At 68.7% G+C, this 220,684-nt stretch carries 230 protein-coding genes, 5 tRNA genes and 1 pseudogene (2 of these 236 only partly in view); 124 read left to right on the top strand and 112 right to left on the bottom strand.

Features of this window, described 5'->3' with window-relative positions:
- The 4 genes from ACZ48X_RS09260 to ACZ48X_RS09245 all read right to left on the bottom strand — a co-directional run.
- Positions 1-918, bottom strand: the 5' portion of a protein-coding gene (locus ACZ48X_RS09260) for a hypothetical protein (protein WP_336352202.1). It extends 585 nt beyond the left edge of the window; the window shows 918 of its 1,503 coding nt (coding positions 1-918); it begins with the start codon at positions 916-918; its stop codon lies off the left edge, out of view.
- Positions 891-1,592 carry a DUF7546 family protein gene (locus ACZ48X_RS09255; protein ID WP_336352203.1) on the bottom strand — a complete coding sequence of 234 codons (702 nt, stop codon included), beginning with the start codon at positions 1,590-1,592 and terminating at the stop codon, positions 891-893. Before ACZ48X_RS09255 ends, ACZ48X_RS09260 begins: the two co-directional genes overlap by 28 nt.
- A 6-nt stretch (positions 1,593-1,598) precedes the next feature.
- Positions 1,599-2,012, bottom strand: a complete 414-nt coding sequence (locus ACZ48X_RS09250; RefSeq protein WP_336352204.1) for a hypothetical protein — start codon at positions 2,010-2,012, stop codon at positions 1,599-1,601.
- Between the two features lie 107 nt (positions 2,013-2,119).
- Positions 2,120-2,422, bottom strand: a complete 303-nt coding sequence (locus ACZ48X_RS09245; RefSeq protein WP_336352205.1) for a hypothetical protein — start codon at positions 2,420-2,422, stop codon at positions 2,120-2,122.
- 534 nt (positions 2,423-2,956) lie between these two features.
- Between ACZ48X_RS09245 and ACZ48X_RS09240 the strand changes: the two genes are divergently transcribed.
- Entirely contained in the window at positions 2,957-3,889 is a 933-nt protein-coding gene (locus ACZ48X_RS09240; RefSeq protein ID WP_336352206.1) for a hypothetical protein, read from the top strand.
- A 640-nt stretch (positions 3,890-4,529) separates the two neighbouring features.
- On the opposite strand, the gene ACZ48X_RS09235 is transcribed toward ACZ48X_RS09240, so the two are convergent.
- Together ACZ48X_RS09235 and ACZ48X_RS09230 are read right to left on the bottom strand one after the other, a co-directional pair.
- Positions 4,530-4,603: transfer RNA gene (locus tag ACZ48X_RS09235), tRNA-Val, on the bottom strand.
- An 86-nt stretch (positions 4,604-4,689) separates the two neighbouring features.
- Positions 4,690-5,409 carry a PKD domain-containing protein gene (locus ACZ48X_RS09230; protein WP_336352207.1) on the bottom strand — a complete coding sequence of 240 codons (720 nt, stop codon included), beginning with the start codon at positions 5,407-5,409 and terminating at the stop codon, positions 4,690-4,692.
- A 186-nt stretch (positions 5,410-5,595) separates the two neighbouring features.
- On the opposite strand from ACZ48X_RS09230, the gene trpD reads away from it, so the two are divergent.
- From trpD to ACZ48X_RS09210, 4 genes are read left to right on the top strand one after another with little or no spacing between them, the layout of a single operon-like run.
- Positions 5,596-6,627 carry an anthranilate phosphoribosyltransferase gene (trpD, locus tag ACZ48X_RS09225; RefSeq protein WP_336352208.1) on the top strand — a complete coding sequence of 344 codons (1,032 nt, stop codon included), beginning with the start codon at positions 5,596-5,598 and terminating at the stop codon, positions 6,625-6,627.
- 2 nt (positions 6,628-6,629) lie between these two features.
- Complete coding sequence (locus ACZ48X_RS09220) at positions 6,630-7,316, top strand: phosphoribosylanthranilate isomerase (RefSeq protein ID WP_336352209.1); 687 nt, start codon at positions 6,630-6,632, stop codon at positions 7,314-7,316.
- Positions 7,313-9,058, top strand: coding sequence for an anthranilate synthase component I (gene trpE, locus ACZ48X_RS09215; protein ID WP_379762901.1), 1,746 nt, complete (start codon positions 7,313-7,315; stop codon positions 9,056-9,058). The genes ACZ48X_RS09220 and trpE overlap by 4 nt, the downstream gene beginning before the upstream one ends.
- On the top strand, positions 9,055-9,729 hold the full coding sequence (locus tag ACZ48X_RS09210; protein ID WP_336352210.1) for an aminodeoxychorismate/anthranilate synthase component II: 675 nt from the start codon (positions 9,055-9,057) through the stop codon (positions 9,727-9,729). Before trpE ends, ACZ48X_RS09210 begins: the two co-directional genes overlap by 4 nt.
- A gap of 52 nt (positions 9,730-9,781) precedes the next feature.
- On the opposite strand, the gene ACZ48X_RS09205 is transcribed toward ACZ48X_RS09210, so the two are convergent.
- Positions 9,782-10,018 carry a hypothetical protein gene (locus ACZ48X_RS09205; RefSeq protein ID WP_336352211.1) on the bottom strand — a complete coding sequence of 79 codons (237 nt, stop codon included), beginning with the start codon at positions 10,016-10,018 and terminating at the stop codon, positions 9,782-9,784.
- A 151-nt stretch (positions 10,019-10,169) separates the two neighbouring features.
- On the opposite strand from ACZ48X_RS09205, the gene ACZ48X_RS09200 reads away from it, so the two are divergent.
- Together ACZ48X_RS09200 and ACZ48X_RS09195 are read left to right on the top strand one after the other, a co-directional pair.
- Positions 10,170-10,883: a hypothetical protein gene (locus ACZ48X_RS09200; protein ID WP_336352212.1), complete on the top strand. Its 714-nt coding sequence runs from the start codon at positions 10,170-10,172 to the stop codon at positions 10,881-10,883.
- Between the two features lie 323 nt (positions 10,884-11,206).
- Entirely contained in the window at positions 11,207-14,359 is a 3,153-nt protein-coding gene (locus tag ACZ48X_RS09195; RefSeq protein ID WP_336352213.1) for an adenosylcobalamin-dependent ribonucleoside-diphosphate reductase, read from the top strand.
- A gap of 58 nt (positions 14,360-14,417) precedes the next feature.
- Here ACZ48X_RS09195 and ACZ48X_RS09190 read toward each other — a convergent pair whose 3' ends face one another.
- Positions 14,418-15,395 (bottom strand): hypothetical protein, encoded by a 978-nt coding sequence (locus tag ACZ48X_RS09190; protein ID WP_336352214.1) that lies wholly within the window; start codon positions 15,393-15,395, stop codon positions 14,418-14,420.
- Between the two features lie 125 nt (positions 15,396-15,520).
- Between ACZ48X_RS09190 and ACZ48X_RS09185 the strand changes: the two genes are divergently transcribed.
- The gene (locus tag ACZ48X_RS09185) at positions 15,521-15,916 is read left to right on the top strand and encodes a hypothetical protein (protein ID WP_336352215.1); all 396 of its coding nucleotides are present in this window, start codon (positions 15,521-15,523) and stop codon (positions 15,914-15,916) included.
- Between the two features lie 128 nt (positions 15,917-16,044).
- Positions 16,045-16,194, top strand: a complete 150-nt coding sequence (locus ACZ48X_RS09180; protein ID WP_336352216.1) for an HVO_2523 family zinc finger protein — start codon at positions 16,045-16,047, stop codon at positions 16,192-16,194.
- A gap of 104 nt (positions 16,195-16,298) precedes the next feature.
- On the opposite strand, the gene ACZ48X_RS09175 is transcribed toward ACZ48X_RS09180, so the two are convergent.
- Entirely contained in the window at positions 16,299-16,961 is a 663-nt protein-coding gene (locus ACZ48X_RS09175) for a TVP38/TMEM64 family protein (RefSeq protein ID WP_336352217.1), read from the bottom strand.
- 141 nt (positions 16,962-17,102) lie between these two features.
- Here ACZ48X_RS09175 and ACZ48X_RS09170 point away from each other — a divergent pair, with 141 nt between their 5' ends.
- Positions 17,103-17,507, top strand: a complete 405-nt coding sequence (locus ACZ48X_RS09170; protein WP_336352218.1) for a DUF5830 family protein — start codon at positions 17,103-17,105, stop codon at positions 17,505-17,507.
- 53 nt (positions 17,508-17,560) lie between these two features.
- Here ACZ48X_RS09170 and ACZ48X_RS09165 read toward each other — a convergent pair whose 3' ends face one another.
- A complete protein-coding gene (locus ACZ48X_RS09165; protein ID WP_336352219.1) occupies positions 17,561-18,946 on the bottom strand; it encodes a DUF7115 domain-containing protein in 1,386 nt (461 codons plus the stop codon).
- Between the two features lie 137 nt (positions 18,947-19,083).
- On the opposite strand from ACZ48X_RS09165, the gene ACZ48X_RS09160 reads away from it, so the two are divergent.
- Positions 19,084-19,240: transfer RNA gene (locus tag ACZ48X_RS09160), tRNA-Met, on the top strand.
- 204 nt (positions 19,241-19,444) lie between these two features.
- On the opposite strand, the gene ACZ48X_RS09155 is transcribed toward ACZ48X_RS09160, so the two are convergent.
- On the bottom strand, positions 19,445-20,371 hold the full coding sequence (locus ACZ48X_RS09155) for a prolipoprotein diacylglyceryl transferase (protein WP_336352220.1): 927 nt from the start codon (positions 20,369-20,371) through the stop codon (positions 19,445-19,447).
- A 113-nt stretch (positions 20,372-20,484) separates the two neighbouring features.
- Between ACZ48X_RS09155 and ACZ48X_RS09150 the strand changes: the two genes are divergently transcribed.
- A complete protein-coding gene (locus ACZ48X_RS09150) occupies positions 20,485-21,024 on the top strand; it encodes a hypothetical protein (protein ID WP_336352221.1) in 540 nt (179 codons plus the stop codon).
- 63 nt (positions 21,025-21,087) lie between these two features.
- Here the strand turns inward: ACZ48X_RS09150 and phoU are convergent, their stop codons facing one another.
- Complete coding sequence (gene phoU, locus ACZ48X_RS09145) at positions 21,088-21,759, bottom strand: phosphate signaling complex protein PhoU (protein WP_336352222.1); 672 nt, start codon at positions 21,757-21,759, stop codon at positions 21,088-21,090.
- Between the two features lie 279 nt (positions 21,760-22,038).
- Here phoU and ACZ48X_RS09140 point away from each other — a divergent pair, with 279 nt between their 5' ends.
- From ACZ48X_RS09140 to ACZ48X_RS09125, 4 genes are all read left to right on the top strand, one after another.
- Positions 22,039-23,034, top strand: coding sequence for a phosphate uptake regulator PhoU (locus ACZ48X_RS09140; protein WP_336352223.1), 996 nt, complete (start codon positions 22,039-22,041; stop codon positions 23,032-23,034).
- Between the two features lie 105 nt (positions 23,035-23,139).
- Positions 23,140-24,120: a ribose 1,5-bisphosphate isomerase gene (locus ACZ48X_RS09135; protein WP_336352224.1), complete on the top strand. Its 981-nt coding sequence runs from the start codon at positions 23,140-23,142 to the stop codon at positions 24,118-24,120.
- A 122-nt stretch (positions 24,121-24,242) separates the two neighbouring features.
- Positions 24,243-25,106 carry a DUF63 family protein gene (locus ACZ48X_RS09130; protein ID WP_336352225.1) on the top strand — a complete coding sequence of 288 codons (864 nt, stop codon included), beginning with the start codon at positions 24,243-24,245 and terminating at the stop codon, positions 25,104-25,106.
- The gene (locus ACZ48X_RS09125; RefSeq protein WP_379762907.1) at positions 25,099-25,983 is read left to right on the top strand and encodes an ATP-dependent ribose-1-phosphate kinase; all 885 of its coding nucleotides are present in this window, start codon (positions 25,099-25,101) and stop codon (positions 25,981-25,983) included. Before ACZ48X_RS09130 ends, ACZ48X_RS09125 begins: the two co-directional genes overlap by 8 nt.
- 18 nt (positions 25,984-26,001) lie before the next feature.
- On the opposite strand, the gene ACZ48X_RS09120 is transcribed toward ACZ48X_RS09125, so the two are convergent.
- Both ACZ48X_RS09120 and pyrF read right to left on the bottom strand, forming a co-directional pair.
- Complete coding sequence (locus tag ACZ48X_RS09120) at positions 26,002-26,175, bottom strand: hypothetical protein (protein ID WP_227133569.1); 174 nt, start codon at positions 26,173-26,175, stop codon at positions 26,002-26,004.
- A 120-nt stretch (positions 26,176-26,295) separates the two neighbouring features.
- Positions 26,296-27,117, bottom strand: a complete 822-nt coding sequence (pyrF, locus tag ACZ48X_RS09115) for an orotidine-5'-phosphate decarboxylase (RefSeq protein ID WP_336352227.1) — start codon at positions 27,115-27,117, stop codon at positions 26,296-26,298.
- A gap of 211 nt (positions 27,118-27,328) precedes the next feature.
- Between pyrF and ACZ48X_RS09110 the strand changes: the two genes are divergently transcribed.
- The gene (locus tag ACZ48X_RS09110; RefSeq protein ID WP_336352228.1) at positions 27,329-27,811 is read left to right on the top strand and encodes a cation:proton antiporter regulatory subunit; all 483 of its coding nucleotides are present in this window, start codon (positions 27,329-27,331) and stop codon (positions 27,809-27,811) included.
- A 2-nt stretch (positions 27,812-27,813) separates the two neighbouring features.
- Positions 27,814-28,992: a cation:proton antiporter gene (locus tag ACZ48X_RS09105; RefSeq protein WP_336352229.1), complete on the top strand. Its 1,179-nt coding sequence runs from the start codon at positions 27,814-27,816 to the stop codon at positions 28,990-28,992.
- Between the two features lie 76 nt (positions 28,993-29,068).
- On the opposite strand, the gene radB is transcribed toward ACZ48X_RS09105, so the two are convergent.
- Both radB and ACZ48X_RS09095 read right to left on the bottom strand, forming a co-directional pair.
- Positions 29,069-29,776: a DNA repair and recombination protein RadB gene (gene radB / locus ACZ48X_RS09100; protein ID WP_336352230.1), complete on the bottom strand. Its 708-nt coding sequence runs from the start codon at positions 29,774-29,776 to the stop codon at positions 29,069-29,071.
- 96 nt (positions 29,777-29,872) lie between these two features.
- Entirely contained in the window at positions 29,873-30,157 is a 285-nt protein-coding gene (locus ACZ48X_RS09095; RefSeq protein WP_336352231.1) for a DUF3892 domain-containing protein, read from the bottom strand.
- A 111-nt stretch (positions 30,158-30,268) separates the two neighbouring features.
- On the opposite strand from ACZ48X_RS09095, the gene ACZ48X_RS09090 reads away from it, so the two are divergent.
- Positions 30,269-31,072 (top strand): hypothetical protein, encoded by an 804-nt coding sequence (locus ACZ48X_RS09090; protein ID WP_336352232.1) that lies wholly within the window; start codon positions 30,269-30,271, stop codon positions 31,070-31,072.
- A 207-nt stretch (positions 31,073-31,279) separates the two neighbouring features.
- Here the strand turns inward: ACZ48X_RS09090 and ACZ48X_RS09085 are convergent, their stop codons facing one another.
- Both ACZ48X_RS09085 and larC read right to left on the bottom strand, forming a co-directional pair.
- Positions 31,280-31,504, bottom strand: a complete 225-nt coding sequence (locus ACZ48X_RS09085; RefSeq protein WP_336352233.1) for a hypothetical protein — start codon at positions 31,502-31,504, stop codon at positions 31,280-31,282.
- A gap of 143 nt (positions 31,505-31,647) precedes the next feature.
- Positions 31,648-33,015, bottom strand: coding sequence for a nickel pincer cofactor biosynthesis protein LarC (gene larC / locus ACZ48X_RS09080; RefSeq protein ID WP_336352234.1), 1,368 nt, complete (start codon positions 33,013-33,015; stop codon positions 31,648-31,650).
- Positions 33,016-33,105: 90 nt separating this feature from the next.
- On the opposite strand from larC, the gene ACZ48X_RS09075 reads away from it, so the two are divergent.
- The 4 genes from ACZ48X_RS09075 to ACZ48X_RS09060 all read left to right on the top strand — a co-directional run bounded on the left by ACZ48X_RS09075 (position 33,106) and on the right by ACZ48X_RS09060 (position 38,209).
- The gene (locus ACZ48X_RS09075) at positions 33,106-33,456 is read left to right on the top strand and encodes a hypothetical protein (protein WP_464379847.1); all 351 of its coding nucleotides are present in this window, start codon (positions 33,106-33,108) and stop codon (positions 33,454-33,456) included.
- A 174-nt stretch (positions 33,457-33,630) separates the two neighbouring features.
- Entirely contained in the window at positions 33,631-35,853 is a 2,223-nt protein-coding gene (locus ACZ48X_RS09070; RefSeq protein ID WP_336352236.1) for a CDC48 family AAA ATPase, read from the top strand.
- Positions 35,854-36,057: 204 nt separating this feature from the next.
- Entirely contained in the window at positions 36,058-37,671 is a 1,614-nt protein-coding gene (locus ACZ48X_RS09065) for a hypothetical protein (protein WP_336352237.1), read from the top strand.
- Positions 37,672-37,975: 304 nt separating this feature from the next.
- Positions 37,976-38,209: a DUF8028 family protein gene (locus tag ACZ48X_RS09060; protein ID WP_336352238.1), complete on the top strand. Its 234-nt coding sequence runs from the start codon at positions 37,976-37,978 to the stop codon at positions 38,207-38,209.
- A gap of 90 nt (positions 38,210-38,299) precedes the next feature.
- Here the strand turns inward: ACZ48X_RS09060 and ACZ48X_RS09055 are convergent, their stop codons facing one another.
- Complete coding sequence (locus tag ACZ48X_RS09055) at positions 38,300-39,229, bottom strand: DMT family transporter (protein WP_336352239.1); 930 nt, start codon at positions 39,227-39,229, stop codon at positions 38,300-38,302.
- Between the two features lie 140 nt (positions 39,230-39,369).
- On the opposite strand from ACZ48X_RS09055, the gene ACZ48X_RS09050 reads away from it, so the two are divergent.
- Entirely contained in the window at positions 39,370-39,993 is a 624-nt protein-coding gene (locus ACZ48X_RS09050; RefSeq protein ID WP_336352240.1) for a reverse transcriptase-like protein, read from the top strand.
- A gap of 136 nt (positions 39,994-40,129) precedes the next feature.
- Here ACZ48X_RS09050 and ACZ48X_RS09045 read toward each other — a convergent pair whose 3' ends face one another.
- The 3 genes from ACZ48X_RS09045 to ACZ48X_RS09035 form a co-directional block, all read right to left on the bottom strand.
- Positions 40,130-40,597, bottom strand: a complete 468-nt coding sequence (locus ACZ48X_RS09045; protein WP_336352241.1) for a hypothetical protein — start codon at positions 40,595-40,597, stop codon at positions 40,130-40,132.
- A 220-nt stretch (positions 40,598-40,817) separates the two neighbouring features.
- Positions 40,818-43,076, bottom strand: coding sequence for an NADP-dependent malic enzyme (locus ACZ48X_RS09040; protein ID WP_336352242.1), 2,259 nt, complete (start codon positions 43,074-43,076; stop codon positions 40,818-40,820).
- 211 nt (positions 43,077-43,287) lie between these two features.
- The gene (locus tag ACZ48X_RS09035; protein WP_336352243.1) at positions 43,288-44,364 is read right to left on the bottom strand and encodes a M24 family metallopeptidase; all 1,077 of its coding nucleotides are present in this window, start codon (positions 44,362-44,364) and stop codon (positions 43,288-43,290) included.
- Between the two features lie 170 nt (positions 44,365-44,534).
- Between ACZ48X_RS09035 and ACZ48X_RS09030 the strand changes: the two genes are divergently transcribed.
- Both ACZ48X_RS09030 and ACZ48X_RS09025 read left to right on the top strand, forming a co-directional pair.
- Positions 44,535-45,158: a DUF7978 family protein gene (locus ACZ48X_RS09030; protein WP_336352244.1), complete on the top strand. Its 624-nt coding sequence runs from the start codon at positions 44,535-44,537 to the stop codon at positions 45,156-45,158.
- A gap of 144 nt (positions 45,159-45,302) precedes the next feature.
- Positions 45,303-45,680, top strand: a complete 378-nt coding sequence (locus ACZ48X_RS09025; protein ID WP_336352245.1) for a hypothetical protein — start codon at positions 45,303-45,305, stop codon at positions 45,678-45,680.
- Between the two features lie 6 nt (positions 45,681-45,686).
- On the opposite strand, the gene ACZ48X_RS09020 is transcribed toward ACZ48X_RS09025, so the two are convergent.
- From ACZ48X_RS09020 to ACZ48X_RS09005, 4 genes are all read right to left on the bottom strand, one after another.
- Positions 45,687-46,214, bottom strand: a complete 528-nt coding sequence (locus ACZ48X_RS09020; protein WP_336352246.1) for a GNAT family N-acetyltransferase — start codon at positions 46,212-46,214, stop codon at positions 45,687-45,689.
- 63 nt (positions 46,215-46,277) lie between these two features.
- Positions 46,278-46,928: a metal-dependent hydrolase gene (locus ACZ48X_RS09015; RefSeq protein ID WP_336352247.1), complete on the bottom strand. Its 651-nt coding sequence runs from the start codon at positions 46,926-46,928 to the stop codon at positions 46,278-46,280.
- Between the two features lie 94 nt (positions 46,929-47,022).
- On the bottom strand, positions 47,023-47,946 hold the full coding sequence (locus ACZ48X_RS09010) for a cation diffusion facilitator family transporter (RefSeq protein ID WP_336352248.1): 924 nt from the start codon (positions 47,944-47,946) through the stop codon (positions 47,023-47,025).
- A gap of 958 nt (positions 47,947-48,904) precedes the next feature.
- Positions 48,905-49,438 carry an HIT family protein gene (locus ACZ48X_RS09005; RefSeq protein ID WP_336352476.1) on the bottom strand — a complete coding sequence of 178 codons (534 nt, stop codon included), beginning with the start codon at positions 49,436-49,438 and terminating at the stop codon, positions 48,905-48,907.
- 276 nt (positions 49,439-49,714) lie between these two features.
- Between ACZ48X_RS09005 and ACZ48X_RS09000 the strand changes: the two genes are divergently transcribed.
- Positions 49,715-49,915, top strand: a complete 201-nt coding sequence (locus tag ACZ48X_RS09000) for a DUF7835 family putative zinc beta-ribbon protein (RefSeq protein WP_323675562.1) — start codon at positions 49,715-49,717, stop codon at positions 49,913-49,915.
- A gap of 290 nt (positions 49,916-50,205) precedes the next feature.
- Here the strand turns inward: ACZ48X_RS09000 and map are convergent, their stop codons facing one another.
- On the bottom strand, positions 50,206-51,102 hold the full coding sequence (gene map / locus ACZ48X_RS08995) for a type II methionyl aminopeptidase (RefSeq protein WP_336352475.1): 897 nt from the start codon (positions 51,100-51,102) through the stop codon (positions 50,206-50,208).
- 186 nt (positions 51,103-51,288) lie between these two features.
- Here map and ACZ48X_RS08990 point away from each other — a divergent pair, with 186 nt between their 5' ends.
- Both ACZ48X_RS08990 and ppk1 read left to right on the top strand, forming a co-directional pair.
- Positions 51,289-51,993, top strand: a complete 705-nt coding sequence (locus ACZ48X_RS08990) for a metallophosphoesterase (RefSeq protein WP_336352474.1) — start codon at positions 51,289-51,291, stop codon at positions 51,991-51,993.
- Positions 51,994-52,008: 15 nt separating this feature from the next.
- A complete protein-coding gene (gene ppk1, locus ACZ48X_RS08985; protein ID WP_336352473.1) occupies positions 52,009-54,471 on the top strand; it encodes a polyphosphate kinase 1 in 2,463 nt (820 codons plus the stop codon).
- 245 nt (positions 54,472-54,716) lie between these two features.
- Here ppk1 and ACZ48X_RS08980 read toward each other — a convergent pair whose 3' ends face one another.
- Positions 54,717-55,277, bottom strand: a complete 561-nt coding sequence (locus ACZ48X_RS08980; protein WP_336352472.1) for a hypothetical protein — start codon at positions 55,275-55,277, stop codon at positions 54,717-54,719.
- Positions 55,278-55,343: 66 nt separating this feature from the next.
- Positions 55,344-56,243 (bottom strand): isoaspartyl peptidase/L-asparaginase, encoded by a 900-nt coding sequence (locus tag ACZ48X_RS08975; RefSeq protein WP_336352471.1) that lies wholly within the window; start codon positions 56,241-56,243, stop codon positions 55,344-55,346.
- 1,184 nt (positions 56,244-57,427) lie between these two features.
- On the opposite strand from ACZ48X_RS08975, the gene icd reads away from it, so the two are divergent.
- The 5 genes from icd to ACZ48X_RS08950 all read left to right on the top strand — a co-directional run bounded on the left by icd (position 57,428) and on the right by ACZ48X_RS08950 (position 62,732).
- Positions 57,428-58,696, top strand: a complete 1,269-nt coding sequence (gene icd / locus ACZ48X_RS08970) for an isocitrate dehydrogenase (NADP(+)) (protein ID WP_336352470.1) — start codon at positions 57,428-57,430, stop codon at positions 58,694-58,696.
- 157 nt (positions 58,697-58,853) lie between these two features.
- Positions 58,854-59,576 (top strand): hypothetical protein, encoded by a 723-nt coding sequence (locus ACZ48X_RS08965; RefSeq protein ID WP_336352469.1) that lies wholly within the window; start codon positions 58,854-58,856, stop codon positions 59,574-59,576.
- A 154-nt stretch (positions 59,577-59,730) separates the two neighbouring features.
- Positions 59,731-60,225, top strand: a complete 495-nt coding sequence (locus ACZ48X_RS08960; protein WP_336352468.1) for a GNAT family N-acetyltransferase — start codon at positions 59,731-59,733, stop codon at positions 60,223-60,225.
- A 100-nt stretch (positions 60,226-60,325) separates the two neighbouring features.
- Positions 60,326-61,138 (top strand): hypothetical protein, encoded by an 813-nt coding sequence (locus ACZ48X_RS08955; RefSeq protein ID WP_336352467.1) that lies wholly within the window; start codon positions 60,326-60,328, stop codon positions 61,136-61,138.
- 121 nt (positions 61,139-61,259) lie between these two features.
- Positions 61,260-62,732, top strand: a complete 1,473-nt coding sequence (locus ACZ48X_RS08950) for a PQQ-dependent sugar dehydrogenase (RefSeq protein WP_336352466.1) — start codon at positions 61,260-61,262, stop codon at positions 62,730-62,732.
- 38 nt (positions 62,733-62,770) lie between these two features.
- On the opposite strand, the gene hemA is transcribed toward ACZ48X_RS08950, so the two are convergent.
- From hemA to ahbB (ACZ48X_RS08935), 3 genes are read right to left on the bottom strand one after another with little or no spacing between them, the layout of a single operon-like run.
- Positions 62,771-64,099, bottom strand: coding sequence for a glutamyl-tRNA reductase (gene hemA, locus ACZ48X_RS08945; protein WP_379762992.1), 1,329 nt, complete (start codon positions 64,097-64,099; stop codon positions 62,771-62,773).
- A complete protein-coding gene (locus ACZ48X_RS08940) occupies positions 64,099-64,749 on the bottom strand; it encodes a precorrin-2 dehydrogenase/sirohydrochlorin ferrochelatase family protein (RefSeq protein ID WP_336352465.1) in 651 nt (216 codons plus the stop codon). Before ACZ48X_RS08940 ends, hemA begins: the two co-directional genes overlap by 1 nt.
- Positions 64,750-64,783: 34 nt before the next feature.
- Positions 64,784-65,929, bottom strand: coding sequence for a siroheme decarboxylase subunit beta (ahbB, locus tag ACZ48X_RS08935; RefSeq protein WP_336352464.1), 1,146 nt, complete (start codon positions 65,927-65,929; stop codon positions 64,784-64,786).
- 83 nt (positions 65,930-66,012) lie between these two features.
- On the opposite strand from ahbB (ACZ48X_RS08935), the gene ACZ48X_RS08930 reads away from it, so the two are divergent.
- The gene (locus ACZ48X_RS08930) at positions 66,013-67,440 is read left to right on the top strand and encodes an outer membrane protein assembly factor BamB family protein (RefSeq protein WP_336352463.1); all 1,428 of its coding nucleotides are present in this window, start codon (positions 66,013-66,015) and stop codon (positions 67,438-67,440) included.
- Between the two features lie 57 nt (positions 67,441-67,497).
- On the opposite strand, the gene ACZ48X_RS08925 is transcribed toward ACZ48X_RS08930, so the two are convergent.
- Together ACZ48X_RS08925 and ACZ48X_RS08920 are read right to left on the bottom strand one after the other, a co-directional pair.
- Positions 67,498-67,905, bottom strand: coding sequence for a DUF5778 family protein (locus tag ACZ48X_RS08925; RefSeq protein WP_336352462.1), 408 nt, complete (start codon positions 67,903-67,905; stop codon positions 67,498-67,500).
- A 240-nt stretch (positions 67,906-68,145) separates the two neighbouring features.
- Positions 68,146-68,340: a cold-shock protein gene (locus tag ACZ48X_RS08920; protein WP_227133609.1), complete on the bottom strand. Its 195-nt coding sequence runs from the start codon at positions 68,338-68,340 to the stop codon at positions 68,146-68,148.
- A 230-nt stretch (positions 68,341-68,570) separates the two neighbouring features.
- Between ACZ48X_RS08920 and uppS the strand changes: the two genes are divergently transcribed.
- Complete coding sequence (uppS, locus tag ACZ48X_RS08915) at positions 68,571-69,491, top strand: polyprenyl diphosphate synthase (protein WP_336352461.1); 921 nt, start codon at positions 68,571-68,573, stop codon at positions 69,489-69,491.
- Positions 69,492-69,500: 9 nt separating this feature from the next.
- Here uppS and ACZ48X_RS08910 read toward each other — a convergent pair whose 3' ends face one another.
- The 4 genes from ACZ48X_RS08910 to ACZ48X_RS08895 are packed head-to-tail and all read right to left on the bottom strand — an operon-like array spanning position 69,501 to position 72,737.
- The gene (locus ACZ48X_RS08910; RefSeq protein WP_336352460.1) at positions 69,501-70,016 is read right to left on the bottom strand and encodes a DUF7519 family protein; all 516 of its coding nucleotides are present in this window, start codon (positions 70,014-70,016) and stop codon (positions 69,501-69,503) included.
- Positions 70,013-71,317: a DUF58 domain-containing protein gene (locus ACZ48X_RS08905; protein WP_336352459.1), complete on the bottom strand. Its 1,305-nt coding sequence runs from the start codon at positions 71,315-71,317 to the stop codon at positions 70,013-70,015. Before ACZ48X_RS08905 ends, ACZ48X_RS08910 begins: the two co-directional genes overlap by 4 nt.
- Complete coding sequence (locus tag ACZ48X_RS08900) at positions 71,314-71,871, bottom strand: DUF7269 family protein (RefSeq protein WP_336352458.1); 558 nt, start codon at positions 71,869-71,871, stop codon at positions 71,314-71,316. Before ACZ48X_RS08900 ends, ACZ48X_RS08905 begins: the two co-directional genes overlap by 4 nt.
- Complete coding sequence (locus ACZ48X_RS08895) at positions 71,868-72,737, bottom strand: DUF4129 domain-containing protein (RefSeq protein WP_336352457.1); 870 nt, start codon at positions 72,735-72,737, stop codon at positions 71,868-71,870. The genes ACZ48X_RS08900 and ACZ48X_RS08895 overlap by 4 nt, the downstream gene beginning before the upstream one ends.
- A gap of 115 nt (positions 72,738-72,852) precedes the next feature.
- On the opposite strand from ACZ48X_RS08895, the gene ACZ48X_RS08890 reads away from it, so the two are divergent.
- From ACZ48X_RS08890 to ACZ48X_RS08880, 3 genes are all read left to right on the top strand, one after another.
- Positions 72,853-73,131 (top strand): 4a-hydroxytetrahydrobiopterin dehydratase, encoded by a 279-nt coding sequence (locus tag ACZ48X_RS08890; RefSeq protein WP_336352456.1) that lies wholly within the window; start codon positions 72,853-72,855, stop codon positions 73,129-73,131.
- A gap of 10 nt (positions 73,132-73,141) precedes the next feature.
- A complete protein-coding gene (gene lwrS / locus ACZ48X_RS08885; protein ID WP_336352455.1) occupies positions 73,142-73,522 on the top strand; it encodes an LWR-salt protein in 381 nt (126 codons plus the stop codon).
- 65 nt (positions 73,523-73,587) lie between these two features.
- Positions 73,588-74,274 (top strand): HAD family hydrolase, encoded by a 687-nt coding sequence (locus ACZ48X_RS08880; protein ID WP_336352454.1) that lies wholly within the window; start codon positions 73,588-73,590, stop codon positions 74,272-74,274.
- Between the two features lie 67 nt (positions 74,275-74,341).
- On the opposite strand, the gene ACZ48X_RS08875 is transcribed toward ACZ48X_RS08880, so the two are convergent.
- The gene (locus tag ACZ48X_RS08875; protein ID WP_336352453.1) at positions 74,342-74,521 is read right to left on the bottom strand and encodes an FmdB family zinc ribbon protein; all 180 of its coding nucleotides are present in this window, start codon (positions 74,519-74,521) and stop codon (positions 74,342-74,344) included.
- Positions 74,522-74,791: 270 nt separating this feature from the next.
- On the opposite strand from ACZ48X_RS08875, the gene ACZ48X_RS08870 reads away from it, so the two are divergent.
- From ACZ48X_RS08870 to ACZ48X_RS08855, 4 genes are all read left to right on the top strand, one after another.
- A complete protein-coding gene (locus ACZ48X_RS08870; RefSeq protein ID WP_336352452.1) occupies positions 74,792-75,148 on the top strand; it encodes an Hsp20/alpha crystallin family protein in 357 nt (118 codons plus the stop codon).
- A 16-nt stretch (positions 75,149-75,164) separates the two neighbouring features.
- On the top strand, positions 75,165-76,829 hold the full coding sequence (locus tag ACZ48X_RS08865) for an AarF/ABC1/UbiB kinase family protein (protein WP_336352481.1): 1,665 nt from the start codon (positions 75,165-75,167) through the stop codon (positions 76,827-76,829).
- A 262-nt stretch (positions 76,830-77,091) separates the two neighbouring features.
- Positions 77,092-78,075: a M48 family metallopeptidase gene (locus ACZ48X_RS08860; RefSeq protein ID WP_336352451.1), complete on the top strand. Its 984-nt coding sequence runs from the start codon at positions 77,092-77,094 to the stop codon at positions 78,073-78,075.
- Entirely contained in the window at positions 78,072-79,226 is a 1,155-nt protein-coding gene (locus ACZ48X_RS08855) for an outer membrane protein assembly factor BamB family protein (protein ID WP_336352450.1), read from the top strand. The genes ACZ48X_RS08860 and ACZ48X_RS08855 overlap by 4 nt, the downstream gene beginning before the upstream one ends.
- 19 nt (positions 79,227-79,245) lie before the next feature.
- Here the strand turns inward: ACZ48X_RS08855 and ACZ48X_RS08850 are convergent, their stop codons facing one another.
- Positions 79,246-79,554 (bottom strand): hypothetical protein, encoded by a 309-nt coding sequence (locus tag ACZ48X_RS08850; protein WP_336352449.1) that lies wholly within the window; start codon positions 79,552-79,554, stop codon positions 79,246-79,248.
- 137 nt (positions 79,555-79,691) lie between these two features.
- Here ACZ48X_RS08850 and ACZ48X_RS08845 point away from each other — a divergent pair, with 137 nt between their 5' ends.
- From ACZ48X_RS08845 to ACZ48X_RS08835, 3 genes are all read left to right on the top strand, one after another.
- Complete coding sequence (locus tag ACZ48X_RS08845; RefSeq protein WP_336352448.1) at positions 79,692-80,069, top strand: translation initiation factor IF-5A; 378 nt, start codon at positions 79,692-79,694, stop codon at positions 80,067-80,069.
- Between the two features lie 13 nt (positions 80,070-80,082).
- The gene (gene speB, locus ACZ48X_RS08840; RefSeq protein ID WP_336352447.1) at positions 80,083-80,904 is read left to right on the top strand and encodes an agmatinase; all 822 of its coding nucleotides are present in this window, start codon (positions 80,083-80,085) and stop codon (positions 80,902-80,904) included.
- 164 nt (positions 80,905-81,068) lie between these two features.
- Complete coding sequence (locus ACZ48X_RS08835) at positions 81,069-82,079, top strand: phytoene/squalene synthase family protein (protein WP_336352446.1); 1,011 nt, start codon at positions 81,069-81,071, stop codon at positions 82,077-82,079.
- A 24-nt stretch (positions 82,080-82,103) separates the two neighbouring features.
- Here the strand turns inward: ACZ48X_RS08835 and ACZ48X_RS08830 are convergent, their stop codons facing one another.
- From ACZ48X_RS08830 to ACZ48X_RS08810, 5 genes are all read right to left on the bottom strand, one after another.
- Positions 82,104-82,574 carry a GNAT family N-acetyltransferase gene (locus tag ACZ48X_RS08830; protein ID WP_336352445.1) on the bottom strand — a complete coding sequence of 157 codons (471 nt, stop codon included), beginning with the start codon at positions 82,572-82,574 and terminating at the stop codon, positions 82,104-82,106.
- A 59-nt stretch (positions 82,575-82,633) separates the two neighbouring features.
- Complete coding sequence (gene cruF, locus ACZ48X_RS08825; RefSeq protein WP_336352444.1) at positions 82,634-83,566, bottom strand: bisanhydrobacterioruberin hydratase; 933 nt, start codon at positions 83,564-83,566, stop codon at positions 82,634-82,636.
- On the bottom strand, positions 83,556-84,434 hold the full coding sequence (locus ACZ48X_RS08820; RefSeq protein WP_336352443.1) for a prenyltransferase: 879 nt from the start codon (positions 84,432-84,434) through the stop codon (positions 83,556-83,558). Before ACZ48X_RS08820 ends, cruF begins: the two co-directional genes overlap by 11 nt.
- A complete protein-coding gene (locus ACZ48X_RS08815; protein ID WP_336352442.1) occupies positions 84,431-85,936 on the bottom strand; it encodes a phytoene desaturase family protein in 1,506 nt (501 codons plus the stop codon). Before ACZ48X_RS08815 ends, ACZ48X_RS08820 begins: the two co-directional genes overlap by 4 nt.
- Positions 85,937-86,089: 153 nt before the next feature.
- Entirely contained in the window at positions 86,090-87,268 is a 1,179-nt protein-coding gene (locus ACZ48X_RS08810) for a HAMP domain-containing sensor histidine kinase (protein ID WP_336352441.1), read from the bottom strand.
- Positions 87,269-87,448: 180 nt separating this feature from the next.
- On the opposite strand from ACZ48X_RS08810, the gene ACZ48X_RS08805 reads away from it, so the two are divergent.
- Complete coding sequence (locus ACZ48X_RS08805) at positions 87,449-88,147, top strand: SDR family NAD(P)-dependent oxidoreductase (RefSeq protein WP_336352440.1); 699 nt, start codon at positions 87,449-87,451, stop codon at positions 88,145-88,147.
- Positions 88,148-88,276: 129 nt separating this feature from the next.
- Entirely contained in the window at positions 88,277-89,146 is an 870-nt protein-coding gene (locus tag ACZ48X_RS08800) for a ZIP family metal transporter (protein ID WP_336352439.1), read from the top strand.
- 36 nt (positions 89,147-89,182) lie between these two features.
- Here ACZ48X_RS08800 and ACZ48X_RS08795 read toward each other — a convergent pair whose 3' ends face one another.
- Positions 89,183-89,692, bottom strand: a complete 510-nt coding sequence (locus ACZ48X_RS08795) for a YkgJ family cysteine cluster protein (RefSeq protein ID WP_336352438.1) — start codon at positions 89,690-89,692, stop codon at positions 89,183-89,185.
- A 123-nt stretch (positions 89,693-89,815) separates the two neighbouring features.
- On the opposite strand from ACZ48X_RS08795, the gene ACZ48X_RS08790 reads away from it, so the two are divergent.
- Positions 89,816-90,433, top strand: a complete 618-nt coding sequence (locus tag ACZ48X_RS08790; protein ID WP_336352437.1) for a response regulator — start codon at positions 89,816-89,818, stop codon at positions 90,431-90,433.
- A gap of 260 nt (positions 90,434-90,693) precedes the next feature.
- On the opposite strand, the gene ppc is transcribed toward ACZ48X_RS08790, so the two are convergent.
- The 8 genes from ppc to ACZ48X_RS08750 form a co-directional block, all read right to left on the bottom strand.
- Complete coding sequence (gene ppc / locus ACZ48X_RS08785) at positions 90,694-93,384, bottom strand: phosphoenolpyruvate carboxylase (RefSeq protein ID WP_336352436.1); 2,691 nt, start codon at positions 93,382-93,384, stop codon at positions 90,694-90,696.
- Positions 93,385-93,491: 107 nt separating this feature from the next.
- On the bottom strand, positions 93,492-93,812 hold the full coding sequence (locus ACZ48X_RS08780) for a transcription factor S (RefSeq protein ID WP_336352435.1): 321 nt from the start codon (positions 93,810-93,812) through the stop codon (positions 93,492-93,494).
- A gap of 109 nt (positions 93,813-93,921) precedes the next feature.
- On the bottom strand, positions 93,922-94,527 hold the full coding sequence (locus ACZ48X_RS08775) for a DUF8135 domain-containing protein (protein WP_336352434.1): 606 nt from the start codon (positions 94,525-94,527) through the stop codon (positions 93,922-93,924).
- Positions 94,524-95,387 (bottom strand): hypothetical protein, encoded by an 864-nt coding sequence (locus ACZ48X_RS08770; RefSeq protein ID WP_336352433.1) that lies wholly within the window; start codon positions 95,385-95,387, stop codon positions 94,524-94,526. Before ACZ48X_RS08770 ends, ACZ48X_RS08775 begins: the two co-directional genes overlap by 4 nt.
- Positions 95,388-95,478: 91 nt before the next feature.
- Complete coding sequence (locus ACZ48X_RS08765; protein ID WP_336352432.1) at positions 95,479-96,315, bottom strand: RAD55 family ATPase; 837 nt, start codon at positions 96,313-96,315, stop codon at positions 95,479-95,481.
- A 260-nt stretch (positions 96,316-96,575) separates the two neighbouring features.
- Entirely contained in the window at positions 96,576-96,770 is a 195-nt protein-coding gene (locus ACZ48X_RS08760) for a hypothetical protein (RefSeq protein ID WP_336352431.1), read from the bottom strand.
- Between the two features lie 153 nt (positions 96,771-96,923).
- Positions 96,924-97,934: a beta-ribofuranosylaminobenzene 5'-phosphate synthase family protein gene (locus tag ACZ48X_RS08755; RefSeq protein WP_336352430.1), complete on the bottom strand. Its 1,011-nt coding sequence runs from the start codon at positions 97,932-97,934 to the stop codon at positions 96,924-96,926.
- Between the two features lie 129 nt (positions 97,935-98,063).
- Positions 98,064-98,393 carry a hypothetical protein gene (locus ACZ48X_RS08750; protein WP_336352429.1) on the bottom strand — a complete coding sequence of 110 codons (330 nt, stop codon included), beginning with the start codon at positions 98,391-98,393 and terminating at the stop codon, positions 98,064-98,066.
- 139 nt (positions 98,394-98,532) lie between these two features.
- Here ACZ48X_RS08750 and ilvD point away from each other — a divergent pair, with 139 nt between their 5' ends.
- The 3 genes from ilvD (at position 98,533) to ahbB (ACZ48X_RS08735) (ending at position 102,320) form a co-directional block, all read left to right on the top strand.
- Positions 98,533-100,269 carry a dihydroxy-acid dehydratase gene (ilvD, locus tag ACZ48X_RS08745; protein ID WP_336352428.1) on the top strand — a complete coding sequence of 579 codons (1,737 nt, stop codon included), beginning with the start codon at positions 98,533-98,535 and terminating at the stop codon, positions 100,267-100,269.
- 239 nt (positions 100,270-100,508) lie between these two features.
- A complete protein-coding gene (locus ACZ48X_RS08740; protein WP_336352427.1) occupies positions 100,509-100,961 on the top strand; it encodes a hypothetical protein in 453 nt (150 codons plus the stop codon).
- A gap of 306 nt (positions 100,962-101,267) precedes the next feature.
- Complete coding sequence (ahbB, locus tag ACZ48X_RS08735) at positions 101,268-102,320, top strand: siroheme decarboxylase subunit beta (RefSeq protein WP_336352426.1); 1,053 nt, start codon at positions 101,268-101,270, stop codon at positions 102,318-102,320.
- 107 nt (positions 102,321-102,427) lie between these two features.
- Here the strand turns inward: ahbB (ACZ48X_RS08735) and ACZ48X_RS08730 are convergent, their stop codons facing one another.
- The 3 genes from ACZ48X_RS08730 to ACZ48X_RS08720 form a co-directional block, all read right to left on the bottom strand.
- A complete protein-coding gene (locus tag ACZ48X_RS08730; protein ID WP_336352425.1) occupies positions 102,428-102,685 on the bottom strand; it encodes a hypothetical protein in 258 nt (85 codons plus the stop codon).
- A 79-nt stretch (positions 102,686-102,764) separates the two neighbouring features.
- On the bottom strand, positions 102,765-102,977 hold the full coding sequence (locus tag ACZ48X_RS08725) for a hypothetical protein (protein ID WP_336352424.1): 213 nt from the start codon (positions 102,975-102,977) through the stop codon (positions 102,765-102,767).
- 334 nt (positions 102,978-103,311) lie between these two features.
- Entirely contained in the window at positions 103,312-103,449 is a 138-nt protein-coding gene (locus tag ACZ48X_RS08720) for a hypothetical protein (RefSeq protein ID WP_336352423.1), read from the bottom strand.
- A gap of 171 nt (positions 103,450-103,620) precedes the next feature.
- Here ACZ48X_RS08720 and ACZ48X_RS08715 point away from each other — a divergent pair, with 171 nt between their 5' ends.
- Entirely contained in the window at positions 103,621-103,770 is a 150-nt protein-coding gene (locus ACZ48X_RS08715; RefSeq protein WP_336352422.1) for an FmdB family zinc ribbon protein, read from the top strand.
- A gap of 326 nt (positions 103,771-104,096) precedes the next feature.
- Here ACZ48X_RS08715 and ACZ48X_RS08710 read toward each other — a convergent pair.
- Together ACZ48X_RS08710 and ACZ48X_RS08705 are read right to left on the bottom strand one after the other, a co-directional pair.
- Positions 104,097-104,170, bottom strand: a tRNA-Ile gene (locus tag ACZ48X_RS08710).
- A gap of 64 nt (positions 104,171-104,234) precedes the next feature.
- A complete protein-coding gene (locus tag ACZ48X_RS08705) occupies positions 104,235-104,873 on the bottom strand; it encodes an FxsA family protein (RefSeq protein WP_336352421.1) in 639 nt (212 codons plus the stop codon).
- Positions 104,874-104,933: 60 nt separating this feature from the next.
- On the opposite strand from ACZ48X_RS08705, the gene ACZ48X_RS08700 reads away from it, so the two are divergent.
- From ACZ48X_RS08700 to ACZ48X_RS08690, 3 genes are all read left to right on the top strand, one after another.
- Positions 104,934-106,607: a DUF255 domain-containing protein gene (locus ACZ48X_RS08700; RefSeq protein WP_336352420.1), complete on the top strand. Its 1,674-nt coding sequence runs from the start codon at positions 104,934-104,936 to the stop codon at positions 106,605-106,607.
- A gap of 154 nt (positions 106,608-106,761) precedes the next feature.
- Positions 106,762-107,565 carry a TrmB family transcriptional regulator gene (locus tag ACZ48X_RS08695; protein WP_336352419.1) on the top strand — a complete coding sequence of 268 codons (804 nt, stop codon included), beginning with the start codon at positions 106,762-106,764 and terminating at the stop codon, positions 107,563-107,565.
- 136 nt (positions 107,566-107,701) lie between these two features.
- Positions 107,702-107,947 (top strand): hypothetical protein, encoded by a 246-nt coding sequence (locus ACZ48X_RS08690; protein WP_336352418.1) that lies wholly within the window; start codon positions 107,702-107,704, stop codon positions 107,945-107,947.
- A 62-nt stretch (positions 107,948-108,009) separates the two neighbouring features.
- Here the strand turns inward: ACZ48X_RS08690 and mptA are convergent, their stop codons facing one another.
- Positions 108,010-108,939, bottom strand: coding sequence for a GTP cyclohydrolase MptA (mptA, locus tag ACZ48X_RS08685; protein ID WP_336352417.1), 930 nt, complete (start codon positions 108,937-108,939; stop codon positions 108,010-108,012).
- A 108-nt stretch (positions 108,940-109,047) separates the two neighbouring features.
- Entirely contained in the window at positions 109,048-109,887 is an 840-nt protein-coding gene (locus tag ACZ48X_RS08680) for an NAD(+)/NADH kinase (RefSeq protein WP_336352416.1), read from the bottom strand.
- 181 nt (positions 109,888-110,068) lie between these two features.
- Between ACZ48X_RS08680 and ACZ48X_RS08675 the strand changes: the two genes are divergently transcribed.
- On the top strand, positions 110,069-111,355 hold the full coding sequence (locus ACZ48X_RS08675; RefSeq protein WP_336352415.1) for a KaiC domain-containing protein: 1,287 nt from the start codon (positions 110,069-110,071) through the stop codon (positions 111,353-111,355).
- A 20-nt stretch (positions 111,356-111,375) separates the two neighbouring features.
- On the opposite strand, the gene ACZ48X_RS08670 is transcribed toward ACZ48X_RS08675, so the two are convergent.
- The gene (locus ACZ48X_RS08670; RefSeq protein WP_336352414.1) at positions 111,376-111,813 is read right to left on the bottom strand and encodes a hypothetical protein; all 438 of its coding nucleotides are present in this window, start codon (positions 111,811-111,813) and stop codon (positions 111,376-111,378) included.
- 60 nt (positions 111,814-111,873) lie between these two features.
- Positions 111,874-112,155 carry a hypothetical protein gene (locus ACZ48X_RS08665; RefSeq protein ID WP_336352413.1) on the bottom strand — a complete coding sequence of 94 codons (282 nt, stop codon included), beginning with the start codon at positions 112,153-112,155 and terminating at the stop codon, positions 111,874-111,876.
- Positions 112,156-112,280: 125 nt separating this feature from the next.
- Between ACZ48X_RS08665 and ACZ48X_RS08660 the strand changes: the two genes are divergently transcribed.
- From ACZ48X_RS08660 to ACZ48X_RS08645, 4 genes are all read left to right on the top strand, one after another.
- A complete protein-coding gene (locus ACZ48X_RS08660) occupies positions 112,281-113,576 on the top strand; it encodes a DNA double-strand break repair nuclease NurA (protein WP_336352412.1) in 1,296 nt (431 codons plus the stop codon).
- Between the two features lie 240 nt (positions 113,577-113,816).
- Positions 113,817-115,214, top strand: a complete 1,398-nt coding sequence (locus tag ACZ48X_RS08655) for an FAD-binding oxidoreductase (protein ID WP_336352411.1) — start codon at positions 113,817-113,819, stop codon at positions 115,212-115,214.
- Between the two features lie 90 nt (positions 115,215-115,304).
- Positions 115,305-115,538 carry an Rdx family protein gene (locus tag ACZ48X_RS08650; protein ID WP_336352410.1) on the top strand — a complete coding sequence of 78 codons (234 nt, stop codon included), beginning with the start codon at positions 115,305-115,307 and terminating at the stop codon, positions 115,536-115,538.
- Positions 115,539-115,562: 24 nt separating this feature from the next.
- Positions 115,563-116,465: a bile acid:sodium symporter family protein gene (locus ACZ48X_RS08645; RefSeq protein ID WP_336352409.1), complete on the top strand. Its 903-nt coding sequence runs from the start codon at positions 115,563-115,565 to the stop codon at positions 116,463-116,465.
- Positions 116,466-116,486: 21 nt separating this feature from the next.
- Here the strand turns inward: ACZ48X_RS08645 and ACZ48X_RS08640 are convergent, their stop codons facing one another.
- Positions 116,487-116,822, bottom strand: coding sequence for a DUF7113 family protein (locus tag ACZ48X_RS08640; RefSeq protein WP_336352408.1), 336 nt, complete (start codon positions 116,820-116,822; stop codon positions 116,487-116,489).
- Between the two features lie 235 nt (positions 116,823-117,057).
- Between ACZ48X_RS08640 and ACZ48X_RS08635 the strand changes: the two genes are divergently transcribed.
- From ACZ48X_RS08635 to ACZ48X_RS08625, 3 genes are all read left to right on the top strand, one after another.
- Positions 117,058-118,944: an ATP-binding protein gene (locus ACZ48X_RS08635; protein WP_336352407.1), complete on the top strand. Its 1,887-nt coding sequence runs from the start codon at positions 117,058-117,060 to the stop codon at positions 118,942-118,944.
- Between the two features lie 134 nt (positions 118,945-119,078).
- A complete protein-coding gene (locus ACZ48X_RS08630) occupies positions 119,079-119,663 on the top strand; it encodes a universal stress protein (protein WP_336352406.1) in 585 nt (194 codons plus the stop codon).
- A gap of 39 nt (positions 119,664-119,702) precedes the next feature.
- The gene (locus ACZ48X_RS08625; protein ID WP_336352405.1) at positions 119,703-120,575 is read left to right on the top strand and encodes a hypothetical protein; all 873 of its coding nucleotides are present in this window, start codon (positions 119,703-119,705) and stop codon (positions 120,573-120,575) included.
- A 75-nt stretch (positions 120,576-120,650) separates the two neighbouring features.
- Here the strand turns inward: ACZ48X_RS08625 and ACZ48X_RS08620 are convergent, their stop codons facing one another.
- The 4 genes from ACZ48X_RS08620 to ACZ48X_RS08605 all read right to left on the bottom strand — a co-directional run bounded on the left by ACZ48X_RS08620 (position 120,651) and on the right by ACZ48X_RS08605 (position 123,113).
- Complete coding sequence (locus tag ACZ48X_RS08620; protein WP_336352404.1) at positions 120,651-121,142, bottom strand: hypothetical protein; 492 nt, start codon at positions 121,140-121,142, stop codon at positions 120,651-120,653.
- A 3-nt stretch (positions 121,143-121,145) separates the two neighbouring features.
- Positions 121,146-122,081: a methenyltetrahydromethanopterin cyclohydrolase gene (mch, locus tag ACZ48X_RS08615; RefSeq protein ID WP_336352403.1), complete on the bottom strand. Its 936-nt coding sequence runs from the start codon at positions 122,079-122,081 to the stop codon at positions 121,146-121,148.
- Positions 122,082-122,278: 197 nt separating this feature from the next.
- Complete coding sequence (locus ACZ48X_RS08610; RefSeq protein ID WP_336352402.1) at positions 122,279-122,593, bottom strand: thiamine-binding protein; 315 nt, start codon at positions 122,591-122,593, stop codon at positions 122,279-122,281.
- A 64-nt stretch (positions 122,594-122,657) separates the two neighbouring features.
- Positions 122,658-123,113, bottom strand: coding sequence for a universal stress protein (locus ACZ48X_RS08605; RefSeq protein ID WP_336352401.1), 456 nt, complete (start codon positions 123,111-123,113; stop codon positions 122,658-122,660).
- Between the two features lie 297 nt (positions 123,114-123,410).
- On the opposite strand from ACZ48X_RS08605, the gene ACZ48X_RS08600 reads away from it, so the two are divergent.
- Positions 123,411-124,634: a hypothetical protein gene (locus ACZ48X_RS08600; protein WP_336352400.1), complete on the top strand. Its 1,224-nt coding sequence runs from the start codon at positions 123,411-123,413 to the stop codon at positions 124,632-124,634.
- 480 nt (positions 124,635-125,114) lie between these two features.
- On the opposite strand, the gene ACZ48X_RS08595 is transcribed toward ACZ48X_RS08600, so the two are convergent.
- A tRNA-Gly gene (locus ACZ48X_RS08595) sits at positions 125,115-125,185 on the bottom strand.
- Between the two features lie 426 nt (positions 125,186-125,611).
- Here ACZ48X_RS08595 and ACZ48X_RS08590 point away from each other — a divergent pair.
- The 26 genes from ACZ48X_RS08590 to ACZ48X_RS08465 all read left to right on the top strand — a co-directional run bounded on the left by ACZ48X_RS08590 (position 125,612) and on the right by ACZ48X_RS08465 (position 140,367).
- Positions 125,612-126,457: an RNA methyltransferase gene (locus ACZ48X_RS08590; RefSeq protein WP_336352399.1), complete on the top strand. Its 846-nt coding sequence runs from the start codon at positions 125,612-125,614 to the stop codon at positions 126,455-126,457.
- A gap of 4 nt (positions 126,458-126,461) precedes the next feature.
- Positions 126,462-127,478 (top strand): 50S ribosomal protein L3, encoded by a 1,017-nt coding sequence (locus ACZ48X_RS08585; protein WP_336352398.1) that lies wholly within the window; start codon positions 126,462-126,464, stop codon positions 127,476-127,478.
- Positions 127,479-127,481: 3 nt separating this feature from the next.
- Positions 127,482-128,234, top strand: a complete 753-nt coding sequence (gene rpl4p, locus ACZ48X_RS08580; protein WP_336352397.1) for a 50S ribosomal protein L4 — start codon at positions 127,482-127,484, stop codon at positions 128,232-128,234.
- Positions 128,231-128,488 (top strand): 50S ribosomal protein L23, encoded by a 258-nt coding sequence (locus ACZ48X_RS08575; protein WP_336352396.1) that lies wholly within the window; start codon positions 128,231-128,233, stop codon positions 128,486-128,488. Before rpl4p ends, ACZ48X_RS08575 begins: the two co-directional genes overlap by 4 nt.
- A 2-nt stretch (positions 128,489-128,490) precedes the next feature.
- The gene (locus ACZ48X_RS08570; protein ID WP_227133674.1) at positions 128,491-129,213 is read left to right on the top strand and encodes a 50S ribosomal protein L2; all 723 of its coding nucleotides are present in this window, start codon (positions 128,491-128,493) and stop codon (positions 129,211-129,213) included.
- Positions 129,210-129,641, top strand: coding sequence for a 30S ribosomal protein S19 (locus ACZ48X_RS08565; RefSeq protein WP_336352395.1), 432 nt, complete (start codon positions 129,210-129,212; stop codon positions 129,639-129,641). Before ACZ48X_RS08570 ends, ACZ48X_RS08565 begins: the two co-directional genes overlap by 4 nt.
- A 3-nt stretch (positions 129,642-129,644) precedes the next feature.
- Positions 129,645-130,106 carry a 50S ribosomal protein L22 gene (locus ACZ48X_RS08560; protein ID WP_336352394.1) on the top strand — a complete coding sequence of 154 codons (462 nt, stop codon included), beginning with the start codon at positions 129,645-129,647 and terminating at the stop codon, positions 130,104-130,106.
- Positions 130,106-131,047, top strand: coding sequence for a 30S ribosomal protein S3 (locus ACZ48X_RS08555; RefSeq protein ID WP_336352393.1), 942 nt, complete (start codon positions 130,106-130,108; stop codon positions 131,045-131,047). The genes ACZ48X_RS08560 and ACZ48X_RS08555 overlap by 1 nt, the downstream gene beginning before the upstream one ends.
- A gap of 3 nt (positions 131,048-131,050) precedes the next feature.
- Positions 131,051-131,257, top strand: a complete 207-nt coding sequence (gene rpmC / locus ACZ48X_RS08550; protein ID WP_336352392.1) for a 50S ribosomal protein L29 — start codon at positions 131,051-131,053, stop codon at positions 131,255-131,257.
- A gap of 6 nt (positions 131,258-131,263) precedes the next feature.
- Complete coding sequence (locus tag ACZ48X_RS08545) at positions 131,264-131,659, top strand: ribonuclease P protein component 1 (protein WP_336352391.1); 396 nt, start codon at positions 131,264-131,266, stop codon at positions 131,657-131,659.
- Positions 131,650-131,985 (top strand): 30S ribosomal protein S17, encoded by a 336-nt coding sequence (locus ACZ48X_RS08540; RefSeq protein ID WP_227133680.1) that lies wholly within the window; start codon positions 131,650-131,652, stop codon positions 131,983-131,985. Before ACZ48X_RS08545 ends, ACZ48X_RS08540 begins: the two co-directional genes overlap by 10 nt.
- Positions 131,985-132,383 carry a 50S ribosomal protein L14 gene (locus ACZ48X_RS08535; protein WP_227133681.1) on the top strand — a complete coding sequence of 133 codons (399 nt, stop codon included), beginning with the start codon at positions 131,985-131,987 and terminating at the stop codon, positions 132,381-132,383. The genes ACZ48X_RS08540 and ACZ48X_RS08535 overlap by 1 nt, the downstream gene beginning before the upstream one ends.
- Positions 132,380-132,736 (top strand): 50S ribosomal protein L24, encoded by a 357-nt coding sequence (gene rplX / locus ACZ48X_RS08530; protein WP_323675646.1) that lies wholly within the window; start codon positions 132,380-132,382, stop codon positions 132,734-132,736. Before ACZ48X_RS08535 ends, rplX begins: the two co-directional genes overlap by 4 nt.
- Positions 132,733-133,443 (top strand): 30S ribosomal protein S4e, encoded by a 711-nt coding sequence (locus tag ACZ48X_RS08525; protein WP_336352390.1) that lies wholly within the window; start codon positions 132,733-132,735, stop codon positions 133,441-133,443. The genes rplX and ACZ48X_RS08525 overlap by 4 nt, the downstream gene beginning before the upstream one ends.
- Positions 133,443-133,973: a 50S ribosomal protein L5 gene (locus ACZ48X_RS08520; protein WP_379762966.1), complete on the top strand. Its 531-nt coding sequence runs from the start codon at positions 133,443-133,445 to the stop codon at positions 133,971-133,973. Before ACZ48X_RS08525 ends, ACZ48X_RS08520 begins: the two co-directional genes overlap by 1 nt.
- Positions 133,966-134,148, top strand: a complete 183-nt coding sequence (locus ACZ48X_RS08515; RefSeq protein WP_227133684.1) for a 30S ribosomal protein S14 — start codon at positions 133,966-133,968, stop codon at positions 134,146-134,148. The genes ACZ48X_RS08520 and ACZ48X_RS08515 overlap by 8 nt, the downstream gene beginning before the upstream one ends.
- 2 nt (positions 134,149-134,150) lie before the next feature.
- Entirely contained in the window at positions 134,151-134,543 is a 393-nt protein-coding gene (locus tag ACZ48X_RS08510) for a 30S ribosomal protein S8 (protein WP_227133685.1), read from the top strand.
- Entirely contained in the window at positions 134,544-135,080 is a 537-nt protein-coding gene (locus ACZ48X_RS08505; RefSeq protein WP_336352479.1) for a 50S ribosomal protein L6, read from the top strand. It begins immediately after the preceding gene.
- Between the two features lie 3 nt (positions 135,081-135,083).
- Positions 135,084-135,791: a 50S ribosomal protein L32e gene (locus ACZ48X_RS08500; RefSeq protein WP_336352389.1), complete on the top strand. Its 708-nt coding sequence runs from the start codon at positions 135,084-135,086 to the stop codon at positions 135,789-135,791.
- Positions 135,784-136,233 carry a 50S ribosomal protein L19e gene (locus tag ACZ48X_RS08495; protein ID WP_336352388.1) on the top strand — a complete coding sequence of 150 codons (450 nt, stop codon included), beginning with the start codon at positions 135,784-135,786 and terminating at the stop codon, positions 136,231-136,233. The genes ACZ48X_RS08500 and ACZ48X_RS08495 overlap by 8 nt, the downstream gene beginning before the upstream one ends.
- Positions 136,233-136,784 (top strand): 50S ribosomal protein L18, encoded by a 552-nt coding sequence (locus tag ACZ48X_RS08490; RefSeq protein ID WP_336352387.1) that lies wholly within the window; start codon positions 136,233-136,235, stop codon positions 136,782-136,784. The genes ACZ48X_RS08495 and ACZ48X_RS08490 overlap by 1 nt, the downstream gene beginning before the upstream one ends.
- The gene (locus tag ACZ48X_RS08485; protein WP_336352386.1) at positions 136,781-137,437 is read left to right on the top strand and encodes a 30S ribosomal protein S5; all 657 of its coding nucleotides are present in this window, start codon (positions 136,781-136,783) and stop codon (positions 137,435-137,437) included. The genes ACZ48X_RS08490 and ACZ48X_RS08485 overlap by 4 nt, the downstream gene beginning before the upstream one ends.
- Positions 137,434-137,898: a 50S ribosomal protein L30 gene (rpmD, locus tag ACZ48X_RS08480; protein WP_227133690.1), complete on the top strand. Its 465-nt coding sequence runs from the start codon at positions 137,434-137,436 to the stop codon at positions 137,896-137,898. The genes ACZ48X_RS08485 and rpmD overlap by 4 nt, the downstream gene beginning before the upstream one ends.
- A gap of 2 nt (positions 137,899-137,900) precedes the next feature.
- Positions 137,901-138,392: an uL15m family ribosomal protein gene (locus ACZ48X_RS08475; RefSeq protein WP_336352385.1), complete on the top strand. Its 492-nt coding sequence runs from the start codon at positions 137,901-137,903 to the stop codon at positions 138,390-138,392.
- Between the two features lie 3 nt (positions 138,393-138,395).
- Positions 138,396-139,883: a preprotein translocase subunit SecY gene (secY, locus tag ACZ48X_RS08470; RefSeq protein ID WP_336352384.1), complete on the top strand. Its 1,488-nt coding sequence runs from the start codon at positions 138,396-138,398 to the stop codon at positions 139,881-139,883.
- A 340-nt stretch (positions 139,884-140,223) separates the two neighbouring features.
- Positions 140,224-140,367, top strand: a complete 144-nt coding sequence (locus ACZ48X_RS08465) for a hypothetical protein (protein WP_336352383.1) — start codon at positions 140,224-140,226, stop codon at positions 140,365-140,367.
- A gap of 145 nt (positions 140,368-140,512) precedes the next feature.
- Here the strand turns inward: ACZ48X_RS08465 and ACZ48X_RS08460 are convergent, their stop codons facing one another.
- The 3 genes from ACZ48X_RS08460 to ACZ48X_RS08450 form a co-directional block, all read right to left on the bottom strand.
- Positions 140,513-142,747, bottom strand: a complete 2,235-nt coding sequence (locus ACZ48X_RS08460; RefSeq protein ID WP_336352382.1) for an amino acid permease — start codon at positions 142,745-142,747, stop codon at positions 140,513-140,515.
- Positions 142,744-143,262 carry a universal stress protein gene (locus ACZ48X_RS08455; RefSeq protein ID WP_336352381.1) on the bottom strand — a complete coding sequence of 173 codons (519 nt, stop codon included), beginning with the start codon at positions 143,260-143,262 and terminating at the stop codon, positions 142,744-142,746. The genes ACZ48X_RS08460 and ACZ48X_RS08455 overlap by 4 nt, the downstream gene beginning before the upstream one ends.
- A 207-nt stretch (positions 143,263-143,469) precedes the next feature.
- Complete coding sequence (locus ACZ48X_RS08450; protein WP_336352380.1) at positions 143,470-144,165, bottom strand: DUF7504 family protein; 696 nt, start codon at positions 144,163-144,165, stop codon at positions 143,470-143,472.
- 204 nt (positions 144,166-144,369) lie between these two features.
- Between ACZ48X_RS08450 and ACZ48X_RS08445 the strand changes: the two genes are divergently transcribed.
- From ACZ48X_RS08445 to ACZ48X_RS08420, 6 genes are all read left to right on the top strand, one after another.
- Positions 144,370-144,861, top strand: a complete 492-nt coding sequence (locus tag ACZ48X_RS08445) for a hypothetical protein (RefSeq protein WP_336352379.1) — start codon at positions 144,370-144,372, stop codon at positions 144,859-144,861.
- 545 nt (positions 144,862-145,406) lie between these two features.
- Positions 145,407-145,790 carry a type IV pilin N-terminal domain-containing protein gene (locus ACZ48X_RS08440; protein ID WP_336352378.1) on the top strand — a complete coding sequence of 128 codons (384 nt, stop codon included), beginning with the start codon at positions 145,407-145,409 and terminating at the stop codon, positions 145,788-145,790.
- A 28-nt stretch (positions 145,791-145,818) separates the two neighbouring features.
- Entirely contained in the window at positions 145,819-146,247 is a 429-nt protein-coding gene (locus ACZ48X_RS08435; RefSeq protein WP_336352377.1) for a type IV pilin N-terminal domain-containing protein, read from the top strand.
- Entirely contained in the window at positions 146,248-146,739 is a 492-nt protein-coding gene (locus ACZ48X_RS08430) for a type IV pilin N-terminal domain-containing protein (RefSeq protein WP_336352376.1), read from the top strand.
- 21 nt (positions 146,740-146,760) lie between these two features.
- A complete protein-coding gene (locus tag ACZ48X_RS08425) occupies positions 146,761-147,225 on the top strand; it encodes a type IV pilin domain-containing protein (RefSeq protein WP_464379846.1) in 465 nt (154 codons plus the stop codon).
- 102 nt (positions 147,226-147,327) lie between these two features.
- Complete coding sequence (locus ACZ48X_RS08420; RefSeq protein ID WP_336352374.1) at positions 147,328-147,618, top strand: hypothetical protein; 291 nt, start codon at positions 147,328-147,330, stop codon at positions 147,616-147,618.
- A gap of 144 nt (positions 147,619-147,762) precedes the next feature.
- Here the strand turns inward: ACZ48X_RS08420 and ACZ48X_RS08415 are convergent.
- The 7 genes and pseudogenes from ACZ48X_RS08415 to ACZ48X_RS08385 form a co-directional block, all read right to left on the bottom strand.
- A tRNA-Pro gene (locus ACZ48X_RS08415) sits at positions 147,763-147,833 on the bottom strand.
- A gap of 66 nt (positions 147,834-147,899) precedes the next feature.
- Positions 147,900-148,823 carry an RNA-guided pseudouridylation complex pseudouridine synthase subunit Cbf5 gene (locus ACZ48X_RS08410; protein ID WP_336352373.1) on the bottom strand — a complete coding sequence of 308 codons (924 nt, stop codon included), beginning with the start codon at positions 148,821-148,823 and terminating at the stop codon, positions 147,900-147,902.
- Positions 148,823-149,410, bottom strand: a complete 588-nt coding sequence (gene cmk / locus ACZ48X_RS08405; protein WP_336352372.1) for a (d)CMP kinase — start codon at positions 149,408-149,410, stop codon at positions 148,823-148,825. Before cmk ends, ACZ48X_RS08410 begins: the two co-directional genes overlap by 1 nt.
- Before the next feature lie 72 nt (positions 149,411-149,482).
- Positions 149,483-150,403: a DUF106 domain-containing protein gene (locus ACZ48X_RS08400; protein WP_336352371.1), complete on the bottom strand. Its 921-nt coding sequence runs from the start codon at positions 150,401-150,403 to the stop codon at positions 149,483-149,485.
- 152 nt (positions 150,404-150,555) lie between these two features.
- Positions 150,556-150,687, bottom strand: a pseudogene (locus ACZ48X_RS08395) ((d)CMP kinase); the annotation flags it as partial.
- 72 nt (positions 150,688-150,759) lie between these two features.
- Positions 150,760-151,680: a DUF106 domain-containing protein gene (locus ACZ48X_RS08390; RefSeq protein ID WP_464379845.1), complete on the bottom strand. Its 921-nt coding sequence runs from the start codon at positions 151,678-151,680 to the stop codon at positions 150,760-150,762.
- Positions 151,681-151,771: 91 nt separating this feature from the next.
- Complete coding sequence (locus tag ACZ48X_RS08385) at positions 151,772-152,419, bottom strand: adenylate kinase (protein ID WP_336352369.1); 648 nt, start codon at positions 152,417-152,419, stop codon at positions 151,772-151,774.
- A gap of 631 nt (positions 152,420-153,050) precedes the next feature.
- Here ACZ48X_RS08385 and gpmI point away from each other — a divergent pair.
- From gpmI to ACZ48X_RS08365, 4 genes are all read left to right on the top strand, one after another.
- On the top strand, positions 153,051-154,601 hold the full coding sequence (gene gpmI / locus ACZ48X_RS08380; protein ID WP_336352368.1) for a 2,3-bisphosphoglycerate-independent phosphoglycerate mutase: 1,551 nt from the start codon (positions 153,051-153,053) through the stop codon (positions 154,599-154,601).
- A gap of 128 nt (positions 154,602-154,729) precedes the next feature.
- The gene (gene fer / locus ACZ48X_RS08375) at positions 154,730-155,353 is read left to right on the top strand and encodes a ferredoxin Fer (protein WP_336352367.1); all 624 of its coding nucleotides are present in this window, start codon (positions 154,730-154,732) and stop codon (positions 155,351-155,353) included.
- 87 nt (positions 155,354-155,440) lie between these two features.
- On the top strand, positions 155,441-156,229 hold the full coding sequence (locus tag ACZ48X_RS08370; RefSeq protein ID WP_336352366.1) for a hypothetical protein: 789 nt from the start codon (positions 155,441-155,443) through the stop codon (positions 156,227-156,229).
- Between the two features lie 141 nt (positions 156,230-156,370).
- A complete protein-coding gene (locus tag ACZ48X_RS08365; RefSeq protein ID WP_336352365.1) occupies positions 156,371-156,808 on the top strand; it encodes a methylated-DNA--[protein]-cysteine S-methyltransferase in 438 nt (145 codons plus the stop codon).
- A 117-nt stretch (positions 156,809-156,925) separates the two neighbouring features.
- On the opposite strand, the gene nadC is transcribed toward ACZ48X_RS08365, so the two are convergent.
- The 7 genes from nadC to ACZ48X_RS08330 form a co-directional block, all read right to left on the bottom strand.
- The gene (nadC, locus tag ACZ48X_RS08360) at positions 156,926-157,756 is read right to left on the bottom strand and encodes a carboxylating nicotinate-nucleotide diphosphorylase (RefSeq protein WP_336352364.1); all 831 of its coding nucleotides are present in this window, start codon (positions 157,754-157,756) and stop codon (positions 156,926-156,928) included.
- 46 nt (positions 157,757-157,802) lie between these two features.
- The gene (locus tag ACZ48X_RS08355) at positions 157,803-159,407 is read right to left on the bottom strand and encodes an L-aspartate oxidase (protein ID WP_336352363.1); all 1,605 of its coding nucleotides are present in this window, start codon (positions 159,405-159,407) and stop codon (positions 157,803-157,805) included.
- A gap of 3 nt (positions 159,408-159,410) precedes the next feature.
- Positions 159,411-160,535 carry a quinolinate synthase NadA gene (gene nadA / locus ACZ48X_RS08350; RefSeq protein WP_336352362.1) on the bottom strand — a complete coding sequence of 375 codons (1,125 nt, stop codon included), beginning with the start codon at positions 160,533-160,535 and terminating at the stop codon, positions 159,411-159,413.
- Positions 160,536-160,744: 209 nt separating this feature from the next.
- Entirely contained in the window at positions 160,745-161,704 is a 960-nt protein-coding gene (locus ACZ48X_RS08345) for a hypothetical protein (protein WP_336352361.1), read from the bottom strand.
- A complete protein-coding gene (locus ACZ48X_RS08340) occupies positions 161,694-162,641 on the bottom strand; it encodes a hypothetical protein (RefSeq protein WP_336352360.1) in 948 nt (315 codons plus the stop codon). The genes ACZ48X_RS08345 and ACZ48X_RS08340 overlap by 11 nt, the downstream gene beginning before the upstream one ends.
- 80 nt (positions 162,642-162,721) lie before the next feature.
- Positions 162,722-163,192 (bottom strand): hypothetical protein, encoded by a 471-nt coding sequence (locus ACZ48X_RS08335; protein WP_336352359.1) that lies wholly within the window; start codon positions 163,190-163,192, stop codon positions 162,722-162,724.
- A 74-nt stretch (positions 163,193-163,266) separates the two neighbouring features.
- A complete protein-coding gene (locus tag ACZ48X_RS08330) occupies positions 163,267-164,829 on the bottom strand; it encodes an amidohydrolase (RefSeq protein WP_336352358.1) in 1,563 nt (520 codons plus the stop codon).
- Positions 164,830-165,151: 322 nt separating this feature from the next.
- On the opposite strand from ACZ48X_RS08330, the gene ACZ48X_RS08325 reads away from it, so the two are divergent.
- Positions 165,152-167,872: a vWA domain-containing protein gene (locus tag ACZ48X_RS08325; protein WP_336352357.1), complete on the top strand. Its 2,721-nt coding sequence runs from the start codon at positions 165,152-165,154 to the stop codon at positions 167,870-167,872.
- 48 nt (positions 167,873-167,920) lie between these two features.
- A complete protein-coding gene (hmgA, locus tag ACZ48X_RS08320) occupies positions 167,921-169,135 on the top strand; it encodes a hydroxymethylglutaryl-CoA reductase (NADPH) (RefSeq protein WP_336352356.1) in 1,215 nt (404 codons plus the stop codon).
- A gap of 59 nt (positions 169,136-169,194) precedes the next feature.
- On the opposite strand, the gene ACZ48X_RS08315 is transcribed toward hmgA, so the two are convergent.
- Positions 169,195-169,632 (bottom strand): hypothetical protein, encoded by a 438-nt coding sequence (locus ACZ48X_RS08315; RefSeq protein WP_336352355.1) that lies wholly within the window; start codon positions 169,630-169,632, stop codon positions 169,195-169,197.
- 52 nt (positions 169,633-169,684) lie between these two features.
- On the opposite strand from ACZ48X_RS08315, the gene ACZ48X_RS08310 reads away from it, so the two are divergent.
- Complete coding sequence (locus ACZ48X_RS08310) at positions 169,685-170,041, top strand: hypothetical protein (protein ID WP_336352354.1); 357 nt, start codon at positions 169,685-169,687, stop codon at positions 170,039-170,041.
- 75 nt (positions 170,042-170,116) lie between these two features.
- On the opposite strand, the gene ACZ48X_RS08305 is transcribed toward ACZ48X_RS08310, so the two are convergent.
- Complete coding sequence (locus ACZ48X_RS08305; protein ID WP_336352353.1) at positions 170,117-170,647, bottom strand: DUF5817 domain-containing protein; 531 nt, start codon at positions 170,645-170,647, stop codon at positions 170,117-170,119.
- A 141-nt stretch (positions 170,648-170,788) separates the two neighbouring features.
- Here ACZ48X_RS08305 and ACZ48X_RS08300 point away from each other — a divergent pair, with 141 nt between their 5' ends.
- The 3 genes from ACZ48X_RS08300 to ACZ48X_RS08290 all read left to right on the top strand — a co-directional run bounded on the left by ACZ48X_RS08300 (position 170,789) and on the right by ACZ48X_RS08290 (position 173,876).
- Entirely contained in the window at positions 170,789-172,306 is a 1,518-nt protein-coding gene (locus ACZ48X_RS08300; protein WP_336352352.1) for a PAS domain-containing protein, read from the top strand.
- Positions 172,307-172,483: 177 nt separating this feature from the next.
- Positions 172,484-173,065 carry a hypothetical protein gene (locus ACZ48X_RS08295; RefSeq protein ID WP_336352351.1) on the top strand — a complete coding sequence of 194 codons (582 nt, stop codon included), beginning with the start codon at positions 172,484-172,486 and terminating at the stop codon, positions 173,063-173,065.
- Positions 173,066-173,216: 151 nt separating this feature from the next.
- Positions 173,217-173,876, top strand: coding sequence for an HAD family hydrolase (locus ACZ48X_RS08290; RefSeq protein ID WP_336352350.1), 660 nt, complete (start codon positions 173,217-173,219; stop codon positions 173,874-173,876).
- Between the two features lie 28 nt (positions 173,877-173,904).
- Here ACZ48X_RS08290 and ACZ48X_RS08285 read toward each other — a convergent pair whose 3' ends face one another.
- Positions 173,905-174,363 (bottom strand): hypothetical protein, encoded by a 459-nt coding sequence (locus ACZ48X_RS08285; protein ID WP_336352349.1) that lies wholly within the window; start codon positions 174,361-174,363, stop codon positions 173,905-173,907.
- A 34-nt stretch (positions 174,364-174,397) separates the two neighbouring features.
- Entirely contained in the window at positions 174,398-174,856 is a 459-nt protein-coding gene (locus tag ACZ48X_RS08280) for a DUF2240 family protein (RefSeq protein WP_336352348.1), read from the bottom strand.
- Between the two features lie 185 nt (positions 174,857-175,041).
- On the opposite strand from ACZ48X_RS08280, the gene ACZ48X_RS08275 reads away from it, so the two are divergent.
- The 5 genes from ACZ48X_RS08275 (at position 175,042) to ACZ48X_RS08255 (ending at position 183,329) form a co-directional block, all read left to right on the top strand.
- On the top strand, positions 175,042-175,413 hold the full coding sequence (locus tag ACZ48X_RS08275) for a 30S ribosomal protein S8e (protein WP_336352347.1): 372 nt from the start codon (positions 175,042-175,044) through the stop codon (positions 175,411-175,413).
- A 192-nt stretch (positions 175,414-175,605) separates the two neighbouring features.
- On the top strand, positions 175,606-176,928 hold the full coding sequence (locus ACZ48X_RS08270; RefSeq protein ID WP_336352346.1) for a carboxypeptidase-like regulatory domain-containing protein: 1,323 nt from the start codon (positions 175,606-175,608) through the stop codon (positions 176,926-176,928).
- A 124-nt stretch (positions 176,929-177,052) separates the two neighbouring features.
- On the top strand, positions 177,053-179,458 hold the full coding sequence (locus ACZ48X_RS08265) for an ATPase, T2SS/T4P/T4SS family (RefSeq protein ID WP_336352345.1): 2,406 nt from the start codon (positions 177,053-177,055) through the stop codon (positions 179,456-179,458).
- The gene (locus ACZ48X_RS08260; RefSeq protein WP_336352344.1) at positions 179,455-181,509 is read left to right on the top strand and encodes a type II secretion system F family protein; all 2,055 of its coding nucleotides are present in this window, start codon (positions 179,455-179,457) and stop codon (positions 181,507-181,509) included. The genes ACZ48X_RS08265 and ACZ48X_RS08260 overlap by 4 nt, the downstream gene beginning before the upstream one ends.
- A 170-nt stretch (positions 181,510-181,679) precedes the next feature.
- Entirely contained in the window at positions 181,680-183,329 is a 1,650-nt protein-coding gene (locus tag ACZ48X_RS08255; RefSeq protein ID WP_336352343.1) for an Ig-like domain-containing protein, read from the top strand.
- Positions 183,330-183,380: 51 nt separating this feature from the next.
- Here ACZ48X_RS08255 and ACZ48X_RS08250 read toward each other — a convergent pair whose 3' ends face one another.
- The 10 genes from ACZ48X_RS08250 to ACZ48X_RS08205 form a co-directional block, all read right to left on the bottom strand.
- Entirely contained in the window at positions 183,381-184,418 is a 1,038-nt protein-coding gene (locus ACZ48X_RS08250; RefSeq protein WP_336352342.1) for an NAD(P)/FAD-dependent oxidoreductase, read from the bottom strand.
- A gap of 235 nt (positions 184,419-184,653) precedes the next feature.
- The gene (locus tag ACZ48X_RS08245) at positions 184,654-185,400 is read right to left on the bottom strand and encodes a hypothetical protein (protein ID WP_336352341.1); all 747 of its coding nucleotides are present in this window, start codon (positions 185,398-185,400) and stop codon (positions 184,654-184,656) included.
- Between the two features lie 49 nt (positions 185,401-185,449).
- Positions 185,450-186,643, bottom strand: a complete 1,194-nt coding sequence (locus ACZ48X_RS08240) for a redox-regulated ATPase YchF (protein ID WP_336352340.1) — start codon at positions 186,641-186,643, stop codon at positions 185,450-185,452.
- Between the two features lie 107 nt (positions 186,644-186,750).
- Entirely contained in the window at positions 186,751-187,377 is a 627-nt protein-coding gene (locus tag ACZ48X_RS08235) for a GNAT family N-acetyltransferase (RefSeq protein WP_336352339.1), read from the bottom strand.
- A complete protein-coding gene (locus ACZ48X_RS08230) occupies positions 187,374-188,024 on the bottom strand; it encodes a GNAT family N-acetyltransferase (protein WP_336352338.1) in 651 nt (216 codons plus the stop codon). Before ACZ48X_RS08230 ends, ACZ48X_RS08235 begins: the two co-directional genes overlap by 4 nt.
- Positions 188,021-188,782: a GNAT family N-acetyltransferase gene (locus ACZ48X_RS08225; protein WP_336352337.1), complete on the bottom strand. Its 762-nt coding sequence runs from the start codon at positions 188,780-188,782 to the stop codon at positions 188,021-188,023. Before ACZ48X_RS08225 ends, ACZ48X_RS08230 begins: the two co-directional genes overlap by 4 nt.
- Before the next feature lie 8 nt (positions 188,783-188,790).
- Entirely contained in the window at positions 188,791-189,414 is a 624-nt protein-coding gene (locus ACZ48X_RS08220; RefSeq protein ID WP_336352336.1) for a GNAT family N-acetyltransferase, read from the bottom strand.
- A 125-nt stretch (positions 189,415-189,539) separates the two neighbouring features.
- Positions 189,540-191,000 carry a hypothetical protein gene (locus ACZ48X_RS08215; RefSeq protein ID WP_336352335.1) on the bottom strand — a complete coding sequence of 487 codons (1,461 nt, stop codon included), beginning with the start codon at positions 190,998-191,000 and terminating at the stop codon, positions 189,540-189,542.
- Positions 191,001-191,057: 57 nt separating this feature from the next.
- Positions 191,058-191,789, bottom strand: coding sequence for a competence/damage-inducible protein A (locus ACZ48X_RS08210; protein ID WP_336352334.1), 732 nt, complete (start codon positions 191,787-191,789; stop codon positions 191,058-191,060).
- 2 nt (positions 191,790-191,791) lie between these two features.
- Entirely contained in the window at positions 191,792-192,241 is a 450-nt protein-coding gene (locus ACZ48X_RS08205) for a pyridoxamine 5'-phosphate oxidase family protein (protein WP_336352333.1), read from the bottom strand.
- A gap of 108 nt (positions 192,242-192,349) precedes the next feature.
- On the opposite strand from ACZ48X_RS08205, the gene ACZ48X_RS08200 reads away from it, so the two are divergent.
- Entirely contained in the window at positions 192,350-193,036 is a 687-nt protein-coding gene (locus tag ACZ48X_RS08200; RefSeq protein ID WP_336352332.1) for an alpha/beta hydrolase, read from the top strand.
- An 82-nt stretch (positions 193,037-193,118) separates the two neighbouring features.
- Complete coding sequence (locus ACZ48X_RS08195) at positions 193,119-193,277, top strand: hypothetical protein (protein ID WP_336352331.1); 159 nt, start codon at positions 193,119-193,121, stop codon at positions 193,275-193,277.
- A 45-nt stretch (positions 193,278-193,322) separates the two neighbouring features.
- Here ACZ48X_RS08195 and ACZ48X_RS08190 read toward each other — a convergent pair whose 3' ends face one another.
- The 3 genes from ACZ48X_RS08190 to ACZ48X_RS08180 form a co-directional block, all read right to left on the bottom strand.
- Positions 193,323-194,258 (bottom strand): hypothetical protein, encoded by a 936-nt coding sequence (locus ACZ48X_RS08190; protein WP_336352330.1) that lies wholly within the window; start codon positions 194,256-194,258, stop codon positions 193,323-193,325.
- Positions 194,255-194,842 carry a flavodoxin domain-containing protein gene (locus ACZ48X_RS08185; RefSeq protein WP_336352329.1) on the bottom strand — a complete coding sequence of 196 codons (588 nt, stop codon included), beginning with the start codon at positions 194,840-194,842 and terminating at the stop codon, positions 194,255-194,257. Before ACZ48X_RS08185 ends, ACZ48X_RS08190 begins: the two co-directional genes overlap by 4 nt.
- Before the next feature lie 115 nt (positions 194,843-194,957).
- Positions 194,958-195,764 carry a DUF7839 domain-containing protein gene (locus ACZ48X_RS08180; RefSeq protein WP_336352328.1) on the bottom strand — a complete coding sequence of 269 codons (807 nt, stop codon included), beginning with the start codon at positions 195,762-195,764 and terminating at the stop codon, positions 194,958-194,960.
- Between the two features lie 365 nt (positions 195,765-196,129).
- Here ACZ48X_RS08180 and ACZ48X_RS08175 point away from each other — a divergent pair, with 365 nt between their 5' ends.
- Positions 196,130-197,110, top strand: coding sequence for an AAA family ATPase (locus ACZ48X_RS08175; protein ID WP_336352327.1), 981 nt, complete (start codon positions 196,130-196,132; stop codon positions 197,108-197,110).
- A 362-nt stretch (positions 197,111-197,472) separates the two neighbouring features.
- Here the strand turns inward: ACZ48X_RS08175 and ACZ48X_RS08170 are convergent, their stop codons facing one another.
- The 4 genes from ACZ48X_RS08170 to ACZ48X_RS08155 are packed head-to-tail and all read right to left on the bottom strand — an operon-like array spanning position 197,473 to position 201,137.
- Complete coding sequence (locus ACZ48X_RS08170) at positions 197,473-198,222, bottom strand: DUF7519 family protein (protein WP_336352326.1); 750 nt, start codon at positions 198,220-198,222, stop codon at positions 197,473-197,475.
- Positions 198,219-199,496: a DUF58 domain-containing protein gene (locus tag ACZ48X_RS08165; protein ID WP_336352325.1), complete on the bottom strand. Its 1,278-nt coding sequence runs from the start codon at positions 199,494-199,496 to the stop codon at positions 198,219-198,221. The genes ACZ48X_RS08170 and ACZ48X_RS08165 overlap by 4 nt, the downstream gene beginning before the upstream one ends.
- Positions 199,493-200,206 carry a DUF7269 family protein gene (locus ACZ48X_RS08160; RefSeq protein WP_336352324.1) on the bottom strand — a complete coding sequence of 238 codons (714 nt, stop codon included), beginning with the start codon at positions 200,204-200,206 and terminating at the stop codon, positions 199,493-199,495. Before ACZ48X_RS08160 ends, ACZ48X_RS08165 begins: the two co-directional genes overlap by 4 nt.
- A 34-nt stretch (positions 200,207-200,240) precedes the next feature.
- The gene (locus ACZ48X_RS08155; RefSeq protein ID WP_336352323.1) at positions 200,241-201,137 is read right to left on the bottom strand and encodes a DUF4129 domain-containing protein; all 897 of its coding nucleotides are present in this window, start codon (positions 201,135-201,137) and stop codon (positions 200,241-200,243) included.
- Positions 201,138-201,461: 324 nt separating this feature from the next.
- On the opposite strand from ACZ48X_RS08155, the gene ACZ48X_RS08150 reads away from it, so the two are divergent.
- The 4 genes from ACZ48X_RS08150 to ACZ48X_RS08135 all read left to right on the top strand — a co-directional run bounded on the left by ACZ48X_RS08150 (position 201,462) and on the right by ACZ48X_RS08135 (position 207,397).
- Positions 201,462-203,282 (top strand): bacterio-opsin activator domain-containing protein, encoded by a 1,821-nt coding sequence (locus tag ACZ48X_RS08150; protein ID WP_336352322.1) that lies wholly within the window; start codon positions 201,462-201,464, stop codon positions 203,280-203,282.
- Between the two features lie 46 nt (positions 203,283-203,328).
- A complete protein-coding gene (locus ACZ48X_RS08145) occupies positions 203,329-204,117 on the top strand; it encodes a helix-turn-helix domain-containing protein (RefSeq protein WP_336352321.1) in 789 nt (262 codons plus the stop codon).
- Between the two features lie 375 nt (positions 204,118-204,492).
- Positions 204,493-205,485 carry a glycosyltransferase family 2 protein gene (locus ACZ48X_RS08140; protein WP_336352320.1) on the top strand — a complete coding sequence of 331 codons (993 nt, stop codon included), beginning with the start codon at positions 204,493-204,495 and terminating at the stop codon, positions 205,483-205,485.
- Position 205,486: 1 nt separating this feature from the next.
- Positions 205,487-207,397: an asparagine synthase-related protein gene (locus ACZ48X_RS08135; protein ID WP_336352319.1), complete on the top strand. Its 1,911-nt coding sequence runs from the start codon at positions 205,487-205,489 to the stop codon at positions 207,395-207,397.
- Between the two features lie 286 nt (positions 207,398-207,683).
- Here the strand turns inward: ACZ48X_RS08135 and ACZ48X_RS08130 are convergent, their stop codons facing one another.
- Genes ACZ48X_RS08130 through ACZ48X_RS08115 form a run of 4 tightly spaced genes read right to left on the bottom strand, consistent with a single transcriptional unit; the run spans position 207,684 to position 211,246 of the window.
- On the bottom strand, positions 207,684-208,604 hold the full coding sequence (locus ACZ48X_RS08130; RefSeq protein ID WP_336352318.1) for a glycosyltransferase: 921 nt from the start codon (positions 208,602-208,604) through the stop codon (positions 207,684-207,686).
- Positions 208,605-208,635: 31 nt separating this feature from the next.
- A complete protein-coding gene (locus ACZ48X_RS08125; RefSeq protein ID WP_336352317.1) occupies positions 208,636-209,697 on the bottom strand; it encodes a DUF354 domain-containing protein in 1,062 nt (353 codons plus the stop codon).
- Positions 209,694-210,785: a glycosyltransferase family 2 protein gene (locus tag ACZ48X_RS08120; protein WP_336352316.1), complete on the bottom strand. Its 1,092-nt coding sequence runs from the start codon at positions 210,783-210,785 to the stop codon at positions 209,694-209,696. Before ACZ48X_RS08120 ends, ACZ48X_RS08125 begins: the two co-directional genes overlap by 4 nt.
- The gene (locus ACZ48X_RS08115) at positions 210,785-211,246 is read right to left on the bottom strand and encodes a hypothetical protein (RefSeq protein WP_336352315.1); all 462 of its coding nucleotides are present in this window, start codon (positions 211,244-211,246) and stop codon (positions 210,785-210,787) included. Before ACZ48X_RS08115 ends, ACZ48X_RS08120 begins: the two co-directional genes overlap by 1 nt.
- Positions 211,247-211,538: 292 nt before the next feature.
- Between ACZ48X_RS08115 and ACZ48X_RS08110 the strand changes: the two genes are divergently transcribed.
- From ACZ48X_RS08110 to ACZ48X_RS08090, 5 genes are all read left to right on the top strand, one after another.
- Positions 211,539-212,855 (top strand): nucleotide sugar dehydrogenase, encoded by a 1,317-nt coding sequence (locus tag ACZ48X_RS08110; RefSeq protein ID WP_336352314.1) that lies wholly within the window; start codon positions 211,539-211,541, stop codon positions 212,853-212,855.
- 233 nt (positions 212,856-213,088) lie between these two features.
- Entirely contained in the window at positions 213,089-213,712 is a 624-nt protein-coding gene (locus tag ACZ48X_RS08105; RefSeq protein WP_379762946.1) for a DUF7344 domain-containing protein, read from the top strand.
- Positions 213,713-213,717: 5 nt separating this feature from the next.
- Positions 213,718-215,373 (top strand): helix-turn-helix transcriptional regulator, encoded by a 1,656-nt coding sequence (locus ACZ48X_RS08100; RefSeq protein WP_336352313.1) that lies wholly within the window; start codon positions 213,718-213,720, stop codon positions 215,371-215,373.
- Between the two features lie 875 nt (positions 215,374-216,248).
- On the top strand, positions 216,249-218,066 hold the full coding sequence (gene glmS / locus ACZ48X_RS08095; protein ID WP_336352312.1) for a glutamine--fructose-6-phosphate transaminase (isomerizing): 1,818 nt from the start codon (positions 216,249-216,251) through the stop codon (positions 218,064-218,066).
- A 185-nt stretch (positions 218,067-218,251) separates the two neighbouring features.
- Positions 218,252-219,880 carry an alkaline phosphatase family protein gene (locus ACZ48X_RS08090; protein ID WP_336352311.1) on the top strand — a complete coding sequence of 543 codons (1,629 nt, stop codon included), beginning with the start codon at positions 218,252-218,254 and terminating at the stop codon, positions 219,878-219,880.
- Between the two features lie 264 nt (positions 219,881-220,144).
- Here ACZ48X_RS08090 and ACZ48X_RS08085 read toward each other — a convergent pair whose 3' ends face one another.
- Positions 220,145-220,684: the 3' portion of a hypothetical protein gene (locus ACZ48X_RS08085; RefSeq protein ID WP_336352310.1), read on the bottom strand. The gene runs 168 nt beyond the window's last position; only the last 540 of its 708 coding nucleotides appear in the window; its start codon lies off the right edge, out of view; its stop codon occupies positions 220,145-220,147.

The raw sequence follows: 220,684 nt of genomic DNA, 5'->3' as shown, positions 1-220,684 counted from the left end.
CGCTCCCGACTCCCTCCCGAGCAGCGCGGTCGTCCCTGCCTCCCCGCCGAGGAGGGCTGGCGTTCCCGCTTCGCCGTGCAGCCGTTCGCGGGCGCCGGCGACGAGCCCGCTCCCGGGGAGTCGGAGACGAACGCCGTCGGCGTCGCGCTGGAGTGGCGCGAGCCGCCCGTAGACGGCGAAGACGCGCGACACCGGGTCGACGCGCTCGAACCACGCATCGGGCCCGTACCGGTACGCGCCGGCGAGCGCGAGCAGCGAGTACGCCGCGACGACGACGCCGAGCGCTCGCGGGTCCGCGGCGAGCGGACTGACGACCTCGACGTACACGAGCGCGAGCAATCCGACGACCGCCGGCCACGCGCCGTGGTCAGCCGGGAGGTCGCGACCGCCAGCGCCGGGGAGCAAGGTGGCGATGGTCCGCCACGGGTTCACGAGCGGCCAGGCGTTCCCGACGAGGTACGTCGAGATCGCGAACCCCGCCCACCACCCGATCCAGACGACGACGATGGCGAAGTTCGCCGTCGGGTCCGTCGACCCGACCGCGGCCGCGCGCAGGACGAGGGCGAGTCCGAGGACGCCCGCGGCGCGCGTCGCGAGGACGAGTGCGCGGCGGAGCGTCGCGGTCGTCGGGACGAGAGCGCTCCACGCGTTGATGGCGCGGATGCCCTCGTGGTCCGTGAGGAGGCTCGTGCCGAGGAACGACCCGCCGACGAGGACGCCGCCGGTCGCGACGGTCAACCACGACGGGACCGTCCCGACGTTCACGGCGTCCGAGAGGGCGCCGACGTGGAGCGGCGCGAACGCGCCGATCGAGGTGGCGGCCGCCATGAGCGTTGAATCCAGGAGGACGCCGACCGCCGCGGCGGCGGCCGCGAGGAGGAACTGCCGGATCACGCTCCCCCCGTCCCCGGTCGCCACGCGAGGAGGACGACGGCCGCGACGAACGCGACCGTGGACAGGTCCATCGAGTACGCGTACAGCGCGTTCGCGACCGCCTCCCCGCCGAGTGCGGCGGCGAGCAGCGACGCGAACACCGGCCACGAGCAGCTCGCGCACGACAGCAGGCCGAGGGCGCCGCTCGCGGCCGAGGCGGCGGTGTCGACGACCGCGGCGTACGTGAGGTACGCGAGCGCGACGTACCCGACGACCTTGTACGGGACGAGCGTCAGCGTCAGCGACGGTGCGTCGAGGACGACCGTCGGCCCCCAGCCCGGCGGGAGCGCGGTGAACACCGCGAGGTCGACGCCCGCGCCGTGCGAGTGCCCGCTCCCGAGGACGGCGACGTCGACGAGGCCGCCGGCGAACGCGAGCGTCGCGAGGTACGCGCCCGCGACCGAAAGCGCCGCTCGGCGCGCGACCGCGCTCCCCGTTCGCGGGACGTCCACCGCGAACACCGCCCACAGGCCGAGATTTATCCACACGAACGGGTAGAGGAGGTACCGGACGCTCGTCGCGCTCGCGCCCGTCAGGCCGAGGTAGCCAGCGAGCAGCGCGAGCTCGGCGAGGACGACCGCGGCGAGTGCGAGGGCTGCGGGCCGCGTCGCTCGTCGCCGGACCGCCGCTATCGAGCGCGATGCCTCGGTGTCCGTCATCCCGAGTCAGCCGACGAGGAGCTTCAGGGCGATGGCGAGCACCGCGACCATCGACATGAACCACGCGCTCAACCCGACGGCGTGCGCGTTCCCGAGGCCGTGCGAGCGCCCGAGGTAGTACACGCCCCACGCGAGGTACGCGAGCACGAGCACGGCGACCGCGCCGACGAACACCATCGGGTCCGGGCCGAGGACGGCCGCCGCCGCGACGAACCCGATGATGACGAGCGCTGCGAGCGTCATCTTCGGGTCCACGCGCACGCCGCGCTGCGACCCCGCGCCGACCGCGATACCGCGGGCCTTCACGCCGAGCGTGTGACTGTACGCCCGAACCGCCTGCGCTCGTGTCACGAGCACGAACACCGCCGCGAGCAACGCCACCATCACGAGCGTGCTCGCGACGAACGCACCATTAGCCATGATATCACATACCACATCGAGGTTCGGGCTCAAATGTGTTTCCCTCGCCCGGATGCTCGACCCCGCAAGCGATCAGCGCCGACGGTACCCGCCACCGACCGCTCCGCTCACTCCTGCTGGGCGAGTCGTCGCTCGTGCTTCTCCGCACCGATACTCAGCCCGGCCTTCGCCTGGTCGGCACTGTCGAACTCGAGATCCTCGACGGGGACGTCGTGGACGTCGTCGTACGCTTCGAGGACGTACGTGTGGTAGTACTGGACGGCTCGCCGCGCGTTCTGCGCCGGACTCCCGCTGAGGACGTCCGTCGTCAACGCCAGGTGCACGACCTCCGGGTACGGGAGGCCGAGCACTTCCTGAGCCGCCGTGATCGCCTCGTGATCCTCGTCGCGGATGCGCACTGGCTCCGACATACGCAGCGATAACCCAACCATCCCGTTAAGTGTAACGAACTGTAACAGCGCGTTTCGGAGTGTAACGCCAGGTGCTCTCGACCTTTCACCACCAGTACCACGCCCCGACCCGCCACCCCAACCGCCAGCACCCCCCAGCACCCACCACCAACCACTAAGTTATGTTGCGAGAACGCAGTACTGCAACGGGATAGCTCTAATCAAATCTGGTATTGTTTATAAAAGAATGATGGCTCCCCGCGGGGTTCTACAAAGGAGATTACATCACCTGAATGCGTCAACAGCAGGGTCGTCACATTGTTCAAAGATTCCGTGATGATTCCTCGGCGGTGCATCTTGAACCCCCGCGAGAGGCGTGAAGGAGGCTATGACGGGCCTCCATACTCTCCGTTTCCCAACTCCCGATGACCGTGAATTTCAGCGGCTCAGGCAAGAGAAGATCGACAATCAAGCCAAACTGCGACAGGTTAATGGGACTCAGAGGGGGATTTATTGTTGGCTGATATTTATAACTGGAGAGGGCATTGACGGGGTATGCGTGATTCCAGCCGTCAAATATTGGACGAAAAAGTTGACGAGTTTATCAAAACGATAGACGAAGGCAACCTAGTCAAAGACGAAGGGACCGAGAATATTCTTGGATTAGAGGGGTACCATCTCTTACCGGGAGATCTTCCACTTCACGAGTTCTACATGGACGAACTGCATTACTTTTCAAAATGCTTGATTGATTCCGCTCTCAAAACCCACACCAACGCCAAAACCACTGACTTTAGTGCTTATTGGGGCTGGACAGCGGCGCTGGTGAGTCACACCGAACGAAATCAGGATTTTGAGAGGTATCAGGAAATCCTTAGAGATTACTACTATCTTGTCCACTCTGCTCTCGTATCAGAACGACATTCCCGTCTTGTCCGGGAGAACCATGATCTTCATATGACTCTCTCAAGACTCAACCCTAGTTTGGAAGAAGTCACCAGAGGCTCTGGACTGCCTTTGGCCGCAACCTTTGGATTTTCCGTATTAGAAGGACTACTAAAACGTCGCTGTAGCGACCTAAGCCCCGATACTGGTATTAATGTCTGGAGCGGTTTTGAGAAGTTGATTGATGATTCTGATGTCTCACCAGTCGTGAAAGAAGTTTTACAAACGATAGACGACCTCGATAGATACGACCGGCAAGTACTGGAGCGTAAAATGTCTGGAGTCCCCGATTTATCCGATAAGGATAGTTTGCTGTGGCTAGTCAAAGAACAGCGCAATTACAACGTCCACGGGGAGGGAAGCACACAGGCGATTGGTTCTCTTGTTCTAACCCTGTGTTCGTTAGTGCTTCTTGACGAACTTGCAACCTGCAACTACCAAGAAACACGAACAGAGGTTCTACAGGATATGCAACACAGCCAAAGCACGCCGATGATACACTCGAAGTCTCCGAGAGCGTTTTATCCTGTTGAAGTTCTCTAACCCGGGTTGCGCAATCCGTTACAGAAATTAGCACTGTTAACTCTGACTCTCAGCCAGAATTTTCGCAGAGGTGGTTACTTAAAATTCGCTTGCTGGCGCTCGGCGATGTTCTAACTGGTGGGGATTACTGCATCGAGTTGGTTGTTCCCTCTCCCCGCTCGATGCGCTGGTTCACTCAGCTTCACACACTACCTCACGGAGTTCCGCGTAGAGTTCCAGAGGGTTCTCCCGTAGTTCCACGTCAGTCGTGAGTTCCTCCTCGACCTTCCGTCGAACTAGGAAAACAGCTTGGTAACAGAGTCTCCCATCGATGTTTCGTGCGCTCGATGTGTAATGGATCGGTAGATTCTAGGATGTGGCATGTCTCCTTAGGAGTGAATCCCCATACAGTTCTGTGGTGCGACAGGAAAAGCAGCCCCGCAGTTCAAGTGAAAGTGCCGAAAGGACAAAACCCGGATACAGATCCGGGGTCAGTTCCTTGAGAAACGTGTGCGGCGCAAGCGGGTTGGGGCGGATTTGAACTGAAGCAGACGTGCTCTCCCTGCGTTCGCTGCGCGCGACTGCTAGGGTTCAAATCACGCCATCAACGTTCTCCCACGAACGCGACTCGCTACGCTCGTCGATCTGTTCGCGCGAGAAGTGGGTTGGGGCGGATTTGAACCGCCGGCCTCCTCCATGTCAAGGAGGTGTCATAACCAACTAGACCACCAACCCAGGTGGCGTCGGTCTTCCCTGCACTCGTTCGTTGCCCGGGACGTTAAAAAAGGGTTTCGAATCGGTCGCCGTGTGGTGAATCGTCGCTACCGGGTCACGTGCACCGGCACCTCGACGGATTCCGTCGCGCCCGCATCGTCGGTCACCGACAGCGTCACCCGGTAGTTCCCGCGCCGTCGGAACACGTGCTCGGTGACCGCGCCAGACCGCGTCCCCCCGCGGAACCGCCACTCGTAGCCCACGACGTCCCCGTCCTCGTCCCACGAGTCCCGAGCGTCGAACGTCACCCGCTCACCCACGCGAACGATGTACCCGTCGTCGTACGTCCGCGCCGGCGACACGTCGTGCACCGGCGTCGGCGGCTCGTTGTCCCGGTCGCGCCCGAGCACGTGGAGGTCGACGCTCGCGGACGCGGCTCGGCCCGCTTCGTCCGTCACCGCGAGCACGACGGGCTCGACGCCGCCGGCGCGCTCGAACGCGTGATGCACGCGCTCGCCGTCGATGGCTTCACCAGCAACCGTCCACGTGTAGGATTCGACCGGCGCCGTCGACTCGGTGCCCGAGGCGTCGAAGGTGAGTGCGTCGCCCGCGCGCACGACGAGGTCACCGTCCTCGCGTCGGGCGCCGACGACCGCTATGTCGGGGTGGACGTGGTCGCGACCGCAGTCCTCGCCCGGCGCGTTCCGGCCTGATTCTCCTGGTTCGTCGCCGGGCGTGCGGTCGAGGACGCCGAGACCGGTCGCGCCGGCGGCCGCGGTACCGGCGTGTTCGAGGACGCTCCGTCGAGTCAGCGTGCGTTCGAGCATGACGCCGACGCTGGCCGCCCCATCCGCCTTCAACCCTCGGCGCCGCGCGGTCGGGTCCCTCGCGGCCCAATCGCGACCCAGTCGCGTGGCGTGCTAGCATCCGACGATGCCTCGCACCGTCGATACGCTTAAGTGAATGTACGGATTTGTACATCGTAAGACGAAGCCGTTCATTAGTGATTCACTATGCAGGACTACATCGAGCGCGTGACCGACGGCACCGACCTCACACAGGACCAGGCCCGCGACGCCGCCACCGCGGTGTTCGAGGACGCCACCGACGCACAGATCGGCGCGCTGCTCTCGGGGCTCCGCGCGAAGGGCGAGACCGAGGCCGAGATCGCCGGGTTCGCCGAAGGGATGCGCGACGCCGCCCGAACCATCCAGCCCGACCGCGCCCCGCTCGTCGACACGTGCGGGACCGGCGGCGACGACTACGACACCATCAACGTCTCCACCACGAGCGCGATGGTCGCCGCCGGCGCCGGCGTCCCCGTCGCCAAACACGGCAACTACTCCGTCTCCTCCTCCTCCGGCAGCGCCGACGTCCTCGAGGAGGCCGGCGTCGACGTCGACGCGGAACCGCCGGCGGTCGAATCCCAGATAGAGGCCGACGGCGTCGGCTTCATGCTCGCGACCGTCTTCCACCCCGCGATGAAGGCCGTCATCGGCCCGCGGAAGGAACTCGGGATGCGCACCGTGTTCAACGTCCTCGGGCCGCTCACGAACCCGGCGGGCGCGAACGCGCAGGTCGTCGGCGTCTACGACCCCGACCTCGTCCCCGTCCTCGCGAGAGCGCTCGCGCGGATGGACGTCGAGCGCGCGCTCGTCGTCCACGGCAGCGGCATGGACGAGATAGCCATCCACGACGAGACCGTCGTCGCCGAGGTCACCGGCGACGAGATATCCGAGTACACGCTCACGCCCGAAGACCTCGGCCTCGAACGCGCCCCCGTCGAGGCGGTCGCCGGCGGCACGCCCACCGAGAACGCCGCGGACATGACGGGCATCCTCGAAGGTGACGTGACGGGCGCGAAGCGAGACATCATCCTCGCGAACGCGGGCGCCGCCATCTACGTCGCCGGCGAGGCCGAGTCGCTCACGGACGGCGTCGCGGCGGCGCGCGAGGCCATCGAGTCCGGCGCGGCCGCGTCGAAGCTCGCGGACCTCCAGGGCGAGGCATCGACCGCCGCGACGGCCGAAGCGGGCGCGGACTAGCGATGACGCGCACGAAGGTCTGTGGACTGACGCGCGAGGCGGACGTCGACCAGGCGGTCGACGCCGGCGCGGACGCGCTCGGGTTCGTCGTCGACGTCCCCGTGGACACGCCCCGGGAACTCGCCGCGGAGCGCGCCGCGGAACTCGTCGGTCGCGTCCCGCCGTTCGCGACGACCGTGCTGGTGACGATGCCGACCGCACCGCAGCGCGCGGTCGACCTCGTCGCGCGCGTCGACCCGGACGTCGTCCAGTGCCACGGCGACCTGTCGCCGGGCGACGTCGCGTACCTCCGGTCGCGCGTCGACGCTCGCGTCCTGAAGGCCGTGGACGCGGACGACGTCGAGACCGCGAGGCGGTACGCGGACGTCGTGGACGCACTCCTCGTGGACTCCGCGGACGCGGACGGCGGCGGCGGCACGGGCGAGACCCACGACTGGGAGCGGACGCGCGACGCCGTTCGCGACCTCGACGCGCCGGTCGTCCTCGCGGGCGGGTTGACGCCGGGGAACGTCGCGAGCGCCATCGACGTCGTCGACCCGTTCGCGGTGGACGTCGCCAGCGGCGTCGAAGCCAGCGGTGGCGTGAAGGACCACGACCGCGTCCGCGAGTTCGTCGACGCGGTCGGTGCGGCGACGCGCGCAGCACGCGAGGACGCCGCCGGCGACGTCGACGACGAGGTGGCGGCGTGACCGACGACCGCGCGGCGGGTGACAGCGACGCGAGCGACGAGTCGACGGACGGCGTCTCGCTGGCGCCGGACCGCGAGTCCTTCGGGACGATCGCCGAGCACGCGCTCCGCGACGGCGGCCCCGCGGTGGTGCGTGCGAGCGTCGAACTGGACGTCGACGTCACGCCGCTTGGCGCGTACGCGGCGCTGACGGGGCGGACCGCGGACCCGCCGGGGAGCGACGACGACTACGCGTTCCTCCTGGAGAGCGCGGAGAAGGTCGCGTCGAGCGACCCGGCGGGCGCGTTCCGGCCGAGTGCGGCCGCCGACGAGGACGACGACGCGAGCCGGCACGCGCGCTACTCGTTCGTCGGGTACGACCCGGCGGCGGTCGTCACCGTCGACGGGCGCGACGTGGACGTGGACGTCCTCGGGAGCGACCGGTACGAGGACCTCGTCGACCCCGAGGGCGCGCTCGCCGACGCGGCCGCGACCGACGACGGTCCCGGCGAGTCGTCCGCGGACGTCTTCGACCGACTGCGGGCGGCGATGCCCGACGCGGAGACCGCGGGCTTCCCGACCGGGGACCGCCAGCATCTCCAGGGCGGACTCGTCGGGTTCGTCGGGTACGACGCGGTGTACGACGCGTTCCTCGACGAGGTCGGCGTCGACCGTCCGGAATCGCGGTTCCCGGACGCGCAGTTCGTGCTGTCGACGAAGACGCTCGTGTTCGACGACGTCGCCGAGTCGCTCGAACTCGTGTTCACGCCCGTGCTCTCGCCCGAGGAGGACCCCGGGGCCGTCTACGACGTCCTCGAGGGCGAGGCCGAGCGCGTCAGCGAGTGCCTCGCGAACGCCGACGCCCTGGAGACGGGCGGGTTCGTTCGCGAGCGCGAACGCGCCGGGAGCCGCGAGGCGTACGAGGAGTCGGTCGCGAAGGCGAAGGAGCACGTGCTCGACGGCGACGTCTACCAGGCCGTGCTCTCGCGGACGCGGGAACTCGACGGCGACGTGGACGCGCTCGGGCTCTACGAGAGCTTGCGCGAAGTGAACCCGTCGCCGTACATGTACCTGCTCGGGCACGACGACCTGGACGTCGTCGGCGCGAGCCCGGAGACGCTCGTCTCGGTCCGGGGCGACGAGGTCGTCGCGAACCCCATCGCGGGCACCATCGAGCGCGGCGACAGCCCCGTCGAGGACCGCGCCCTCGCCGGCGAACTGCTCGCGGACGCGAAGGAGCGCGCCGAGCACACGATGCTCGTCGACCTCGCGCGGAACGACGTCCGGCGCGTGAGCGAGTCGGGGAGCGTGCGCGTCGAGGAGTTCATGAACGTCCTCAAGTACAGTCACGTCCAGCACATCGAGTCCACCGTCACGGGCGAGCTCGCGCCAGATGCGGACGCGTTCGACGCCACCCGTGCGAGCTTCCCCGCGGGGACGCTCTCGGGCGCGCCGAAGATCCGCGCGATGGAGGTCGTGGACGCGCTCGAGGAGGACCCGCGGGGCGTCTACGGCGGCGGCGTCGGGTACTACTCGTGGACGGGCGACGCGGACGTCGCCATCGTCATCCGGACCGCGACCGTCGAGGACGAGGGCGAGTTCGACCGCGTCACCGTACGCGCCGGTGCGGGCGTCGTCGCGGACAGCGACCCGGCGAGCGAGTACGAGGAGACGGAACAGAAGATGCAGGGCGTCCTCGACGCGCTCGACCGCATCACGACCGAACCCGAGGACGACGTCCCGCCACCGGAGGTGTCGCGATGAGGGTCCTGTTCGTCGACAACTTCGACTCGTTCACGTACAACCTCGTCGAGTACGTCGAATCGTCGCTGCTCGCGACGCGCCCCGCCGCGGACGTCGCGGTCGAGGTCGTCCGGAACACCGCGACCGTCGACGACGTCCGCGCGTTCGACCCGGACGCCATCGTCGTCTCGCCGGGGCCGGGGCACCCGAAGAACGAGCGCGACGTCGGCGTGACGATGGACGTCTTCCGCGACGTCAGCCCGGACGTGCCGACGCTCGGCGTCTGCCTCGGGCTCGAAGCCGCGGTCTACGAGTACGGCGGGACGGTCGGTCGTGCGCCCGAGCCAGTCCACGGGAAGGCGTGGCCGATCGCGCACGACGGCCGCGGCGTCTTCGCGGGCATCGAGCAGGGGTTCTCCGCTGGCCGCTATCACTCGCTCGTCGCGAGCGAGATCCCCGAGTGCTTCGAGGTGTCGGCGACGACCGACCACAGCGACGAGGGGCCGAGCGGCGTGGACGTCGCGACCGACGGCGGCGTCCGCGCGGGCGCGGCGCGCGGCGACGGCGACGCGCTCGTCATGGGCGTCCGCCACCGCGAACACCCCATCTCGTGCGTGCAGTTCCACCCGGAGTCGGTACTCACGGGTCGGGGACACGACGTCGTCGAGAACTTCCTCTCGCTCGTCGACTGACCGCGTCGACCGTCCGCTGAGAGGATTGCTCCGCTACGTCTTCGGTGAGTCCCTACGCCAGGAGCGATGCGACGTCGACGACAGTGGTTCCGGGGAGGCCCAGCGGGTCGAAGTCGAACAGGACGTTCAGCGCGTACAGGATGCCGAGGACGATCGCGGCGACGATACCGACGCGGATGGCGATGGCGACCGCGACGCGCACGAGCAGCACGACGACGACGAGCACGACGAGCGCGATGACCGCGAGCGCGAGCGCGTCGAACCCGAAGGCCACCTGGAGTGGGAACATACCCGATTCCAGACCCACGGCGGGCATAAGTTTGTGGGCAAGGATGGGTGGTCGACGGTGCGCTGAACGCTCCGAACTCGGTTCGATGGCGCGTCGGGACCGCGCCGAGGCGACGCGAGGAACTATGTAGGAGACGCGTCAAACGGTTGGGATGAAACGACGTGGGGTGTTCGAGCTGGTCGGTGCAGCCGCCATCGGCAGCATCGCGGGGTACTACGCCGGGGCGAAGGAGCTACTCGGAATCCAGTCGTCGACGCCCGCGCTCGCCTCGTCGAGGGGGCCGGAGACGAGCACGGAACCGGCGTCGGACGGGGGTGGCGGGCCGCGGACGACGAACGGGGCGTTCGTCGACGAGTTCGAGCGCGAGCGCGTCGACCCGCTGGTCGCGGTCGACGGCTCGGTCGACGAGTGGGCAGTCGAGGACGGACTCGACGGCGAGAGCCTGACCGGGTCCGACGTCGCGAGCAGCGTCGCGTACGACCCCGGAACGTACGAGTGGACGGGCGACCGCCGCATCGCGGTGGCGTTCGAGGTGAACGACGCCTACGAGAAGGGGTCGGCGCTCGTCGACTTCTACGCGGACGACGTCCGCTGGCAGGCCGACTGCGGGGTGGCAGCGGGGGAGTTCGTCCTCCGGAAGTCAGACGCCAGCCGCGCGCCGCAACGCGTCGATCTGGAGCTCGACGCACGCGCCGAACACGAACTGGTCGTCGACGTCACCGGTGCGACCGTCGCGGTGACCGTGGACGGCGACCGCGTCACCGAGTACGAGGCCGCGTCGCCGCTCGGTCCCGGAACCGTCGGATTCAGCGTCCGCGACGACACGGAGACGGCCTTCGACAACGTCCGCGTCGAGGACCGCTGACCGCGCCGCCGGGGCCTGCTCGCCGCCGCCATCGGTGGCCGCGAACCGCGAGGCGGTCGCCGCCACGCCCGTCCACTTTCACTTCGGTTTGGGAGGGTTCAAGTCGCTCGCTCCCGAAGCGTCTGACAGAGATGATCCCGAGTGTCCGGTAGCGACAGCGCCCCAATTAAAACAGGGTTGTGTAACATCAATCGGAGTAGAAATCCGACCATTTATGGTACCCTCGCGTGTACCAAATCTTCGTCTCGAACGATGCATATGACACCATCTACAGCCGCCGAAAACGCCCGCAAGCTCGACGCTGCGGGCGGGGAGGGGAAGCGATGAGTCGGTCGAACGTCGGAGCGGACGAGGTCGACCTGCCGATCAAGCGAACCGAGGGCGACACGCTCGAGGACCGCCTCACGGGGAACGCGTACCACAACATCCTGCCCGCGCGCTACCTCCGCAAGGACGCCAACGGCGACCTCATCGAGGAACAGGAGGACCTCTTCGTTCGCGTCTCGAAGAACATCGCACTCGCCGAAGCCGTCTACGAGGCCGACAACCAGGACGTGACCGTCGAGGTCACGCCCGACCAGCTCAAGCCCGACCACCCGCGGCGCGACGAACTCGCCGAGGAGGTCTTCGGGAAGGGTACCACGGTCGACGACGACGCGTCCACCGAGCTCTCGGTGTACAACGTCAACAAGTTCGCGTACGACACCGTCGTCCCGGAACTCCCCGACGGCGTCCGCGAGCACGTCCAGGAGAAAGCGACCGAGTTCCAGGGGCTCATGGAGAACCTGTCGTTCATGCCGAACTCGCCGACGCTCATGAACGCCGGCGACGAACTCCAGCAGCTCTCGGCGTGCTTCGTCGACTCGCCCGAGGACGACATCGACGACATCCACCAGACCGCCAAGGAGGCCGCGCAGGTCTTCCAGAGCGGCGGCGGCATGGGGTACGCGTTCTGGCGGCTCCGCCCCTACGGCGACCCCGTCGGGTCCACGGGCGGCATCGCGTCCGGCCCCATCACGTTCATGCGGACGTACGACCAGATGTGCGAGACGATCGCCCAGGGTGGGGCGCGTCGCGGCGCACAGATGGGCGTCATGCGCATCTCGCACCCGGACGTCATCCAGTTCATCCACGCGAAGAACAAGGACGTCAGCCTCGCGCACTCGCTGCGCCTGAACGACCCGGACGACTACACGCACAACTCCTTCGCTGACGCACTGGAGGAAGCACGGGAGCTCATCGACGACGAGGGGAAGGTCCCCAAGCACCTCCGGAACGCCGTCGAAGGCCACCTCTCGAACTTCAACATCTCCGTCGGCGTCACCGACGACTTCATGGACGCCCTCGAAGCCGGCGAGGAGTTCACGTTCACGAACCCCCGCACGGGCGAACCCCATATCGCGACCGCGGAGACGAAGGAGCTCTACGAGATGTTCGGGCTCGGCGAGCACGTCGAGGTCGGCGAAGAGCTCTCCGTGCCCGCGGAAGCCCTCTGGGAGGACGTCATCGAAGGCGCCCACGAGAACGGCGAACCGGGCGTCATCTACCTCGAGCGCGTCAACAAGAAGCACTCCTTCGACGTCGAGGAGCACCCCGAGCACCGCATCCTCGCGACGAACCCCTGCGGCGAGCAGCCCCTCGAGGAGTACGAGGCGTGCAACCTCGGGCACATCAACCTCTCGACGCTCGCGGACCTGGACGCGCCGGACTGGCGCGTCTGGTACGACGAGCACGGCGACGACTACGCGGACCTCGAGAACGCGGTCGATGCGTTCCTCGACGAGGCCGTCGACTTCGAGGAGTTCAACCGGCGCATCGAGCTCGGGACGCGGTTCCTCGAGAACGTCGTCACGATGTCGGACTTCCCGGTCCCGAAGATCGAGGAGAAGGTCCGCGAGATGCGGAAGATCGGGCTCGGCGTCATGGGGCTCGCGCAGCTGTACATCCAGCTCGGAATGCGGTACGGCTCCGAGGAGTCCAACGAGGTCGCGAGCCAGCTGATGACGCACATCAACCACGAGTCCAAGTGGACGAGTCACGAGCTCGCCGAGGAACGCGGCGCGTTCGCGGACTACGCGGACTCGAAGTACGCGAACCCGACGGAGTACGCGGACTGGTTCGAGCACCACACCGGCCTCGACGCCGACGAGTGGGCAGACGGGTTCCCCATCCGGAACCACAACACGACCACCATCGCGCCGACCGGCACCACGAGCATGGTCGGGAACACGACCGGTGGCTGCGAGCCCATCTACAACGTCGCGTACTACAAGAACGTCAGCGACGACGTGCAGGGCGACGAGATGCTCGTCGAGTTCGACGACTACTTCCTGCGCGTCCTGGAGGCGAACGACATCGACGTCGACGCCGTCAAGGAGGAGGCCCAGGAGCAGATGGCGTCGAACGCGTTCGACGGCGTCGAGGGACTCGACACCGTCCCGGACGCCATCGGCGAGCTGTTCGTCGTCACGAGCGACCTCGAGGGGAAGGACCACGCCGCGGTCCAGTGCGCGTGCCAGGACGGCGTGGACTCCGCCATCTCGAAGACGTGTAACTTCCCGAACGACGCCTCGCCGTCCGACATGGACGAGGTGTACCGCTACATCTACGAGAACGGCGGGAAGGGCGTCACCGTCTACCGCGACGGCACCCGCTCGAAGCAGGTCCTCACGACGCGCGCGGACAACAAGGAGTTCGCGGACGAGGACGAGGCCGCGGAGGTCCTCGTCGAGCAGATCCAGGACGTCTTCGGCGGCATGGAGGCGTTCCTCGAGAACGACGACGTGCAGGCCGCACTCACCGAGGAGGTCTCGAGCCTGCTCGCGGCCGCGGACGGCGACCGCCGCCGGAAGCGCGACCGGCCCGCCGCGCTCCGCGGCGTCAGCCAGCGCGTGAAGACCGGGTACGGGAAGCTCTACGTCACCATCAACGAGGACCCCGACACGGGCGAGCCGTTCGAGGTGTTCGCGAACATCGGGCACTCCGGTGGGTTCACGAACTCCTTCACGGAGAGCCTGGGGAAGGTCATCTCGACGGCGCTTCAGGCGGGCGTCGACCCGGACGAGATCGTCGACGAGCTCTGCGGGACGCGGTCGCCGAAGGTGGCGTGGGACCGCGGCGAGCAGATCCAGTCCATCCCGGACGCCATCGGCACGGCGATGCGCCGGTACCTCGACGACGACATCGACAAGCCCTACCCCGAGCAGAAGACGCTCGAGGAGGCGGCCGACGACGGCGACGCGGCGGACGCGACCCAGCCCGACGGCGGGGCGACGACCGCCGACGCGTCCGCGGTGGACGCATCCGCCCCGAGTCCGCCCGCGGAGGGCGAGCCGGCGGCCGAGGAGACGAGCGACGCGGTCGACGACCTCATCGCGGCCGGGGAGAGCCCCGAGTGCCCCGAGTGCGGCGGGATGTCGCTCGCGTACACCGAGGGTTGCAAGACCTGCGAGTCCTGCGGCTGGTCGGAGTGCTGACCGCGTAGCAACGTCATCTTCTCTCGTCTTCTTCTCCCGGTTCTCCGGGCTTCTCGTCTTAGTTCCCGCCGAGTCCGAGGTCCTCGCTGAGGTTCGCGTACAGCGTCTCGAAGCTGGTCTCGTCGGCGGCGGCTGCGGCGGCGATGGCGCGCGGTTCGAGCGTCGCCTGCCGCGTCGCGCCTTCGACGACGAGGGTTTCGGCGAGTTCGCCGCGGTACTCGGCGGTGTGGTGCGTGCGGACGACGCCGGCGAAGTAGCCCGCGATGGCGTCGGTGCGGCCGCGGACGGAGAGGTCGACGTCGTCGACGTCCGGGTCGAACGCGACGGCGTCCGCGTCGGACTCTCGGTCCCGGCGCGCGATGTCGTCGAGCGCACCGAGCGACCCCGGCGTGAAGTCGAGCGCGTCGTGTTCGGCGGCGAACTCCGCGGCGAGCCTGTCGAACGCCGCGACGACGTCCGCGGGCGCGGGCTCCTCGCGCGGGTCGGCTTCGTCCTCGAAGGCGTCCTCGGCGGCGAGTTCGGGCGTTTCGGCGTCGAGTTCGCTCGCGAAGACGTCGTGGACGACCGCGAACGACGACTCGCCCTCGACGACGTCGCCGAGGACGCTCGGGACGGTGAGGACGAGCGGCTGCCCGCGGTGCGTCGCGGGGAGTTCGACCACCCACCCGGCGCTGTCGTCGAACGTCCACTCGCCGTCGTACGCGCGAACGAACGTCTCCCCGAGGTACGCGCCCATCCGCCGCACCGTCTCGTTCAACGCCTCGACGTCGTCGGTCTCGGTAGCGTCTCCGCTTCCAGCGTCTTGGTCTGTCGCGGCGGCGAGGTCGGCGGCGACCTCGTCCGCGATGTCGTCGAGCGCGTGCAGCGATTCGGGCGTGTAATCGAGGGTCGCGTCGGGGTGCGCGTCGACGAACGCGGCGGCGAGGTCGCGCGGCCGACTCGCGTCCTCGCCCGCGTCCGCGTTCGCCCCGGGTGCTGTCGCGTCGGCGTTCGCGCCGCGACCCAACAGTCGCTTCAGGGACGACAGTGGATTCATGCCCGAGCGTTGGTCGTGAGCGCGGAAAGGCGTGTCGCGGACGACTCCCGTCAGTCGAGTTCCTCGCTCGCACCCCGCGCGTGGTCGGGGAAAGGTTCACGCTCGCGGCGCACCGACGCGTTCCCGTGATAGCCTCCCGGACGGACCGCCTCCTCGTCGCCGCGCTCGCCGGCGTCGCCCTCGGCGCACTCCCGCCGTGGTTCCTCCGGAACCCGTTCTACGACGGTGTCTCGCCGACCGTCTACTATCCCGGACAGGGAACCGGCCTGGAGACGTGGGGGCTCGCGACGCTCGCACTCGCCGTCCTCGCCGTCGGCGTCCTCGTCGCTCGCGACGGCCGCGTCGCCACCACCTCCGCCGCGGTCGTCGGCGCCGCCGCGACCGTCGTCGCGCTCGACACCGGCGTCGAGGGCGTCATGGTTCCGTGGCTCCTCCCCGGCCCCGGCGTCGCCATCACCGCCGCCAGCGGCCTCGCCGTCCTCGCACTCGTCGCCCGCGACCGCGCGACCCCCGAGCAATAAGCCACGGTCTTCCCGCCCGAACCCCCGTCGTTAAGCCGCAGTCACCCTCCTCGAACCCCCGTCGTTAAGCCGCAGTCACCCTCCTCGAACCCCCGTCGTTAAGCCACCGGGACCGGAACGTGCACGCGATGACCGACGACGCCGACGCGACCGCCGGCGGCGGCCGCCCGTGCCCGATGTGCGACGCCGTCCTCTACCGACGCCACTGCAAGTACGTCTGCCCGAACCACGGCGTCGTCATGGACTGCTCGGACACCTTCCACCTCCAGCGCGAGTGAGTCAGTCGCCCTGTAGCGACGGCCCGTGAAACGCCGACGTAGCGAGAGCGAGCGACAGGGAAACGCCGACCTGGCGGTCGGCGTATGCTTGCCGAGTCAGTCAGTCAGTCGCTTCCGACGGCCACCCGTCGATAGAGCGGGCCGGCGAGGAGGATGGCGGCGGCGATACCGAGTCCGACGACGAGCCGGGGGTCGACGGCGCCGACGCCCTCGGCGGAGAGCGTCGACAGCGAACTGCCGACGAGGATGGCCGCGATCGTCCACGGGAGTTCGCCGACGACGGTCGCGGCGCAGAACGCCGGCAGGGAGACGCCGGTCATCGCGGCGGTCGCGGTGACGGCGTCCGCCGGAAGCGGCGCGAGCCGGGCGGCGGTGACCCCGCGGAAGTCTCCAGTGGTCTCGAAGTACTCGCCCGCGGCGGCGAGGAATCGCTCGCCGGGCGCGAGCCACGACAGCGGGTTGTCCTCGCCGTCACCGAAGTACCGGCCGGCGGCGAACACCGGTATCGACGTCAGGACCGCGCCCGCGAGCGCGACCGGAATCCCGACCGCGACGCCGTACCCGTACCCGACGACGACCGCGACGAGCGTCGTCGGCCACGCCACCAGCGGTCGGAGCAGGTAGCACGCAACGAGCGCGACGCCGAAGACGACGGGGTCGTCTGCGAGCGCGTCCAGCGCGGAGAACGTCGCGCTCGGCGACACCGCGAGCGACGCCACGACGACCGTGGCGACGAGCGCGACCCCGACCGCAGCGCGACGATGCATCACCACCGACTATCCCCCGGGTGCATGAACGTCTTTCCCCTCGCCCCCCGGTAGACCACGTTCGCGTCACCGCGGTGCGAGGTCGCCGGACGGCAGTGGGGCGCGCAACGCTTTTGGCTCGCGGCCGAGGACTCGAAGGCGATGACTGGCGACGACGGCGAGCGCCCGAGTGCGGGCGGGGGCGTGGAGGGCGACCCCGTGGAGGTCGGCGTCGAACTGCTCGCGAAGGCCGAGGACGCCGAGCTGTCGCTCGCCGACGCGATGGACCGCGTCGAAGCGGTCAGTACCGCGCCGCGGGTCGTCCGCGAGATACTCGACACCGCCGAGCTGCGCGGCGTCATCGAACGCGAGGACGGCGTCGTCGCGGTCGCGGGCGGCGGCGGGTACGTCTCGCAGACGACCGACGTCGTCCGCCGCGAGGGCGACTACGACTGCCGGCGCTGCGGCACCGGTCTCGCCACTGGGCACTTCGTGCAACTCGAGGCCGGCGAACTCGGGCCGTTCGGCTCCGAGTGCGTCAGGAAAGTCACGGGCCGCGACGACTGACCGCTCGAGGACCGCGGACGACGACGACGGCCGCCGAGAGCGGTCGATTCGCGCTACGAGCGCTCGCGGAGCTCCTCGATGAGTTGCTGGATGAGCGCTTGCTGTTGCTCGAGGAGGTCGTTCTGTGCGTCGACGCGGGATTCGAGGTCCTCGATGCGGTCCGCGAGGTCCGCGGCCGTCACGCCCGATTCGGTCGCGGGCTCGAACCCGGCGGCCGCGAACCCACCGCTCTCGTCGTCCTCGCTCCCGTCGCTCCCGTCGGCGCCCGCGCCGTCCCCGGCGTCGTCGGTCGCGCTCCCGTCCTCGGGGGACAGGAGCCGCGACGACTCCTCGACGCCGCCCGGAGCGGCGTCCCCGTCGGCGTCTGCGTTCGCGGTATCGTCCGCGGGCTCTGCACGCCGGCTGTCGGCGGACTCGGCGTCAGCGGACTGCGGTCGGCGGTCGGCCGAGCCATTGCTCTCACTCGCCTGCGGTCGGCGGTCGGTGGCGTCGTCGGCCGGTTCCGCGCGCCGCCGGCTGGCGTCGGCGCTCGCGTCCGCCCCCCTCGTCTCGGCTCCACCACCGGCAGCGTCCCCGCCACCGGACACCGGTCGACGTGGGTCCTCGCTCGCATCCGCGGGGTCGCTCGCACCCGAGTCGGCGTCCAGCGACTCGGATTTCTCGTCGTCGAGGAACGGGTCGCCGCTCGTGTCCGCCGGCCGCGACCCCGACCCCGACCCGAGCGGGTCGACGCCCTCGCCGAAGTCGACGCCGCCACCCGCGGACCCCGAGCCGGTCGCCGAATCCGGCGTCTCCTCGGCCGGGTCGACGAGCGCGTTCAGTTCCGCGAGCGAACTCACGTCGTAGTACGCGAACAACGCCTGCGTGAGGCGTTCGCGGACCACCGCGATGTGCTCGTTCGGCGTCTTGATGCGCTGCGGGCGGCCGTCGACCGCGATGACGATCTGCGTCGCAACGCTCCCCTCCTCGAAGTCGAGCGCGGTGACGTCCTCGAAGTGGTACTGCTCGTGGTCGGCGTCCCAGACCGCGCTCCCGACGTGCTTCAGGAGGCGGTCGCTCGTCACGATGAGCGTCAGCTCGCTGAACCGGAACGTCTGCACGACCGTCTCCCCGGGGTCCGTGACGCCGGAGCCGTTGAGGACGCCGGCGAGCACGGGATGGAGGACGTCGTCGGCGACACTCGAGGGAACGGTGAAGTCGCGTTCCCCGTCGATACTGTACGTGAGCGTGATGCGCGTCTTCCGACGACCGTCCTTGACGGTGACGCGCTCTGCGTCGTGCGGGTACGACTCGACGGATTCGTCGCTCAGGAGGCTCTCCGAGCGGTAGACGAGCGTCCGCGACGCGGTGACGAACAGGCCGTCTTCGCCGCCGAGCGACACGCTCGCAGCGACCTCTTCGCCGTCGAGCTCTCCTTGCACGATACCCGGAACGTCCATGCGCCGTCCTTCACGAGAGTGCGGCTTAAATCCGTGGGGACGTCGTGTCGCCGCGGCGACGCGATGGACTGAGACCCCGTCTCGTACCGCGGTAACATGAGAAGGTTCAAGTCCCGGAGCGGACTACGAACTGGTGAGGCCGGGTGGCTTAGCTGGACATAGCGCCGCACTCATAGGGTTTCAGAGATTCGGTGCGGTACCACAGCCTTGGAAGGCTTACGCGTGACCTCGGGGCCCGCCGAGCCTCGAACCTGGGTCATGCGGAGATCGCGGGTTCGGAGCCCGCCCCGGCCACTTTCTCGGAGACGCCACGACGCGTCAGCGAGCGGCTTCTCCACACGAAACGTGGCCGGGAGCGGGCGGAGAACCCGTTTACGGTCCCCGCGAGCGCCAGCGAGCGGGGAGTCGCGAGACGAACGAAGTGAGTCTCGCGGTAGTTCGGAGCCCGCCCCGGCCACTTCTTCCACGAGAGCCAACGGTTGGTGAGCGGTGACGCGGTCAGATACCGTCCGGGTGCGTGAGCTGGTCGTCGGCTTCCGCGACGAGCCCGCGCTGGATGGCGGCGTCGATGATGGCCTCGCACTCGTGGTCCGGGATGTCGTACGCGCTTCCCGCGATGGACTCGATCTCGGCGCGAGGCACCGGGAGGTCGCGGTTCTTCAGGAGTCGGACGACCTTGTTGTACGTCCGCGGGTCGACGTCCGGGGTGTCGCGTTCGCTCGACGACGCCGAGGTGTCGTCGATCGAGCCGTCGGGGCTGGCGTTCGACGCGCTCGCCGTGCTCGGGGTCGACTCGCGGTTCGTCGCGGCGGTCTCCTCGCGGGACTGGTCGTCGAACGCGATGCCGTCGGTGTCGTCGTCCGATTCGGCGTCCTGGATGGGTGTCGTCGGTGCGTCGTTCGCGTCGGCGAACACGCTGTTCGAGGCGGTGTCGTCGGCGTCGTCGAACACGGACGTGGTGTCGTCGACCTCGAACGGCGTGCCGTCCTCGCCGGCGGATGCAGTCTCGGCGGTGTCGTCCGCGGCCGATGCGGTCCCGGTGGCGTCGCGTTCGTCCGCGCTCGCGTCGCCGTCGGTCGTCGTCGACGCGTCGTCGTCGGCGACGTCCGAGAGGATGCTCGGCGGAACGACCGCGTCCGCGTCCCCTGCTCCGGTCGCGTCGGGTTCGTCGCCGGCATCGGCTGCGGTAGCGTCACCGCCGGCGGTCGAGTCATCGGTCGCGGCGGCGCGCGTGGTCGCGGACGCGTTCGCTGCGGCGACGACAGGGTCGAGGACGCGTTCGAGCTTTCGCTCGCAGGTCCCGCAGAGGACGACGGTGGTCTGGTGTGCTGGCGTCGGCGCGAGCGCTTCGGGGACGACTGTCGACTCCCTGAGCGAGACGTCCATCGCCGCGCCACAGAAGTAACACGAGGAGAGGTCGGCCATGCCCGAGTTCGACGCTCGCACCCCACCTAAAACTTGCCACGCCACGCCACGAACATGATTCCTGGAGGAAACGCGGCGAAAAAATAATGCTCCTGGAGGGCGAGTGTCGTGTCATGAGCGAACACGACGAGCACGGCTCCGGCGGGGTCCTCGTCGACCCGCCGACCGCGGCAGCGCTCGCCGCGGTCCCGTCGAACGACCCGGTGAGCACGACCGAGGTCGCCGACGAACTGGACGTCCCGCGAGCGACCGCACGGGACGCACTCCTCGAACTGACCGCAGCCGACGACCTCGCGCACCGACAGGTCCGCGGTCGCGTCGGCGTCGTCGACGTCTGGTATCGGCCGCGCGAGACCGACGAGGCGACGCTCGACGACCGCGTCGACGACGCACTCGCCGAACTCGCCGTCCCCGGTGCGAGCGAACTCATGCAGGACTGGCGGCGCGACGCCGTCCGCGAAGCGTTCGAGCACCTCCGGGACGCCGAGCGAGCGGACGCCTCGGCGGTCGTCGACGCCGTCTACCCGACTCACGAGGCCGGATACGACAGCGAGGAGGCGTGGTGGGGGATGGTCGCACCACGCCTGTCGCGACTCCCCGGCGTCGAATCCGGCGGGGACGGCGACCCCTGGCGGTTCGTCGCGGACGTCTGAGAAGGGACACCGACCGGCTCCGGTAACGAAGCGCGTGCGGACCGGCCGAACGAAGCGCGCGAGTCAGTAGATGAGTTCGTCGTCGTTCTCGACCATGTAGAGCGTGCGCGCCGCGATGTTCACGGCGTGGTCGCCGACGCGCTCCAGGTCCCGGATCGTCAGGAGGAGGCGGGAGACGTCCGCCATGAGCGTCTCGACGTTCGCGCCGTCCTCGAGTTCCGTCTCGATGAGGTCCCGGACCACCATCTCGCTCGCGTCCTGACAGAGTTCGTCGAGGTCGTCGTCGCTCGCCGCGATCTCGCGGCACGCGACGGTGTCCTCGGTCTCGTAGGCGGCCATGGCGTCGCGCACCATCTCCGCGGTGACGTCGCCGATAGCTTGCACGTCGACCTCCGGGAACACGTCGCGGTCCGCTTCGAGCGTGTACTCCGCGAGGTTCACCGCGAGGTCGCCGACGCGCTCCAGGTCGGTGATGATCTTGAACGACGCGGCGATGAACCGGAGGTCGCTCGCGACCGGTTGCTGGAGCGCGATGAGGTCGATGCACTCCTGTTCGAGTTCGAGGTACGTGTCGTTGACCTCGCCGTCGCCCTCGATGACGGAGCGAGCGCGCTCGTCGTCCTTGGATTCCAGGGCGACGAACGCGTCCTGGAGGCGGTCGAGGACGAGTTCGCTCATGTAGAGGATGTCCTCGCGTAGCTCCTCCAGTTGGTCCTGGTAGGTCTGTCGTGGCATACGCGAACCTCAGACCGTCCCCGTTCAAAAATCTTCGTCACTCGACCCCGCTGTTTCTATAGTGTGTATATCGTTCTATTTGACTATATACTACACGTAGTTCTCTAGTGTGGGCGGGAGCGATACCGACGCACTTCGAGCGGGTTCGCTGCTGGGCTCTCGGCGGTATCGGCGGCTCCTCCCGGCATTCTGGCGTCCACGTGGGGATCGCCACCGAGCCGACCGCGTCGATATATAGGAATAGTCGGATTTATGGTCGGCGGTTGGATATCGACTGGCATGGAGACGCGCAAGGTGCAGGTGACCGGTGGGTCGACGTTCACCGTCTCGCTCCCGAAGGACTGGGCGACCGAGAACGGCGTGTCGGCGGGGACGACGGTCGAGTTCTACCCGGAGGACGACTCGCTGCTGTTGACGCCGAAGAGCGAGACGGAGCGCACGCGCGGCGCGCTCGACGTCACGAACCTGGAGGGCGAGCAGTTGACGCGCGCGGTGATGACGATGTACGTCTCGGGGTTCGACATCATCGAACTCGAGGCGAACCGCATCACGACCGACCAGCGTCGCGCCATCCGCGAGGCCACTCAGGGCCTGGTCGGCGTCGAGGTCCTGGAGGAGACCGGGGATAGCGTCGTCATCCAGGACCTCCTCGATTCCTCCGAGTTGAGTATCACGAACGCGGTGACGCGGATGCGCCTCATCGCGCAGTCGATGCTGGAGGACGCGGTGACGGCGCTCGTGGAGAACGACACGGACGTGGCGCGCGACGTCGTGGAGCGCGACGAGGACGTCGACCGGCTCTGGTTCGTCGTCTCCCGCATCTTCCGGTCGACGCTCCGGTCGCCGCGGGCCGCCGAGGAACTCGGCGTGAGCCGCGAGGACTGCTTCGACTACCACTCGAGCGCGCGCCAGCTCGAACGGATCGCGGACCACGCGGCGAAGATCGGGAACCTCGCGCTCGACCTGGAGGGGATGGACGACGAACTCGCGGGCGCGTTCGACGACCTGCACGAGGACGCGTCGAACGTCGTCGACCTGGCGATGGACGCGCTGTTCGAGGCGGACGCCGACGAGGCGACGCGGCTCGCGAACCAGGCGCGCAAGGACATCCTCGGCATCGACGAGCACACGCGACGCATCGACGAGTTGCTCCGGGAGCGCGACCCGCAGGTCGCACAGAGCCTCGGGCTCGTCGTCGACTCGCTGTCCCGTAGCGCGGACTACGGCGGGAACATCGCCGAGACCGCCTTGCAGAAGGCTGCACCGAGCCCCTGAGCGCGCGAACGGAGCACTGGACGACTGCGCGAGCGGGCTGAGGAAGGGATACGCGGCGAGTGCGGACCGAGGGATTTTCGACGCTGTGGCGTGGAGTGTGGGGGTATGACTGACGAACCCGCGGAGCGAATCGTGCCGGCGGTTCACGACACGGCCGAGGACATCGCGTCGATGGAGATTCGAGGTGCGGCGACGATCGCTGACGCGGCCGCAGGTGCGCTCGCGACGCAGGCGGAGGCGTCGACCGCGGAGACGCCCGAGGCGTTCGAGGCGGAGTTGAAGGCGGCGGCGCGACGGCTCTACGAGACGCGGCCGACGGCGGTGTCGCTCCCGAACGCACTCCGGTTCGTGCTCTGGGACATGGAAGGCGGGAGCGTCGACGCGCTCCGGGAGAGCGTCGCCGAGAGCGCGGCGGGCTTCCAGACGGACCTCGCGGAGGCCCAGGACCGACTGGGTCGCATCGGCGCGAACCGGCTGCGGGACGGCGACGTCGTGATGACGCACTGTCATTCGACGGACGCGTTGTCGTGCGTGAAGGCGGCGCTCGACCAGGGGAAGGACATCTCGGCGGTCGTGAAGGAGACGCGACCGCGAAAGCAAGGTCACATCACCGCCGAACAGCTCCGCGAGTGGGGCGTGCCCGTGACGCTCGTCGTCGACAACGCCGCGCGCCGATACCTGGAGCGCGTCGACCACGTGCTCGTCGGCGCGGACTCCATCGCGGCCGACGGCAGCGTCATCAACAAGATCGGGACGTCCGGGCTCGCGGTGAACGCGCGCGACCGCGGCGTCCCCATCATGGTCGCCGCCCAGACCATCAAACTCCACCCGGGAACGTTGACGGGTCACACCGTCGAGATCGAGAACCGCGACGAGAGCGAGGTGCTCGAGGACGCGGAACGCGACCGCATCACGGGCGGTGACCCCGACGACGCGGACCTCGTCGTCGAGAACCCGGCGTTCGACGTGACGCCGCCGCGGTACGTCGACGCGATCGTCACCGAACGCGGCCAGTTCCCGCCCGAGAGCATCGTGACGCTCATGCGCGAGCTGTTCGGGACCGACGTCGGCGAACCCTGGGAGTGACGCGTCGATAGTCGCACGCGCCGGTAAACCGCCGGGAGCGAAGCGCCAGCAGACCGCCTCGTGCGAACGTGCGGGTGTCCCGACCGGAACCTTCTTTCCACTCCCCGTACCGAGGATATGACATGGTTGGTGGCGTTTACACGATTCCGTCGCTGTTGTACGTGGTGCCGCTTCTCCTCGCGTTCTTCGGGGTGGCGGCGCTCCTGTGGGCGATACAGCCCCCGACGACGGACTGGACGGTGGTGTCGTTCGCGCCGTGGATGGCCATCGGGTCAGTCCTCTTCCTGCTCGACGGCCTCGAGGCGTACCCCGCCATCGTCGCGCCACTGTTCGGGCCGGTGACGGTGTACGTGACGACCGCGATATTCGCGGGGTTCGTCTGGATACTCATGACGTTCATCGCCGGCATCCGGAAGGGGTTCGACATCTACTACGGCGTCGGCGTGTTCGGCGGTGGCGTCGCCCTCATGCTCGTCGTCTTCCTGTTCCTGACGGGTATCAACGCGCAGACGTTCAACCCCGTCTATCCGGTGTTCGGGACGATCGTCGCGGCGCTCGTGACGGCGCTCGCGTGGGTGCTCCTCTCGTTGACGTACACGGACGTCGCGCGGTACACGGGGCGGACGGGTGCGTTCGTCGTGTTCGCGCATTCGCTCGACGGCGTGTCGACCGCGCTCGGGTACGACCTCCTGGGGGCGGGTGAACGCACGCCGCTGTCGCGGGTCATCCTCGAGTTCTCGGGGAGTCTGCCGACCGCGCAGTACGTCGGCGCGGGCTGGCTGTTCGTCGTCGTGAAGGTCGTGCTCGCGCTCGTCATCGTCGCGGCGTTCCGCGAGTACCTCGAGGAGTCGCCGCGGCGCGCTCGATTGGTGCTCGCGTTCGTCGCGGCGGTCGGGTTCGGCCCGGGCGTGTACAACCTCCTCCAGTTCACGTTGACCGACCAGGACGTCGTGTTCGCGGCCGTTCGCGCGCTCGGAGGTGCCTGACGTGCGGGTGCTCGTTGCCGGGCACGTGAACTGGGACGTGACGCTGCGGGTCGACCAACTCCCGGAGCCGGACGGCGAGTCGCGCATCCACGACCAGCGTTCCTCCGGGGGTGGGTCGGCGGCGAACGTCGCGTACGACCTGACGCTGCTGGACGTTCCCGCGGGGATCGTGGGGAGCGTCGGCGACGACGAGTACGGGTTCCTCGCGACGCGGGAACTGGAGGAGTCGGGCGTGGACCTGTCGGGGATGGCGCGTGTCGAGGGTGCGGAGACGACGGTGAAGTACGTGCTCGTCGAGGAGGGCGGCGAGGTGTCGATGCTCGCGAACGACGGCGCGAACGAGGCGGTTGCGCCAGCGGACGTCGACGACGCGTTCGTCGCGAGCGCCGAGCACGTCCACCTGACGAGTCAGCGGCCGGATACGGCGGCACACATCGCGCGGGTCGCGAGCGACGCGGGGGCGACGGTGAGCGTCGACCCGGGGCGGCGGCTCGCGCACCGCGATTACGGCGACGTGCTCTCGAACGCTGACGTGGTGTTCGTGAACGACAAGGAGGCGGAGGTGGTACTGGACGCGCCGCCGAAGGAGGTGTTCGCGGGCCAGGTGCTCGTCGTCAAGCGCGGCGCGGCGGGTGCGGAGGTGCACGCGCCCGAGGGGCACTTCGAGCACCCGGGGTTCGGTATCGACCCCGTGGACACGACGGGCGCCGGGGACGCGTTCGCGGCTGCGTTCGTCGCGACGCGCCTGGACGGCGGCGACTACCACACCGCGCTGGAGCGCGCGAACGCCGCCGGCGCGTACACCGCGAGCACGGAAGGTGCGCGGCAGGCGCCGACGAGCGACGCGCTCGCGGCGTTCCTCGACGAACGGACGTAGTTCGGCGACGGCGACCCGCTACGCCGCCTCTATCTCCTTGAGGTTCACGTCCTCGTAGCCGTCGGCCTGCGCGCGCTCGCTGGCCTTCTCGATGGCTTCCTGCGTGTCGAACACGCCGTCCTCGACGGCGACGGTGTACGTCACGACGTCGTCCTGGTCTCCCACCCAGAGGTGCACGTCCACGTCCTGCATGCCCGAGTCGTCATCGTCCTGCGGGAAAAAGGTACGGCGCCCGACGGAGGGTGGCGAGCCAGCGGTCGGCGGTGGTCGCGGGCGGCGCGCTCCCGGCCGGCGTGCTCGCGCCCGGCGCGCTCAGCGGTGCGTCGCGAGCCGACGTTTGAGGCGCTTGGCGGCGTCGCCGGCGGCGTCGAAGTACGCCTTCTCGCCGCTTGTGTTCTCGCCGGCGAAGATGATGCCGCGCGAGGAGTTCACGAGCCCGACGTCGCGGCCGTCGCGCTCCGCGAGCCCGAACTCGACGGCGGCTTCGGCGTCGCCGCCCTGCGCGCCGACGCCCGGGACGAGGAAGGGGAGGTCCGGGACGAGGTCGCGCACCGCTTCGAGTTCGTCGGGCGTGGTCGCGCCGACGACGAGCCCGACGTTCCCGTGCTCGTTCCACGTGCTCGCGAGGCGCGCGACGTGCTCGTACACGGTGCCGCCGTCAGCGAGCTCGTGGTCCTGGAGGTGCTTCCCGCCCGGGTTCGACGTCCGGCAGAGCACGAAGACGCCCTTGTCCTCGCGGTCGAGGAACGGCTGGAGGCTATCACGCCCCATGTAGGGGTTCACGGTGATGGCGTCGACGTCGTCGAGCACCTGCGCGTACTGGCGCGTGGTGTTCCCGATGTCGGCGCGCTTCGCGTCGAGGAGCACGGGAACGTCCTTCCCGTGGGCGTACGCGACGGTCTCCTGGAGTGCGCGCCAGCCGTCGGGGTCCTCGTAGAACGCCGCGTTCGGCTTGAACGCGGCGGCGTGCTCGTGGGTCGCGTCGATGATGCGTCGGTTGAACGCCCACCGCGGGAGGTCGTGGTCCGCGAGGAACTCGGGGATGCGTTCCGGGTCCGGGTCGAGGCCGACCGAGACCGGCCCCCCGGTGGACTCGATGCGGTCCGCGACGCGCTCGAAGAAGCCAGCTGTCATACGAGCACGCGCTCGCCCGGCACAAATCGGTCTTTCCATTCGCCCCCACGCGCACTCGACCAGTGTCGGTCTCCGACCGCCGGGTCCACGAGGCGACCAGGGCGATGAGGCGCCCAGGGCGATGAGGCGCCCAGGGAGATGAGGCGCCCAGAGGAGTGCGCGAGGCGACTGCAGGCGAATCTTCAATACCGAGGCGGTCCCCGTTCTTGACGTGACTGTCTACGAGACCGACGTCCCCGGCGTCGGACGGAAGTTCGAACTGGAGGTCGGTGACGAGTCGCGACTCGTCGTCCTCCTGCATCACGACGGCCGCCGCGAGCTGTTCGTCCGCGAGCGCCCCGAGGCGGACAGCGAACGCGTCGCGGACCTCACCGGCGAGCAAGCCCGCAAGCTCGGCGCGGTCCTCGGCGGTGCGTACTTCCAGCCCGTCGAGTTCTCGAACACGAGCGTCCCCCTCGGTGACGCCATCATCGAGTGGGTGACGATACCCGAAGGGTCGCCGGTCGAGGACGTGACGCTCGCGGACTCGAACCTCCGGGACGCCACCGGCGCGAGCGTCATCGCGGTCCAGCGCGGCCCGGACACCATCGCGAACCCGGACGCGGACACCACGCTCAACGCGGGTGACGTCCTCGTCGCACTCGGGACGCGCGACGAACACGCGGAACTGGAGTCGTTCGTCACCGCCGCGTAATCGTGGCGGAACCCCTCCTGTTCCAGGCTGCCGTCGCCATCGTCGTCCTCGCAGCCGCCGGCCTGCTCGCCCACCGATTCGGGCAGTCCGTCATCCCCGCGTACATCGTCGTCGGTATCGTCGTCGGTCCGAACGCGCCCGTCGTCGAAGGCGTCTCGCTGAACCTCCTCGAGAAGTACGAGTTCATCACGCTGTTCGCCGAACTGGGTATCGTCCTCCTGTTGTTCTTCATCGGCCTGGAGTTCAGCGTCGACCGCCTGCTCGCGCGCCGCGGCGAGTTCACGCGCGCCGGCACCGTCGACTTCGTCGCGAACGCCGGCGTCGGCCTCGCCATCGCGCTCGCGTTCGGCTTCGACCCGCTCGAAGCCGCGTTCGTCGCCGGCATCGTCTACATCTCCTCCTCGGCGATCGTCACGAAGACGCTCGTCGACCTCGGGTGGGTCGCCGACCCCGAGGCCGAGCCCGTCCTCGGCGTGCTCGTGTTCGAGGACCTCGTCATCGCCGTCTACCTCGCGATCGTCTCCGCGGTCGCCACCGGCGCGGGCGACCCCGTCGTCTCCGTCGGTATCGCGCTCGCGTTCCTCGTCGTCCTGTTCGCGGTCGCTCGCTTCGGCGGCCCGGTCGCCGAGCGCGTGTACGCCCACGAGTCCGACGAACAGTTCCTGCTCGGCGTCTTCGGGACGCTCGTCCTCCTCGGCGCTGCGGGGCTCGCCGCGGGCGTGAGCGAGGCCGTCGCCGCGTTCTTCCTCGGGATGGCGTTCAGCGAGACGAGTCACGTCGAACGCATCGAACGCATCCTCTCGCCCGCTCGCGACCTGTTCGCGGCGGTGTTCTTCCTCTCCATCGGCCTCCAGACGGACCTCGGGACGGTCAGGAGCGCGCTCGCGCTCGTCGTCGTCGCCGTCGTCCTCACGACCGCGAGCAAGCTCGCGTCGGCGTACTACGCCGGCCGGACGTACGGCCTCGACCAGCGACGCTCGGTCCGCGTCGCGGTCGCGCTCGTCGCGCGCGGCGAGTTCTCGCTCGTCCTCGCCGCCATCGCCACGAGCGTCGGCACCGGCGCGCTCGGCACCGAGATTCCCGCGTTCGCCGTCGGCTACGTGCTCGTGATGAGTATCCTCGGCACGACGCTCATGCGGTACAGCGACCTCATCACCGACCGGCTCGCCCCCGCGACGTGACGGAAACGGAGAGACGTGGTCGCGTCAGCGTCGTCGCACCCGAGCGGCGACGCGACGCCGCGGTGCCGCGGCGCCGTCAGGGTCGCTGGTCGCCGGCCTCGATACCGGCGTCGGTGATCTGTAACTGGACGCTCTCGCCGGCGGGTTTCGCGCGATGCTTCTCCAGGGTCGCCTTCCGGTTCCCGCCGCGGAACCGGTCGATGCGGACGACCGTCCCCGTCCAGTGCTCGAGGGTGTGACCGCCGAGCGCGCGCGTGCGGTCGCTGTCCGGGTCGCTGAACACCTGGTTCGTGACGACCACCGCGAGGTCGTGCCGGCGCGCGAGCCCGAGGAGGTGCGTGACCTGGTTCGCGACCTCGCGGAGCGAATCCCCGCCCTCGGCGTCGTTCCCGCGCTCCAACCGGTAGAAGCCCGTGACGGAGTCGACGACGACGAGGTCCGCCTGTTCGGCGAACTCCGCGACGTCCTGGACCGCCTCGGCCTGCTCGTCGAAGTCGAGCGCGTCCTTCACCACGACGTTCCCCGTGACGTCGTCGAGGGCCACGCCTGCTGCGTCCGCGGCCGCGGCCGCCACCGCCTCGAAGCGGTCCAGCGACAATCCCTCGGTGTCGACGTACACGACGAGCCCGCCCTGGGCGGCGACCGCGACGCTCGCCGAGAGCGCGACGTTCGTCTTCCCCGCCGCCGGCGGCCCGTACACTTGCGTGACGGTCCCGCGCTCCAGTCCACCACCCAGCAGGTCGTCGAGGGGGCCACAGCCCGTCGAGATGACGCCGTCGTTCACGAAGGTACTGGGGACGGGACCGCACAAAAACGCACGGGAAGCGACGCGGCCCACGCGACCCGGAGCGCGGCCGCGTCGTCGCCGCGCACTCGGCCGTCAGCAGCTCGGTTTCTTCAGGAGCGTGTCGTCGCCCGTATCGGAATCGGCGGTGCGGACGTACCGCTGTCCGTCGCGTTCGACGGCCGCGAGTCGGAAGCGTTCGCCCTTGTAGGAGACGACGATGGTCTTCTCGTCCTCGGCGATCATCTCGTGGACCTCCGCGGGCGTCCGCGTCGTGATCGACCCCGAGCGCGTCGTGAACCCGATCTCCTCGATGCACCGGCAGTCGTCGACGTCGGCGTCGTAGTCCATGCTCACGCACGCGACCTCGTAACTCGCCATGTCAGTCCTTTGGCGGGCGAACGGGAAGAGCGTTCGGCGGCACCGCGCTCGCGTCTGGCGTCGAGCCCGCGGTGACGGGACTTATCTCGCCGGCGCTCGAACCGGCGTGGCGTGATAGTGGTCGCGACGGCGGACTTCGAGGTGTATCACGACGTGGTGGGGGAGCTGCGCGACCGCGGGGTGGCGTTCACGACCGTCGAACCCGGCGACAACCTCCCCGAGAACGCCGCGGTCGTCGTCACCGGCCCGGGAGAGCGCGACACCGTCGAGCGCGACGCCCTGGGGGGCGACAGCGTCGAGGGCGTGCACGTCGTGGAGGCGGAGCCGGACGCGCCGCGAAAGGCGGTGGAGGCGGCGCTCGCGTACCTCCGCGGCGGCGACGGCCGGACGGTCGTCGGCGTCGACCCGGGCCGCAAACCCGGTATCGCGGTGCTCGCCGGGGGCGTCGTGGTGGCGGCGTTCCAGGTGCCGGCGAGCGACGCGGCCGCCGTCGTCAGTGAGGAGGTCGCCGGGGAGACGGACGCGGTGGTGCGCGTCGGCGACGGCGCGCGCCGCGAGGGCGCGAAGGTGATCGGCGGCCTCCAGGACGTCCGCGTGGAACTCGTCGACGAGACCGGGACGACGCCCTATCTGGGAACGGGCGCTCGCGGCATGGGCGACGTCCTCGCGGCGGTGAACATCGCGCGCACCGAGGGCGAGCCCGTCGAGTCCCGCGAGTTCGAGCCGACCGACGGCGAGATACAGCGCGTCAAGGACCGGTCGCGAGAGCTGTCGCCGGACAACCGCGCGGTCGACACCGCGCTCGCGCGTCGCGTCGCTCGCGGCGAACTCGATGTCGAGGCCGCGCTCGCCGAGCACCGCGCCGAGGACGACGGCGACGACGATGGCGACGGCGAAGTCGAAGAGGACGCGTAACGCGAGGCTGGACGCTCGCGGCGAGTGAACGAAACGATATCAGGAGCAGTGACGGTGGGCCGCGCCGTCGCCCCGCGGGGCAGTGTGCGAGGCCGGCCGAGGTGGGCGGTCGGTGCGGGGCGACGCCGGTCGGACCAGTGGGCGCTTGCACTGGCGGTCAGCGGGCAGTCAGCGTGCCGTCATCGGGCGGTCCGCGGCAGCGGGCAGTCAGCGTGCGTTCCAGGCGCAGTGCGTGCACGCGGGAACGCCCTGCACGTTCGCGAGGTCGCTCTCGCACGCCGGACAGGCGGTCGCGCCGGCGGGCCCCCCGTCGGTGACGGGGGTCGGTTCGTCGACGCTGGTGGTGGTGGACGCGTCGGCGTCCTCGAGGGTGACGTCGACGCCGCGGTAGCAGCCGAACGTGAAGTCGTGGGCTTCGGTGGGGTCGGCCATCTCACCTCCAACTGGCACCGCATCGAGTATAAGGCTATGTCTGGATGGATATATGTGCATCCCGCTTCCTAGAGGTGTATAAGGAGTACTTTCGAGTGGGTGGCGGCCGACGCTAGACTGGCGAGAGAGACCTTGTTCCTGCGTCACACGCCCTCGTAGTACGTGCTCTCGGCGCGCCGAACGACCTCTCTGATAGGCAGTCCGGTCTCCCTGGCAACGCGCGCGGCGTCGTCGTACTCGGCGCTCGCGTCGTAGCGCTCGCCGGCCTCGTCGCTCGCGACCTTCACCGTCACCTCGTGGGACTCCCCGTCGACGTCGACCGTGACGGTCTCGAACGCGCGGTCGGCGACCCAGCGGTGACTCGTGCTCGCCGCCCGGACGCCGAGCGTCCCGGTCTCCTCGGCGAGCCGGCGCGCGACCGCGTCCGCGTCAGCCGGCGCGCACACGACCTTCACGAGATGCCCCGGCCGCGACTTCTTCATCGTCGTCGGGAGAACCGTCGTGTCGTACGCCCCGGCGTCGGCGAGCGCGTCCTGCAGGCCGCCCAGTACTTCCGGCGTCGCGTCGTCCAGGTTCGTCTCCAGCACCGCGACGTCCTCCCGACGGAGGCCGCCCGTGGCGTCACCAACAGAGGCCCGCAGCACGTTCGGATGCGCGTCGAACGACTTCGAGCCCGCGCCGTACCCCGAGGCGTCCACCGTCATCGACGGCAGCGAATCCACGCCGTCGGCGTAGTACGCCAGCAGCGCCGCCCCCGTCGGCGTCAGGAGTTCGACGTCGATGGGGCCACCGCGTACCTGCCAGTCCGCGCGCTCCGCGAGCTCCATCACCGCCGGCGCCGGAACCGGATACGTCCCGTGCGCCATCTCGACGCTCCCGCCGCCGACCGCGACCGGCGTCGTCACCACGCGCTCCACGTCGAGGTCGTGCACGAGCGCGCACGCCCCGACGACGTCCGCGATGGCGTCGTCCGTCCCGACCTCGTGGAAGTGCGTCTCCACCAGCTCGACGCCGTGCACGCTCGCCTCCGCCTTCCCCAAGAGTTCGAACGCGCCGAGCGCGTCCTCGCGAACGCCCGCCGGCAGGTCGAGCCCCTCGACGAACTCCACGACCGCCGCGTACGACCGACTCGCGCCGTGGCCCTCACTCGAATCACCGTGCACGTGGTCGTGACCGTGTTCGTGGTCGTGGTCGTCGTGACTGTGTTCGTGGTCGTGGTCGTCGTGACTGTGTTCGTGGTCGTGGTCGTCGTGACCGTGTTCGTGGTCGTGGCTGTGGCCGTCGCCGTCGTCCTCCTCGTCGCTGTCGTTCTCGCCGGTGGCGTCGTCGTGGACGACGTCGACCTTCGTGGCGGTGATGCCGTTCCTGTCCACGTCGTGAACCTCGTAGGTGACGGGGAGCTGGGCGGCGAGGTCGTCGAGGACGCCCGGGTCCGCGCCGGCAGCGACGAGCGCACCCATGAGCATGTCGCCGCTGGCGCCGGTCCGACCGTCGAACGCGAGCGTTCGCATACCTCAACGAGCGGTGGCGAGCGCGAAAAGGCCCGCGGTCGGCTGCGACCCCCACACCAGCGCCGCGACTGGCTTCGGTCGAGCGGCGAGATGTGCGACCGCGAGGGACTAAGTGCGGTGGGTGCGTACGAATCGAACGTGTTCGAGGGTCTCAGAGATCGATGGGCGGCGTGGCGGGGGGACGGCGAGCCGGCGCACTCGCGGCCGCTCGGCGTCGTCCAGAAGCGGGGGCGCGAGGTGTTCGGCGTGAAACTCGGCGACGCGAAGGGCTGGCAGCCCGACTGGCGGGACGTCGAGGACCTCCACGAGGAGGCGATGGAGCGCTACGAGATCCGGCCGACGCCGGTCGGCCACGAGGTCGCGACAGTGCACTTCGACGCGGACGGCAACGTCGTCGACGTGGAGTGGTTCGACGAACCGCGTGCACCGGACGCGGCGTAAGTGGTCGGCGACGCCGATAGCGTTATGCGGCCCGCCAACAACCTTGCTAGTGAGTGGCATGGGTGGGTTGGTGACGTCCCGACGAGACGGTGACGGACCGCCGAAACCCCGTCTGAGCAAAAGACATATCGGGACCGGAGACCCACGTTCGACCATCCAGGCAGTCCCCAAATCATGAACGAAGTCCAACTGGAGGTGGCGAAGGCGTACCCGAACGACTCGGGGCGCGGTATCGCGCGACTTGACCCGGACACGCTCCTGCACCTGAAGCTCAGTCCCGGCGACATCATCGAGATAGAAGGTGCGGACACGACCGCGGCGAAGGTCTGGCGCGCGGACCGACAGGACTGGAACACCGACACCGTCCGCATCGACGGGTTCACGCGGCAGAACGCCGACGTCGGTATCGGCGAACGCGTGACCATCCGGAAGGCCGAAGCGACGAAAGCGGACAAGCTCACGCTCGCACCGCCCGAGGAAGCGAGCGTGCAGTTCGGGAGCGACGCGGCGGGCATGGTCAAACGCCAGATCCTGAAGCGCCCGGTCGTCGAGCGCGACATCGTGCCCGTGATGTCCTCGACGAACCATCCGTTCATGCGCTCGCCCGGGCAGGCGATCCCGCTCATCGCGGTGGAGACCCAGCCGGAGGGCGTCGTCCTCATCACCGAGGACACCGACGTCGAACTCCGCGAGGAACCCATCAGCGGGTTCGAGAAGACCGGGGGCGGCATCACGTACGAGGACATCGGCGGCCTCCAAGGCGAGATCCAGCGCGTCCGGGAGATGGTCGAACTCCCGATGAAGCACCCCCAGATCTTCAAGAAGCTCGGCATCGAGCCGCCCCAGGGCGTGCTCCTGCACGGCCCGCCGGGCACCGGGAAGACCTTGTTGGCGAAGGCGGTCGCGAACGAGACGTCCGCGAGCTTCTTCTCCATCGCGGGCCCCGAGATCATCTCGAAGTACTACGGCGAGTCCGAGCAACAGCTCCGCGAGATCTTCGAGGACGCGACCGAGGAGTCGCCCTCCATCATCTTCATCGACGAACTCGACTCCATCGCGCCCAAGCGCGAGGACGTCACGGGCGAGGTCGAGCGTCGCGTCGTCGCGCAGCTGTTGACGATGATGGACGGCCTCGAGAGTCGGGGGCAGGTCATCGTCATCGCCGCCACCAATCGCGTCGACTCCGTCGACCCAGCGCTCCGTCGCCCGGGCCGGTTCGACCGCGAGATCGAGATCGGCGTGCCTGACGAGACGGGCCGCGAGGAGATCCTCCAGATTCACACGCGCGGGATGCCGCTCTCCGACGACGTGAACCTCCCGAGTCTCGCGAGCGAGACGCACGGGTTCGTCGGCGCGGACATCGAGAGCCTCACGAAGGAAGCGGCGATGAAGGCACTCCGGCGGTACCTCCCCGAGATCGACCTGGACGAGGAGGACATCCCGCCGAGCCTCATCGACCGCATGATCGTGAAGCGCGACGACTTCCGTGGCGCGCTCAACGAGGTGGAGCCGAGTGCGATGCGGGAGGTCCTCGTCGAACTCCCGAAGATCACGTGGGACGACGTCGGCGGGCTCGACGACGCGAAGCAGAACATCGAGGAGTCCATCCAGTGGCCGCTCAATAACCCGGAGAAGTTCGAGCGGATGGGTATCGACCCGCCGGCGGGCGTCCTGCTCTACGGGCCGCCGGGGACGGGGAAGACGCTGATGGCGAAGGCGGTCGCGAACGAGACGAACGCGAACTTCATCAGCGTCCGCGGTCCCCAACTGCTCTCGAAGTGGGTCGGTGAGTCCGAGAAGGCGATCCGGCAGACGTTCCGGAAGGCCCGCCAGGTCTCCCCCACGGTGATCTTCTTCGACGAGCTCGACTCGCTCGCCCCCGCCCGTGGTGGCGAGGTCGGGTCGAACGTCAGCGAGCGCGTCGTCAACCAGCTTCTGACCGAACTGGACGGCCTGGAGGAGATGGGCGAGGTGATGGTCATCGGGGCGACGAACCGCCCGGACATGATCGACCCTGCACTCATCCGGTCGGGGCGGTTCGACCGCCTCGTGATGGTCGGCCAGCCCGAGCTCGAGGGTCGCGAGCAGATCCTCCGCATCCACACGGAGGACACGCCGCTGTCGCCGGACGTGAGTCTCCGCGAGCTCGCGGAGATGACCGACGGGTACGTCGGCAGCGACCTGGAGTCCATCGCGCGCGAAGCCGCCATCGAGGCGTTGCGCGCGGACGACGAGGCGACCGCGGTCGACATGAAGCACTTCCGGACCGCGATGGAGTCCGTCCGTCCCACCATCACGGACGACCTCCTCGAGTACTACGACCAGATCGAGGACGAGTTCCGCGGCGGCGCCGCGGAGACCCGCGACCGCCGGGGCGGCCGTATCGGCTTCCAGTAGTCGAGCGCGGCCGTATCGGCTTCCAGTAGTCGACTGCGTGCGTTCTTCTGTTGCCGGTGTTCGGTGGTCGGTGACCGGCTGGTTCGGGGCGAGTGCCTGCGGAAACGATTTTACGCGCGCTCCGCTTAGGACGCGCCAGTGTCTTCGGTTACCTCGACGCGTCGTACCGCAAACGGTCCGTATCGACCGACTCGTGACCCGCAGGTGCTCTTGCTCGTCGGTATCGTCGTCGCCGTCGTCGGCCTATGGGTCGTGGGGGTGATGTCGCCGGCGACGCTCTCGGGTGGGGAGAGCGGGCCGGTGTTCCCGTTCCGCGACCAGAGCGAGGACGGCCGGGTGTCGGTGTCGGTGAATCGGTCGGCGGTGGACCCCGGCGACCTGGTTGCGGTGACGGTGTCGGTCGATGGGAAGCCGGTGAGCGACGCGACGGTTCGAGTTGCGGGTGCGTCGTACGCGACGAGTGGCGATGGGACAGCTGTGGTGTCGGTCGACGACCCGGGGTCGTACGAGGTGACTGGGGTGCGTCCGGACGGGAATCGGTCGGCGACGACGACCCTCCGGGTGCGGCGGTTCGAGAGTGCGCTGTCGGTGTCGGTCCCCGAGTCCGTGGTGACTGGCGAGTCGATGCCGGTTCGCGTGGCTCGCGAGAACGGGAGCGCCGTCGATGCGGTCGTCGCTGCTGACGGGGAGACCGTTCGGACTGGCGCGGACGGCGTCGCGAACGTGACCTTCGACGTCGCTGGCGAGTTCGAAGTGCGGGCGTCGAAGGAGCCGACTGCGGAGTACCGGTTCGTCGAGGCGACTGGGGCGGTGACGGTGGAGCGGCGAGCGGTGGCGTTGGTCGCGACCGCGAACCGGAGCGCGCCCCGGGTCGACGAACCGGTCGCGGTGTCGGTGCAGCGGCGAGACACGGGTGAGGCGGTGAACGCGACGCTGTCGCTCGACGGTCGGACGGTCGCGACGGGCGCGGACGGCGTGGCGACCGTGCGCTTCGACGCCGCGGGCGAGGTGGTCGTCGTGGCGGGCGCGAACCGGACGCAGGCGGTTCGGTTCGTCGACGGTCGGGCGCGCGTCGACGTGCGACGGATTCCCGTTCCGCTCTCGGTGTCGGTGTCGCCGAACCCGGTTCGGGAGGGCGAGCGTGCTCGGTTCGTCGTTCGACGGACGGATACGGGCGAGCGCGTCGGCGCGTCCGTGGAACTCTACGGGAGCGCGTACCCGACGGGGGCGGACGGTCGCGTCTCGTTCCCGTTCTACGCGCCGGGGAACGCGACGGTGTCGGCGTCGAAGGCGTCCACGGCGCGCGAGCGATTCGTGGGTGCGAACGCGTCGTTCGTCGTCGTCGGCCCGGAGGTCGTCGCGGACGCGGTCGCGGTCCCGGAGACGGCGCCGGCGGACGGGACGATGCGCGTGAACGCGACGCTCTCGAACGTCGGGAACGAGCGCGCGAGCGAGGACGCGGTCGTGACGGTCGGAACGGCGACGACGCGCGTCAGGACGACGGTCCCGGCGGGCGAGACGACGACCGCGAGCTGGCAGGTGACGACGCCGGACGCGACCGGGAACGTCACCGTCGTCGTCCGCTACGAGGAGGTCCGCGTCGAGCGCACGGTCCGGCTCGTCGCGTCGACGAACGACTCGGCGAACGGGACGACCGGTCCGTCGGCGAACGCGCCCGTCCGCGAGCGTGCTGGCCCAGTGCTCGTGCACTCGGCCCTGGACTCGCGCGCCGCGAGTGGGCTGTCAGACGGTCTGGCCGTGGGTTCGCACGACTCTCGCAGCCGACTGCCGGCAATCGGTGGCGAACCGGCCGTCTGAACCGGTAACTCGCGGTGAACGAGTTGGTCGTGGTGGCTCCGTGGTGGCGCGTGGTCGCGTGCTCGCGGCGCACTCGGACCGCGTGGTCACGCGGTGGTGGCGTGCTACTGCCCTAGTAGTTACCGACTAACATCCGAGGCGAGCCCGGATACTACGACTGGCTCTAAGGCGATTGTAAAACGTCTAGACGTCTCTCGGCCGCTCATGAAAGGTTAATGTGTTGACTAGAGCGCGGTGAAAAGAGTTGAAACCGGTCGAATAATCTCGGCATTATATGCTCCTGTCCGTCCATGGTGGAGATACGATGGCATCCCCGCTCTCCGACTCCCGCGTCCTCCCCCGCTCGCGGCACGTCACCGAATCGGTCGTCAAGCCAGTGCGCTTCCTGGGCTTCTGGAGCGCAGTCGCACTCCCGTTCCTCCACATCCCGCTCCTGCTGACCGGACTCGACGGGACCCCGGACACGCTCGCGTTCCTCGCGCTGTTCGCCCTGAACGTCCTCGCGCTCGTCGTCGGGCACGGCCACGGCGACCACTGAACCGACGCAACGCTCGAATCGACTGCCTTCCTCCACTCGGCGACGCTGGAATCGACTCCCTCCCTCACTCGGCGTCGCCGTCGTACGTTCTCAGGACGAGAGCGACCGCTGGAGTGACGCGACCTCCTCGCGGAGCGCGTCGCGTTTCACGAGCGCGAACCCGGCGAAGATGACGAGGAACCCGACGACCGTGTACGCGGTCGGCACTTCGCCCCGTATCGCCCACCCTGCGAGTGCAGCGAATATCGGGGCGACGTAACTCACCATGTTGATCTCGATGGGGCCGAGGCGCTCGAGGAGGTAGAAGTAGAGGAGGAAGCCGAGTGCGGAGGCGGCGAGGGAGAGGTACGCGAGCGACCAGAGCGCGGTCGTCGTCCACTCGACGCCGAACGTCTGCGTCTCGCCGAGCCCGAGGGAGATGCCGTGCATGATGAGTGCACCGCCGGTCATCGACCACGCTTGCATCGTCTCGATGGGGAGCTCGGCGTCGGGGACCTTCGTCAGGACGCTCCCGAGCGCGAACGATGCGGCGGCGAGGAAGACGAGCGTCTTCGCGACCGCGCCGCCGGCGAGGAGGTTCGCGGGGTCGGGGCGGACGAGGACGGCGACGCCGACGAGCGCGAGGAGCGTGCCGGCGACGGTCGCGGGCGTCACGGGGTTGTCGGGGACGAGCAGTCGCGAGAACCCGGTGGTCAGGACTGGCGAGAGTGCGACGAGGACGGCGGCGACCGCGGACGTGACCGCCGGGTCGGTCTCGCCGACGAACAGGAGGGCGTGGTACGCGGCGATCATGAGCGTCGCGCCGGCCGCGATCAGCGCCCACTCGCCGCGGCCACTGGGAATCCAGTGGTCGACGCGCCAGGCGGCGTACGCGAGCATGATGACACCCGCGATGTCGTATCGGAGTGCCGCGAACAGCACGGGTGGGACGACCTCGACGCCTTCCTTGATGGCGAGGAACGCGCTCCCCCAGACGGCGGCGAGGACGACGAACAGGACGACGTCTCGATAGCGACTCACGTCGAACGCGACGACGGGCCCCAGCCTCAATGCTTCGATTCGAAGGGCTGTCTGCCGCTACCGAAACTCCCGAGCGCTCTCGTGTGCTATGGTCTCTCACGGGGGATGGATTTAAGTCTGAGAGTCGCATCCTGTCAGCTATGGCCGCTCACGGCCGTCCCGCACTGCGGGACCTGTTCGATGAGTCGCCGACCCCCCACATCGCGCACCCGCCCCGGACCCACCATCGTGATTTCTACGTGGCGACGGACGGGTCGTTCCGCGCGAACGACGACGGGGGTATCGGCGCCGTCATCGAGACTCGAGACGGCGAGCGCGTCGCTCGCATCGCCGCAAGCGACGATGCGCCCGACAACAACGTCGCCGAATACCGCGCGCTCCACCTCGGCCTCGACGTCGTCGCCGAGCGTGCACCGCGCACAGCCAGCGTCGGCGTGCTCGTCGACCACGACGAACTCGCCGGGAACGTGAACACCGCCGTCCTCGCCGGCCACCACCCGGACTGGCAGCCGACGCGCGCCATCGAGGTGCCGACGGCGAGCGAGCACCACTGGCGCGGCATCCGCGCTCGCGTCTCCGGGTTCGACGAGGTGCGTGCCGCGCGCATCCACTCCGAGGACAACCCCGCGCACTACCTCGCGAACGCACCCCGCGAGTACGCGCACGTCAACGAGGAGCCCGACCGGTGCGTGCTCCCCGAGTCACCAGGGTCCAGCCCGCAGTACCCGCCGCCGAGCCGCGCCGACCGCCACGCCTCCGACTAACCACCTTTTGTCGGGCCGCTCCCTTCGGTCGCGGCCCGCAAAACGTGGGCGAAAAGGTGGCCTTCGAGGCTCGCGGTCCATCCACGGGGCAGTCTCTCGCTCCCGAAAACGGATGCTTCGCGTTCAGTTGCGTCGGTCAGGCGACCACAGAGACGGTCGTCTCGTCGAGTAACTCGAACACGGCGCGCTCGCCGGGTTCGATGGTCTCGCGGACGAGTGTCGCGCCGTCGACTGCGAGCGAGAACACGTACGTCTCGCCGCGCTCGCAGCGCCCGGAGAGGTACGCGCGCTCCCCGTAGGTCATCTCGCGGACGTCGTCGTACGCGACCCTCCCAGTCTCGTGCACCAGCCGGAAGTGGACGGGCGTCGTCCCCGACGCCGTCGACACGACCTCGAGCGTCGCCGGCTCCGCCAGTTCGTCCTCGGCCTCGGTCGCCGAAGCGTCGGTCTCGGTGCTGGCGTCCGCACTCGCGGCCGCTCCAGCGTCGTCGAGTCGGTCCGGGCGCGACGCCGACGCCGACGCGAATTCGTCGGCCTGGGACGCACCGACGACTCCCGCACAGGCCACGCTGACCGCAGCCGCGACGAACTCCCGTCGCTTCACGCATCCACCGACGACGCCCACTGAAAAAAGCCGGCCGGAGAGACAAACGCCGATTTGACCAACTCGCGCGCGTCTCCAGACGACCACCTCCAGCGTGTCCGAGCCATCACGTCTCGCCGCTGGCGAGCGCGACGACGCGTTCGCCATCGAGGCGACTGCGTCGCCTCGTTTCGTTCGCGGTCCGCAAAACGTGGGCGAAAAGGTGAGCGCGGAAGCTCGCTCAGTTCTCTTGCGCGTCGACGACGGCGACGCCGGCGAGGTTGACGATGTCCTTGACCTCGTCGCCGCGCTGGAGGACGTGCACGGGTTTGTCCATGCCGACGAGCATCGGGCCGATGGCGTCCGCGCCGCCGAGGCGCTGGAGGAGCTTGTACCCGATGTTCCCGGCTTCGAGGTTCGGGAAGACGAGGACGTTCGCGGGCCCTTCGAGGTCGCTGAAGTCGTACGTGCCTTCGAGGATGTCCTCGACGACGGCGGTGTCCGCTTGCATCTCGCCGTCGACGGGCGCGTCGAACTCGGGGTTCTCGCGGAGCATCCGCGCGGCGCGCCGGGGTTTGCGGGTGCCGGGGTTGTCGACGCTCCCGAAGTTCGAGTAGCTGAGCATCGCGACGCGCGGGTCGACGTTGAACTCGCGGGCCAGGTCGGCGGTGTGTTCTGCGACCTCGGCGAGCACCTTCGCGTCCGGGTCCTGGTTCACGGTTGCGTCAGCGCAGAAGATGACGCGGTTCTTGAACGTCAGCATGTAGACGCCCGCGGCGTAGTCCGCGTCCTCGGCGGTCCCGATGACCTGCAGCGGCGGCCGGAGCGCGCTCGGGTAGTGATGCGTGAGCCCCGTCATGAGGGCGTCCGCGTCGCCGGATTCGACCATCACGCTCCCGAAGTAGTTCGAGTCACGGCGCACGAGGTCGCGGGCCTCGTTCTCCGTGAGGCCCTTGCGCTTGCGGATGTCGTGCAGGCGTTTCGCGTACTCCTCGTACTCGCCGGCCTCGCGGGGGTTCGCGACCTCCGGCTCGAAGTCCAGCCCGAGGCGTTCGGTCGTCTTCGCGATCGTCTTCGGGTTCCCGATGAGCACCGGCTCCGCGATACCTTGCTCCTCGAGCTGGTACGCCGCCCGGATCATCTTCTCGTCGGTCCCCTCGGCGAGCGCGATGCGCTTCGGGTCGCTCTTTGCCTTGTTCAGGACGACGCGCATCATCTCGCGGGACTTCCCGAGCCGTGCTTCGAGGCGCTCCTCGTACGCGTCGAGTTCGACCTCGTGCCGCGCGCACCCGGAGTCCATCGCGGCCTCGGCGACCGCGGGCGCGACCTCGAACAGGACGCGCGGGTCGAGGGGCTTCGGGATGATGTAGTCCGCGCCGAACTGCAGGGGCTGGTCGCCGTACGCCTTCACGACCGCGTCCGGGACGTCCTTCTGTGCGAGTTCCGCGAGCGCTCGCGCCGCGGCGACCTTCATCTCCTCGTTGATCTCGGTCGCGCGCACGTCGAGCGCCCCGCGGAAGATGAACGGGAACCCGAGGACGTTGTTCACCTGGTTCGGGTAGTCGGAGCGCCCGGTCGCCATGATGACGGTGTCGTCGCGCGCCGCCTTCGCTTCCTCGTACCCGATCTCGGGGTCGGGGTTCGCCATCGCGAACACGATGGGGTCGCTCGCCATCGACTGCACCATCTCCTGACTGACGAGGCCGCCGATGGAGAGGCCGACGAAGACGTCCGCGCCGTCCATCGCGTCCGCGAGGTCCCCGCCGGGGACGTCTCGCGCGAACTGCTGTTTGTACTCGTTGACGTCGCCGGCGTCCGCGCGTTCCTGGGTGATGATGCCCGAGGAGTCGCACATCGTGATGTTCTCCTTCTTCGCGCCGAGGGAGACGTAGAATCGCGCGGTCGCGATGGCCGAGGCGCCGGCACCGGAGAACACGATGTCGAGGTCCTCGAGGTTCTTGCCGGATATCTCGGCGGCGTTGACGAGCGCCGCGCCGGAGATGATGGCGGTCCCGTGCTGGTCGTCGTGGAAGACGGGGACGTCCATCGAGTCCTTGAGCGCCTCCTCGATCTGGAAGCACTCCGGCGCTTTGATGTCCTCGAGGTTGATCCCACCGAACGTCGGGCCCATCGCGTCGACGGCCTCGATGATCTTCTCGGGGTCGTCCTGGTCGAGTTCGATGTCGAACACGTCGATGTCCGCGAACCGCTTGAAGAGCACGCCCTTGCCTTCCATGACGGGTTTGGAGGCAGCGGCGCCGATGTCGCCGAGGCCGAGGACGGCGCTCCCGTTGGAGACGACGCCCACGAGGTTCCCCTTCGCGGTGTACTTGTACGCGTCGTCCTCGTTCGCCGCGATCGCCTCGCAGGGCGCGGCGACGCCGGGCGAGTACGCGAGCGAGAGGTCCCGCTGGGTGTTCGTCGGCTTCGTCGTCGATATCTCGAGCTTCCCGGGGGGGTCCTCCGCGTGATAGTCCAGTGAGTCCTCGTCGAGTCCCATGGAGGAACCCACCACCGGCGCGGACTAAAAGGTAATCGAAAGCCACATTCGACGACTGTCGATAACCGGGCGGCGCGACCGGGGGCGTCCATGGTCGGATTCCGGCGTACGACGCCACCGGCCACGGTCTGGCCGGTTCGTCGGCGTCGTCAGGTGACGTACGTCGACGGCGCTCGCGTTGCGGGGAACGAACCGGGAGAAGCGACCGCGGTCAGGCGTCGTAGACGGCGGGGCGTTCCAGGGTCACGTCGAAGTCGACGGCGTCGACCGAGATGGTCGGCCAGTCGTCGCCCGTCGTCAGCGGCTCGAACCCGTCGTCGTCGACGAGCACCGTGCCTTCGCTCTTGGCGCCCTCGACGGTCGGGTTCCACGCGTACCCCTGCGGGAGGTGCACGGGCTCGGTACTCGTCGGGGTCGCGATCCACTCGCGGCCGGCGTACCCGGCGGCGCCGCCCTGGTGGTGCTCGCGCCACTCGTCGGGCCACCCGACCGCGTCGTACGCTGCCTGGACGTGCTCGAAGACGTCCGCGGCGGTGCCGTCGTCGCGACCGACGGCGCGCGTCGCCGCGAGCGCCGTCGTCTCCACGCGCGCCGCCGCCTCGTGGCGGTCGGCGAGCCAGTCGGGCGCGTCGAACGCGACCGTTCGCGTACACGACGCGTACAGGCCGTCGTCGTACGCCGTCACGGAGACGATCGCGTAGTCACCGAGCTGGTTCTCCGTCGGCGTGAAGTGCCGGTACGGCGCGGCGCGGTCGGCGCCGCCGACGAGGACGACCGGCGCGGTGAGTTCGCGCACCGAGAGCGCGACCGAGAGCGCGGACGCGACCTCGCCCTCGGTGTCAGTCGACTGGAGCTCCGTGCAGACCGCCTCGACCGCGGCGGCGGTGCGTCGGCCGACGTCCGCGTACTGCTCGCGGTCGCGCTCGGAGAGCGGCTGGCGGAGCGCGCTCGCGTCCACGTCACCGAACCCGGGGACGTCCACGTCCGCCACAGCCGGCTGGCTCGCGACCGCCGCGACCGCCGCCGGCAGGTCGCGCTCGTGCCAGGGGTACTCGACGACGGTCACGTCCTCGGCGAGTTCCTCGTCGCGCAATCGCTCGGTCTCGTTGTTCGGTGCGACGACGGTCACGTCCTCGCCGTCGTAGCCCGCTGCCGCCACGCCGATGCCCGCCTCGTGGTCGACGCGGTTGTCGCCGCCGGTCAGCCACGCGAACCCCTCGGGGCGCGCGAACCACACCGACGCCAGGTCCTCCGCGTCGAGGTAGTCGTCGAGTCGCCGTCGTTCCATACCAGCGCCGTCGAGTGGACGCGCCGTAATCCCGTCGGTTCGCGCACCGCGGAACGACCGCGATTCGCGCCCCCCAGACGAACCATCGAGGCGCCAGCCGCATCGACACGTTGGGCAACGGACACCTAGCCCCTCGTTTATTACGCACCCGTTCGATACCGGTAGTTGATATGTGTGCCCGTTCGACCCGCGACCACGACGCAGCGACCGGCGGTAGCACGGCCCGCAGCGGCATCGACGCGTCCACGGCGATCCGCGGTGCCGGCGCCGGCGCCGCCGCGTTCGTCGCGACGTACGTCGTCTCGTTCCTCCTGTGGACGTTCGTCGAACTCCCCGAGCCGGACAGCATCGGCGAGGCCCTGAACCAGGCGGTCATCGGTATCGTCCGCGATAGCGTCCCCGCGTGGAAGGCCGCCGGCTACGTGCTCTTCAACGCGCAGTTCGTCGAGGTGACGTTCGAGGGCGCGCTCTCCGAGTCGACGTTCAGCCTCATCGCGCTCGCCGACAGCTCGCTGCTCGCGCTCGCGTACCTCGTCCCCGCCGTCGCGCTCGTCGCCGCCGGCTACGCGGTCGCGTCGTCGCCGAGCATCCGCGGCACCGGCCAGTCCGCCGCCGCGGGCGCGCTCGTCGTCGTCGGCCAGCTCGCGCTCGCCGTCGTCGGCGCCATCGCGTTCAGCGCCGAGGGCGACGCCGGCAGCCTCACCGTCCCGCTCGCGAACGCCATCATCATCGCGGGCGTCGTCTACCCCGTCGTCTTCGGCGCCATCGGCGGCGTCCTCGCCGACGTCGCCTGACTCGACTGCGTCTCCCCGCGTCGACGCCGTCCGACTCGACTGACTGCTTCTCTGCACCGCCAGTTCGCGGGCGACCATCTCGCCCCAGTGCGCGGCCTCGCGTCGGTACTACTTACTGCGAGGGACGGAATGGCTAGATACCTTATGGGTGGGTCATCGTACGAACTCGGCCTGGCGACGACGACCGTCGCATCGGCGGTCGCCGTCGCGTCCGCTGCGTACTTGCTGTTCACGGACGTTACGACGGTCGACGGGACCGCCGCGACTGCATTGGAAGCCGGGAACGTGGTGCTGCTCTCCCTCGCGGTCCTCCCGGTCCTCGTGAGCCTCCTGTGTCTCGGTAGCGCGTACACCGGTACGGAGCTTCCGCTCTGGATTGGGAGCGGCGTGGTACTCGTCGTGGGGATGGTCGGCGTTGCGGTCGGCCCACAGTTGCTGGTCGTGGGCGTGCTTCTCCTGCTGAGCGCGTTCTTCGTCTCTCGTTCGGGCGACGACACGGCGGACCCATCGCGGTCGGTCTGACGCAGTCTACAGTTCGCGGGCGACCATCTCGCCCCAGTGTGCGAACCCGTGGCGGTCGTAGAACGCCTTCGCGCGGTCGTTCTCGCGGTCGACGTCGAGCACGAGCCGGTCGAGCGGGAGGGACTGGTCGCGAGCGAGCGCGACCGCGGCGTCCATGAGGTCGTCCGCGACGCCGGTCCCGCGTGCGTCGGGCGCGACGTAGAGTTCGTTGAGGACGGCGGCGTCCCAGACGAACGCGAGGCGCTCGGGGAGCACGAACACGTACCCGAGCAGCGTCTCGCCGCCGTCCCCTCCCGCGTCCTCGTGGCCGTCGGGCGCGCTCGCGACGGTCACGCAGCGTTCGTCGTCGGCGACGCAGCGGTCCACCCAGTCCAGCCAGTCCGCGCGATACGCGTCAGTGAGCTTGTCCTCGTACGTCGCCTGCTTCTCGTCGTCGCCGGTGCCTGCACCGAGCCCGGTCTCGAACCCGGTCTTCAACTCCCAGAGCGCGTCGCGGTCGCACTCGGCGTCGTACGGGCGGATGGTCGCGTCCATGCGAGAGGGTGCAGGCGGGACCGACAGGAACGTTGCGGTCCGGTCCCCGTGACCGCTCGGGTCTCAGCGCCCGCGGACGTCCTCGTAGACGCGCCCGGCGACGACGAGCGCGCCGGTCGCGACGAGCAGGAGTTGGGTGCCGGAGCCCGCGAGCGGGAAGATTCGCTCCTGGACCTCGGGCTCGCCCTTCCTGTCGGGGTTGGTGTCCGCGCCCGTGTGGTACTGGCGTTCTTTCGTCGACCCGAGGCTCGCGTCCTTCACGGGCTCCTCGTTCCCGAGGTCGACGAACGTCTGCACGAACCCCTTCTGGTCGCTGAGGTACGTCCGCCCGGTGACCTCGTAGAACTGGTCGTGGACCGGCCAGAGCACGTTCACGCCGTTGGTCACCACGTCCGGACCGATGCCCGCGAACGCGACCGCGACGACGGCGACGCTCGCGACCCGCGGCGCGGTCGCCCCGAAGCGCGCACGGAGCCACGAGTGCTCGCGGACGCGGACGTCCCAGACCACGAGCGCGCCCAGTGCGAGCGGGAGGAGGACGGTGTGGGTGGCGGAGCGATGCGCGCCCACCACCACCCACCCGAGGAACGTGTCGAGGTCGACCGCCGCGACCGCTGCCAGCACCACGAGGATGGCGCGCGGCGAGAACGCACCGGCGAGCAACGCGCACCCAACCAGCCCACCGAGTGCCACGTGCACGAGCGTCGAAGGCATACCACGAGCCAAGGGTGCAGGTACCAAAACCCTATCCCGGCCTCGCTCACCCCCTCGCCCACCGGCCTCGGGCGTCTCCGCCGAGACCGCCGGGTCAGTCCTCTCGGTGTCTCCGCGCGAGCCGGTCGACGTCCGCGTCGGCCTTCCACTCGCCGAGTTCCTTCGGGTCGACGTGCACGAACACGTCGTCGACCTCGGGGAGTTCGCGGATGGCGTCCATCACCTCGGTCTCGATGTCGTGCGCTTCGAACAGCGTCCGGTCGCCCTCCACTTCGATGTGCAGCGAGACGTCGACCTCGGGGCCGACGTAGTGCGCGACGACGTCGTGCGCGCCCTCGACGTCCGGGTGCGCGAGCGCGCGGTCGACGATCTCGACGCGGAGTTCCTCCGGGGGCGCGGAGCCGACGAGGTACCCGACGTTGTCGCGGACGATCTCGACGCCCGTGTAGCAGACTGCGACCGCGACGACGCTCGCGGCGATGGGGTCGAGGAGCGGGAACCCGGCGCGTGCGCCGACGACGCCGACGAGTGCCGCGCCCGCGGTGAGGACGTCGTTCCGGTTGTCGAGCGCGGCCGCTTTGAGCGCCGGCGAGTTCGTCGATTCGCCGCGCGCGTACACGAGGCGGTAGAGCGCGTACTTCGTGACGCCGGAGACCGCGAGGATGCCGACGGCGGCGAACCCGGTGGTAACCGTCGCGTCGCCGGAGAGGAGCGTCGTCCCGGCCTGGTAGAGGATGGCGCCGCCGGCGGCGAACACGCCCGTGGCGACGAACAGCGCGACGAACGGCTCGATGCGCTCGTGGCCGTGCGGGTGCTCGAAGTCCGGCGGCTGCGTGGTGTAGTAGAGCCCGACGAGGACGAAGACGCTGTAGGCGGCGTCCGCGAAGCTGTTCACGGCTTCCCCGCCGACGGCGAGACTCCCGCCGTCGAGGTAGACGACGGTCTTCCCGGCCGCGAGCGCGAGGTTCACCGCGAGGACGAGTGCGCCCATGCGTCGCATCGTCTTCGCGTCGCTCATCGCTTCGAGTTACGGCGTCGGGTTTCAAGGGCGTGTCGACTCCCCTGCTCGCACGAGCATACGGCGTCCGCCAGGACGCCGTTTCTGGGTATTACTGCTCGCACGAGCGTACGGCGTCCGCCAGGACGCCGTTTCTGGGTATTACTGCTCGCACGAGCGTACGGCGTCCGCCAGGACGCCGTTTCTGGGTATTACTGCTCGCACGAGCGTACGGCGTCCGCCAGGACGCCGTTTCTGGGTATTACTGCTCGCACGAGCGTACGGCGTCCGCCAGGACGCCGTTTCTGGGTATTACTGCTCGCACGAGCGTACGGCGTCCGCCAGGACGCCGTTTCTGGGTATTACTGCTCGCACGAGCGTACGGCGTCCGCCAGGACGCCGTTTCTGGGTATTACTGCTCGCACGAGCGTACGGCGTCCGCCAGGACGCCGTTTCTGGGTATTACTGCTCGCACGAGCGTACGGCGTCCGCCAGGACGCCGTTTCTGGGTATTACTGCTCGCACGAGCGTACGGCGTCCGCCAGGACGCCGTTTCTGGGTATTACTGCTCGCACGAGCGTACGGCGTCCGCCAGGACGCCGTTTCTGGGTATTACTGCTCGCACGAGCGTACGGCGTCCGCCAGGACGCCGTTTCTGGGTATTACTGCTCGCACGAGCGTACGGCGTCCGCCAGGACGCCGTTTCTGGGTATTACTGCTCGCACGAGCGTACGGCGTCCGCCAGGACGCCGTTTCGGGGACGACTGCTCGCACGAGCGTACGGCGTCCGCCAGGACGCCGTTTCGGGGACGACTGCTCGCACGAGCGTACGGCGTCCGCCAGGACGCCGTTTCGGGGACGACTGCTCGCACGAGCGTACGGCGTCCGCCAGGCGGCCGTTTCTTCGGGAACTGATTGTGTGGGTGCGCTGTGAGAGTGATGTGCGAGGATGGGTTTACGTCTCGTGTAAACTTCGCGGTCAGAATTGGACGAATCCGGCGTCGGTGTCGGTCGCGCCGGTTTGCTCGCTGAAGGCGTCGTGGAGGCGGTCGTAGGTGTCGGTGACGGCTTCGACGATGACTTTGGTGTCGGCGATGACGGGCATGAAGTTGGTGTCGCCGGTCCAGCGGGGGACGACGTGGGTGTGGAGGTGGTCGTCGATGCTGCCGCCGGCGGCGCTCCCGCCGAGGTTCTCGCCGGCGTTGTAGCCGTCGGGTGCGAAGGCGGTGTCCATGGCGTCGATGGTGCGTTGTTTGAGGCGGGCGTGTGCGAGGAGTTGGTCGTCGTCGAGCGCGCGCCAGTCGCCTTCGTGCGCTTGGGGGATGACCATCGTGTGCCCTGGGTTGTAGGGGTAGTTGTTGAGCATGACGACGGCGTGGTCGTTGCGCGCGAGCACGAGGTTGTTGCGGGCGTCGTCGCGGTCGGGGAACTCGCAGAAGACGCAGTCGACGTCCGGGTTCTTGTCGTCGCGTTCCACCCATTCGATGCGCCACGGCGCGAACACCTGGTCCATATCGTTTCGAGGTGTGGCGTTGATTTGAAAGCACGGCTTCATACGTGTGGGTTTCTCGACAGTAACCATCTGGGAATCCGCTGGTAAGCATTGACAACCGATTGAAATGCTCTCCACAAACACTGGACAACCGCCTTAGAAGCGGCTTTAGACGATTTGGGACTGTCTGTGGCGTTAGAATGGTTTCATTGGCTCCTCGTCGGGTATTTTTCGCCCCCGGCCCCCGAAAACTGACGAATCGATTTATTACCAACCAGGGTAACATGTGGTTTGTAGATGGCAACGACTGACAACTCCTTCGACGGCCTGACGGAGCACTGCACCGACTGCGACACCGACACGCTGCACCAGGTGTCCGTGCAGATCCGTACTGAAAGTCTGAAGGAGGAAAATGCGGAGTTCTCGCGCGAACCCTACCGCGTGGCCGAATGCCAACGCTGTGGGTCCCGCTCGAGCCAACGCATGAACAACGCTTAGACGCACAGGTGGGCACGGGGGTGTCCAAAACAACCAACTCGCCGCCGGCACTGGGGTGACGGCGGCACGCAGATTCTTTGGGTACTACGGACCGACCAGCATACGGCCGCCTCCAGGCGGCCGTTTCTGCTGCGGATAGCACGAGCGTACGCCGATCGCCAGGTCGGCGTTTCTGCTGCGGATAGCACGAGCGTACGCCGATCGCCAGATCGGCGTTTCTGCTGCGGATAGCACGAGCGTACGGCGACCGCCAGGTCGGCGTTTCTGGTGTTGGTTCGGTTCTGACTCGGTTACCGTGAGCGGGTGGTGATCTCGCAGCCGTCTTCGGTGACGATGATGGTGTGTTCGCGTTGGCTGACGAGGCAGCCGTCTTCTTCCTTGAGGACGGGGTAGCCGTGGACGATGTCGTTCATCTTGAGGCGGCGGAGCGCCATCTCGGGGCGGGGGACGTCGAGCCAGCGGGTGGCGAACGGGAGGGTCTTGAACTCCTCGGTGATCTGGTCGAGGGCTTGGCGTGCGGAGCGGTCGCGGACGGTGGCTTCGCGTTCGAGCGAGTAGATCTCCTCTTGTTGGCCTTCGGAGACCTTCCCGGAGCCGTCGGTGGCGAACGGTTCGATGGCGACGACGTCGCCGACCTCGAGCGTCGTTCCTTGGGAGACGCCGCGGTTCGGGATGTTCGGGGCGGTGTGTTGCTCCCAGTGGCCGAGGCCGTGCCCGGTGAGGTTCACGACGGGGTTGTAGCCGTACGCGTCGATGACGTCCTCTATCTCCGCGCCGATGGTGCCGGTGTCGACGCCGGCCTCGACGACGTCGAGTGCGGCGTCGAGCGCTTCTTCGGCGGCTTCGACGAGGTCCTGGTTCCCGGAGAAGTCGACGGTGACGGCGGTGTCGGCGAGCCACCCGTCGATGTGGACGCCGATGTCGAGCTTCACCATCTCCTCGCCGACGACGCGGTCGTCGTCGGGGCCGGCGGCGCCGTGGGCGGCCTCCTCGTCGACGCTGACGTTCACGGGGAACGCGGGCGTCCCGCCGAGCTCGCGGATGCGGTCCTCGGCCCACTCGCTGATCTCGAGGTAGCTCGTTCCGACCTCCAGGCGGTCGGCGGCCTCGTCGCGGACCTGCGCGAGTATCTCGCCGGCCTCCCGGTGCTTCTCGTACTTCTCGGCGTCGAGGTCGACGTCTGTCATACCCCATCGTAGACCCGTCCGCGAGAAAGAGGTTGCGTCTCCCCAACGCGAGCCCGCGGTCGCGGTTCCGTCCGCCATTCGCACCCGCAGACCGCATGCTACTCGTTGACGAACACATTCTACATAGCTGCATAGAGCCGTCATAGCAACGCTTTACGTGCGTTCCCGTTCATATAGGTCAAGACCGTGACAGCCGACCGATTCGACTTCGACGACACCGAGGGCGCCTGGCATCGACGTATCGACCTCGACGACTGGGACGACGTCTACGTCGTCGGGGACGTGCACGGGTGCTTCGACGCGATGAAGCGCCTGCTCGCGACGCTCGAGGTCACCGACGACGACCTCGTCGTGTTCGTCGGCGACCTCGTCCGGAAGGGTCCGGACTCGAAGGCGGTCGTGCAGACCGTCCGCGAGGCGGACAACATGCTCTCCATCCGCGGGAACAACGAGGAGAAACTCCTGCGCGGCGAGAAGGAACTCGACGCGCTCTCCGCCGTCGACATGGACTACATCAAGTCGATGCCGGTCGTCATCTCGTGGGACGACGGCGTCGTCGTTCACGGCGGCATCGACCCGCGCAAGCCCCTCGCCGAGCACGACGTCGACGACGTCCAGAACACGCGCTCGCTCACCGACGACTCCTACGGTCGCCCGTTCTGGTGGGACGAGTATGCAGGTGACCGCCGCGCGTTCTTCGGGCACACAGTCCTCTCCAGCCCGGTCGTCCGCGAGCACGCCATCGGGCTCGACACCGGCTGCGTGTACGGCGGCGACCTCACCGCGTACGACGTCCGGAACGACGAGGTGGTCGCCGTCGAACTCGACCGCGACGGGCTCTCCCGGAGCGACGACTCCATCGTCGACACTCGCGAACGGGTCGTCGCCTGAGTGACTCGCTTCTCGATGCCCGACGACGACGCCAGCGAGAGCGACCGCGTCACCGGCAGCGACGATGCAAATAAATCCGGGGCCGACGAAACGACTGGCATGACTGCGGACGACGACGCTGCCACGACGACGGCCCGCTTCGAGTGCGCGTGCGGGTACGCGGCGGACAGCCGCAAGTCCCTGACGTCGCACATCGGCGGGACTGGCGGGACGAGCGAGTCCCATCACGTCGTCGTCGCGCCCGCGGACGCGGACGTCGAGTCCCTGGACGCGCCAGCGAACGACGACCCAGCGACCAGCGGTGCGCGCGCCGACGGCGACGGGTCGGTCGCACGCGCACCGGCACGCCCCATCGAAGACCCGGAGGACGTCGACCTCGACGACGACTCGCTCTACCTGAACCGCGAGCTGAGCGAGCTCGCGTTCCAGCGGCGAGTGCTCCACGAGGCCGTGGACGACCGGAACTCCATCCTGGAGCGCGCGAAGTTCCTGTCGCTGTTCACGTCGAACCTCGACGAGTTCTTCATGAAGCGCATCGGCGGCCTCAAGCAGCAGATGGACGCGGGCGTCACCGAGCTCACGCCCGACGGCCGCACGCCGCGCGAGCAGTGGCGCGAATCCATCGAGAAGGCCGAAGCGTTGTTCGAGGAGCAATCCCGGTGCTTCCACGAGGACGTCGAGCCCGCGCTCGCCGACGCCGGCATCCACGTCCTCGACCACGAGGACCTCGCCGAAGCGCAGCGCGAGTCGCTCCGCGAGTACTTCGAAGCGCAGGTCCTTCCGACGCTCACGCCGCTCACGTTCGACCCCGCGCATCCGTTCCCGTTCATCTCGAACCTCAGCCTCTCGATGGCGATCCTCACGCGGAAGTCGCCGGACGCGGACGTGAAGTTCTCCCGCGTGAAGATCCCGCAGAACCGCCCGCGGCTCGTGCGCGTCGACGACAAGGACGCCGGCGACGACCACGCGGAGTTCGTGCCCTTGGAGCAGGTGATCGGCGCGAACCTCGACCTCCTGTTCCCCGACACGCAGGTCGTCGAGTGGTCGACGTTCCGCGTGACGCGGAACGCCGAGGTCCGCCGGAACGAGGAGGTCGCCGAGGACCTCATCGACATGATCGAGGAGGTGTTGCGCGAGCGTCGGTTCGCGACCGTCGTCCGCCTCGAGCTCGCGAGTGGGACGCCCGACCGCGTCCGCGACCTCCTCGTCGAGCACCTCGACGTCGACGAACGCGAGGTGTTCGTCCGCGACCCGCCACTGGACTACCGCGACCTCATGCGACTGCACGGCCTCGACCGGCCGAACCTGAAGTACGAGGACTGGACGCCGAAACCGCACCCGCGGTTCACGCACGTCCACGAGGACGAGGACCGGACGATCTTCGACGAGGTCCGCGACGGCGACATCCTCGTCCATCATCCCTACCATTCGTTCACGGGGACCGTCCACGAGTTCATCCACGAGGCCGCCCACGACCCGGACGTCCTCGCTATCAAGGCCGCGATCTATCGGACGGCGAAGGACTCGAACGTCATCCAGAGCCTCATCGAGGCGGCCCAGAACGGGAAGGAGGTCGCGGTGATGGTCGAGTTGAAGGCGCGGTTCGACGAGGAGAACAACCTCCGGTGGGTGAACCGCCTGGAAGAGGAGGGCATTCACGTGGCGTACGGGACGCCGGGGTTGAAGACGCACACGAAGACGACGCTCGTCGTCCGCCAGGAGGACGAGGACGTCCGCCTCTACAGTCACGTCGGCACCGGGAACTATCACTCGGAGACCGCGAAGACGTACGAGGACCTCGGGCTCCTGACCGCGGACCGGGACGTCGGCCAGGACCTCGTGAAGCTGTTCAACTTCTTCACGGGGCACTCGATGCACGACGACTACCGGCGGCTCCTCATCGCGCCGACGAACATGCGCGAGCAGTTCCTCGAACGCATCCGCCACGAGACCGCGGTCGCGCGCGACGGCGGGGACGGGCGCATCGTCGCGAAGATGAATCGCCTGGAGCACCCGGAGGTCATCAGGGCGCTCTACGAGGCGTCGATGGCGGGCGTCGAGTGCAAACTGATCGTGCGAGACATCTGTCGGTTGCGCCCGGGCATCGAGGGAATCAGCGACAACATCGAGGTGCATAGCATCGTCGGGCGGTTCCTCGAGCACTCGCGCGTGTTCTACTTCGAGAACGACGACCCCGGGTTCTACATCGGGTCGGCGGACTGGATGGTGCGGAACCTCGACAACCGCGTCGAGGCGAACGCGCCCGTCGAGGACCCGCGGTTGCAGCGCGAGCTGGCGCGCGTGCTCGAACTGAACCTCGAGGACAATCGTCGTCGCTGGCGGATGCACGGCGACGGGTCGTACGAGCAGGTACGGCCCGCGGAGGGCGAGCCGGTGCGGGACCTCCACGAGCGCATGATGCGTCGCGCGGAGGCCGGCCTCGACGTGTGGGAGGGGCCGGTGACGTTGTTCGACTGACGACGACGGCGGTGCGGCCGCGTTCTTTTGCGGGCGGTGTCGTCAGTCGTCGTCGGCGATCCACGCGCAGTCCGGGCACGCGTCGACGCCCTGGACGTTGATCGTCTTCGTGCCGCACTCGGGGCAGGCCGCGCGGCGGTGCTGGGTCTGTTCGAGCATACGACCCTAGTCGCCATCGACGATGATAAAGATAGGGTACGACACGCGTCGAAAACCGGCTACGTGGCGTCGCAGTCGTGCGGTTCTCAGCGTCTCGGTGGTTCCGGCGGCGTCCCGGCTGGACGGGACCGGCGCCGTCGGTCGAGGACGGCGACGGCGACGCCCGGCCCGAGGACGGCGACCGCGAGCAGGCCCGCGACCGCGAGTTCGCGAACGGGCGAGTCCAGGAACAGGACGTTGTACCGCGCGAACCCACCGGGTGCGACGAACAGGACGCCGGCGAGTCCGAGGACGACCGGCCACGCGAGCACGACCCAACGTCGGCCGGCGCGGACGGGGGTGGCGTCGGCGCGGGCGGCGACGAGCCAGCCGACGCCGAGCGGTGCGACCGCGAGCACGAGCACCACCGCCGCGACGACGGCGGCGGCGAGGACGCCACCCAGGACCAGCAGTGCGCCGACCGCCACCGTCGTCGGGACGGCCACCAGGACCGCGGCGACGCGGTCGACGCGTACGTCGGCGACGCGTTCGGCGACGACCGCGAGCACGGCGACGACGGGCGCGGCGACCACGACCACGACACCAGTCAGGATGGCCAGAAGCGGGAACCACTCGTACACGCCCGCCAGTACGTGCGCTCGAACCATCAACCCGCCGCGGCGACGCTGCAGCCCGTCAGGAACCGACAGGGGCGGTGCGGGACGTCTCCCGGGCTACTCGACGGCGACGGCGGTCTGCATGAGTTCGGAGTTGTACGCGCTGCCGGCGTTCCCGTCGGCGTCGAGGACGATGACGCCCGCCTGCGCGCCGGTGAGTTCGGCGAACTCGTCGATGGCGAGCGCGGCGGCGTCGTCGGCGCCCCGACCGGATTCGACGTGGCGGACGGCGCGGCGCGCGAGCGTGACGCGAGCGATGTCCTCGCCGGCGCCGGTCGCGCTCGCGCCACCGGCGGGCGCGCAGTAGAAGCCGTTCCCGAGCTGGGGGACGTCGCCGACGCGCCCCGCCAGGGCGAACCAGCGACCGCCCGTCGACGTCGCCGCCGCGATGCGGTCGCCGTCGCGTGCGACCGCGCCGACGGTGTCGTGATCGGTGTGGTCGCTTCCGGATTCAGGGTCGGCGCTCGCCGCACCACCCTGCCCGAAGCGGTCGGCGAGCCACGCCAGGTGCTCGCTCGGCGACCCGCTGGGTGGGTCCGCGTTCGCGTACTTCTCGCGCGTTCGCTCGGTGAAGAGGTCGCGGTCCGTGTCGACGCCGTAGTCGTCGGCGAGCGAGACGGCGTGCTCGCCGGAGACGAGGACGTGCGGGGTCTCCTCGAGGACGACGCGCGCCGCGGAGACGGCGTGCTCGACGCCGGGCATCGAGCACGCGGCGCCCGCGTCGCGGTCGCTCGTCATGACGCCGGCGTCGGTGCGGACGACGCCGTCGGACTGGACGGCACCGCCGATACCGGCGTTGAACCGCGGCGACGATTCGAGAACGTGGAGGGCCGCTTCGACCGCGTCCAGCGGTGTCGACGCGGTCGCGCCGTCGTTCGCGGCGTCGTCGAGGATCGCCTGTCGGCTCTCGGGTTCGTCCGGTGCACTCCCAGCGCCGCCGTGCACGATGACCTGCATGGCTTGGGACGCGGCCCCCCGCCGCTTAACGCTTGCCGACCTGCGCCATGGGCTGTCGTTCTCGACCGCGCCGGTCCCGTCCCGCCACGGCCCGGCCGTGCCGCCGCCCCCATGGTAATTGGCCCCAAAGTACTTGTGGTGTGGTAACTCTTGACTAAGACGTGATGCGGACAATACGCTTGCGACGACCGTGACGTCGTCCGCGCGACCACGACGCAGCGGGCGGCACCCACGAACGCACCGACGACCGCCGACCAACGGGCCTCCGACACGCGATGCCCGCGGTGAACTGCCTGCACCGCGGCCACTCGAACCGCACCCGAACCGGCGCTGACGCGATTCCCGCGGCGAATCACCTGCGCCGCGGCCGCCCGAACCGAACGCGAACCATCTCGAATCGACCGCGAACCGAACGCGAACCAACATCGTTCACGCCCGCGGTGGACTGCCTGCACCGCGGTCGCCCGCACCGAACGCAACGAACGCAACGAACGCCCGCACCGAACGCAACGAACGCCCGCACCGAACGCAACGAACGCCCGCACCGAACGCATCGATCACTCGAAACTCGACGCGACCCCCGCGGTGGACTGCCCGCACCGCGGCCGACCCGCACCGACCACGACCGCCCCACGACGGAGACGCAGACGTCGTGGCCGACCACGCACGCACCGAGCTGTCGCGGCGCAGGCCACGCCGCGACCGACCGGCACCGACTCACGAACACGCACCGCGAATCAACCGGCACCACACGCACACCAACTTCCTGCTGTCGCCGACGGACCCCTCGCAGCAGCCTCGCCGCGCCGACCCGGTCGCTACCGTCACCGTCGCTCGCCGAACCCGTCGTCGTGCGCCGACCACGTCGCCACGCCGAGTACGTGTCGCCGCGTCGATCCCGTCGCCGTCGCGCCGAATTCCCTGTCGTCACGTTGACTCCGTCGCCGTCGCGCCGAATCCGCCGTCCTCCTCGTGCTGTTCGTCGTCGCACCGTTCGTCGCTGACCACGTAGTCGCGGCCCTCACGTGTTCGCGCGAGTCGGCACGCGGCCAGCGGCACCGCGAACGCGATGGCAAAACTTTCCTCCCGACCACACCGAGAACGGCCGCGAACACGCCGACGTCGCGGGTCTCGCAGCCAAATGATAGCCCTTTTAGGCGGGTATTCCGACCAACTAGGCGAGTATGAGTCACGAGTACGAGAAGGTCGACGTGCCGTCGGACGGCGAGGCGATCGAAGTTGTCGACGAGGACGCTGACGAGCTGGACGTCCCCGAGAACCCCATCATCCCCATCATTCACGGGGACGGCATCGGGAAGGACGTCGGACCGGCCGCCCAGAAGGTCCTCACCGCTGCCGCCGAGGCGACCGGCCGAGACATCTCCTGGATGCGCGTCTACGCCGGCGAATCCGCTCGCGAGAAGTACGACGAGAACCTCCCCGAGGACACCGTCGAAGCGATCAAGGAGTTCAAGGTCGCCATCAAGGGGCCGCTGACGACGCCGGTCGGCGCCGGCTTCCGCTCGCTCAACGTCGCGCTCCGGAAGACCCTCGACCTCTACGCGAACGTCCGCCCCACCTACCACCTCGACGGCGTCCCGTCCCCAGTCAAGGACCCCGGCGAGATGGACATGGTTACATTCCGAGAGAACACGGAGGACGTCTACGCCGGTATCGAGTGGGAAGCAGGCACCGACGAGGTCCAGGAGGTCAAGCAGTTCGTGGAGGGCGAGATGGGCTTCGACAATACCATCCACGAGGGCCCGGTCGGCATCGGCGTCAAACCCATCACCGAGTACGGCACCAAGCGGTTGGTCCGTGAGGCCATCGATTACGCCATCGAGGAGGACCGCGACTCCGTCACGCTGGTCCACAAGGGCAACATCATGAAGTTCACCGAGGGCGCGTTCCGCGACTGGGGCTACGAGGTTGCCGAGGAGGAGTACGGTGAGGACATCATCACCGAAGACGAGCTGTGGGAGGAGTACGACGGCGAACAACCCGCGGGGACGATCGTCGTCAACGACCGTATCGCCGACAACATGCTCCAGCAGCTGCTGACTCGGACGAGCGAGTACGACGTCATCGCGACGATGAACCTGAATGGGGACTACATGTCCGACGCCGCCGGCGCCCAGATTGGTGGCCTCGGCATCGCCCCCGGCGCGAACTTCGGTACCACACGCTGTCTCGCCGAACCGGTTCACGGGTCGGCGCCCAAGTACGCCGGTGAGGACAAGGTCAACCCGACCGCGATGATCCTCTCGGGCCGCCTGATGCTCGAGTATATGGGCTGGAAGGACGCTGGCACGCTCGTCCGGGACGCCGTCGAGGAGACCATCTCTTCCGGAAAGGTCACGTACGACCTGGAGCGGCAGATCGAGGGCGGCGAGAAGCTCGCTACCAGCGAGTTCGCCGACGAAGTCGTGAACAATATCGAAAAGCTCTCGTAGAGCGGTTCTCGCGGCGACGCGGTCGCGGTTCTTCTCTCCGTTTCTTCGCCGTCGAGAGCCGCTGGTTCGTGCGAGGTGCCGCTCGAACCGGCCGCCTGTGGTCGACGGCGCGTTGAGTCCGGTAGCGGTTTGGGCGAGCGGTCGTTCTGTGTGAGTGATGGACGACGCGGCCGACGCTGGCGGGTTCGAGTGGCGCTGCGAGCACTGCGGGGAGCGGACGCCCAAGCACAATCCGCCGTGTTCGAACTGCGGGGGGATGTCGCTGGAGAAGGTGCCGTTGGACGGCGAGCGCGACGTGCGTGAGGCGGAGTCGCTTCTGGGGACGTCGCGGCGTGCGCTCGTCGGGTACGGCGTCGCTGGCGCGGTTGCGGTGTTCGGTGGCGGGTACCTGTTGTACGAGGAGTACACGCCGCCGGCGATTCCGGATGCGCCGGGAAGCGCGGAGCGCGCGGGCGGTATCTCGCTCGTGACGGTCGAGGACGCGATCCTGGCTGGCGTGAACGCCGAGCGCGACGCTCCCCTCGCTGCCGACGGTCGCGTCGTGGACGCGGCGCGGTACGCGACCGCGTACACGGTCACGACCGGCGAGGACGGGAGTGCGCGCGAGCTGTTCGGGCGACTCCGGGACTTCCGGCTCGGCCGATTCCAGTTCGTTCGACGGATCTTCACGGGCGGCGAGGGCGAGCGCGCCATCGAGGGGTTCGCGGACGCCGACGCGGTCGCGGACGCCTTCCTCCGGAACCTCCTCGGCGACGACGAGGTGCGCGAGTTCCTGACGAGCGAGCGCTTCGAGCACGGGAGCGCGGACGTCCACGTCGCGCCGAACGGCGACGTGTACGCGTCGGTCGTCGTCGCGAGCGGCGGGACGGGCGTGCTCTGAATCGACAGCTATGGAACGGGCGTGCTCTGAATCGACAGCTATGGAACGGGCGTGCTCTGAATCGACAGCTATGGCACGGGCGTGCTTTGACTGACTGGACCGTCACCGCCTGGGGAACGAAACGCCTTCGACGGTCGTCCGCGTCGACTCGTGTATGACCGACGTACGTGCAGCGGTTGCGGCGGGGGCCGACGAGCGCGAGGACGCGTTCGCGGTGCGGCGCGTGGTGTTCGTGGACGAGCAGGACGTCGACGAGAGCCTGGAGTGGGACGACTGGGACGACGACCCGGCGACGACGCACGTCGTCGCGTACGACCGCGACCCGACGCGGGACGCCGCGCTCGCGGTCGCGGACGGCGTGCGCCCCGTGGGAGCGGCGCGACTCCGGCCGAAGGACCGCGACGAGGCGCGCGTGGGGAAGGTCGAGCGGGTCGCCGTCCTCGAATCGTACCGCGGGACCGGCGTCGGGCGCGCGCTGATGGACGTCCTCGAGACCGAGGGCCGCGACCGCGGGTTCGAGTCGTTCCTCCTGCACTCCCAGACGCAGGCGGCGGGATTCTACGAGCGACTCGGCTACGAGCGCTTCGGCGACGAGTTCGACGAGGCCGGCATCCCGCACGTGAAGATGCGGAAGGACGCTACTGACTGACTGATTGTCGTCCACACCCCGCGACGGCGGGGGCTCGGACTGAATCTCGGGCCGCGACGGAGGGAGGAGACTTACGCCGGTCGGGTGCGAAGCCGAGCGCGTGCCGTCTCGACGCGCCCTCCTCCAGGCCGTGGCGGCGAGCGCGCCAGCGTTCGCCCAGCCGGGAACCGACTCCACGACGACGAACGCGGACGCGCCGGCGAGTCCCCTGTCCGTCGGTACGGTCGTGCATCGCGTCCCCTCGATTCCGGACCGCACCTTCCGCCGGGTGGTGCGGGCGGTCGACCGCGGCGTCGAACAGGTCGCGCGGAACGCGGACCGGGAACTCGACCGCGAGGTCACGTTCGACGTCGCCGCGGGCGGAACCGCGCCCCGGGGGACGGTGGTGACGAACACGCGCGACGCGGTCTGGGAGTCGACCGCGGACTGGCTCGACGCCGAGGGCCGCCGCGACCCCGACGCGCTCCACCTCATGCTCGTCGACGAACCCCTCCAGCAGTCCATCGGGTACGGCGGGAACCGCACGCACCTCAAGAACGGCGGGCCGGTGTCGTACGCGAACGTCGGCGCGACCGAGCAGTGGGACGACGCGGCGGTCACGGACAACATGGCGGTCCACGAGGTCCTCCACGGGCTCGTGACGCCGTTCGACGCGCGACCGATAATCGGTCGCGGCTGCGAGCACGACCTCGGCGCGGTCGTTCCGGCGGGCGACGGCCGCGGCGCCATCGTGACGCCGCTCGCGACCGCGTACGCGGAGACGACGGTCGGCGGCGAGACCCAGTGGCCGGGCTCCGGCTGCCTCGGGCGGTTCTCGCGGGACGTCCGCTACGACCCAGACTGGTGGGGGCACACGTACGCGCTCTCGGAGGCGACCCTCGCCGCGACCGCGCGCTACCTCGGCCGCATCTGACCGCTCGCCGCCGGCGAGCGCCCCACTCGCGTCGCGCCACGACGCCCTCGCTCGCGGTGCCTACCTCGATGCCTTCGCCGCCTCGCACGACACTAAGTAGCACGCGTCCCTAGCGGGCTGTATGTCCCTCCCGCGCAGGCGCGACGTGCTCGCGAGCGTCGGTGCGAGCGCGAGCGCGCTCGCCGGCTGTCTCGACCTCGACCTCGGCGGTACCGACGGCGGCGACGCGGACGCAATCGTCTCGCTCGAGACGGTAGCCGACGGGTTCGCGGCCCCGGTCGCGGTCTCGTTCCGCCCCGGCGACGACCGTCCGTACGTCGTCGACCAGCCCGGGCGCGCGTACCGCGTCGACGACGACGGCCCCACGGCGGTCGCGGACCTCCGCGACCGCATGGTCTCCATCGGTGGCGGGTACACCGAGCAGGGCTTCCTGGGGCTCGAATTCCACCCCGACGGGTCTCGTGCGTACGTCCGGTACAGCGCCCCGCGCCGCAGCGGGACGCCGGAGAACTACTCGCACACGTTCGTCCTCGACGAGGTCCCCGTCACCGGCGACGGCGCGCTCGCGGTCGACGACGAACGCACGCTCCTCGAGATACCGCAACCGCAGGGGAATCACAACGCCGGCGACCTCGCGTTCGGCCCCGACGACCACCTCTACGTTGCGGTCGGCGACGGCGGCGGGAGCGGCGACCGCGGCACCGGGCACGTCGACGACTGGTACGACGCGAACGCCGGCGGGAACGGCCAGGACGTCACCGAGAACCTGCTGGGGAGCATCCTCCGCATCGACCCGGACTCGCGGACCGACGGGAAACCGTACGGGATACCCGACGACAACCCGCTCGTCGGCCGCGACGCGCTCGCCGAGCAGTACGCGTGGGGCCTCCGGAACCCGTGGCGGCTCTCCTTCGACGACGACCGACTCGTCGCCGCGGACGTCGGCCAGAACCGCTGGGAGGAGGTGAACGTCATCGAGGCGGGCGCCAATTACGGGTGGAACGTCCGCGAGGGCCGGCACTGTTACGACGCCGACGACTGCCCGACGGAGACGCCCGACGGCGACCCGCTCGTCGACCCCGTCCTCGAGTACAGTCACGACGTCGGCATCGCGGTCGTCGGCGGCCACGTCTACCGCGGGAGCGCGGTCCCCGCGCTCGACGGAAAGTACGTGTTCGCGGACTGGCGCCAGCGGCTCTTCCTCGCCGACCCCAGCGGCGACGACTGGACGCGCGAGGACCTCGCGGTCGCCCCCGGCGGCGGCATCGAGCGGTTCGTGCTCGCGTTCGGCCGCGACCACGACGGCGAACTCTACGTCGCCACCGACGGCAACAGCGGCCCCGGCGGCTCGAGCGGCCGACTCTCGAAGTTCGCGCCAGCCGACGCCGCCGACCGCGACCCCACGGACACCACCGCGTCGGTCGCGAGCAGCGTCACGACCGCGCTCTCCGGCACCCCGCCCGCGCCGACGACCGGCGACGGCGGCGGCAGCGGGAGCGGCGGCCAGGGGAACGGCGCCACCCCCGGATTCGGCGTCCTCGCGGCGTTCGCCGGCCTCGGCGGGGCCGCCGCTCGACGACTCAGGCGTCACTGAGAACGAACCACGCACCGTCACCGAACCGCCCCGTCGATTCAGTCGTCGTCCGTGAACGCGCCGAGCGGCGACTCGCTCGCCGTCCCGTCGTCGCTCTCCGCGAGCATCGCCGCGACCGCCGGCGGCATGCCCTCGGCCTCGAAGTCCGGGTCGAACAACTGCAGTGCGGTGTTGATCGTCGACCAGTCGTCCTCCGCGGCCGCGTCCCGGAGGCTCTTCGTCGGCGCCGACAGGAGCTGGGAGACGAGCGCGTCAGCCATCGACTCCACGACCGCTGCCTCCTCGTCGTCCAGGTCGAGCTTCGACAACGCCGTCTCGACCTCGCGAGCCTTCATGCGTTCGGCGGACTCGTACATCGCCGCGATGACCTCGTCCGCGCGCTGGCGCTTGAACTGCTCGAGGAGGTTCGCGAGCTCCGCGTCCACGATGCGCTCGACGGCCGCGGCGGCCTCCCGGCGGTTCTCGCGGGTCTCCTCGGTGACGTCCTCGAGCGCGTCCAGGTCGTACACCGTCACCGACTCGATGTCGCCCGCCGCCGGGTCGACGTCCCGGGGTTGCGCGAGGTCGACGACCGTCACGTCGCCCGCGTCCGCGAGTGCGCTCGCGTCCACGACGAGGTCGTCGCTCGACGTCGCCGACAAGACCACGTCCACGCGAGAGACGACCGTGTCGACCGCCGACAGCGGCACGGGCTCGGTCGGCACGTCCAGTTCGTCGACGACGTGCTCGGCGTTCGCGACCGTTCGGTTCGCGACGACGAGCCGGCCGACGCCGCGGTCCGCGAGCGCCCGCGCCGCCAGCAGCCCCATCTCGCCGGCGCCGACGACCAGCGCGGTCGCGCCCTCCAGTTCGCGCTCCGCGGCGACGCGCTCGGCCGCCGCCGACCCGAGCGAGACGACGCCCTCGTTCACGTCCGTCTCCGTCCGCGCACGCTCGCCGACGTGCACTGCCTTCAGGACCGCGTCCTCCAGGACGTCCGAAGCCGTCCCGACCTGCTGAGCGGTCTCCAGGGCGTCCCGGACCTGCCCGAGCACCTGGTCCTCGCCGAGGACGAGCGAATCCAGGCCCGACGCAACCCGCAGGAGGTGTTCGAGGCTCTCCTCGTGGCCCATCTCGATGCGCGCCTCGTCGCTCGCGTCAGCGCCGTACTCCGCGAGCGCCGCCTTCCCCGTGCCGACGTCGCCCGTCACGACGTACGCTTCCGCCCGGTTGCACGTCTGGAGGACGAACGCCTCCTCGACGCCGTCGGTCGCCGCGAGCGTCCCGAGCACCGCAGCGGGCTCGCGCGTACTCGCCGCGGCGACGTCGTCGACGCTCCCGGTGCTGTGAGTGACGCGAACGCCCGTGATGACGCCTGTATCCTTCATTATTTGACGAGTTCGGGTGCGACGTCCGCGAGGACGTCGTCAATCAGTTGTCGTGGCTTGGCGTTACCGGTACGTAAAGTTGTCCAAACGTCCGGCGACCGCACGACGGCACGTACCACATCCCGACGCCGCTCGGGGTCGACGCCGCGACCCTGGAGGTCGTCCCGCAGCGCGCCCGTGAGCTCGGCCATCGCGCCCGCACCAGCGATGTCGTCCTCGATGCGCTCCCGGAGGTACTTCGAGAGCGCGGGACTGGCGCCGCCGGTCGCGACGGAGACGACCACGGGGTCGTCCCGGACCGTCGCCGGCACGACGACGCTCCCGGGGTCGCGCTCGCCGTGCGTGTCCGTTCGATTCACGAGCACGTCGCGCGCGCTGGCCTCGCTCTCGACGCGCGCGTTCACCGCCGCGTCGTCGGTCGCCGCCACCGCCAGCGCCGGGTCGACGCGGTCGAACCACCCGGGGACGTCGTCGGGCACGACCTCGCTCCGGACGCGCTCGGCGCCACCGAAGTCCGCGTCCGCGAACCCCGGCGACACCACGACGACGTCGGCCTCGGTCGCGAACCGCCGCGCCTTCCGCGCACCCACCGACCCACCGCCGACGACGAGCACGCGTTCCCCCGTGAAGTCGTGGTAGAGCGGTATCATCGACGCACCTCCTGCGAGCGCGGTCTCATCGTCGTCACCTCGACGCGTCCGTCGGTGCCGTCTCCTCGTCGTTCGACGCGTCGGCGTCGGTGGCGTCGGCGTTGGTGACTTCGGCGTCGGTGTTCGCGTCCGCGCGCTCGTCCAGCCGGATACCGGTCTTCTTCAGGATGCGCGTCGAGAACAACGTGTCCCAGTCGTCGTCCTCGACGTCCCAGTACTCGCTCATGACGTCGCGGACCTGCTCGACGCGCTCGGCGCTCTCTTCCTCGCTGCGTCCGTGGGTCATCGCGAAGAAGTTGTACGGCCACACGCCCTCGTGACGCGGCCGCTCGTAGCAGTGCGTGACGAAATCGAGACTCGCGACCGCGGGCCCGACCTCGTCGACGAGGTCGTCCGGGACGTCCCACACCGTCATCCCGTTCTCCGTGTACCCGAGCGCGTAGTGGTTCGGCACCACGCCAACGCGTCGGATCTTCCCCTCGACCTCGAACCGACGGAGCGTCTCCAGCACCCACTCGACCTCGGCGCCGAGCGCGTCCGCGACGTCGCGATACGGCGTCGACGTTACTGGTAGTCCTCCTTGCACTTCGAGCACGAGGTCGCGCTCCTCGGGCGTCAACGTCGACCGCCCCGACGGCGCCGGACTCGGCCCCAGACTGGACAGGTCGACGTCGCCCTCGGGAACGGGGCCGTCGACGAGGAACTTCGCCTCCACGCGGAACTCCGTCTGCTTCGGGAGGTTGTACGTCTCCTGGCCGGTCTCGTCCTCGATGGCCGCGAGCACCTCGTCGACGCGCTCGGGGTCCGCCACGCTCACGACGAACCACACGTTCAAGTGCGGATGCTCGCGCTCGTAGTTGTGCGCGACCTCCCGATGCGCGTTCACCGCCTCCACGACCTCCTCGAACCGCTCCTCGGGCGCGTGCATCGCGACGAGCGTCGCCGCCCCACCGATCTCCTGTGCATTGACGAGCGGCCCGAACCGCGACAGCACCCCTTCGTCGTCGAGCGTCCGCACGCGCTCCAGTAACCCGTCACCGTCGATGTCGATGGCGCGCTCGCGCAACGCCGCCGCCGCCGACTCGAACGGCCGCTCCACGACGGGGAACCCGCCCTGGAACGCGTTCACGACCGCCCGGTCCACGTCGTCCAGCTCGTAATCGACGTCTCCCCGTCCCATTTGCTAGGCGCTCGGGTCCGCGAGCGTATAAGGAACGCGGGTCTTCCGAGACCGTGAAAACCCGGCCCTCGTCGCCCCCTGCCGTGCCGCAGGGACAAGATACGTACCGCTGGCGGGAGACGGGCGACGCGATGCCCTCCACTAGTTCGCCCGCGACCTCGCGCAGACGCGTCCTCCGGTCGCTGGCGGGTGCCACCGCCGTCGCGGCCGGTGGCGCGACCGCCGGCTGTCTCGACGCGTTCCGCTCGCCGCTCCCGCGAAGCGACCTCGCGTGGCCGGGATTCATGGGCGGCCCGCAACGGGCGGGGTGGCGCGCGAGCACGAGCGGTCCCGAGGACGCGCCCGGGTCCGTCGACGCCTACCCGTTCGAGAGCACGGTCGAGGCGCCGTACCTCCTGTTCCCGGCGGTCGCGGACGGCGTCGCGTACGCCGCGCGCGCCGTCGAGAGCGACGCGTACGCGGAGAACGACGTCGTCCCGCCGAGTTCGGGGGACCGCCTCGAGGTGCTCGCCGTCGACCTCGACCGCTCCCGCGTCCGCTGGCGGACGCGCGTCGACGTCGGCAGCGGGTACGGCGTCGACCCGCCGCTCGCGGTCGCCGTCACCGACGGCGCCGTCGTCGCCGGCTGTCTCGAGGAGGTCGCGGTACTCGACCGCGACACCGGCGACGTGCGGTGGACGCGCGACCGCGTCGCGCCGATGCCGACCGTTCGCGACGGTCTCGTGCTCACGTTCGGCGTCCGCGACGCCAGCGAACCCGTCCTCACGAGCCACGACCTCGACACCGGGGCAGTCGAGTGGACCGCTGACCGCGGCGTCCTCCCCGGGAACCGCACCGACGTCCGTCCGCCTGTCGCGAGCGTCGACGCCGACCGCGTCTACGCCGCGTCCCGCTCGAAGGTCGCGGCGATAGAGCGCGGGACCGGCGAGCGCGCGTGGCTGCACGACCTCGACGGCTATGGCGGGGTCGTCCGCCAGTTCGCGCCCGCGGTCCGCGGCGACCGCGTCTACGTCGTCCAGAGCCGCCCCGACGCGGGCGACCAGTTCCTCGAGGGCCTGCGGAGCCGGGTCGTGGCGCTCGACGCCGAGACCGGCGCGGTCGTCTGGAGCCAACAGATCGGGGACGGCGTCGAGCGGTTCGCGACCACGAACCCCGTCGTCGGCCCCGAACTCGTCGTCGTCGCCGAGAGCGACCCGCCGACCCGCGGCGACGCCGCCGCGGACGTCTCGAGCACGCTGTGGGCGTTCGACCGCGACACCGGCGACGAGCGCTGGCGGACGCGCGCCCCCGGCCGCCTCAGCGGGCGCACGCTCGCCGACGGCTCGACCGTCTACGTCACCGGCGACGGCGACGGGGACGCGTCGACCGAGGAACGCGCGCTGTACGCGTTCGACGCCGCGGGCGGCGATCTCGCGTGGCGCGTCGGCACCGACGGGCCCGAACTCGCCGCGCTCGGTGCCGGCGCGGTGTTCTCGACGTCGTCGGACGCGACGCTCCGACGGCTGCACTGAACCGGGACGCGCCGCTCGCCGGACGGTCGCGAGTGGAATCGAGAAGGCGCCGGCCCCTTACTCGTCGCCGCGGACGCCCGTCGCGTCGAACCCGAGGTCCTCGATGCCGGCGACGATGGCGTCGTGGTCGGCCTCGGCGAGATAGTACATGACGATGTCGAAGCTCCCCTGGCGGAGGAGCTGCTGGCACTCCCACACGAACTCCTCGTCGTCGATGGTGAGGCCCTGGTGCTGGTTCGAGGAGAAGTTCGGGTCGTCGTTCCCGCTCTCGACGTAGACGTCGTTCGGGTCGTGCCCGCTGTGTTCGGCGATGACGTCCGCGGCGTCGAGCGTCGCCTGCATCATCTGGACGTCCGCCTGCCCGTCGAACTCGGTGTGGACGACGACGCCGTTCAGGTCCACGTCGCCCGGTTCCAGTAGCGCCTTCGTCCGCCGATAGAGGTCGTCGTCGAGCGTCTCACTCATACCGTCACGCTTCTCGACCGCCGAGTAAACGTGTCACGATTCCGCGCCGCCGCGACGGAACGGACGCGGACGTCCCGGTCGCCACCGACGCCAACGCCGCGGCTATCGACCGTGAGGACCGGGACGCCCGGCGAGCGCGAGGCGCTCGGGGCGTCGAAAATAACCGTAGTCCGCTTCGCGAGAGGAGACGAGATTACCGCCGCCGCCCGGAACCGCTACCGCAACTGGTGGTGAACCGACTTAGAGGCGCTCGAGGTTCTCGGCGCGCGGGCCCTTGTCGGCCTGCACGATGTCGAACTCGACCTCCTGCCCCTCCTCGAGGTCCGGACCGCCGATGTCTTCCATGTGGAAGAACACGTCCTCGTCGGATTCGTCAGTATCGATGAAACCGTAGCCACCAGTGTCGTTGAAGAAGTCAACCTCGCCTTTCGCCATTGCAGTCGAACGGAGCACGGCCTGGCATATAAATTTGTCCGATAGCGCGCGACCGGCTGTTTCGGGCGGGAGACGCCGGTAAGGGGTCGTTCCGGGCGGTCGCACGGGCCTCGATGGCGGGGCAACCCCGTGATTCGAATCAAAGGCGGCCTTGCGAGGCGGTGGCAGGGCCGGGCGGCGTCGGCTGCAAGCAGAAGACACATATCCGCGGTCGAATAGGATGCTACTAGATGCGAGGGTGGCTTCGCGAACGCGTTCGAGCGGGATACGAGCACCTGCTCCGCCGTGAGATATCGGGGTCGCCGACGCACGTCGCCGTCATCCAGGACGGGAACCGTCGGTACGCCCGACAACGCGGCGGTGACGCGCCGGACGGGCATCGGGCTGGCGCGCAGACGACCGAGGACGTCCTGTCGTGGTGCCAGGACCTCGGCGTCGAGGAGCTGACGCTGTACGCGTTCTCGACGGAGAACTTCGACCGCCCCGACGAGGAACTCGAGCCGTTGTTCGACCTGCTCGCGGAGAAACTCCGCGAGTTCGCGGACGCGGAGAGCGTCCACGACAACGAGGTGTGCGTGCGCGTCATCGGCGACCACGGGATGCTCCCCGAGCGCGTGCGGTCGGCGGCGCGGTACGCCGAGGAGCGGACGCGCGAGTACGACCGGTTCGTGTTGAACGTCGCGCTCGCGTACGGCGGCCGGAACGAACTCCTGCACGCCGCGCGTGGCGTCGTCGACGACGTCGCCGCTGGCGAGCTCGATGCGAGCGACGTGGACGTCGCGACCGTCGAGGACCGCCTCTACGACTGTCCGGTGCGGGACGTCGACCTCATCATCCGCACCGGCGGGGACGAGCGGACGTCGAACTTCCTGCCGTGGCACGCGAACGGGAACGAGGCGGCGGTGTTCTTCTGCGCGCCGTACTGGCCGGAGTTCTCGAAGGTGGACTTCCTGCGCGCGATCAGGACGTACGAGAACCGCGAGCAGTCCTGGCGGCGGACGAGGGCTCGCCGGGCGCTCGCGCTCGTTCGCGCGTTCGGGAACGCGGAACTGGAGGAGGCGCGGCAGGTCGTCGACCGGTTCCGTGACGCGCTCCCGCGACGCGAGCGCGCGGACGCGGAGGACGTCGCGACGACCGAGCCCGCGGACTGATCCGTTCTTTCAATCGCGCAGTGAGAGTGCGACGAGGACGCCGCCGGCGAGCGCGAGCGCCGCGCCGCCGGGGGTCGCGGTCGTCGGAACCGTCGCCAGAAGCGTTGCGGCGAGTGCGGCGACGGTGCAGACGCTGAGCGTCCACGCGGTCCGGCGCGCTTCGAGCGCCCACGTCACGGTGTCTGGGGCGTGTGCGTGGAGGGAGACGGTTCGTTCGCCGGCGTCGTACGCGACGACGACGAGGACGGTGCCGGCGAGGACGGCGACGTCGCCGAGCCCGGTGAGGGTGCCTGCGAGCGTCGCGGCCAGCAAGGTGAGCGAGCCACCGCGGCGCGCCAGCGGGCGGTCCTGGAGGACGCCGGTGGCGTGTGCGACCGCGCCGACGGCGGCGACGACGGTCGTCCACGCGGCGGTGGCGGCTATCGCGACCGCGAGCGCGTCTGCGCCGACCGCGAGTACCCCGCCCGGGCGCGTCGCGATCGCTCCCGGTGGTATGCCGGCAGCCGTGGGGTCGTCGCGAGTCACGTCGTCCACCCTGAGCGGTCGAATGCGGTCGCGAGCGGTTCGTCGCCCCAGTCGACGACGGTGATTCCGCGTCGACGCAGTGCGCGGAGGCGCGCGCGGCGTTCGAGCGCGGCGAGGCGCCCGCCGGCGTCGGTGCGCGCGGTCGGGTCGGGACTGCAGACGCCGACGTCGTGGCCGGCGGCGGCGAGGTGCGTCGCGGCGTCGACGACCGCGTCGTCGCACGCGGGCGTGCAGAGACACACTTGTGCATTCCGAGGGAGGCGCGCGCGGACGCCGGCGGCGAGGTCGCGCCCGTCAGCGTCGAGCGGTTCGGGCGCACCGGCGACGCCGGGGACGGCGTCGAGGAACGCACGCAGGCGGTGGGCGTGCTCGCGGCCGACGCCCGGGTCGAGCGTCGGGTACTCGGGTGCGAGCGCGACGACGCCGACGTGCGCGAGGTCGAACCCACCGACGATGCGACGCGCCGCCGTGACCCCGCGGCGGATGGCGCTCTCGGCGGTCTCCGCGTCCTCGGCGTCCGCGGCGGCTGCGAGGTGCGCTCGCTCGCGGGCGTCGACGAGGAGCATCACGGTCGGCGCGCGTCGCTCGCGGTACCTGACGGTCGCGAGGTCGCCGGTGCGGGCGTACCGCCGCCAGTCGACGCGCGCCGCCGGGTCGCCGCGGCGGTACTCGCGGAGCGAGTCGAACGAGATGCCGTCGCCGGCGTCGTCGCTCGGGCGACGACCGGGGCGGCCGCTCGCGGGCGGGGCGACGGTGACCGCCTCCACGTCTGGCAGCGGTGCGGTCGACGCGACCGTCGTCTCGTCGACGGTGACGCGGCCAGTGACCGCGACGCTCCCGGTCGCGTCGTGGACCGCGACGAACGGGTCGTCGAACGCGTGCTCGCCTGCGGGGACCGCGACCTCGTACGTCGCCGTCGCCGATTCGTCGGGTGCGAGTGCGGCGGCGAGCGCGCGACTGCCGTCGACGACGTCGACGCCGTCTGGCGGTGCGTCGACGACGCGGACGTCGGCGAGGCGCGCGTCGCCCGCGTTCCTCGCCGCGAACTCGACCGTCGCCGTCTCGCCTGGGGCCGGGTCCGGCGGACGGACGACGCGGTCGACGACGACGTCCGGTTCGGGCGGTTCGCTGGCGCGTCCGAGCGCGGGGACGACCGCGACGACGACCGCGGCGACCAGGAGGACGGGCGTGCCGGCGAGCGCGCCGAGCGCGGCGACGACCGCGGCCACCGCGAGCGCCCCCCGGTATCGGCCGGTCCGGGTCGCGTCGAGTCCAGCACCGAGTCCAGCGCCGTCGGTCATGCGTCGCCCTCCACGCGGTCGAGTTCGGCGAGCGCCCGGCGGACGCGTCTGGCGTACGGCGGGTCGCCCGACCGGAGCGCCGCGAACTGGTCGCGCGCCGACAGCGGCGGTATCGGGCCGTCGACGAAGCACGCCGCCGCCGTCGGGTCGTCGGTCCACGCACCCGAGGCGAGCTGGTCCCTGGCAGTCGATGCGTCGACGTCGCGTTTCGCGACGAGGACGTCCACCGCGAGCGACTCCAGGCGGTCGTGGAGTTCCCGCCGGCCGTCGTCGGCGTCCGCGCGTCGCCCGACCACGCGCAGGTCGGCTATCGCCCGCGCCGCCGCCGCACCGGGACGCCGCGGCCGCGACCGTTCGGGCGGCGCGGCGCGTTCGGGCGAGTCGTCGTCGGTTGCGTCCCGGTAGAGCGTGACGCCGGCGACGACGACCGCGAGCACCGCGACCGCGAGGAACCCGTACGCACCGCCCGGGAGGACGGGACCGACGACGCCCGCGAGGCGCGCCACGCCGACCGCGACGCAGGCCGCACCCACCGCGAACAGCGCCCGGTTCACGCGTCACCACCGCCGCGCTCGCGACCGTCGCCGTTCGACGCGTCGTCCGCCACTCCCGCGTCCTCGACCGCTCGCGCGGCGAGCGACCGTGCACGCTCGGCCTCGCGGTCCGAGTCGGCGTCGCCGTAGCGGACGCGTTCGAACAACTCGGTGAGTCGCGCGAACGCGCTCGCGTCGACGCCGTCGTCGCTGGCGGCGCGGACGAACTCGCGGGGCGTCCGCGCACCGGGCGCCGGCGTCGTCACCGACGCGACGACGCGCTGCCACGCACGAGTCACCTCGTCCGACGCGTCCCGGCTCGCCGGATGCACGTCCACGTCACGCGGCCGCGCTCCAGGCTCGCCGCCGCGGCCGGCGTCGTCGTCGGTGGCGTCCGCCGGGCGCCGCTCGCCGTCGTCGCGACCGAACGCCAGCCAGACGCCCGCGGTCACGGCCAGCGCGAGCACGACCGCGAGCGCGACGCCGAGCGGGCCACCGACCGCGGTCGCCGTCGCATCCCCAACCACCGATAGCAGCCCGCTCACCGCCGCGGGCCGGAGCCACGCGTCGCTCGCCGCCGCGACCGCGACCACGCCCGCCGCGACCGCGATGGTGCGGCGGTGCCGTGGCGCGAGCGCGTACCCGACCGCGAACGCCAGCGCGACGACCGCCGCGAGCAACCGGTCGCGCGTCGCACTCGACACCGGATTCTCGACCGACTCCTCGACGCCGGCGTCGCGTACCGCCCCACCTGCGGCCGAGGTGTCGCCCGACCCGTCACCACTGGTCGGCGCGGGCGCCCCGCCGGAGGACGGCAGCGACCCGGCGGCGAGACCGAACGCCACCACGAGGAGGACCGCACCGAGGACCGTCCGCGTCCGAAGCATACCTCGTCGTTCGTCAACCAGCACCCTAAACCACCCCCGGTGTTTTCCAGGCCAGCAAACGCGACGGCGAGCGCCCGCCCCAATGATTATGCCGCCCGCACTCGATTGGTGGCGCATGGCAGACGTCCTGGCAGACGACGAGGTCGAGGAGCGACTCCCGGAGGGCTGGTCGATAGACGAGGACGAGATCGTTCGGACGTTCGAGTTCGACGACTACATGAAGGGCGTGAACTTCGCGCAGTTGACCGGCGAGATCGCCGAAGCGCAGTACCACCACCCCGAGATCCGCATCCGGTACAAGGAGGTGGAGGTGCGCGTCACCAGCCACGAGGCGGGCGGTATCACGGAGAAGGACCTCGAGATGGCTGAGATACTGAACAACGAGACCGCGTAAGGGGAGACGGATGCCCGCCCAGTACGTGTTCCGGGTGTCGTTCCACCTGGCGCCGTCGGCCGACGTCTGGGTGCGTCCGAACGAGTTCCGGACGGTGCTCCGTCGGCCCGCGGCCGAACCCGGCGACGACGGCTGGCTGTTCTTCCGCGACAACCTCTGGCGCGGCGAGGTGAACGACCGCGAGCACGCGCGCTGGCTCGCCGAGGACGCCCTCGGCGTGCCCGTCGACGACGTCGAGTTCCGGAGTCTGCGCGCGGACCAGGCGTACGTGGACGCGCTCCGCGACGCCATCGCCGCCGACCTCGCCGCGTTCAACGCCGACTCGGTCGACGAGGTCGTCTCGAAGTACCTCGGGAGCAGCATCGACGTCGTCGAGGACCCCCAGGCGTAGCGTGCGGTCGCATCTCAGGCCTCCCGAAGACACTTAGCGACTGGCGGTCCTAGAATCGCCTCCCGATGGTCGCCGACTCGTACGACTTCTGGCTGTTCGACCTCGACGGGACGCTCGTCGACGCGGAGTGGGCGTACACGCGCGACGTCTTCGACCGCGTCGGCGACCGCGTCGGCCGGCGGTTCAGCGACCGCGAGGCGTACGTGCTCTGGCACGGCCTCACCGGCGCGCGCAATCGACAGTTGCAGGCGTGGGGCGTCGACCCGGAGGCGTTCTGGCCGGCGTTCCACGCGGAGGAGGACCCACGAGCGCGCGCCGAGCACACGTTCCTCCACGACGACGCCACCTTCGTGGGCGACCTCGACCGGCCGGTCGGGCTCGTGACGCACTGCCAGCGGTTCCTCGCCGACCCCGTCCTCGAGCACCTCGACGTCGCGGACTGGTTCGACGTCGTCGTCTGCTGCGACGACGACACCGGCTGGAAGCCCGACCCCGCGCCCGTCGACCTCGCACGAGCGGGTCTCGGCGTCGACGCCGAGGACGTTGGAGTGCTCGCCGGCGACGGCAGCAACGACGTCGGCGCCGCGTGGAACGCTGGTCTGGACGCCATCCACGTCGAACGCCACGGCGCGGACCGCCGCGGGCACTGCGTACGTGGCGACCACCGCGTCCCGCACTTCGGCGCGCTCGACGGCGTCGACGCCGCGGCGGCTCGCGACGCCACGAGTCACCTCCCCGCGTTCGACGAGTGACCGCGAGCGCGCTGGTCGACGACGGCCCGACGGCTGCTCTCGACGGGGACGCTCGCGGCAGCGCTGCTTACGTGACTGGGTCCGCCATCGCGGACGCTCGCACTCGCGTCTCCCCGCATTCCGGACAGTGCACGCTCGACATGTCCGCCTTCGGTGACTCGAACGTCTCCTCGCAGTTCGGACACCAGTACTCGTACGTTCGCTCCTCGCGCCCGAACAGCCCCTTGAGCCTGTCGACGAGTGACATGAGTATCGTTCGCACCTACCACGGGCCGTGACTTAAGCCCCGACGACCGGTCACGCCAGTTCACGGGCGGTACGACCTGGTTACGCGCACGAAACCGCTGATTACGCCGCCAGCGCGCGGAACCGGGGATCACGTCGCTGGGGGGCGGTGACGGCAACCGTTCGACCACCGCGCCGCGAGCGGACGCCACCGCGACCGACCCACGGTCGTGCGAGTCGTTGTCGAACCGCTACCCGTGGGTTTTTCGACCCAGGGCACCTACGGCCGTCCATGTCCGCGCTCCGAGAGGCGTTCGCAGACCTTCCCGACGCCGTGTTCGCTGACCTCCTCGAGAGCGACGACGGCTACCTGCTCGTCGTCGACCTCCCCGGCGTCACCGCCGACACGCTCGACGTCGTCGCACGCGACGGCCGCGTCTCCATCGAAGCGCGACGCGAGAAGGACGTCCCCGCCGAGTTCCGGTACGAGCGCGAGGACCGCTCGCTGTTCCTCGACGTCGACCTCCCGCTCCCACCGGACGCCAACCCCGAGGCCGCCGACGCCGAGATATCCCGTGGCGTCCTCGAACTCTCCATCCCGAAGCGCACGTCGACCGACGAGACCCGCATCGAGATCCGGGACGCCTGACTCGAGGTGAGAAAGGCTGGTCAACCTACGGGCGTACTGGCGATTCCTCGTCGTCGCACGCCAATTCCTGCCGCTCCTGCTCGCGTACGCTCGCGACCGCCGACGCTACCTCGTCATCGGTAGCAGGCGACAGGTCGACGAGGCGACGCAGATCGACCGCGCCGAGCGACTGCTCGACTCGCTCCTGAAGCTCGGCCCGACGTTCATCAAACTCGGCCAGCTCCTCTCGACCAGGCCTGACGTCCTCCCGCCCGCGTACATCGACGTGCTGTCGTCGCTCCAGGACGACGTCCCGCCCGCGGACTGGGCGGAGGCCAAGCAGGTGCTCGAGGCGGAGGTCGGCCCCGTCGAGGACGCGTTCGCGGAGTTCGACACCGACCCCATCAGCGGTGCGAGCCTCGGCCAGGTGTACAAGGCGACCGTGAACGGCGACGACGTCGCCGTGAAGGTCCGTCGCCCCGGCGTCGAGGACCTCGTCGAAGCCGACTTGCGGGTCATCCGGTGGAGTCTCCCCATCCTCCTCTACTTCGTCGGTGACGCGCAAGCGTTCAGTCTCGAGAACCTCGCCGACGAGTTCGCGAAGACCATCCGCGAGGAGATGGACTACGAGCGCGAGGCGCGGATGCTCGAGGAGATCAAGCTGAACTTCGCCGAGAGCGACGAGATACGCATCCCGGCGGTCGTCGACTCGCACTCGGGGCCGCGCGTCCTCACGATGGAGTACCTCCCCGGCACGAAGATCAACGACGTCGACGCGCTCGACGAGAAGGGTATCGACCGCGAGCGCGTCGCGGAGACCCTCCAGCGCGCGTACCTCCAGATGATCATCGACGACGGCGTCTTCCACGCCGACCCGCACCCCGGTAATCTGGCGGTGCTCGACGACGGCGCCATCGTGTTCTACGACTTCGGGATGAGCGGGCGCGTGAACGAGTTCGTCCAGGAGAAGATCGTGGAGTTCTACGTCGCGGTCGCGAACCAGGACATCGACGCGATCCTCGACTCGCTGGTCGCCATCGGGACGCTGAGTCCGGAGGCGAACCGGGACGTGATGGGTGACGTGATGGAGCTCGCCATCGCGGACGCCAGGGGCGAGGACATCGAGCAGTACCGCGTCCAGCAGATAATCGGCCAGATAGAGGACTCCATCTACGAGTTCCCGTTCAGACTCCCGCCGAACCTCGCGCTCGTCCTGCGTGTCGCAACGGTCGTCGAGGGCGTCTGCGTCACGCTCGACCCGTCGTTCGACTTCATCGAGACGGCGACGACGTACCTCACCGAGCAGGGGTACCGCGAGGAGACGGCCCGCCAGTTCATCGCGGACGCCGGCGACCAGGTTCAAGATGCAGCGCGGTCGCTCGTGCGCGTCCCCCCGAAGCTCGAGGACACGCTCGACACCGCCCAGCGCGGGAACCTCACCGTCCAGGTCGAACTCGGTGACGACAAGGGCGTCATCGACAAGCTCGCACGCCGACTCGTCTCCGGGCTCGTGTTCGGGTTCAGTCTCCTGTCGACGGCGTACCTGTACGCGGGCGGAGACTACTACGCGACCGCGGTGTCGGGCGTCATCGGGCTCGCCGGCGCGTTCTTCCTGTGGCGGTCGTTCCGCTCGAAGAAGGGTATCCGCGCGAGCCCGCAGTTCACGCGCCAGGAGATGAAGAAACGCCGCGGGAACGACTGAGCGCGGCACGGGCGGGGGAACGACTGAGCGCGGCACGTGGACCTGACGATTGCGCGGTCCATCTCCACGTGCAGGGGGGTCGACTCGCGGGGCGGTTCGGCCGTCGTGCATGACGTTTGGTCGGCGGACTCGCCGGCTGGTGTGGACGCTCGCATCCCGCCGAACTTACCCCCTTATAGTTGAACGTTTGAAATATGGTGTTCGTTCGTCGAAAGGAGGGGTCGGGGTGACGGTGAGCTATCGGGGGCTGCGACGTCGCCTCGTGTTTGTCCTCGCGTTCGTCGTCGCGTTCCCACTCCTCACGCTCTACGGGGCCCTGTTCGTGGTCAACGCGATCGGCTTCGACGTCCATCGGTCGCTCGGCGGCCCACGCCTGTACGGCGAGCTGTACGTGGAACCGTGGGCGGCGGCCGCGTTCGCGGTGACGTTCCTCGGGTGCGCCGGCTACGGGTACCGACTCCGCGTCCGCGCCGTGATGGACGCCGTCGAGCCCACGCGAGTTACTCGCGAGGACCGACCCACGCTGGTCGACCGCGTGACGGCGCTCGCGAGCGACGTGGGCGTGGACGCACCGGCGGTCGCGACCATCGACGTCGATACTGCCACCGCCTTCACCGTCGGTGCCGACCCGCGAACCCAGACGCTCGTCGTCAGCGAGGACCTGCTGGCGGTCCTCGACGACGACGAACTCGACGCGGTGCTCGCGCACGAACTCGCCCATCAGCGCAACGCCGACCATCCAGCGACGGCCGCGACCGTCGCCGTCCTCTCCGTCCTTCGGCCGCTCGCCGTGCCCGCGGTCGCCGGCCGCACCGCGGAACTCATGATCGGGTTCGGTGTGTCCGAGCACCCGGTCGTGCGTCGCGCAGTCACCATCGTGTACCTTCCCGTGGCGCTGTGCTTCCTGCCGGCGTTCCTCGGCGTCCGAACCGTGTTCTACCGGTCGTTCTCGCGGTACAGGGAATACGTCGCCGACACCGCTGCCGGGGCCATCGTCGACGACTACGCGGCGCTCGCTGACGCGCTCGAGACCCTCGACGAGGCGGATGGCGACGGCGACAGTCATCCCTTCCTCGACGCGTTCACCGTCGTGCCCGTCGCCGACGGCGACGAGCGGGACGCGCCGTTCCTCGAATCGCTCGGCGCCGTGTCCTCGGAGGACGCCCAGGCTGGGATACGACTCGGCCTGCAACCACCGACGAGCGAACGCGTCGCCCGCATCCGGGCGCTCGAGGGGGCTCGATGAACCGGGACGACCGCTCCACGCGTACAACGCGCCGGCACGTCCTCGGCGTTCTCGGAACCGCTGCGACGACCGCCGTCGCCGGATGTGGTTACCGCGAAGCAGCCGGGGACCCGGTCTGGCGGCAGACTGAAACCAGGAACAACACCAGCGCCGCGGGGGACCTCGTGTTATTATCCACCAGCGGAATCGGCGACACCGTTGAGGGCGCCTCGTACGTCAACGTGCTCGACGCCGCCACCGGTCGAGCACAGATGGACGTTTACACCGAGGATTCCGCGGGTGCGGCGATACTCGGTGACGAGGTGCTGTACTTCACGACCGAGGGCGAACGACTGCTGGTCGATGACGAGCCCGTCACCGACACGAACGGGACGGACGCGGTCCACGACGAGTTGTTCGCCATCGACGGGACGGACGTCGTGCGTCGAGGGCGCTTCGAAATTGACGTCAACGCGGTCGCGGAGGGCCCCGAGACCACCTACGTTGTGACCCACGACGGGCTCGTCGCTCTCGAGAAGGGTGGAGGGAGGCGCTTCTCCGTGGCGTATCCGTGGGAGCGGGTCTACGGTTTGGGCGTCGCGGCGTCCGCCGACGGGTGCGCGGTCCTCACTGGAGAAACGGCGCAGCGGGTCGTCGCGATCGCTCCCGACGGCGCGGAACGCTGGCGGACCGACGCACGGTTCGCGGCGAGTGCCACGGTCGAGATGGTCGAGAACGCCGTCTTCGTCCACGAGCCCCCCGTGCCCGAATTCGACGTCGAACCAGCGATGACCGCGTTCGACGCAACGTCCGGTGAACCCCTGTCTTTCGGCGTGCCGACCCCGCACGATGCGGTCGTCCCCACGAACCGCGGCGACGTGTACGTGGTCTCGGCGGGAGTCCTGTACGCGGTCGACGTCGCGGAGCGGCGCGTCAGATGGCGGTTCCCGGCCGAGCAGGACTCGCCGCTCGGTGTCCCGAAGGTGTCCGGACCACCCGTGCACACCGCCGATTCGGTGGTCGTTCCCACCGACGGGAAGACGCACGAACTGGCCGCCACGGACGGGGCGGTCCGCTGGCGACGACGGTTCCCCGAGCAGGAACTGGTCGGTGCGTTCGAGGACCGCTTGGTGGTTGCGGACCCCGGCCTGCTGGTCGGACGGCGACGCTGAAACGCCACTCGGGTCGCGTCTACAGCGGGAGGAACGCGGCGTACTCCTCGACCTCTCGGTCGTCGATGCCGTACGCGGTGACGCGCCGGCCGTTCTGCGAGAACTGCGTATACTGGGGGCTCATGACGCCGACGACGCGCTCGCTCGGGATGGAGACGTAGTCGTGGTCGTCGGTGCCGACCTGGTCGAACCCGACGACCCACGGCCAGTCCTCGATGATGAACGCGGCGTCGACCTGCACGGGCTGGTCGTCGTCGTAGTAGATCTTCGCGACCGCTCGGTCGAGGCCGTCCGTCGTGTGCATCGTGGTGGTGTCAATGCGAGTCACGACACCGCCCACCGATATATCTCCCACTTGACGCCTGCTGGCAGGCCGCCAGGGGATTCCCGCGTCGGCGAACGGACTCGCAGTGGGCGTCGTAGCGTTCCAAACCGTTTATAGCCACGTGGGAAGAACGGCCGTGCATGGCTACGCAGCAGCAGGAAGTTCGCGACCTTCAGGAGGGCTCGTACGTCATGCTGGACGACGCTCCCTGTAAGATCAACGCGTACTCGACCGCAAAGCCCGGGAAGCACGGCAGCGCGAAGGCGCGCGTCGAAGCCGTCGGCGTCTTCGACGGGAAGAAGCGCTCGATGAGTCAGCCGGTCGACCAGAAGTGCTGGGTCCCGATCATCGAACGGAAACAGGGCCAGGTCGTCTCCGTGGAGTCCGCGACGGTCGTGCAGGTCATGGACCTGGAGACGTACGACACGTTCTCGATGAAGGTCCCCGAGGAGCAGGAACTCGACCCCGACGACGAGATCGAGTTCCTCGAGTTCGAAGGCCAGCGGAAGATCCTCTGAGGGCGGGTCGAGGATGTTCCCGGGTGCGGGCGTCGACCGCGAGGACGCGGCGTTCGTCGTCGTCGGCGCGCCACTGGACGCGTCGACGTCCTTCCAGCCCGGGACGCGATTCGGTCCGGACCGCGTCCGCCGGTACGCGCGCGGGTTCGACGATTACGACCACGCGACCGGCACGCACTTCTCCGATTGTAGCGTCGCCGACCACGGCGACGTTCGCGCGTGGGACGACGCCGGCGAGTACCTCGAGTACCTCGAAGGCGTGTGTACCGACGTCGTGTGGGCGGATGCGGTCCCGCTCGTCGTCGGTGGCGAGCACACCGTCTCGGTCGCGGGCGTTCGCGCGGTCGACCCGGACGTGTTCGTGTGCCTGGACGCGCATCTGGACCTGAAGGAGGACTTCGACGGGAACGAACTGAGTCACGCGACGGTGACGCGGCACGCGCTCGACGTCGCGGACCGCGCGGTCGTGCTCGGGGCGCGTGCGGGGAGCGAGGCGGAGTACGAGCGCGCGAGCGAGGGCGACGTCGAGGTCGTCCCGCCGGAGGCGGTTCCGGCGTGGGAGCCGTCGTTCGACGCGGACGCGTCGGTGTACCTGTCGGTGGACGTCGACGCGGCGGACCCGGCGTTCGCGCCGGGGACGGGGACGCCGGAGCCGTTCGGGTTGACGAGCCGCGAGTGCCGGGACGTGGTGCGTGCGGTCGCGGCGACCGGACAGGTTGCGGGGTTCGACGTCGTCGAGGTGAACGACCGCGACGACGGCCAGGCGGCCGTCCTCGGCGCGAAACTCCTGCGTGCGTTCGTCCACGAGGCCGCTCGCGTCGCCGAGGACGCGTGAGGAGCGCGTTCGGTGCCGACGGACGACGTGTCTGTTGGAAGGAACGTTCAGTCCGTTTTCGGGGTCCTCCTAACCTGTTGTGTAAGTCAGTTATTTCCGGATAGCACGCTAATCCCTATACGGAGAGACACCACCTGCGCGGGGTCCTCGCCGGAGAACACACGATGCACGACGAACACGTCAAGGAAGGGAAAGCCATCCAGCGAGAGACGGGGAAGACCTTCCATATCGCGACGCGATTGCTCCCCGAACGCATCAGGCACCCGACGTACGTCCTCTACGGGTTCTTCCGCATCGCGGACGAGGTCGTCGACGACCCGGACGGGCGCTCTCGCGAGGAGCAAGCGCGTCGCCTCGCGGAACTCCGCGCGCAAGCGCTCGGCGAGGAACCCGCCGACGACCCCGTACTGGAGGCGTTCGCGGAACTCTGCGAGACGTACGGCATCGACGACGAGTGGGTGAACGAGTTCCTGGACGCGATGGCGTCGGACATCGATACGGACCGCTACGAGACCTACGACGACCTCGAGGACTACATGCGTGGGTCGGCGGCCGCAGTCGGTGTGATGATGACGGACATCATGCATCTCGACGACGAGGCGTACGAGCAGGCCTTACCGCACGCCATCAAGCTCGGTGAGGCGTTCCAGCTCTCGAACTTCGTCCGGGACGTCCACGAGGACGTCGTGGACCGCGACCGCGTGTACCTCCCCGAGGAGACCCTGGAGCGCCACGGCGCGGACGTCGAGGACGTCAAACGCCTCGAGTTCACGCCGGAGGTCAGGGACGCGATCGCCGAGGAGACGGCGCGCGCCGATTCGCTGTACCGCGAGGGCGTCGCCGGCATCCGGTATCTGCCCGAGGACTGCCAGCTCGCGGTCCTCCTGGCGGCGGTCCTGTACGCCGAACACCACCGCGTCGTCCGCAAGCGCGACTACGACACCGTCACCGTCGACGTCGACCTCCCGCTCTGGCGGAAGCTCGCGTGCCTCGTCCGCACGCGCTGGCACTGGCAGTGGAACAAGGACCCCGAGGCCGTGTTCCGGCGGGTGTCCGCGGTGCCGTACGGCGACGAGCCCGCAGACGAACACCACGAGGGCGAGCACCACGGCGACGACCGCGACGGCGGTCGCGGCGCGCTCGGCCGCGTCCGCGGCTGGCTGCCGTCCTGGTAGCGTCACAGACGCCCACTCGCCGGTCTATATCTCCTTGTGCATCCGGACGACTGGAATCTCGGGGTCCGCTCCGACCGTGGTCCGTTCGCCGGTTGCGTACCCGTGTCGAGCGTAGAACCCGCGTGCGTTCAGTGTCGAGTGCAACCAGAGGTCGTCTCGGCCGGCGGCGGCGGCACGCCGTTCGAGGGCTTCGAGGAGGGTGGTACCGACGTCTTCGCCCATCGCTGCCGGCGAGACGAAGACGGCGTGAATCTGTCCGTCGTCAGCGTGCAGGCAGCCGAACCCACGGACGTCGTTGGCGGTTTCGGCGACGACGAGGGTGAACTCCTGTCGTTCGAGTATCGACCGATACGCGTCGGGGTCCGGGGGTGTCGGTGCGATGGCATCGAGCTGGGTTGCGTCGTACTGATCCGACGCGTCTTCGCGGAGAGCTCGCGTCTTGATCTCGGCGACGGTCGCCAGGTCGTCGGCCGTCGCGGCGCGAACGTCGACCATGTTCGACCACCAACGCGTGGTGGCCGAATGAGTCCTCGGATTGCCCCCGAGTCGTCCATTCAGCGGCGGACGGCGCGGACGAGTGCGCTGTCGCCGACGGCGAAGTCGAACCGGTCTGTCGTCAGTAAGCCGACGCCGAGTGCGGCGGCGATGGCGACGGGAATCCAGTTCCCGTAGAGGGCGTTGATGCCGCCCCAGAGGAGGACGAACGAGACGAGGTCGTCGAGCATGAACTCGCAGTCCCGTAGTCGTTCCTTGAGGCCGGTGCGGTCGAGGCCCTGGTCGAACGCGAGGACGGCGACGGTCGCGGAGAGCACCCAGCCGCCGTAGTTCGACCACGGGACGCCGTAGTACCCGCAGGAGGCGGTGGCGGCGCACTCGTACGCCCAGAACTCGACGGCGACGGCGCCGGGGTCGAGGACGAGGTCGGTCGCGAGGACGGCGGCGACGGTTGCGGCGAGCCGAACGGGCGTCGAGTCGGCGCGGTCGCCGAGCAGTAAGAGTGTGAGGAGGTACGCGTTCAGGACGAGCGGGAAGAAGAACACGGGGAGGGCGACGGGGATGACGCCGGCGAGCATCGGCCCGAGCGGGACGGTGTACTCGAACGCGCCGTACGGCCAGCCCGTGGTCGTCCCGATATACTCGATGCCGTACGCGTAGACGGTGAGGAGTGCGAGCGCAACGCCGGCCTTCCGGTCGATGAGGGGGCCGACGCCCGCGATGAGTGGAAGACGCATCACGAGCACGCCGAACAGCACGAAGAAGGGGTTGTACGCGAGGAAGGAGAGCGGGTCGGGGTACCAGCCTTCGGCGCTCGCGACGAGTGAGACGGCGCCGACGAGCGGGAAGACGACCGCGATGGTGAATCGGTGCTCGCGGACGAGCTCGTCGAGACGCGCCTGCACCTGCTCGCGGCCCGACGGCGTGCGCGTCGCGTCGGCGAGCGACCGCGACTCCTGTTGGTCTGCAGTCGGTGTGTCCTCAGACGCCATTCGTGAGCCTCCAGAGGGCGCCCAGCGTCAGGACCATTCCAACGAGCGTGTTCAGGTACGGGAACCACCAGTACGCGCGGTCGACCGCGACCGACGACCGCGCCACCCACGCGACGAACACGGGGTAGACCGCGAGGGCGACGCCGAGGCGGTAGTCGACGGCGGCGAACGCGCCCGCGGCGGCGGTCCACACCGCGAAGCAGTACGCGTACGTCCGGGATTCCCCCAGGTGGGTCGCGGTCGTGTCGATTCCCGCCGCGCGGTCCGGTTCGATGTCGGGAATCGCCGAGAAGGTGTGCATCGCCATCGTCCACAGCCACGCGCCGGCGAGCGCCAGGACCGGCGGGTGTTCGCCGAGGACGGCGGCGTACGCGGCCGCGCCCGGGAGGACGTACAGGCCGTTCGAGAGCGAATCCAGGAACGGCGTCGTCTTGAACCGCAGCGGCGGGGCGGAGTACTCGGTCGCGAGCACGGCGTACGCGGCGAGGTACGGCCACGCCAGCGCGGGCGCGAGCGCCGCCACCGGGACGAGCGCCAGCCCGGAGACGGCGACGACCGCGACCACCCACGCGTCCCCCGAGAACCGCGCCTCGCGGCCCTCCTTCTTCGGATTCTCGGCGTCGGCGTCCCGGTCGAAGACGTCGTTGATACCGTACAGGTAGACGTTCGCGGGCACGAGGAAGTACGCGAACAGCGCGATGGCGACCGGCGCGAACAACTCCGGGATCGAGCGCGCGCCGTACGCGACGCCGACGACGACCGGGCCGGCGAGGTAGAACCAGAACCGCGGCCGCGAGAGCGTCAGGAGGTACGCGACGCCCTCGAAGACCGCGGTCGTCGTCGACTCTCTGGTCTCCCCGGCGGTCATCCCTGATGGGCGTGCTCGAGACCGGCGTCCTCGCGGACGGCGTCCGCGGTCAGTTCACCGCTGATGAGGCACATCGGGACGCCGATACCCGGCGTCGTGTACCCGCCCGTGTAGTAGAGGCCGTCGACGGACTCCGAGCGACGGGACGGCCGGAAGAGCGCGGTCTGCTTGAGGGTGTGCGCGAGCCCGAGCGCCGACCCCTCGTAGGCGTTGTAGCGCTCCGCGAAGTCGCTCACCGTGAACGTCTCCTCGACGACCATGCGGTCCCGGAGGTCCGTGCCGGTGTGCTCGGCGATGTCGTCGAGCACGAGCTCGCGGTACTGCTCGCGGGTCTCCTCGGTATCGTCGAGCCCCGGTGCGATTGGGACGAGCACGAACAGGTTCGAGTGGCCCTCGGGCGCAACCGAGTCGTCGGTCTCGCTGGGCACGCAGAGGTAGTACGCCGGATTATCCGGCCACGCCGGGTTCTCGAATATCTCGTCGAAGTGCTGCTCCCAGTCGGTCGGGAGCACGAGCGTGTGATGCGCGAGCTCCTCCACGTCCCCCTCGACGCCCATGTACATCAGGAACGCCGACGGCGCGTACGTCCGCGACTCCCAGTAGTCCGCGTCGTAGTGACGCTTCCCCTCGTCGAGCAGCTCGAGTTCGGTGTGCGCGTAGTCCGCGTCGCTCACGACGACGTCCGGGAAGAACGTTTCTGAACCCGCGGTCGTCACCTTGAACCCGCCGCGGCGACCCATGATCTCCGTGACGGGCGTGCCCGTGACGTACTCCACGCCGAGTTCCTCGCCCAGGCTCGCCATGCCGTCGACGACGCCGCCGAGGCCGTTCTCGGGATACCAGACGCCGAGGTTGAAGTCGACGTGACTCATCAGGTTGTAGAGCGCCGGCGTGTTGTTCGGGGACCCGCCGAGGAACACGAGCGTGTACTGCATGATCTGCTGGAGCTTCGGGTGCTCGAAGTACTTCTCGACGTGGTCCTGCATCGACCCGAGCATCGTCAGCCCGCGCGCTTGCTTCGCGACGGCCGGGTCGAGGAAGTCCCGCACGGTCGCGCGGTCCTCGTACACGAAGTGCTCCATCCCCACGTTGTAGTTCTCCTCGCTCTGCTCGAGGTACCGTTCGAGCGCCTCGCCAGCGCCCGCCTCGTAGGACTCGAAGACCTCCTTCGAACGTTCCAGGTCGGGCGTGATGTCGACGCGGTCGCCGTCCTTGAAGAAGATGCGGTAGTGCGGGTCGAGGTGCTCGAGCGCGTAGTAGTCCGTGGGCGTGCGGTCGAAGTGCCCGAAGAACCGCTCGAAGACGTCCGGCATCAGGTACCACGACGGCCCCATGTCGAACCGGAAACCGTCGCGTTCGAGGACCGACGCACGGCCGCCGAGGCCGTCGTTCTTCTCGACGACGGTGACGTCCGCACCGGCGTCGGCGAGGTAACAGGCAGTCGATAGGCCGCCGAACCCGCCGCCGACGACGAGGACCGAGGTTCCGGAGAGTCCGTTCATGACTGCACGTAGTAGCGAGACGACCTTAAACAGCGGCCACGACTCGGTAGGTGTGCGAACCGCGAGCACGCGATGGGGCGGCGGGCACTGGATGGGCGCACCACGCGGTAGGTACTGCCGGGGGATGGCGCCTGCTGACGGGACGACGCGACGTCAGATCCCGGAGGCGGCCCGTGGCGTGGCGTCGTCCTCGTCGACCGAGTCCGGGTCGGCCGACTCCCGTCGGTCGGGGTCGCCCACGTCCGCCGGGGCGATCGTCGTCCGGAACTCGAAGCGCGCGCCGCCGTCCGCGCCGTCGACGACGTCGACGGTCCAGTCGTACGTCTCCGCGACCTCGGCGACGATGGAGAGCCCGAGGCCGGTGCCGTCGTCGTTCGAGTACCCGCGGTCGAACACGACGTCTCGTTCGCCCTCGGGGATGCCGGGGCCGTCGTCCTCGATGGCGAATCCCTCGTCGTCGTCGAGGCAGGTGACGCGGATGGTCGGGTCGGGGCCTGCGTGCTCGGCGGCGTTCCGATAGCAGTTCTCGAACACCTGCCGGAGGGCGCTGCGTTCCGCGTGGACGGTGCAGTCGACGTCGACGACGACCTCGCCGTCGTCGGTGTCGACGGTCGCGAGCGCGTCGGTGGCGACGCCGGCGACGTCGAGTTCGGTGACGGCGTCGGGGTCGCGTTCCATGCGAGCGAGTGCGAGCACCTGGTCGATGAGCGTCTCGATGCGGGCGTGACACGTCTTGACCTCGTCGAGGTGGTCGAGGTTCCCGGTCTCGGCGGCGAGTTCGACGTAACCGCCCGCGACCGCGAGTGGGTTCCGGAGGTCGTGACTGAGGATGCTCGCGAACTCGTCGAGGCGCTCGTTCTGCTCGCGGAGTTCGGCGTTGGTCTCCCTGAGTTCGGCGTTGAGGTCGCGGAGACGTTCGGTCTGTCGGCGCTGCCGGAGGTAGAAGTGCGTGGGGACGACCCCGAACCAGGCGCCGATGGCGGCGATGCCGTAGCCGACGGCGAACGCGTCCGCGACGCCGCCGAACGGCTGGCCGATGCCGGCGTAGAACGCGCCGACGAGGACGAGGTAGCTGGCGGCGGTGGCGACGCCGGCGGCGGCGACGCGACGACAGTGCGTCGGCGTCTCCGTCCGGGCGAGGTGGACGCCGAACGCGGCGAGCCCGAGGAACGCGAGGACGGAGACGACGAGCGTCGACCCGACGAGGTCCGCGGCGACGCGAGCGAGAGGGGCGGTGCTGGCGATCGCGTGTGCGACGACGGCGGCGAGCCCGACGAGCCCGAGCGCGGCGACGCCGTACCGCCCGCTGTCCGCCAGCCTCCCCCCTGACACGAATATCAATTGGATACATATTGGTAAATCTCCGTGGCATGATTTCGCAAGCCAGGACCGTGGCGTGGTCGCGCGTTCACCCGCCGATAATCGTCCGCGTGCGGGCGTCGAGGCAGGGGTCGTCGCCGAGCGCGTGCCGCGACCGGTGCTTTCCTATCGACCCTACTCGTACGTGTGGGTATGCACGGGACGACGGCGGTCGTGACGGGTGCGACGAGCGGTATCGGACGAGCGGTCGCCACGGCGTTCGCCGAGGCGGGTGCGTCGGTCGCGGTCTGCGGTCGGGACGCGTCGGCGGTCGGCGACCTCGTGAACGACCTCGAGGCGGTCGGCGAGGGCGAAGTCACCGGGTTGCGCGCGGACGTCCGCGACGAGTTCGACGTGGAGCGACTCGTCGAGACGGCGTCGCGGACCGGGCCGGCGGGCATCGACGTCGTGGTCGCGAACGCGGGCGTGTTCCACGGGTCGCCCGGCGAGACGTCGATCGCGGAGGAGTCCTACACGGCGTTCGACGAGGCGTTCCGGACGAACGTCCGCGGGGCGTTCGCGACGTTCAAGGAGTCGCTCCCGCACCTGAACGAGGGCGCGCGCCTCCTGCTCCCGACGGGGTCGGTGGCGCGGGACGCGAAACCGGGTCTCGGCGGGTACGCGCCGTCGAAGGCGGGCGCGGAGGCGGTCGTCCGCCAGTTCGCCGCGGACACCGAGTACGTCGCGGGGTGCGTCGACCCGGGGAAGGTCGAGACCGACCTGTCCGGTCCGGGCGGTCGGGCGCCCGAGGACGTCGCGGCGATGTTCGTGTGGGCGGCGACCGAGTGCGACGCCGAGGACCTCGACGGAGTGGTCGTCGACCTGAAGACCTGGAAGACCGCGACGCGCTGAGCGTCCTCGCGGGGCTGCTGCGTGCGTTCGCGGGGTCGCTGACGTGCGCTCGCCAGCCCAGGGGCTGCACTCGCCGAGCGTACGCGACCGACGGAGTTATTAACCAACGACGGCGTGTTGTTAACAAGAATGGTTACTAACTCGGAATCGAGGGTTAACAACATCGCGGGCGTGCCGACGGTCGGCGTCGTCGCCGTCGTCGCGTTCCTCGCACTCACCGCGTGGGCCGCGACCGTCGCCGCCGACGGCCGCCCCGAACTCTGGAAGGTCGTCGGCATCGCGTGGACCGCGTTCGCCGCCATGGGCGTCGCCATCCCGCTCGGCGCACGCGCCGACGGCGGCCACGCCCACGGCCTCGTCTGGGCGTACGGCCTCGCCGCCGGCGCCATGGTCACCAGCGCCGCCGTCTTCCTCCTCCCGCAAGCGTTCGGCCTCCACCCGCGCTGGGGCGGCTTCGGCGTCGCCGCCGGCATCGTCCTCGGGTTCGGCGCCCACACCGTCGGGCACCGCCTCACCCACGAGACCAGCTTCGACCACACGAGCCTCGAGATATCCGCGCACGCCCTCGCCGCTGGCACAATCATCGGCATCGTCTACGGCAACATGCCCACGCTCGGCGCGTTCCTCGGCGTCGCCATCGTCTCCCACAAGGGCCCCGCCGGGTACGCCGCCGCCCGCCGACTCGCGAGCGACGGCGGCAACCCCTGGGTCCTCCTCCTCCCCGCCGCCGGCGTCGGCCTCACCGCCATCCCCGCGAGCATCATCGCCCTCCCGCCCGACCCCGTCCTGAACGCGCTCGTCTTCGGGTTCGCCGCCGGCGTCTTCCTCCACGTCGCCATGGACTTCCTCCCCACCTGCGAGATCGGTGGCGACGTCTACGACGTCGCACACACCACCGACCACGCACACGAACTCCTCGACAGTCTCCGCCTGCACGCCGTCGTCTCCACGCTCCTCGGCGGCCTCGTCGTGTTCGTCGCGTGGCTCCTCGTCGCCTGAATCGACCCCGAAAATCGAATCGACCGCGCAATCGCGCTACAGTTCCCGGTCGCTCGACGGGTCGTCGAGCTCCCAGAGGACCTCCGGGAGGAACGCGTCGAGGTTGTCGACGACCTTCCGCTCGCTCACGTTCATGCCCTCGCAGTGCTCCCACGCGGACTCGCGGACGTCCACGTGGATGTCGCCGTCCTCGACCGACACCGCGAGCGGGTACACCGAGCACCGCGTCGGCTTCCAGTCGTGCTCGGCGTGCAGCGAACAGAGGCCGTCGTCGCGCAGGAACACGCACGCTTCGCCGTCCTCACCGACGTGCTCGTCGCGGTCCTTCGCCTCCTTCTTCACGAAGTCCTCGCCGCGGAACTGCGTCGTCGTATCGTCCAGACTCGCTCGCTCCGCGAGCTCGTAGAAGTCCCGCTCGTAGAGGAGGACGCCGTGCGTACAGCACCACGTGCACTCGTCGACGCACTCGAAGGTCAGGTCGGGGTCGAACTCCACGACCGCCTCGCGACCCGGATGCACCTCGACGCGACGAGAGCCCGTACTCATCGCGTCGAACGACGCCGCGAACGCGGAAGTGTCCTTCCCTTCCCCACGCACCAAACAATTTAGGAATCACGAATGAGGGGCCCGAGTTCCGTACCTAGGGTAAGCGCACGGAGCGCCGCTATCATGCCCGGAACTCACTCGCTCCCGATGGACGTGACCGTCGACCTCCCGACGACGGACGCAACCGTTCTCGTCGTCGACGACGACGAGGACCTGGCAGACACGTACGCGCTCTGGCTCCGCGAACACGTCGACGTTCACGTCGCGTACTCGGGGAGCGACGCGCTCGACGTCCTCGCGACCGAACCCATCGACGTCGTCCTGCTCGACCGCCGGATGCCGTCGATGTCCGGCGACGTCGTGCTCGCCGAGATGCGGTCTCGCGGTCACGACCAGCGCGTGTCATTGGTGACCGCCGTCGAGCCGACGCTCGACATCGTCTCGCTCCCCTTCGACGAGTACCTCGTCAAACCGGTCGGCCGCGAGCCGCTCGAATCGACCGTCGAATCGCTGCTGGCACTCGCCGAGCACGCCGACGCGTTCCAGGAGTACTTCTCGCTCCAGTCGAAGCTCGCGGTCCTCCAGGCCGGCCCCGAGTACCGAACGCAGGACGACCCCGCGGACCTCGACGCGCTCCGCGAGCGCGTCGTCGCGGCCCGCGAGCGCGCGGTTGACTCCCTCGAGGACGTCCGCTGCGACGAGGACGCAGACGGCACCAGCGGCATCACCGACACCGGATGACCGCGCGACAGACACCCGAGACGACCACCGGAAATTTCCGTCCCTAAGTGCCAAGGCCCCATCGTAAGGACGCACGGTGAGAAAGTACCGAACGGCCGCGGACCAGTGACGGACTGTCCGCGACCGATTCCCCCCTATCCGTCGGTGGGCGCTCCGATTCTGCCCCCCCACCCACGAGCGCCCCACCGACTCCCCCTCTTCGAACCGCGTGACCTACCTGAACCACGGAGAGAGTCCCGCCTTTCAGGGCGCAGAGGATGTCAACCGGTGTTCTTCATGCCGGCCGCGATACCCTTCACGGTCAAGCGAAGCGTTCGCTCCTCCGCCGGCGTGCGATGGGTCTGGTCGAGCAGGTCGACCTGTAGCAGGTGCAACGGGTCGACGTAGGGATTCCGTCGCGAGAGGCTCTCACCGAACCACTCGCGCTTGTACACCGTGTCCCGACCCGTTATCTCCGTCACGAGCTCGCACGCCCGCTCGTACTCGCCCTCGAGTCGCGGGAAGAACCGCTCGCGGAGCGCCGGCGTCGCCAGTTCCGCGTAGTAGCCCGCGATCTCCATGTCGGTGCGAGCGAGCGCGACCGCCGCGTTGTCCAGGAGCGTCGTGAACACCGGCCACGAGTCGTACATCTCCTGGAGCGTCCCGAGGTCGCCCTCTCCCTCCAGGTACTCGTCGAGTGCAGTCGCGAGCCCGTACCAGCCCGGGAGCACGCACCGCGACTGCGTCCACGAGAACACCCACGGGATGGCGCGCAGGTCCTCGACCTTGCGCTCGCCGGTCCGCGACGCGGGCCGCGACCCGAGGTTGAGGTCCTCGATGACCGTGATGGGCGTCGCCTGCTCGAAGTACGACACGAAGCCGTCGGTCTCGAGGAGGTCCCGGTACTCGTCGCGCGCGACGTCGGCCATCCCCGCCATCGCGTCCTCCCAGTCGTCCGCGGCCTGCGGTTCCGGCTGCTCGATGGCGCGCTTGCGCGACCGGAGCTGCGCGGACAGCAGTTGTTCGAGCGAGCGCTCCGCGACCTGCGGGTTCGCGTACCGCTCCGCGAGGACCTCGCCTTGCTCGGTGAACTTCACCATCCCCGATACCGCGTCGCTCGGCCGCGCGAGCAGCGCCGCGCCGATGGGCCCGCCGCCGCGCGAGATGGAGCCACCGCGGCCGTGGAACAAGCGGAGGGTGACGTCGTGGTCGTCGCAGACGTGCGCGATGCGACGCTGGTTCTCGTGGAGCCGCCAGTTCGCCGCCAAAAAGCCGTTCTCCTTGTTCGAGTCCGAGTACCCGAGCATCACCTCCTGGACGTTCCCGCGCGCCTCGATGGCCGCGCCGTACGCCTCGTTCTCGAAGAGCGTGCCCATGATGTCCCGCGCGTTCTCCAGCGCGCTCTCGGTCTCGAGCAGCGGGACGACGTCCACGCCCGAGTACGCGGGTAGCGACACGACGCCCGCCTGGTCCGCGAGGAAGAGGACCTCGAGGACGTGACTCGGGCGTTCGGTCATCGAGATGGCGTACGTGTCGATGGCGTCCGCGCCGTACTCGCGCTGCCAGTCCGCGAACGCGTCGAACCGCCGGAGGACGCGCTCGGTCGTCTCCGAGACGCCGTCCGTGTCGGTGACGTCCACGACCGGCTCGTCCTGGAGGATGGCGTCGGTCAGGGCGTCGACGCGCTCGTCCTCGCTCATCGCGTCGTACTCGATGCCCTCGCGAGCGAGCGCCTCGCCGACCGCCTCGGTGTGGTTCTCCTGGTGGTCGCGGAGGTCGAGGCCGGCGAGCGTCAACCCGAACGTCTCCACCTCGCGAACGAGCGGTTTCACGTGCGCGTCGACGATCGATTCGGCGCCGTTCGCGCGGAGGCTCTCGGCGAGCGTCTCCAGGTCCTCGATGAGCTCGCTCGCGTCCTCGTACCCGCCGGGGCGGACGTCGCCGACGCGGTCGACGCGCTCGCGCATCAACTTCAGCTTCTTTCGGTACGGCTCGCCGGGATACCGCTCCTCGGTCTCGGTCGCGACGCCCGGGAGCCGCTCGCGGTCCGCGGCGAGCCCCGCCTCGAACCCGTCCGTCGGGGGACAGCGGTCGCCGTCCTGACTCACGACGCCCGACAGCGCCTTCAACCGATTCCGGTAGCGTTCGAGCGCGACCGACCGCTGGCGTTCGAGCGTCCGCTCGGTGACCTCCGGCGTCACGTAGGGGTTGCCGTCGCGGTCGCTGCCCGCCCACGACCGGAACTCGAGCAGCTTCGGGACGTCGAGGTCCTCGACAATCGATTCGTCGAGTTCGCGTTCGAGGGTGTCGTAGACGTCGCCGACGACGTCGAACAGCGTGTTCTGGAGGTACCACTGGACGTTCCGCGCCTCGTCGTCCGGCGTCGGCGGCCCCTCTCGGACCTGCGGGGTCTGCCAGAGCGACGTCACCTCCGCCTCGATGTCGCGCCACACCCGGGCGTCCTCGAGGTCGGTCAGGGAGCGTTCGTCGAGCGTCTCGACGTGCTCGGCGATCGACCGGAGCTTCGCCTTCACGGTCTTCCGACGGGCTTCGGTCGGGTGCGCGGTGAACGTCGGTTCGACGAGGACGTCCGCGAGCGTCTGCTCGACGACGTCCACGTCCGCGTTCCCGAGTTCGTCCGCGGCCGCGGGCAGCGAGTCCTCGAGTTCGTCGGTCTGCCGGCTCCGGCGGACGGTGCGAACGCGCTCGCGTTCCTCCGCGAGGTTCACGAGTTCGAAGTACGTCGTGAACGCGCGAGCGACGTCGCTCGCGCGCTCCGGGTCGAGCGCCTTGATGGTCTCGACGAGTCGTTCGCGCGAGTCGACGTCCCCGCGTCGGTATCCGATTGCGCGCTCGCGGACGTCCTCGACGGTCTCGAACGCCGCGGTCGACGCCTGCGCCTCCAGGACGTCGCCGACGAGTTCGCCGAGTTCGCGGACGTCCTGCCGGACGTCCCGTTCGTGCAATGGCATACCACCACGCACGCGCTCCGCGTCCATCAAACCCGACGCCACGCCGAAAAATTGCCACTCGGAATGTAGTAATTAATAATCGGGCTCGGGGGGCGTCGAACCAACGCTCAGTTGTACCCGCGCCACTTCTTCCCGCACTCCGTGCACTTGAAGAACCGCGTCGGCGGTTCGTCCGCACTCGCCGTCTGCTGGATGTAGTACCACGCCTCCTCAGTCCCGCACTCGTCGCAGCGCACGTCCGTCGCCGTCGGCTTCCCCTCGAAGTCCGCGTTCTCCTCCGTCTCGATGACCTCCTCGTTCGCCTGCGCGTCCGTCGACACGTACTCGCTCTCGTCGCCACCACGGGACTCTGTCGCGCCACACGACGAACACACCCACTCGTCGCCGTCGGTCTTCATCATCGAACCGCAGTCGTCGCAGAATTGCATACGTACCCACCACGTTCGAGGTACACGACTGTAACGTCTTCGCGACGGCGCCCCGAACGCTCGGGACGCCAGCAGCCTCCCCGACCGTCCCGTCACGCGCCACCGCGGCCTACTCCGTCGTGACGTCCTCGAGACGCTCGTCCTCCAGGATGACCGGGCAGTCCGCGACCTTGAAGTGCTCCATGTCCACCTGCTCGATGATGTCCGTCCCCTCGTGCGAGCACCCGACGTCCGGCGGGTCGGCGAAGTACGGACACTGCGAGCAGTACTTGCGCTTCTGGACCTCCCGTATCTCGCGCTCGCCGCGCGGTTCGACGGTCGGCTCGTCGGTCTCCACCTGCGCCCAGAGTTCGTCCGCGTCCAACTCGCCGACGTCCACCTCGTCGAACAGCTCCTCGTCGGTCTTCGTCTTCCGCTCCCGACGCCCCTCGATACCGGCCGCGAGATCACCGAGCGGCCCCTCGCGGCCGTCACTTGGCGCTCCCGGCTCGTCCTCGACCGCAGCCCCGTCGTCGTCACGGTCGACTGCAGTCCCGTCGTCGACCGGTGACCCGTCGCTCTCGTCACCGGCGCCCGCAGCGTCCGCGGGCGACTCCTCCGGGAACAACGTCGGCGGTGCCGCATCGTCGTCCTCGCTCCGGACGCGGTCACGCAACCCACCGAGGGGCTCTCGCGACGCCGACGACTCCTCGCCAGCGTCCCCCTCGTCGGTCATTCCGACGCCTCCTCGGCCTGCTCGGCGAGCTCCTCGGCGAGCTCGGCGTTCAGGTCGTCGTCGTGACCCTCCGGGAGCGCCGGCGGGTCCCCAGTGACGAGCCGGTTCGAGGAGAACAGCCCCGTGCGCTTCTCGACGTCGTTGAACGTGCTCGCACAGTGCGGGCACTCCGGCACCGACAGCAGCGAGACGTCCACGGGCGACCCGCACTCCTCGCACTTCGCCGTCCGGATGCCCTCGCGGTTCGCCGCCAGCTTCAGCGTCTCCGCCTCCGCACGTCGAGACTCCTGGAGACTCAAGCGCTTCACCTCGGAGCGAACGTCCACGAGCACGCGAGCGAGCGTCCCCGTCTTCGCCTCCAACTCGTCGGTCGTCTCCGTCAGGTACTCGAGGACGTCCTCGAAGTTCTCGAACCCCGCGTCCAGGTCGTCCTCGACCCGGTCGACGGTCTCAGAGAGGTCCGCGACGTCCGCCGCCATCGCGTCCACGCGCTCCTCGAGGTCGGCGTGCTCGTGGTCCGCCGGCGCCTTCGCGTCCGCCTCGCGCTTGACCTGCACCACGCGCTTCCGGACGTCGCTCAGGAGGTCCTCGAACTCCTCGCGTTGCTCGTCGAGCGCGTCCTCGAACGCCGCCGTCTCGACGTACGCCTCGAGCGCGGCCTCGTCGACGACACCGTCCAGGTCGTCGGCCGTCACGACGCCGTCCCCGGCGTCGCTCTCCGTCATCGAACGGTACGCGGCGACGAGCTCTCGGATCACGTCCTCGCGACTCCGGTCCATCTCGACGGCTTGCTGGTCGAGCCACTCCTCGAGGTCCGGCGGGAGTCGAACCGAGACGTCGACGTGCTCCTCGCTCGCCATTCGCCTGGATTTCGGTCTTAAGGTGCTTAAGGGTTGTTGCAAAATCGACGGGTGTGGCGGGGACGACGCGGCCGCTTCCGGCGGTTCCTCGTCACCTGATCTTCCGGACGTCGCTGATGTCGAACCCGGCGTCGCTGATGTCGGTCTCGAACTGGATGATGTTCTCCTCTTCGAGGCGCGACAGCACGCCGCGGAACTGCTTGACGACGAGCGTTCGCGCGCGCTCGCTCCCACCGGACTCCCACTCGAACAGCAGCGAGCCGTCCGTGGACTCCATGAGCCCGCCGAGTTCCCGCGCCGACAGCGCCTCGGTGTTCACGAGCAGGAGCACGAGGCCGCCCCACTCGTAGCTCGCCTTCTTCAAGCCCTTCATGAGGAGCGTGATCTCGTTCCAGTCCATCTCGTCGCTCGCCGCCGACACGAGGTCGGTGACGGAGTCGACGACGACGAGACTCCCGCTCGCGTTGTCGTTCATGTACTCGCCGACCGCGTCGAGCGTCCCGCGGCGGTCGTTCCGGTCGCCGAGTTCCGTTATCTTCCGCGTCTCCTTCGCGTACCACTCCCGGGGGACCTGCGACAGCTGGAAGTACTCCGTGGAGAAGTCCGCGAACGAGATGGCTTCGGCGGCGGCGTCCACGATGTCGTCGTCCATCGCGTACTGCATCTCGGAGACGATGGCGTCTCGCTCCTCGGTGAACGACAGGTAGTGGATGTCGTCAGGTACGGCTGCGTTCCCGTGGAGCCCGCCGTAGTAGAGGTCGAACAGTTCGGCGTCGGCGTGCGCCAGCGCGTTCATCGCGACGCTCGTGTACACGAACTCGCGCGCCCCGGCACCGACCTCGCCGGCGAGAAGAACGACGCTCCCCGGCGGTGCACCACCGTCTATCATCGAATCCAACCGCGAGATACCGAACGGGAGCCGCTCCATGCACGCACCCTCGGGAGCGTCGGGTAACTGTCTTACGGGCAGTCCCCGCTCGCAGACGCATCCGCCATCCGCCAGGACGTCGTTTCGATGGTGTCGGTCACACGGGCGTCACGACCGTAGGGCGGATGGTGTCCACAGGGGAAGTGTCTCAACGGCCGGGTCCTGCGATGGTGGTCCTCGAAGAGTTACCAAGTCGATCTCGCAGTCGCGACCGTACCGGTAGATACAGAGGAATAACTGTCCATCCCGACCACTGGTGACTACAGTTGGAACGGCAACCCCTTTTTTAGTAATTGAACTGAGGCCATGAAGGAAACTCCGCCAGCGACACCCGATTTGACTGTCGGAGAGAGAGCAGCAGGCAGAACAATGGCCGTGACTATCGACATAATTGTCCAGAGTGTCAGAACGACGGCGGCGAGCAACCACGGCTGCTCTATCTCGATATCTGACATAGCACGTTTGTCAGTCCCACCGGCCAAAAATATGGCTGATGGATTCGCACGGTCACGTACCAGAAGGTTCGATGCCTTTCTACTGAAACGAATCGTTCGTGAGGGGTCCGCTGACTCCCTGATAGCTCGGTGTTCGAAACGCGGTGGTCTCGTCTATTCGAGTCGTGCGCCGTCGTCGGCGGGGGCGGTCGCGAGGACGTCGCCGTCGACGTTGGCGGTGTCGAGTGCTCGCCCGGCGGCGTCGAGGGCGTCGTCGACGTGCGGTTCGCTGGTGAGTGCGTAGACGGCGGGCCCCCAGGAGGACTGGCCGACGCCGCCGACGGCGTCGCTCCGGGAGAGCGCGTCGACGATTTCGCCGACTGGCGGCCGGAAGACGCCGCCCTGTTCGTCGGCGTACCACGCGCCGTTGAGGCGGCCGAGGTCCGCCATCCCCTCGGCGAACCGCTGGCGGTCGTCGGTCGCGGCGGCGGGGAGGAGCGTGCGGGTGAGGGTTCCGGCGACGGCGTCGGCGACGCTCCCGTCGGCGGTTTCGACGACGCTGCGCATGCTCTCGGTCTCCGCGCTCCCGCTGCGGCCGGTGTCGGCGTTCGGTATCGCCAGGACGAACCGCCAGTCGTCGGGGAGCGCGTGCCGGGCGACGACGGGCGGGGTCTCCCACTCGCCGCGGGCGGGTTCGTCCGTGGTGAATCTGGCCGTGGGGTGGCCGGCGTCGACGACGAACCCGCCGGCCTCGAAGGTGGCGACGCCGATGCCGCTGCGGCCGCCGCGACCGAGCGCAGGGGCGTGCTGGCGCGGGGTGGGTTCGACGTCGTTCGCTCGTGCGACCGCGGCGTACGTCGCGAGCGCGAGTTGCGTACCGCTGCCGAGGCCGACGTGCCGGGGGAGCGCGCGCTCGACCGTGAGGTGTGCGCCAGGGACGTCGAGGGCGTCGACGGCGCGGTCGGCGTACCGCCGGACGGCCTCGAGGTCCGCCAGCTCGTCGCCGCCGACGGCGGGCATCGCGTCCGCCGCCGCGTCTACTGACACCGCGTCCGCGAGGACGGCGGTGACCGCGACGCGTGGCTCGGCGAGCCCGACGCCGACGCCGCCGTACAGGCGGTCGTGCGCGAGCGACAGGTTCTGGAACCCGAAGTGGAGGCGGGCGCCCGCCGAGACCGTGACCATACCGACAGCTAGGGACTAGAGGTCCAAGGCGTTTCGGCGGTGGCAACCACGTCCGGTGACGGAAGGTCGTCGGCGAGGTGGCCGCGCCGCCGGCGGGGCGTCAGGTGGTCCTCGCCCGCGGCCGTGGCATCACTCGTCCGCGCGGCCGCTGAGGGTGGCGGTCGCCGGGAGGACGCTGCCGGCGAACCAGACGGCTCCGATGGAGAGGAGGACGACGCCCGCGAGCACCGGCGTCAGGCTCGCCGTGCAACTGTTACAGCCTTCCTGCCAGCGGACGACCCACGAGGAAAGCGAGACGCTCTCGAACGCCACGGCCGCCGCGGCGGTATCCCCTGTGCACAAGACGTCGGTGCAGCCCCCGCGGAGGAACGTGAGTAGCACGAGGGCGGCTCCGGCCGCGGTCGCGGTCGCTGCGGCGAGAGCGGTCCGCGACGAGCGCGTGCGGCTTCGTTCTCGCATGCGACGGCGTTCCCTGGGCGGGAGTAAAGGCCTTCTGCCGGTCCGTGGCGCGTCGCCGGCTGGAACCTGCGGCGTCGACGCGACAGCAACGTCTGTCGAGGGGGCCGGAGTTAAGGCGGGCGGGCGCTTCACCCGGGACATGAGCGATAGCGAGAAGCCCGAGGGTCTCCGGAGTCGCGAGGTCACCGAGGGCACCGAGCGCGCGCCGCATCGAGCGATGTTCCGCGCGATGGGATTCGACGACGACGACCTGAACGCGCCGATGGTCGGCGTCGCGAACCCCGCCGCGGACGTCACGCCCTGTAACGTTCACCTCGACGACGTCGCCGACGCCGCCATCGACGGCGTCGACAGCGCCGAGGGGATGCCGATCGAGTTCGGGACCATCACGATAAGCGACGCCATCTCGATGGGGACGGAGGGCATGAAGGCCTCCCTCGTCTCGCGCGAGGTCATCGCGGACTCGGTGGAGCTCGTCGCGTTCGGCGAGCGCCTCGACGCGCTCGTCACCGTCGCGGGCTGCGACAAGAACCTCCCCGGGATGCTCATGGCGAGCATCCGCACCGACCTCCCGAGCGTCTTCCTCTACGGCGGCTCGATCATGCCCGGCGAGCACGACGGCCGCGAGGTCACCATCCAGAACGTCTTCGAGGGCGTCGGCGCCGTCGCCGAGGGCTCGATGAGCGAGGACGAGCTCGACGACCTCGAACGGTCGGCGTGCCCTGGCGCGGGCTCCTGTGGCGGGATGTTCACCGCGAACACGATGGCGTCCATCTCTGAGGCGCTCGGGATGGCGCCGCTCGGGTCCGCGAGCGCGCCCGCCGAGTCCGACGCGCGCTACGACGTCGCGGAACGAGCCGGGGAACTCGCGCTCGACGCCGTCCACGCCGACCGTCGCCCGAGCGACATCCTCTCGCGCGAATCGTTCGAGAACGCCATCGCGCTCCAGGTCGCCATCGGCGGCTCCACGAACGCCGTCCTCCACCTGCTCGCGCTCGCCGCCGAAGCCGGCATCGACCTCGACATCGACGACTTCGACGAGATCAGCCAGCGGACGCCGAAGATCGCGAACCTCCAACCCGGCGGGACGCGCGTGATGAACGACCTCCACGAACTCGGCGGCGTCCCCGTCGTCCTCCGCCGCCTCCACGACGCCGGCCTCGTCCACGGCGACGCCGCCACCATCACGGGCCGCACCATCGCGGAGGAACTCCAGCACCTCGAGGAATCCGGGCACCTCCCCTCGCGCGACGCGGTCGAAGCCGCGGACGCCGACTTCCTCTACAGCGTCGACGACCCCTACCAGGCAGAGGGCGCCATCCGCATCCTCAAGGGGAACCTCGCGCCCGACGGCAGCGTCCTGAAGGTGACGGGCGACGACGCCTTCCACCACGAAGGCCCCGCTCGCGTGTTCGAGAACGAGGAGGACGCGATGCGGTACGTCCAGGAGGGCGACATCGAGAGCGGCGACGTCATCGTCATCCGGAACGAAGGCCCGCAGGGCGGCCCCGGGATGCGCGAGATGCTCGGCGTCACCGCCGCCGTCGTCGGCGCCGGACACGAGGACGACGTCGCCTTACTGACTGACGGTCGCTTCTCCGGCGGCACGCGCGGCCCCATGATCGGCCACGTCGCGCCCGAATCGTACGTCGGCGGCCCCATCGGCGCCATCGAGGACGGCGACGTCGTCACCGTCGACGTCCCCGACCGCACCCTCGAGGTCGACCTGTCGACCGCCGAGATCGAGGAGCGCCTCGACGCCCGCGACGACCCCGAGCCCGCGTACACGAGCGGCGTCCTCGCGAAGTACGGCCGCGACATGGGCTCGGCCGCCAACGGCGCAGTGACGAATCCCGCTGCGAAACGCGACGACTGACCGCGTGCTGAAGATGACGGGAGACCGATTCGCTAGACGTTGATTGCACTCGAGACTTGGCGAATTAGCTGTTAGCGTGTGGATGCGAATTGACCACCGGAGTTCCTACCAGTTTCGGACGATATTCACATCGCCGTGCAAGATACAGGGCGCATAGTCAGCAGTTCGTCAAACACTTTCATCGACTCGAACTGTCCAGTTCAGACAAGATACTTGTTTCTCGAGTGGGCACAGCGAACATGGACCGCCGTCAGTTTCTCCTCGGGACAACCGGTGTCGTGGCCGGCTGTGCCGGTTGCTCCACGCTCTCCTCCCAGTCAGTAACGCTCAACCTCGTCGTGTTCAACCACTCTGAATACTCGCACAGGGTCGAGTTCGAACTGTTTCGGACCGACGCCGAATCGCCTCAGCAGGGGGGACCGACTAATCCGGAAGCGAGCGTGTACTTCGAACGGATAGACGTCGAGCCACCGCAGGAGGTTGCGAACGGCCCGTCGATGACACAACGAGACGCCGTTGCCGAGTCCAGACCCTACGTCGTCCGGTACAGGGTGTGGAGGGAGTACGGTTCTTCGAATTACCCAGGCGTCTATGACGAAGACCACGTCCACTTCTTCCCGCCGGATGACGACGGCGACAGTGACGCCGTCATATTCGATATCTACTCCGAAGGGGAGATGGAACGACGGTGAAGACTTCGCAGGCCCGCTGAGAACCTGATTCTGTAGGAACTACCAGAAGAGAGAAGGCATCGTGCTGACTACATGCTCTGTATCTCGCACGGAGTATCTGACAGGAATGGAAGCTATCACCACCGTTCGCGTTACGTCCTTCGGCTGTATCTACCGCTTCGCGATTCCGTTCGAGAGGGATGCGAACTGGTCTCTGACTCTCTTCACGCATCGCGGGGGAGCGCGACGACGAGGGGGGTCGCGGCCGTACGGTCGACGTGCTCCGAATCCGCGGAGGCTAAACCCCGCGAGTCCCTACATCGAACAATGAGTCTGGAGGGGGACTGGCGCGAACGCATCGACGACGTGGACGCTCGCCTCATCGACGAGTTCCAGAGCGACTTCCCCGTCGAAGAACGCCCGTTCCGTGCGGTCGCCGACGCCATCGGCACCGACGAAGCCGACGCGTTCGACCGCATGAGGACCCTGCTCGATGCGGGCGTCTTCCGTCGGTTCGGCGCCGTCCTCAACCCGCCGGTCATCGGGTCGTCGACGCTCGCCGCCGTCTCGGCGCCCGACGACCGCTTCGACGAAGTTGCGGCCGTCATCAACGGCTACCAGCAGGTGAACCACAACTACCGCCGCGACCACGAGTGGAACATGTGGTTCGTCGTCACCGCCGGGTCGCGCGCAAAACGCGACGAGATACTCGCCGAGATTGAAGCCCGAACCGGCTGCGAGGTACTGGACCTCCCGATGCTCACCGACTACTACATCGACCTCGAGTTCCCCGTCGTCAACGACGACCGGTTCGCGCGCGAGAGCCTCGAATCGACCGACGTCTCGGCCACGCGCATCAGCGAGAGCGCGACCGGCGACCTGTCGGCGTTCGACGCCGACCTCCTGCTCGCCATCCAGGACGGCTTCCCGGTCTCGACGACGCCGTACCGCGACCTCGCACGCGACCTCGAAGCGACCGGCGACCACGACACCGTCGCCGTCGACGACGTCCTCGCCGCCATCGACCGCCTGCTCGACGCGAACTGCATCAAACGCATCGGGTGCGTCGTCAACCACGTCGTCACCGGGTTCCGGAACAACTGCATGGTCGTCTGGTCGGTCCCGGACGACGACCTCGACGCTCGCGGCGAACGCGTCGGCGCACTCCCCTACGTCACGCTCTGCTATCACCGCCCGCGCAGACCCGACCTCGACTGGGAGTACAACCTCTTCACGATGATCCACGGCCGCGACGCCGACGTCGTCGACGCGAAGATCGACGAACTCGCCACCGACCACCTCCCCTACGAGCACGAACGCCTCTACTCCACGGAGACACTGAAACAGACCGGCGCGCAGTACGAAGACCTGATGAACTAGCCCGCGAGCGGTCCCGGCGCCGACGACCGCGACCGCCGCGTGAACACTCCCTCGGCGACCGACTCGACTGGACCGACCGACGCGTTCAGTTTCGCGACCGAATCTGGTTACTTCCGCGACGCGACGAGGATCATCGGGCCGACGAACAGGAGGCCGAGCCCGAGGAACTTGTACTGGAGCGGCGCGAGCGACCCGGGCGTGACGACGAAGATGGCGCCGAACGTCACCATCGTCAACCCGACGAGCTTCATCGACTTCAGCGGCAGTGCGCCGAGGACGGACACGATCAACAGCAAGAGCAGCGCCTGCCCCACGTTGTACTGGAGCAGGAAGTTGTCGACGATCTGGAGCGCGATGTCCATCATTCCTAGGTCGTACCTCGCCACGAAGCGGTCTTAATCGTAACGATACCGCGACCACGCCCGTCGACTGGTGCCGGGGGACTCACGCGGTCGGCCCGGTGAGGTCGAGCGATCGAATCCAGCGATGCCAGAACAGGGTGACGATGGCCGAGAACCCCCACGTCCACGCGATCGTCCCGAGGAGCGAGTAGCCCGCGGCGGTGAGCGCGAACTTCGCGAGTCCCGGGACGACGATACCGGCGAGGACGGTGAGGCCGACCTGCACGCGCTCGTCGCCGAGCGTCGCTGCGTCCATACGCGACGATTGGACCGGACGTGCCTCAACCCATCGGTCTCGGTGGCCCGCCACGGCGCGACTCACGCGACGCTCTCGGACGTGACGTCGGTCGCACAAAGGGGTGGACGCACGGGACGTACGAACCATGGAGCGTGCACGTGCGTCCAGTGGGACGTAACGGTCCGGACACCCTTAATTCGAACGGGGGTCCTGTAAGTGGTCCGCACAGCCGCGGAAACGCCCGAACCGCCGACTCCCTTCGTCCGGTTCGTGGGCGGACGACGGAGGCATCCGTCGTCGCTGCTCGCTGTCCCGCGGAGCGGGCTCCACCCGACAGGATGCTCCACGGCCGTCAGTCGTCCTCGTATCGACGACGACGCGCAAGCCCGACGAGCTCCAGGCCCGCCTTCTCCAGCGAGTCGTAGTCGTCGGCCGCCACCGCAAGCTGGGCCGCCTCCAACGCCTCACGAACGTCATCTTCCGCACTCATACCCCACCAATACGGACGGACTACCCCTAAACCCACGCCATGCACGGTGAAAGTGAAAACCGCAAGAAGACGACTCGAAATACTACTCGACGACCGACCGGAACGCACCCCGAACCGCCCAGCAAGTTAGTCCGAACCATTATGACACCACGAGGCGTCAGACGTCTCCAGATGGGAACTCTCGACCGCGTGATGGACCACTTCAGCGAGAGCGACACACGCCCGGAGTACGCGTGCCTCGCGTGCGAGAACGGCTACGAGGTCCAACACCACGTCTGCCCCGAGTGCGGTGGGTACCGCGTCGAACGCAACGACTGGTAGCACGACGCCACCGCCGACGGAACCACCTCCCGGAACCGGTCACCCCGAGGCCACACCGCTCCGGACGAGCCCGAACCCCCAGTCCACCAGCACCAGCTCCAAGCAACGCGCACAGACCCTCCAGCACGAATCGAACCACACCCGTCGCCGTCGCTCGCCGCCAGTTGTTCGCTGGAGAAGTGGGCGGACTCGGATTCCGAACCGATGTGAGACGTTCCTGCTCGCTCCGCTGCGCGGGCTGCGACTCACAGGGTTCAAATCACTCGTTTGTACTTCTGCGACGAACGACTCCTCGCTGTCGCTCGTCGTTTGTGGTCGCGGAGAAGTGGGCAGACTCGGATTTGAACCGAGAACCTCCACCTTATCAGAGTGGCGCTCAACCTGATTGAGCTATCCGCCCGAACGCATGCTGAGATAGATGGGTGATGAATAAAAGGGTTTCCTTCTTGCAGTTCGAGTGTGAGTCAGTCCCGGTCGTCGTCGGCGTCCCGGACGTCCTCGACGTCCACCTCGAACGAGTCCTCGTCGAGGTCGATCGTGTCGTCGTCGCCGTCGTCGTCCTCGCGAGCGGCACCGCCGAACGGCCCGGCGTCGCCGTCACCGCCGAACCCGCCGCCGAACGACCCGCTGACGGAGAACCCACTCGCGCTACCAGCACCGCCGCCCGAGGCGTCCTCGGGGTTCGGGAACCCGAACGTCCACGCGTTCCCCGACGCCATCCCGCCGGTGCGCTTGTCGAGCTGCGGGACGACGACGTACTTCTTGAGTGCCATCCGGATCGGGACGCGCGTCAACGGCAGCGTCAGCGCGATCCCGATCGCGTCCGTGACGAGCCCGGGCGTCAGGAGGAACGCGCCCGCCGCGATGAGGAGGCCCGCGTCCATGAGCTCGTTCGTCGGCGGATTGCCTTCGGCGAGCGAGCGCTGTATCTTCGCGAGCGTCCGCCGGCCCTCCATCCGCACGAGCAGCATCCCGATGAGTGCGGTCAGGACGACGAGCGCCACCGCCTGCACGCCACCGAGCGTCCCCGACGCCACCAGCGCCACGAGGACGATGGAGTCGAGGAGCGGGATGACGAGCAGTGCGGCGATGTACCGGAGCATACCTCCGCCTAGCGCGTCCGGCTTCAAAGCCCTTTATCCACGGCCGACCGAATCACTCGTATGGACGAGTCCGCCGAGGCAACGAAGGTCGAGTGGCGCGAGTGGGGCGAGGAGGCGTTCGCGGTCGCGGACCGCGCCGGGAAACCCGTGCTCCTGTCGCTCTCGGCGACGTGGTGCGCGCACTGCCACGAGATGGATCGGGAGACGTACGACGAGCCGCGTATCGCCGCGAACGTGAACGACGGGTTCGTGCCCGTTCGCGTCGACGCCGACCGCCACCCGCGCGTCCGAGAGCGGTACAACATGGGTGGGTTCCCGTCGACGGTGTTCCTCGCGCCCGACGGGAGCGTGCTCTCGGGCGCGGGCTACCTCGGCCCGGACGGGTTCCGGCAGGTGCTCACGAGCGTCCGGAAGGCCTGGAACGCGAAGGGCGAGGCCGCGGGGACGGTGCCGCGCGCGCTCCGCGAGGGCCTGCCGCCAGCGGGCGAGTTGACCTCTGACGTCGAGAAGCAGATGCTCGGTCAGCTCGTCGACTCGTTCGACGACGAGCACGGCGGCTGGTCCGACAACGCGAAGTTCCCGCTCCCCCGGACCGTCGAGTTCGCGCTGAAACGCCAGCGCGACCAGGCGGTGCGGACGCTCGACGCGGTCGACGCGAACCTCCGGGACGACTACGACGGCGGGTTCTATCGGTTCGCGGAGAACGCGAACTGGTCGAACGTGCACCACGAGAAACTGCTGGACTCGAACGCCGCGCTCATTCGTGCGTTCGCGAACGCGTACCTCTACACGGGTACCGAATCGTACCGGGAGGCGGCGAGCGCGGGCGCCGACTACCTCGCGTCGACGCTCTGGACGGGCGAGGCGTTCGCGGGCAGTCAGGCCGCCGACGAGTCGTATTACGTGCAGTCCGCGAGCGGCCGCGAGGACGACGACGCGCCGTCCGTGGACCCGACGGTGTTCGCGGACCGGAACGCGCTCGCGGCGGACGCGCTCCTCGCGTTCGCGGCGTACACCGACGACGAGCAGGCGCGCTCGTACGCGACCCGTGCACTCGACTTCGTCCGGGAGGAACTCGTGAGCGAGGACGGCGTTGTCACGCACTACGTCGCGCAGGGCGACGGGCAGGCGACAGCTGACGGCGGGCCGTCGGCCGGGGAGCGTGGCGAGGTCGGTGTGCTCGCAGACCAGGCGCGCGTGCTGTCGGCGCTCCTGCGCGCTCGCCAGGTGACGGGCGCGGACGTCGTCGACGAGGCGCGTCGCGTCGCTGACTGGACCATCGACGAACTCGGGGACGACGACGCGTTCCGCGACGGCCCTACGTCCGGTGCGGGGCTGCTCGACGAGTCGCTGTACCCGCTGGACGGGAACGTCGAGTTCGCCGACGCGTTGCTCGACCTCGCGGTCGTCACGGGCGAGGACGAGTACCGAGCGGTCGGTCGGCGCGCGCTCGAGGCGTTCGGCGGGGCCGCCGACCGGTTCGGGGTGCGCGTCGCCGCGTACGCCGCGACCGCGTCCCGGTACCTGGAGTCGCCGCTTTCGATCCGCGTCGGCGACGACGCCGGGAGCGACCTGCATCGCGCCGCGCTCCGGATGGCCGACCACGAGAAGGTCGTCGTCCCCGCCGCCGAGGACGTGGCTGCGGGCGAGGCCGAGGTCGCGCGCGGCGACGACGTCGCGGGCACTGCGACCTCGCCACAGGCGCTCGCGGACCTCGTCGCGGAGACGGTCTGAGCGCGCTCGCGCGGTCCACGACCCCAGAGACGGTCTGAACGCGCTTGCGATTTCACGACCGTGGAGTTCTCGTGGGGGGCCTGCGCGGATTCGAGCGCCTGGAGGACTTCAACTACCGATGTGTTTATGGTTCTCCACTATGTTTGGGTTTACTATGGCCAGCCTTCGAGACCTCGGATTGTCGGAGTACGAGGCGCGAGCGTACCGCGCGCTCCTCAACACCGGCCCGACAACCGCTAAAGAGTTGTCACGGGCGAGCGACGTCCCGATGGGTCGCATCTACGACGTGCTGAACAGCATCGAGCAGTACAATCTCGTCCGCAGCCAGACCGCGTCGCGCCCGAAGAAGTACGTCGCGGTCGAACCCGCGACCGCCCTCGACCGCCTCCTCGAGGACAAGAAACGCGAACTCGAGGAGAAGGCCGAGCAGTACCAGAACATCGTCGACGAACTCAGCGACGAGCTCGACGCCGCCGAACCCGTCGAGGAGCAGTTCTGGACCGCGGCCGTCGGCCAGGAGGAGACCACGGACCTCCTCCTCGAACGCCTCACGGCCGCGGACGACCGCATCGTGATGGTCGCGAGCGACCCGAGCCCGCAGTTCAACGTCGCCGAGATCGGTGAATCCATCATCGAGGAGATGGAGAACGCCCTCGAACGCGGCGTCGACGTCGACGTCCTCATGACTCGCGAGATGGTCGCGTCCCTCAGCGAGGAGGTCGGCCGCCGCTACCGGAACCGGCTCACGGACGACCCGAACTTCAACGTCCGCACGAGCGAGGAGGTCACCGGGACGTTCAACCTCATCGACGACATCGAGGTCGTCATCCAGGTCCCGAACCCGCTCGGCGGCACCGAAGCGTTCGCGATGATCGACCTCAAGGACCCCGAGTTCGCCGCGGACGTCTTCGACCAGTTCAACCCGACGTGGCAGAGCGCGGAACCGCTCTCGTTCTGAAGGACACTGCGAGCGCCGTTCTCTCGTTTCGGCGGCGGCGAACCAGCACCTCACGCGCTCGGCGCGACAGTCGAACGGTCGCCGAACAGGTCAACGGACGATACAGTTTTGTTCGTGGCTGCTGTCAGGTAGCGGTATGCCAGCGACAACGGGTGCCTCGCACGGGTTCGCGGCGTTCGCGACGCTCCTCATCGGCACGATGTTCTCGAAGTTCGTCTGGGAGCTCCTCCCGCCGCTCGCCGAACTCTCACTGCTCGTCATCGGAACGCTCCGACAGCTCGGGCTGGCGGTCCCGGCGAGCAGGCAGTTCGCCGGAACGATCGTCGTGATGGTCGGCCTGTCGTTCCTCTGGGGGATACTGTACCACGTCAGTCGGCACTGAGAACGGTCCGCGTCGCGGCGAGCATCGAGACGGGTCCGCGTCGCGGCCAGCAGTCGAACCGTTCAGCCGTCCGCGAGCTCGTCGCGGAGCGTTCCGACCTCGGCGACGCGTTCGGCGTGCGCGTTGTGCTGGTGGATGGATTCGTCGTTTGACTGCTTCATCGTGACGATGGCGTCGTCGGCGAGGTCCGGGAACTCTCGCGCGACGCCCTCGGCCATCGACCGCACGCAGTCCTCGACGAACTTCGCGTTCGAGTGGCTCTCGTAGGTCATGTGGTCCTCGTCCGGGCGCTTCGCGAGGTTGTAGATGCGCGCGCTCATCGAGTCGCGAGCGACCTCGACGAGGTCCATGAGGTCGACCTCGGGTGCGCCGTCGGTCTCGACGGTGAGCGTCGCGTGCCCGCGCTGGCTGTGCCCCGGCTGCGGCACCTCGTCGAGGAACGCCTCGGCGGTGTCGTCGTCGACGCCGAGGTCGTCGAGCACCGACCGCGCTCGCGCGGCGCTCATCCCCTGCGAGCACGGACACACCGTCATCCCGACGACGCGCGCCCCGACCTCCTCGCGAGTGCCCTCCTCGGTCGCGGTCGCGCCGGCGATGACGTCCACCGTGCTCTGGGTCTCCCGGTCGCTCGCCGGCGTCTGCTCGCGCGTCACGAGTTCCGCCTCCATCCGTACCTCGGCCTTGCTCGTGTAGTCGTGCTTGTCGAGCAAGCGCTCGGCGGCGTCACCGCAGACGTCCTCGACGCGGTACGCCTCGTCTCGCGTCGCCGCCTCCAGGGTCTCGTCGATGACCTCCATGTTCCGACTCATGTCCGCACCCTTCCGCCACGACGGCAGGTCGACGAACACCTCGAACTCCGCCATGAGGACGATCGGTCGCTTCTCGGGCCGGGCGAGCTTCACGAGCTTCTCGACGCCCGTGACCCCGACCTGGTTGAGGCCGACGGTGACGTCCGGGCTCGACGCCTGGACGTCCGGCAGTTCCTGACTCATTGCTCCAAGGAAGGTGCGACGGATGTTTGTACCTAACGAAGGGGGAACCGACCGCGAGAACCCGACTATCGGACTCGAGCGGGCGTCACGCTGTCGTTCTCCGCGCAGTCAGTCGAGCTTGTTGAGGGCCTCGAAGAAGTTCACGGGCGGCCCCGCGACCCGCACGGGGTCCTCGGCGGTCCCGACCTCGACGGCCGCCGGCGGGTCGAGCTCGCGGGTCTCCCGGCCGTCGCTGATGACGTGCGCGCAGTCGGCTTCGTCGACGCGGACCGTGACGGTCTGGTCGCGCGACAGGACGAGCGACGGCATCGCGTCGGTCGCGCACATCTCCGTGACGACGTAGTCGCCGGCAGCGGGAGCGACGAGCGGGCCGCCCTCGCTGAGGTTGTACGCCGTCGACCCGGTCGCGGTCGCGACGAGCACGCCGTCGGCGTGCCCGCCCGAGTAGAGTTCGCCGTCGACGCGCACCTCGAACCCGGCGCCGGCGCCGTGCCCGCGCTGGGGGCCCTGGACGACGATCTCGTTCACCGCGGGCGCGAGCGACCACTCGTCGCCGTCCTCGCCCGTGCCGGTCGCGGCGAGCCGCGGGAGCGCGCGCGACCGAACCGTCCCCGTCTCGCGGAACCGCTCGACCTCCGCGACGAGCGCGTCGTGGGCGTCCTCGGGCGACACGGCGTTCAGGAACCCGACCTCGCCGAGGTTCACGCCGAGGATGGGGACGGAGTTCGCGCCACGGGCCGCGTAGAGGAAGGTGCCGTCGCCGCCGATACTGCAGACGAGGTCGCACGCTCGCATCTCGTCGGCGGGAACGCCGTCGACGCCGAGTTCGCTCGCGGTCGCCTCGTCGACGGCGACGGCGACGTCGCGGGTGCGGAGTTCGTCGCGGAGCTCGCCGGCGAGCCCCGCGGCGCGCACGTTCCCTTTCTGGGCGACGACACCTACGTGCATGTCCCCGCCTACCACCCGCCCGGTGAAAAACCCCGCGTCGTGAGGTGACCGGTCGCGACCGTCGCTGGTTGCGATATCGCGGCCGTCGCCGACAGCAACAAGGTTGATACGTTTCGCCCCCGTCGCTCGGCACACGCACGCTCGCGCGGCCCTCGATGTGGTCGTGCGAGTCCTATCGACGATGAGCGAGGACGACGACGAGGACTGGTTCGAGCGCGCACTCGAGGAGCCGCCGGAGAACGCCCCCGACGACTGGGACGAGTGGGCCGGCGACGACGTCGATAGCGACGACGTCGACGCGCCAGGCGCCGCGAACGAGGACGCCACGGAACCGGAAGTCGACGGCGACGCTGCCAGTGCTCCCAGCGGCGGTGACGCGAACGAGCCGTCGAGCGAGGCGGCCGTCGACGCCGACCTCGTGGACCGCGCCGAGCGCGGGTCGTCGCCGGCCGCGAACGACGACGATTCGGGTGACGACGTCGACGAGGACGGTTCGGGCGGTGGGCTGTTCGACGACGACTTCGCGGCGGCGATGGGTGACGCGCCGGACGTCGCCGGCCCGAGTGGCGGCCCAGGGGGCGCGCCCGGTGATTCCGGCGGGACGGTCGACCCCGGCGGTGGTTTCTCCGGCGGCGAGTTCGGAATGGGTGGCGACCTGGACGTCGACGACGAGTTCGGGATGGGGGTCGACGACGACTTCGGCATGGGAGGCGGCGATTTCGGGATGGGAGGCGGCGGCGGGTTCGACGCCGAGGAGGAGTACGAGACGGACCTGCCACGCATCGACCTCGGTATCGACGGGCTCGACGAGATGATACAGGGCGGCGTCCCCGAGCGCTCGCTGATGGTCACCATCGGGTCCGCGGGCACCGGGAAGACGACGTTCGCGCTCCAGTTCCTCCACGAGGCGCTCGAGCAGGGCGAACGCGGCATCTACATCACGCTCGAGGAGTCCCGCGAACGCGTCATCAACTCCGCGACGGAGAAGGGATTGAACTTCGACGAGTACGCCGACAACGGCCAGCTCGCCGTCGTCGACCTGGACCCCGTCGAGATGGCGAACTCGCTGCGGTCCATCCGCTCGGAGCTCCCGCGACTCATCGAGTCCTTCGACGCGACCCGGCTCGTCCTGGACTCGGTGTCGCTGCTGGAGATGATGTACGACGACCGCGCGAGACGCCGGAACGAGATCTACGACTTCACGAACTCCCTGAAGAACGCGGGCGTGACGACGATGCTGACGAGTGAGGCGTCTGACGAGCACTCGTACACGAGCCGGCACGGTATCGTCGAGTACCTCACGGACGCCGTGTTCGTCCTCCAGTACGTTCGCCCGGACGACTTCCGGGAGACGCGGCTCGCCATCGAGATACAGAAGATACGGGACGCGAATCACTCCCGGGAGACCAAGCCCTACGAGATAACGAACGAGGGCATCTCGGTGTACCGGCAGGCGAACATCTTCTAGGCGTCGCGCGCCGCGGCGGGCTACTCGCTCTCTTCGGTGTCGTCCTCGAGCGCGGCGACGATGCCGTCGAGTTCCTCGGGGTCGGCGGCCGCTATCCGCTCGAGGAGTGCCTCCGTTCGTTCGCGGTCGTCGGGGTCGAGGATGGCGGCGAGTTCGCCGAGTGCGGCGTCGACGTCGGCGGGTGCGACGTCGGGGTCGGGTATCTCGTCGGGGTCGACCGCGGTCGCGTCCGTCGTCGGGTCAGCGGCGAGTGCATCTGGGACGACCGGGTCGTCGGGGAGTGGCGTCGACAGGTCGTCGGCGCCGAGGGTCGCGGGGTCGGGACTGAGGCCGAGGAGGCGTTCGAGGGTCTCGCTTTCGGACTCGTCGGGCATCCCCATCGCCTGGAGGTGGTCGTGGACGCGTTCGCTGACCGCGATGGTCCGGGGTTCGCGGTCGGTGGCGTCGTCGGATGGCATACGCGAACGGTCGGGCGCGACGGGCAAGAAACGGTCGGACGCGACCGGGAAGGAGGTGGGTTACTCGCGCGTCTGTTCGGGCGGCCGACGGGGTTCGTGGTCGTGTTCGGTGCCGCAGTCCGCGCAGACGCTGGCGCGACCCGGGCGGGTGCGCTGGGCGGCGACGGCGCCGCAGTCGTCGCAGACCATGAACAGGCGTTTCTCTGGGGGGACGCCGGCCTCGAACGTGACCTCGATCCAGGCGTCGTCGTTGTCGGGGTCGAAGAGGCGGACGCCGTCGTCGGTGCGCCGCCAGTCGACCGGGTCCTCGCTGCCGCGCTCGGGGGTCGCGGGGTCGCTCATCTACCCGACGCTCGCGCCCGCAGAAACATAAACACGTTGATAGAAATTAGTTCGGTCGCGAGTAAACGCAGGAACCACCACCGACGACCACGGCGCTTAAGCGCGCCCGCGACCACCCACGCGACGTGACGCTCGACCCCGTGCACTACGAGGGCATCGCGCGCCTCGCCAAGCGCATCCAGTACGACGTCGACGAGTCCGACCACCGCGACGTCGCCGAGACCGTCTGGACCGAGTACCTCGACCCGCTCGTGCACGACGGCGACCGCGTCCTCGAACCGCTCGACGACCAGCGCCGGCTCGTCGCGGACGTCGAGGACGTCGCGCTCGCCGACACCGACTTCGACTCCGTGCACGGGCTCGACGCCGGCACCATCAACCCGACGACGTTCTCGAACGGGCTCGTGCTCGACATCGCGCAAGCCGCGATGAGCGCGACGCCGAGCGACCTCGACCTCCACCGCGGCCGGACGATGGTCATGACCGTCCACTCCGCGGACGCGACCGTCGCGTTCGACGAGGACGACTGGACGATGAACGACGCCGGCTACGTCCGCACGCAGATACGGCAAGCGCCCCGCGTCAACCGCTTCGAGGAAGGCGTCGTGCACGCACTCAGCCTGTACCGCGCCGAATCCGAGCACGCGCGCACGAACGCTGACGTCGTCGACGACCTCCTCGTCCTCGACGGCCCCATCTACCCGACCGGCCTCCTGCGGTGGGCCGACCAGCACCCCGAACTCAAGACGGTGCTCGAGGAGGAGGACCAGCCCGAGGAGGTCGTCGAGAACTACGTCCGACTCGTCGAGCGGTTCGTCGAGAAGGACGTGCCACTCGTCGGGTTCGTGAAGAACCCCGCGGGGAACGCCATCACGCGCGTCGTCCGGGACTCGTTCGGGCAGGCGCCGTGGGTGGACGACGCCGCGATGTTCAAACGCCTCCTCGAACGCGGCGAGATGGTCGCCGACGAGGACGCGCGCGACGCCGACGACGACGGCCCGACGCCGCGGCGGTTCGAGCGCGACACGAGCGCGCTCACCGCGACGTCGTGGTTCGTCTCCCGCGGCGGCACCGACCGCGTGCTCTCCCGGCACGGCGACGCCCTCGGCGTCGACCGCCGCCTCGACGACGAAGCGTACGAGGTGACGTTCTGCGCGATATACGACCCGCGGACGGACGTCCTCTACCGGCTCGAAGCGCCCTACGCCGTCACGCGCCACGAGAGCCAGCGCGACGCCCTCCAGCAGTGGGCGCTCGCGTCCGTCGCCGCGGAACGCGGCCCACCCCTGGCAGTCGGGAAAGCCGACGAACTCGCGAAGATCGGCGGCCGCGAGAAGCGCTCGCTCCGCGAGACCCTCGAGGAGACGTTCCAGTCCCGGCGCGCCCGCCAGTACGACGACGTCCGCTGGGGCGACGAGTAGTCAGCGGCGACGACGTCCGCTGGGGCGACGAGTAGTCAGCGGCGACGACGTCCGCTGGGGCGACGAGTGGTCCACGGCGACGACGCCCGAGCAGGAACCCGCAGACAGCGCCGAGACCGTCCCGGCGGCGACGTCCTGCGGTCGCGTGTCATCCGGTTCCGGAGTACACCACTTCAGTGTGAAAATGTCTCTCCTTCACACCCTCACGTCGCGTAGTACACTCGGAGTGAAGAATCGAACATGTCCCTAACGACACCCAAGACCGACGACCAGGCCATCACCGACTTCGCGGCGGCGTTCCGCGGCACCGTCATCCGCCCCGGCGACGAGGGCTACGACGAGGCCCGAACCGTCTGGAACGCGATGATAGACGAACACCCCGCGCTCGTCGCGCAGTGCGCCGGGCCCGCGGACGTCATCGCGGCGGTGAAATTCGCGCGAGAACACGACCACACCATCTCCGTGAAAGGCGGCGGGCACAACATCGCCGGACGCGCCGTCCAGGACGACGCCTTCATGATCGACCTGTCGCGGATGAACGCGGTCCGGGTCGACCCGGACGCGAAGACCGCGCGCGTCGAACCGGGCGTGGTCCTGAACGAACTCGACCACGAGACCCAGGCGTTCGGGCTCGCGACGCCCGCGGGCTACAACTCGACGACGGGCGTCGCCGGACTCACCCTCGGCGGCGGCTGGGGCTGGCTCTCGCGCAAGCACGGTCTCACCGTGGACAATCTCATCTCGGCGGACGTCGTCACCGCCGACGGCGAACTCGTTCACGCGAGCGAGGACGAGAACCCGGACCTCTTCTGGGGGATCCGCGGCGGCGGTGGGAACTTCGGGATCGTGACGTCCTTCGAGTTCCAACTGCACGAGGTCGGCCCTGAGGTGCTGTCTGGCCCGATCGTCTACCCGTTCGACGACGCCGAGATGGTCCTGAAGGAACACCGGAGACTGGCTGCGGACGCCCCCGACGAGGTGGCGGTCTGGTTCGTCATCCGGGACGCACCCCCGCTCGAGGCCATCCCCGCGGAGTGGCACGGCGAGCGGGTCCTCATCCTCGCGGCGTTCTACGCCGGCGATATCAGTGACGCGGAGCAAGCGCTCCAGCCGTGGCGCGACATCGGCGACCCGGTCGCCGACGCGGTCGGGCCCCACCCCTACGCGGGGTGGCAACAGGCGTTCGACGGACTGGGTCCGGCCGGGAACCGGAACTACTGGAAGTCCCACAACTTCCTCGAGTTGACCGACGGGATGATCGAGACGTTCGTCGAGTTCGGCGAGACGATTCCCACCGAACTCACGGAAATCGCGTGTGCACAACTCGGCGGCGCGATCAACGAACGGCCGGTCGACGCGACGGCCTATCCCCACCGCGACGCCGAGTTCGTGATGAACCTCCACACGCAGTGGACCGACCCCGAACAGGACGAGGAGTGCATCGCCTGGGCGCGCGACATGCACGAGGCGATGACGCCCCACTCGACGGGCGGCGTTTACGCGAACTTCGTCTCCGAGACGGACGGTGACCAGCAGGCCGCGTACCGCGAGAACTACGACCGGATGGTCGAGGTCAAGACGAAGTGGGACCCCGAGAACGTCTTCCGGCTGAACCACAACGTCGAACCCAGCGAGTGACCGTCGCCCCCGGACGGCCGGGCTGGTTCGGCCGTCCAGTGCGCGCACGCCCGGGCTGTTTTTACATACGTGGCGTGACGAGGGACGACCATGGCAGCGCTCGAGATCGAGTACTGCGTTCCGTGTGGTCACAGAGCGAACGCCCTGGAGACGGCCGACGCCATCCTCGACGCGCACGCGGACGCCGTCGATTCCGTGGGTCTCGTCCCCGGCGGTGGCGGGGTCTTCGAGGTGCGGACAGACGACGAAGTGATCCTGGACACCGACGAGGAGGCCTACGACCGCGACGCCATCGTCGAGCGCATCGGCGACGCGGTCGCGTGAGTCTCACCGCAGTAGGGCGGTAGGATGGAGTGGGGTTCGATAGTCGACGACAACCTCCTGTGGTGGGTGCTCGCCGCAGTCGCCGTGGGCGTCCTCGTCCCGGAACTCTCCGTCGTCACCGACTACGCGACGCCGATCCTCGCGGTGATGGTCGGGAGCGTCTCGCTCACGCTCACCGTCGACCGGTTCCGGGCCGTGGACGGCCGGGGCGTCGCGGGCGCGCTCGTCGGTCACGTCGCGATGCCCGCCCTGGCGTTCGCCATCGCGGTTGCACTCGACCTCTCGCCGGCGCTCGTCGCCGGGTTCGTGGTGCTCGGCGCGGTGACGCCCGAACTCGTGACGCCGACGATGACCGAACTCGCGGGCGGCGACACGGCGCTCGCGATGGTCGTGCTCGTCGTCGCCGGCGTCGGCGCGACCGCGCTCGTCCCGCTCGCGCTCGCGACGTTCGTCGGCGACGCCGTCGCCGTCGACTCGATGGCGATAATCGAAGGGCTGGCGCTCGCGGTCATCGCGCCGATGGGTGCCGCCATCGGACTCCGGCACGCGTTCGACGAGCGCGTCGGCGCACACGAGGACGTCTACAGCTCGGTGTCCGCGGTCGCGGTGATCGTCATCATCGGCGGTGTCGCCGCCGCGAACGCAGACCTCCTGCGGGACGCCCCGGCCCTGACCGCGGTCGTCGCCGCCGGCGCGCTCGCGCTGAACGCCGCCGGGTACGGACTCGGGTACCTCGTCGGAACCGGCGGAAGCCGCGAGACGAAGGTCGCGACGACGCTCTCGGTCGGGATGCGCGACTTCGCGGTCGCCGCCGCGCTCGTCGTCGCCGCCGGCTTCCCGACCGTCGCGACCCTCCCCGCGGTAACGTTCGGCGTCGTCGAGCTGACGACGAGCGCGCTCCTGGCCGAGCGACTCGCCAGCACGTAGCACCGACGTCGCGTCGCGACCTCAGGCGTGCTCGACCTTCTCGACGCTGACCTCGACGTCTTCGGGGTCGACGCCGATGCGCGCGAACTGCGTGCGGACGTGCTCCCGAGCGGCCTCCACGGCCTGGTCGCGCGTGTCGAACCCGCGCGGCATCGGCGAGTCGAACGCGACGTGCACCTCGCGCCCGTCGACCTCCTGGATGCTCCCGCCGCTCTCGACCTCGTAGAACTCGTCGCACACCCACACGTACGGCGCGTCCTCGTCGGGCGCGCCCTGGAACTGCGGCGCGCGCTCCCCGCGCTCGTAGACGGTGCCGGTCAGCTCGGTCCCACCGGCAGCGCCGCGGACTAGCAACATAATTCGACTGACGGCCCGCAGCCGAATAAGGGGAGTGGGTCCCACCGCCAGCACGAGCATACGCCGCCCGCCAGGGCGGCGTTTCACGTGTGGTTTGGTGCCCGCCAGGGCGGCGTTTCTGGTCGTCTTTCGGCGTCCACGGGATGGTATTTCGCGTGCTGGAGTGGGATGTCGAGCGAGGCGTGGTCGTGGGTGCGTGAAAAGCGGTATGGTGCTCGCGGTGTGAGGGTGTGCTATGACTGACCTCGGCGACTTCGGGGATTTCGCTGGTGACGACGACGAGGACGACGCGGGTGATGGCGGCGAGTCGGGGCCCGCCCGGCGTGCTGGGGCCGACGGGGGCGGTGACGAGGCAGCCGTCGGCGACGACTTCGAGCGCGTGGACGTGTCGCCGGCGGGGAGCGACGACGGTATCGGGACGGTGGCGGTGTCGGCGGGCCTCCAGATCGCCGAGCGCGAGGAGGATACGCAGTTGCGGGCGTACGTCACGACGGGGAACCGCCCGCAGGTACGTATCGGGAAGTACCTCCTGGTGCCGTATCCGGACGGCGAGAAGCTGTTCTGTCGCATCACGGGATTGGAGTACGAGCAGGCGTTCGTGAGCGACGACGCGAACGAGATTCACGCGCGCCGCGCCATGCGGCGGGACGGTATCGACGAGGCGGACTACAAGTTCATGGCGACGCTCGACCCGATGAGCGTCATCTTCAGGGACAACGCGGCGTCGGAGGCGCCGCGCGGAGGCGGCGACGCCGCCGGAGGCGACGGCGAGTTGAAGCGGCGGATGGTCGACCGCGTGCCGAAGCCGGAGACGGTGGTGCGGGTGGCGAGCGACACCGCGGAGATCAAGACGGGATTGAAGATGCCGGACGACGGCGTGTTCCTCGGGCACCTCTCCGTCGGCGGCGAGAAGGTGCGGACCGCGGCGGAACCGCCGACCATCGACTACCGATTGAAGGACGACTACGGCGACGGTGACCCGCTCCTGTTCCGGCACACGCTCGTCGCGGGCGGCACCGGGAGCGGGAAGACCCACGGCGCGAAGAACGTCCTCCGGCAGTTCCTCGCCGAGGAGCGCACGTACCCGATGGAGGGCGGTCGCGAGTCGCGGCCGGCGGTCGTGATGTTCGACCCGCAGGACGAGTACGCGCAGATGCACGACGACAACCCGGCGGTCGCCGACGACGACGCGTTCCGGCGGCGCCTGGAGCGCGAGGACGTCGCGTACGGCGGGGTCGAGGACACCACGGCGTTCGTGCCGAAGGTCGGGTCGGCGACGTACAGCGCCGACCATCACCGCGCGGAGCAGGTCGAGTTCACCATTCCCTTCTCGATGGTGCGGTCGCGGCCGTGGCTCGTCGCCAGTGCGGGGCTGAACGACAACCAGTACCCCGCGCTCAAGCTCCTGCTCTCCCGGTTCTTCGACGATTACGGGAACGCTGGGACCTACCAGCAGTTCCGGTCGTTCCTCGACGACCCCGCGTTGAAGGAGGAGCTCGACGAGAGCGGGCGCGTGCACGAGGCGACGTTCGACGCTATCAAACGCCGGACGTACGGGTTCGGGGACGTCTTCGACCAGAGCGCGCGCGCCATCACGGACATGGTGAACGAGTTCGTGCGCCCCGGCGGCCTGAGCGTCGTCCCGACGTATCACGTGACGGATTCGCGCCAGACGACGACGGTCGTGCTCGCGCTGGCGAGCCTGCTCGTCGACCAGAAGCTCTCGAACGACCCGCGCTACGAGCGCATCAAGGAGACGCCGCTCGTGCTCGGGATGGACGAGGCGCACAACTTCCTCACGGACGCCGAGGACGTCCAGGCGCGGAAGGTCATCTCGAAGTTCACGGACGCCGCCAAGCAGGGCCGCAAGGAACGCCTCGGATTGTTCCTCATCACGCAGGACCCGCAGGACGTCGCCGACCCCGTGTTCAAGCAGGTGAACACGACCGTCGTCCTGAACCTCGGCGACGAGGACGCCATCTCCGCGGTGAACATCCCCCGGAACCTCGAGGACAAGGTGCCCTACATGGAGAAAGGCCAGATGGTGGTGTACTCGCCGGACAACTCCGAACCCGTCGAGATCGTGGGACTCTCGAAGTGCCTCACGAAGCACGGTCGCTGAGGGAATCGCCGCGACTCTGCCTCGTGGTGCGACCGGATCGACGGGTGGTGACTCGCGGTAGTCGGCGGGTTCCGTCCGCTGAACCGTCCTGAACGGTCGAATTACTTATCCCACCAACTGTGCTATTTGATACCATGTCTGTGCACGTGCTCGTGGCGTACGACGACTCCACGCAGGCCGACCGCGCCCTGGCGTTCGCGCTGGAATCGTTCCCCGACGCCCACGTCACGCTGCTCACAGTCATCGACCCCGCCGACGCCGGCTCCCGCCGCCGCCTCTCGCTCCCGCCACTGGGCGACGAGTGGCTCGCTCGCGCCCGCGAGAACGCCGAGAGCCACCTCGCCGACGCCACCGAGCGCGCCAGCGACGCCGGCGTCGACGCCGACACCGTCATCGAGGTCGGACGGCCCGCGAACACCATCGTCGGGTACGCCGAGAACCACGACGTCGACCACGTCGTCATGGGCAGCCACGGTCGGTCCGGCGTCACGCGCATCCTCCTCGGGAGCGTCGCCGAGACCGTCATCCGACGGTCGCCCGTCCCAGTCACCGTCGCCCGCGCCGACGAGACGAGCGGTGACGGGACGAGCGCTGGCGCGACGAGCGCGGATTCGACGAACGCGGACGCGACGAGCGCCGAGGACGCGCCCGAGAGCGAGTCCGCGAACGGCTCGCCCGAGGACGCCGCGAACGAGGTCCCCGGCGAAGGCTCCGCCTGACCAGCACCCTTTTCCACTAAGGTTCCGAACACTTCTGGTATGGAATCGAGCGGCGGCGACGTCGTCGCCTGGGAGATCTCGGCTACGGACACGCGATTCGGCCGCCTCTGTGGGTACGCGCTCGTCGGCGTCCTCGGCGCGTTCGCGCTCGTGGCGCTCCTCGCGTTCGCCGTCGCCGTCGCCGCTGCGGTCGCGAGCGGCGACAGCGGGACGCTGTTCGTCGCCGTCGTGCTCGTGCTCGTCGGCGGCCCGATGTCGGCCGTCGCGCTCGTGCCGTTCCTCGACGCCGACCAGCGCCCCGACGACCTCTGGCCCAGCGAGACGTTCGACGTCCGCGCACTCCACCCCGTCGGCGTCGCCGCCAGCAGCATCCTCGCCGCCGCCGCCCTCGTCGCGACGGTCGCCAGCGACAGCGTCCTCGCGGTCTACCCGCTCGTCGGCGTCCTGTTCGTCGCTGCGATGGGGCTCGCCATCGGCGGCCCGGCCGGGCGCGTCGACCGCGACGCCGGCACGCTCACCGTCCACGGGAACACGCACCCGCTCGCCGACCTCGCCGCCGTCCGCGCCGTCGACGTCGGCGGCCTCGTCCTCGTCAACACGCGGTTCGTCGCCCGACCGGGCGGCCGCGACGCTCCCTTCCTGTTCACGGTACCGCGCGACGCCTACGCGCAGGTCCGCGACGACCTCGACGCCGGCGTCGCCGCCGACAGCACCGTCGACGCCCCGCGCTCGCGCGCCGACCGCGTCGCCATCGTCGCCGCCGGCGTCGGGTCGCTCGCGCTCGCCGCCGCCCTCGTCGCACTCGGCGCGACCAGCGGCGTCGACGGCGCCGACGTCCTCTACGCCGTCGCCAGCTTCCCCGCGCTCTTCGGCGTCCTCTTCCTCGCGCTCGCCGCACGCCGGAGCGCGTGAACGTCGAGAGACGACGGGAACGAGAGACGACGGGGGACGCGTGAGCGACGGGACGCGTCACCGACACGACCCGCGCTACGCGACCCGATACCGGCCGTCGTCGGTCGTCTCGAGTTCGCCGAACAGGACGAGCCAGTCGAGCTCGCGCGCGACCGTCTCGCCCCAGACCTCGCGCCAGTTCGTCGGGTACTTGTTGCGCTCGTACTGCGGCACCCTGTCAGCGACTGCATCGAACACCGCGTCCGCCGACACGGGCTCGTCCGCGGCCGCGACCGCGTCGCGGACCGCGGGCGCGAGATAGACGCCCTCGAGGAACCGCTCAGCGAGTTCCACCGGGTCGACGTCCTCGCGCGTCCTCGCGTACCCGCGCTCGTGCTCGGCGACCAGCCCGAGCGCGCGCAGGAACGTCAACCACTTCGCGGCCTCGTCGCGCTCCGGGAACCCGACGCGCTCCATGAGTCGCGTGCAGCAGTCGTCCTGCGTGTCCGGCACGAGCGGGACCGCCTGCCGGGACTCGAACACGCGGTCGACCGACTCGGGCGGACGCGGCACGTGCTTGAATCGCATCGCCTACGAGAGGTCGAAGCTCTCCGCGAGCAGTTCCTCGTCGGTCTCCCCGAACACGTGCGTCGGGCCGCCGCGGACGTCGATCGTCACCTTCGCGGGCGCGAACACGTCCTTCGGGATCTGCTGGAAGTTCCAGTCGTTCTCCTCGAACACCTGCATGAACGGCTTCCCGTACGTGTCCGCGGCGGTGCTCGCGACCTCGTCGAACCGGTCGAAGCCCTGGTCGACGACGACGTGCACCTCGCCGCCGTACGCGAGCGCGTCGTTCGTGCGCGCCATCGCCTCGTCCTCCGTCGGCGCGACCGGCGCGACCGGGGCGCGAGCGTTCACCGACAGCACCGAGAGCGGGTCGTAGCCGAGTTCCGCGAGCCGGAAGGCCGCGAGTTCGCCGGCGCGTGCGGCCATGCTCACGCTCCCCGCCATGCTCGCGGTCGGGAACGCGAGCAGGAACACGCTCTCGACGTTCGTCTCCGTCAGTTCCGCGACGTGCTCCGCCACCGCTTCGTCCGGGAGCGTCTCCGTCTCCACCGCGAGCGCCGTCAGGTCGAACGCGTCGTGGTACCCGATGGTCCGGAAGACGTCCTCCTCGCCGACGAGCGCGCGCGCCGGCCCACTCCCCAGGCCCTCGAAGTCGTCGACGCTGACCTCCCAGCCCGCCTTCTGCGAGCACAACAGCGCGTACGCCGGGTGGTCGGTCGTCAGTTCGACGTGCGATAGCGGCGCGCCAGCGACGTCGCCGAGCTCGCTCTGGACGGTCGCCAGCCCCGCGGTCTGGATCTCCGACAGGAGGAGGCCGGCCTCCAGCCCGCCGTCGAAGTCCACGCCGAAGTCCAGGACTGTCGCCTCGTTCTCCAGTTCGAACGCCCCAACGTGCAACTGCTCCGCGAAGTCGATGGCCTCGTCGACGAGCTCGATGGCCATCCGATTCAGACTCTCCATACCCCCGCTAGCGCGCCCTCACGAATAAAAGACGCCAGTTCGGGCGACGACCAACGGGAGTCGCCGAACGAGCGGCGCGGCGACCGGTGGGAGCCGCGTCGCTCGCGGTCGATACGAATGGCGCGGAGGGTGCGACGACCAACGGGAGTCGCCGAACGAGCGGCGCGGCGACCGGTGGGAGCCGCGTCGCTCAGGGGTCAGTCCTGGGTCGAGCGGGCGTCGCGTCCGAGTTCTTCTTCGACGCGGTCGACTTTCGAGCGGGCGGTCGTGTCCACGGTGCGCTTGTCGTCTACCTTCAGGAACGTGGAGACGCGGTCGCCGTCGACGGCGGCGTGCGCGGCGCTCGCGGCCGCGAACACGGTCTCGGCGTCGTCCGCTTCGATGGTCGTCCCCATCGGCGTCGTCTCGTACGCGACGTCGAACTCCTCGAGTGCGGCGACGGCCTTCGCGACCTCGCCAGCCATGCTGTCCTCCGTGACCGGTGCCACCGACAGGAACGCTACGGTCGTCATACCGGAACGTTCGGCGAGCGCGACCGAAAGCGCGTCGACTGTCCTCGCTGGACCTACCGAGCGGTCACTCGTCGTAGAGCGATACCGTGACCAGCCCGTCGAAGTTCAGGAGGATGCGCTGGGTGACGTCACCGAAGAACGCCTTCCCGCTCGGCGACCGGCGGCGTCCCGAGATGAACATGTGGTCGCAGCCCTCGTCCTCGGCGATCTCGATGGCGTCCTGCTCGAGGCGGCCGACCACACCGCGGTACTCGACGTCGACGTCGTGCTCCTCGACGACCCGTCGACCCGCCTCCTTCGCGATGTGGGTCGCCTCGCGTTCGGCCTCGTCGATGGAGAACGTCCCGCCACCGCTCCCCGTCTCCAGGCGCGTCGCCATCCGGTCCTCGTACTCGTCCTCGGGCATCACGTGCAGGAGCACGAGTTCCGCGTCGACGCCCTCGCACAGCTCCACGGCCTCCTCGACGAGCGCTTCCGTCGCACCTGTGTCCATTCGAACGACTGCCAGTGCTTTCTCCATATCCCGACCTGTCACGGGGTTTCCGGAAAAGCGTTTCCAGTACGCGTCAACGTGGCACGCACCCGCAGGGTGGCGTTGGCCTCGGGTGACCGGTGACGAGCACTCGGCACCCGCCGGCCGACCGCGACGAAGCCGTCCGCACCGACGACCAGCCCGATGACAAGCACGGCTTTCCCACGCAGGGTCGGCGTAGCTGATGAAAATATTCTGGGCAATAACGCTATACGGCGGACTGTGTAATGACCCGGCAGAAGGGGGATGCAATCCGGACAAGACGACGCAGGAGGGGGAAGAACAGTGCCGAAAGCGATCGTCCACAAGAAGATCCTCGACGTCGCCGAAGAGCGACCCGACGCGTCCATCGAGGAGCTCTCGGAGCGCGTCTCGGCGGCGTCGCCGTCGCTCGTCGAACGCGTCCTCGACGACTACGGTGACCCGTCGGCGAGCACTGGCAGTCCGACCGCGAGCAGCGCCGACGCGTCCGCAACCGCATCGGACGGGAGTGGACTGGCCACGGTCGCGGCGGCCGACGAGGACGCCGGCGCGACCACGCCACCGTCAATCGTTGGGTCCGAGGATGGCGTCGACGCGGACGGGTCCGACGGGGAAGCGGATGTGGACGCGGCCGACAGCGACGACGGGACCGACAGCGACGACGGGACCGACAGCGACGACGGGCGGACGGACGCGAACGAGACAACACCCGACCGCGTCGAGTCACTGACCGACCGGCAACGCGAGTACCTCGCCGCAATCAAAGCGCGTCCCGACGCAACCCAGAGCGAGATCGCGGCGACGTTCGACGTCAGTCAGGCGACGGTCAGCACGCAACTCAACGCCATCGACGGCTTCGACTGGGCGAACCGCCAGTCGTACGTCGCCGACCTCCAGCTCGACGAACACGCCCCAACCGACGAGCCCGGGACGGCCGACGAACCCAGGACGACCGACGACGCCTCCGGGAGCACGCGCAACGCGAAAGCGGGCACGGACGAGCAGGATGCGAGTGCGAACGAACCAGCAGCAGACGAGCCGTCGGCACCGACGGACGACCGGCCGACCGACGACGAGCCGAGCGACCCAGACGACCCCGACACGGCCCGAACCGACGCGCTTGAACCGAGCGAGTCGACCGACGAGCACGACGCCGACGCAGCGGAATCATCAGACGAAACGGTCGCCGAACCACTCGACGCAGCACAGACGACCGAGACGACCGGCGTCGACCGAACCGTCGCAACGGCACTCGCGGAGACACGACCACCGCGCTCGCCCGACCACGACGACGGCGACGACGCCGTCGACACGACCCTCGCCGACGCCGTCGACGACCTCGCCACCACCGTCACCGAACTCGAACGACGCCTCACCACCAGCACGACGAACCCAGCACCTACCTCACCACTCCGAGACACCGAACTCGCAGCCAAAGTCATCCACGCCACCGTCCAATCCGACACCATCGACGAAACCGACGCGCTCGAGGTCATCCAACACCTCACCACGCAACCCGAGGACTGACCGCGAACACGACGCCCTCACCCCGCCAGCACCACGCGCCACCCACCCGACCGCACCGACCACGAACAACCAGGTGCACTCACAACCGACGACACCGAGCGACCCCCGTCACTCGAACCCCGAAATCCACTCGTTCGACCTCGACGAACGCAGCCGCCTCGCCACGCTCGTCGACTCCGAGACGACGAAACGTGCGCAGACCAGGACCTGAACTCGGTCGCACGGTCCTCGGTTCGCTCGGCTGCGCGCTCCCCGCTCAAATCCCAGCGTTCGACTGCACTCGCCGACGCGCATGACTCGCACCGCTATGCGGTGCTCGTCGGCGTTGTCGTCGAGAGAAGTGCGCAGACCGGGATTTGAACGCGACGAGACGGTCGCCTCACTGCGTTCGGCGCTGCGACTCGTCTGCTCAAATCCCAGATACCGATTCTTCCGGTTTCGGACGACTCGCTACGCTCGTCGTCTGGGAAACCGGAAGAATGCGCAGACTGGGATTTGAACCCAGGTTGTGACCATGGCAAGGTCACGTGATACCACTACACTATCTGCGCGCGGTCACGCTTTCGCGTACCTAATCGTAGTGGCCGGGTTACAGATAAGGGTTCCGAATCGTGGCGCGTTCGTGACGTGGAACCACCACAGGGCGCCGGGGTCGAGACTCCAGACTATGTCTTCTCTACGTGCGCGAGCGCTCGCGCGAGCGAAGGCCAGCGACCGCGGCACCGAACCGGTCGTCACGCGAGCGGTCGCACGCGCCCACGCCCTTGGGGCCTGCCTCGCCCGCCCCTTCCTCGCGAGGCCGGCTAGCCACCCTGCGTGCGAAACCAACCCACGCCAATGCGTCACCTTGTGAACTCGAAACACGCGGCTAGTGGGCTGAGAGCGCCTCACAACCCCAAATACAATTCGGCACCCTTTTATGGCGCGTTCGAATACAATCGGCACAGTCTAGTGACGAGGCGAGAAAGCGTCACGGCATGACCACCAGCGTACTCGTGCCGTCCTCCCTCACCCGGGAAGCCGAGGACAAACGCGAGGCAACTCGCAAACTCGGTTACGTCGCCCGCGCGGCGACCATCTTCCGGGCGGACCGACTCGTCGTCTTCCCCGACGAAGACGGCGAACGGAAACGAGGCGGGGACTTCGTACGCACCGTACTCGAATACGCCGCAACGCCCCCCTACCTCAAACGCGAGGCATGGGGAAAACGGCCAGAACTCGAGTACGTCGGTGTCCTGCCGCCGCTCCTCCCGGCGTCACAGACCGGCTCCGAATCGAACGATTCGGAGTCGTTAAGACAGGGAATCGTGACCGAGGTCGGACCTGAAGGGCGCGTCCGGGTCAATTGCGGACTGCAACACCCGATCTCCCTCAACGTCCCTCCGGCGATGGAGGTGGCTGAGGGAGAGCGCGTGACCGTCAGGGTCTCTTCGAGACGACCGGTTCGTGCGCGACTCGTCGACGCCCCACTCCCGGGGTTCGACGTGGAGCAATCGACCATTTCGGCAGCACTCGGCCGTGAGGACGCGGGCGTGACCATCGCCGCTTCACGACACGGGGAGGAACTCTCCGTGTCCAGGCTGGACACGCTCGCCGGGCGCATCCACGACGACGGACTGACCGTCGTCTTCGGAGCGCCCGACAGAGGACTGCCGCCAATCCTCGGCGTCGACGCCGACGCCGTGGACTCGAACACCGTCGAATCCGGTGACCTACCCGGGTTCGACCTCTGGGTGAATTCGATCCCGAACCAGGGCAGCGAGGTCGTGCGAACCGAAGAAGCGATGTTCGCCACACTCGGCTGCCTCACCCTAACGAGGTAACAGCATGCCACAACCAAGCAGACCACGCAAAGGCTCGCTCGGATTCGGCCCACGAGTTCGCGCGTCTAGCGAGACGCCGCGATTCAACTCGTGGCCCGAGGACGATGGACAGCCGACGCTGCAGGCTTTCGCCGGCTACAAAGCCGGCATGACGCACGTGGTGATGATCAACGACGAGTCCGACTCCCCCCGCGAAGGGATGGAGGAGACCGTTCCCGTGACCATCATCGAGACGCCGCCGATGAAGGCGGTCGCCCTGCGAGCGTACGAGAACACACCTTACGGCAAGCAGCCGCTCACCGAAGTCTGGGCGCCCGAGGTCGACGACGACCTCGACCGCGTCCTCGACGTCCCGGAGGACGTCGACTTCGAGACGAAGGCCGACGACTTCCGCGCGACCGTCGACGAGGCGGACATCGCGGACGTCCGTGCGATCACGCACACGACGCCCCGTAGCGTCCCGTCGGTCCCGAAGAAGAAGCCGGACGTCATGGAGACCCGCATCGGCGGTGGCTCCATCGACGACCGCGTCGACTACGGCCTCGAACTCCTCGAGGACGGCGGCGCGCACGACACGACGGACGTCTTCCGCGAGGGCGAACTCGCGGACGTCGCCGGTGTCACGAAGGGCAAGGGCACCCAGGGTCCCGTCAAGCGCTGGGGCGTCCAGAAGCGGAAGGGCAAGCACGCCCGCCAGGGCTGGCGGCGCCGCATCGGGAACCTCGGTCCGTGGAACCCGAGCCGCGTTCGCTCGACGGTCCCCCAGCAGGGCCAAACTGGCTACCACCAGCGCACCGAGCTCAACAAGCGTATTCTCGGGCTCGGTGACGGTGACGACGCGAACGTCGACGGCGGCTTCGTCAACTACGGCGAGGTCGACGGTCCGTACACGCTCGTCAAGGGGAGCGTGCCTGGTCCCGACCAGCGCCTGCTCCGACTTCGCCCGGCTATCCGACCGAACGAGCAACCGCGCCTCGACCCCGAGGTCCGGTACGTCTCCACAGCATCGAACCAGGGCTAAATCATGAACGCGACAATCTACGACCTGGACGGCGACGAGTCCGACTCGCTCGAGCTGCCGGAGGTCTTCGGGACGCAGTTCCGCCCGGACCTCATCAAGCGAGCGGTCGGCGTCGCACAGGCAAACGCGAAGCAGGACTACGGAGCGGACCCGCACGCGGGCCTCCGGACGTCCGCGGAATCGCCCGGCTCCGGGCGTGGCATGGCGCACGTGCCGCGCACGAACGGTCAGGGTGCGCGCGTCCCCCAGACTGTCGGGGGTCGCAAGGCGCATCCGCCGAAGGCCGAGAAAGAGCAGGGGAAGTCGATCAACAAGAAGGAACGCAAGCTCGCGTTCCGTTCCGCGGTCGCGGCGACCGTGGACGCAGAGCGCGTGGCCGAGCGCGGCCACGAGTTCGACGACGACCTCGACCTGCCCGTCGTCGTGTCCGACGAGTTCGAGGACCTCGCGAAGACCAAGGAGGTCGTCGCGCTCCTCGAAGCACTCGGGCTCGACGCGGACGTCGAGCGCGCTGACGAGGGGCGCTCGGTCCGCGCAGGCCAGGGGAAGGCCCGTGGCCGGAAGTACACGGAGCCGAAGTCCGTGCTGTTCGTCACGTCCAGTGACGCGGGCCCGTCGAAGGCCGCGCGGAACCTCGCCGGTGCCGACGTCGCCACCGCGGCGAACGTCGACGTCGAGGACCTCGCGCCCGGCACGCACGCCGGTCGACTCACCGTCTGGACGGAGTCCGCCGTCGCGGAGGTGAACGAGCGATGAGCGCCGACGTCATTCGGTTCCCGCTCGTCACCGAGAAGGCGATGAACGACATGGACTTCGAGAACAAGCTCCAGTTCGTCGTGCACGACGAAGCCTCGAAGATCGACGTCCGCGAGGCCGTCGAGTCGCAGTTCGAGGTCGACGTGGACGACGTGAACACGATGATCACGATGAAAGGCCAGAAGAAGGCGATCGTTCGTCTGAGCGAGGACGACGACGCGCAGGAAGTGGCCTCCCGCATCGGGGTGTTCTAAGAATGGGACGCAGAATCCAGGGGCAGCGACGCGGTCGTGGTGGCTCGACGTTCCGAGCCCCCAGTCACCGTTACAAGGCTGACCTCTCACACAAGAAGCTCGAGGAATCGGACGTCGTCGCGGGCGAGGTCGTCGACATCGAGCACGACCCTGCTCGCTCCGCGCCCGTCGCGGCCGTCGAGTTCGAGGACGGCGACCGTCGTCTCGTGCTCGCGCCCGAAGGGATCGCGGTCGGCGACGAACTGCAGGTTGGTATCTCCTCGGAGATCAAGCCCGGCAACACGATGCCGCTGGCGGAGATCCCCGAGGGTGTTCCCGTGTGTAACGTGGAGCGCCAGCCGGGTGACGGTGGGAAGTTCGCGCGTGCATCGGGTACGAGCGCGGACCTCATCACGCACGACCGCGACGCCGCGGTCGTCCAGTTGCCCAGCGGCGAGATGAAGCGCCTGTCGCCGGACTGCCGCGCCACGGTCGGCGTGGTCGCCGGTGGCGGTCGGACGGAGAAGCCGTTCGTGAAGGCGGGGAACAAGTACCACAAGATGCGTGCCCGCGGTGGCAAGTGGCCGACCGTGCGTGGTGTGGCGATGAACGCCGTCGACCACCCGTTCGGTGGCGGTGGCCGCCAGCACCCGGGTCAGCCCAAGTCCGTGTCGCGGAACGCGCCGCCGGGCCGCAAGGTCGGCGACATCTCCTCCCGACGCACGGGCCGAGGTGGTAACAAATGACGAATCAGGAATACCGAACCGGCCGGGACGAGGACGAGGAGTTCACGTACCGCGGCCACACGCTCGACGAACTCCAGGAACTCGACCTGGAGGACGTCGCGGAACTGCTGCCCGCTCGCCAGCGGCGAAGTATCGAACGCGGCCTCTCCGTGGAGAAGCAGAAGCTCATCGAGGAGGCTCGCGACGCGACCGAAGAGGAAACCGCGAACAACCCGCTCCGCACGCACCTGCGCGACATGGTCGTGCTGCCGGAGTTCGTCGGCCTCACGTTCGCCGTCTACAACGGCCAGGAGTTCGAGCGCGTTCGAGTGGAGCCCGAGATGATCGGGCACTACCTCGGCGAGTTCCAGCTCACGCGAACGTCCGTCGAGCACGGACAGGCCGGGATCGGGGCGACGCGGTCCTCGAAGTTCGTGCCACTCAAGTAAACCATGGGAATCAGTTACAGCGTCGACGCGGATCCGGATTCGACGGCGAAAGCCATGCTCCGGGAGCGTCACATGAGCAACAAGCACAGCAAGGCCATCGCGCGAGAGATCAAGGGGATGACCGTCGCGGACGCGCAAGCGTACCTCGACGACGTCATCGCCGGCGACCGCTCGGTGCCGTTCAAGCAGCACAACAGCGGTGTCGGGCACCGTAGCGACATCGACGGCTGGGACGCCGGTCGTTTCCCCGAGAAGGCCAGCAAGGCGTTCAAGGAACTGCTCACGAACGTCGCCGCGAACGCGGACCACCAGGGGTTCGACGGTGAATCCATGGAGATCGCGCACTGTGCGGCACACAAGGTCGGCGAGTCTCAGGGCCGCAAGCCCCGCGCGATGGGGCGGGCGTCGCCGTGGAACACGCCGGAGGTCGACGTCGAGATCGTCGTCGAGGAGGTCGAAGCATAATGGCTGACGAACATCAATTCATCCAGGACGGGATGCAGCGCTCCCAGATCGACGAGTTCTTCGCGGAAGAGCTCGGTCGCGCCGGCTACGGCGGCATGGAGATGGCGCCGACGCCGATGGGCATGCAGATCGTCCTCAAGGCGGAGAAGCCCGGGATGGTCATCGGGAAAGGTGGGAAGAACATCCGGAAGGTCACCACCCAGCTCGAGGAGCGATTCAACCTCGAGGACCCCCAGATCGACGTGCAGGAGGTCGACGAACCCGACCTGAACGCGCGTATCGTCGCGGACCGTCTCGCGAACGCGCTCGAGCGTGGCTGGTACTTCCGGAAGGCCGGTCACACGACCCTCGAACGCATCATGGACGCTGGCGCGCTCGGCGCCGAGATCGTCCTCTCCGGGAAGGTCACGGGTGCGCGGTCGCGCGTCGAGAAGTTCAACGACGGGTACATCAAGCACAACGGCGAGCCCGCTGAGGAGGTCGTCGACCACGGCCAGGGCGTCGCGGTGATGAAACTCGGCACGATCGGTGTCGACGTGAAGATCATCCCGCCGGGTGCGGAACTCCCCGACGACTTCGGCGTGCACGCCGACATGGACGTCAACGAGGTCGCGCCCGAGGCTGTCGAGGCCAACGAGGCGGCGGACCTCATCGAGGAACCCGACGACGAGGAGCTCGCGGAGATCCAGGAGGACGTCCAGGAAGCCGAGGACGACCTGTCCGCGGACGCCGACGACGACGCCGTCGACGCGGTCGACGAGGACGTCGTCGAGGAGGTCATCGAGGACGAACTCGACGAGGAGGTCGTCGACGAGGACGTCGACGTCCCGACCGACGACGACATCGAGGAGGACTTCGAGGACCTCGACGAGGCCGTCGAAGCCGAAGCCGAAGAGCTCATGGACGAGATGGACGACGAAGCAGAGGACACGGAGGAGTAAGTCATGGCGATTCTCCACACCGAAGAGATCCGCGACATGACGGCCACCGAACGCGAAGAGGAGCTGGAGGAGCTCGAGACCGAGCTCCTGAACACGAAGGCGGTGCAGGCAGCCGGTGGTGCGCCCGAGAACCCCGGGCGCGTGAGCGAACTGAAGAAGACGATCGCTCGCATCAAGACGATTCAGACGGAAGAAGGCGACCACGAGTAAGCGACCATGGCACTGACACCCGAGACGCTCCCACGACACGAACTCAACGGCCTCCTCGTGGAGGTCGTCGATGCCGCGAACCCCGACCTCGTCGGGATAGCGGGGCGTGTCGTCCTCGAATCGAGGAACACGCTGCACGTCGAGGACGTGCGCGATGGGGAGTCTCGGGTGCGGCAAGTGCCGAAGGAGTCCGCGGTGTTCGAGTTCCAGGTCACAGATGAAGCCGCCGACCGCGAGAAGCGGTCGGGGACCGCGTCGAAACTCGGCCGGGATACTGCTGGCGTCCGCGCCGGTCAGTCCGGGTCGGGCGACGGCGTGGCCTACGTTACGGTGGATGGCGACCGGTTGCTCTCACGACCCGCACTCCGATCGGAAACTGCAGGTGATTCGAAATGGCGATAGGACTGAACGTACCAGAACCGGAGGACTCCTGTGCTGACGAGGACTGTCCGTTCCACGGCTCGCTTGCCGTGCGCGGCCAGACCCTCGAAGGTACGGTAGCCTCCACCGACATGGACAAGACCGTCGTCGTCGAGCGAGAGTACGACGTGCGAGTCCCCAAGTACGACCGCTACATGAAGCGGCGTTCGCGGGTACCCGCCCATGCACCGACGTGCATGGAACTCTCGGAAGGCGACACGGTCCGCATCGCAGAGACACGACCGCTCTCGAAAACGAAATCTCACGTCGTCGTCGAAGTGCTCGACGGCGAGGGAGGTGACGCCTGATGGAAGCCCTGAAGGCCGACGTCACGCAGGGCCTGGAGAAGGGCTCGCTCGTGGCGTGTTCGGACAACACGGGCGCTCGTGAAGTGAAGATCATCAGCGTCGCCGGCTACCACGGCACGAAGAACCGACACCCGAAGGCGGGCGTCGGTGACAAGGTGACGGTCTCGGTGACCAAGGGGACGCCCGAAGAGCGTCGTCAGGTCAAGGAAGCCGTCATCATCCGTCAGCGCAAGCCCATCCGTCGTCCCGACGGCACTCGCGTCAAGTTTGAGGACAACGCGGCCGTCCTCGTGAACGAGAACGAGGAGCCTCAGGGGACGGAGATCAAGGGTCCGATTGCGCGCGAGGTGGCCGAACGATTCGGTTCGATTGCGTCCACTGCGACGATGATAGTATGACACGACAACCAACCAAACAGCGAAATCAGACCGAGCGTGCGTCGCTTCACGAGAAGCAGAAGCAGGTTCGTTCGACGCTCTCCGACGAGCTCCGCGAGGAGTTCGACCGTCGTCGCGCTCGCGTGAACGCGGGCGACACGGTCGAGGTGCTCCGCGGCGACTTCGCGGGCACCGAGGGCGAAGTGCTCGACGTCGACCTCCGCGAGGCGGTCGTGCACGTCGAGGACGTCACGCTCGAGAAGGCCGACGGCGAGGACGTCCCGCGCGCCCTCGACGCGTCGAACCTCCGCATCACGGACCTCGATCTCGAGGACGACGTGCGCGAGGCACGCCTCAGAGGTGATGACGAATGACGAAACACCAGAAGCGACTCTCGGTTCCGAAGTCTTGGCCAGTCGAGCGCAAGACCGAGACGTTCACCGTGAAGGCCGACGCCGGCCCGCACGGCGAGGAGGGTGTCCCGCTGGTCATCCTGCTCCGTGACGTCCTCGGGTACGTCGACTCGAAGAAGGAAGCTCGCTACGCCCTGAATCAGGGGTCCGTGCTCGTGAACGGCGACGCCGTCAGCGACGAGCAGCGCCCCATCGGGATGTTCGACATCATCGCGTTCACCGAGCGCGGCGAGCACTACCGTGTCTTCCCCGACGAAGGCGGTCGACTCGCGCTCACGCCCATCGACGCCGATGCGGCGGACGCGAAGCTCGGGAAGATCACGGGCAAGCAGCAGGTCACTGGTGGTGACACGCAGCTCTCGCTCCACGACGGGCAGACGCTCCAGCTCGAGGACGCGAGCGAGTACGCCGCGAAGGACTCGATCGTCGTCGACTTCGAGAACGACGAGATCGTCGCGCACTTCCCCTACGAGGAGGGTGCGCTCGTCACGGCGGTCCGCGGCAGTCACGCCGGCGAGATCGGCGAGGTCGCGGACATCGCCGTCACGCACGGCAGCGGGTCGAACACGGTGACCGTCGAGCAGGACGATGGCTCCTACGATACCGTCGAGGAGTACGTCGTCGTGATCGACGAGAACTTCACCGCCTCCACGGGAGGTGAGGACTGATGAGCGAGAGTGAGTCCGCCGAGTTCCACGAGATGCGCGAACCCACGATCGAGAAGGTCGTCGTCCACATGGGCGTCGGCGAAGGTGGGCGTGCGCTCGCGGACGCGGAGGACATCATCGAGAGCGTCACCGGCCAGCAGTCCGTTCGGACGAAGGCCAAGTCGACGATGCCGGACTTCGGTATCCGTCAGGGTGACCCGATCGGTGCGAAGGTCACGCTCCGCGGTGACGACGCCGCCGAGTTCCTCGAGACGACGCTCTCGATCGCGGAACTCGAGGCGTCCCAGTTCGACGACACTGGAAACTTCAGTTTCGGCGTCGACGAGCACACGGACTTCCCGAGCCAGGAGTACGACCCGAACGTCGGGATCTACGGCCTGGACGTGACCGTGAACCTCGTTCGACCGGGCTACCGCGTCGCGAAGCGCGACAAGCGCACGCAGAGCCTGCCGTCGAAGCACCGACTGAACCCCGAGGACGCGGTTCGATTCGTCGAGTCGTCGTTCGACGTGGAGGTTAACGATGAGTGAAAGCGAACAAGAGCGCGAGCAGACTGGAGAGCACGCCGCAAAGCGGACCGGTCAGCTGGAGGAATGCCAGCGTTGCGGCCGAGAGCAGGGTCTCGTCGGGAAGTACGACATCTGGCTCTGCCGACAGTGCTTCCGAGAGATCGCTCGCGACATGGGCTTCAAGAAGTACCGATAACAATGACAGCAAGCGACCCGTTCAGCAACGCGCTCTCCGGCCTCGATAACGCCGAGAGTGTCGGGCATCTCACGCACAAGGTATCGCCCGCTTCGAACGAGATCGGTAGCGTACTCGAGGTCTTCTACGACCGCGGGTACATCGACGGCTTCGAGTACGTCGACGACGGTAAATCCGGCGAGTTCGAAATCGAATTGAAAGGCCAGATCAACGAGTGTGGCCCCGTCAAGCCCCGGTATTCGGTTGGCGCGGACGAGTTCGAGCGCTGGGAGAAGCGGTTCCTTCCGGCGCGGGACTACGGCGCGCTCATCGTGACGACGAGTCACGGCGTCATGAGTCACTACGAGGCTCGTGACAAGGGCATCGGCGGTCAGGTCATCGCGTACGTGTACTGAATCATGCGAGTAGAACTACAGATTCCGGACGACGTAACCGCCGACGTGGACCATCTCGACCTGACGGTCGAGGGTCCGAACGGAGCCGTCACACGACGGCTCTGGTACCCGGACGTCTCCGTCGACGTCGAGGACGAGATGGTCGTCATCTCCTCTGACGCGGACGACGCGAAGACGACGGCGACGGTCGGAACGTTCGAGAGTCACGTCCAGAACATGTTCCACGGCGTCACCGAGGGCTGGGAGTACGAGATGGAGGTCTTCTACTCTCACTTCCCGATGCAGGTGGACGTCGAGAACGGCGAGGTCGTGATCGAGAACTTCCTCGGCGAGAAGGCACCGCGACGGACGACTATCCACGGCGACACCACCGTCTCTGTCGATGGTGAGGAGCTCACCATCAGCGGTGCGGACAAGGAGGCAGTTGGGCAGACCGCCGCGGACATCGAGCAGCTCACGAAGGTCTCCGGGAAGGACACGCGTGTCTTCCAGGACGGCGTGTACATCACGCAGAAACCCCGCAAAGGAGGTGCCTGATAGATGGCTGACGAACCCGAGAATCTCGAAGACATCAGCGGTGTCGGGCCGTCGAAGGCCGACGCGCTCGAGGACGCTGGCTACGAGTCCGTCGAGGACATCAAGGCGGCGTCCCAGTCCGAGCTCGCGGAGGTCGACGGCGTCGGGAACGCGCTCGCTGCGCGTATCAAGGCTGACGTCGGTGACCTCGAGGTTAGCGAGGACACCGAGGCGGAGATCGAGGACGACGAGTCCGAGGCCGAGGAGGCCGAGGAGGACGTCGAGACCGAACTCCAGCCGCGTGGCTTGACCGAGAAGACGCCGTCGCTTTCCGACGAGGAGGAGCGCCTCCTCGAGCAGCGTCGTCGCGTCGGCAAGCCGCAGTTCAACCGCCAGGATTACCACAAGAAGAAGCGGACGCCGACCTCGTGGCGGAAGCCGCGCGGGCAGCTGTCCAAGCAGCGACGTGGTGTGAAGGGCAAGGGCGACAAGGTGCAGGCTGGCTTCCGGACGCCGAAGGCGGTGCGCGGCAAGCATCCGTCCGGCTTCGAGGAGGTTCGCGTGCACAACGTGGACGACCTCGAGGGCGTCGACGGTGACACGGAAGCGGTCCGTATCGCGTCCGCGGTCGGTGCTCGCAAACGCGAGCGCATCGAAGAGCACGCGGAGGACGCCGAGATCCGCGTCCTGAATCCGACCTACGTCGAAGTGGAGGTCGATTCCGATGAGTGATCTGTCCGCACAGAAGCGACTGGCTGCGGACGTCCTCGACGTCGGGAAGAGCCGCGTCTGGTTCGACCCCGACCAGCAGGGCGAGATCGCGGAAGCGATCACGCGCGAGGACATCCGCGAGCTCGTCGACGACGGCACGATTCGAGCAGAGGAGAAGAAGGGTATCTCGAAGGGTCGGTCGCGCGAGCGCAAAGCGAAGCGCGCGTACGGCCACCAGAAGGGCCCGGGCTCCCGCAAGGGGAAGGCCGGTGCTCGCGAGAACTCGAAGGATGCGTGGGAGAAGCGCATTCGCGCGCAGCGAAAGAAGCTCAACGAACTCCGCGGGAACGGCGAGATCGACCGTTCGCAGTACCGCGAGCTCTACAACAAGGCTCGTGGTGGGGAGTTCCGGAGCGTCCAGTACCTGCTGAACTATATCGACAACAACTACGGTGACGAATAATGGCGACAGGACCACGATACAAGGTTCCGATGCGACGTCGCCGCGAGGTCCGTACGGACTACCATCAGAGGTTGCGCCTCCTGAAATCCGGGAAGCCGCGCCTGGTCGCTCGAAAGAGCAACCGGCACGTCACGGCGCAGCTGGTGCTCCCTGGTCCGGACGGTGACGACACGCTCGCGGCTGCACACTCGAGCGATCTCGAAGAATTTGGATGGGAGGCTCCGACGGGGAACCTTCCGGCTGCGTACCTGACCGGCCTTCTGGCTGGGCAGCGCGCGGTCGAGGCTGGTCTCGAGGAGGCGGTCCTCGACATCGGTCTGAACACGGCGACGCCCGGTAGTAAGGTGTTCGCCATCCAGGAGGGCGCGATCGACGCGGGCCTGGACATCCCTCACAACGACGCGGTGCTCGCGGAGTGGCCGCGGAACCGCGGTGAGCACATCGCCGAGTACGCAGAACAGCTCGACGAACCGCTCTATCAGGGCGAGTTCGACGCAACAGCTCTTCCCGAGCACTTCGACGAAGTGCGGGAAACCCTCATGGAACAATGAGTAACGACAACTACAACGACGGCTGGGAACCCGTCACTCGCCTCGGTAAGAAGGTGCAGGAGGGCGACATCGAGACGATGGAGCAGGCCCTCAATTCCGGGCTTCCGCTGAAGGAGGCCGAGGTCGTCGACCAGCTCCTGCCGGGGCTGGACGACGAAGTGCTGGACATCAACATGGTCCAGCGCATGACCGACTCCGGGCGACGGGTGAAGTTCCGCTGTGTCGTCGCCATCGGCAACCGCGACGGGTACGTCGGGTACGCCGAGGGTCGTGACGACCAGGTCGGTGCTGCCATCCAGAAGGCCATCGACATCGCGAAGCTGAACATCATCGACGTGCCTCGTGGCTCCGGGTCGTGGGAGGACCGTTCGACGAAGCCGCACTCGCTCACGCACAAGACGAGCGGGAAGGCGGGTTCGGTCGAGGTCGAACTCATTCCGGCGCCGCTCGGGCTCGGGCTCGCGGCGAGTGAGACGGTTCGGAACGTCCTGGAGCTCGCTGGCGTGGAGGACGCGTGGACGAAGTCCTACGGGAACACGCGGACGACGGTGAACCTGGCGAAGGCGACGTTCAACGCGCTCCAGAACGCTTCGCAGTCTCGTGGTGCTCGCACGCGCGGGCAGTCCGAGGGTGCGGGGGAGGTCGAACAATGAAGGCCGTCGTGCAGCTCCGCGGTGAGGTCGACATGGCTGGCGACATCAAGGACACGCTGGAGATGCTGAACGTCCACGAGGTCAATCACTGTGCGCTGGTTCCGGAGACGGACAGCTACACGGGGATGTTGACGAAGGTCAACGACTACGTGGCGATGGGCGAACCCAGCGAGGACGTCCTCGCGACGGTCCTCTCGAAGCGCGCGGAACCGCTCGAGGGCGACGCTGACGTGGACGGCGAGTACCTCGCCGAGCACACGGACTTCGAGGACTTCGAGGGTCTTGCGGCGGCGTTGATCGCGGAGGAGACGACGCTCCGCGAGCAGGGCCTGGCACCGTGCCTGCGCCTGCACCCGCCCCGGAAGGGCCACGACGGCATCAAGCACCCCACCCAGGAGAGCGGCCAGATCGGCAAGCACTCTACGGGTGATATCGACGGGCTCCTCAAGGCGATGCGATAACCATGAGTAAGAAACGTAGACAGCGTGGCTCGCGCACGCACGGTGGCGGCACACACAAGAACCGGCGTGGTGCCGGGCACCGTGGTGGGCGTGGTCGCGCAGGACGGACGAAGCACGAGTTCCACAACTACGAGCCGATCGGCAAACACGGCTTCAAGCGGCCGCAGGACGCGCAGGACGACGTCGTCGAGATCTCGGTGCAGAAGCTCGACGAGGACGCGGTCCTGTACGCTGCTGAGGGCGACGCCGAGAAGGACGGCGACGCGTACGTCATCGACGCGCGCGACGTCGTCGAGGACGCGTGGGAGGCTGACGCGGTGAAGGTCCTCGGGAACGGGCAGGTTCGGAACGAACTGCACGTGACTGCGGACGCGTTCTCGGCGAGCGCTCGCGGCCTCATCGAGGAAGCCGGTGGCAGTGCGGAGCTCTCCGAGCGCGGCGAGGCGCTCGCCGAATCGGAAGACACTCAGGGATCGGACGACGACGAGGAGTAATCTATGGGATGGAAGGAGGCTGCGGAACCGGTACTCACGCGGATGCCCACGGTCGAGCGACCGGAGGGTCACGTGCCGTTCAAGCGCAAACTGATGTGGACCGGTGGCGTGCTCGTGTTGTACTTCTTCCTCACGAGCGTTCCCCTCTGGGGGCTGCCGGCTGGCGGTGGCCAGGACCTGTTCGGGCAGTTCCGCGCGATCCTCGCGGGCGGCCAGTTCACGGTCCTGCATCTCGGTATCGGACCGATCGTCACGGCGAGCATCGTCCTGCAGTTGCTCGGGGGTGCGAACCTCCTCGGGTTGGACACGGACGATCCGCGTGATCAGGTGCTCTATCAGGGCCTCCAGAAACTCCTCGTCGTGTTCATGATCGTCTTGACGGGGCTACCGATGGTCCTCAGCGGGTTCTTGCCCGCGGATCAGGCGCTCGCGCAACAGCTCGGTATCGGTATCGCCGGTGTCCAGGGGCTGTTGTTCGCCCAGATCTTCGTGGGTGGCCTCCTCATCCTGTTCATGGACGAGGTCATCTCGAAGTGGGGTGTCGGGTCCGGTATCGGGTTGTTCATCGTCGCAGGTGTTTCCGAGAGTCTCGTCACGGGTATCATCGGGCCGCGGAACGGCCTGGTGTTCAACTGGGCGGGGATGGTGCTCGGTGACACGGCGCTGTCGGTGGACAACGTCCTCGGTTCGCAGGGCCAGGTCATCGCGCTCATCACGACGCTCGCGATCTTCGTGATCGTCGTGTACGCGGAGTCGGTCCGGATCGAGATTCCGCTGAGTCACGCTCGCGTGAAGGGTGCACGTGGTCGGTTCCCCGTGAAGCTCATCTACGCGAGCGTCCTGCCGATGATCCTCGTTCGCGCGCTGCAGGCGAACCTCCAGTTCCTCGGGCGTATCATCGTCTCGCAGGCTGGGTCGCCGACAGCGGATGGGCGAGTGGTCATCGAGATCCTCGGCGTGCAGATGCCGTGGCTCGGGTTGTACTCGCAGACGGCTCAGGGCCCGAACAGCCCGGTCGGCGGGTTGTTCTACTACATGGCGCCGATCCGCCAGCCGACTGACTGGATGTGGTGGCTGGCGAGCGGTCCGAGCCAGGAGATCTGGCAGGTCGTGACTCGGGTCACGGTCGACCTGACGTTCATGATCATCGGCGGTGCGATCTTCGCCATCTTCTGGGTGGAGACCGCCGACATGGGTCCGCGGTCGACCGCGAAGCAGATCCAGAACTCCGGGATGCAGATTCCCGGGTTCCGTCAGAACGTCGGTGTCATCGAGAAGGTCATGGAGCGGTACATCCCGCACGTGACCGTCATCGGTGGTGCCCTCGTCGGATTGCTGGCGGTCATGGCGAACATGCTCGGTACCATCGGTGGTGTCTCCGGAACTGGGCTGCTGCTCGCGGTCTCCATCACGTACAAGCTGTACGAGGAGATCGCCGAGGAGCAACTCATGGAGATGCACCCGATGATGCGCCAGATGTTCGGCGACTGACTGCGGTTCTCTCCTCTCTTTCCGTTCTATAGTGGTTCGGTAGCGACGCGTGAAGGGTTCGTCGTGGATCGAGTGTGGCGGTCGGTGTGTGTCGGTGCGGGCGTCGGACACGGTGCTCTCGACGTGGGAGGTGTGTTGTCTGGGTCGTCTTTGGTGTCGTGTGGTCCGCTCGTTGATGGTGGGTCGTGTGGTCCGCTCGTTGATGGGAGTCGTGGGGTCCGCGTTCGTCGCGGGCGCGGGGTGGTACGCTCGCGAGGTCGATCGTTGCTGTTGGGGTGCGTGCGGGAGTGATGGCTGCCGTGTGCGGTATTCGGGCGGTGGTTCCGTTGCCGTGTTTCACGTGCTCGACGACGCGTTCGGTGTCGTTGGATGGTCTCGGTTCCTGAAGCACGCATCGAGCGTGCGCGAGGCGGTGGTGTACGTGTGCGCGATGACGGGTTTCGACGAGGTCCACGTCGATCTCGTCGTGAAACGCTCTCGCTGATGCAGTCGACCGTGTACTGACGAGTCCAGGGGCCCGCACTCGAGCGTGCGAGAGTCATCCCTGGCTGATTCCGGGTGAAGGACCAGGGTAGTGATCGAAGAACGCGTTCCGGACGCGGGCGTCTACGTCGACGAGGCCGGTGCGGTCATTCGTTCCCGAAGAGGCGTTCCTTGAGCGTGCGGCGGCGTTTCTTCTCGGCGAGCAGCACCGAGCAGTCGACGTCGTCGACGACGTCCATGACGAGCGTGCCGCCGACGAGGCGACTGATGAGGCCGCGTTCGGTCGCGCCGACGAGGAGCATGGTGGCGTCGCGAGCGCGGCGTTCGATGGCTTCCTCGACGTCGCCCTCTTCGATAGTGAACTCGGCGTCCTTCAGGTCGTGGTCGACCGCCCAGTCCGCGAGGAACTCGCCGGCGTCGTCCCGGCTCTCGTCGTCGTCGCGGACGTACAGGAGTTCGACCGTGGAGCCGTATTCGGAGCGGAGGTCGCGTGCGACGGCGGCGGAGAGGTCGCTGTCGGGACCGCCGGCGGTCGGGACGAGGAGGTGGTCCGGGTCGAACCCGCGGTCCTTGAGGACGAGGAAGTCACAGGGGACGTCGCTCGTCAGTTCGTCGACGCGTGATTCGGCGCGGCCGTGCGAGTGCGGCCCCCAGCCCATCACGCAGACGTCGGCGTTGTACGTGCGGGCGGCGTCGAACACTTCTTCGAACGCGCGATGCGAGATGATGGTGTGCGTCTCGACGTCCACGCCGAACGTCTCGGCGTCCTCGCGGGCGGCGGCGAGCAGTTCGTCGTTCGTGCCGTCGAGCGCGTCGACGTTGTCGCGAGCGTGCTCGAGCGTCGTCTGGTCGGGGACGGTCACGATGTGGGTTGCGATGACGGTGCCGTCGTTCTGTTTGGCGAGTGCGCTCGCGAGCGTGATGAGGTCCTTCTCGTGTTTCGGGTTCGCCAAGGGTACCATCACGCGGTACTGGCCGCCGTCGGGTGCGACGGATTCGGCGGCGGCGACGGCGCTGTCGGGCATCTCGTCGCTCCGCGAGAGGATCCAGTCGGCGAGTTCGCCAGCCTGGGTCGTTCGACTGCGGGCGTAGAGGAGGTACCAGCCGGCGGCGAACGCGACGACGCCGAGGCCGAGCCAGCGGACGAACGGCGAGATGTAGATGATGAGTGCGAACGAGAGGAGAGCGCCGAGGATGGGCGTGAACGGGTAGAACGGAACGGTGAACGAGGGGTCGTAGTCCTCGACGTTCGCTTCGCGCATCACGATGAGTGCGAGGTTCAGGAGGCCGTAGATGACGAGGTGGAGGACGCTCCCGAGTTCGGCGAGCGTGTTGATGGGGGCGACGAGGATGAAGACGAGGATGAGTGCGCCCGTGATCCCGATGGCGCGGTACGGCGTCCCGAAGCGCTCGTGGATCTCGTTCAGGTCCGGGGTGACGATGCGGTCGCGTCCCATCGCGAAGTTGATGCGGGAGGACGCGAGGATGCTCGCGTTCGCGCTGGATGCGGTGGCGAGCAGGCCACCCAGTAGGAGGGCGCCGGCGACGACCCCGCCCTGTATCTGGCGGCCGACCTCGACGACCGCGATCTTGTCGGGGTCCAGGCCCGCGATGAAGCCGTCGGGGACGGCGGCGCTCATGACGACGAGAACGAGCGCGTACACGGTCGTGACGATGAGGACGCTCCCGATGACCGCGCGCGGCAGGTTCTTGTCGGGGTCCTTGATCTCTTCGGCGACGCTCGTGATCTGGACGAACCCGAGGTAGGAGACGAAGATGAGGCCGGTCGTGGAGAGCATCGCGTCCACGCCCTTGGACTCGGGGAGGTTCGCCGGTTGCGCGTTCATGATGCCGAGTGCGGTGAAGACGGTGAGGATACCGAGGAGGATGACGACGATGACGTTCTGGAGGCGCCCGGTCTCCTTCGCACCGACGTAGTTCACGGTGATGAACAGCGCTGCACCGCCGAACGCCATCGTCTTCACGGTCGGGATGGTGACGCCGAGGAGTGCGTACCCGGTGGCGAGCCCGAAGATGTTCCGGATGTACTCGCCGAACCCGACCATGTAGAACGCGCTCGCGAACGCGAGCCCGAGCCAGTTCGACCAGCCGGCGACGGACCCGAACAGGGGGCCGAGGGCGCGGTTCACGTAGAAGTACGCGCCGCCCGACCGCGGCATCGCGGTGCCGAGTTCGCTCGCGGAGAGCGCGGTGAACAGCGCGATGACGCCACCGAGGACGAACGCGCCACCGGCGAGACTCCCTGCCTGCGAGATGGCGTCCCCCGGGAGGACGAAGATACCGGCGCCGATCATCGTCCCGACGCCGATGGTGAGTGCGGCGAGCGGGCCGAGGTCCTTCGCGAGGTCCTCGTCGGTCACTGTTCGCCCTCCGCGTCGGTTGTATCGGTCGCGTCGGTCGCGTCGGTTGTATCGGTCGCGTCGGTCGCGTCGACGTCGCTACCGTCGTCGTCGGCTTCGTCGGGGAGGACGACGACGGGACGGTCGTTCTCGGTGACGAGGTCGTGCGTGGTGTCGCCGGTGAGGAACTGGAGCCACCGCGACCCCTCGCGGGGCGTGAACACGACCGAGGACGCGTCGATGTCGGCGGCCGCGGCGAACACGGTGTCGGCGACGTCGGTCCCGTAGTCGATGCGGGTCTCGACGCTGACGTCCGCGGCGCGACAGTGCGCTTCGACGTGGTCGAAGATCTCTCGAGCGCGGTCCTCGCGTTGCTCCACACTTGCCTTGTCGACCCCCCCACCGGACTTCTCGATGACGTGACAGACGACGATGGTCGCGCCGGCGTCGAGCCGCGGCAGGAGCGCGTGGAGCGTCGCCTCCGCGTCCGCCTCGCTCGCCACCGGCACGAGCGGGTACGCGAGCAGGTCCCTCATCCGCCACCACCGCCGTCTGGCGTCGACGTGGCGACCGTCGGTTCGTCGTCGCAACGACCGTGGCGAGGGACGGACGCGGCCCGCTCCCGACAGCGGCCGCTTCCAGTGAATCGTGACATACGCCTGCTTGCGCGTCCCGCTACGTAATACTTCGCTCTCAGGACCACGCCTGCCGGGAGTTCTGCACTTCGAAGTAACTCGTCCGTGTCACCGCACGCGGACGTCACCGATGCGGTCTGGCATGGTCGACTCGACGGCCGTCCACTCCTGGGGCGTGTCGGTGATGCCTCGACAGCGGAGCTCTCGTCGGCCGCCGCGACGTCGGACGTCGACTCGCCCCCCGAACAGATGCGCGAGCTGGGCGAGATCGCTCTCGTCGGTCGTGTTCGTGTACATCGGATAGACGCCGAGTGCATCGGGTGCGTCCCCGAGCACGAGCAACTGGTGCGTGAACCGCGCGACCGTCTCGACGTCCCCGCCGAGGACGAGCCGCGACAGCGAATCGAACACGACGTGCCGCGTCGACACGCCGCGGTCGAACAGCGTCGACAGGCACTCGTGGACCGCTTGACTCGTGCCCGTGAGGTCCATCGGCGACCGCACGCGCCAGTGTAGCGGCCGCGGGTTCGCGCGTACCGCTTCGCCCTGTGGTCGCGCGTCCACGACCGCCACGTCGTCGCGAGCGATGCCCGAGACGCGCCGCTCGATGCGGTCGACGAGCGTCCGCGGTTCGAGGTCGGTCGTCACCGCGACCACGCCGTCACCGTCGTTCGCGGCGCGGTCGAGCAGTCCCGTCGGTACTCCCCGGAGCACGTCCTTCGACGTCCCCGCGACGAGGACGCTCCCGGCACCGGCGAGACTCCCATCCGGGATGGCGCTCGCTACGTTCTTTCGGTCGGACACGTGATTCCACCCGTTCGCATCACTCGAATTCTCGTTTTCTAGGGCTTAACGTTGACGGCACTTCACTTCAGAATCCGGTCGCTGGCCGGGTTCGTTCTTGATTCTAGACGGACTCTACGGGGAGTTTACACGGAGTTCGCAAAACGAATAATCCCTCACTCGGCGTCCTCGAAGCCGGACATCTCCCTCCGGAGAACGCTACCTATGACACGCCTAACGCGACGTCGCGTCCTTCAGACGATTGCGGCCCTCGCCGCAACGACCGCCGCCTCGACCGCGCTCGCCAACCCCGGGAAGGGCAGCGAACGCGGGAACGGCCGTAGCGTCGGTCGCGTGTACGCGAACGACGTCCTGTACCGCACGAACGTCGTGAAAGTGCTCGACAGCGAACCGTCCCCGAGCGACGCGATCTACTTCCTGCACGACGGCGAGCAGCCGACCGTCGAGAACATGGACGCGGACGACGCGCAACTGTCGCCGTTCGTCTCCGAATCCGCGCCTGGCGATCGCGACTGGAACGGCGGCCAGTGGGTCCACTACAGCGCAGAGGTAACCGACGTCGACGCGTTCAACGCCGACGCACCCCTCACCCGCGAATCGGACGTTCTCGACGCCGACTACGTCGACGTCACCAAAGGCCGCCCGAACTTCGGCCCACCGAACTTCTTCATCTGCCCGCTCAACGGCCGCGCCTGACGCTTCCCGCGGTCACTCGCTGACACCACCTCTTCGCTCTCGCCCTCGTTCTCGCCCTCGCACGTGAGGGAACTGGTCGTGCGGCCGTAGGTCGTGATTACGCGAGCTTCGCTCAGCGCCTGGATTCGGTGGAGGAATCGGCGGTAAGGGGTATAAGCGCACGGTGTTTTCACTTCGATGAGGGAGGCATCCCTCAACCCACACCGTGGCTGCGCGGCCGGCGCGCACTCCACGTTTCGCGGCTGCCGACTACAAATCGTATATAAATGTTGTCCTACAAGTTTAGAACGCCATATTAGTATCAGAATTTTATAGGGTGTCTTGGCGTGCGATCATTGATTGGGAAAAACACAATACGTGGCCGGTTTTGAACGGTCTTCAAGCCGCCATTGAACGCGGGAAATCCGACCTATACCAAATTCCAGACACACTTGACAGAGTGGAATCTGAACTGATGGCCGGTGGGATTAAGTAAGTCGCTTCTAATCTGAATGGTAACATCGGCACGGTGGGTGAACCGTCAGCCGGTGTGGGAAACTACAACAATGCAACTGAAGAACCTCTTCGCGGACGAGGACGCCGTGTCGCCGGTCATCGGGGTCATCCTGATGGTCGCGATTACAGTCATCCTCGCAGCCGTGATCGGCGCGTTCGTCCTCGGCATCGGTGGTAGCCAAGAACAGGTCCCGCAGGCCAGCTTCTCGTTCGAGGGCACCTCCGGTAACGCCTATACGATAACTCACGAAGGTGGGGACACGATTACGACTGCCCTTGATATCAAGGTCGACGGTAGCGACGACGGCGACTGGTCCGCGGACATCTCCGCTGGTGACACGTACACTACTGGATCGGCGAGTGACTCCATTACCATCGTCTGGAACTCCCCGTCCTCGGATTCCAGCTCAGTCATCGGAGAACACGACATCTAAACAATGCAACTGAAACGACATCTAAACAATGCAACTGAAGAACCTCTTCGCGGACGAGGACGCCGTGTCGCCGGTCATCGGGGTCATCCTGATGGTCGCGATTACAGTCATCCTCGCAGCCGTGATCGGCGCGTTCGTGCTCGGTATCGGCGGCAGTCAAGAAAAGGTGCCGCAGGCGAGTATCTCATTCTCGCAGACGAGTACCAGTGGTGTTGTCGAAGCAACCCACGAAGGCGGAGACCCGATTAGCTCTGGGACGATGGATGCGGCTTACTCCGGAAGTTGCACCGACGGTAGCGACGTAGACGACGGTAGTACCTACGGCAGCGAGTGGAGTGCAGGTAGCACTTTGGAAGTCGCGACGAGTTGTACTGATGGAGACTCGGTGTCGCTCGTCTGGAGCAGCCAGCAGTCGGACAAGACGTCCGTGCTTGGCGAATTCGAGTATGGTGCATAAATGAATATTAAGAACCTCTTCACTGACGAAGACGCGGTGTCCCCGGTCATTGGGGTCATCCTGATGGTTGCGATTACGGTCATCCTCGCAGCCGTGATCGGCGCGTTCGTGCTCGGTATCGGCGGCAGTCAAGAGCAGGTGCCACAAGCCAGCATATCATTCGAGTACGATGGTGGCTCAACGTCAGGGTTCGGTGACAGCGGTGACGATGAATCCGTGACGATTAGCCACGATGGTGGTGACTCGATTCCCACCGGTACGCTCACGGTGAACATTGAGGGCAATGATGCGACGACTAGCAACGGACCTGCGGCTGGTGTTAGTGTGAGTTCGCCCTCTGATCCATGGACCGCTGGTAGTTCCTACACTCTGAGCGACCCGTCAACGAACACTCCCAGTGATACTTGGGAAAGTGACGATAGCATCACGGTGGTCTGGAGCTCGCAGCAAAGCGACAGCTCGCAGATCATCGCTGAAGGAGAGCTGCCCTAACAAACGGGCTGCGATTTTTTTATGCAAGTCAGTAGAATACTTACGGACGAGAATGCAGTGTCATCGACCATCGGTGTCGTTTTGATGGTGGCGGTGACGGTTATCCTCGCAGCGGCGGTGGGAACGTTCGCGCTTGGACTGGCGGAAGAGTCGACGAAAGAAACACCATCAGCGTCGGTTGAAGTGAAATGGGGCACGGTTGGGAGCGATGACACGGTCGACATCACGATAGTCGGTGGCGACAGCGTCAAGTCGCGGTTCGTCACTGTGGTCCACCAAGACGGCACCGAGCTATGGGCTGACGGCACGACGACTGATGTCTCCCCCTACGGCGGTAAGACGTGGAGTGGAGACGAGATTCAATCTGGGGATACCCTCGGACTACAGGAAGACTCCAGCGATATCTTCCAGTCCGACGACACTGTGAAGGTCATCTGGAACAACGGCCAGAAGTCGCAGGTTCTCGGGTCTGGGACGCTCAACTGACCGTTCTCTACCTATCCTAACCGACAATCCCAGGCGACGGTCGCGGTTCTGCTCTCGGTGAGAGGTTTTTACGCTGGTTTCTGGTCGTGAAGCCTGTAGCACATGACTACTGGCGAATTCGATTCCGAGGACGCTCCCGGCGTCGCGGCCATCGTCCTCGGTGCAATCGGCCTGACCGAGATCGGAACCATCAGCATCTACGGGTTCAGCCGCAGCGACACCGCGTTCTCGCTGGGCTCGACCGGCGTGACGTGGGCGGCACTCCTCGTCGTTGCCGGCGCCGTCTGGATCTCCATCACGAACGAGGTCGCGCTCGGCGACTGGATCGGGATGATCTCCGACGGCGACGACCCGCAGAACAAGAGGCCTTCACTCCCGGAATCGGACGTTTGAGCGACGCTGGTGACCGTACTCTCCGTCGTTGGAGAGCGATGGAACGACACGTGGGACCACGGTCGCTCGCTGCGCTCGCTCCCTGCTCCCATTTTCGCGACGCGCGCACTCGTCGCTACGCTCCTCGTTTGGCGTCGCGAAAAGTGGGACCGCCGAGAGTCGAACTCGGGTCCTACGGACCCCATCCGCAGAGGATACCACTACCCCACGGTCCCTGTATTCAGACGATTGGTCGGTTCGTGTTTAAGGGTGTCGTTTCGGGTGCGCCTGCTCGTGGTTTGCTAGACGAGCACGCGCTCGAGGGTGACGACTTCGCCGCTCTCTGCACGTGGGTCGCCGGTGAGGCGGCCGAGGGCGACGACGGCGTCGTTCGGGGTGTAGGCGGCGACGATGCCGTCGACGTCGTCGGGGTTGGGGGCGTCGATGACGCCGGGGGCGTAGATGGGGGCGCCGTCGGCGACGGCTTCGGCGGCGCTCGGTGCGATGGTCACCGTGGGGAGGTGTTCGAGTGCGCGTTCGGCGGGCTGGAGGACGTCGCGGAGCGGGGCGTCGTCGCCGTCGTCGAGCCAGTCGTGGATGGCGTCGACGAGGTCGTGGAGGGTGACGAGCGTGGTGTCGTCGAACGGCGTGGTCGCGGTCCGCCGGAGGTGTCCCATGTGCGCGCCGGTGCCGGCGGCGAGCCCGACGTCGTGACAGAGCTTTCGGATATACGTCCCGGGCTCGCAGCGGATGCGCAGGAGTGCGCGACGCTGCTCGACCTCGAGGACGTCCAGCTCGAAGATCTCGCGGGTGCGGAGCCGGCGGGAGACCGCGGACTTCCGCGGCGGCTTCTGGTATATCTCGCCTTCGAACTCGGCGACGACGGCTTCCAGGTCGCTCGGGGCGTCCGCGTGGAGTTCCAGGACGCTCACGTACTCCTTCTCGCCTTCGCCGAACGCTTGCGCGACGCGGGTCGCGTCGCCGGTGAGCATCGGGAGGCAGCCCGTGACCTTCGGGTCGAGCGTCCCGGCGTGCGCCGCACCGTCGACCGAGAGGTCCTCGCGAGCACGCCCCGCGGCCTGTGCGTCTTCGAGCGCGTCGCTGGCGGCGTCGCGCACCCACGCGGCGACCTGGTGCGCGCTCGGCCCCGGGGGTTTGTCGAGGTTCACGACGCCGAACGCGAGGAGTTCGGCGGGCGTCCGGTCGGCTGGTGCGGACCGAAGCATCAGCCCTCGACGGCGAGGTCGACGGTCAGGTCGACGGGCTCCATGCCTTCGTCCGCCGTCTGGTCGTACGCTTCGACGGCGTCGACGAGCAGGTCGACCATCGCGTCCTCGCCCCAGCGCGCGGTGTTCATCGACAGGTCGTAGATCGAGCGGTCCTCGATATCGATGCCGTAGTACTCCATGTAGCGTTTCGCTTCGCTGGATTCGCGCGCCGCGGTCTCCTCGGCGGCGGCCTCGGGGTCCTTCCCTTCGCGGTCGGCGATACGGGCACCGCGCACGGAGACGGGCGCGTCAAGCCAGAACCTGAAGTCGGCGTGGTCGCCGGCGAGCCAGCCGGCGAGTCGCGATTCCAGCACGACGTCCTCGCGCTCGCGAGCGATCTTCTGGAGGCGCGCGTCGAGGTCGCGGTCGATCTGGTCGTTCTCCTCGGCGAGCTTGTTGAACTCGAGTGGCGTGTAGCCGCGTTCGTCGGCGAGGTCGCGGAAGATGTCGCCACCGGAGATGTGTTCGAGGTCGAACGCGTCGGCCAACGCGGGCGCGGCCGTGCTCTTCCCGCTGCCCGGCGGGCCGGAGACCGTGATTAACATATGCATCCTCCGGCCGTCGCGGTAAAAGGAATTGTGACTTGTCGCGACCGTTGGCGGGAACGCCGCCCTGTCTCAGGACGGCGTCGGGGTGTCGAGGTCGAGCGCCTTCCGCATCACTTGCTGGAACCCCATCGAGCACAGGAAGTAGAACGCGATCCACGCGGGGAGCGGGCCGATGCTACCGTTCTGCCACGACACTTCGCCCGCGAACGGCATCACGACGGTCTGCTCGAGGCCCTGGAGGTGGCCGGCGGAACCGCGAATCCCGATCATCCAGGCCATCCAGAGGAACGCGGGGATGGTGAGGAGCGTGATCCACGCCATCGGGCGGAAGTTCTCTTTCATCATGTTCATCTGGTCGCCCATCGCGTCCATGCGTTCCTCCTGGATGCGGTCGACGGCCGCGTCGTCGTCCCGCTCTTTGGCTTCCTTCTCGCGCTCCTGGAGCGCCTGGAACTTCTCCTGGTACGCCGCGACCTTGTCCTGGTCGACCATGTTCGCCTGGAGGACTGACGAGTACAGGCCGGTCACGAGCGAGATGCTGAGGATGACCGCGTAGAACGGGAGCGCGGCGTCCAGTGGCCCGAGGACGAGGTCGAATGCACCACCGACGATCTGCATTATCGGATCGAAGTAGTACCCGGACATGAGGACGAGCGTGAGGACGCCGGCTGCCTTGTCGCGAGTCTTCCAGCTGGAGCCGGAGTCCTCGACCTCGGGGATGTCCTCCATCTCGTAGTCGTCGTCGCCGTTCCCGTCGAGGACGTCTGCGACAGCGTCGGCGTCGGCGAACTCGAAGCCGTCGTCGCCGTCGACGAGGATGTCCTTCTCGAGGAGGCGACCCCACTGGCCGGACGAGATGTCGTCTTTCACGTCCGTCCAGCGGACCACGCCGTCGTTCTCGTCGGCGACGCTGCGAACGGTCTCGAGCGCGTCGCGCATCTCCGCGCTCTCGTTCGCCAGTGTCGCCGCCTTCTCCGCGGTACGCGCCATTTCCAGGCCCTAAGCGATGCCCGGTAAAGAAGCTTTTACTCTCCACCGCGGCCTGATTTACTCTCCACCGCGGCCTGAGATGGACTGCGAGTAGGGGGCGTCGGGCGCGCGTTCGCCGTCGACGGCGACGAAGTCCTCGCGGGAGACTCGGGGTCGCGGTCGATCTGGTCGTCCTCCTCGGCGAGCGTGTCGAACTCGAGGGGCGTGTCCCCGCGTTCGTCGGCGAGCGCCGGCGCGCCGGTGCTCTTGGCGCTACCCGGCGGTCCGGAGACCGTGATTGCTATGTGCGTCCTCCGGCCGTCGCGGTAGAAGGAATTGCGACTTGTCGCGACCGCTGGCGGGAACGCTGCCCTGTCTCAGGACGGCGTCGGGGTGTCGAGGTCGAGCGCCTTCCGCATCACCTGTGTGAACCCCATCGAGCACAGGAAGTAGAACGCGATCCACGCCGGAATCGGGCCGATGCTACCGTTCTGCCACGTCACCTCGCCCGCGAACGGCATCACGACGGTCTGCTCGAGGCCCTGGAGGTGGCCGGCGCCGCCGCGCGTCCCGATCATCCAGTACATCCAGAGGAACGCGGGGATGGTGAGGAGCGTGATCCACGCCATCGGGCGGAAGTTCTCTTTCATCATGTTCATCTGGTCGCCCATCGCGTCCATGCGTTCCTCCTGGATGCGGTCGACGGCCGCGTCGTCGCCGCGTTCCTTCGCCTCCTGCTCGCGCTCCTGGAGCGCCTGGAACTTCTCCTGGTACGCCGCGACCTTGTCCTGGTCGACCATGTTCGCCTGAAGGACCGACGAGTACAGGCCGGTCACGAGCGAGATGCTGAGGATGACCGCGTAGAACGGGAGCGCGGCGTCCAGTGGCCCGAGGACGAGGTCGACGACGCCACCGACGACAGACCGGATGGGCTCGAAGTAGTACCCGGCCATGAGGACGAGCGTGAGGACGCCGGCTGCCTTGTCGCGAGTCTTCCAGCTGGAGCCGGAGTCCTCGACCTCGGGGATGTCCTCTATCTCGTGGTCGTCGTCGCCGTTCCCGTCGAGGACGTCCGCGACGGCGTCGGCGTCGGCGAACTCGAAGCCGTCGTCGCCGTCGACGAGGATGTCCTTCTCGAGGAGGCGACCCCACTGGCCGGACGAGATGTCGTCTTTCACGTCCGTCCAGCGGACCACGCCGTCGTTCTCGTCTGCGACGCTGCGAACGGTCTCGAGCGCGTCGCGCATCTCCGCGCTCTCGTTCGCGAGCGTCGCCGCCTTCTCCGCGGTACGCGCCATTTGCAGGCCCTAAGCGATGCCCGGTAAAGAAGCTTTTACTCTGGGTCTCCCGGAACGCCCCACCGGACCGGGCGACCGCCGATGGTCGCGGTCAGGCGTTCGATTCGATGGCGGCTTCGACGTCGTCCCAGACGGCGTCGGGGGCGCGTTCGCCGTCGACGGCGACGAAGTCGTCGCGGTCGCTGTAGTGGTCGATGACGGGCTGGGTGTTGTCGTCGAAGACGTCGAGGCGGTTCTGGACGGCTTCTTCGGTGTCGTCGTCGCGCTGCACGAGGTCGCCGCCGCAGTCGTCGCAGACGCCCTCGACTTCGGGCTGGTCGAACTCGACGTGGTAGTTCGTTCCGCAGTCGTCGCAGACGCGGCGGCCGGTGAGGCGGTCGACGAGTTCGTCGCGGGACACGTCGAGGTGGAGGATGACGTCGAGCTCGGTCATGTCCTCGAGTTCTTTGGCCTGTTCGAGGTTCCGCGGGTAGCCGTCGAGGACGTAGCCGTCGGCGGTCGAGAGCGCTTCCTCGACGATGGCGTTGACGACGGCGTCGGGGACGAGGTCGCCGGCTTCCATGTACTCGCGGGGCGTGTCGTACTCGGTATCCATGTCGCTGATGTCCATGTCCTTGTTCGCGCGGAGCGCGTCGCCCGTGGTGACGTGCTCGACGTCGAACGCGTCGGCGATGCGTGCGGACTGCGTGCCTTTGCCTGCGCCCGGTGCGCCGAGGATGAGTACGTGCGGGTTGCTCATACACGGGACGTCACGGGCCGGGTTTAAATCGTTGTAGAAACGCGCTCGATGTTACCGGGGCTTTCCGCTCCTTGCAACCCCATTCGAGCCCGACCCGAGCATCCGACGCGAGCATCCGACGCGAGACCGACGCGAGACCGATGCGACACCGATGCGAGCCCGACGTGAGCGTTCGGCGACCGGTTGGCGCGCGGTGTCGCAGTCGCGCTCGCTTCGGCGAGCGCGGCTGCGTCGATACCGTGGGAGGTTCCCGCGAGTCTATCGAGCGGGAGTCGGCTGGGGAGGGCGTGGCGCGGGACGCTGCGTCCAGGACGGGGCACCGTCCGTGACTCGAACCCGACGAGGTTTACAGAACATGTAAACCCAATCGCGGCGGCCCGCCACGCGGAGGCGAGGACGGCGACGGAATCGAGCGAGATACTGACGCTACGGTGCGGTCGCGGCCGCGGTCGCTGTGTCGTCCAGGATACCCACCGAGCGCGAGCGAGCGAAGCGATCGAGTCGCTCGGCCTTTTTCCATCAACGTTTTTTCAAGTGGGGGTCGCCGGAGCGCCCGAAGGGCGAGGCGACCCTCCGCACAAAAAAGGTTGGAGGCGAACGGTACTTGTGACCGGCGCGCGACGCGTGGCGTATGGACGTTTCACTCGTCGTGCTCGACGGTTGGGGATTGAACGACGACCCGGGGGACCACCGGGATGCGGTCGAGGCGGCGCATACGCCGGTGTTCGACCGGTTGAGTCGACAGGGCGCGCGCGGTCGGCTCTCGGTGTCGGGGCGGCGCGTCGGGCTGCCGGACGGCCAGATGGGGAACTCGGAGGTCGGGCATCTGAACATCGGCGCGGGACGCGTCGTCCGGCAGGAGTACACGCGCATCAGTGACGCCATCGAGGACGGGTCGTTCTTCGAGAACGACGGCTTGGCGTCGGCGTTCGAGTACGCCGCGGACACGGGCGGACGCGTGCACTTCGTGGGGCTCGTGAGCGACGGTGGCGTGCACTCGAGTCAGGCGCACCTGCACGCGCTCGTGGAGATGGCGGCCGACCGGGGCGTGGACGCGGTGACGCACGCGTTCACGGACGGTCGCGACACCGCGCCCGAGTCGGGTGCGGGATTCCTCGCGGACCTCGAGGCGGTCGTCGACGACCACGGTACTGGGGACGTGGCGTCGGTGACGGGCCGCTACTACGGGATGGACCGCGACCGGAACTGGGAGCGCACGAAGGCGGCGTACGACGCCATCGTCGATCGAGAGGCCGACCATCACGCCGCGTCGGCGGTCGAGGCGGCCGAGGCGAGTTACGAGCGCGGCGACACCGACGAGTTCGTGGAGCCGACGACGGTCGGCGACCACGACGGCCTGGAGTCGGGGGACGCGGTCGTGTTCTTCAACTTCCGCGCGGACCGCGCGCGCCAGCTCACCAGGATGCTCGCGAACGACCCGCCCGCGGACGACTCCGTCGCCGAGTCCGACGTCGAGTGGCCGGAGGCGCCGAAGCTCCGACTGGTGACGATGACGGAGTACGACGAGGAGTTCGACGTCCCGGTCGCGTACCCGCCGACGTACCCCGAGGACGTCTTCGGGGAGGTGCTCGCCGACGCCGGGAAGACCCAGTTGCGGATGGCCGAATCCGAGAAGTACGCGCACGTCACGTACTTCCTGAACGGCGGCCGCGAGGGCGCGTTCGACGGCGAGAGCCGGGAGATAATCGAGAGCCCGGACGTCCCGACGTACGACGAGACGCCCGCGATGAGCGCCCGAGCGCTCACGGACGCGGCTATCGCGCGTATCGAGCGCGACGACCCGGACGTCCTCGTGTTGAACTACGCGAACCCGGACATGGTCGGCCACACGGGCGACTATCGGGCCGCCGTGGAGGCCGTGGAGGCCGTCGACACCCAGCTCGGGCGGCTCGCGGAAGCCGTCCAGGCCGCTGGCGGCGACCTCGTCGTGACCGCGGACCACGGGAACGCCGACGACATGGGGACGGAGGAAGATCCACACACGGCGCACACGTACAACGACGTCCCGTTCGTCTTCGTCGACGCGGACGGCACCGACGGCGGCGTTCGCGTCCGCGAGGACGGGTCGCTCTGCGACGTCGCGCCGACGCTCCTGCACCTCGCGGACGTCCCGAAACCGGCCGCGATGACCGGCGAGTCGCTGCTCGTCGTCGACGACTGACTGCGGCGCGCTATCGAGCGCGGCCCGCGGCTGAGTGCGGCCCGCGACCCGCCCCGGAGCGTGTGGCGTGATACCGCGAATCACGCCGCAGTGCGGGAGTTTATTTGATTCCTGTTGCTAGAGGGCGTGTGCAGAGTCCGTTCGACGTGCTGGGGGTCGACCGGGACGCGGGGGAGGACGAGATCCGTCGCGCCTATCGACAGCGCGCGAAGGAGACCCATCCCGACCAGGGCGGGACGCGCCGCCAGTTCCGACTCGTCAAGGCCGCCTACGAGGAGCTGTCCGCTGGCGGCGGCCGCGACTGGGACGAGGTCGCGGCCGACGAGGAGGGCGAGACCCTCGCTCGTACCGAGTCCGTCGTCGAGTACCTCGACTACGACGCCATCGTCGAGCAAGGCTGGAGTCTCGACGACGACGACCTCTTCGAGAAGGCCAACCGCGTCCGGTTCGACGACGCTACGCACGGGACGTTCGTCGTCGAGGGCGACGACAGCGTGCTCGAAGCCGCCGAGGACGCCGGCTTCGACTGGCCGTTCTCGTGTCGCGGTGGTGCGTGCGCGAACTGCGCTGTCGCGGTCGTCTCCGGCGAGATGGACGTCTTCCACGACCACGTGCTCCCCGAGGAGCTCACCGAGCGCGGGATCCTGCTCTCCTGTATCGGGACGCCAGCGACGAGCGACATGCAGGTCGTGTTCAACGTCAAGGACCTCCCCGAGCTCGAGGAGCACCTCCTGCCGCCGCGACCGAGCTGACCGACCGTTATCGCGGCAGCGTCGACCAGTTCGCATTTCGTTTCTGACACCGGAAAGCCGAATACGTCGGCGAGAGAACGGTCGGGCGTGTCCCGAGATTGGACTGGTGCCGAGGGCGAGGACGACTCGCTGACGGGGCCGGACGGGAGCTTCGACCGCGAGCGCGTCGTCTCCGTCGCGTCGTCGGTCATCGAGCGATGGGAGCAGAGCCGTCACCTCGAGGTCGTCCGCGGGCGCGTCAGGAACCTCTTCGTCGCGTTCGCGCTCGTCGCCGCGGCGACGTGGCTGTTCGAGCCACGCGGCCTCAGCGGGTTCGTCTTCCAGGTGTGGTGGCTCGCGAGCCTCCCGCTCGCCGGCCTCACGGGCACGGTGTACGTGACGCTCCGGAACCCGAACCAGGTACGGGACATCTGGTGGGACGACGGCGCGCTCGTCACGCTCGGGCTCGTCGTCGTCGCGATGCTCGCGAAGGCCGCGACGAGCGGGCCCGCCGCGCGGGTCGCCTGGCAGCTCTTGTTCGCCGAGGACTCGCCGACGGGCGTCGACTACGGGTACGACGCAGTCGGCGACGGTATCGACGATGCGCGCGTCGCCGAGATACGCGAGTACGTGAACTGGGCGATACTGGGGTCGGTGGGCATCGTCCTCGTCGACTTCCTCGGGCGGGCGCTCTCCCGGGGCGGCGTCGACGCGGTCCTCGACCTCCTCGCCGGCGGAACCGGCGGTGGCGGTGGTGGCGGCGGTGGCGGTCTCCCGAGCGTCCCGACGCTCCCGGGCGTCCCGACGGACCCGCTCTCGGTCGTTGCGCTCCTCGTCGCTGCGGTCGTCGTCGGCGCGGTCGTCGGCGTCATCGTTGCACTCCAGCGCGAACTGTAGTCCCCGCGACCCGGCTGCCAGCCCCGACGACGCCGGGCGCGTCGCCTCGACGCCGAGCGGCCGCCGGCCACGCGTCACGGGTCGTGCACGCGAGGGCTTAAGCGACCGTCGACCGAACCGTCCGTCGACCACCCGAACCCCATGGACTTCTCGCTCTTCGACGCCACCGTCCGGATCGACGACGCGTTCGTCGACGCCCCGCCCGACGCCCTCCGCCGCGAACTCCGCGAGTACGCGCGTGGCGAGCGCCGCACGTTCGACGTCGCCGTCGCCTACCCCGACGACTTCACGGGCGACGTGATGCGCGCGATGACCGAAATCCCCTACGACGAGACGCGAACGTACGGCGCCCTCGCACGCGACCTCGACACGAGCGCGGTCGCCGTCGGTGGCGCCTGCGCGCGCAACCCCGTCCCCGTGGTCGTCCCCTGCCATCGCGTCGTCGCGAGCGACGGCGGCCTCCGCGGATACTCCGGCGGCGACGGCGTCGACACGAAGCGCCGGCTCCTCGAGCACGAAACCAGGAACGTCGAGGGCGACGACGGCACGCGACAGTCGACGCTCCCCGGACGCGACTGACGGAACGCCGACCTGGGCGACGCAGACCCCGGCGACGCCGACCCCCTCTGACGCCGGCCCCCGGCGACGCCGACCTCAGATACGCCAGCCGCCGGCGACGTCGACTCGCGAGCGCGTTCAGTCGCCGGTACGGAACGAGTAGTCGAGGCTGCGCGCGGAGTGCGTGAGGCTCCCCATGGAGACGACGTCGACGCCGGCGTCGGCGTACGCGGGGACGTCGCCGACGGTGATGCCGCCGGAGGCCTCGACGACGACCTCGCGGCCGCCGGCGACGGCGGCGTCGCGGACAGCCGCCGCGACCGACGCGGTCGTCTCCGGGTCCATGTTGTCGAGGAGGACGACGTCCGCGCCCGCGTCGACCGCGCGCACGGCCTCCTCGCGCGTCTCCGCTTCCACCTCTATCTTCGTCGCGAACGACGCTCGCTCGCGGAAGTGTGCGACAGCGTCCTCGAGCCCCATCTCGGCGACGTGGTTGTCCTTCACCATCACCATGTGCGAGAGGTCCAGGCGGTGCGTGTCGCCACCGCCGGCGACGACCGCGCGCTTCTCGACCCCACGCAGCCCTGGTGTCGTCTTCCGAGTCGCTACGATAGCGACGTCGTCGCTGAACTCGCGGGCGGTGTCGACCGCGCGACGCGTCTTCGTCGCCACGCCCGACGCGTGCCCCGCGACGTTCACCGCGACGCGCTCGGCGCGTAGCGTCTCGCGCGCCGCCCCCGACGTCCGCAGCACCACGTCGCCCGCAGCGACCCGGTCGCCGTCGTCGACGCGCTCCGTGACGTCCACGCCGAGGTACCCGAACACCGCCTCGGCGGCCGCGAGTCCCGCCGCGACGCCAGCCTCCTTCGCGACGAGCCGCCCCGTCGTCTCGCCTGAGACGTCGTTCGTCACGTCGTGATGGCCGACGTCCTCGCGCAGCCACCGTTCGACGTCCGCGTCCGTTATCATCGCCGACCCTCCCGCCGTCGTCTCTCCCGTCGTCGTCCCGGTCGCATCATTCGGCCTCCGGCGTCGGCGCCTCCTGGTCGTCCGTCGACTCCTCGCCGTCGACGACGTAGTGACAGCCGACGCTCTCGGGGTTCTCCGCGGCGGCCTTCGCGACCAGGAGCGCGACGACGCTCGCGTTCCGCAGCTCGAACAGGTCTCGCGCCGTCCGCGTACGGACGTACGCGTCCACCTCGCCTTTGAGTCGACGGAGCGCCGCTTGCGCGCGCCCCAGGTCGGCGGCGTTCCGCCGGAGGCCGACGTGCTCGCTCATCACGCGCCGGAGCCGCCGGAACTTGTCCGCGGCGAAGCGCTCGGGGAGCGCCGGGTCGCTGTTCCGGTACGACGGCCCCTCGACGACGAGCGCGTCGCGGTCGAGCGCGTCGCGGGCGACCGCGTCCTGGCCCGCGCGCAACCCCCAGACGAGGCCCTCCAGCAGGCTCGTCGAGGCGAGCCGGTTCGCGCCGTGGACGCCGGTCCGCGCGCACTCCCCGACCGCGTACAGGCGGTCGAGGGTCGCGCGTCCGTCGTGGTCGACGGCCACGCCACCACAGAGGAAGTGCTCGCAGGGCGTCACCGGAATCCCGGACTCCCAGTCGACCTCGCGCTCGTCGCACTTCGCGGCGAGTCCGGGGAACGCCTCCTCGAACGGCTCCGCGAGCGGGGAGACGTCCAACCGGACCTCACCGGTCGCCTCGCGTTCCGCTGCGACCGCTCGCGCGACGACGTCCCGCGGCGCGAGCTCCGCGTCCGCGTGATAGTCGGGCATGAACCGTTCCCCGTCGCCGTTCACGAGGTGCGCGCCCTCGCCGCGGACCGCCTCCGAGAGCAGGAACGAGTCCTCGCCGTCGTACGCGGTCGGGTGGAACTGCACGTACTCCATGTCCGCGACGTCGGCGCCCGCGAGCGCCGCCATCGCGATACCGTCGCCCGTCGACCCCGCCGGGTTCGTCGACGTCTCGAAGCAGTCGCCGATACCGCCGGTCGCGAGCACCGTCGCGTCCGCGTACACCGCTTCGCCCTCGGGGGCACGCGGCGCGAGTCCGTCCGCGTCGAACGCGTCCTCGGGCGCGCTCGCCTGCCGGTCCAGGACCGCGCCGTGGACGCGCCCCTCGTCGGTGACGAGGTCGAGCGCCGCGGTGTCCTCCAGTAGCTCGACGTTCTCGACGTCCGCGAGATGCGAGAGGAACGGCCGGAGGACGTGCTGGCCGGTCGCCGCGTCCACGTGCAGGATTCGATTCTCGCTGTGCGCGGCCTCGCGAGCGAAGTCCAACCCGCTGCCCTCGGCGTCGGTGTCGAACGGGACGTTCAGGGTGTCGACGAGGACGTCCGTCACCGCCGCCGACGCCTCCTCGACGAGCACGTCCACCGCCTCCTCGTCCGCGGTCCCCGCGCTCGCCGCCACGACGTCCGCCTTCAGCGATTCCGGGCGGCCGCGCGTCGTCGCGATACCGCCCTGCGCCCAGTCCGAACTCGCGTCGGCGGGCTTCTGGGCTTTCGTCACGAGCAGGACGTCCGCGCCGTCCCGGGCCGCCGCGAGCGCCGCCGCACACCCCGCGATACCGGAGCCGACGACGAGCACGTCCGCGACCCGCGGACCGGATGCGTCACGCATGATTCAGACCTCCAGCATGCGGTCGAGCGCGACCTGCGCGAGTTCCTTCTCCTCGGGCGCGACCTCGACGACGTTGCGCTCGCGGCCCGCGACCAGTTCCTCCAGGACCCACGTCAGGTAGTTCGGGTCGATCTGGCGCATCGCGTTGCAGTCCATGCACGCGTCCCCACAGAGCGGGAGGACCTCGACGTCGGGATGCCAGCGGTCGAGGTGCTTCGCGAGGTGGATCTCGGTCCCGATCGCCCACGCCTCGCCGGGGTCGGCGTTCGCGACCGTCTCGCATATCGTGGCAGTCGAACCGACGACGTCCGCCGCTTCGACGACCTCGCGCCGGCACTCGGGGTGGACGACGACGTTCGCGTCCGGACGCTCCGCGCGGAGGTCCGCGATGTGCTCCGCGGAGAAGCGCTCGTGGACCTGACAGTAGCCGTCCCAGAGGACGATGTCCGCCTCGGCCGCGGCCGCGGCGTCCTTCCCCTCGGGGTCCCACGGGTCCCACTCCGTTATCGCGTCCTCCATCCCGAGCTCGTACGCGGTGTTCTCGCCGAGGTGCTTGTCGGGGAGGAACAGGACCTTGTCGCCGCGCTCGAACGCCCACTCGAACGCGTCCGCGGCGTTCGAACTCGTACAGACGAGGCCGCCCTGCTCCGCGCAGAACGCCTTCAGGTCCGCGTACGAGTTCATGTACGTGATCGGGATGATGTCGCTATCGGGGGCCGCGGCCGTGATCTCCTCCCACGCCGCGTCGACCTGGAGCGCCTCCGCCATCCCCGCCATCGGACAGGACGCCTCCATGCTCGGGAGGACGACGGACTGGTCGTCGTCCGTGATGATGTCCGCGCTCTCCGCCATGAACGTCACGCCACCGAAGACGACGTACTTCGCGTCCGCGTTCGCCGCCTCCTTGCTGAGTTGGTAGGAGTCGCCGACGAAGTCGCTGTGCTCGACGATCTCGCGGCGCTGGTAGTTGTGCCCGAGGACGACGACGTCGTCGCCGAGTTCGGCCTTCGCCGCCTCGATGCGCTCGCGGCGCTCTCCCTCGTCGAGGTCCCGGTAGGATTCGGGCAGTTGCTCCAGGTTGTCGTACTTGAAGAGACTCAACTCCGTCTCGAACGTCGCGGACTCCATCTGGGCCACTTTGACTCACCTGTTGTTACTAGCCGCTCGGAGAGCCACATTGAAGAACTTTTCTCTACAAAGACCGGTACCGGTGAGGTACCACCACCGAATAGTGGCTCGCGTCGGCAGCGAGTTGTGTGTCGGTGGTTCGAAGATGAATGATACGCGCGACCCGCGACCGTCGACGAACCGTCGAACAACGCTGGAGAGGGGTGGGTTCAGCGGTTCTCGCTGCAGGCCGGTCGCCGCCACGGCGGCACTCGCTCCCCGTCGTCGGCGTCGTCGCCGACCGCTTCGTCGTGCTCGGCGAGCAGCCGTGACTGTTCCGCGAGCGTCACCGACTCCAGCAGGAGCGCGAACGTCACGGCGGTGACCGCGACCGCCAGCAGGGACGCGCCCTCGCGCGTGACCCCGCTGGTCGGGAGGACGACGGCGAGCATCCTGAGGACCCGTCGTCCGTGTGGTACGTCCACCGGGACTCGCCCGTAGTGCGTCCGGTAGTACGCGAACGGCCCGAAGGAGAACAACGCGACCCACGGGACGACGTCGGGGACGGTGGGGACCTCGCCGACGAGGAGGAACCCGGCGACGCTCGCACTCAGACCGAGGCATCGCGCGGCCATCTCGTTCGATCGGAGCACCGCTGCCAGCCACGTCCAGGCCGCGCAAGCGCGCTGCGCCGGCCACGACCGCGTCGTCCACCGCCGCAGCGGGTCCCGCCGGACCGCGAGCGCCGCCGCACGCGCCGTCGGGTCGTCGTCGACGGACTGGTCTCGCTCGCACTCGTCTCGCTCGCGTTCCAGCCACGCGCGACCGTCGAGTTCCGCCATCGCCATCACCGCGACCCCCACGCCCGCGAACGAGACGACGGTCACGCCGATGGCCACCCAGCCGTCCTCCTTCGGGACGAGGTAGAGGAGGGCGAACGGCCAGAAGCTCGCGACGTCCCACGGCCGGGACTCGTCGGAGAGCGCGTCCGGATGGTGCGCGAGGTAGTACGTCCCCGGCCCGAGACCGCTGGCAGTGAGGCTGGGGAGATACTCGGGACCAACGACGAACGCGTCGACGAGCACGAAGCCCACAACGGCCGCGGCCGCCCCGAGCCACCACGCCGCCGCCGACCGCGACGCGAAGAACGCACCGAGTCGCGCGACCGCTGCACGCGGGTCAATCGCCATCGGTCCACCTACTCGACGACGCCGGGTCGTCGACGCCCTCGTTCCCCACCTCGGTCCCTGGACCGCCGCGTCCGGTGTCGCCGAACCCGTCGCCGATGCGGACCTGTTCCGCGACCGTCATTCCTTCGATGAGCAGTACGAACGCGGCTGCGGAGGCGGCAACCGCCAACCCGTCGTCGCTGACGACGAGTCCAGCGGTAGTCGCAGCCCACTGACGTATGAACCCGCGATGCTTGTGTCGGGTCGTCTCCGGGCGTTCCGGGTCGGTCCCGTGGTACACCACCGGTGCGAGGCCGAGCAAGAGTGCCCACGGGACGGCGTCCGGGAGGTCGAGGACGAACGCGCTGGTGAGGAACCCGGTGCCGCTCGCGGCCGCACCGACCCACCACGCGAGTTGCCGGTCCGCGCGGAGTCGGTCCAGGAACGCGTCTCGCATCGACCGCATCGCTCGGAGCGGTGGCGTCGCCGCGAGCCACGCCACCGCGCGCTCGACGCGCGGCGACGGTTCCGGGTCGTCGTCGCGGCGGACGTGATGATACCGCTTCGGCGGCGCGTGGACGTCGATGCGCGCGCCCGCCACGACCGCGACCCAGAGCCCGACGATGGCGACCGCGAGCGCGACGGCGACACCCACGTCCGCGCCGCTCGGCAGCAGGTACGCGAACAGGAGCACCGCGACGGCGACGGCGTCCCAGTTCACTGACTCGCCCGCCAGCGGGTCGTAGTACCGCACCGGATAGTGGAGGACGTAGTACGTCGCGAGCCCGACGCCGACGCCGAACACCAAGAGGAGGTAGATGGGTTCGTCGACGACGGCGGCGAGCCCGAACGGGCTCCCGACGGCGACGGCGACGGCGAGATACCGCGACGCGTCGATGCTGTCCCGGAAGAACGCGTGCACGGTCGCGACCACCGCCACGCCGCCGTCACCGAGCACGTACGATACCTCCGGACGCTGGACCGGGCTCGCTCCAGGCCCACGCGACTCGACTCCGAGCTGCGGCGGACGCGGATCGGTCAGTCTGCATCGACGGCACTGGCCGGTCTCCGGTGGGTCCCGCCCTCGACGCCGTGGTCGCCGTCGTCCGCGTCCTCGTCGTCGGTCGCGTCGACGACGTCGACGACCGCAGTGATGACCGCGAGGAAGACGGCGCCGTACACGGCCACGAACGAGACGATGTACTCCATGAGGGGGAGGTCGTCGGAGATCAGCATTGTCAGCGGAAGTAGCATCGCGAAGTTCCGGATGAACCCGCGGAGCATCGCATCTTGACTCCACGCGGACAGGTCGTAGTGTGCCATGTAGTACGTGCTCCCGCCGACGCCGAGCGGAAGCAGGAGGTACTGGTAGAGCGAGAGATGGGCGTAGTATTCGGCTGCGAACAGCGCGCCGATACCGAGCGCGAACCCGAGGCCGAGCGAGAGGGTGCGACTGGCGCGGAACACGCCGGCGAGTCGCGCGAGCCACCTGCGTGGGAGGGAGAGCATACGCGAAAGTCTCGATTCTCGACGTATATTTCTTGTGACGTGAAAGGCCCGCGAATCGGGCTCCGGAGCGAGTGTCAGCGCGCGTCGTGGACGACGTCGCCGTCGACGACGGTCATCGCGACGTCGACGTCCCGGAGTCCTTCGGGGTCCATGCTCCAGGGGTCGTCGTCGAGGACGACGAGGTCGGCGTGCTTCCCGGGTTCGACGGTGCCCATGCGGTCCTCGTCGAACCCAGCGTGCGCGCCGCCGAGCGTGTACGCGCGCAGCGCCTCCGTGACGGTGAGGCGCTGGCCGTCGGCGGGCGCGTTCACGGCGTGATGGACGCCGAGCATGGGGTCCATCGGCATGACGTCCGAGGAGAACGCGAGGTCGACGCCCGCGTCCAGGAGGTCGCGGTAGCGGTTCGACTGCTTTCGACGCGCTTCCCCCAAACGCTGGTCGTAGAGCCCGCCGGGCTGGGCCCACTGGAGGAAGTTCGGCTGGCACGAGGCGACCACGCCGAGTTCGGCGAACCGCTCGATGTGGTCGTCGGTGACGAGTTCGACGTGCTCGACGCGATGCCGGGCCTCGCCGGGGTCGTCGGTGCGCTCGTACGCGTCCAACGTCGCCGTGATGGCTTCGTCGCCGATGGCGTGCGCGGTGAACTGGAGGTCGTAGCCGTCGGCGCGGTCGACGAAGCGGTTGAGTTCATCGGAGTCGACGACCCACTCGCCGCGGCCGTCGCTCTCCGGGTCGGCGTCGTCGGCGTCCGCGTCCGCGTACGGCTCGTCGAGTTTCGCGGTGCGGCCGCCGAACGACCCGTCAGTGAACGACTTCACCGCGCCGACCTGGACGAACTCGCTCCCGTGATTCGATGCGAGGCCAGCGTCAGCGAGCGCGTCCAGGTGGTCGGTCCAGTAGTTGATGCGGACGCGGAGGTCGAGCGCGTCGGCGAGGTCGAGCTCGCGGTACACCTTCGGCGCGGGCGACTCGCGGACCATGTCGTGGACCGCGGTGACGCCGTGCCTGTGGGCGTAGTCGCGAGCGGCGCCGAGGAGCTCGCGGGCCTCCGCGCGGTCGACCTCGGTCGCGTCCCAGAGCGGGTCCACGGCCTCCTCGACGAGCACGCCCGTCGGTTCGCCGTCCTCGTCGGTGCGGACGTCCGGGTCAGTATGGTCGACGTCGAGGACGTCGAGCGCGACGGAGTTCACGGCCGCGGTGTGCATGTCCACGCGCAGGGCGGCGACCGGCTGGTCGGTGCTGACGGCGTCGAGGTCCTCGCGAGTGAGGTAGCGGCCGTCGGGCCACGCGGATTCGTCCCAGCCGAACCCGAGCAGCCACTCGCGGTCGCGCGGCGCGTCCGCGTCCAGGGTCGCGACCGCGTCGGCAAGCGTCTCGGCGTCGGAGAGGTCGGCGTACACCTGGTACTGGCCGAGCTGGAGCATGTGCGTGTGCGCGTCGACGAACCCGGGGAGGAGCGTCCGGCCGCCGCAGTCGACGACGTCGGTCTCCGCGCCGACGAGGAAGTCGACCTCGTACGCGCTGTCGACGCGCACGACCCGGCCGTCGCGGACGGCGACGGCCTCGTGCGTTGCGTCTGGCTCGGCGAGCGTGTGGACGTCCGCGTTCGTGAACACGCGGTCCGCAGGCGTCGTCATACCCGAGAGCGACGCCCCGCGTCAGGAAAACCCTACTGCTCGCGGCGAGCGACCGATGTCGGCGTCGACGGTCGCCGCCGAAGGTGGCGCGTTTCGCTCTCGCGCGCGAGCCGGTTCTCGGCGGGCGGGGGGGGGCGCGGTGGCGTCGGCGCTGAACGGTGCCGCGTGCGGGCTGGCGATTTCCAATCCTTCCGGAGTTACTGTCAATTACCTAATTCACCGTTGCTTGTAAATACACGTCCTCTCCGAGCATATTTCTCATCCGTACAGCGGTAGATTTAACATCTATTCGTACAAAACATCCGTGAAACCAGGGGCCATCATGAGTAACACATCCAACCACAATCAACGCGACGACCGTGGCGTCTCCGAGCTCGTCGGCGTCGTCCTGCTTTTCGGCATCGTCATCGCCGGCTCGGCGATGATATTCGTGTCCGGGACGGCGGTCACCGACGACGTCCGCGCGGAAGGACGCGTCGACGCCGCGTCGTCAGCGCTCGTCGAGATGGATAGCAGCGTTCAGTCGCTCGCACAACGCCGCGGCAACAACCAGGAGGCGGTCTCCATGGGTGCCGTCGACCCGAACAAGGCCGAGATCAGCGACACTGGCCAGATAGAGCTAGAGATCAACGGCGAGTGCTCCGCGACCATGCAGCTATCCGCGCTCGAGTACAACGACGACGGTGGGTCCACCATCGCCTACGAGGGCGGTGCCATCTGGAAGGACACCGACGCCGGCCTCGTCACGCAGAAGGCGCCCGAACTCGGCTTCCAGGACGGCGCGCTCCAGCTGCAGGTCGTCCAGATCGAGGGGAGCGTCGAGGACGACGAGATGCGCATCGACTACGACCGCACGGAGTCCATCGATAAGACCGAGGAGATCCAGGAAGCCCTGTTCGAGCCGTCGGACCCGTCGTCGAACTGCGATCGCCCCGAGTCGCTCAGCATCACCGTCACGAGCGACGACTACTACCGGGGCTGGGCCGACCACCTCGAATCCGAGTTCGGCGCGTCGAACGTGAACGTCGACGAGGACGCACAGACCGTCACCGTCGACAGCATCGACCTCGACGTCGAGTACGACGTCATCGACCTCCCGGGCTCCGCCGGGAGCGTCGTCTCTACGCCGTCGGGCGAGGGGATTCAGATGCCCGTTACGTCGCCGCTGTACGCCGGCGTGACCCCTCCGGGGGACGTCGTGGAGTACTCGGGGACGGTGACGTTCCTCGGGAGCATGAACGCGAACCTCCACGAGTACACGTCCGAGGAGGAGACGTGGGACAACGAGACCGTCGTCGACGACGTGACGCTCTGGGCGAACAAGAGCGTGCAGCTCCCGCTCGACGGGAGCGTCGACGTCCAGGTCAACGACACGGAGTTCTACTGGGACAACCGCACGAAGACGGTCTGGAACAACACGACCGTCCGGAAGCGCGTGAACGGCACGCCCCCGCTCGAGGTGTCGTTCGTGCTCGACGAATCCGGGTCGATGCAGTGGAACGACAAGATGGGGAAGGCTCGGGACGCGACCCGCGAGTTCCTCTCGGTCATGAAGGACGACCAGGGACACCGGGTGAACGTCGTCGGGTACGACTACTGTAGTCAGGAGGTCTACTCGAACTGGTGGGACCAGTGGCGGTGCGCGGACGTGGAACTCGACGTGAACACGTACCAGGAGTTCACGACCAACCAGAGCGCCGCGGACGCGGCGCTCTCGGAGCTCCAGGTCGGTGGGGGGACGCCCATCCCGCAAGCGATCGAGCACGCGTCCGACGAGTTCCGCGCGGACGGGAACGCGTCGAACAACCAGGTGCTCATCCTCCTGACGGACGGGAAGGACGAGGACGGGGCGCCGTATCCGTACGAGACGGCCCAAGAGGAGATTCCGGACGACGTCACGGTGTACACGATCGGTGTCGGTGACGACGTCAACGCGAACGTCCTCGAGAACGTCGCGACGACCGGGGACGGCGAGGGCGAGTACATCCCGGTGTCGGACACGGACGAGCTCGATTCGGTGTTCTCCGCCATCGCGCGCAACGAGACGACCGAGGTCATCCACATCAATGAGTCGACGAACAAGACGATCTCCGTGAAGAAGCAGCGGACGGTCACGCGTAACGTCACGATTCCGCTCGACGAAGGGAGCGTTCGGCGGGACGTGAACGTCTCGCGGTACCTCTCGAACCCGGAGGACTTCGAGGTCGGCGACACCGTGTGGGTGAACGGGACGCGGACGGTCGCGGCCGGTGAGTCGGTGTCGCTCCAGACGTCCGTGAACCGCACCATCGAGTACGCGAACGGAACGGTCGAGGTCGAGCCCGTGCTCGTGTCCCGGTTGGTCGAGTTGTCGGCCTCGCGGGACGTGACGGTGAACGAGTCGGTCGTCCTCGGCGAGGAGCACACGCGGTGGGAGAACGAGTCGGTCACCACGGAGACGACGCACAACATCGTGCTGCGTCGACCGACGACGATCGAGGCAACGTACAACAGCTCACACGACCTCTGGTCGGGCGAGAACGTGAACGCGTACACGGGTGGCGTCGAGCGCGGTGCGTACTCGAACATCGTCGTCGAGGAGGGGTCGACGCTCCAGTTCACCCCTGAGTCCTACGAGTGCGAGGCGAACACGACGCACGACGAGCAGGTCGAAATCGGTGGCACCGACCACAACCTGACGACGTGTACGTCGTACGGGAGTACCCCGGCGAACCTGGATCACGAGGTGCAGATCTACACGAACGGGGAGACGCTACCGTCGGCGAGTGCGCCGAGCTGGCAGATGAGCTTGGAGTCGATGCTGACGCTCGACGGCCGCCAGTACTACGAGCGTCAGGGCGGTGACCTCGTCGCGTCGAACCTGTCCTCGAACCAGGCGATCGTCGTCGTGGAGTCGGACGACGAGGCTGGCCGGGACAACAACAACGTCGTGATGCTCGTGGAGCTCGGCGAGTCCGACGAGACGACCGGGAAGCACCTCGTGAACGTCGAGGTGACGGCGGTGTCCGCGCAGAGCGGTGACGCGGACGACGACGACGATTGACTGGCGCGACTAGAAGGGCTTTTTTCGCGTGGGTCTGTCGGGTCGTGTATGACTGACGCCGAGTCTCTGGTGACGCGAGTGCGCGATGGCGACCTGCGGTTGCACGAACTGGAGGAGCACGCTGATGCGGAGACGGCGGCGACCGCTCGTCGGTTGTACGTCGAGCAGGAGGCGGACGTGGACCTGTCGGTGACCGGCGAGTACGCGCTGGATGCCGAGCAGGCGTCTGGGTCGGCGATCGAGAACATGATCGGGGCGACCCAGATTCCCGTGGGTGTCGCGGGCCCGGTCGAGGTCGCTGGTGGTGACGCGGACGGCGAGTACCTGTTGCCGCTCGCGACGACGGAGGGCGCGCTCTTGGCGAGCGTGAACCGCGGGCTGTCGGTGATCCGGTCGGCTGGCGGGGCGAGTGCGCGCGTGACGAAGGAGGGGATGACGCGAGCGCCGGTGTTCCGCGTGGACGGCGTGGTCGAGGCGGCGGAGACCGTGGAGTGGGTGCGCGAGAACGTCGACGCGCTCCGGGAGGCGGCGGAGTCGACGACGAGTCACGGCGAACTCATGGACGTGACGCCGTACGTCGTCGGCGATTCGGTGTTCCTCCGGTTCCGGTACGATACGAAGGACGCGATGGGGATGAACATGGCGACGATCGCGACCGAGGAAGCGGTCGGGGTCGTCGAGGCGGAGACGCCGGCGAGTCTCGTCGCGCTCTCCGGGAACATGTGCACGGACAAGAAGCCGGCGGCGATCAACGCGGTGGAGGGTCGTGGGCGGTCGGTGACGGCGGACGTCGAGATCCCGGGCGAGGTCGTCGAGGAGCGCCTGCATACGACGGCGTCGGCGATCGCGGAGGCGAACACGCGCAAGAACCTCGTGGGGAGTGCGAAGGCGGGGAGTCTCGGGTTCAACGCGCAGGCGGCGAACGTCGTCGCTGCCGCTTTCTTGGCGACGGGCCAGGACGAAGCGCAGGTCGTCGAGGGTGCGAACGCCATCACGACCGTCGAGGAGCGCGACGGCGACCTGTACGCGTCGGTGTCGCTCGCGAGCCTCGAGGTCGGGACGGTCGGTGGTGGGACGAAGCTGTCGACGCAGTCGGAGGCCCTGGAGGTGCTCGGGTTCGCCGGTGGTGGCGACCCGCCGGGGTCGAACGCGCGGGCGCTCGCGGAGGTCATCGCGGTCGGTGCGCTGGCGGGCGAGCTCTCGCTGCTGGCGGCGCTGGCGTCGAATCATCTGGCGTCGGCGCACGAGGACCTCGGGCGCTGACGTGGGTCGCCTCACCGGTCGGTGACGGGGTCACCTTAGCGGTCGAGGATGGAGTCGCCTTAGCGGTCGAGGACGGTGCGGACGCGGCCGAGGTCGACGCGGAGGCGCGCGCTGAGGAGGGCGACGCCGCCGGCGGTCGCGAGCGCGAGCGGGTGGGCGGTGGTGAGTGCGAGTGCGGCGGCGACGCCGAGGCCGAGTTCGCCGACGGCGGCGGTGGGGTCGACGTGGTCGGCGGTGCGGAGTGCGCCGAGGGCGGCGCCGACGACGACGAGGCCGCCGCCGAGTGCGGTCGGCGGGAGGACGATGCCGGCGATGGCGACGGGGTCGGCGGTGCTCTTCGCGGCGACGAGCACGAGCGCGAGGCTGACGACGACGAGTTCGCCGGCGAGCAGGGCGAGTCCTTCGCTGCGGTCGGTCACGGGTCCTGCTGCGTTCGGCGTCGACAAGTAGAGTGCGTCGAGTTCGGGGGTCGTTTCGAACGCTGAGTCGTAACCCATCAGTCGTGTCTTTCTACCAACCCTTATTATAATTGGATTTCTAACAGTTCGTATGGAGTCATCAACGCGCCAACTGGTGACCGCGCACCTCCTCCGGCACACGCTCGTCGCCGGCGCCGTCCTCACGTTCGCCATCGCCGCCGCCGGCACCGAACTCCTCGGACTCGGCGCCAGGAACGTCCTGTTCTTCCTCGCCGTCTTCGCCGGCGGACTCGTCCTCGTCCCCTTCGCCGTGAGCGACGCGGGCCTGGAGTCCGCGGGCGTCGGCGTCGCCGGCGGATTTGACGTCACCAACCCCAGCGAGTACCGCGCCGGCACCGACGGCTCGCTTCGCCTGAAGGCCGCGTTCTCGCTCGCCGGCGTCCTCGCGTACTCCCTGCTCGGGTTCGCCGCCCTCACCGTCGCCTGACGACGCGGCGAACACACTCCCCGACTCCCTGCCTACCTGACTGCCCGACTCCCTGCCTGCCTCCGGGACGACGACTCAGAGCTGGCGGTACGTGCCGCCGGACCGCGACACCTCGCCGGCGCGTTCGAGCTTCTCCAGCGCGCGCTCGACGTACTCGCGCTCCACGCCGTGCTCGCTCGCGTACGCCGCGACGTCGTCGAGCGTCGGCTCGTCGAGCGCGCCGAGCGCCTCCAGGACCGCCTCGCGCTTGTTCGGCCCGCTCGAACTCGCGCGCCCCGTGTCCGCGCGGTCCGCGGCTTCCTGTGCCGCCGTCGCGTCCACGCCACTGCGTTCGAGGAACTCGTCGTCGTCGACGACGCCCTCCGCGACGTCGGCCTCCATGTCCGCGAACGAGTCCACGTTCGCGAACGCCTCCCCCTCGCCCTGGCGGTTCGCCAGCATCGACGCCCGCACCTCTCGCGCGTGGTCGACGTCCTCGGTCGACACGAACCGCTTGAGCTTCGAGAACTGCTTGCTCGCCCCGCAGCGCGTACAGGAACTGCGCTCCGGTCGCCCCTCGACGATGCGGAGCGCGCTGCACTCGCTGCATCCGACGACGTGATACATGTCGACCCCTTCGAGCGCGTTCGCACCTAACGGTTCGGGTCACGCCCGACCGGCGAACCCGAGAGACGGCGCCGCCGCCCGGTACGCTCATACAAGTTGCCCTCGTAATGCTGGTATGACCTCGCGGACGTGGTGCAGTCGATGACGGCCGGTGCCGATCCGTCGGACGACGTCGCCGATGGGACGGTGAATGACGTCGCCGACGGTACGGTGAATGACGTCGCCGACGGTACGGTGAACGACGTGGAACTTGCCGCACTCGTCCCGACGGCGGACGCGTTCGACGTGCGAGCCTTCGCGGCGGACCGCGGCTGTCACGTCGTGCATTCGGGCGAACCGGACTACTCGCAGGCGGCGCGCGTCGGCGCGACCGCTGCGACCGTCGCCGTCCTCGTCCCGGACCCCGACGGTCCGAGCGCGCTCGCGATCCTGGACGCGCTCCGCGAGCGCACGACGCTCCCGGTCGTCCTGTACGCGGACGCCGTCGCGACCGACGACCTGGCGGCGTTCCTCGACGCGGAGGCGACCGATTACGTCCGCAAGCACCCCGACGGGAGCGAGCTCGTGCTCGAAAAGCGGCTGCGTGCGGCCGCCGAGCACGCGACGCTCGTCGAGTCCCACGGCCTCCTCGAGCGTGCGGTCGACCAGGCCGACGTCGGTATCACGATCGCGGACGCCCGCACCGACGACGAACCCCTCATCTACGTGAACGAGGGGTTCACGCGACTCACCGGGTACCCAGTCGAGGAGAGCGTCGGCCGGAACTGTCGGTTCCTTCAGGGCGAGGACACCGACCCGGAGACGGTCGCGACGCTGCGCGCCGCGATCGAGAACGAGGAAGCGGCGTCGGTCGACATCAGGAACTACCGCGAGGACGGCACGCCGTTCTGGAATCACCTCGACATCTCGCCGGTGTTCGACGAGGACGGCGAGCTCACGCACTACTTCGGGTTCCAGCGCGACGTCACGGAACGCAAGCGCCTGCAGGCCGAACTCCACGAGCAGAACGAGCGCCTGTCTGACTTCGCGAGCGTCCTGAGTCACGACCTCCGGAACCCGCTCGCGGTCGCGCAGGGACGCCTCGACGCGGTCGACGACCCGAACGTGGCGGCGGCCGAGGAGGCGCTTTCGCGCATGGATTCGCTCATCACGGACGTCCTCGCACTCGCCCGCGAAGGCGACGTCGTGGAGGCGACAGAGCGCGTCTCCCTCGGCGAGGTCGCGACGTACGCGTGGTCGATGGTGGAGACCGACGGGCTCGTGCTCGACGTCCCAGAGGGGGTCGTCGTGCACGCCGACCGGGAGCGACTCGTCTCCGTGTTCGAGAACCTCTTCCGGAACACGGTCGAACACGGTTCGACTGGCTCCCGGACGCGGTCCGGGAACACGGTTGAACACGCCAACGGCGCGTCGACGGTCACGGTGTCCGCGACCGAAGACGGGTTCGTCGTCGCGGACGACGGCCCCGGCATCCCCGAGGGCGAACGCGACAGCGTGTTCGACCGCGGGCACACCACCGACCCCGACGGAACCGGGTTCGGCCTCGCCATCGTCGCCGCCATCGTCGACGCGCACGAGTGGACGGTCGAGGTGACCGAGAGCGCGGACGGCGGTGCCGAGTTCGCGTTCCACGGCGTGGACGTCGAACGGTCGGGCTGACGGCGCGGTGGCGTGGACGTCGAACGGTCGGGCTGACGGCGCGGTGGCGTGGACGTCGAACGGTCGGGCTGACGGCGCGGTGGCGTGGACGTCGAACGGTCGGGCTGACGGCGCGGTGGCGTGGACGTCGAACAGTCAACGCGTACGCTTAACAAGTTGGCTCTATGCCATTTCGACATGGCAACTGTCGACGAATCAGGGGGAACCGGTTTCAGGGGGATGGCCGAGCGCGCGAACCCGGCGTTCGCCGCCGGTGCCGTCGTCGTCCCGATCCTCGCACTCGGGGTCGCGCTCGCGACCGGGAACACGCGCTACCTGTTCTACGTGCACGTCATGGCGGGCGCACTCTGGACGGGCGTCGACGTCTTCATGGGCGCGGTGCTGGGCCCAGTGCTCGGCGGTCTCGACGTCGAGGAGCGCGCGAGCGTCTTCGAGCGGTTCACGCCGAAGATGACGTTCCTCATGCCCGTGCTCGCCGCCGTCACCATCACAGCCGGCGTCGAACTCGCGACCACTCTCAAGGGCGGCCTGGGCGCGTTCTGGATACAGGTCGCGCTCGGCGTCGCCGTCCTCCTCTCGGTCATCGGGTTCGGCGTCATCCTCCCCGGCGAGGTCGCCATCTACCGCGAACTCGTCTCCGGAGACCCCGACAAGGACCGCATCAGCGACATCGGGATGCGGAACGCGAAACTCGGCGGCGTCCAGGGCGTCCTCCAGCTCGGCATCATCTTCGTGATGATGCAACTCCGCTTCCTCTGACCGCCCCGCGCCACGAGACGACTCGTCACGCGACGGCCGGTCACGCGACGGTCAGCCTCGGCGAGGCCGGGCGAGCGCGGCGTCGGTCGGCCGTCGACGCCGACGACCGGAACCTGGCACGCTCAAGTACGTCCGGCGCCTCTAGTCGTCCGTGAGAACGCGCGCCGTCGGCTTCGACCTCGACCACACGCTCGCGGTCCCCGACCGGGACCGCCACCGCATCCTCGCCGCGGCCGTCGACGACGTCGACGCACCCCCGATAACGCGCGAGGAGTACCTCAGCGCGCACCGCGACGACCACGCCGCCGTCACGCGCTCGCCGATATTCGAAGCCGTGCTTCCAGCGGACGCCGGCGTCTCGCCGGACGCGCTCGCGAGCGCGTACCGGCGGCGCATCGCCGACGCGCTCGCGCCCATCCCGGGCGCTCGCGACCTCCTGGACGGGCTCCGAGCGGACTACCCGGTCGGGCTCCTGACGAACGGCCCCGTGAAGGCCCAGGGCGACAAGCTCGACGAGCTCGACTGGTGGACGGCGTTCGACGCGACGCTCGTCACCGGCCAGCTCCCCGCGGGCAAACCCGACCGGCGGGCGTTCGACGCGCTCGCCGGCGCACTCGGCGTCGCCGTCGAGGACGTCGTGTACGTCGGCGACGAACCCGTCGCGGACGTCGAGGGGGCGACGAACGCCGGGGCGCGCGCCATCCAGGTCGTGTGGCCGGACGGCCCCGACCCGCATCCGGCCGCGGCCGCGGTCGTCGACCGCGAGCATCTCGCTCGCGACCTCGGTGACGTCATCCGGAGTCTCGACTGACCGGGCGCGACGCTGCCGAGGAAAGCGGCTACGAGTCCTCGAGTAACGCAGCGACGACAGCGCTCGCGACGTCCGCGGCGTCCTTGACCGCGGCGCCGGACTCGACGAACGCGAGCGTTCGCGGTGGCGTCGTCGCCTTCGGGCGGACGCGGAGGCGCGTTCCCTCGGCGGCCTCGACCGCGACGTCGACGCCGGCGTGGAACTCGACGCGTGCACGGTCCGGGTGCACGAACACGGACGCGAGGCGCTCCCCGTCGGCGTCGCCGACGTCCACCTCGAGGACGGCGACGTCCTGCTCGGGTTCGTCGACGAGCGCTTCGGGCGACCACACCACGTCGTACGCGCGAACGCCATCTTCGGTCGGCGTCACGTCCGCGACCGCGTCCGTCACCGCGACGTGCGCGAGCACGCCGTCGGTACGCCCGTGCAGCTCCGAGGACAGCAACTCCGCGATGCGGACGCCGTCCGTGACGCGACGCTCCGTCATCGCTCGCCCCCACGCTGGCTCGTCCGGACGCAGATCATTCCTCGTCGCCCTCCAGTTCCGTCATCGCTCGCGCCGCCGCGTCGGCCACGTCGACGCCCTCGCGGCGACCGTAGACGACCGCCGCCGCCGCGACCGTCACGCCCAATCGCTGCTGGAGTTCGTTGATCGCCGCGACCGCCTCGTGCTTCTCGGCGCCCGCGTCCACGAGCGCGTCCAGCACGCGCTCGAACGTCGACCGCTTCCTGAGGACGTCGTCGTCGGGCACGAACCCGTCGGGGACCTCGACGCCGCTCGTGTCGAACGACGGCGACAGCCCACCGTCGTCGACGCGCTCCAGGAGGCCTTCGCCGGTTGCGACGTCCACGAGGCGTTTGGCCTGGTCGGGCGAGAACCAGTCGCGGTCCAGGGACAACGCCACGACGAACTCGCTCTCGGCGAGCGTATCGGTGCCGCGCTGGCGGAACGGCGCGGCGACGGCGACGCGTAGACTCACGCCGAATCGTCGCCCGCGACGGCGCGTAAAGACTACGATTCGCGGTCGCTCGGGCCGCGTTCGCGGACGTGCGGACGACCGCTCGACGGATCGGCGTCCGCGGACGGCAAGGGCCGCGAGCGACCGCCAGACGGCCGTCGGGGCGTTCCGAGCCTTTCAAGTAGTTGCTGGGGCTTCTTCGAGGTATGCAAGACCAGGGTCCGTCGCCGCGCAAGCGTACCGGCGGTCGACGCCGTCGCCAGAACAAGCGAAAGAAGCACCAGCTCGGTCGCCTCCCGACCGAGACGCAGCTCGGCGAGCCGCGGTTCCGCGTCATCGAGACGCGCGGGAACACGAAGAAGACGCGTGCACTTGCGACGAACGTCGCGAGCGTCGCGGACGGTGGGGACACCGTCGAGGCCGAGATCGAGGACGTCGTGGAGAACCCCGCGAACCCGAACTACGTTCGCCGGAACATCATCACGAAGGGCGCGCTCGTCGAGACGAGCGAGGGCACGGCTCGCGTCACCTCCCGTCCGGGTCAGACCGGGCAGGTGAACGCGGTCCTCGTCGAGTAACCACGCGATTCCTTCTCGCGTTCGCCACCCCGTGAGCGACCGCGCTCGCGGTTCCGCCGCGACGATTGCGGCCCGGGTTGCGGTGTCGTATGAACGAATTGACGTCTCTCGGGGTGTAGGGCGGTGTCGCGGCCGCGAACGGCCGTTCCATCTCGCGTATGTTTAAGTGCGAACCGAGACGATACCACGTGTATGAGGACACTCCTAGGCGTGCTCGTCGTTGCGGTCTGCCTGGCGCCGGTCGCTGGAGCCGCTCCGGTCGCGTCGGGAGCGGGACCCGGACCGAGTGACGCCAGTGCGACGGCGTCCAGTTCGACGACGGAAGCGGTGACGATCACGGTGAGCGTGGTCGACGCTGACGGACAGGCCGTTGGTGGCGCGAACGTCACCGTCGCGTACGGCGACGAGACGAAGACCGGTGAGACGTTCGCGAACGGGAAGGCGTTCTTCGACGTCCCCGAGGGTGCGGACGTCTCCGTGGACGTCTCGGCGCCGGACCTGGCGTTGAACCGCCCGAAGACCGTGTCGAACGTCGACGCGGAGACGACCGTGAACGTCACGATGTATCCGGCGGCGACCGCGCTGGTGACTGTGCGGACGCCGAGCGGGCAGGCCGTCGAGGGCGCGCAGGTCCGCTTACGGAAGACCGGAGCGGTCCTGACGTCGGTGTCCGGTGAGACCGCGTCGAACGGGACGTTCGTCGCGAGCAACGTCGAACGCGGGAACTACACGGCGACGGTGACCGCGGACGGGTACTACTCGACGGCGTCGTCGTTCGTCGTCTCGAACCGCGCCGGGAAGACGGTCACGCTGGAACCGGGGACGGTAGCGGTGGAGTTCGCGACGGTCGACGGACACTTCGCGAACGACCGGCCGGTGACGGCGACCGTCGAACTGTACGACGGCGACCAGTTCGTGTCGAACATCTCGACTGGCGAATCCGGGCTGCGGACGGTGAGTCTCGACGTGAACACGCAGTACCGCGTCGTCGTGAAGAAGAACGGCTATCAGCGCGAGAGCCAGGTGTTGTCGGTCAGCGAGTCGGACGTCTCGGTCCAGTACGCGATCAATCGAACGCCGTCGCTGTCGGTGACGGCGGCGAACACGCAGGTCGTCACCGGGCAGACGGTCCGGGTGTCCGTGGCGGACGAGTACGACGAGGCGGTGTCGAACGTGTCGGTGCGCGTCGGCGGGGAGTCGGTCGCGGAGACGGACGCGGCCGGCGAGGCGGTCGTGCCGATAGAGACCGCGGGGACCGTGGAGATCGTGGCGACGAAGGGCGACCTGTCGGCGTCGACGACCGTCGAGGGCGTGTCGCCGTCGACGGAACCGGCGACGACGGCGGCGACGGCGACGACGGCGGGGACGACGTCTGGGACGACCGCGGCGACGACGTCTGCGACGCCGACGCCCGAGAACGAACTCGACGGGCTGCCGACGCCGGGCTTCGGTGGGCTCGCGGGACTGCTAGCGGTCGCGCTCTCGGTGGTCGTTCTCGTCCGCCGACGGAAATGATACGTTAACGGACACTAAATCGTCCGGGTCTATCGCTCTCGGAATCTTTGGTTTCAGCGTCTCTATAGCCGAGAAACGTGCAAAGCTTTAGGTGTAGTTAGGCCGTATACATAAGTATCTATTAATGAGTAACCAAGACCAACCAACTGATACTAACACCAACAGCACGGACGACATCTTCACCGACGGCCCCAGCGGCGACTCCGGAGACGTCCTCGACGTCGCAACCGACGAAGCGACCGACGCCGACACCGTCTCCCTCGACGACGCGACCCGCGACCACGCGACCGAGACCGACCTCTTCGTCGCCGCCGACCCCGAACCAACCGACGACCCGACCAGCGGCGACGCCGACACGACCGGTACCGCCGACGACCCGACCAGCGGCGACACCGACACGACCGGTACCGTCGACGATCCGACCAGCGGCGACGCCGACACGACCGATTCCGACGGCGAACGACCCACCAGCTCGGCCTCGTCGATGTCCACGAAGGAGCTCGTCCGACGCATCGAGGACCGCGACGACGACGAGGTCGTCGACGTCCTCGACACCGTTCTCGAGGCGAGTGACGCCGGGAACGCGGTCAGCGAGGAGCTCGTCCGCCGCGATCCCGACGTCGACACCGAGGACGTCGAGGCACCCGACGTCGACGAACTCGGCGAGGAGGAACTCGTCCTCTGGGTCGAGCAACAGGAGACCCCCGAACCCGAGGACGTCCGCGACGCCATCATCCGCGAAGTCAAGGAGTACTACGACAGCGTCGACCTCGACGTCGAGTTCGCCGAGCGCCCCAGCGACGAGTTCATCGAGACCCGCTGGTTCGACTTCTCGTACCTCGACGACGTCGTCCAGATCGAACGACACTGGGTGAACCGGCCATACGCGTACGTCTCCATCCTCTTCGACACGCGAGCGAAGGAGTTCCGGTACCACGTCAACGAGGTGACGCTCGACGGGTTCGAATCGTACGTCCGCGAGGACCTCACTCGCATCCTCCGGAACAGCCTCATGTACCAGGACATCGACGCCGACGCGGGCCGCGAGGTCGTGTTCGAGGAGCGCTCCAAGGAGGAGATCGCCGAGCACGCCGCCACCGTCGAGGACGGCTCCATCTACAAGCTCCTGTACTACCTGCTCCGGGACTTCCTCGCGTTCGGGAAGATAGACCCCTTGATGCGCGACGAAGCGCTCGAAGACATCTCGTGTGACGGTATCGACGTCCCCGTGTTCGTCTACCATCGCGCGTACCGCGACCTCCGGACGAACGTCGTCTTCCCGAGCGACCAGCTCGCGTCGTTCGTCGTCCAGCTCGCACAACGCGCCGGCAAGCACATCTCCGTGAGCGACCCGCTCGTCGACGCGAGCCTCCCGGACGGCTCCCGCATCCAGCTGACGCTCGGCGGCGAGATCGCCACGCGCGGCTCGAACTTCACCGTCCGGAAGTTCGCCGACGTCCCCTACACGCCGGTGGACCTCATCAAGTGGAACACGTTCGACGTCGACCAGATGGCGTACTTCTGGCTCGCCATCGAGAACAACAAGAGCCTCGTGTTCGCCGGCGGCACCGGCAGCGGGAAGACGACGTCGATGAACGCCATCGGGTTCTTCATCCCGCACAACTCGAAGGTCGTCTCCATCGAGGACACCCGCGAGATGACGCTCCCCCACGACAACTGGATCCAGAGCGTCACGCGCGAATCCGTGATGGAAGGCGGCCGCGGCGAGGTCTCGATGTACGAGCTCCTGCAGGCCGCGCTCCGTCAGCGCCCCGAGTACCTGCTCGTCGGCGAAGTCCGCACCGAGCAACGCGTCGGATTGACGTTCTTCAACGCGATCGCGACCGGGCACACGAGCTACACGACCATCCACGCCGACAGCGTCGACGGCGCGCTCGGCCGGCTCGCGAACCCGCCGCTGTCGATCCCCGCACAGCTCGTGCAGGACCTCGACGTCATCGCCATCCAGAAGCAGATCTTCCAGGACGACGAACGCGTCCGCCGGAACCAGGAGATCGCGGAGATCCTCCCGACCGAGGACTTCAGTGACGTCTCCTACCAGACGGTGTTCGACTGGGACCCCCGCGAGGACGTCTACGTGCAGGTCAACGACTCGCACCTCCTCGCGGAGATCGCGGAGGAACGCGGCTGGAGTACCGACGGCGTGCAGGCGGAACTGGCGGCGCGCCGCGACGTCCTCGCGGCGCTCGTCGACGCCGACATCACCGACTACGACGACGTCACGACGGTCATCCACGACTTCGCGAAGGACCGCGACGCCGTGCTCGACGCGGTCGACACCGACGGCCTCGACGCGTACCTCGGGAACGACCCGAACGTCGAGGACCTCTTCGACGACGCGACCGAGACCGCAACCGAGTCCGACGACGACGCGACCGAGTCCGGCGACGACGCGACCGAGACCGCGACCGAGTCCGACGACGACGCGACCGAGACCGCGACCGAGTCCGACGACGACGCGGTCGAGACCGCTGACGCGACCGAGTCCACGGACGCGGAGGCGCGATGAGCACGCCCGGGGCCACGGGCGAGACGGCCTCGACGCCGATGCCGGACTACGAAGTGAGCCAGTACTTCCCGCGGTCGCGGGACATGACGCCGGAGGAACGGCGCGAACTCCGCGACCAGTACGGCGTCACTCGCGCGTACTTCAAGGCGCGCCCCGAGGAGTACCGCGACGTCCAGCGATGGCTGAACCAGGCGCGTATCGGGACGACGTACGACATCTACCTGTCGCGGAGCGTCATCCTCGCGCTCGTCGCCGGCGTCCTCGCGGCGCTACTCGGCGTCGTGCTGTCGCTCGTCCTCTCGAACCTCGGGGTGCTCGGCGGCCTCGAGTCGCCGTTCTCGTTCCCCGCAGGTATCGCCGGGTACATCGAAGCGAACAAACTGCTGTTCACCGGCGGCGCACTGACGCTCGGACTCGGTATCGCCGCGGGCGCAACCACGTGGTTCGTCCGGTACTACTACCCGCGGAACATCGTCGACACGCGCGAACGCGCTATCAACGTCATGCTCCCCCACGCCATCACGTACATGTACGCGATGAGCTACGGCGGCACGAACCTCGTCGAGGTGTTCCGGTCGCTCTCGGAAGCCGAGGACACGTACGGTGAGGTCGCCGCGGAGTTCGACATGATCGTCCGCGACATGGAGCTGTTCGGGAACGACATGTTCACCGCACTCCGGAACGCGCGGAACCTCACGCCGAGCGGCAGTCTCGAGCGCTTCCTCGACGACCTCGTGAGCGTCGTCGACTCCGGCGGGGACGTCACGACGTTCTTCGAGGACCAGGCCGCACGGTACGCAGAGACCGCGAACGAGGAGCAAGAGGACTTCCTCGAGACGCTCAGCGTGCTCTCGGAGATATTCATCGTCGGGTTCGTCGCCGCGCCGTTGTTCCTCATCGTGACCCTCATGGTCATCTCGTTCCTCGGCGGGTCGACCGTTAACCAGATGGCGGTCCTCGTCTACGCGGGCCTGCCCCTCGGGATGATCGGGTTCCTCGTGTTCCTCGACGTCCTGTCGGCGCCGTTCGTCCAGCCGGCCGCGGACGAACTCGACGACGGTCGGTCGGCGCCGCTGACGCCCGACGACGTCGACGACGACGACGAACGGTTCGAGGCGTACGCGAAGGATCGACAGTACGAGCGCTACTATGCGATCGCTCGCGACCCGCTCGCCGCGGTCCGCGAGCACCCGCTGTACACGCTCGCGGTGACGGTGCCGCTCGCGCTCGTCTACCTGGCGGTCGTCAGCGCGCTCGACGTGGTGCCGGTGTCCATCGGAGCGTTCACGACGACGCCCGTGATGACGACGACCGTCGCGGTCGTCGCACCGCTCCTGCTCGTGCTCGTGCCGCTGTCGTACTTCCACGAGGGGAAGCGTCGCCGCGAGAACGCGATGGTCCGCCGGTTCCCGGAGGTCCTGAACGTGCTGTCGTCGGCGAACTACATGGGTATCCCGTTCGTGGACGCACTCGGGCTGGTGTCGCGGTGGTCGAAGGGCGCGCTCGCGGAGGACCTGCGCGCACTCCGGAACGACATCGAGTGGAACTACGACGTCACCGCGGCGCTGCTCGCGTTCGGGAACCGCATGCACGTCCCCTACCTCACGCGGACGGTGAAGCTCATCGCGGAAGGCGGGCGGACGAGCGGTGACATGTCCCGCATCCTCGCCATCGCGGCGGAGGACACGCGCGCTCGCTACCGCATCGAGCGGTCGCGACGTCGCGCGATGGGGTCGTACATCGCCATCGTCGTCATCGGGTACCTCGTGTACCTGATGGTCATCGTCCTGGTGGCGGCGAGCTTCCTCGGCCCGATCGCCGAGGCGGCGAGCGCCCCGACCGCGTCGAACGTTCCCCAGAGCAGCCTGCCGGTGTCGTTCACGAACATCCCCCTGGACACGTACCGGGCGTTGTTCTACCACTCGGTGCTCGTGATGGCGGTCGGCAGTGGACTGCTCGCGGGGAAGCTCGCGGACAACTCGACGCTGTCCGGCCTGAAGTACAGCATCCTCATGATCGTCCTCGGCGTCGCGGCGTTCATGCTCGTCTGAGTCCCGTCCCTTCACTTTCGGGATGGCGTTGCGGGGCCGCCACGTGACGAGAACCACCGTATCGCCCCGCGAATGATAATCGGTCTGATAGTCGGTTACTCACAGTTATTGTTACTTTCAGGGCGCATGCCCGTAGATAACTACTTATACTCACTCGTCGTATTACTAGTATGACATTCTTCGCCGAGGAGAGGGCAGTCTCCCCAGTCCTGGGAGGCATCCTGATGTTCGGGCTCGCGATGAGCCTCCTCATCCTCACCCAGGTCAGCGTCGTCCCGGCCGCCAACCAACAACTCGAGTTCGAGCACAACCAGGGCGTCCAGGAGGACTTCGAGCGCTTCGGGAGTTCCACGACGCGCGTCGCCGGCAGCGGCGCGACCGAGACCGTCGACGTCGACCTCGGCGTCCGCTACCCGAACCGGTTCTTCCTCGTGAACCCCGGCCCGGCGAGCGGCTCACTAACCACCGACACCGCGACGTTCAGCATCGAGAACGTCACCAGCACGAACCCCGAGACCGCCGAGTACTACACGTCGCTCGGGAACGACGTCACGTACCAGACCACGCGCCTCGTCTACGAACCCAGCTACCGCCAGTACGCGAACGCACCGCGGACGCTCTACGAGAACGGCGTCGTGTTCAACGAGTACGACGGCGACGTCACGCTCGTCAACTCGCGAACGCCCATCGTGAGCGACGGCGACATCACGCTCGTCCTCTTCGACGGCGACGTCGCCGAGCAGACGACCGGCACCACGAGCCTCACGCTCCAGGCCGCGAGCGCGCCCGCCGAACGCATCGCCGTCACGGACACCGGCGAACCCATCACGCTCCGCATCGCCACCCTCGTCCCCGAGAGCGACTGGCAGGAGTACGCCGACGGCGAGAACGCCGTCACCCTCCACAAGTACGTGGACGCGGACGCCAACCCGCGGACGCCCAACGAGGTCGTCCTCAGACTCGACGATACCCGCGACTACACGCTCCGCGTCGCTCGCGTCACCCTCAACGGGAACGCGATCACCGACGTCCCCGCGTACGTCACGACCGTCGGCTCGTACGCGAGCTCGGTCCCCGCGAACACCTCGATGACGTACACCGTCGAGGTCCGCGACGCACAGAACAACCCCCTCAGTGGCGGCGAGGTCACCGCGACCATCGACGGGCCCGCTCGGTTCGCGAACGGGAACAAGGCGACGAACGCGAGCGTCGACGAGAACGGGCACGCGTCCGTCACCGTCACCGGGAACACGAACGCGCTCGGCACCATCACGGTCGACATCGGCCGCGACACCGACGTCGACGCCGACCTCTCGGACGAGGACGCGCACAAGTACGTCACGTACAGCTTCGAGCTCGTGTCGACCGACGTCACGAAGATCGACCAGGTCGCGGACGTCGGGAGTTCCATCAACCCCGGTCTGGACTCGCAGGGGCTCGTCTTCGAGACGTCCTCGCTCAGCGGCAACGACCTCACGATGACGTTCGCGTACACCGGGACGGAGACGTCGGAGATCACGTCCGCTCGCGTGAACTACTACTTCGTCGCGAAACCCGGGACGAACGGCATCGCGGACTCGCTCGTCATCACGACCGAGAGCGGCGCGACGAAGACCCTCGAGGTCGGCGGCGTCTGGCAGGACCTCGGCACCGACACGTACACGCTCTCGCCCGGTGACCCGTTCGTCCTCGAAGGCGACCTGTTCCAGCCCGACGGCAGCGACTACACCCTGAAGGGGTCCAGCGACGACTTCTTCATGCTCTCGCTGGAGTTCAGCGACGGCTCGACGAAGGTGTACATCATCCCCGTCTCGAAGTAACGCGCGGACTCACCGCCCGGCCCTTTTCTCGATTCTTTCGACGCCGCGTCGCTACTCGACGAGCCGCTGGCCGACGCGCCGGCCGTTCTCGAACGCGCGGTGGACGCGGCCTTCGCCGACGACCCAGTCCCCAGCGCAGTAGAGGCCAGCGTCTTCCGCGGCTCGGACGTCGGCGTCGTCGGCGGCGTTCTCGGGGAGTGCGTACCGCCAGCCCTGGCTGTCGACCCAGTCCGGGTTGCGGTAGCGGTCGTCGTCGAGGAGGTCGGCGACGAGCTCGGCGGCGTCGCTCGCGGCGCTTTCGGTGTCGTCGTCGTAGTGCGCGACGGACCAGTCGGGACTCATCTGCGCTATCAGGAGACTTTCGCTGTCAGGGACGTGCCCTGGTTTGCACTCCTCGCGCGCGAGCCAGCCGACGGGGTGTTCTTGCTCGGGGTCGAGGAGCGCGTACCACGGGTACTCCTCGTGGAAGTCGTAGTGGAGCACGATGGTGCGGATGGTCCGGTAGTCGACCGCTGCCGCTGCGTCCCGGACGCGCTCGAGGCGGTCGTCGGTCCAGTCGGTCGCCGCGAGCAGTTCGGTGGTCTGAGGAGCAGGTGGCGTGAGCACCACGGCGTCGAAGCCGTCGTACCGCGTGCCGTCGACGTCGACGAGCGACCACGAATGGTCGTCCCCGTGCTCGCGGTCGAACTCCTCGATGCGCGTCTCCAGGGTGACGGTGGCGTCGGTCGCGTCGAGCACGCGCTTGGCGAACTGCGTGATGCCGGCCTCGTACGTCCACTTGTGCTCGTCGCTGTCGCGGCCCTCCTGGACGTGACCGTCGACGTCGTGCACCCAGATGGGTTCCTCGATGTCGTGCATGCCGTCGTCGCCGAACGATTCGAGCACTTCCGTGAACCGGTCGTCGTCGCCGGGTTTGGCGTAGTTCGCGCCGTGGTCGTATCGACACCCGTGCTTGCGGCGCGTCGCGGCGCGGCCGCTGACGCCGCGGGCTTTGTCGAACAGGGTCACCTCGTGGGTCGTGTCGTCGAGGACGTCGGCGACGCCGCACGCCGCCGCGCCGGTGCCGACGATGGCGACTCGGTCTGGCATACGCGACGCTACCCGCGGGAGGAGTAAGTACGGCTAGGTCGCGGCACCCGACTCGCGGCGTTCCCGGTCGTCGCCGCGGCTGCTGCGGTGTGGTGCGGTGTGGTGCGGTGTGGTGGCGAGCAGGGAGCGCGTGGGCGTGGGGGACGTCGGCGCGCTCCGCTCCGGCCTGGACCGACGTCCCCTGGATGCGGGGGAATCGTCGACCCTGGCCGCGTCTTCTCTGAAGAACCCTCGGTCAGGACGCGGTGGTGCGTTGCTCGGTGTGGGTGTCGTCGGCGGCGTGATGCTCGCAGATGGTGGCGGCCATCCCGCACCCGCGACCGAGGGCGTCCAGGCGCTCGCCGACGTCGGGATTTCGGAAGTGTGCGTCGTCGCGGAGGCCCTGGACGAGCGTTCCGGCGGTCTCGAAGGCGTCGGCGGCGTCCGCGTGCCGGTTCGCCGCGAGCGCGGTCCGTGCGGTCTCGATGTCGTCGGCCGCGACGAACCCGCCGCCGGCGAGCTTCTCGCGGAGGAATCGAACGCTCACGAATCGCCCGCCGGCACCGATGACGTAGACACTTACTCCGACGATGGGCACCAGCCAGCACGCCAAGAGCAGGAGTTCGTACCGCCTCGGTCGCCAGCCGCGTCTGAACGTCTGCCCGGGGCCGCGAGCGAGTGCGACGACCAGTGTTCCGAGGGTGACGGCGACGATGGGTGCGGCGGCGAACGCGAGGAACGTGGGGACGCTCTCTGCGTAGAGCCCGAACTGTGTCGCAATGGTCTCGCGGAGCGCTCCGGGTCGAGGGAGGCCGAGAACGAGGAGTGCGGTCTGCGCGACGCCGAGGGCGACCGCGAGTGCAGGGAGGACGCCAGCCCAAACGGCCGAGTATGCGAACGCGTCGCGGAGGCGACTGCCGGGATGGGTGTCGGCGAAGTGTTGCGGGAACCGCCCGCGTCTGGTCTCGGTCCCACAGACCGGGCATCGAACGCGCTCGTTCACATACAGGAACGGACAGGTCAGCGTGAAAAAAGAACCGGTCGTGAGCGGTTCAGCTCGTCGTGACGAGCTCGACGACGTCCCGGTGTTCGAGCTCGTGGCGCGTCGATATCTGGCGGCCGCTCCGGCAGTCCATCGCGTGCAGCAGGCCGTCACCGATGTCGCTGTGGAGGTGGTACGCGAGGTCCTCGGTCGTCGCGTCCTCGGGGAGTATCCAGCAGTCCCGCATCACGCGCCCCTGGTCGTCCCCCATCGCGTCCGCGCCACCCGGGAAGACGGCTTTGGTGCCGAGCTCGTCGAAGAGCGCGGTCTCGATGGCGTCCTGGACGCCGGTGCCGTCGAACTCGGTGACGAACTCGCGGATCTGTTCGAGGCCGGCTTCCTGTTCGTCGCTGACGTCGCCGACGATGTCGAACGCGCCCTCGCCGGGCGTGTAGTCGACGACGCCGGCTTCGTTCGCGCTCTTCAGGGCCTTCTCGGCGTGCGCGCTCACGGGGACGACGGTGAGGTGCTCGTACTCGGGGTCGTTCGCGATGTCCTCGAAGTTCGCCTGCGCCTCGGGGGTGTCCATCTTGTTCGCCGCGACCACCATCGGCTTCGTGCGCTTGCGGAGTTCGCGAGCGAGCGCCTCGCGGTCGTCGCCGTCCCACGCGTCCGGGTCGAGTTCGAGGTCGAGCGCGAGGATGACCTGCTTGATCTCGTCCTTGTTCGTCCCGAACGCGTTCATCTGCTCGGCGAGGTCCACCTCGATGTCGCCCTCGTTCCCGTGGTAGCCCGAGCGATAGCGCTCGATGCCCTTCTCGAGGACGTCGACGTACCACTGGTCGAGCTCTTCCTCGAGGAACCCGATGTCCTCGCGGGGGTCGTGGCCCTCCGTCGGTTCGCCTTCGAGGTCGGTCTCGCCGGAGAAGTCGACGACGTGCACGAGCACGTCCGCCTCGTTCAGGTCGCTGAGGAACTGATTCCCGAGGCCTTTGCCCTCGTGTGCGCCGGGGACGAGCCCGGCGACGTCGACGAGCTTCGTGGGCACGAACCGCTCGCCGCCCTCGCAGAACCCCGTGTCCGGCGTGCACGTCTCGTCGAAGTCGGGCGCGGCGCACTCGACGCGAACGTACGCTTCGCCGACGCTCGGGTCGATCGTCGTGAACGGATACGCGCCCTCGGGGACGTCGTTCATCGTCGCCGCATTGAAGAGTGTCGACTTGCCCACGCTGGGCTTGCCGACGAGGCCGATCTTGTAGGTCATTGCACAGTCACAGACCGTGAGCGGGCTTGAAAATTGATACTCGCCGCGGCTCCGTCACGCGATTGCATGGCACGGGGTCGCAGCCGACCGGCGCACCCTCTCGGAGGTCACTCGTCGACGACGGCGAGGTCGACGTCGACGCCCGCGGACTCGTAGTCGGCGCGTGCGATGGCGTACCGGTGGAGGTTCACGGGGTCGTCGCCGTGCGGCCGGAGATGCCGGAAGTAGCCGTCGTGACTGCCGCCCCAGCGGTCGACGTACTTCTCGATCGCGCGTACCGACCGGTCGTTGTCGTCGACGACGGTGACGGTGACGAGGTCGAGGTCGAGGCGCGCGAACGCGAGTTCGACGAACGCGTCCGCTCGCTCGCCAGAGTAGCCGCGGCCCCAGAACGGTTTGCGGAGCCAGATACCGAGTTCGGCGCTCCGCCGCTCCCAGTCGGCGCCGAGCCCGGCGTTCCCCGCGAACTCGCCACCGCCCGGCTCGCTGGCTTTCGGATACAGTGCGTAGTTCCCGCTGTCGGCCGCGTCGTTCGCCTCGCCGGTGTGCTGGACGTATTCCATGGTCTCCTTCGGGTGCTCGTGGGGGTCCCACGTCATGAACCGGGTCGCGTCCGCGATACCGGAGTCCTCGCGGACGTGCGGGTAGAGGTCGCGAGCGTCGAGCGTCTCCGGGTGGATGCGTTCGAACCGCAGGCGCTCGGTCTCGAAGACGCGCGGGAACAGGTCCGTCACGGCGACTCCCTCCGATTCTCGCGCTCCTCGACGAACTCGCAGTCCGGGCGCTCGCCGCTTTCCGCGTAGTCCACCTGCGTTATCTCGTACCGGACGACGTCCCTGGGTTCGTCGTCGACGACGTGCTGGTTCCGGAACCGGCCGACGCGCCGGCCGCCGTAGCGGTCGACGTACTTCTCGATGGCGCGCCGCGAGTTCTCGTTCCCGACGAGGTGCGTCACCGAGACGAGTTCGAGGTCCAGGTGCTCGAACGCGACGCGGAGGAACGCCGCGGCGCGCTCGCCCGAGTAGCCGCGGCCCCAGAAGCGCTTGCGGAGACCGAACGTCATGAACGCCGTCTGCTCGTCCCAGATCGCAAACAGCTCGGCCTCGCCCGCTGGCTCCCCCGCCCCGGGCTCGCCTTCCCGCGGCCGCACGACGTACGTCCCGGCGTCGCCCGACTGCATCCGACCCTCGCGCTGAGCGACGTACTCGCGGGCGTCCTGGAGGTGCTCGAACGGCTCGATGGGGACGTACGCGAGTTCGCCGTCCTCGATGGCGTCCTCGTTCATCGACTCGTAGCGCTCGCCGAGATCGGCGTCGGCGACGGACTCCCGCACGAGGTGGAGGCGCTCCGTGCGTATCTCGTCGAAGAACAACTCCGTCACGCCGACGCACCTCCATCGCCGTCGCTGTCGCCGTCGTCGACCTCGTCGCGTCCGCTGGCACGGTCGAGGTCGGTCGGCTCCGCGGTCGGTTTCGGAACGTCCTCGGGGTCGAGTTCGACCTCGGGCGCGCCGCCGGCGTCGCGGTAGTCCGCGGCGGTGATGACGTACGAGCGGAGGTCCCACGGTTCGCTGTCGCCGCCGTCCCGCGGGACCGCGTTCCGGAAGTAGCCGTCCTCGCTGCCGGCGTAATGCTCGACCCAGCCCTCCATCTGACTGCGCGAGTTCTCGTTGCCCGCGAAGTGCGCGACCGAGGCGACCTCGACGTCGAGGACCTCGAACGTCACCTTCAGGAGCGCTCGGGCGCGCTCGCCGGCGTACCCGCGGCCCCAGTACGGCCGGTAGAGTTCCACGCCGGTGTGGACGCGGCGATTCTCCCAGAGTGCGTCCATGCTCGCGACACCGACGTGCACGCGGTCGCCGGGTTCCACGGGGTCGCCGCTGGCGTCCGGTTCGCCGGGTCGCAGGAACACCGCCCAGTACGCCTGTTCGGCGTCCGCCCAGGCGTCGCCGTGGTCGGCGAGCGCGTCCGCGGTCGCCTTCGGGTGCGGGTCGGGCGTCGTCGTCACGTACCGCGTCTCGCGCTCGCGAGCCTCCCGTCCCTCGCGAGTCCACGCGTAGCGCTCGAACGCGTCGACGGCGTCGTCGATTCGTTCGTAGCGCAGGCGGGGCGTCCGCATCGTCTCGGGGAACAGCGACATGGCGGGAGCTACTCCAGCGTCTCCTCGACGCGGAGGTCGACTTCGACGTCGGCGTCTGCGTACTCGTCGGCGCTGATGGTGTACCGGTGGAGGTCCCTCGGTTCGTCGTCGAGCACGACCCAGTTCCGGAGGACGCCCTCGTACCGGCCGCCGTAGCGGTCGACGTACTTCTCGATCGCTCGCTTCGAGGCGTCGTTCCCGTCGGTGTGGCCGGCGGCGACCAGCTCGAGGTCGAGGCGGTCGAACGAGAGCGAGACGAGGGCGTCGGCGCGCTCGCCGGCGTACCCGCGGCCGTGGTAGTCCTCCAGGAGCCAGACGCCGAAGCGCGCGGTCCGGCGGTCCCAGAGCGGGATGAGGGAGGCGACGCCCGCGAACGCGCCGGCGCCCGCTTCCGAGTCCTTCGGGAACATCGCGTAGTTCGCGCGGTCGCCGTCGCGCCACTGTTCGGCGCTCTCCTCGAGGTAGTCGAGCGCGTCCTTCGGGTGATGGTGGCGGTCCTTCGAGATGTGTTCGCTGACGCGCTCGAACTCGTCGGTGCCGGTGTGCTCGTAGAGGGCGAGCGCGTCCATCGCCTCGTCGAGGCGTTCGTACCGCAGTCGCTCGGTCTCGAACGCGGCGGGGAACAGGTCCATACGCCGTCATCTCCGTGGGTCGACGTAAGGATTCGGTCGGTGTGTCAACCAGTGCAACGGGGCGCGCTCACGCCTCGTCGACGTTGCCGCGCCGGCGTGCGCGTCCTCGACGTTGCCGCGCCGGTCTACGCGTCCTCGACGTCGTCGCGTGCGACGTCGACGGCGTGCTCGAGTGCACTCTCGGTCGCACACGCCCGGACCCAGTCGAGGTCGACGCGGTCGGTCGCGTCGAGCGCGTCGAGCGCGTACACGGCCTCGCGGACGACGTACTGGGGGTACCGCGACGGGTCGGCGTACTCGACGGCGCGGTCGGCCGCGACGTCACGCGGCACGCTCCCGCCGGGGAGGGCGGCGAGCGCGCACGTCGCCGGGACGCTCGCCGGGTCCTCGGTGCGCGCGGCGAGGAACTCCAAGCCCGCGGTCGCCTCGACGCCCACCTCCGGGTAGCGCGCGCTCAACCCCGCCACGGCGACCGCGGCGTACAGTCGGACCCGCGAGTGCGTCGCGTCCAGATGCGAGGCGAGTTCGCCCGCGAGCGGGTAGACGGCGTTCGGGTGCGTCCGCGCGAACTCGCGGAGCGCCGCGAGCGCGTGCTCGCGGGAGTCCGCGTCGCCCTCCGCGACCATCGTCGCGAGCCCTCGGACGACGAGCGGTTCCTCGTCCACCGGGTCGGTGTCGTCGCCGAACACTTGCTTGAGGTAGCCCGTCGGGACCGCGTCGTCGCCGACCGCGAGCAGGCTCTCCGGGCGCTCCCACGCGAGACTCGCCACCGCCGCCGCCGACGCCTGCCGGATGCGAGCGTCGTCGTCCGCGAGCGACCGCACGAGCCGCGCGCGCACCGAGCCGTCGACGAGCCCGAGGTGCGTGAGCGCCCTGGCGAGCTCCCGGAGGTAATCGACGTTCACGAGGTCGGCGCCGCGCTGAGATTCGAACTCGGCGAGTACCTGGTCGACGACCGGTCGGACCGCGTGCGGGTCGTACGCGGCGACGTCCGCGAGCTCCGCGGCAGCGTCGATCGCGAGCGCCTCCGCTTCGAGGCGGTTCGCCAGGTCGAACGCGTCGGCTGGCGTCGGGTGGTCGGGCGTCCGGTTGGCGTCGACGTACTCGCGGTGGAACTCGCGGTGATGGCGCTCGCAGCACTCGTAGACGGTCGCGGTCGCGCCGTCGGCGTCGGTGTCGAACGTCTCGACCCGACAGTCCGGGCACTCGCTCGCTGTCTCGGCCGCGCGGTCGCGGAGCGCGTCGTCGTCCTGGTAGCTGTCGACGGTCGCGCCGGGGCCACCGAGGCGCGCGTCGGCGGCGGCGAGCGCGCGCAGCAGTCGCGTCAGGTCCCGGAACTCCATCGGGTCACGCGGCCGGTCGTACCGATGCCCCCACGTCGGATGCCACTCCTTCGAGGCGAGTCGGCCCGCAGCAGCGGCGAGCGCGCTCGCGTCCGCGTCGTCACCGGCGTCGAACCCGACCTCCGACTGGAGGAACGTCCGGTACGCCGGGTCGAGGTCGCCATCGACCGTCGCGACCGACAGCGGCGCGTCGAACGCGACGAACGCCGACGCCGGGAGCGTCCACCGGATGGGCTGATCCATGTCGACTCCACAAGGCGTACGACGTAATAAACCCGCACCAAGGCCACCGCGGGTCGGTCAGTCCGCGACGTCCACTCGTTCGCGAACGAATGCGGCCGCTGCCGCGACGACGTCGGGGTCGGTGCCCGTGACCTTCACGCGACCGGGCGCGTCCTCGCCCCGCGGGTAGCTCCCGACGCGGACGTCGAAGCGCTCGCGGACGCCGTCGATGACGTCGAGGAGCGCGCCCTCGGGCGTCCACGTCCGGACGACCTCGCTCGTCGCGTCGCCCGTGAACGCGTCCGCGACCACCGCGAACATCGCGCGCATCTCGCTGGGGATGCCGGGGAGGACGTACACGTTCTCGAGAACGCAGCCGGGCGACCACGACTCGTCGGTCGTGATCGCTTGCGCGCCCTCGGGGAGGGTCGCGGCGGCGTCGAGGTTCAGCTGGAAGTCGTATCGGTCGGTCAGCTCCGGGTTCGCGTCCCGGAACGCCTTCGCGCGTGCTTCGAGGCGCTCGCGCTGCGCGCGGTCGACGACGAGGTCGCGCCCGAGGGCGTCCGCGACCGCTTCGACCGTGACGTCGTCTGGCGTCCCGCCGATGCCGCCCGTGCAGATGACGGCGTCGAACGCGTCTGCGTACTCGCGGACCGCGTCCGCGATGACCGCACGGTCGTCGGGGACGGTGAGGACCCGCGCGACGAGTGCGCCGCGGTCGGCGAGCTCGCCGGCGAGCCAGTTCGCGTTCGTGTTCACGGTATCGCCCGCGAGCACCTCGTCGCCCACGGTCACGATGGCGACCTCCACGGTCAGTCGCGGCGCTGGATCTCGCGCTTCCCGCTCGCGTCGCTCGCGTCCAACCGGTAGAACGAGAACGTCGTCTCCCGGGGGCGTCGCTCGAACACGTCGAACAGCGGTATCTCGACGCGCGAGAGGCCGTCCAGTATCTCGCCGGCGACGTCGGCCTCCTCGATGGAGTCGAGGGTGCCCTGCGCGACGACGCTCTCGTAGCCGTCCTCGCCCTCGTGGTGAACCGTGAACGACACCGGGTTGTCGAGGAGGTCGCTCTTGCTGGAGTCCCCGCCGGTCGCGAGCCGGAAGTACAGCGACGCGGTGTCGGCGTCGTACCCGTACGAGACCGGCAGCGAGTGCGGTGGCTCGTCGCTGCCGGTGGCGAACGCGAGGACGCCGACGCCGCCGGTCCCGAGGACGGCATCACGTGCGTCCGCGTCGAGCTGATGAGGGTCAGTGTCTTCCATGTGTTACTAGTCAGTACGAACCACGAAAAGCATGCCGTCGGTTCTCGTGGACTGGCCGATCGGGGGGTCGCCCAAAGAGCTACCCGGCGGGCGCTCGCAGAGCGAGGTATGCAGGTGGATACGTTCGGTAACGGCCGGGACCTCGTCTGGGTGATGGGGTGGGGGAACGTCGTCGATAGCCGACACGAACGCTGGCTCGTCGACCAGCTGGTCGACGTCGGGTACCGCGTGCACGCCATCGAACTACCGACGACGACGCCGGACTTCCAGCGCGATTGCGTCGCGCCCGTCCGCGAGTACCTCGACGACCTCGGAGCCGACAGCGAGAGCGACGAGTACGCGGTGCTCGCGCACTCGATGGGCGGGCTCGCGCTCGCGCACGTCGATCCGGACCCGAAGGCGGTCTACCTGAGCCCGTGGTGGGGGATGCACGACGTCCCCATCGTCCTCGAACCGCTGCTCGCGCTCCCCATCGCGCGACCGATACTCCCGTTCAGCGTCCCGCCAGAGGACCTCGGTGGGCTCGCGACGAGCGAGGACGCCACCGCGCCCACGCGCATCGCCCCGAAGTGGATTCAGACGATCCGGGCCGCACAGCGGTCGCTCCCCGCGCTCGACGCGGACGACCACGTGTTCTACGCGCCCGACGACGAGGTCGTCGACCCGCGCGCCATCGAGCAGCATGCGCCGGAGTCCCAGCGAACGACGTACGACGGCGGGCACGAACTGTTCGCGTCGGCGAACCGCGACGAGTACCTCCCGTGGCTGATCGACGAACTCCCCGGGCCGGACTGACCGGCGGCTTTCGCGCCCGGCGAGTCGTTCCGTTCGCCGCCGCGACAGAACTACTATGCTACCATACCACATACGCTGTGGTATGGTTCAGGAGACCGTCGAGTCCGCGCGCACCACCTGCAAGCACTGCGGTTTCAGCGCACCCGTCGGCGCCGACGTCTGGGACACCGCGACCCACCCGACGCTCGGCGACCTCATGCAGTGCCCCGAATGCGGGAGCACAGACACGACGAGCGGCTGAACGAACCCGAGAGGAGAACCCGACCGCGCGCGTACCGGAGTCAGGTCACGACGCGTCGACCGACCGGTCCTCGCGTCCGCCTCGGTCGCCGCCAGCGGCGACGTCGCTCGCGGACTCGCCGTCGGTCATCGACCCGAGGAGTCGCGCGAGCAGCGCGACGCTCGCGACCGTCAACGCCCCGAAGACGACGACCTGTTCGACCGGCGCGGGCATCCCGTCGGCCGCCATCACGACGACCATCGAGAGGATGGCGGCGCCGAGCGTCGCGACCTTCGCGAGCAACACGACCGCGAGCGCGTACCCCCACGGTCGGCGGTGATGGAGCCAGTACGCGGCGACCGCGAACCCGGGGAGGAGGACGCCGAGGTCGAGCGAGTGGATGACGTTCACCGGGATGTTCGCGTCCGCGGCGCTCGCGGGTATCGTCCCGTCGAGCGTCGCGGGCAGTATCTCGCTGAGCCACGCGAACCCGACGAGCGCGACGACGAGCACCTCGAACGCGACGACCGCGCGCAACCGGCGGCCGTCGAGCGCGCGCTTCACGCGCTCCGCGTCCAGCCGGAGTAGTCCGGCGACGAACGCACCGAGCGAGAGCGCGAGGAGCGCGACGTACGCGAGGTACAGCGGGTTGAACGTCGTCATGAACGCGTACGAAGCGTACGTGTACAGGAGGTAGCCGAGGACGCCGAGCCAGACGAGGTACCCGCGGAGGGACCCGCGGCGCGCCGCGACGACCGACGCCAGCAGCGCCGGGACGGCGACGGCGAGCGTGAGGAGGTCCTGGCCGCGCGCCTGCGAGACGAGCGTCGGCGCGTCCCGGTAGAAGTCGGGCGCGAGGAGGCCGACCGCGGCCGCGGCCGCGGCCAGCACCGCGATCACCGAGGATGCGAGGACGAGCGCTCGCGACGGCGGCGCGTGCCGGAGCGTGCTGCCCTGCATCGTCCCGCCGCCCTCGCTGGTCGGGTCGACCGACGCGCTCATGACCGGGGTTCCTCCATCCGGCGGTCTGTCTCCTCGACGACCTCGCGGTCGACGAGGGCGTCGACGGCGTCGACGAACGACGCGACGTCCTCCCAGTCCGTGTACTCGTAGTCCTTCGACGCGTCCGTGTCACCGGTCGCGTCCTTCGCGATGCGCTTCATCATGAACCGCTTCAGGAACCCGTACTTCGAGTACCGGATGGCGCCGGCGAACCCGCCGACGACGTCGGGATGCCAGCCGGTCGCCTCGCGGAACTCGTCGACGTACCGCGCCGCGTCCGCCTGCCGGTCCGGGTCGGTGGACGCGGACGACAGCGACACCTGGAAGAACGCGCTCGGACGCGTCGCGAGGACGTCCCGCCACTCGCTCGCGAAGTCGACGACCTCGCCCTGGTGCTTGCCCACGTGGATGGACGCCCCGACGACGACGGCGTCGAACGCGTCGACGTCGTCCACGTCACCGGGTTCACCGAGGTCTCGCGTCGTCACCTCGTGCCCGCGCGCCGCCAACTCCGTTGCGACGTGGTCCGCGACCTTCGCGGTCTGTCCCTCGCCCGTGCCGTACGCGATGAAGATGGTGCTCATACCGATAGAGACGCGCCGAGAGGGGATATACGACGTTCACGGCTCTCGGGGTGCGAGAACGAACGCCGCTGAACCGCTGGCGTTCGACCGAGAGCGAGCGCCTGGGACGACGCCGTCAGTCGGCGGCGTCGACGACCTCGTAACTGATGTTCGCGTCCCGGAGGCGGTCGGTGTGCGCGCTCAGTTCGTTCGTCGACGCGAGCAGGAGCACGGAGAGCCCTTTCGTCGCCGCCTCCTGGACCGCCGCGGGCGTCCCGAACCGGACGTCGGGCGTGACGTCGCAGCGGCCCGCGGCGACGAACGCCTCCGTGCCCGCGGTCGCGACGAGGTCGTGCTCGCTCGCGAGCGCGGCGACGCGCCCGGGGTCGACCGCCCGACTCCCACCGTCCTGCACGCGCGGCACGCTCACGACCGTCACCGACCCGAGCTCGTAGTCGACCACGCCCTCGAAGTTCGTCACCCCGACGTCCTCGCCCTCGGCGGCGTCCGTCACCGCAACCGCAGTTGCACTGCCGGCGTCGCCCGCGATCGCGCAGAGGACGCCGTCGCGCATCGTCACCGACACCGTCTCGCCCTCCGCGACGTCGGTACGTGCGACCGCCGTCTCCACCTCGACCTGTCCGATGACGTCGCTCGCGACGTGACTCACGTACTCCTGGAGACCATCCGTCTGCCCGATGAGCCAGTCGACGCCCTCCTTCGTCACCTCGTACCGGCCACGGCCCTCCTTCACGACGAACCCCTCCTCGACGAGTCCCTGCAGGTAGTCCGAGACGGCTTGCGCCGTCACACCGATCTCGTCGGCGATCTCCTGCTGGCTCACCGCCGGCTGGCGCTCCGCAATCTGTACGAGAATCTGATAGCGGGTCGCGGACCGCTTGCTCCGGAGGACGTCCGCGTCCGACTGCGAGTGGTCGGGCATCGCTCCGCGCTAGGGAACGCGAGGACAAGTACTTTTGTGGTAACACCGGCACGGTTGTCCCAGTCCGCCCGTATCCAGTCATCTATCAAACCTGACTTGCGTTCCGCGTGGTTCGAGGCCGCGACCGCTCGCTCCACCGGCGTCGACTGGTCGCCACTCGCTCCACCGGCGTCGACTGGTCGCCACTCGCTCCACCGGCGTCGACTGGTCGCCACTCGCTCCACCGGCGTCGACTGGTCGCCACTCGCTCCACCGGCGTCGACTGGTCGCCACTCGTTCGAACGAGTGACCGACGGGACCGTCCCGTCGTCGAATCCACCTCTAGGAGTCTCATAATAACGGGGGCTGGTGGCGTACGTGCGGGTATGGACGTCGACCAGACCGGTCGCATCGCAGACGACGTATTGGCGGAAGTGTCGAACGCGGTCATCGCCGACGAGAGCGTCCTCGAGACGATACTCGCAGGCGTTCTCAGTCGCGGACACGTCCTCCTCGAGGACGTTCCGGGGACGGGGAAGACGCTGACGGCGCGGAGCTTCGCGGACGCGCTCGACCTGTCCTTCTCCCGCATCCAGTTCACGCCGGACCTCCTCCCGGCGGACGTCACGGGGACGTACGTCTTCGACGAACAGGAAGGCGACTTCGAGTTCAACGAGGGCCCGATATTCGCGAACGTCGTGCTCGCCGACGAGATCAATCGAGCGAGCCCGAAGACCCAGGCCGCGCTGCTGGAGGCGATGGAGGAGGCGCAGGTGACGGTCGACGGTGACACGTTCCAGCTCCCGGACCCGTTCGTCGTCATCGCGACCCAGAACCCCGTCGAGCAGGGTGAAGGGACGTTCCCGCTCCCGGAAGCCCAGCAGGACCGCTTCCTCGTGAAGACGAGTCTCGGGTACCCGCAGACGGAGGGGAGCGTGGAGATGCTCCTGCGGCGCGGCGACCGTGACTCGCAGCATCCGAGCGCGCAGCGCGCGGTCGGCCAGGACGGCCTCCGGAAGATGCAGGCCGTCCCCGAGCGCGTCGTGGTCGAGGAGGACGTCGTCCGGTACGCGGTCGACCTCGTCGAGGCGACGCGCGAGGACTCGCGTCTCTCGGTCGGCGTCTCGCCGCGCGGGAACGTCCGCCTCTACGAGATGGCGCGGTCGTGGGCGGTACTGGACGGCCGCGAGTACGTCACGCCCGGCGACCTGAAGGCGGTCGCCGAGCCAGTGCTCGCGCACCGCCTCGTGTTGACGCCGGACGCGCGCGTGAACGACGTGACGAAGCGCGACGTCGTCCGGGACGTCCTCGCGGACGTCCCCGTCCCGCGCGTCAACCGGGAGACCGCGCGGACGCCGACGACCTGAAAGCGCGACTCCGTCCTCCTGGCGCGGGCACGACGGGCCGCTCGTCGAGTCCGCTTGCGCCGTGGCGCTGCTTCTCGCGGGTTCTCGGTGCTCGTCGCGGATTCCCACTGCTCCTTGCTGCTCCTCGCGGGTTCTCGCTGGCTCCGTCGCCGAGTCAGTGCGGAGACGCGGACTGGAATGGGGCGGTTACTCTCGTCGGGCGCGGCAGGTACTCTCGTCGGGCGCGGCAGGTACTCTCGGCGGGCGCGCTGGTCGTTCCCGTCGAGCACTGCGTTCTGCGAGGGCCGTGTGGCGTCGCGATGCGTCGGTTGCGCGTCGCAACCGAGCGGGACTGACTGCAAGAACCGTGCGAACCCGTCTCGCTACTCGTGGAGGACGGCCACGAACGCGACGACGGCCACGAGGACGATGGCGAACTGGCCGAGGTCGAGCCCGGGCGTCTGGAGGCCCTGGAGCGCGCGCCCGAGGAGGACCGTGAGGACGCCGACGGCTGCGGTCCCGGCGAGGTGCGTCGACTCGACGCGCCACGTCGACGCCTCCTGCCCGAGGTGCTCGCCGACGTTCACCGCCGTCTCGCCGGCGTCGTACGCGACGACGATCCCGACGGTCGCGAGCGCGAGCTCGTCGAACGTCGCGCTCTGCCCGACGCCCGCCATGAGGACGCCGAGGAACACGACGCCACAGCCCGCCTTCAGGAGCGTGCGCGTGCCCTCGCCGCGACCCGGTGCGAGCGAGACAGTGACGAGGAGTGCGCCGAGGAGCGCCGGCGCGACCGTCGCGAACGCGACCGCGCGCCCGACGCCCGTCCACGACCCCGCGATAGCGAGCAGGACGAGCGCGACCCCCGGGAAGCCGACGACGACGCCGACCAGGCGACGCCACCGCCAGGCGACCCAGAGCCCGGCCGTGACGAGCGCGACGCCCGCACTCCCCATGAGGAACGTGTCCGCGGTCGCGACCTCGAGCGCCGCGAGCGCGAACAGTGCCGCCGACACCGCGACGAGCGTACTGAGCGTCGTCGGCCGGAACGTCACCGACACCGGGTCCGCGTCCGCCCCGCGCGCGGTCCCGCCTCCATCGGCGCTCGTCGCCGAGGTCCCTGTTTCCGTCACGCGGACGCACCTCCAGTGAACGTCGCCCCGCCTGCGCGCTGGCGGGCGAGTGCAGCCTCGAGCGGTTCGTCGCTCTGCCACTCCACGGTCGGGATGCCCGCACTCCGGAGGCGGCGGACGCGCTCGGTGTACTGGACGCGCGCGAACCGCGTCCCCGGACTGTCGTCGACGGTGACGTCCGGTGCGACGACCGTGACCGCGTGCCCGAACGCGTCCAGGCGCCGCGCCGCGTCAACGATCTCGTCGTCACACAGCGGCGACAACAGGAGGACTTGCGTCCGCGACCGCAGTCGCTCGCGGAGGTCCGAGAGCGCGTCCTCGAGGTCCACGCTCTCCGACGGCGGCTGCGAGGAGAACGCCGCGTCCCGCGAGAGCAGCCGGCGGACGTCGGCGACGTGGTCCGGGCCCATCCCGGGTTCCTGCCAGACGAACCGGTGCGCGAACGCGGCGACGCCGACCTGGTTTCGGTCGGCGGCGAACGCGGTCGCGAGCTGCTCGCACGCGGCCGCCGCGAGCGCGACCGCGTGCGGGTCGCCGGGCCGCGACCGGTACGCGCACTCGCGTGCGTCGACGAGACAGACGACGCTCGCGGCCTGATCCTGCCTGAACTCGGTCGTGGACAGGTCGCCCGTTCGCGCGTAGCGGTTCCAGTCGATGCGGTTCATCGGGTCGCCGCGCTGGTACTCGCGGGTACGGTGGAACTCGATGCCGGCGCCGCCGTCGCTCCCGGCGACCTCGCCGCTCCGGTCGAGCGTCTGCGAGCGCACGGTCGTCGCCGCGAGCCCGCTCGTGCAGTCGATCTCGGTGTCGGTCGCGACCGACGTCTCCACCTCGTGTTCGCCGCTGAGGTCGCGCGCGACGACGGTCGCGGGCTCGAACGAGTGGATGCCGCGCTTCGCGACGACCGTGTACGAGAACGACGCGCTCGCGCCGGGGCGGAGCGTCGCGCCACAGCGCGGGACGCCGTCGGTCACGGTCAGCATCGGGGGGACGCCGTCGACGACGCGGCAGTCCGGGACCGTCGCGTCGCCGACGTTCGTCACGGTGACGTCCACCTCGACGGGGTCGCCGTCGCTCGGGTCGTCGTCGCTCAATCGCCGGTCGATCTCGAGTTCGGGCTCGCGCGCACTCGTCACCCGCGGGTAGGCGCCGTAGACGACGCCGACGGACGCGAGCAGGAGGAGCGACGGTCGGTTCGCGAGAACGCCGACGACGCTCGCGAGGAGCGCGATCGCGACGACGCCGCGCCAGCGGCGCGTCGTGCGGTCGGTCATCGCGACCCCTCCGTGCTCGCCGCACGACGGGTGGCGGTGGCGCGTTCCGGGGTCTCGCGCCGGGGCTCGTCGCGACCGGTCCCGGTGCGGTGGTCGCTGGACGGGTCGGTGCTGCTCTCCCCCGCGATGACCGCCGTCGTCCGGCGTGCGCGCCGCTGGAAGAGCGTGTCGCCGTGTGCGAGCGCGCCGAGGTACGCGCCGACGCCGTCGCTTCGGGCGACGTCGCGGGACGGCGCGTCGTCGGTTGCGAGGAACGCCGCCGCGGCCTCGTCGCTCGTCCACGACCCGTCCGCGACGCGTTCCCTCGCGTCGTCCCGACTACACGAGTCTCGGCGCGCGACCACGTCGACCGCCGTCCGTCGAACCTCCTGCCGGACCGCCTCCTTGCGGTCCCGGGAGACGTACGGGACGAACGCGACGCCCGACTCCAGGGCCTCGTCGACGGTCTCGCCCGGGCGGGGCATCGCGAGCGTCGCCTCCGGCGTCGGCATCGTCGCCTGGTCGAGCGCGCTCGCGCGCGCCGACACCGCCACCGGGACGGTGACCGCGAGCGCGAGCGCCGCCACCGCGGCCGCGACCAGGTAGTCGTTCCCGAGCAGTCCGACGAGGGCCTCCGTGGCCGACGCCGCCACGCTCGTCCCGACGCCCGTGATGGCCGCGCCGAGCACGACGAGACCGAGGCCGCTGGCGAGCACGCGCCAGCGCTTCATCGCCGCCCCCCGCGACCGCCCGCGTCCCCCGCCATCAGTCGCGCCCTCCGTCGTACTGGGCGCGGAAGCGCTCGAGGCCGTTGCGAGCGCGCCGGCGGCGCTCCTCGGTCTCCGGCGCGCGCCCGTACTGCACCTCCTCGAAGGGTTCGTTCACGTCCTCCACGACGGACGCGTCGACCCCAGCTTCGCGAGCCCGCTCGGCGCACTCGTGGGGTGCCGCGGACCGGACGTCGCCGAGCCCGAGTGCCTCCACGAACTCGTACCAGGCGGCCGCGACGTCGGTCTCCGGCGCCGGCTCCGTCCGAACCGAGGTCGCCGACCCGCCGACGTCCTCTGAGGCGGCCGAATCCACGAGCCCCCAGTCCGCGAGACGCGCGCGGATCGCCGCGCGGAGCGCGTCCCGATACCGGACCGCGAGCGCGACCGCCGTCACGAGCGCCGCGACCGGGAGGAGCGAGCCGAGCACCCCGAGCAACCACTGCAGGACGTCGACCAGCCGGTCGAGGAGCGACCGCACGACGGACGGGGCACTCGAGGACCCCGACGCGCCGCCGCTGCTCGCCGATTCCTGCTCGTCGCCACTCGCGTCGCCCCCACTCCCTTCCCCGCCGTCGCCGCCGCTCGCGCTCGACTGCTCGCTCTCGCCGGCGCTTCGGGCCGTGCTGTCGCCCGACCCGCTGCCGGATTCGGCGGCCTGCCCGCCGTCGGACTGCTGTTGGCCGCCGCCGTCGTCGCCGGGTCCGCCCTCTGACTGGACCTGGGACTTCACTTCGACCGCGCTCTCGCTCCCGATCGGTAGTTCGGAGGAATCGATGTCGATGACGTCGTCCGGGTTGGTCGTCACGGTCGACTCCATCGTCGTCGCCGCCGTGCTGACGGCGAACAGACAGGCTACGCAGACGGCGACCGTCGCGACTGACTCCCAGTTCATATGGCTTGCCGAGACCCGACGTCGCCAACGGGTTTTATTATCGGGACCGTAACCGCGTGTCGTCCGATTCTACGTGCACGAGCGTCCACGCGATTACCCATCGAGTAACTCCCGAGACGGCGTGCAACAGTGCGCTATGCGCCCGATAATAACGGGCGTACGGCTCGCGTCTTGGCGTATGTCGGGTGCGACGGTAGACGATCGAGTTTCGACAGTCCCGTCGACGCGTGCGCGTCGACCCGCCGAGTCGCCGGGGTCTTGCGTCGAGCGGCCGCCACGGAACCGGCGGCCCGCTCGCGACCGCAACCACGGAGGTGTCGTGCGATGACCGACGGGAACGCGGTCCGGTCGCCATCGAGCACGGAGATACTGCTCGTCGGCGACGCGGACCGCCTCGCGCCGGCGCGCTCCACGCTCCAGGACGTCTTCGAGGAGGTGCAGTTACGCTTCCAGCGACGACCGAGCTCGGCGACGTCGTTCGTCCAGGCGGCCGGGCGACCGCCGGGCGACGAACTGGATTGCGTCGTCCTGGACGCGGCCGCAGTGGACGAGGACCCGGCCGCGCTCGTCCGGACGCTCGGGGATGCGTACGCGGACGCCCCGCTGTACGTCGTGGTGGACGACCCGGGGGCGTTCGGCGCGGAGGCGGCACTCGACGCGGGCGCGACCGACGTCGTCCGGCACCAGTTGACCAGTCGGTCGGTGTTCGGGCACCGCCTCCGGGACGCGCTCGGTCAGGACTCGCACGCCGCGAGCGCGGACACCGCATCGGACCGGCGCGCCGACGACGACGCCTTCGACGTGCCCGACGCGACCGAGGGGGAGAGGGAACCGACGGACGGTCACGGCGACGACCCACCCCGCGAGCGCGCGTCGAACACCTCGCGGCCGACCGCGCCGTCGGACGCGCCCCTCCGCGACGTCGACCGGACCCGCGACGTCGACCGGACCCGCGACGTCGACCGGACCCGCGACGTCGACCGGATCCGCGACGTCGAGAACGAACTCGTGCAAGCGGACTCGCGCGAAGCGATCGAACAGGCGCTCTGCGAGCACATCACCGAACTCGACGGCATGGCGTTCGCGTGGTTCGGCGCCGCGATCTCCGAGTACAGCGCCATCGCGCCGCGCGCGTGGGGTGGCGACGGCGAGTACCTCGGGCGCGTCTCCGTCGACCCGACCGAGAACGACGGGCCGACCGCGCCGCCAGCGGTCCGCACGCTCGTCTCCGGGAACACCACCGAGGTCCCGACGCTCGTCCCCGGAACGGCCGACGTGGAGGTCGGTGGCGAGTGGCGCGACGTCGCCGTCGAGTGCGGATTCCGGTCCGCGCTCAGCCTCCCGGTTGCGTTCGACGGCGTCCACCACGGGATTCTCACGGTGTACGGCGACGAACCCGGCGTCTTCCAGGACCACCAGGGGACGGTCGTCCGCGAACTCGCGACGACCGCCGCGTACGCGCTCGACACGCTCGAGGAACGCGAGGCGGGCGCGGAGACGTCGACGTTCGTCGCGGAGTTCCTCGCCACGACGCCGCGGACGTTCCTCCCGTCGCTCGCAGCGTCGACCGACGTCGAGGTCACGATCGACCAGCTCTACAAGAGCGAGAACCGAACACGCGCGTTCCTCTCGGTCCCGGACGGGCACGCGGCCGCGATCGAGCGGTTCGCGAACCGGCACAGTGCCGTGGTCGCCTCGCAGACGCTCCCCGCGGACGAGGAGCGCGTCGCGGTCGTCACGCGCGACCCGATCCTGGAGACGATCGCGAGCGAAGACGGGGCGCTCCGCGGGTTCGACGAGCGCGAGGACGGCGTGCACTTCACGGTCGAGCTGTCGACGGGGACGGACGTGGACCGCGTCCGGTCGCTCTTCGATTCCGCGGGCGACGACGTCTCCGTGCTCGCTCGCCGACACGTCGACGACAGCCGCGGGCACGAGGCCGGGTTCGCGGCCGGGCTGGAACGCCGGCTGTCAGCGACGGACTACGAGGCGCTTCGCACGGCGCACGCCGCCGGGTTCTTCGACGAGACCCGCCCGACAGGGATGGCCGCGGTCAGCGACCTCCTCGGGGAGACGACCCAGGAGACCGAGCGGCGAGTACGAAGCGCCGAAGCACGCGTGTTCGACGCGCTCTTCGACAGATGACCGCTGTCGTGACCCATTGCGGGGCGCGACGACGACCGGAGGGACCATGGACGATCTGAGTTCGGACGACCGGTACCCGGAGCCGTTCGGCTCGTGGCGCGACGACCCGACCCTCATCGACCTGTCCGGCCATGGGGACGACGGCGTGCCGCGAGTCCTGGAGCCGGGGACGCCGGCGCTCGTCTCCGAGGTCCACCTCGTCGGTGGGGACCTCGTCCTCAGTCCGACGATCAGGGCAGCGCCCGAGATGACGATCCGTCCGGACTACCAGACCGTCGTCGAGGACGGCGTGAAGATCCTGTTCTTCACGGTGACGGGCGACGACTACGCGTCGTTCGAGGACGCGTTGCTCGCGGACGACACCATCGGGGAGCCGACGCTCGTCGCCGAGGAGAACACGCATCGCGTGTACCGTGCGCGCGTCGCCCCGGCGACGAAGGCGGTGACGCCGACCACGGCGAAACTCGACATCTGGCTCGTGGACGCGAAGAGCGCGGACGGCGGCTGGCTCGTCCGCCTCCGCATCCCGAACCGCGACGCACTCCTCCGGTTCCGGGATCACTGCGGCGACGAGAACATCCAGTTCCACGTTCGCCGGCTGTCCACGCACTCCGCGGGCGACGAGCCGTTCGTCGGCCTCACGGAGACCCAGTTGAACACGCTCCAGACGGCGTTCGACGCGGGGTACTTCGACATCCCGCGTGGCGTCTCGCAGACGGAGCTCGCGGAGATGCTCGACATCTCCACGTCCGCGCTCTCCCAGCGGTTACGGAACGCGCTCGGACAGCTCATCGAGGGCACGGTCGCGGACGACGACCCGACGGAAGACCCTTGAGTCCCGGAAACCCGACGCGCTTCGACCGGTGAGGTCGCAGATTCCGGTGCGTGACGTGCTTCGACCGGTGACGTCGTCGAGTCGTGGTTCTCCGTTGCGTTGCGCGCGACGATTGCACTGCGTTTACGCACGACCGATTCCAGTTCAGGACCGTTCAGCACCGGCTCTTCGACGGGCGTTTCTCGCGGTGCCAGTGCCGACGTCGCCAGTTCCTCGCTCGGCTTCCAGTGCGCCGACGGCGGGCTCGTTCCGGCGATTAACGTCGGCGTTAGCGCGCCACGGCGCTTGCGGGACCGCAATCCGGACGTGGAACCATCCACGGGACGGCCCTTACCCGACCGATAAGTAAGGGCCTCGTCGGCGTAGCTCGCAGTAATGCCGACAGTCACCGCCATCATCCCCACGTACAACCGCGCGGACGCGCTTCCACGAGCGATCGAGAGCGTGCTCGCGCAGACCCACGACGACGTCGAAGCGGTCGTCGTCGACGACGCCTCCACGGACGACACGCAACTGATCCTCGAGCGGTACGCGGACGACGACCGCGTCCGGACGTTCACGCACCGCGAGAACAAGGGCGGGAACGCCGCGCGAAACACCGCGCTCGAGCACGCGACCGGCGACTACGTCGCGCTACTGGACTCCGACGACGAGTGGCACCCCGAGAAGGTCGAGCGCCAACTCGACCGGCTCGACGAACTCGGCGACGAGTACGTCGCCGCGTACTGCGACTGGGCGTACGAACTCGATGGCACCAGTGGGAGCGCGAAACAGGCGATATCGGGCGTGCTCTCGCACTTCCAGTCGAACGCCCCCGACGAGGGCGGAGCCGACGACCTCCTCGAACCGATCCTCGCGGACGACCTCCACACCGCGGCCGGGTCGACGCTCCTCGTCGAACGCGACGTCGCCGAGGCCGCTGGCGGGTTCGACGAGTCCCTCGACCGCTTCCAGGACACGGACTTCCTCATCCGCGTCGTCCTCGAAGGGAAGCTCGCGTACGCCGACGACGTCCTCATGACGCGGTTCGACACGGGGAGTCCCTCGGCAGATACGTACGCGGAGGCGAACGAGCAACTCCTCGAGAAGTACGACGACGAGATCGCGCCCCTCGTGACCGAGGGCGTTGACGTCCGCGGGCAGCGCGCGCTGTTCGTCGCGAAGCACTACCTCGCCGAGGGACGGTTCGGGCAGGGCTCGCGGCACCTCCGGAACGCGGCCGTCGCCGGCCCGCAACTCCCGGGACTGGCCGCGGTCGTCGCGTCCGGGCTCCGGCAGCGCCGTCGGACGACCGGCGTGCTCGTCGCCTCGACCGTCCTCCTGCTGGCGCTGCTCGTACTTGGAACCGCCACTGGAGGCGAGGAGTAGCATGCCGCGAGACGGGTCGCTCGCGGCGCTCCTCGACGCGCCCGCCGAGGTCTCGCGAGCGAGCGAAGCGAGTGCGCTCGCGGACGTCGCGGTCGCGTCGAAGGAACTGTTCGGCGTGTTCGCTGGTCGAGAGTCGTTCGACGCGCTCGCCGGCGACCGCCGGTTCGACCGCGTCGTCGAGGCGGCGGGCGTCACCGTCGGCGTGCGCTCGCCCGAGCTCGACGTCCCGAACCGGACCGCGGTCGCGACCGATGGCGAGGACGCGGTCGTCGTGTGGGGCGAGGCGTTCGCGCCCGACGCCCCACGGGGAACCGACCTCGCTGGCGTCGGGGACGAGACGCCGACCCCGGGCGAGCGCGGGAACGAGCACGCGCGCTGGCTCCTCGACGCCACGCGCGCCGTCGGCCCGGACGCGCTCGGGCACCTGAACGGCTCGTACCTCGCGGTCGTCGCCGTCGACGGTGACGCGTACGTCGCGACCGACCCGGCGCGCTCGTGGGACTGCCACTACACGGACGACCCCGGCGTGCGCGCGTTCGGGACGGACGCGACCGCAATCTCGCGTGCCGTCGTCGATCCGACGCCGGACGTCGACGCCGTCCGCGAGTTCCTCCACCTCGGGGTCGCCCTCGGCGAGAAGACGTTCCACGACGAGGTATCTCGCGCACCCATGGACGCGCTCGTCCGCGCCGACACCGTCGACGAGTTCGAGCGGTTCGTGCACGCAGACCCGGAGGAGAACGACGAGATGCGTCGGTTCGACCGGCCGCTCCGCGCCGGGACGACTGACGGCAGGAACGACGGCGGCGTCGACTGGGTCGGCGAACTCGCCGCGCGCCTCGAACGCGCGATCGCTCGTCGCTCGAACTACCCGGGGCGGGCCGGCGTCCTGCTGTCCGCGGGCTACGACTCGCGCGTCCTACTGTCGGCGCTCGACGACCTCGACGTCGCGTACACCGTCGGGCATCCGAAGGCCGACGAGACCGTGGGCGCGCGAGCGGTCGCCGAACAGTACGACGTCGAGCACGTCGCGTTCCAGCCCGACGAGCGCTACATCCGCCCCGTCGACGAGAAGGTCCGGTACGGACAGGGCGTCAAGGAGTCCCTGCACGTCCACCACGCCGGGTACGACGACCAGATGGACGTCGACACAATCTACCACGGCCTGCTCTGCGACACGTTCCTCACCGGGCACTTCCTCGCGCGCGACGGCGTGGACGCGTTCGGGAAGCGCCTGCCGCGAACGCGCCTCGACCCCGACCCGGACCCCGTGGACGCACTGCTGGGTACGTTCGGGTTCGTTCGCGAGGGCACGGACGCGATCGCCGAGCACGTCCCGGTCGCGAGCGACGACCCCGTCGGGTTCGTCCGCGACGCCGTCCGGGACGAACTGGACGCGGTCGCGCACCGCGCAGCGTGCGTTCAGGACCGCATCGACGCCGCCGGCATCCGGAACCAGCCGTCGATCCCGTTCCGCCGGCACCTCTACGACAACTACCGCGAGTCGTTCTTCGTGATGGACGCCGACCTCCTGGACTGGCATCTCGCCGCGCCCCCCGAAGCCAGGAACACGCGGACGTTCCTCGACGCGTGCCGTCGCATCGACGGGAACGTCCTCGACAACCGCCCGCCGGACCGTCCGTACGACAACCCCGTCCTGAACGAGGTCGAGGGGTTCGTCCGACGACTCACGCCGTTCGTCCGGTCGTTCGAGTCCGCGTGGCCCGACCGCCGCGAGCTCTACGCGCGAAACGACCTCGACGCCGAACTCTTCCCGGGCGACCCCGGCGTCCACGAACTCCCCGTCCGACACAAACTCCGCGTGCACGACGCCCGCCGCTGGACCACCCTCGGCACGCAGCAGGCGCCCACCGAGGCCAGCGACGCGCGCGAAGCCGGGTCCGCGGACTGAATCCGCTTCACGAACCGACGTCGTCTCGACGACGACCGAACCGGTCTCCCTTCTCGCCGCTCCCGAGAACGATACGTAACCGCATGCACCCCCTCGACGTTCGATGTCGCCCATGCACCCACTCGACGTTCGATGTCGCTCGTGCGCCCTTCGACGTTCGATGTCGCTCGTGCGCCCTTCGACGTTCGATGTGCTGCGTGCGTCGATTCGCGTCGATGCGATACTCGGCCGCGCGAGCGATGCGACTCTCGATGCACGACGAATCAGCGGCGAGAACGAAGCGGTCTCAGGCGAGCGCGGACTCGTAGACGTCCAGTAGGCGGTCGCCGAACTCCGCGTGCGAGACGACGCCCGCGGCGGTCGAGCGCGCGTTCGTCCGCGGGTGCTCGGCCGCCGCGAGCCGGTCGAGGCCGTCCGCGAGGTCCGGGTTCGCGTCCGAGACCACGCAGCCGGGCACGTCACCGACCACGTCCCGGACGAACCCGACGTCCGTCGAGACCACGGGGACGTTGCACGCCGCGGCCTCCTTCACCGTCATCGGCCCGGACTCGCGCTTCGAGGTGACGAGGAGGCAGTCGCTCGCGTTCATGTACGTCGGAACCTCGTCGTGGTCCACGCCGGAGAGCGGTCGGAGGTCGACGTCCGCGTCCGCGAGCTCGCAGACGCGCTCGGCGCGCGCGAAGTCCTTCTCCTCGCGCGTCGTGTCGTACGGGAAGAGTGCGATCGTCTCGCCCGTGGGCCACCCGACCTGCTCGCGCGCCGCGTCCCGGTTCATCGGCGCGAACAGGTCCGTGTCCACGCCGAACGGGACGTGCGTGTACGACGTCGAGAGCCCAGGTGCCATCGCACGACTCGGGAGGACGACCTCGTCCGCGGCTCGCGCGCTCGCTCGACTGAGCGCGCGCAGCCACCCGCGGTCGCTCATGAGGTCCGTCCCCCAGAGCGTCAGGACCGTCGGCGTCGTGACGTCCGCGAGCGCGTACGGCCCAACGAGCCCGTAGTTCGCGTGCACGAGGTCGTAGTCCTCGAGGGACTCCCCGAGGACGTCCGGGACGAACTGGAGGTAATCACTGGGCGTCCGCGGCTCGTCCGGCGCGTACGACCCCGGAACCGAGAGCGTCGTGCACTCGACCCCGCGGTCCTCGAGCTCGTCGACCTGTGCCTCGAAGAACGTGCGCGTACTCGTGATGAGTTGCAGGACCTTCATGCGTTGACTCGTGGGGGCGTCGACCGACGGGTCACGTCGGGGCCGCACGCTGCAGGCGCGACTCGGGCGCGGTCTCGCCCGTCACTTCCGCGACGATCACGTCCGTCACGTCGACCACGTCGTCGAGCAAGCGCTCGCGGCGCTCGGCCCACTTCGCGTCGTCGTACTCGCCGAGGATCGACTCCGCCTGCTCGATCGCGGCCTCGTGGCGGTCCGCGCCGTCGAAGTTGTACAGTAGTCCGTACGCTTCCTCGAGTTCGCGCGTGTACCCCATCGTGAGCGTGTTCACGTACACCGCGGGCGTCCCGAGGACCGCGCACTCCGCGGCCGTCGTCGCGCCCTCGCCGACGAACGCGTCAGCGTAGTAGAGGAGGTCGTGCATGCGTTCGGGCGCGACCGTCATCCGACGGTCCTGGTACTCGTCGGGCAGCGGCTCCTCGCTCGTGAACACGACCTCCGCGCCGGTCGCCTCCAGCCGGTCGAACACCTCCGTCACGTCCTCGAACCCGCCTTCGCCGACGTCGTGGCTCGCACCCCAGCCGTTGAAGCGCGCGACCACGAAGTCGTCGTCGGCATCGAGAGCGGCGTCGTCGAGCACGCTCGGGTCCGGCTCGAAACGCTCGGGGTGGAGGTACGCGAGCTCGTGCATCCCCGGGTACGTCGTCTGCGCGCTCCCCGCGTCGCCGTCGTAACACTCGGGCGTGACGACGCGGTCCGCGAACGGGTACGCGAGCGACTTGATGAGCGTCGCGTGCTCGGTGTCGTAGAACACGACGCTCTCCGCGCCGACGAGGCGCGCGACGTGAGCCGCCGCGACCCCACCGATCGCCGTGATGACGTCCGGCTGGATCGTCCGGGCGCGCGCCAACAGCCGCGCCTCGTACGTCGCCTGTACCTTCGCGAGCGACGCCAGCCCGTCGGACTCGCCCGCGAGCACTTCGTACTCGATGCCCGCCGCGTCCAGGATGTCGAGGTTCACGCCCATCCGGCGCGCGAACACGTGGACTTCGTGGCCCTGCGACTGGAGTTCGTCGATCGCGTGCTTGAAGAAATGCACGTGGCCGGGGTGCTGGATGGTGACGACGACCTTCACGCGTCGTCACCTCCGTGCTCGTTCTCCCTGCGATCCAGGACCATCCCGAACAGGAGGAAGGCGACGCCCTGGATCGCGACGAGCAACGACCCGTCGTCGTCGTCACCGTGGAGTTTCGTGACCACACCGGTGAGGACCGTGAGGACGCCGAGGCCGTAGAACATCGAGAGCGGGTGGAAGTCTCGCGCCACGTGGCGCTCCTTCAGTCGATAACAGAACCCTTCGAGGAGCGCGAAGGACGTCTGTGGCACGAACCCCGTCAGGGAGATCGTCGAGTTCTCGTCGCCGTACTCCGCGGGCATCGGGACGTCCTCGACGCGGACGCCCTCGACGTTCAACTGGACGAGGACGTCGTTCGTGTACTGGTGGTCGTCGCCGACCGCCGTCAGGTCGATCGCCGCCAGCGCGTCCCCGGAGATCGCAGTGTACCCGTTCTGGGAGTCCATCACGTTCCAGTGCCCGCTCGCGATCTTCGTGAGTATCGAGAGCAGCCAGTTCCCGACGAACCGGAACGTCGGCATCTCCTCGCGGTACTCGGCCTTCGCGAGCCGATTCCCTTTCGCGTACCCGGCGCGACCGGCGGCGACCGGCTCGACGAGGTCAGCCATGTCCGCGGGATCCATCTGGCCGTCCGCGTCCATCGTCACCGTCACGTCCATCCCGTCGTCCATCGCGCGACGATACCCGGTCTTGAGCGCGCCACCGGCACCCTGGTTCTCCTCGTGGCGGATCGGGACGACGTCCGGTGGGGCGGTTCCGCCGTCAGCGATCGACTCGACGGCCTGCGAGCGCTCCTCGCGGTCGTCGTCGGCCGCGCTCGCCCACGTCCGGTCGTCGTCGCTGGCGCCCGTTGCAGTCGTTCCGTCAGTTGCAGTCGATTCGGACGCGTTGTCCTCGTTCGTCGGTCGCATCGTCTCGTCGGTCCCGGCGGCGACGCGACAGATCTCCGCCCACGTATCGTCGGTCGAGTCGTCGTCGATCGCGTACACGCGGTCGACGTACGACGGCATCGACGCGAGCACGTCCGCGACCGTGTCGCCCTCGTCGTACGCTGGCACGACGACGGCGACGGTACAACCGTCGTACATCAGAGCACCTGATCCGTGATGTAGACCGCGTCGTCGTTCGCGACCGCCTCCGGCTCGACCGTGCCGGTGAGGTCGACGACGTACTGTTCGGTGCCGTCCTCCGAGACGAGGTCGGTCACGGAGACGTCTTCGGCCGCGTCCAGCGGACTGAACACGATGATAGCGTCGTAGCACTTCGTCGGCGCGGCGTCCGTGTTCCCGAGCGTCTCCGTCGCGGTGTTCGTGTCGTACCCGGTCACCTTGATGCCGCGTTCGCGGAGACTGCCGATCAGCGCCGTTACGGTTTCGAGCGACCCCATCGCGGAGTCCGTCTGCCGGAACCCGACAGTGAGTATCGAGGGGTCGTCGTCCGGCAGCCCCTCGTCGAGCATGCGCACGACGTGGTTCGTCGCCGATTCGCCGAATCGCCGGGAGACGTTCGGTATCTGGGCGTCCTGGTCGTTCCGTGAGAGTGATGTCATTGCTGGAAGGGGGTGCTGGGAACCGTCTGCGGTCCGCTCGAACCCACGCAACCAACCCCCATTATTATCTACCGGGTAAGTCCCGAAATCGACAGTCCCGGACTCTCTCGCGTACGATTAGTGGATTGGGACGGTGCTTACCTGGGCCGTAAGGAGAACTGATGGAGTCTATAAGAAAGAGGCGGGGGCGGGAATCCAGGGGTACGATGTACGTAGCCGTTCGGCGTGCCGTCCGCACAGCAACTCCCCCAGTTGAATCAGTTCTCGCTCGCTCGCGCGGAGGTGCGTGCGCGTGAGTCAAACCGTCCAGCAGCCAGACGTCGCCTCGAAGACGATCGGGGTCGTCGGCCTCGGATACGTCGGGCTGCCGCTCGCGGTCGCGTTCGACGACGCCGGCCTCGGCGTGGTCGGGTTCGACGTGTCGCGCGAGAAGGTCGACGCGCTCGACGCGGGCGAGGACCCCATCGAGGAGGTCGGCGACGACACCGTCGCGGCGAGCGACGCCGACTTCACGGCCGACCCGTCGACGCTCGTCGACTGTGACCTCGTCGTTCTCACCGTCCCGACGCCCGTCGACGACGTCGGCACGCCCGACTTCTCGTACATCGAGAGTGCGGGCGAGACGGTCGGCGAGCACATGGCGCCGGGGACGACGGTCGTTCTCGAATCGACCGTGTACCCGGGCGCGACCGAGGACGTGCTCGTGCCCGCGCTCGAGGCGGCGTCCGGGCTCGAACTCGGCGACGACTTCGGGGTCGGGTACTCGCCCGAGCGCGTGTCGCCGGGCGACTCGAAGCGCGGCCTCCGCGACGTCACGAAGATCGTGAGCGGCCACAGCGAGGACGCGCGCGAGGAGATTGCGGCCGTCTACGAGGCGGTCGTCGACGCGGGGATTCATCGCGTCGACGAGATCAAGACTGCGGAGGCGGCGAAGGCGATCGAGAACGTCCAGCGCGACATCAACATCGCGCTCGTGAACGAACTCGCGATCGCGTGCGACCACCTGGACGTGGACGCGGAGGCGGTGCTCGAGGCTGCGGGGACGAAGTGGAACTTCCACGACGAGTACCGGCCGGGGCTCGTCGGCGGGCACTGCATCCCCGTGGACCCGCACCTGTTCTCCTACGAGAGCGAGCGACAGGGGTTCGAACCGGACCTCATCGTGCAGGCTCGCGAGATCAACGAGTACATGCCGGCGCACGTCGCGGAGAAGGCGCGGAAGGCGATGAACGACGCGCGGACGGTCCCCGCGGAGACGGACCTGCTCGTGATGGGTGTCGCGTACAAGCCGAACGTCGGCGACATCCGGACGTCGAAGGTGAAGCCGATCGTCGAGGACCTCGCCGAGTACGGCGTCTCCATGACGGTCCACGACCCGTACGCGGCCGACGACGAGATCCGTGACGAGTTCGGCGTCGACGTCGTCTCCGACCCCGACCTCGAAGCGTACGATGGCGTCCTCTTCGGCGTCGGGCACGACGAGTTCCACTCGATCGAGGCTGCGGACCTCGTGAGCGCGCTGAATGGTTCCGGGTTCGTCGTGGACGTGCCTGGCGTGGTGGACGAGGACGCGGCGCACACCGCTGACCTAACCTATCGGAAACTTTGAGCGTTCAAAGGGTTTCGTATCGTTTTCCCTCCTGTTTCAGCTAGTTGTATCTGTTTCCATATGGATTGGAAAATCTTGCCTTCAGAGCCGAAATACTGGGTTTTAGCCGGTAATGGCTCGTTTATGCCCAGAATAGTCCCTCCCGAATCGTGGACGAACGCGATTATATAGCGAAACTGTTGGGATGGCTTTCGGGGTTTATTATCGCTCTCGCAAGTGTGTCGATAGAGACAATGAGTGACGTTGTAGACACCCCCGTGCACGAACTCGACGTTCCCGAAGAGATGCTCCCCGACGGTGAGGACGAGTTCAAGAAGGACGAGATGTTCCACCTCCTCCAGAACCGTCGCCGGCGTGACGTCCTCAGGTACCTCCGCGAGACCGAGGGCGCGGTCCGCATGCGCGACGTCGCAGAGCAGGTCGCCGCGTGGGAGAACGACACCACAGTCCAGCAGCTCTCCTCGGACGAACGCCAGCGCGTCTACATCGGGCTCTACCAGACGCACCTCCCATCGCTCGACGACGAAGGCGTCATCGACTACAACCAGGACCGCGGGTACGTGGAACCCCAGCCGCTCCTCGAGGAACTCGTCCCGTACCTCGACGACCCCGAGGACGCCGACGAGGAGGAGGAGGAGACGGCGGGCGACGCCGACACCGAACGCGACTGGCACCAGTACTACTCCGCGGTCGCCGCCCTCGGCGTCGCCTCCTTCGTCGGCGCCCAGACCGGCGTCCTCGCGGTTTCCAGCGAACTCCTCCTCGCCAGCATGATCGCCCTCCTCGTGCTGGTCGTCGGCGCGAACGCCACCAGTACCAGCGAGCGTTTCGCTGACGGCACCGACGCGGCAGAGTGACCACGATGGAGGCGCAACCGTCCCCGAACGACGAGCGACCGGTGTGGACGCGCGACGCCGTCCGTCGCGCGTTCGCGCTCGCGCTCGTCGTGGTCGTCGGGGTCGCAAGCGCCACCCCCGCTGCGGTGGCCGCAGCCACCCCACAGGACCCGACTCGAACCGCAACGGTCGGGTCGCCCTCGACGCTCGCCGGCACCACCGGCGAGACGACGACGGTGAACCAGTCCACGGCAGCGGTCGAGTCCACGACAGCGAACGGGACGACGGCAGCGACACCGACGATCTCGCGGGTGTCGTTCAGCGGACCCGCGGTCGTCGACTACAACGGTAGCTTCCAGCGGTTGCTCTGGGCGGACGCGAACCATACCGCGACGGTGTCCATCGACACGCCGACGACCGCCCGCGACGACCGCGTCGTCGTGTGTCTCGAACGCGAGAAAGCGTCCGATGAGACGACGACGCAGTCGAACGCCGTCTGCCAGAACGCGACCCTCAGCGGGAACGCGACCACGGTCGCGTTGTCCTCGAACGGCTGGCCGTTCAATCGCACCGGCAAGCAGCCGCTCACCGTCACGCTCCGGAACGACTCCGCAGTCCTCGATCGGACGGAGATGACGGTCGTCGTCGTCGGGAAGCAGGCGGACCTCGACGATGACTCGCTCTCGAACCAGCGCGAGGTGAAGGCCGGGACGAACATGACGGTCTCTGACACCGACGGCGACTCGCTCAGCGACGGCGCCGAGGTGAAGAAGCACGGGACGAACCCGCTCGAGACCGACACCGACGAGGACGGTGCGCGCGACGCACGCGAGGTATCGGTCGGGACCGACCCCACTGACCCCGATACCGACGGCGACGGCATCAGCGACGGCGAGGAACTCGACAAGGGCATGAACCCGCTGACCGTCGACTCGGACGAGGACGGGCTCGCTGACCCGAACGAACTCCGTCTCGGCACGGACCCGACGAACGCGGACACGGACGACGACGGCCTCTCGGACTTCCAGGAGCTCGTGAACGGCACGGACCCGACGCTCGCGGACACGGACGACGACGGTCTGACGGACGCGACGGAACTCGAGGTCGGGACGGACCCGACGGCGTTGGACTCGGACGGTGACTTCCTCGCGGACGGCTTCGAGCGACGGCTCGGGACGAATCCGTCGGACCCGCTGTCGCCGTTCGGGTTCCTGCTCGCGTTCGGCGTCGTCGCGCTGTTCGGTGCGCGGTACGCGTCGCCTCGGATCGACGAGGAAGCGATCCGGGCGCGCCTCGGCTGGCTGGATTCGAACGGCGACCGGAACGTCGACGACGCACCTGCCGGGGACGCGACCCCGACGGCAAGCACGACCGACGCAGGGTCCAACGCGTCGTCGACGGAGCCCGTCCACGACGTTCCGCGACCGGACGCGTCGCCGGACGAGACGACGCCGCCGGTGATGACGGACCAGGAGCGCGTGAAGCAACTCCTCCACGAGCACGGCGGTCGACTCCAGCAGACGACGGTCATCGAGGAGACCGACTGGTCGAAGTCGAAGGTCAGTCGCCTCCTCTCGAAGATGGAGGACGACGGCCAGCTCCGGAAGATCAGCGTCGGCCGTGAGAACCTCATCGCGTACCCAGAGGACGAGAGCGAGGATTCCGCGTCTCCGAGACCCTGAACGCTCGGGGTCGCGTCGCCCGCCTCGTGGGAGACGCCGTTCGAAGGACCGACTCGCCTTCTCGATGCACGACCTCCGACCACACTGGTTCTGGCTCCCTCGTCGATCCGCGCCGGTAGCCACGCACCCGCTCGTCGCCACCGCCACTCGTTCGCGGAACGAACCCGAATCGGCCGAGGGGAATCCAACGCGAGCCACGGAGCCCGGGCACCGCGGTCGCGGAATCCACCCCGTCCGTGAGGATTGGCCGACTCGGTCCGAACCCAGCCGGTCCGTGAGGATTGGTCGAACCGGTCCGAATCCACCCCGTCCGGGTTGGGTCTGTGGGGTGGATGCGAACGCGCGGGCGTCGACGGCGACGGCTGACGCGTCGGCCGCGGCTGTCGGACGCCCGTCATCGGCGCTCCACCGGTTCCCGAAGTTCCCACCGACGGAACCGCGGGTCCGCCGAGTTCACCCCACCCTCAACGCACCACGGGTGGGGGTCGTAGGCGGGCGCCAGCGCGTCTCGCTCGCCCGCGTCCCGGACGAGGGAGGAACCGAGTCAGCGCCTGCGACGCTCGATGAACGATTTGAACGGACCGCTACAACGGAACCCGTGCTCCGGAACGATTCGATGCGGAGCGCGCTCGAACCGCCGAATCCCTTACCGCTCTATTAACAACTGTCTTACCGACTCTATAGTAAACAGGTCGGGAACACAACCCGAGAAGCACACCCGCACCCCATCGCTGGCACAGGCGGGACACAGACCGGATTGATCTACACATGACCGACCATACCCCCCCGGAACGTCACGCTGACGACCGGACGACGATCAGCACGCCCAGCCCCCCGACGACTACCGCAACCGACTCGAACGAGGTGACCGCCTGATGTGTGGCATCATCGCGTGCCTCGGCCCCGACCGGTCAGTCGACCGACTCTTCACCGGCCTCGAGAACCTCGAGTACCGCGGCTACGACTCCGCGGGCGTCGCCATCCAGAACGGACACGGCGTCGAGGTTCACAAGCACTCCGGTCGCGTCAACGAACTCAAGGACGACGACCTCCTCGACAAGCAGTCCTCGCTCGGTATCGGGCACACGCGCTGGAGTACGCACGGCCCGCCGACCGACGAGAACGCTCACCCCCACACCGCCGACGACGGCCGCGTCGCCGTCGTCCACAACGGCATCATCGAGAACTACGACGAACTCCGCACGCGACTCGAAGCCAACGGCCGCGAGTTCACGAGCGATACCGACACCGAGGTCATCCCGCACCTCATCGACGAACGCCTCGACGCCGGCTACGAGCTCGAGAACGCATTCCGCGACACCGTCCAGGAACTCGAGGGTAGTTACGCGATCGCAGCCCTCGTCGAGGACGAGGAGGCGATCTACGCCGCCCGCAAGGGGTCACCGCTCGTCGTCGGTCTCGGCGACGACTCCTACTATCTCGCGAGCGACGTCCCGGCGTTCCTCGACTACACCGACGACGTCATCTACCTCGAGGACGGCGACGTCGCCGTCGTCACCGACGGCAACCTCGAACTCATGGACGTCCACGGGAACTCGGTCTCGCGCGAGGTCACCACGGTCGACTGGGACCCCAGCGAGACCGGGAAGGGCACGTACGACCACTACATGCTCAAGGAGATCAACCACCAGCCGACCGCGCTCGACAACACCATCCAGGGCCGCGCCCTGGCGAGCGACGGACGCGTCGTCCTCGAGGACTTCCCGCCGGGGACGTTCCATGACCACCGAACCGTCCACCTCGTCGGCTGCGGCACGAGCTATCACGCCGCGATGTACGCGGAGAAACTCCTGACCGACGGCGACATCCAGGCGGACGCCTACCGCGCGAGCGAGTACGACCTCCAGGCGGAAGTGACCGACGACACGCTCGTCGTCGGCGTCACGCAATCCGGCGAGACCGCGGACACGCTCTCCGCGCTCCGGAGCGCGAAGGAAAGCGGCGCGACGGTCGTGACCGTCACGAACGTCGTCGGCTCCACCGCCGCGCGCGAAGCCGACAACGCGCTGTTCATCCGCGCCGGCCCCGAGATCGGTGTCGCCGCGACGAAGACGTTCTCGTCGCAGGTCGTGTCCCTCGCACTCCTCAGTCAGTGCATCCTGAGCGACATCGAGGACGCGACCGCGCACGAGAACATCCAGTCGCTCCTGAACTCCCTTCAGGCGCTCCCGGATCACATCGACCGCGTCCTCGAGTCGACGCGCGCCGAAGCGATCGCGCGCCGGTACGCCGACGAGGAGGCGTACTTCTTCATCGGTCGCGGGATGGCGAACGCCGTCGCGAAGGAAGGCGCACTGAAGTTCAAGGAGATCACGTACGAGCACGCCGAAGGGTTCGCCGCGGGCGAACTCAAGCACGGCCCGCTCGCGCTCGTCACCGACCGCACGCCCGTGTTCGCGGTGTTCACCGGGGACGAGGAGCAGGACTCGAAGACGCTGAACAACGCGAGGGAAGCGAAGACGCGCGGCGCACCCGTCATCTCGGTCGCGCCCCCCGACCACGACTCGATCGGCTTCGCGGACGCACACCTCGAGGTCCCGGACACGAACCCGGAGTGGCTCGGGCTCCTCGCGAACGTCCAACTTCAGTTGCTCTCGTACCACGCGGCCGACCAGCTCGACCGTCCGATCGACAAACCCCGGAACCTCGCGAAGAGCGTCACCGTCGAGTGACACTCCGCGCCAGTTAACGGGTGCATCTGGGGCTTTACCGGGTGCCTTTTCTGGACTTACGCATCGGATAGTAAGGTACCTTCCACGCAACCACTGGAACACATGCAACACCGACGCGTTCATCGAACCGATATCGAACCGACAGCCGCCGGCGCAAGCGTGTTCGTCGAGCGCGGTGAGACGAGATGAGCGAGGACGGACTCGACGTCCTCCTCATCGGAATCGACGCGGGCTGCCCGGACGTCTTCGACCGGCTCTCGGAGACGAACTCGATACCGACGCTGGAGACGCTGACCGCGGAGGGGACGAGCGGCTCGCTCGAATCACAGGTCCCGCCGTGGACGCCGTCGGCGTGGCCGTCGCTGTACACGGGCGTGAATCCCGGGAAGCACGGCGTGTTCGGGTTCGTGTCCTACGACGGCTACGACTGGCACGTCAGTAGCGCGGATCACGTCGACGAACGCACGCTCTGGGAGCTCCTCGACGAACAGGGGAAGTCGAGCGTGGTCGTGAACGCGCCCGTGACGTATCCGCCGCCGAGCATCGACGGCGCGATCCTCCCGGGCTTCATCGGGCCGGAGGAACCGCGCTGTCACCCGGAGGGAACGTTCGACGAGGTCCGGGAGGCTCTCGGCGAGTACCGCGTCTACCCCGAGTACGCGCGCGGCGACGACTCGTACTCGGAGGCGGAGAAGATGGACGAGTACGAGACGCTCGTACGGATGCGCGGCGAGGCGTTCCGTTACCTCGCCGGGGAGCACGACCCCGACTTCGGGTTCGTGCAGTTCCAGAAGACGGACACGGTCTTCCACGAGTTCGGTGGCGACTGGGAGAAGGTCCGACGGGTGTACGAGGCGACGGACGACGAGATCCATCAGATTCTCGAGGAGCACGACCCGGATACGGTGTTCGTCGCGAGCGACCACGGCATGGGGAAGTACGAGGGCTACGAGTTCCGCGTGAACGACTACCTCGAGGACGAGGGCGTCGTGGAGACCACGCTCGGCGGGAAGGGCATGCCGTCGTGGAACCCGATCCGGCAGGACCTCCGCGAGGGGAAGGACGTCGACTCGTGGGAGCCGGGCGTGGTCGAGAAGGTGGCGTCCGGTGCGGCGAAGGTCGGCCTCACGGCGAGTCGCATCCGGAAGGCCCTGGAGCGGGTGAATCTCGAGGACGTGGCGCTCCGGTACGCGCCCGCTGACGTGGCGCGCACTGGCAACGAGCAGGTCGACTTCCCGTCGTCCACGGGCTACCTGCGGTCGCGGACTGAACTCGGCGTGCGATTGAACGTCGAGGGCCGCGACCCGTCGGGCGAGGTGTCGCCCGAGGAGTACGACGAGGTGCGCGCGGAGATAATCGAGTCCCTCCGAACCGTCACGGACCCGGACGGGAACCTCGTGTTCGAGGAGGTCGTGCCGCGCGAACGCTACTTCGAGGGCCCGCACACGGACGAGGCGGTCGACATCGTCACGATACCCCGGGACTTCCAGTACTTCCTCTCCGATCAGGTCCGCGGCGAGTACTTCGCGGAGCCGACGGAGTCCTGGAATCACAAGATGGACGGTATCGTCGCGGCGTGGGGCGAGGGCGTGGACGCGAGCGCGGACCTGTCGGACGCGCACCTGTTCGACGTCGCGCCGACGATCCTCGCGGCGCTCGGGATGCCGACGAGCGACCGGATGGACGGCGACGTGCTCCCGGCCGTGGCGTCGACGAACGAGCACTCGTATCGCGAAGTCGAGGCCGCCGGCGAGGAGGCGTCGCCGGAGGCAGCGGTCGAGAACCGTCTGAGCGACCTCGGGTACCTCGAGTAGTTGTCCGGTCGTCGTCGCCGCGCCCCGTCGGTCCTGTTAGCCGGTTGCTGTGTTTCTCTCGCGTGCCACGTCCTCGAGTGACGACATCCGCTGGGTGGTGATGGAGCGGGTGTCGTCTCGGCGTCCGTCGGTGTCTGTTCGTGGCCACGACGACCGGCGCCGTCGCCGAGACGACGCGTCGCTCCTGGACGATGGGTGGTCGAGGGGAGAACGAGTGCGGGTTGGTTGGCTGGTTGGCTGGTCGCGTCGAACCGAGAGCGACCGTCAGTGACGTCGGAGCAGGCCGACGGCGCCCGTCGCGATGACCGAAAGGACGGCCGCGGACGTGCCCGCGGTTCCGTCTGACCCCACGTCAGTCGCCGCGAACGAGAGGTGGGCCATGCCCTTCGCCGGGGTGACCGTCACCTCCAGGTCCTCCCCGGTGGTCGTCGTGTTCGTCGTCTCCGTCGTCGTCGTGGTCGTCGTCGTGGTCGTCGGCTCCGTCGTCGTCGTGGTCGTCGTGGTCGTCGTGGTCGTCGGTTCCGTCGTGGTCGTCGTGGTCGTCGTGGTCGTCGGTTCCGTCGTGGTCGTCGTGGTCGTCGTGGTCGTCGGCTCCGTCGTGGTCGTCGTCGTGGTCGTCGGCTCCGTCGTCGTCTCCGTCGAAGATGTCGATGTCGACGAGGTCGTCGTCTGAGTCGTCCCCGTCGTCTGAGTCGTCCCCGTCGTCTGAGTCGTCCCCGTCGTCTGAGTCGTCCCCGTCGTCGTGGTCGTCTGGCCCTGCGTCGTCGTCTCCGCTGGCGCCGTCGTCGAAGGAACTGTCGTTCC

It is taken from the genome of Halorubellus litoreus, from assembly GCF_055378595.1.
Note: the sequence above shows the minus strand (reverse complement) of the source record. Positions and strands in the feature narration are given on the sequence as shown.

Coding starts and splice junctions, on each gene's coding strand:
- ACZ48X_RS09255 (WP_336352203.1), bottom strand. CDS start 1,592: ATGACGGACACCGAGGCATCGCGCTCGATAGCGGCGGTCCGGCGACGA.
- ACZ48X_RS09250 (WP_336352204.1), bottom strand. CDS start 2,012: ATGGCTAATGGTGCGTTCGTCGCGAGCACGCTCGTGATGGTGGCGTTG.
- ACZ48X_RS09245 (WP_336352205.1), bottom strand. CDS start 2,422: ATGTCGGAGCCAGTGCGCATCCGCGACGAGGATCACGAGGCGATCACG.
- ACZ48X_RS09240 (WP_336352206.1), top strand. CDS start 2,957: ATGCGTGATTCCAGCCGTCAAATATTGGACGAAAAAGTTGACGAGTTT.
- ACZ48X_RS09230 (WP_336352207.1), bottom strand. CDS start 5,409: ATGCTCGAACGCACGCTGACTCGACGGAGCGTCCTCGAACACGCCGGT.
- trpD (WP_336352208.1), top strand. CDS start 5,596: ATGCAGGACTACATCGAGCGCGTGACCGACGGCACCGACCTCACACAG.
- ACZ48X_RS09220 (WP_336352209.1), top strand. CDS start 6,630: ATGACGCGCACGAAGGTCTGTGGACTGACGCGCGAGGCGGACGTCGAC.
- ACZ48X_RS09210 (WP_336352210.1), top strand. CDS start 9,055: ATGAGGGTCCTGTTCGTCGACAACTTCGACTCGTTCACGTACAACCTC.
- ACZ48X_RS09205 (WP_336352211.1), bottom strand. CDS start 10,018: ATGTTCCCACTCCAGGTGGCCTTCGGGTTCGACGCGCTCGCGCTCGCG.
- ACZ48X_RS09200 (WP_336352212.1), top strand. CDS start 10,170: ATGAAACGACGTGGGGTGTTCGAGCTGGTCGGTGCAGCCGCCATCGGC.
- ACZ48X_RS09195 (WP_336352213.1), top strand. CDS start 11,207: ATGAGTCGGTCGAACGTCGGAGCGGACGAGGTCGACCTGCCGATCAAG.
- ACZ48X_RS09190 (WP_336352214.1), bottom strand. CDS start 15,395: ATGAATCCACTGTCGTCCCTGAAGCGACTGTTGGGTCGCGGCGCGAAC.
- ACZ48X_RS09180 (WP_336352216.1), top strand. CDS start 16,045: ATGACCGACGACGCCGACGCGACCGCCGGCGGCGGCCGCCCGTGCCCG.
- ACZ48X_RS09175 (WP_336352217.1), bottom strand. CDS start 16,961: ATGCATCGTCGCGCTGCGGTCGGGGTCGCGCTCGTCGCCACGGTCGTC.
- ACZ48X_RS09170 (WP_336352218.1), top strand. CDS start 17,103: ATGACTGGCGACGACGGCGAGCGCCCGAGTGCGGGCGGGGGCGTGGAG.
- ACZ48X_RS09165 (WP_336352219.1), bottom strand. CDS start 18,946: ATGGACGTTCCGGGTATCGTGCAAGGAGAGCTCGACGGCGAAGAGGTC.
- ACZ48X_RS09155 (WP_336352220.1), bottom strand. CDS start 20,371: ATGGCCGACCTCTCCTCGTGTTACTTCTGTGGCGCGGCGATGGACGTC.
- ACZ48X_RS09150 (WP_336352221.1), top strand. CDS start 20,485: ATGAGCGAACACGACGAGCACGGCTCCGGCGGGGTCCTCGTCGACCCG.
- phoU (WP_336352222.1), bottom strand. CDS start 21,759: ATGCCACGACAGACCTACCAGGACCAACTGGAGGAGCTACGCGAGGAC.
- ACZ48X_RS09140 (WP_336352223.1), top strand. CDS start 22,039: ATGGAGACGCGCAAGGTGCAGGTGACCGGTGGGTCGACGTTCACCGTC.
- ACZ48X_RS09135 (WP_336352224.1), top strand. CDS start 23,140: ATGACTGACGAACCCGCGGAGCGAATCGTGCCGGCGGTTCACGACACG.
- ACZ48X_RS09130 (WP_336352225.1), top strand. CDS start 24,243: ATGGTTGGTGGCGTTTACACGATTCCGTCGCTGTTGTACGTGGTGCCG.
- ACZ48X_RS09120 (WP_227133569.1), bottom strand. CDS start 26,175: ATGCAGGACGTGGACGTGCACCTCTGGGTGGGAGACCAGGACGACGTC.
- pyrF (WP_336352227.1), bottom strand. CDS start 27,117: ATGACAGCTGGCTTCTTCGAGCGCGTCGCGGACCGCATCGAGTCCACC.
- ACZ48X_RS09095 (WP_336352231.1), bottom strand. CDS start 30,157: ATGGCGAGTTACGAGGTCGCGTGCGTGAGCATGGACTACGACGCCGAC.
- ACZ48X_RS09085 (WP_336352233.1), bottom strand. CDS start 31,504: ATGGCCGACCCCACCGAAGCCCACGACTTCACGTTCGGCTGCTACCGC.
- larC (WP_336352234.1), bottom strand. CDS start 33,015: ATGCGAACGCTCGCGTTCGACGGTCGGACCGGCGCCAGCGGCGACATG.
- ACZ48X_RS09075 (WP_464379847.1), top strand. CDS start 33,106: ATGTGCGACCGCGAGGGACTAAGTGCGGTGGGTGCGTACGAATCGAAC.
- ACZ48X_RS09070 (WP_336352236.1), top strand. CDS start 33,631: ATGAACGAAGTCCAACTGGAGGTGGCGAAGGCGTACCCGAACGACTCG.
- ACZ48X_RS09060 (WP_336352238.1), top strand. CDS start 37,976: ATGGCATCCCCGCTCTCCGACTCCCGCGTCCTCCCCCGCTCGCGGCAC.
- ACZ48X_RS09050 (WP_336352240.1), top strand. CDS start 39,370: ATGGCCGCTCACGGCCGTCCCGCACTGCGGGACCTGTTCGATGAGTCG.
- ACZ48X_RS09040 (WP_336352242.1), bottom strand. CDS start 43,076: ATGGGACTCGACGAGGACTCACTGGACTATCACGCGGAGGACCCCCCC.
- ACZ48X_RS09035 (WP_336352243.1), bottom strand. CDS start 44,364: ATGGAACGACGGCGACTCGACGACTACCTCGACGCGGAGGACCTGGCG.
- ACZ48X_RS09030 (WP_336352244.1), top strand. CDS start 44,535: ATGTGTGCCCGTTCGACCCGCGACCACGACGCAGCGACCGGCGGTAGC.
- ACZ48X_RS09025 (WP_336352245.1), top strand. CDS start 45,303: ATGGGTGGGTCATCGTACGAACTCGGCCTGGCGACGACGACCGTCGCA.
- ACZ48X_RS09020 (WP_336352246.1), bottom strand. CDS start 46,214: ATGGACGCGACCATCCGCCCGTACGACGCCGAGTGCGACCGCGACGCG.
- ACZ48X_RS09015 (WP_336352247.1), bottom strand. CDS start 46,928: ATGCCTTCGACGCTCGTGCACGTGGCACTCGGTGGGCTGGTTGGGTGC.
- ACZ48X_RS09010 (WP_336352248.1), bottom strand. CDS start 47,946: ATGAGCGACGCGAAGACGATGCGACGCATGGGCGCACTCGTCCTCGCG.
- ACZ48X_RS09005 (WP_336352476.1), bottom strand. CDS start 49,438: ATGGACCAGGTGTTCGCGCCGTGGCGCATCGAATGGGTGGAACGCGAC.
- ACZ48X_RS09000 (WP_323675562.1), top strand. CDS start 49,715: ATGGCAACGACTGACAACTCCTTCGACGGCCTGACGGAGCACTGCACC.
- map (WP_336352475.1), bottom strand. CDS start 51,102: ATGACAGACGTCGACCTCGACGCCGAGAAGTACGAGAAGCACCGGGAG.
- ppk1 (WP_336352473.1), top strand. CDS start 52,009: ATGCCCGACGACGACGCCAGCGAGAGCGACCGCGTCACCGGCAGCGAC.
- ACZ48X_RS08980 (WP_336352472.1), bottom strand. CDS start 55,277: ATGGTTCGAGCGCACGTACTGGCGGGCGTGTACGAGTGGTTCCCGCTT.
- ACZ48X_RS08975 (WP_336352471.1), bottom strand. CDS start 56,243: ATGCAGGTCATCGTGCACGGCGGCGCTGGGAGTGCACCGGACGAACCC.
- icd (WP_336352470.1), top strand. CDS start 57,428: ATGAGTCACGAGTACGAGAAGGTCGACGTGCCGTCGGACGGCGAGGCG.
- ACZ48X_RS08965 (WP_336352469.1), top strand. CDS start 58,854: ATGGACGACGCGGCCGACGCTGGCGGGTTCGAGTGGCGCTGCGAGCAC.
- ACZ48X_RS08960 (WP_336352468.1), top strand. CDS start 59,731: ATGACCGACGTACGTGCAGCGGTTGCGGCGGGGGCCGACGAGCGCGAG.
- ACZ48X_RS08950 (WP_336352466.1), top strand. CDS start 61,260: ATGTCCCTCCCGCGCAGGCGCGACGTGCTCGCGAGCGTCGGTGCGAGC.
- hemA (WP_379762992.1), bottom strand. CDS start 64,099: ATGAAGGATACAGGCGTCATCACGGGCGTTCGCGTCACTCACAGCACC.
- ACZ48X_RS08940 (WP_336352465.1), bottom strand. CDS start 64,749: ATGATACCGCTCTACCACGACTTCACGGGGGAACGCGTGCTCGTCGTC.
- ahbB (WP_336352464.1), bottom strand. CDS start 65,929: ATGGGACGGGGAGACGTCGATTACGAGCTGGACGACGTGGACCGGGCG.
- ACZ48X_RS08925 (WP_336352462.1), bottom strand. CDS start 67,905: ATGAGTGAGACGCTCGACGACGACCTCTATCGGCGGACGAAGGCGCTA.
- ACZ48X_RS08920 (WP_227133609.1), bottom strand. CDS start 68,340: ATGGCGAAAGGCGAGGTTGACTTCTTCAACGACACTGGTGGCTACGGT.
- uppS (WP_336352461.1), top strand. CDS start 68,571: ATGCGAGGGTGGCTTCGCGAACGCGTTCGAGCGGGATACGAGCACCTG.
- ACZ48X_RS08905 (WP_336352459.1), bottom strand. CDS start 71,317: ATGACCGACGGCGCTGGACTCGGTGCTGGACTCGACGCGACCCGGACC.
- ACZ48X_RS08895 (WP_336352457.1), bottom strand. CDS start 72,737: ATGCTTCGGACGCGGACGGTCCTCGGTGCGGTCCTCCTCGTGGTGGCG.
- ACZ48X_RS08890 (WP_336352456.1), top strand. CDS start 72,853: ATGGCAGACGTCCTGGCAGACGACGAGGTCGAGGAGCGACTCCCGGAG.
- lwrS (WP_336352455.1), top strand. CDS start 73,142: ATGCCCGCCCAGTACGTGTTCCGGGTGTCGTTCCACCTGGCGCCGTCG.
- ACZ48X_RS08880 (WP_336352454.1), top strand. CDS start 73,588: ATGGTCGCCGACTCGTACGACTTCTGGCTGTTCGACCTCGACGGGACG.
- ACZ48X_RS08875 (WP_336352453.1), bottom strand. CDS start 74,521: ATGTCACTCGTCGACAGGCTCAAGGGGCTGTTCGGGCGCGAGGAGCGA.
- ACZ48X_RS08870 (WP_336352452.1), top strand. CDS start 74,792: ATGTCCGCGCTCCGAGAGGCGTTCGCAGACCTTCCCGACGCCGTGTTC.
- ACZ48X_RS08855 (WP_336352450.1), top strand. CDS start 78,072: ATGAACCGGGACGACCGCTCCACGCGTACAACGCGCCGGCACGTCCTC.
- ACZ48X_RS08845 (WP_336352448.1), top strand. CDS start 79,692: ATGGCTACGCAGCAGCAGGAAGTTCGCGACCTTCAGGAGGGCTCGTAC.
- speB (WP_336352447.1), top strand. CDS start 80,083: ATGTTCCCGGGTGCGGGCGTCGACCGCGAGGACGCGGCGTTCGTCGTC.
- ACZ48X_RS08835 (WP_336352446.1), top strand. CDS start 81,069: ATGCACGACGAACACGTCAAGGAAGGGAAAGCCATCCAGCGAGAGACG.
- ACZ48X_RS08830 (WP_336352445.1), bottom strand. CDS start 82,574: ATGGTCGACGTTCGCGCCGCGACGGCCGACGACCTGGCGACCGTCGCC.
- cruF (WP_336352444.1), bottom strand. CDS start 83,566: ATGGCGTCTGAGGACACACCGACTGCAGACCAACAGGAGTCGCGGTCG.
- ACZ48X_RS08820 (WP_336352443.1), bottom strand. CDS start 84,434: ATGACCGCCGGGGAGACCAGAGAGTCGACGACGACCGCGGTCTTCGAG.
- ACZ48X_RS08815 (WP_336352442.1), bottom strand. CDS start 85,936: ATGAACGGACTCTCCGGAACCTCGGTCCTCGTCGTCGGCGGCGGGTTC.
- ACZ48X_RS08805 (WP_336352440.1), top strand. CDS start 87,449: ATGCACGGGACGACGGCGGTCGTGACGGGTGCGACGAGCGGTATCGGA.
- ACZ48X_RS08800 (WP_336352439.1), top strand. CDS start 88,277: ATGGTTACTAACTCGGAATCGAGGGTTAACAACATCGCGGGCGTGCCG.
- ACZ48X_RS08795 (WP_336352438.1), bottom strand. CDS start 89,692: ATGAGTACGGGCTCTCGTCGCGTCGAGGTGCATCCGGGTCGCGAGGCG.
- ACZ48X_RS08790 (WP_336352437.1), top strand. CDS start 89,816: ATGCCCGGAACTCACTCGCTCCCGATGGACGTGACCGTCGACCTCCCG.
- ppc (WP_336352436.1), bottom strand. CDS start 93,384: ATGCCATTGCACGAACGGGACGTCCGGCAGGACGTCCGCGAACTCGGC.
- ACZ48X_RS08780 (WP_336352435.1), bottom strand. CDS start 93,812: ATGCAATTCTGCGACGACTGCGGTTCGATGATGAAGACCGACGGCGAC.
- ACZ48X_RS08775 (WP_336352434.1), bottom strand. CDS start 94,527: ATGACCGACGAGGGGGACGCTGGCGAGGAGTCGTCGGCGTCGCGAGAG.
- ACZ48X_RS08770 (WP_336352433.1), bottom strand. CDS start 95,387: ATGGCGAGCGAGGAGCACGTCGACGTCTCGGTTCGACTCCCGCCGGAC.
- ACZ48X_RS08765 (WP_336352432.1), bottom strand. CDS start 96,315: ATGGAGCGGCTCCCGTTCGGTATCTCGCGGTTGGATTCGATGATAGAC.
- ACZ48X_RS08760 (WP_336352431.1), bottom strand. CDS start 96,770: ATGTCAGATATCGAGATAGAGCAGCCGTGGTTGCTCGCCGCCGTCGTT.
- ACZ48X_RS08755 (WP_336352430.1), bottom strand. CDS start 97,934: ATGGTCACGGTCTCGGCGGGCGCCCGCCTCCACTTCGGGTTCCAGAAC.
- ACZ48X_RS08750 (WP_336352429.1), bottom strand. CDS start 98,393: ATGCGAGAACGAAGCCGCACGCGCTCGTCGCGGACCGCTCTCGCCGCA.
- ilvD (WP_336352428.1), top strand. CDS start 98,533: ATGAGCGATAGCGAGAAGCCCGAGGGTCTCCGGAGTCGCGAGGTCACC.
- ACZ48X_RS08740 (WP_336352427.1), top strand. CDS start 100,509: ATGGACCGCCGTCAGTTTCTCCTCGGGACAACCGGTGTCGTGGCCGGC.
- ahbB (WP_336352426.1), top strand. CDS start 101,268: ATGAGTCTGGAGGGGGACTGGCGCGAACGCATCGACGACGTGGACGCT.
- ACZ48X_RS08730 (WP_336352425.1), bottom strand. CDS start 102,685: ATGATGGACATCGCGCTCCAGATCGTCGACAACTTCCTGCTCCAGTAC.
- ACZ48X_RS08725 (WP_336352424.1), bottom strand. CDS start 102,977: ATGGACGCAGCGACGCTCGGCGACGAGCGCGTGCAGGTCGGCCTCACC.
- ACZ48X_RS08720 (WP_336352423.1), bottom strand. CDS start 103,449: ATGAGTGCGGAAGATGACGTTCGTGAGGCGTTGGAGGCGGCCCAGCTT.
- ACZ48X_RS08715 (WP_336352422.1), top strand. CDS start 103,621: ATGGGAACTCTCGACCGCGTGATGGACCACTTCAGCGAGAGCGACACA.
- ACZ48X_RS08705 (WP_336352421.1), bottom strand. CDS start 104,873: ATGCTCCGGTACATCGCCGCACTGCTCGTCATCCCGCTCCTCGACTCC.
- ACZ48X_RS08700 (WP_336352420.1), top strand. CDS start 104,934: ATGGACGAGTCCGCCGAGGCAACGAAGGTCGAGTGGCGCGAGTGGGGC.
- ACZ48X_RS08695 (WP_336352419.1), top strand. CDS start 106,762: ATGGCCAGCCTTCGAGACCTCGGATTGTCGGAGTACGAGGCGCGAGCG.
- ACZ48X_RS08690 (WP_336352418.1), top strand. CDS start 107,702: ATGCCAGCGACAACGGGTGCCTCGCACGGGTTCGCGGCGTTCGCGACG.
- mptA (WP_336352417.1), bottom strand. CDS start 108,939: ATGAGTCAGGAACTGCCGGACGTCCAGGCGTCGAGCCCGGACGTCACC.
- ACZ48X_RS08680 (WP_336352416.1), bottom strand. CDS start 109,887: ATGCACGTAGGTGTCGTCGCCCAGAAAGGGAACGTGCGCGCCGCGGGG.
- ACZ48X_RS08675 (WP_336352415.1), top strand. CDS start 110,069: ATGAGCGAGGACGACGACGAGGACTGGTTCGAGCGCGCACTCGAGGAG.
- ACZ48X_RS08670 (WP_336352414.1), bottom strand. CDS start 111,813: ATGCCATCCGACGACGCCACCGACCGCGAACCCCGGACCATCGCGGTC.
- ACZ48X_RS08665 (WP_336352413.1), bottom strand. CDS start 112,155: ATGAGCGACCCCGCGACCCCCGAGCGCGGCAGCGAGGACCCGGTCGAC.
- ACZ48X_RS08655 (WP_336352411.1), top strand. CDS start 113,817: ATGTCCCTAACGACACCCAAGACCGACGACCAGGCCATCACCGACTTC.
- ACZ48X_RS08650 (WP_336352410.1), top strand. CDS start 115,305: ATGGCAGCGCTCGAGATCGAGTACTGCGTTCCGTGTGGTCACAGAGCG.
- ACZ48X_RS08645 (WP_336352409.1), top strand. CDS start 115,563: ATGGAGTGGGGTTCGATAGTCGACGACAACCTCCTGTGGTGGGTGCTC.
- ACZ48X_RS08640 (WP_336352408.1), bottom strand. CDS start 116,822: ATGTTGCTAGTCCGCGGCGCTGCCGGTGGGACCGAGCTGACCGGCACC.
- ACZ48X_RS08635 (WP_336352407.1), top strand. CDS start 117,058: ATGACTGACCTCGGCGACTTCGGGGATTTCGCTGGTGACGACGACGAG.
- ACZ48X_RS08630 (WP_336352406.1), top strand. CDS start 119,079: ATGTCTGTGCACGTGCTCGTGGCGTACGACGACTCCACGCAGGCCGAC.
- ACZ48X_RS08625 (WP_336352405.1), top strand. CDS start 119,703: ATGGAATCGAGCGGCGGCGACGTCGTCGCCTGGGAGATCTCGGCTACG.
- ACZ48X_RS08620 (WP_336352404.1), bottom strand. CDS start 121,142: ATGCGATTCAAGCACGTGCCGCGTCCGCCCGAGTCGGTCGACCGCGTG.
- mch (WP_336352403.1), bottom strand. CDS start 122,081: ATGGAGAGTCTGAATCGGATGGCCATCGAGCTCGTCGACGAGGCCATC.
- ACZ48X_RS08610 (WP_336352402.1), bottom strand. CDS start 122,593: ATGACGACCGTAGCGTTCCTGTCGGTGGCACCGGTCACGGAGGACAGC.
- ACZ48X_RS08605 (WP_336352401.1), bottom strand. CDS start 123,113: ATGGAGAAAGCACTGGCAGTCGTTCGAATGGACACAGGTGCGACGGAA.
- ACZ48X_RS08590 (WP_336352399.1), top strand. CDS start 125,612: ATGACCACCAGCGTACTCGTGCCGTCCTCCCTCACCCGGGAAGCCGAG.
- ACZ48X_RS08585 (WP_336352398.1), top strand. CDS start 126,462: ATGCCACAACCAAGCAGACCACGCAAAGGCTCGCTCGGATTCGGCCCA.
- rpl4p (WP_336352397.1), top strand. CDS start 127,482: ATGAACGCGACAATCTACGACCTGGACGGCGACGAGTCCGACTCGCTC.
- ACZ48X_RS08575 (WP_336352396.1), top strand. CDS start 128,231: ATGAGCGCCGACGTCATTCGGTTCCCGCTCGTCACCGAGAAGGCGATG.
- ACZ48X_RS08570 (WP_227133674.1), top strand. CDS start 128,491: ATGGGACGCAGAATCCAGGGGCAGCGACGCGGTCGTGGTGGCTCGACG.
- ACZ48X_RS08565 (WP_336352395.1), top strand. CDS start 129,210: ATGACGAATCAGGAATACCGAACCGGCCGGGACGAGGACGAGGAGTTC.
- ACZ48X_RS08560 (WP_336352394.1), top strand. CDS start 129,645: ATGGGAATCAGTTACAGCGTCGACGCGGATCCGGATTCGACGGCGAAA.
- ACZ48X_RS08555 (WP_336352393.1), top strand. CDS start 130,106: ATGGCTGACGAACATCAATTCATCCAGGACGGGATGCAGCGCTCCCAG.
- rpmC (WP_336352392.1), top strand. CDS start 131,051: ATGGCGATTCTCCACACCGAAGAGATCCGCGACATGACGGCCACCGAA.
- ACZ48X_RS08545 (WP_336352391.1), top strand. CDS start 131,264: ATGGCACTGACACCCGAGACGCTCCCACGACACGAACTCAACGGCCTC.
- ACZ48X_RS08540 (WP_227133680.1), top strand. CDS start 131,650: ATGGCGATAGGACTGAACGTACCAGAACCGGAGGACTCCTGTGCTGAC.
- ACZ48X_RS08535 (WP_227133681.1), top strand. CDS start 131,985: ATGGAAGCCCTGAAGGCCGACGTCACGCAGGGCCTGGAGAAGGGCTCG.
- rplX (WP_323675646.1), top strand. CDS start 132,380: ATGACACGACAACCAACCAAACAGCGAAATCAGACCGAGCGTGCGTCG.
- ACZ48X_RS08525 (WP_336352390.1), top strand. CDS start 132,733: ATGACGAAACACCAGAAGCGACTCTCGGTTCCGAAGTCTTGGCCAGTC.
- ACZ48X_RS08520 (WP_379762966.1), top strand. CDS start 133,443: ATGAGCGAGAGTGAGTCCGCCGAGTTCCACGAGATGCGCGAACCCACG.
- ACZ48X_RS08515 (WP_227133684.1), top strand. CDS start 133,966: ATGAGTGAAAGCGAACAAGAGCGCGAGCAGACTGGAGAGCACGCCGCA.
- ACZ48X_RS08510 (WP_227133685.1), top strand. CDS start 134,151: ATGACAGCAAGCGACCCGTTCAGCAACGCGCTCTCCGGCCTCGATAAC.
- ACZ48X_RS08500 (WP_336352389.1), top strand. CDS start 135,084: ATGGCTGACGAACCCGAGAATCTCGAAGACATCAGCGGTGTCGGGCCG.
- ACZ48X_RS08495 (WP_336352388.1), top strand. CDS start 135,784: ATGAGTGATCTGTCCGCACAGAAGCGACTGGCTGCGGACGTCCTCGAC.
- ACZ48X_RS08490 (WP_336352387.1), top strand. CDS start 136,233: ATGGCGACAGGACCACGATACAAGGTTCCGATGCGACGTCGCCGCGAG.
- ACZ48X_RS08485 (WP_336352386.1), top strand. CDS start 136,781: ATGAGTAACGACAACTACAACGACGGCTGGGAACCCGTCACTCGCCTC.
- rpmD (WP_227133690.1), top strand. CDS start 137,434: ATGAAGGCCGTCGTGCAGCTCCGCGGTGAGGTCGACATGGCTGGCGAC.
- ACZ48X_RS08475 (WP_336352385.1), top strand. CDS start 137,901: ATGAGTAAGAAACGTAGACAGCGTGGCTCGCGCACGCACGGTGGCGGC.
- secY (WP_336352384.1), top strand. CDS start 138,396: ATGGGATGGAAGGAGGCTGCGGAACCGGTACTCACGCGGATGCCCACG.
- ACZ48X_RS08455 (WP_336352381.1), bottom strand. CDS start 143,262: ATGAGGGACCTGCTCGCGTACCCGCTCGTGCCGGTGGCGAGCGAGGCG.
- ACZ48X_RS08445 (WP_336352379.1), top strand. CDS start 144,370: ATGACACGCCTAACGCGACGTCGCGTCCTTCAGACGATTGCGGCCCTC.
- ACZ48X_RS08440 (WP_336352378.1), top strand. CDS start 145,407: ATGCAACTGAAGAACCTCTTCGCGGACGAGGACGCCGTGTCGCCGGTC.
- ACZ48X_RS08435 (WP_336352377.1), top strand. CDS start 145,819: ATGCAACTGAAGAACCTCTTCGCGGACGAGGACGCCGTGTCGCCGGTC.
- ACZ48X_RS08430 (WP_336352376.1), top strand. CDS start 146,248: ATGAATATTAAGAACCTCTTCACTGACGAAGACGCGGTGTCCCCGGTC.
- ACZ48X_RS08425 (WP_464379846.1), top strand. CDS start 146,761: ATGCAAGTCAGTAGAATACTTACGGACGAGAATGCAGTGTCATCGACC.
- ACZ48X_RS08420 (WP_336352374.1), top strand. CDS start 147,328: ATGACTACTGGCGAATTCGATTCCGAGGACGCTCCCGGCGTCGCGGCC.
- ACZ48X_RS08410 (WP_336352373.1), bottom strand. CDS start 148,823: ATGCTTCGGTCCGCACCAGCCGACCGGACGCCCGCCGAACTCCTCGCG.
- cmk (WP_336352372.1), bottom strand. CDS start 149,410: ATGTTAATCACGGTCTCCGGCCCGCCGGGCAGCGGGAAGAGCACGGCC.
- ACZ48X_RS08400 (WP_336352371.1), bottom strand. CDS start 150,403: ATGGCGCGTACCGCGGAGAAGGCGGCGACACTGGCGAACGAGAGCGCG.
- ACZ48X_RS08390 (WP_464379845.1), bottom strand. CDS start 151,680: ATGGCGCGTACCGCGGAGAAGGCGGCGACGCTCGCGAACGAGAGCGCG.
- ACZ48X_RS08385 (WP_336352369.1), bottom strand. CDS start 152,419: ATGAGCAACCCGCACGTACTCATCCTCGGCGCACCGGGCGCAGGCAAA.
- gpmI (WP_336352368.1), top strand. CDS start 153,051: ATGGACGTTTCACTCGTCGTGCTCGACGGTTGGGGATTGAACGACGAC.
- ACZ48X_RS08365 (WP_336352365.1), top strand. CDS start 156,371: ATGGACTTCTCGCTCTTCGACGCCACCGTCCGGATCGACGACGCGTTC.
- nadC (WP_336352364.1), bottom strand. CDS start 157,756: ATGATAACGGACGCGGACGTCGAACGGTGGCTGCGCGAGGACGTCGGC.
- ACZ48X_RS08355 (WP_336352363.1), bottom strand. CDS start 159,407: ATGCGTGACGCATCCGGTCCGCGGGTCGCGGACGTGCTCGTCGTCGGC.
- nadA (WP_336352362.1), bottom strand. CDS start 160,535: ATGGAGTCCGCGACGTTCGAGACGGAGTTGAGTCTCTTCAAGTACGAC.
- ACZ48X_RS08345 (WP_336352361.1), bottom strand. CDS start 161,704: ATGGCGATTGACCCGCGTGCAGCGGTCGCGCGACTCGGTGCGTTCTTC.
- ACZ48X_RS08335 (WP_336352359.1), bottom strand. CDS start 163,192: ATGCTCTCCCTCCCACGCAGGTGGCTCGCGCGACTCGCCGGCGTGTTC.
- ACZ48X_RS08330 (WP_336352358.1), bottom strand. CDS start 164,829: ATGACGACGCCTGCGGACCGCGTGTTCACGAACGCGGACGTCCACACG.
- ACZ48X_RS08325 (WP_336352357.1), top strand. CDS start 165,152: ATGAGTAACACATCCAACCACAATCAACGCGACGACCGTGGCGTCTCC.
- hmgA (WP_336352356.1), top strand. CDS start 167,921: ATGACTGACGCCGAGTCTCTGGTGACGCGAGTGCGCGATGGCGACCTG.
- ACZ48X_RS08315 (WP_336352355.1), bottom strand. CDS start 169,632: ATGGGTTACGACTCAGCGTTCGAAACGACCCCCGAACTCGACGCACTC.
- ACZ48X_RS08310 (WP_336352354.1), top strand. CDS start 169,685: ATGGAGTCATCAACGCGCCAACTGGTGACCGCGCACCTCCTCCGGCAC.
- ACZ48X_RS08305 (WP_336352353.1), bottom strand. CDS start 170,647: ATGTATCACGTCGTCGGATGCAGCGAGTGCAGCGCGCTCCGCATCGTC.
- ACZ48X_RS08300 (WP_336352352.1), top strand. CDS start 170,789: ATGACGGCCGGTGCCGATCCGTCGGACGACGTCGCCGATGGGACGGTG.
- ACZ48X_RS08295 (WP_336352351.1), top strand. CDS start 172,484: ATGGCAACTGTCGACGAATCAGGGGGAACCGGTTTCAGGGGGATGGCC.
- ACZ48X_RS08285 (WP_336352349.1), bottom strand. CDS start 174,363: ATGACGGAGCGTCGCGTCACGGACGGCGTCCGCATCGCGGAGTTGCTG.
- ACZ48X_RS08275 (WP_336352347.1), top strand. CDS start 175,042: ATGCAAGACCAGGGTCCGTCGCCGCGCAAGCGTACCGGCGGTCGACGC.
- ACZ48X_RS08270 (WP_336352346.1), top strand. CDS start 175,606: ATGAGGACACTCCTAGGCGTGCTCGTCGTTGCGGTCTGCCTGGCGCCG.
- ACZ48X_RS08265 (WP_336352345.1), top strand. CDS start 177,053: ATGAGTAACCAAGACCAACCAACTGATACTAACACCAACAGCACGGAC.
- ACZ48X_RS08260 (WP_336352344.1), top strand. CDS start 179,455: ATGAGCACGCCCGGGGCCACGGGCGAGACGGCCTCGACGCCGATGCCG.
- ACZ48X_RS08255 (WP_336352343.1), top strand. CDS start 181,680: ATGACATTCTTCGCCGAGGAGAGGGCAGTCTCCCCAGTCCTGGGAGGC.
- ACZ48X_RS08250 (WP_336352342.1), bottom strand. CDS start 184,418: ATGCCAGACCGAGTCGCCATCGTCGGCACCGGCGCGGCGGCGTGCGGC.
- ACZ48X_RS08240 (WP_336352340.1), bottom strand. CDS start 186,643: ATGACCTACAAGATCGGCCTCGTCGGCAAGCCCAGCGTGGGCAAGTCG.
- ACZ48X_RS08225 (WP_336352337.1), bottom strand. CDS start 188,782: ATGTCGCTGTTCCCCGAGACGATGCGGACGCCCCGCCTGCGCTACGAA.
- ACZ48X_RS08220 (WP_336352336.1), bottom strand. CDS start 189,414: ATGGACCTGTTCCCCGCCGCGTTCGAGACCGAGCGACTGCGGTACGAA.
- ACZ48X_RS08215 (WP_336352335.1), bottom strand. CDS start 191,000: ATGGATCAGCCCATCCGGTGGACGCTCCCGGCGTCGGCGTTCGTCGCG.
- ACZ48X_RS08205 (WP_336352333.1), bottom strand. CDS start 192,241: ATGGAAGACACTGACCCTCATCAGCTCGACGCGGACGCACGTGATGCC.
- ACZ48X_RS08200 (WP_336352332.1), top strand. CDS start 192,350: ATGCAGGTGGATACGTTCGGTAACGGCCGGGACCTCGTCTGGGTGATG.
- ACZ48X_RS08195 (WP_336352331.1), top strand. CDS start 193,119: ATGGTTCAGGAGACCGTCGAGTCCGCGCGCACCACCTGCAAGCACTGC.
- ACZ48X_RS08190 (WP_336352330.1), bottom strand. CDS start 194,258: ATGAGCGCGTCGGTCGACCCGACCAGCGAGGGCGGCGGGACGATGCAG.
- ACZ48X_RS08185 (WP_336352329.1), bottom strand. CDS start 194,842: ATGAGCACCATCTTCATCGCGTACGGCACGGGCGAGGGACAGACCGCG.
- ACZ48X_RS08180 (WP_336352328.1), bottom strand. CDS start 195,764: ATGCCCGACCACTCGCAGTCGGACGCGGACGTCCTCCGGAGCAAGCGG.
- ACZ48X_RS08175 (WP_336352327.1), top strand. CDS start 196,130: ATGGACGTCGACCAGACCGGTCGCATCGCAGACGACGTATTGGCGGAA.
- ACZ48X_RS08165 (WP_336352325.1), bottom strand. CDS start 199,496: ATGACCGACCGCACGACGCGCCGCTGGCGCGGCGTCGTCGCGATCGCG.
- ACZ48X_RS08160 (WP_336352324.1), bottom strand. CDS start 200,206: ATGAAGCGCTGGCGCGTGCTCGCCAGCGGCCTCGGTCTCGTCGTGCTC.
- ACZ48X_RS08155 (WP_336352323.1), bottom strand. CDS start 201,137: ATGAACTGGGAGTCAGTCGCGACGGTCGCCGTCTGCGTAGCCTGTCTG.
- ACZ48X_RS08150 (WP_336352322.1), top strand. CDS start 201,462: ATGACCGACGGGAACGCGGTCCGGTCGCCATCGAGCACGGAGATACTG.
- ACZ48X_RS08145 (WP_336352321.1), top strand. CDS start 203,329: ATGGACGATCTGAGTTCGGACGACCGGTACCCGGAGCCGTTCGGCTCG.
- ACZ48X_RS08140 (WP_336352320.1), top strand. CDS start 204,493: ATGCCGACAGTCACCGCCATCATCCCCACGTACAACCGCGCGGACGCG.
- ACZ48X_RS08135 (WP_336352319.1), top strand. CDS start 205,487: ATGCCGCGAGACGGGTCGCTCGCGGCGCTCCTCGACGCGCCCGCCGAG.
- ACZ48X_RS08130 (WP_336352318.1), bottom strand. CDS start 208,604: ATGAAGGTCCTGCAACTCATCACGAGTACGCGCACGTTCTTCGAGGCA.
- ACZ48X_RS08120 (WP_336352316.1), bottom strand. CDS start 210,785: ATGTACGACGGTTGTACCGTCGCCGTCGTCGTGCCAGCGTACGACGAG.
- ACZ48X_RS08115 (WP_336352315.1), bottom strand. CDS start 211,246: ATGACATCACTCTCACGGAACGACCAGGACGCCCAGATACCGAACGTC.
- ACZ48X_RS08105 (WP_379762946.1), top strand. CDS start 213,089: ATGAGTGACGTTGTAGACACCCCCGTGCACGAACTCGACGTTCCCGAA.
- ACZ48X_RS08100 (WP_336352313.1), top strand. CDS start 213,718: ATGGAGGCGCAACCGTCCCCGAACGACGAGCGACCGGTGTGGACGCGC.
- glmS (WP_336352312.1), top strand. CDS start 216,249: ATGTGTGGCATCATCGCGTGCCTCGGCCCCGACCGGTCAGTCGACCGA.
- ACZ48X_RS08090 (WP_336352311.1), top strand. CDS start 218,252: ATGAGCGAGGACGGACTCGACGTCCTCCTCATCGGAATCGACGCGGGC.